Raw genomic sequence first — 225,092 nt, forward strand, 5'->3', positions numbered from 1 at the left:
CGGAGGCCTGGGGGTGCGGCCCGGCGCCGGGCCCCCACGCCCGGGCGGACCGCAGCAGTGCGAGCTCCTGCCCGCGCACCAGCGTCTCGTCGGGCAGCGGTTCGGACTCCTCGACCACCAGCGACTGCAGGAGCGAGGACCGGACGGGCCGCCTGCTGCTGACGCACCCGCGCCAGACGTACTGCCGGCCCGGGGCGACCCCGACGATGCGCATGACGGCCCGGAGGGCTTCGTCCTGCGACCGGACGGTGTGCCCCCACCCGCCGCGCACCCATTGCGGGTCGGCCTGGCCGGTCGGGACCGCACTGCTCATGCCGCCATGGTCGCACAGGTGTTCGAACGCGAGCACGGCGTCGACCCCGGCCGCACTGCTGCGGGCCCCCCACGGGCCCCCCACGGCCCCCCACGGGCGCCGATCGCGACCCGCGGGCGGTCGTGGGGGTCGACCGGCCGGCGGACCGGCAGTGGCCACTAGCCTGGACCGGTGACCGAGGGGGAGCAGGGCGACGCCGACCGAGCCGGTTCCACGCCGGCGGCGACGACGGCGACGGCAGCGGCGCCGACCTCGCGCGACGAGCTGGGCGACGCGGTCTGGACCATCCCCAACGCCCTGTCGGCGCTGCGGCTGCTCGGCGTCCCCCTCTTCCTGTGGTTGCTGCTGGGGCCGCAGGCCGACGGGTGGGCGGTCGTCGTCCTCATGGTCTCGGGGGTGACCGACTGGGCCGACGGCAAGATCGCCCGTGCGCTGGGGCAGTCGAGCAAGCTCGGCGCCCTGCTCGACCCGGCCGCCGACCGCCTCTACATCGTGGCCACGCTCGTGGCGTTCGTGCTGCGCGACGTCGTCCCGCTCTGGTTCGTGGCAGCCATCGTGGGCCGCGAACTGGTGTTGCTGCTGGTGCTCCTCGTGCTGCGGGCGCACGGCTGGCCCCCGCTGCAGGTCAACTACCCGGGCAAGGCCGCCACGTTCATCCTGCTGTACGCCTTTCCCGGTCTGCTCATGGCCGACGGCGCCGGCTGGCTGGCCACCGTCATCGCCCCGCCCGCCTACGCCCTGGCCATCTGGGGCGGTGCGCTGTACCTGCTGTCGGGCGTGCTCTACGTCGTCCAGGCGGCCGGTCTGGTCCGGCAGAGCCGGGCCGAGCGGTGACCGGGACCCAGCAGGCCTCGCGCACCCGCTCGCTGGGTGCCTCGCTGCTGGACCAGGTGCTCGCCGAGACCCTCGACCCCGCCTACGCGCAGGCCGCGCAGGCCCGTGCCGCGCGCCCGGCCCCGAGCCGCGGCGCCCGCGCCCGCGGCCAGGCGCTGGTGGCCGCCACCATGGTGCTGGCCGGCCTGCTCGCCGCGCTCACCTACGACCAGGCCTCGGCCGGCTCTGCGGGGCGCGAGCAGATCCGCGAAGCCCTCATCGCCGACATCGACCGCGAGTCCGGGGTGACCGACGACCTCGTGGCCACCCTGTCGCAGCTGCAGACCGACGTCGGCGCGGCGCGCGACCAGGCCCTGTCGTCCTCGCTCGGGGGGCAGCGGGCGCTGGCCGAGCTCGCCCGCCAGGAGGCCGGCGCGGCCACCGAGCCGGTCAGTGGGCCCGGCCTGCGGGTCACCCTGGGCAACACCCTGCCCTCGGCCGACGACGACCCGGTGGCCGGCGGTGCCGAGACCGACCAGGTCGCGCAGGTGCTCGACCGCGACCTGCAGCTGCTGGTCAACTCGTTGTGGGCGGCCGGCGCCGAGGCGATCAGCGTCGACGGCCAGCGGCTGGGCCCCACGACGACCATCCGCCAGGCCGGCGGCGCGATCCTGGTCGACCTGCGGCCGGTCACGAGCCCCTACGAGGTGCTGGCGATCGGTGACCGCGACGCGCTCTACGACGGGTTCATCACCTCGCCCGAGGCCCGGTACCTGGGCAACCTGCAGATCACCTACGACTGGGTGTTCACCTTCGGGCGGGCCGACGACCTGCAGATGGACGGGGCCGGCAGCGCCGAGCTGCGGGCCGCCCGACCGGTCGAGCCCGCCGACGCGTCCGCCACCCCGCCCGGGGGCGCCACCCCCACGACGGCCGCCGGCGCGGACGACGGAGACTGACACCGTGATCCCCATCCTCGGCCTCGCGGTGGGCGTGGTGCTCGGCCTGCTCCTGGACCCCAGCGTCCCGGTCTGGTTGCAGCCCTACCTGCCGATCGCGGTCGTCGCCGCCCTCGACGCCGTCTTCGGCGGCATCCGGGCGCGCTTCGACGGCATCTTCGACGCCAAGGTGTTCGTCGTGTCCTTCGTGTCCAACGTCGTGGTGGCCGCGCTCATCGTGTTCCTGGGCGACCAGCTCGGGGTCGGCGCGCAGCTGTCGACCGCGGTCGTGGTCGTGCTGGGCATCCGCATCTTCGGCAACGCCGCCGCCATCCGCCGACACCTCTTCCGGGCCTGAGGGGAGCAGCCGTGGCCGACGAGAAGCCTGCCGACGAGCAGCCTGCCGACGAGGAGCCCGCCGACGCGCAGCCCGCCGCGGAGGAGACCGCCGCGGAGGAGCCCCGGCCCTCGCTGTGGCACCGCGTCCGCCACCACCGGCGCGACCGGTTGGCCGCCGCCCTCATCGGGGTCCTGACCCTGCTGCTGGGCTTCGCCTTCGCCGTCCAGGTGCGCAGCAACGACACCGACGTCACCTACTCCGGTGCCCGCGAGGAGGACCTCGTGCGCATCCTCGACGACGTCAACGCCCGGGAGGACCGCCTGCGCGCGCAGATCCAGGAGCAGCGCACCGCCCTGGAGCAGCTCACCGACACCGACAGCCAGTCCTCGGCCGCTCTCGCCGAGGCCCAGCAGCGGGCCACCGAGCTGGGCATCCTCAACGGCAGCATCGCCGCGCAGGGCGAGGGCCTGACCATGACGATCACCGACCCCGACGGCCGGATCAGCCCGGCGATCATGCTCAACACCATCCAGGAGCTGCGCGGCGCCGGCGCCGAGACCATGCAGGTCGACGACGTGCGCATCGGGGTCAGCAGCGCCGTCACCGGCACCGACGGCTCGCTCAGCATCGACGGCACGGCGCTCACCGCGCCCTACGTCGTGGTCGTCATCGGCGACCCGCAGGTGCTGGCCACGGCCATGGACATCCCCGGCGGGGTGAGCGCCACCGTGCGCGGCAAGGGCGGCGACGTCCGCATCGAGCAGTCCGAGCTGGTCGTGGTCGACGCGCTGCGCCCCCTCGACCAAGCCCAGTACGCAGAGCCCGACGACAACTGAGGAGACCTTCACGATGAGCACCCCCGACGACCGTCGCTACACCGACCAGCACGAGTGGGCCCAGGTCCAGGGCACCTCGGGTGCGGCCACCGTGGTGCGCATCGGCATCACCGACCACGCCCAGGACGCCCTCGGCGACATCGTGTTCGTCCAGCTGCCCGAGGTGGGCGAGGAGCTGACCGTGGGCAACCCGGTCGGCGAGGTCGAGTCCACCAAGAGCGTGTCCGACGTCTACGCCCCCCTGGCCGGCACCGTGTCCGCGGTCAACGCGGCGCTGACCGACGCCCCCGAGACGGTCAACTCCGACCCGTACGGCGAGGGCTGGCTCATCGAGATCGAGGTCACCGGGGACACCGACGACCCCACCGCCGAGCTGCTCGACGCCGCCGCCTACCAGGCCCTGGTCGAGCAGGGCTGACCACCGGGAGCGGTGGCCCGCGACCGCACGCGGGCCACCCCCGGGCGCCCCGCGTGCGGCGCTCACTATGCTCGCCGGGACAGGTCCGGCGCGGGGCGAGAGAGCCCCGCGGCGGCCCGGCAGCACAAGCCTCGACGTCCGGTTGACCCTCGGGTCGGCCGACTGGTTCCATGATCCCGGCCCGTCCGCACACGCGGCGGCCGACCCACCCGGCCGGCCGCGGCCCGACCACCTGATCGACAGGGGGTCGACAGAAGGTCCGCGGCGGTGCCGCCTGCACACCGGAGGAGACCCCGTGCACTGCACTCGATGTGGACACCAGAACCCCGAGGGCAGTCGCTTCTGCGCGCAGTGCGGCTCTGCCCTCTCCCCGGAGCGCGCCGGCGAGTCGACCAGCGTCATCCCCAAGGTCGGCGGCGAGGACTCCGGCGAGGCCCCCGCCACCGGTGAGACCCCGCTCGACGCCCACGCCGGCGCCGTGGAGTCCCTGCCGGCCGGTTCGGCGCTGCTGGTCGTCAAGCGCGGCCCCAACGCCGGCAGCCGCTTCCTGCTCGACCAGGAGGTCACCACGGCCGGCCGGCACCCCGACAGCGACATCTTCCTCGACGACGTGACGGTCAGCCGCCGGCACGTGGAGTTCCACCGCGAGGGCGGCGGCTTCACGGTGCACGACGTCGGCAGCCTGAACGGCACCTACGTCAACCGCGAGCCGGTCGACGTCGCCTCGCTGGCCGGGGGCGACGAGGTGCAGATCGGCAAGTTCCGACTGGTCTACCTGACCGGGCCGCGCACCGGCGAGCCCGTCTCGTCGTGACCGCCGCGGCCCGGCCCGAGGGGCACCTCCCCGACGCAGGCAGGGCCGCGGCCGACGGCCGGCCCCGGTTCACCATCGGCGAGGTGCTCGCCGGCCTGCGGGACGAGTTCCCCGACGTCACGATCTCCAAGATCCGCTACCTGGAGGGCGAGGACCTCGTCCACCCGCAGCGGACGCCGTCGGGGTACCGCAAGTTCTCCACGGCCGACATCGACCGTCTCCGGTTCGTGCTCACCGCCCAGCGGGACCAGTACCTGCCGCTGCGGGTGATCAAGGAGCAGCTCGACGCCCTCGACCGCGGCGAGGCCCTGCTCGGGGCGTCGGCTCCGGCGGCAACGTCGGCACCGGCGGCACCTCCCGTGCCCGCGGCGGTCGAACCGACCGCTCCCGCGGAGTCGGCCGGGCCGGCCGAGCCGATGTCGGAGGCGGCCTTCGCCGCGGCCGCCGGGCTCGAGCCGGGTCAGCTGGCCGACTGCGTGCAGTACGGCCTGATCACCCCCGGGGCGGACGGCCGGTACCCGGCGTCGGCACTCCCGGTGGCCCAGGCCGCCGGTGGGCTGGCGCGGCACGGCATCGAGCCCCGCCACCTGCGCGTCCACCGCACCAGCGCCGAGCGCGAGGCGGCGCTCGTCGAGCAGGTCGTGGCACCGGTGCTGCTGGCCCGCTCGGAGGATGCCCGCGCACGGGCCGCCGAGCAGCTGCAGGAGCTGGGTGCGCTGTCGACGCAGCTGCACACGGCCCTGCTGGAGGCCCGGCTGCGCGAGGTGCTGGGCCCCGACGCCGACGCCTGATCCCGCGTAGGTTCATCCACGACGGTCCCGCTGCCCGCGCGACCGACACACCGACCGGGGAGGCCCGACGTGCAGGAGCTCAGAGTGGTCGGCGTCCGGGTGGAGCTGCCCGGCAACCAGCCGATCCTGCTGCTCAAGGAGACCCAGGGCGAGCGCTACCTGCCCATCTGGATCGGCGCGGTCGAGGCCGCCGCCATCGCGTTCGAGCAGCAGGGCGTCCGGCCGGCCCGGCCGATGACCCACGACCTCCTCCGCGAGGTCGTCACCACGTTGGGGGCCAGCCTCGAGGCCGTGCACATCACCGAGATGAAGGACGGCATCTACCTGGCCGAGCTGGTGTTCGGCGAGCAGCGCACCGTCAGCGCCCGGCCCTCGGACGCCGTCGCGTTGGCCGTCCGCACGGGGGCGCCGATCTACGGGGCCGAGGCCCTGCTCGACGAGGTGGGCATCGAGATCCCCGACGAGCAGGAGGACGAGGTCGAGAAGTTCCGCGAGTTCCTCGACCAGGTCACGCCGGACGACTTCTTCGGGCCCGGCCAGCAGGAGCCCGGTAGCTGACGGTGGGTGAGCGGGCGGTGACACCGAGCCCATCGCAGGTCACGGTCAGGTCACCCCTGCGGGTGAGCTGGTCGACACGCCGCCGCCCTCGGTTGACCGGCCCGGCGGCCCCGCCTACCTTCGGTGAATCACCCCGGTGCAACTCGAGCCCACGGCTCGGGCGTCGCGCGGGGCCCCCGACCCGGACGTCCGGGTGGGCCGCTCGACGAGGAGGACGCTGACGTGGGCGACGGCAACCAGGGTCAGCTGTTCACCGATGCAGCAGTGGGTGCTCCCTCCTACGACGAGGCCGACAGCGACGCCTTCGGCTACCGCGGCCCGACGGCCTGCGCCGCCGCTGGTATCACCTATCGGCAGTTGGACTACTGGGCGAGAACAGGTCTGGTCGCCCCCTCGGTGCGCACCGCCACCGGCTCGGGCACCCAGCGCCTCTACAGCTTCCGCGACATCCTGGTGCTCAAGGTCGTCAAGCGGCTGCTGGACACCGGCGTCTCGCTGCAGAACATCCGCAAGGCCGTCGACCACCTGCGCACCCGCGGGGTGAAGGAGCTGTCGAACATCACGCTCCTGTCCGACGGCGCCACGGTGTACGAGTGCACCTCCGCCGAGGAGGTCGTCGACCTGCTCGCCGGTGGCCAGGGCGTGTTCGGCATCGCCGTCTCCGGGGCGCTGCGCGAGCTGTCCGGCGAGCTCGCCGAGCTCCCGGCCGAGCGGCTGGACGGCGGTCCGGTCCAGGCCGACGACGAGCTGTCCGCCCGCCGCCGGCGCCGCGCCACCGCCTGAGCGCACCCGGGTACTTTCGGGGAGTGGTCGACTCCCCGCTCCCCACCCTGGCCGAACTGCAGCCGACCGGCGCCTTCGCCACCCGGCACATCGGGCCCCGCCCCGCTGACGTGACGCGCATGCTCGAGGCCGTCGGGCAGCCCTCGCTGGACGCGCTGGTCGACGCCGCCGTCCCGGAGGTGGTCCGCGACCGCACCCCGCTGGCCGTGCCGGCTGCCGAGGGCGAGGCCGAGGTGCTGGCCGCCCTGCGTGAGCGCGCCGCCGCCAACGAGGTGTTCACCTCGATGATCGGCCTGGGCTACAGCGGCACCACCACCCCGGCGGTCATCCAGCGGTGCATCCTCGAGAACCCGGCCTGGTACACCGCCTACACCCCCTACCAGCCCGAGATCAGCCAGGGTCGCCTCGAGGCCCTCATCAACTTCCAGACCGTCGTCGCCGACCTCACCGGCCTGCCGGTCGCCGGGGCCTCGATGCTCGACGAGGCCACCGCCGCCGCCGAGGCCATGACCCTGGTGCGCCGGGCCGGCCGGGCGAAGGCCGACAGCGTCTTCGTCGTGGACGCCGACACCCTGCCCCAGACCCTCGCGGTGCTGCAGACCCGCGCCGAGCCGCTGGGGATCACCCTGCACGTCGCCGACCTGTCGCAGGGCTGGCCCACCGACGTCCCGGCCGCGTTCGGCGTCCTGCTGGCCTACCCGGGTGCCTCCGGTGCCGTGCGCGACCACCGGGCGCTCGCCGAGGCCGCGCGCGCCGCCGGTGCCGCCGTCGTCGTCGCCGCGGACCTGCTGGCGCTGACGCTGCTGGAGGCGCCGGGGGAGTGGGGTGCCGACGTCGCGTGCGGCACCACGCAGCGCTTCGGCGTGCCCATGGGCTACGGCGGTCCGCACGCCGGCTACCTCTCGGTGCGCGAGGGCCTGGCCCGCCAGCTGCCCGGCCGCCTGGTCGGCGTCTCGGTCGACGCCGACGGCGACGTCGCCTACCGGCTGGCCCTGCAGACCCGCGAGCAGCACATCCGCCGCGAGAAGGCGACCAGCAACATCTGCACCGCCCAGGTGCTGCTGGCGGTCATCGCCGGCGCCTACGCGGTCTACCACGGCCCCGAGGGGCTCCGGTCGATCGCGGCGCGCACCCACCGCAGCGCCACCACGCTCGCCGGGTGGCTGCGCGGGGGCGGCGTCGACGTCGTCCACGAGCACTTCTTCGACACCGTGCTGGCCGCCGTCCCCGGTCGGGCCGACGCCGTCGTGGCCGCAGCCGCCGGACGCCGGATCAACCTGCGCCGGGTCGACGCCGACCACGTCGCGGTCGCCTGCGACGAGACCACCACGGTGGCCACCCTGCGCGACGTCGCCGCCGCCTTCGGGGTCGAGCCCGGCGGTCTGGACGACGCCACCGACGCGCTGCCGGCGCAGCTGCACCGGCGCAGCGAGTACCTGACCCACCCGGTGTTCGCAGCGCACCGCAGCGAGACCGCCATGCTGCGCTACCTGCGCTCGCTCAGCGACAAGGACCTCGCGCTGGACCGCACGATGATCCCGCTGGGCTCCTGCACCATGAAGCTCAACGCCGCCACCGAGATGGCCGCGATCACCTGGCCCGAGTTCGCCGGCCTGCACCCCTTCGCCCCGGTCGACCAGGCCCGCGGCTACGCGCAGCTGGTCGACGAGCTGTGCACCGGGCTGGCCGAGATCACCGGGTACGCGGCGGTGAGCGTGCAGCCCAACGCCGGCTCGCAGGGCGAGTTCGCCGGGCTGCTGGCGATCCGGGGCTACCACCACTCCCGCGGCGACTCCCAGCGCGACGTCTGCCTCATCCCGTCGTCGGCGCACGGCACCAACGCCGCCAGCGCGGTCATGGCGGGCATGCGCGTGGTCGTGGTGGCCTGCGACGACCAGGGCAACGTCGACGTCGCCGACCTGCGGGCCAAGGTCGACCAGCACGCCGACCGGCTCGCCGCGCTGATGATCACCTACCCCTCGACGCACGGGGTGTTCGAGACCGCGGTCTCCGACATCTGCGCCGCGGTGCACGACGCCGGTGGTCAGGTGTACGTCGACGGCGCGAACCTCAACGCGCTGGTCGGCCTGGCCCGACCCGGCCGGTTCGGCTCGGACGTCAGCCACCTCAACCTGCACAAGACCTTCTGCATCCCGCACGGCGGCGGTGGCCCCGGCGTGGGCCCGATCGGCGTGGCCGAGCACCTGGTGCCCTTCCTGCCCGGCCACCCGCTGGTCGAGACCGGCGGTCAGGGGCCGGCGGTCTCCGGCGCACCGTTCGGGTCGGCGGGCATCCTGCCCATCTCGTGGGCCTACCTGCGACTGATGGGCCCCGACGGCCTCCGGTCGGCCACCGAGCACGCGATCCTCGCCGCCAACTACGTGGCCGCCCGGCTGCGCGAGCACTACCCGGTGCTCTACACCGGCGACCAGGGCCTGGTGGCCCACGAGTGCATCCTCGACATCCGCGGCATCACCAAGGCCACCGGCGTCACCAACGACGACATCGCCAAGCGGCTGGTCGACTACGGCTTCCACGCCCCGACCATGAGCTTCCCGGTCAACGGCACCCTCATGGTCGAACCGACCGAGAGCGAGGACCTCGGCGAGCTCGACCGGTTCGTCGACGCGATGGTCGCCATCCGCGGCGAGATCGCCCGGGTGGAGTCGGGGGAGTGGGACGTCGCCGACAACCCGCTGCGCAACGCCCCGCACACCCTGGCGATGCTGGCCCGCGACTGGGACCGCCCGTACTCGCGCGAGGTCGCCGTCCACCCGTTGCCGTCCCTGGTGGGCCGGTCGTACCTGTCGCCGGTGCGGCGCATCGACGGTGCCTACGGCGACCGCAACCTGGTGTGCTCGTGCCCCTCGCCCGAGGCGTTCGAGGACGTCGACCCGGCCCCGGTGAGCGGTGACGCCGACCCCGAGGGCGTGGGCGTCACCGAGACCGCCGGCGTCGACCGCGAGCCCGTCGGCCAGGCCTGACGGGGGTCCACCCGAGCACCGAACGCCGGTGGCCCAGGACCGTCGAGGTCCTGGGCCACCGGTGTTCAGCGCTCGTGCCCCGGGGGCCCGGGTGCCGCGGGCCAGGGGCGAGCGGCAGGCGGCACGGGGGCGGTGGACCGCCCGGTCACCGCCGAGGCGACCGCCAGGAGTCCGCCGGTGATGAGGACCGAGCCGGCGAGGACGGCGACCACGATGTTCCCGCTGCCCTCCTCGCCGCCCAGGCACTCCTCGTAGTTCACGTCGCCCGCGGGCGGGCCGATCGTGCACCGGCGGGAGGTGGAGGAGTCCGAGCCGACGTCGAAACCGACCACCATCGCCAGGGCGACGCCCCCGCCGACCAGGAGGGCCAACGCGCACAGCAGACCGAAGAGGATCTTCACACCGCTCATCGTGCCGTCCCCGGGCCGGCCGCCGCGCCGGGGAGCCCCGGGCGCGGCGGACGGGCGAGCAGCGTGGTGCGGATCCGTGCGGTCAGGCGGGGGACTTGACCGTCACGACGGGGCAGTGCGCCTCGGCGATGACCCGCATCGCGTTGCTGCCGAGCAGGAACTTCATCGTCACCGACCGGCGGCGCACCGGCAGCACGACCATGTCGGCGCCGTCGGAGAGGTTGATCAGCGCCTGGGCGACGTCCTCGGGCTGCTCGTGCAGCACGTGGTCGACGCCGTCGGCCGTGCTGGCGATGAGCTCGCGGGTGGCCACCGACAGGTGCACCGGCGCGCTGGGGGTGTCCCCGGCCGACGGCACGATCACGGCGGTGGTCTGCAGGCGCTTGGCCCGCTTGAGCCCCCACTGCAGGGCGGCGACGCCCTCGGGGCGGTCGTTGACGGCGATGACGACGGGCGGGGTCACGAGGGGTGCGGTCATGGCGGGGTTCCTCACGCGTGGAAGGGGACGACGCCGAGCAGCAGCGCGGCGGCGAGCATGGCCATCGAGCACAGGGCGGCCCGCCAGATGACCTTCTTGTGGTGGTCGGCCAGGTCGACCTTGGCCAGCGAGATCAGCAGCAGCATGGCCGGTACCAGGGGGCTGGTCATGTGCACCGGCTGGCCGATGATCGAGGCGCGGGCCATCTCCACCGGGGTGATGCCGTAGTTGGACGCGGCCTCGGACAGGATCGGCAGCACGCCGAAGTAGAAGGCGTCGTTGGTCAGGAAGAAGGTCAGAGGCATCGACAGCACCGCGGTGATGGTCGCGAAGTACGGGCCCCAGCTGGTCGGCACGACGTCGACGATCCAGCTGGCCATCGCGGTGTCCATGCCGGTCGCCGAGAGCACCGCCACGAGCACGGCCGCGGCGAAGACCATCGAGACGACGGCCACGATGCTCGACGAGTGCTCCTTGATGCGCTCGCTCTGCTCGGCCGGGCTCGGGAAGTTGACCAGCAGCGCGACGGCGGCGAACACCATGAACACGAAGAACAGCGGCACCAGGTCCAGGCCCAGCAGCACCAGCAGCGCCACGGTGAGCGCGGCGTTGAACCACAGCAGCTTCGGGCGCAGGGTGGGCCGGCTCGGGTCCAGGCCGGCGATGACGGGCTCGGCGTCGCGGCCGCCGGCGTCGCGAGCGCCGGCGTCGGGGGCCTCGGCGTCCGTGCCGTCACCGGCACCGCCGGTGGGCCGGGCGACCGGCCGACGGCCGCCGCCGGGGCCCCCGGTGACGAACGCGCCGACGCCGGCCAGCTCCTGCTCGCGCACCTCGGTCAGCGAGATGCCCTTCTTGGCCAGGCGGCGCCGCTCGGCCAGGCCCATGAACACCGAGAGCACGAGCACCATGGCGAACCCGGCGACCATGCTGGGCACCATCGGGTTGAACAGCTCGGTGGGCGAGACGTCCAGCGCCGTCGCCGCACGGATGGTGGGACCGCCCCAGGGCAGGATGTTGAACACGCCGTTGGCCAGGTTCGCCGCGACGGTCAGCGTCACCGGGGACATGCCCAGGCGCAGGTAGATGGGGAGCATCGCCGAGACGGTGATGATGAAGGTCGTCGAGCCGTCGCCGTCGAGGGACACGACGCCGGCCAGCAGCGCCGTGCCGATGACCACGCGCACGGGGTCGTCGCCGCAGATCTTCAGGATCCCGCGGATCAGCGGGTCGAAGAGGCCGACGTCGATCATCAGGCCGAAGAAGATGATCGCGAAGAACAGCAGCGCGGCCGTGGTGGCGAACCCGCTGACCTGCTCCTTCACGGCGTCGCCGAGGTCCATCCCGGCGCCGGCGACCACCGCGAAGGTGACCGGCACCAGCACCAGCGCCACGACGGGCGACATGCGCTTGGTCAGGATCAGCGCCATGAAGACGGCGACCATGCCGAATCCGAGCAGTACGAGCATCGGTGCTCCCCTTCGATGTGATCGGCCCCACGGGCCGCGGTGGCGCCGACGCTAGGAGCGGTGGCGTGCACCACACCGCTTGTGCGCGGACTGATCCCTTCTCCGCGTTGAACTGGTTCTGCGCGTTCTGCTCACCACCGGCGTAGGCTGCCTGCGTGCACCCCCGGCGGTGGTCGTTCACGACCCAGACGCTCGCCGTGCTCGTGCTGCTGGTGACCGCTGTCCTGGTGGTCGCCTTCGGCGGCTCGGCCTGGGTGCTGCAGCGCCAGGTGGAGGACGACGCCGGCCGCCTCGCCCTGGCCATCGCCCGCAGCGTCGCCGAGGACGACGTCGTCCGGGCCGGCGCGCTGGCCGCCAGCGACGCCGCCGCACCGGACACCGACGCCGAGCGGGCCGCGCTGGCCGGTGCCGCCGTGCAGGTCGCCGCCGAGGACGCCCGGGAGCGCACCGGGGCCCTCTTCGTGGTGGTCACCGACGACCGGGGGCTGCGCATCGCCCACCCCGAGCCCGACCGGCTGGGCTTCCTGGTCAGCAGCGACCCCTCGGTGCCGTTGGCCGGCGGCGAGGTCGTGGAGGAGGACACCGGGACCCTCGGGCCGGCGGCGCGGGCCAAGGTGCCGGTGCGGGCCCCGGGCTCGGACCGGGTGGTCGGCGAGGTCAGCGTCGGGGTGTCGGTGACCGAGGTCGACCGGCTGGCCCGCAACGCCACCCTGCTGGCCGCGGGCACCGCCGTGCTGGCGCTGCTGGGCGGGGTGGCCGGCGCGGTGCTGCTGACCCGGCGGCTGCGGCGGCTCACCCACGGCGTCCAGCCCGAGGAGATCGGCGTCCTGCTGCAGGGCCACGAGGCCGTGCTGCGCGGGATCGGCGACGGCGTGGTGGCCGTCGGCCCGGACGGTCGGGTCGTGCTGGCCAACGACGAGGCCGCCCGCCTGCTCGGGCGCCCGGTGCGCCCGGGTGACCCGATCGCCGACTGGCCGGCAGGTCTGCGGGCGCTGGTCGCCGAGCCCGACCCGCTCCCCTCGACCACCGTGCTGGGCGACCGGGCCCTGCTGTGCGCCTCGCGTCGGGTGGACCGCGACGGCCGGGCGCTGGGCGTGGTGCTCACCCTGCGCGACCGCACCGACGTCGAGCTGCTGACCCGCCAGCTCGACGCCGTCGCCGAGGCCGGCACCGTGCTGCGGGCCCAGCGGCACGAGTTCGCCAACCGGCTGCACCTGGTCGCCGGCCTGCTCGACACCGGCAGCACCGGCGAGGCCGCCGAGTACGTGCACGGCCTGCTCGGCACCGGGCCGCTGGGCAGCGAGGTCGAGGGCCTGGACGCCGTCGCCGACCCCTACCTGCAGGCGTTCGTGGGTGCGAAGGCTGCGCACGCGCGCGAGGGCGGGGTCGAGCTGCGGCTCGGGGTGGTCGACGTGCGCCGCCGGCTGGTCGACCCGGTCGACGTCACCACGGTGCTCGGCAACCTGGTCGACAACGCCGTCACCGCCCTGGCCGGCCGGTCCGACGGCGTGGTCGAGGTCGACCTGGTGGCCGACGGCGACACCCTCGTCGTGGCGGTCGCCGACTCGGGCCCGGGGGTGCCCGCCGACCTCGGTGACGACGTCTTCGAACCGGGGGTGACCACGCGACCCTCGGGGGAGGGCGGCATCGGTCTCGGGCTGGTGCGCCAGGTGGCACGTGCGCGTGGCGGCTCGGCCGTGCTGGGGTCCGCGGGCGGCGGGGAGCTGGGGGGAGCGGTGTTCGTGGTGCGGCTGCCCGGTGTGGTGGAGGAGGAGCGATGACCGATCTGCAGGTGCTGGTGGTCGACGACGACTTCCGGGTGGCCGAGCTGCACAGCCGTGCGGTCGGCGGGCTGCCCGGGTTCGCGGTGGCCGCCCGGGCCGGCAGCCGCGACGCCGCCCGGGCCGCCGTGGCCGCCCGCCGGGCATCGGGGGCACCGCCGTTCGACCTCGCCCTGGTCGACGTCTACCTGCCCGACGGGTCGGGCATCGGGCTGCTGGCCGACCTGGGCTGCGACGCCTTCGTGCTGTCGGCGGCCACCGAGCCGCCCACCTTCCGTGCGGCCGTGCGCGCCGGGGCGCTGGCCTACCTGGTCAAGCCGTTCCCGGAGCGCGTGCTGCAGGCCCGCCTGCGGGCGTACGCCCGCTACCGCCGGGTGGTGGACGACGTCCCCGAGGTCGACCAGGAGACCGTCGACGCGGCCCTCCACGCGCTGCGGGGGGAGGGGGCGGCCCCGCGTCCGGCGGCCAACGCCACCCGGGACCTGCTGCTGCAGGCGCTGCGGGCCTCCGGGGAACCCCGTTCGGCGGCCGAGCTGGCCGAGGCGACCGGTGTCTCGCGGGCGACCGCGCAGCGGCACCTGGCCGCGCTGGACGCCGACGGCCGGCTCGACCTGCACCTGAAGTACGGGACCACCGGCCGCCCCGAGCAGCGCTACACGCCCCGCGGCTGAGCCCCGGCCCGTGCGCCGGCCTGTGCGTCGGCCTGTGCGTCGGCCATCCACGCGCTCAGCCCGTCGGCGTCGAGCGGCAGCGCGTCGGACAGCACCCGGGCCGCGCCGTCGGTGACCACGAGGTCGTCCTCCAGCCGGACGGCGATGCCGCGCAGCTCGTCGGGCACGGTGCGGTCGTTCACCTGGAAGTACAGGCCCGGCTCGACGGTGAGGCAGTGGCCGGGTTGCAGCACGGTGGACAGGTACTCGTCGCCGTCGAGGCGGGCGCAGTCGTGCACGTCGAGGCCGAGCAGGTGGCTGGTGGAGTGCAGCGTGTAGCGGCGGTGGGCACCGGCGCCCGGGCGGTGGAGGTCGGGGTGCAGCGCGTCGTCGGCGGTGTGCGCGATCAGGCCCCAGCGGTGCAGGTGGTCGGCCAGCACCCACTGGGCCGCGTGGTGCGCGGCCAGGAACTGGTTGCCGGCCCGCACCTCGGCGATGCCGGCCAGGTGCGCCTCGCGGACGGCGTCGTGCACGCGCCGCTGCACCGGCGTCCAGGTGCCGTCGACCGGGAAGGTGCGGGTGACGTCGGCGGTGTACAGCGAGGTGGTCTCGACCCCCATGTCGGCCAGCAGCAGCTGACCCGGGCGGACGTCGCCGTCGACGGGGGCCCAGTGCAGCGAGGTGCCGTTGCTGCCCGCGGCGACGATGGAGGAGTAGCCGACGTCGTTGCCCTCCAGCCGCGCCCGGCGCCAGAACGTGCCCTCCAGCCACCGCTCGCCCCGCCGGCCGCCGGCGGCGAGCAGGCCCGGCAGCTCGGCGACGACGTCGGCGAAGCCGCGCGCGGTGGCCGCGCAGGCCTCGGCCAGCCGGTCGACCTCCCAGTCGTCCTTGACCGCCCGGAGCCGGTCGAGGGTGCGGGCCAGCTCGGGGTCGCCCTCGCCCAGCCCGGTCTCGATGCCCCCCAGCACGCGCGGGTGGGGGACCCCGGCCAGGTCGGCAGCCAGCTCGGTGCGCGGCTTCACCTGGACCTCGAGCTGCTGCGCCGTCGTGGCGGCCGAGGGGATGCCGCCGACCCACAGGGCGCCCTCGCGGCGGTCGGTGACGTACGTGAGCGTGCCCGGCCCGGCCGTCGGTGGCAGGTAGAGCGTCGCGGTGCCGTCGGGGGCAAGCAGCAGGACGGCGCCCTCGGCCTGGTCGCCGGTCAGCCAGGTGTAGGCGCTGGCCGGCCGGAAGCCGAACACGGTGTCGTTGGCCCGCACCGGTGCCGACCCCGACGGGACGACGACCGCCCGACCGGGCAGTGCGGCCAGCAGCCCGGCGCGGTGCGCAGCGGCCGCCCGCGCGGCCCCGGCCACGGCCGGGTGCGGCGCCTCGGGCTCGGGGTCCCACCCGTCGGCCAGGGTCGTCTGCACCCACGGACCGAAGGGCTGGTCGTGCGGGGCGCGCCGGGTGGGGTCGGGGGAGCTCATGGCGCCAGTCTCCCCGCCGCCGGAGGGGGCCCGCTCAGGCGGCGGGGACGAAGACGCAGAAGGGGTGCCCGGCCGGGTCGGTGAGCACGTACAGCGGTTCGTCGGGGTCGGCGCTGCGGTCCAGCCGGAGCTCGGCCCCCAGCTCCCGGGCCCGGTGCAGCACGTGCTGCAACGCCTCGAGGTCGGGCACCGTGCAGTCCAGGTGCAGCTGCACGGGGACGGCGTCGTCGGGCCAGGTGGTCGGGGTCAGCTCGTCGACCTGCTGGAAGGCCAGCTGGACGGCGCCCTCCGGCCCGCGCAGCACCAGCCACTCCAGCTCGTCGGCACCCGGGGCGCCGGGTTCGTCGCCGGGGCGGTAGTGGTAGCCGAGGAGCTCGCGGTAGAACTCGGCCAGCCGCCGGACGTCGGTGCCGTCGAGCACGACCTGGGCGATCACGGGGGGCACGCGGGTCTCCATGTGGCCACCCTGCACCGGGGGTCCGACAGGATCGAGATCCGACGTGATCCGTGCCACGCTCTGTCCATGGCCTACGGATCGCCCGAGTTCGACTGGGACCTGCTCACCCGCCCCGACGTCGTCTCGCTCGTCAGCGGCCAGCTGGGGTTCTCCTGGCTCGACCTCCACCAGCGCCTGGAGGGCCTCACCGACGACGAGTACCTCTGGAAGCCGGCACCCTGGGCGCTGTCGGTGGTCCCGCGCGGCAAGACCCACCGGCGCACGGCGGGCGCGGGGGAGTGGGTGGCCGAGTGGCCCGACGGACCCGACGACCCCGGCCCGCGCACCGTCGCTTGGCTGGTCGCGCACCTCGTGGAGGTGTTCGGCGAGCGGTGGGAGTGGACCTTCGGCGAGCACCGGCGCCGCCGCGACGACCTGGTGCTCGCCCACCCGACCGCCGAGGCCGGCGTGGCCGCGCTGGGCGAGGCCGTGGGCCGCTGGCGGGAGGGGGTCGAGGCGCTGACCCCGGACGAGATGTGGACCGTCGGCCGCAGCCAGGCCACCGAGATCGACCAGCAGGCGCCGTTCGCGCACCTGGTGCTGCACCTCAACCGCGAGCTGGTCCACCACGGCGCCGAGATCACCGTGCTGCGCGACCTCTACCGGGCGAGCTCCGCGGCGTAGGCGGTCAGCGAACGCCGGTAGCGGGTCACGGTGGGCGCCAGCGCGCCCAGGGCCACCCCGACCGCCTCCCGCTCCCGGCCGGCGTCGGCCAGGCACAGCGCGAGGAACCCGCGCACCGCGGCGGACAGCTCGTCCTCGACGGCGAGCTCGCCCACGAGCAGCTCGACGCCGGCCGCGGGGTCACCCAGGTTGCGCAACGAGCTGGCCAGCTGCACCGTCGCCTGCCGACGGCGCGACTCGGGCAACCCACGTGCCAGCGCCTCCCGGTACAGCTCGACCGCCTCGGCCGGCGCCCCGGTCGAGTCGTGCGCCCCGGCCAGCTCGAAGACCCCGGACCCGTCGCCGTACGGGCAGGCCGCCGCGACCTCGGCCGCCCGGTCGACGAAGCCCGGCGCGTCGGTGTCGCCGGCCCACAGATCGCGCACCCGCTGCTCCCAGTCCATGCACCCCACCTTGCCGCACCGGTTCCTGTCGGACCCCCGTGCCATGGTCGACCCATGAGACCCGTCGTCACCCTGCTGACCCTCGGCGTGGCCGATCTGCCGCGCGCCCGCGCCTTCTACGCCGCCGTCGGGTGGCGGGAGTCGAGCGACTCCCAGGAGTCCGTCGCCTTCCTGCACGGGGCCGGCACGCACCTGGGCCTGTGGTCGCGCGCCGAGCTGGCCGCCGACTCCGAGGTGCCCGACGACGCCGGGGGGTGGGGCGGCATCACGCTGGCCCACAACGTGGGTTCACCGGCCGAGGTCGACGCGGTGCTCGCCGAGGCCGAGGCCGCCGGCGGCGCCGTGCTGCGCCGGGGCTCGGCCACCGTCTGGGGCGGCTACAACGGCGTGTTCGCCGACCCCGACGGCCACCGCTGGGAGGTCGCGCACAACCCGGGCTGGCCGCTCGACGCCGATGGGCGGTCCGTGCTCCCCGGGTGAGTCAGAGCTTGCGCAGCAGCACCCGGCGCACCGAGTGGTCGGCGGCCTTCTGCAGCACGAGGCGGGCGCGCGACCGGGTCGGCGCGATGTTGTTCCGCAGGTTCGGCCCGTTCACCGCCGCCCAGATGCCCCGCGCGGTCTCGACCGCCTCGGCGTCGGTGAGGTCGGCGAACCGGTGGAAGTAGGCGCCCGAGTCCTGGAACGCGGTGCGCCGCAGCGCCAGGAACCGCTCGACGTACCACTGCTCGACGTCGGCCTCGCTGGCGTCGACGTAGACGGAGAAGTCGAAGAAGTCCGACAGGAAGACCTCGGGCACCTTGCCGTCGGCGCGGGCGCCGGCCTGCAGCACGTTGAGGCCCTCGAGCACGAGCACGTCGGGGGAGTCGACCACCTGCTCCTGGTCGCCGAGCACGTCGTAGCTCTGGTGGGAGTACAGCGGCGCGCTGACCGAGCCGCGCCCGCTCTTCACGTCGGCCAGGAAGCGCAGCAGCGCCCGGCGGTCGTAGGTCTCGGGGAAGCCCTTGCGGCCCAGCTGGCCACGGGCCTCGAGCACCGCGTTGGGGTGCAGGAACCCGTCGGTGGTCACCAGGTCGACCCGGGGGGTGTCGGGCTGGGCGGCCAGCAGCACCTGCAGCAGGCGCGCCGTGGTGCTCTTGCCCACCGCCACGCTGCCCGCCACGGCGATGACGTAGGGCACCTTCGCCGTCCTCGTGCCCAGGAACTCCGACTGCACCGTCCACAGCCGGCGGCTGGCGGCCACCTGCATGGCCAGCAGGCGGGCCAGGGGCAGGTAGACGGTGCGCACCTCGTCGAGGTCGATGCGGTCGCCGAGCGTGGCCAGCCGGGCGAGCTCCTCGGCGTCCAGGGGCAGTTCCTGGCCCTCCGCCAGCGCCCGCCACTGGGCCCGGTCGAACCCCGCGTAGGGCGAGGGATGGCTCCGGGGCGCGACCGTCACGGCGACCATGGTGCCCATGGGGCGGGCCGCTCCCTCGCCCGGGTGGGCCCGGCGGCCCGCCATCGGGTGGGGTCGACCACCCGCGTCTAGGGTTCGGGTGTGCCGAAGCGACCTGCTCTGCTGGACCGCATCGAGCAGTACTTCGCCCTCTCCCCGCTGCCGGACACCCCGGTGCGCCCGGTCGGCGGCCTGGTGGTGCCGACGGGGTCGCCCGAGTGGCCCTACCCCGCCCGTCCGCTGCCGGGGGGTGGGCCGGTGGGTGCCACCGACGTCGAGGACGCCCTGGCCCTCCAGCGCGCCGCCGGCCTGCCCGAGGCCGTCGAGTGGTTCGCCGAGCGCAACCCGGGTCTGGGCGCGTCCGTGCGGGCCGCCGGTCTCGTGGTCGACGAGCTGCCGCTGCTGGTCGCCGTCGACGACGTCGAGGTGACCCTGCCCGAGGGGGTGCGCTTCTACCTCGTCGGCGCCGAGGACCCCCAGCTGGCCACCTACCAGCGCTTGGCCCAGCTGGCCTTCGCCGTACCCGTCGGCGCCGCCGCGGGCCCGGTCTCCTCCTCGCCGGGCGTGGCGCCCGAGCGGCTGGTGGACCCACCGCAGCCCACCGACGTGCTCCGCGAGCGCATCGCCGCCGGTCGCACCGTGATGATGATCGCCGTCGAGGACGGCGAACCCGTCGCGGTCGGCTCGCACCAACCGCTGGACGTCGACGGCGTCGGGTTCAGCGAGATCGTCGGGGTCGCCACGCTGCCCCGGTTCCGCGGCCGCGGGCTGGGCGCCGGGCTCGCCTCGACCCTCGTCGAGCACGCCCGCGAGACCGTCGAGACGGTCTTCCTGGCCGCCGGGGACGACGACGTCGCCCGGGTCTACGAGCGGGTCGGGTTCGCCCGCATCGGCACCACCCTGGTGGGCGAGCGCCCCGTCGACTGACGACGAGGCCTCCGGGGTCAGCGGCGCAGGGCCTGCGCGGCGGCGTCCAGCGCGGCCCGGGCGGTCGGCCAGTCGACGTCGACCGGGAACTCCGCGAGCAGGACCACCACCTCGTCGTCCACCACCCCGGCCGAGTGCAGGTGCCGGACGTCGTCCACGCAGCACATCCAGCCCTGCTTGACCGCGGTGTCCGCCGTCCGTCCCGGTCCGAGCAGGCCGAAGGACTGGTCGAAGCCGTCGGCGCCCACCGGTGCGGCCCGGGCGAGCAGACCCGTGATCAGCGCGGCGTCGTCGGGGTGCGCCTGCAGCGGCAGCAGGACGAGGAACCGGGCCAGGTCGCTCGCGGTGGTGAGCGAACGGCCCCACGCGCCCGGGTCGGGTGCCGGGGGCGTGGTGCCGCGCAGTCCGTAGCGGGCGACGACGTCGGCGAGCAGCGCCGGACCGTCGTGGGCCACCCAGAGCTCGGACGCGGCCAGGTCGTCGGAGGTGGTGAGGGTGGCCTCGATGCGGGCCAGGTCCGCCGGGGACACGGCCGACCCGGACGCGCGGGCGGCGGTGAGCACACCCTCGGCCAGGTACAGCTTGACCAGCGACGCCGTGGGGACCGGCCGGTCGATGTCGCCGGCCGACCACGACCCCGCGGACGTGCGGGCGACCGCGTCGGCGGTGGTGCCCGGCGCGCTGACCGGGACGACGGGGCGGACCGCGACCGTCAGCACCCCGGTCGGGCCGAACGCGGCGAGGGCGGCGCCGGCGGGGGAGGCAGGGGCCACGGGGACGTCGGCGACGACGTCGGCCGCCGCCTGGGCCGGGGCACTGGTCGACCGGGGGTCCGGCGCAGCGTGCGCCGTCTCGGCCTCGACCAGCAGGGCGGCCACGAGCGTCACCGCGACGGACCCGACCCGACCGCCCCACCGGCTCATGCATCGTGCACTACCCGGTGGGGGCGGGCCGGTACTCCTGGGTCAGGGCACCTCGTAGGTGGGCACCAGCGTGGCCCGGGCCAGGGTGTGGCTGAAGAGGTTGAAGCCGAGGAAGGCGCACGACCCCTCGGCCGGCACGCCGAGGTCGTCGGTGTCCAGGGCGTGCACCACGACGAAGTAGCGGTGCGGGCCGTGGCTGAACGGGGGAGCAGCGCCGACGAAGCCGGCGAACCCCGCGTCGTTGCGCAGCTGCACGGCGCCGGCGGGCAGGTGGCCGTCGGCCGCGCCGGAGGGCAGCTCGGTGACCGAGGCGGGGATGCCGGTGACCGCCCAGTGCCAGAAGCCGCTGGCGGTCGGGGCGTCGGGGTCGTAGACGGTGACCGCGAAGCCCTTCGTGCCCTCGGGGAACCCCGACCACGACAGCTGCGGCGAGCGGTCCTCGCCGTCCAGACCCATCTTCCCGCTGACCTGCTCGCGGCCCAGCGGCTCGCCGTCGCCGACGTCGGTGCTGGTGACGGTGAAGTCGGGCACCTCGGGCAGGAAGTCGTAGGGGTTCGGCGGCGTGGGTCGGGCCATGGTTCTCTCCTGCGGCTCGCGGGACTCGGTCGTCCCCAACCTAGGAGGGTGACGGGGTCCCCGCTCGGCAGGTGGAGTCGATCCACCGGCCGTAGCCTTCGGAGTCGTGCTCGGACTCCCTGATGCCATCCGTGGCTGCCTCTTCGACCTCGACGGCGTCCTGACCAGGACCGCGACCGTCCACCAGGCTGCGTGGAAGCGCACCTTCGACGAGTTCCTGCGCGCCGGGGACCCGCAGGCGGGGGAGTTCACCGACGCCGACTACCAGCAGTACGTCGACGGCAAGCCGCGCGCCGACGGCGTGCGCGACTTCCTCGCCTCCCGCGGCATCGAGCTGCCCGAGGGGACCGCGGATGACGGCCCGGACGCCGACACCGTGCAGGGCGTGGCGACCCGGAAGAACGACCTGGTGCAGCTCGAGCTCGACGAGCACGGGGTCGAGGTCTACGACGGATCGATGCGCTACCTGCGCGCGGTCAAGGCCGCCGGCCTCCCGGTCGCCGTGGTGACCGCCTCGGCCAACGGCGAGAAGGTCATCGCGGCCGGCGGCTTCGCCGACCTGGTCGACGCCCGCATCGACGGGGTCGTCACGGCCCGCGAGGGCTACCGGGGCAAGCCAGCCCCCGACACGTTCCTGGCCGGTGCCCGCGCCCTGGGGCTCGAGCCCGCGCAGGCCGTGGTGTTCGAGGACGCGCAGTCGGGGGTGGCCGCGGGCCGCGCCGGCGAGTTCGGCTTCGTGGTGGGCGTCGACCGGGTCGGCCAGGCCGACGCGCTGCGCGAGCACGGCGCCGACGTCGTCGTCGACGACCTGGCGGAGCTGCTGTGACCGAGGGGCGGGCGCACTTCCCGGTCGAGCCCTGGGCGCTCACCGAGACCGCCATCGACCACGACAGCCTGGCCGTGAACGAGTCGGTCTTCGCGCTGGCCAACGGCCACATCGGCATGCGCGGCACGCTGGAGGAGGGCGAGCCCTCCGTCGTCCCCGGCACCTACCTCAACGGGTACTTCGAGGAGCGGCCGCTGCCCTACGCCGAGGCCGGCTACGGCTTCCCCGAGGAGGGGCAGACCGTCGTCAACGTGACCGACGGCAAGCTGATCCGGCTGCTGGTCGGGGACTCGCCCCTCGACCTGGACTACGGCCACGTCATCTCCCACGAGCGCACCCTCGACCTGCGGGCCGGGGTGCTGCGGCGGTGCACCGAGTGGCGCTCGCCGAACGGCCGCACGGTCGAGGTGCGCAGCACCCGCCTGGTCTCGCTCACCCGCCGCTCCATCGCCGCGATCCGCTACGAGGTGCGGTGCACCGACGACGGCGGCGACCTGTACGTGGCCCTCCAGTCCGACCTGCTGGCCAACGAGGTGGTCGAGAACTCCGGGTCCGACGACCCCCGGGCCGCGGCCGCCCTGCGCAAGCCGCTGCAGTCCGAGCTGCACACCGGGCGCGGGCGGCACGCGGTGCTGGTGCACCAGACCAAGAAGTCCCGGTTGCGCATGGCCGCGGGCATGGACCACGACGTGCTCGTGCCCGACAGCGCCAGCGAGGACCTCGAGGTGTCCCCGGACCTCGCCCGGTACACCCTGGCCGCGCGGCTGCCGGCGGGGGAGAAGCTGCGGCTGACCAAGTACCTGGCCTACGGCTGGTCGTCGCGGCGGTCCTCGGCCGCCGTCCGCGACCAGGTGGAGGGCGCGCTGAGCGTGGCCAAGCTGGCCGGCTGGGACCGGCTGGCCGACGAGCAGCGCCAGCTGCTGGACGGGCACTGGGCCCAGGCCGACGTCACCGTCGAGGGCGACGACGAGCTGCAGCAGGCCGTGCGGGTCGGCATGTTCCACGTCCTGCAGGCCGGGCTGCGCGCCGAGCGCCAGCCCATCCCGGCCAAGGGCCTCACCGGCCCCGGGTACGACGGGCACGCGTTCTGGGACACCGAGACCTACGTGCTGCCCGTGCTCACCTACACCGCCCCCGAGGCCGTGCGCGACGCGCTCATCTGGCGCTGGAGCACCCTGGACCTGGCCCGCGAGCGCGCCCGGGTGCTGGGCCAGGAGGGCGCCGCCTTCCCGTGGCGGACCATCCGCGGGGAGGAGACCAGCGGCTACTGGCCGGCCGGCACCGCCGCGTTCCACGTCAACGCCGACATCGCCGACGCCGTCGTCCGCTACTGGCACGCCACCCAGGACGAGGCCTTCGACGCCGACCACGGCGCCGAGATGCTGATCGAGACCGCCCGCCTGTGGGCGTCGCTGGGCCACCTGGACGACGGCCGGGGGTTCCGCATCGACGGCGTCACCGGTCCCGACGAGTACACCGCCGTCGTGGACAACAACGTCTACACCAACCTCATGGCGCAGCGGAACCTGCGCGAGGCGGCGGCGGCCGTCGCCCGCCAGCCCGGCGTCGCCGGGCGGCTCGAGGTCTCCGCCACCGAGGTGGCGACCTGGCTCGACGCCGCAGACCAGATGCGCATCCCCTTCGACGAGCACGTCGGCGTGCACATGACCAGCGAGGGGTTCACCCGCCACCAGGAGTGGGACTTCGACGGCACCCCGCCCGAGAAGTACCCGCTCCTGCTGCACTTCCCCTACTTCGAGATCTACCGCAAGCAGGTGGTCAAGCAGGCCGACCTCGTCATGGCCCTGCACCTGCGCGGCGACGCCTTCACGCACGAGCAGAAGGTCGCCGACTTCGCCTACTACGAGGCGCGCACGGTGCGGGACTCGTCGTTGTCGGCGGCGCAGCAGGCCGTGGTGGCCGCCGAGTGCGGGCACCTGCAGCTGGCGCACGACTACTGGGGGGAGGCCGCGCTCACCGACCTGCAGAACCTGCACGGCAACTCCGGGCACGGCCTGCACATCGCCTCGCTGGCCGGGGGCTGGACCGTGGCGGTCGCCGGGTTCGGCGGCATGCGCGACCACGACGGCCGGCTCACCTTCGCCCCCCGGCTGCCGCCGAGGCTCACCGGCCTGGCCTTCCGGGTGGTCTACCGCGGACGCTGCCTGCGGGTGCGGGTCACCCAGGAGCGGGCCACCTACCAGCTGGTGTCGGGGGAGCCGCTGGAGATCGGCCACCACGGGCAGACCGTCACGGTCACCGACGCCGAGCTGGTGCTCGACGTCCCGCCGGCCCCCGAGGTCGAGCCGGTGACCCAGCCGGCGCACTGCGCACCGCGTCGCCGCGGGCGTCACGGCAGCAGCCAGTAGCCCCCCAGCACGAGCGCCCCGACGTCCACCAGGAGGAACACGCCCACCCACACCAGCCCGGGCAGGCCGGTGAGGCGGGCCAGCTGGTCGGCGTCGCTGTCCGGGGTCGGACGGCGACGCCGACCGGCCTGCAGCTCCCACACCGTGCGCGGGGCGGCCAGCAGCAGGAAGAACGCGACGACGTGGGCGAAGCCCGCCTGCCACTGCGCGGGCAGCCACCAGGTGGCCGCGAACACCAGCGCGCCGGTGACCAGCACCGACCAGAGGCCGTAGAAGTTGCGGATCTGCAGGAGCAGCAGCGCGAGCAGGGCCAGCACCGCCCACAGCATCCCGATGGCGTGCCCGGCCGCCAGCAGGGCCGCTGCACCCAGTCCCAGCAGGCCCGGGCCGACGTAGCCGGCCAGCGCGGTCACCACCATGCCGGGGCCGGTGGGCCGCCCCCTCGAGACGGTCACCCCGGAGGTGTCCGAGTGCAGCCGGATGCCGGCCAACCGGCGGCCCGTGAGCAGGGCCGCGACGCCGTGGGCGCCCTCGTGGGCGATCGTGACGGCGTTGCGGCTGAGCTGCCACGCGTCGCGCTGGGCCACGAGGGCCAGCGCGACCAGCGCCGTGGCCAGCAACCAGGGCAGCGGCAGCGGGGGAGAGGGGGCGGTGACGCGGTCCCAGATCTGTTCCATCGCCCCGGCAGTCAACCCGGTGAGCCGGGCCCGGTGGGGTGCGGCACACTGACGACGCCCTCCGCCGGGGAGGGTCGCTGCCGAGGAGGCCCCCGTGACCACCCCGTCGATCCCGATCCCGTACCGCGTGGTCATGGCCATCGGCACGCCCGCCGTGCGGTGGTGGGGCAGGCTCGAGGTGCGCGGGCTGGAGAACCTCCCGTCCTCCGGACCGACGGTCGTGATGGCCAACCACGACAGCCAGTGGGACCCGGTCATCGCCGGCATCGCGGCCCTGCGGGTGCGGCACCTGCGCGCCCTGGCCAAGGACTCGTTGTGGAAGAACCCCGTGGTGGGCAGGTGGCTCACCGGCATGGGCCAGATCCCGATCGCCCGCGGGCGCGGTGACGCCACCGCGCTGCAGGCGGCCATCGACGTGCTGCGCGAGGGCGGCTGCATCGGCATCTTCCCCGAGGGCACGGTGTCCCGGGGGCGCACGATGCGCTTCCTGTCCGGGGCGGGCCGGCTCGCCCTGGCCGTCCCCGGCACCACCGTGGTCGGCCTGCGCATCACGGGTCAGACCGACGTCGTCCGGTTCCCGAAGCGTCCGCGGATCGTCCTGGAGTTCCTGACGCCGACCGCCGCCCGCGAGGGCGAGTCGGCGGTCGCGCTCACCAAGCGGGTCATGCAGGAGGTGCGCACCGGTGCACCGCCGGCCATCCCGGGTCGGGCGAAGACCGCGGCGAAGTACCGCGAGCTGGCCGCCGAGCACGCGGCCGCCCAGGCGGCGGAGAAGCCGGCCGACAAGGCGTCCTGAGCTCAGCCGGCGACGAACGGCACCAGGAGCACGGACGCCGCCGCCGCGACGCCGAGCAGGGTCAGCGGCCAGCGCCCGGGCCGACCCCGGCGGAGCACCGAGTGGACGACGCCGGCGGTGCCCAGCCCCAGCACGGTGACCACGTCGAGCGCCCAGGTGCGCATCGCCTCGCCGCGGGCACCGGGGTCGGATCCGTAGAGGTCGAGGAAGCCGTCGAGCCAGTTCCAGGCCATGGCGGCCAGCACGACCGCGACCGCGAGGCCCAGCAGGCCCTGGCCGGCCCGGTCGCCGTGCCCGGGCCACGGACGGCGGCCCGCCGGCCGGGAGCCGGGGTCGGGCACGGAGCCGGCGACGGCGCTGGCGATGGTGCTGGTGACGGGACGGGGGGCGACGGCGACCGCGGCGGCGCGCTGGTACGGGCTCATGTCCACCGACCCTGCCGGCGTGGTGCGTCCCGACCCAGGGGGCCACTACTCAGCTCGACCCGGGTGGAACTGTCGGTGCGACGGCCTACGGTGCGAGCACCACCGAGACCGAGGAGGCGTCATGACGACCCTGACCGACCGACCGGGCACCGCCCTGCTGGTGATCGACGTGCAGAACGGGGTGATGGCCGCCTCCCACGACACCGAGGCCGTCGTCGGCCGCATCGAGGGCCTGGTGTCCCGGGCCCGGGAGGCCCACGTGCCGGTGGTGTGGGTGCAGCACTCGTCCGAGGAGCTGCCGGTGGGCAGCCCGCAGTGGGAGTACGTGCTGCAGCTGCAGCGTGCCGACGGCGAGGCACTGGTGGCCAAGCAGCACGGTGACTCCTTCGAGGCCACCGACCTCGAGCAGGTGCTGGCCGAGGCCGGGGCGGGCCGGCTGGTCGTCGCCGGGGCGCAGACCGACGCCTGCATCCGGTCCACCATCCACGGCGCGTTCACCCGCGGCTACGACGTGGTGCTGGTCGGCGACGCGCACACCACCGAGGACCTGACCGCCTACGGGGCCCCGGCGCCGGCCGACGTCATCTCGCACACCAACCTGTACTGGGGGTTCCAGACCGCACCGGGCCGCACCGCCGCCGTCGTGCCGGCCGCCGACGTCGAGTTCGCAGGCTGAGCGCCGTGCGCACCCTGGGCGTCACCACGAACCTGCACGTCGACGACATCGCCGCGGCCGAGGGGTTCTGGGCCGGCTTCCTGGGGCTGCGGCAGCAGGAGTTCAGCCTGGGCTGGGTGGCCCGGTACACCGACCCCGACACCGGGGCGCACGTCCAGCTCGTCACCGGTGACGCAACCGCGCCGGAGGACTCGGCGGTGACGGTCAGGACCGACGACGTCGACGCCGCGTACGCCGAGGCACGGGCAGCCGGCTACGAGATCGTGCACCCGCTGACCACGGAGTCGTGGGGCGTGCGCCGGTTCTTCGTGCGGGCCCCCGGCGGCACGGTGGTGAACGTGGCCCAGCACCGTGACTGAGCTGGCGGGAGCTGTTCCCGGTGGATCAGGTTGGAGTCGTGTCGCCGATGTCGATGGACACATGAGCTGGCTGCAGCGTGCGGAGGTGGACGCCAGTGGCATCGGATACGACCCCGACGGATGGCCGGCGTCCGTCTGGGTTCTGCACTCGATGTACGAGCACCGTCTCATCACCACGGGTCTGACGCACGACGACGTCCACCGGGAGCGGCTCGCGCGGGGCATGCAGGAGCCCGACATGATCGGTGAGGTCGATCTCCCCGAGCTCACCGTGTCGGGAGTACCGCTCGGTTACGAGAGGGAACCAGGCCCCGATTGGACCAGACTGCGTTGGCGCACCCTCATCGAGCGGTCCGGAGGGTGGCTCGACGAGGAGGATCCGGATTGGCCGTCCGAGGTGTGGCTCGATCAGGATTGGCCCGCTTCGACGATCCCGCCACCAGAGGGTTCTCTGGATGAAGTGAGCTGGACCGCACTCATCGACGTCCTCGGCCGTCTCTCAGATGATGGACAGGCAACCCGGGTAGTCGCCTACTACGACTTCCTCACGGCTCGGGACTGGCAGGGGCCGAACGCCCACGTCCTCTCCGGTGAGCTCGGCGGCATCACGACACTGGTCGACGAGCTGGGGTACCTGTTCTCCCCGTCCAACTGGTGGGCAGAGGACAGGTCCTGGTTCGTCTACACGGACTACGACCTGAACACGACCAAGGTGAGCGGCAGCGTCGATCTGATCAAAGCCCTGGGGGCTGAATCTGACCTGGAGACGATCAGGTGGCGTGGGCCAGGTGGTCGAGGTGCGAGAAGCTACCGGCAGCGGATCCGCGAAGGGCGTCCTCCGAACCGACGTCAGGACTGATCTCGACACGAGGCTGGCTAGGCTGCCGCGGTGAGCTCCACGCCCCGGTTCGGCCGACTGATCACCGCCATCGCCACCGCGTTCGACGCCGACGAGAAGGTCGACCTCGAGGCCACCGCGCGCATCGCCCGGCACGTGGTGGACACCGGCAGCGACGGCGTCGTGGTGTCAGGCACCACGGGGGAGGCGCCGACCACGACCGTGCCCGAGGACGGCGAGATCCTGGCCGCGGTGCGCGACGCGGTGGGGGACCGGGCATCGGTGATCGCCGGCGTCGGCACCAACAGCACCGCGCACTCCGTCGAGATCGCCGAGCAGGCGGCCCGCGTCGGGGCCGACGGGTTGCTGGTCGTCACGCCGTACTACAACAAGCCCAGCCAGACCGGCATCCTCAAGCACTTCCGCACGGTGGCGTCCGTCAGCGACATCCCGGTGATGCTCTACGACGTCCCCAGCCGCACGGGATCGGCGATCGGGCTCGACGTCTACCGGCAGGCCGTCGAGATCGAGTCCGTCGTCGCCGTCAAGGACGCCACCGGCAACCCCGCCCAGGCGGCCCGGCTCACCGACCTCGGCTACGAGGTCTACTGCGGCGACGACGCCCTGACCCTGGGCTACCTGGCCTACGGCGCCGTCGGCCTGGTCAGCGTGGTCGCGCACGCCGCCGGCCGTCCGCTGCGCTCGATGATCGAGGCGTTCCTGGCGGGGGACCACGCCGAGGCGCTCGCCGCCCACACGCGTCTGCTGCCGGCCTTCGACGCGATCATGGGCGTGCCCAACTACGGCGCGACGACCGCCAAGGCCGCGCTGCAGCTGCAGGGCGTGCTGGGCGACCGCCGGGTGCGCCAGCCGCTCGAGCAGCTCGACGACGCCGAGGTCGAGGCCCTGCGCACCGGTCTGGTCGCCGCCGGCCTGCTGTAGCCGGCGGGGGAGCAGCGCTCGGGTGGTGGAGGACCCCAGCGCCGATCTGGGCACCGGGCAGGGCTCCCACGACGGCCTGGCTCGGCACTGGGTGGGTCGACGGACCGGGCGGGGGAGACTGACGCGGTGTTCCACATCGCGTTCCACGAGCCGCGCATCCCGCCGAACACGGGCAACGCGATCCGCATGGTGGCGGCCACCGGGGCGCACCTGCACCTGATCGAGCCGTTGGGCTTCGACCTGTCCGACGCGAAGCTGCGCCGGGCCGGGCTGGACTACCACGACCTGGCGTCGGTGACGGTGCACGTGGGCTGGGCCGCCTTCCTCGACGCGGTCCCGGATGCCCGGGTGTTCGCGTTCACCGCCGGCGCCACCACCCGGTACACCGACCTGGCCTACCTGCCCGGCGACGTGCTGCTCTTCGGCCCCGAACCCACCGGGCTGGCGGAGGAGGTGCTGGCGGACCCGCGGGTGACCGACCGTCTGCGGCTGCCGATGCTGCCGGGTCGACGGTCGCTGAACCTGTCCAACACCGCGGCGGTCGCGGCCTACGAGGCCTGGCGACAGCACGACTTCGCCGGCTCCTGACGCCGATGTGTATCTCATCGTTGACATTCTTGGACAAATGTCTACGATGAGATGCATGCCGGCGCCGAGCCCGTACACCAGCCCCGAGCAGGAAGCCGACCTGCGCCGCCTCGGGTCCCGGTTGCGCGACCACCGGAAGGCGCTCGGGGTGACGGCCGTGGCCTGCGCCGAGTCGGCGGGGGTGTCCCGGGTGACGCTGCACCGCATCGAGGCCGGGAACCCCTCGGTCACGATCGGCGCCTACTGCAACGTCGCGGCGGCCCTGGGCCTGCACCTGGTCGTCCCCGTCGTCGAACGCACGACGGGGGAGCCGCCGACGGTGACGGTCGGCGACTACCCGGGTCTGCGGGCCCTGGCCTGGCAGACCGACGCGGGCACCACGGTGACCGAGGCCCAGGCGCTGAACCTCTACGAGCGCGGGTGGCGGCACCTCGACCAGGCGGTCCTGACCGACCGCGAGCGGGCGTTCATCCAGCACCTCGCCGACACCTACAGCCACGGGGCGCTGCTTGTTTGACCGCCCGCACCACCGGCTCGTCGCCGACGTGCTCCACCGGCTGGACGGGCCGCTGCTGGCCGAGCACAGCTGCTGGTTCGGGGGAGGCACGGCCATCGCGCTCTCGTGCGGGGAGTACCGGGAGTCGGTCGACATCGACTTCCTGGTCTCCGACACCGTGGCCTACCGGTCCCTGCGCCAGCTCGTGCGCACCGAGGGTCTGGCTGCGCTGGCCGGGGGAGAGCTCGACCTGGTCCGCCCGGCCCGGGTCGACAACTACGGCATCCGGGCCGTCGTGCGGGCCGGCGACGTGCCGATCAAGTTCGAGATCATCCAGGAAGGCCGCATCGACCTCGAGACGACGGTCGACCAAGAGGTCATCTGCGGGGTGCGTGCCCTGACCCGGACCGACCAGGTCGCCAGCAAGCTCCTGGCCAACGACGACCGCTGGGCCGACCCGTCCACCTTCAGTCGTGACCTCGTCGACCTGGCGATGATGGCGCCGTCGTCCGAGGAGCTGGCGGCCGGCGCCGGCAAGGCCGTCGCGGCCTACGGGAGCACCGTGGGCACCAGCCTGCGCGACGCGGTCGAGCAGCTGCGCCGGCGTCCGCAGCGGCTGGACGAGTGCCTGCGGGCGCTGCAGATGCACGCCACCCGTGCCGAGGTCTGGCAGTGCATCAGGACCCTCGGCACCCGGTGTGCGGGGATCGGCGTTGTCGGGTCCGGTCCGCTCGACCTGACATAATGTCGATTATCGGCGCACAAGGTCGGTGGCCGAGCGGGTGGGTTCGCCGCAGGTCGAGCACGTCGACCGGCTGCGGCGCAGCGCGTCGTCCGACCGCGCGCCGGCACGTGGAGTCGCCACCGTCCGGGCGGGTCGCCACGTTGCGCCCCGTCGTCGTGCACGCGTTGTCCTGCGACGGCACCCGCACCAGGCACGCTGGCTCGGCCCCATGATCACCGTGCCCGGTGCCATGATCGACTCGACGCCGCACGTGATCCCCGTGGTCGGGTCCGCCATCGACGGGCCGGCGGCCGCGGGCCGCTCCTCCCCTGCGGGCGGCCGACCTGCACCGCATTGCGTCACGTTGACGAAACGATGCACGGTGGCCGGGTCCTGGCGCCGGGTGTCGGGTGCCCGGGGATCGCCCAGGTCCCTTAGGCTCCGCACATGCAGATCCGTCGTCCGGTCGTGTCCGTCCTCGCCGCCCTCGCCGTCCTCGGTGGCGGCGCCGCCCTGACCGGCTGCAGCGACACCGACGGCCTGGGTCAGCGCACCGGCACGTCGAAGGACTCCACCACCAACTTCTCCGGTGACGACCCCTCCAGCGTGGAGCAGGGCAGCGTCTACAACCACGGCAACGTGGCGCCCGACCAGGACCCCACCATCCCCGACCCGGACTGACCCGACGACGGGGCGCCGCCGGTCAGCCGGCGGCGCGACCCGAGAGCCAGAGCTTGTCCAGCCGGCCGGTCGAGCGCAGCAGCTCGCTGAGCGCCCGCTCCAGCTCGGCCTTGGTCGGCTTCTCCGTCATCAGCGTCTGCACGTCCTCCAGGGCGCAGCGCAGCTGGAACAGCCGGTCCTGCAGGCCGTCGAGCTCGGCGCGGGTCACCAGGACGACGTCGGGCGACAGCCCCGCCTTGGCCGTCGCCGAGCGCTGCTCGTAGGCGCGCTGACGGCACGCCTGACCGCAGTACAGCCGCGGGCGGCCGACCGACTCCTGGGTCGGCAGCACGTTGCGGCACCAGCCGCACCGTCGCTCCTCGACCTCGGCAGGGCGACGTCGGGACCGCCGCGACACGGCCTTGACCACCGGCTCGACCACGGGGGATGCCGGGACGTCGTGCGCCGCGACCTGCTCTGCCACCACGAGCGAGAAGGTAGACGGCCCGGGGCCTGTGCAGAGCCTGGACACGCCCGCGCCGACCCCGCCGACCACCCCCGTCACACGCGGCCCTAGCGTGTGGTCGTGCCGGTGCCGCGCTTCCCGTTCCTCGACGGGCCCCTGCCGCTGGCCATGGCCCACCGGGGCGGGGCGATCGAGCACGTCGAGAACACCGCGTCGGCCTTCCAGGCCTGCGTCGACCTGGGCTACCGCTACCTGGAGACCGACGTCCGGGCCACCGCCGACGGCGTCCTCGTGGCCTTCCACGACCCAGTGCTCGACCGGGTGACCGACCGCACCGGCCGCATCGACGCCCTGCCGTGGCGCGAGGTGGAGGGTGCGCTCATCGGCGGCCGCGAGCCGGTGGTGCTGCTGGAGGACCTCCTCACGGCGTGGCCCGACGTCCGGTTCAACATCGACCTCAAGGCCGCCGGCGTGCTGGCCCCGCTGGCCGCCCTGGTGCGGCGCACCGGCACCCTCGACCGCATCTGCCTGGCGTCGTTCTCCGACGCCCGGGTGGCCGCCGCCCGCCGGCTGCTGGGCCCCGAGCTGTGCACCTCGCTCGGCCCCAAGGGCGTGGCCGCGCTGCGGCTGTCCTCCTACTCCCCCCGCGCCGCGGGCCTCGTGCGCATCCAGGCCGGGTGCGCCCAGGTGCCGTTGCACCTGGGTGGCCGCCCCCTGGTCGACGAGCGGTTCATCGCCGCCGCGCACGAGCGCAGCCTGCAGGTGCACGTGTGGACCGTCGACGACCCAGACGAGGCCGACCGCATGCTCGACCTGGGGGTGGACGGCATCATGACCGACCGTCCGCAGATGCTGCGCGAGGTGTACGAGCGCCGGGGCATCTGGACGACGACGTGAGACCCCGAGCATGAGGGCACGGCTGCGCCGCTGGCGCCCGCGCACCCCGGAGCTGCCCGCCGACCTCGAGCAGTCGATCACCGACGGCGACCCCGAGTGGTTCGGCCGCGAGCTGGCCGTCGCCGCGCACCGGCCGTGGTGGCTGTGGCGCTTCCTGCTCTGGTCGGTGTCCCCGGCCGTGTCGCTGTTCGGGCGCGTGGTCGTCACCGGGTCGGTGCCCGAGCACCTGCGCGAGGGGCCGCTCATCGTCGCGGCCAACCACATCGGCGACTACGACACGTTCACCGTGGCCGCCGCGCTGCACCGGGCCGGGCTCGTCCCCCGGTTCCTGGCCACCGGCGGCATCATGGCCGCGCCGGTGGCCGGCCCGCTGCTCGAGCGCTGCGGCGGCATCCGGGTCGAGCGCGGCACCGACGTCGCCGCCCACGCCATGCGGGTCGTGCTGGTGGCCCTCGAGCACGGCGGGCACGTCGTCGTCTACCCCGAGGGGCGGGTGGGCCTCACCGCCGACGGCTGGCCCGAGCGGGGCCGCACCGGGCTGGCGCGGCTGGCCCTGCAGACCCGGGTGCCGGTCATCCCGGTCAGCCAGTGGGGCGCCCACGAGGTGCTCCAGTACGGCAACGACTGGGGCAAGCTGCGCACCCTGCTGTCGGCGGCCTGGCGCCAGCCGGCCCTGCGCGTGCACGTGGGTGACCCGGTGCCGCTCGACGACCTCGCCGCCGGGCGGGTCGGCGACGCCAACCGGGCCCGCACCCGCATCATGGCCGCCATCACCCGGGGCCTGGTCCCCCTGCGCGCCGGGGAGCCGGCCGACCGCATCGCCTTCGCCGACCCCACCCGCCCGGTGAAGGCGGTGGCCGCCTTCCCGGGCGGACACGTACCCGACGACGTGCCCGGTGGTGGACCGACCCCTCCCCCGGCTGGCACCCTGCGCCGGTGAGCGCACCGCAGACCACCCCCGACCGCGCGCTGCGCCGTGAGCGGACCGGCTGGTACTCCTACGACTGGGCGATGTCGGTGTTCAACACCAGCGTCACCACGGTCTTCCTCGGCCCGTACCTGACGTCGGTGGCCCGGGAGGCGGCCGGGCCCGACGAGCGGCTGGGGTTCCTGGGCATCGACCCGGGCAGCTGGTTCTCCTTCGTGCTCTCGTTCTCGGTCGTCGCCCAGGTGCTGGTGCTGCCCCTCACCGGGGCCGTCGCCGACCGCACCGGGCGCCGCCGCGAGATGCTGGCCGGGTTCGCCTTCCTGGGCGCGGCGGCCTGCACCGGCTTGTTCTTCGTCGCCGACGGCCGGTACCTGCTGGGGGCGGCGCTGTTCGTGCTGGCCAACATCAGCTTCGGCGCAGCCACCGTCGTCTACTACTCGTGGCTGCCCGACCTCGCGGCCCCCGACGAGCGCGACAAGGTCTCCAGCCGCGGCTGGGCGGTCGGCTACGTCGGCGGGGCCCTGCTGCTGGCCGTGCACCTGGCCCTGTACGTCTCGCGCGACTCCCTGGGGCTCACCGAGGGCGAGGCGGTGCGCATCTGCCTGGCCACCGCCGGGCTCTGGTGGGGCGCGTTCACGGTGTTCACGGTGTCGCGGCTGCGCAACCGGCCGGTGCAGGCCAGCGCCGCGCACACCGGCAGCGGGTTCCGGCAGCTGGCCACCACCCTCAAGGAGATGCGGGCCTTCCCGCTGACCCTGTGGTTCCTCGGGGCCTACCTGCTGTTCAACGACGGCGTGCAGACCGTCATCGGCCTGTCGGCGGTGTACGCCACCGAGGAGCTGCAGCTGGACCAGTCGGTGCTCACCGGAGCGATCCTCATGGTCCAGGTGGTCGCCATCGCCGGCGCCCTCGGCCTGGGCCGGGTCGCCGCCCGCTACGGCGCCACCCGCACGGTGCTCGGCTGCCTGGTCGCCTGGACCGGCGTGCTGGTGGCCGCGTTCTTCCTGCAGGCCGGCGCGGCCGTGCAGTTCTACGCGCTGGCCGCGGTGATCGGCCTGGTGCAGGGCGGCACGCAGGCGCTGTCGCGCTCGCTGTTCAGCCACCTCATCCCGGCCGGCAAGGAAGCCGAGTACTACGGCTTCTACGAGATCAGCGACCGCGGCACCAGCTGGCTGGGCCCGCTGGCCTTCGGGCTCACCTACCAGTTCACCGGCTCCTACCGGCTGGCCATCATCAGCCTCGTGGTCTTCTTCGTCGCCGGGTTCGTGCTGCTGGCCCGGCTGCCCATGCGCCGCGCCGTCGTCGAGGCCGGCAACACCCCGCCGGAGAAGCTGTGAACGTCGTCCCCGCCTCCGGTGACCGGCGCCGGCACGCCGCGCCCGCGCACCTCACCTTCTTCCACGGGCCGATGGACTGCGGCAAGTCCACGCTGGCGCTGCAGGTCGACCACAACCAGAGCCGGCAGGGCCGCGAGGGTCTGCGGCTGACCCAGGGCGACCGGTCGCTGGCCCCGCAGATCAGCAGCCGGGTGGGGCTCTCCCGCGAGGCCGTCGAGTTCCACCCCGGCACCGACGTGCGCCTGCTGGTGCGCCGGCGCTGGGCGGCCGGGCACCGGGTCGACTACGTGGTGGTCGACGAGGCGCAGTTCCTCACCGACCGCCAGGTCGAGCAGCTGGCCGAGCTGGTCGACGAGTCGCACGTCGACGTCTACGCCTTCGGGCTCACCACCGACTTCCGGGCGCAGCTGTTCAGCGGTACGCGGCGGCTGTTCGAGCTCGCCGACGTCGTGCAGCGCATCCAGGTCGAGGTGCTGTGCTGGTGCGGGGCGCCCGGCCTGCTCAACGCCCGCGTGGTCGACGGCGCGATGGTGCGCGAGGGCGAGACGGTCGTCGTGGCCGACACCGCACCCGGGGCCAGCGCGGCGGACCCCCGGTACCAGGTGCTCTGCCGCCGGCACCACGTGCGCGGTCAGCTGGGTCCCACCCCCACCGGGCCCGGCCAGCTGAGCCTGCAGGGGCAGCCGCTGGCCGACGAGCACGTGGCCGTGCGATGATGAGCGACTGACGAGACGGAATCTCCGTCCGACTTCCGTCGTTGATCCCATCGGCCCCTCCGGGTGACTGCACGCAGCCTGCGCTGCGGATGCGTCGACGGCCTGCCGATGGGGCACCGAGCACGGACCGACACGAGCACGAGAGGACGGTGTGCCATGGGTGAGCGTTCCCTTCGCGGCAGCCGACTGGGCAGCGTCAGCTACGAGACCGACCGCAACACCGCCCCGATCCAGCGGCAGTACGCCGAGTACCGCTGCGAGCAGGGCCACCTGGTGACGGTGCCCTTCGCCGACGACGCCGAGCTCCCCGACACCTGGGAGTGCAAGTACGACGGCAGCAACGCCAAGCTGGTGGGCGGCGCCGAGCCGGCCCCCAAGAAGGTGAAGCCGCCGCGCACGCACTGGGACATGCTGCTCGAGCGCCGCTCGGAGGCCGACCTCGAAGAGGTGCTCGCCGAGCGCCTCGACGTGCTGAAGAGCCGCCGCACGAAGGTCTCCAGCTGACCTGAGCGCACGCATGAGGGGCCCCGCCGGGACTGTCCGGCGGGGCCCCTCGTGCGTCTGCGCGGGTTCAGCGGTCGACGACGGTGCCCTCGACCACGGTGCCCTCGATGACACGGGTGGTCGGCACGTGCGCGGCGCCGGGCTCCGGGTGCACCTGCGCCGGGCGGGTGCTCTGCACGCGCACCGGGCCGCGGGCGCGGTCGGGGAGCCGGTTGAGCAGCGCGCGGGCGATCAGTGCCCGCGGCAGCTTGCGGGTACCCGGCAGCAGGCACAGCAGGCCCAGCACGTCGCCGATGAACCCGGGCAGGATCATGAGGAACCCGCCCGCGGCCACCAGACCTGCGTCACCGAGGGCGGTGCCCGGTGCGCGGTGCTCCTGCGCCCGCAGCCGCAGCTCGGTCAACGTCTTGGTGCCCTGCTTGGCCAGCAGCACCCAGCCCAGTGCGCTGCTGGCCAGCGCGGCGAGGATGGTCCAGCCCCAGCCGATCGTGGCGCCCAGGGCGATGAACACCACCACCTCGGCCAGTGCGCCCAGGCCCAGTGCGGTGCGCAGTCGGCTCGTCATGCTCGTCCCTTCGTCGTCCTGCCTTCCTCAACGCGCGAGGTGCCCCGTGTGCTCCCGGCCCCGCGCCGGCGCACCGCGGGGACGACCACGGCCAGGACGGCGCCCACGCCCAGCGCCGTGAGCACCCACTCGGGCCAGGCCCCCACCCGGGCGGCGACGGTGGTCTGGTCGCGCTGGGCGATGTCCTCGACGAAGGTGGCCGGGACGAACAGGTCGGAGCTGCGCACCACCGAGCCGTCGGGGGCGATCACCGCGCTGATCCCGCTGGTGGAGGCCACGACGACCGACCGGCCGAACTCCACGGCCCGCAACCGGCTCATGGCCAGCTGCTGCGGGCTCTCGTCGGAGAAGCCGAAGGTGGCGTTGTTGGTCTGGATGACCAGCATCGACGCACCGCCGGCGACGACGTCCTGGACCAGGCCGTCGTAGGCGACCTCGAAGCAGATGACGTCGCCCACCGTGGTGCCGGCCATGTCCAGCGTGCCCACCCGGTCACCGGCGGCGAAGTCGGCCCGCACGAGGTCGACCTTGTCGCTGAAGAACCGGAAGAACGACCGGTACGGCACGTACTCGGCCATCGGCACCGGGTGCCGCTTGGTGTAGGTCTGCCCCGGCCCGGTGACCGGGTCCCACACGATCGCGGTGTTGCTGATGAACCGGCCGGGGCCGCTCACCACCGCCCCGACCAGGATGGGGGCGTCGATGGCCCGGGCCGCGCGGTCGATGGCGGCCGCGGCGTCGGCGTTGAGGTACGGGTCGATGTCGGAGCTGTTCTCGGGCCAGACGACCAGGTCGGGCTGGGCGACCTCACCGGCGGCGACCTGGGCGGCGAGCTCCTGCGTGCGGCTGACGTGGTTGTCCAGCACCGCGCGGCGCTGCTCGTTGAAGTCCAGGCCGGCGCGCGGCACGTTGCCCTGGACGACGGCGACCGTGCGGGTGGGCCCGCCCTCGGTCAGCGAACCGCCGGCCAGCGGCAGGGCGGCGAGGGTCCCGACGACCGGGACGGCGAGCGCGGCGACGACGGCGAGCGCGGCCGCCCGCAGCGAGCCGGCCCGCCGCTCGGGCTCCGAGCTGTCCCGCCAGGCCCGGGACAGGGCCAGCACCGCGGCGGCCAGCGACGTCCCGGTGAGGGCGACGGCGAAGCTGACCAGCGGAGCACCGCCCCACGCGGCCAACGCGGTGAACGGTCCCTCGGCCTGGCTGAAGGCCAGCCGGCCCCACGGGAACCCGCCGAAGGGCCACCGGCCGCGCAACGCCTCGTCGGCCACCCACAGCGCGGCGGCCCACAGCGGCCAGGCGCGCATCCGGGCGGTGAGCGCCAGGGCGCCGCCGAGCAGGGCGACGTAGAGCGCCTCGGTGACCGACAGCGCCAACCACGGGAACGAGCCGACGTAGATGCCGGTCCACGACAGCAGCGGGGTGAAGAAGGCCAGCCCGTGCACCAGCCCCAGCCACAGGCCGAGCCGGAACCGCACACCGCGGGTGGCCAGCGACAGCGCAGCGGGCCCCAGGACGGCCAGGGTGCTGAGGTCCCAGCCCGGGAAGGCCAGGAACATCACGAAACCGCCGGCTGCGGCGAGCAGCGTGCGGGCGACCCAGCGCACCGGGCGCCGTCCGTCGGGTTCGGGGGCCGCGGCCGGGGTGGGGGCCGGGGCGTCGCGCTCGGCGGACTCGGAGACCGTCACGTGCCGAGCATCCCACCCGTCGCAGCGCCGCCGGCAGGACGGCCGCCGGCGGCGGCACCCCGGCCTTCGGGCCGGCGGTCCGGTCGACTGGCTGTCGCCGGTCCCGCCGTTGTCTGGTGGCGCGGGGTGCCGCCCGGCGGTCCCGTGCGGCTGGGACCGGGAGGACCCGCAGCCGGGGATCGCGAGGTGCGACGGGGGAACCCTAGGGACCCGGGGAGGTCCCGCACAGGCCATCGGGACACCTGCGGCAGGCCGTTACCAGATCGTTACGTGTCACTCACGCTCGGTGGCGGGGCCGAGGGGGACGACGAGCGTCGCCGTCGCCTCCACCACCCGCAGCGGCTCGGCCAGCACCGCGGCCGCCGAGGGGCCGCGGTCGGGCTGGGCGCGGGCGACGACGTCGGCCCAGCAGCGCAGCGTGCGCGAGCGGGTGCCCACCCGCACGACCTCGCACGAGGCCTCCAGCACGTCGCCGGCCTGGACCGGCCCGAGGAAGCGGACCTCGGTGTACCCGGCCAGCAGGCCCTCGTCGCCGTCCCCGACGATCGACACCTCCGTGGCGACGTCGCCGAACAGGCCCAGGGTGTAGGCCCCGTCGACCAGCGAGCCGCCGTAGTGGGCGTGCGCGTGGGGCACGTAGCGGCGGTGGGTGACGGTCAGTCCGACGGTGGCGCTCACGCGGCGATCTCCTCGGGGAGCAGGGCGGAGACGAGGTAGGAGGCCACCTCGCCGGGGGTGGTGCCACGGCCGAAGACCTTGTCGACGCCGAGGTCGCGGGCCATGGCCGGGTCGAAGCGGGGGCCGCCCACCACGAGCAGGGGACGGGTCTCCCCCATCGCCTCGCGGAACGCGCCGGCCAGCTCGCGGGTGTTGCGCAGGTGCGCGTCCTTCTGGGTGACCACCTGGCTGACCAGCACGGCGTCGGCCTTCGCGGCCCGGGCGCGGGTGACCAGCTCGGGGACGGTGACCTGGGCGCCGAGGTTGGCGACGTCAATCTCGCGGTAGTACTCCAGGCCCTTCTCCCCCGCGAAGCCCTTGAGGTTGAGGATCGCGTCGATGCCGACGGTGTGCGCGTCGGTGCCGATGCAGGCGCCCATGACCACGAGCTTGCGGTGCAGGCGGGTCTTGATGGCGCCGTTGACCTCGGTGGGGCTCAGCAGCGGGTACGCGCGCTCCTCGACCTCGACCTCGTCGGTGTCGACGAGGTGGGTGACCGAGCCGTAGACGACGAAGAAGGTGAAGCCCTCCCCGATGCCGTGGCTGTGCACCACCATCGCGGGGTGGATGCCCATCTTGCCGGCCAGCTGCAGCGCAGCGCCCTCGGCGCGGGGCCCGGGCGGCATCGGCAGCGTGAACGAGGTCTGCACCATGCCGTCGCCGGTGGTGTCGCCGTAGGGCCTGATGACGGTCATCGCACGGTGTCCTTCAACGCGGTCTCCATGAGCTCCGTGGCCGGGTCGAGGTGGCCGGGGGCCTTCACGACGACGCCGTCCAGCCCCTTGCCCCGGTCGGCCGGGCGCTTGGTGATGCCGAAGGTGCCCTGGGCGATCGAGGGCAGCAGTCCGTCGGCGGTGATCCGCTCGAGCAGCTCGACGGCCTCGCCGAGCACGGTGTGCGCCCGGGTGTCCAGGAACCCGCCCGGCGGGGGTGCGAAGTCCTCCCCCAGGCCGGCCGCGGCGTCGAGCACGTAGCGGACGTTGCGCAGCGCCAGGTCGCGGTCGCTCAGCCACGGGGTCACGACGGCCTCGGTCATCATGCCGACCAGCAGGATCGACTGGTCGGTGAGCATGCCGGCCAGGTTGAAGAACCCGTCGAGCAGGTAGCCGCCGAACACGTCGCCGGTCATGTGCTTGGTCGGCGGCATCCACTTGAGCGGGGCGTCGGGGAACAGCGAGCGGGCCAGCATGGCGTGGGCCAGCTCGAGCCGGAACGACGCCGGGACGGCGGGGTTGATCTCGAACGCGTGGCCCAGCCCCAGCTGCCAGTCCTCCAGCCCGGCCTCGCGGGCGAACCGCTCGTTGAGCAGCTGGCTGACCGTGACGGTGTGCGCCTCGTCGACGGCGTCGGCGGTGGTGAGGTAGTTGTCCTCGCCGGTGTTGATGATGATCCCGGCGCGGGCGTGCACCATGCGGCTGAACCGCTGGTCGACGAAGGTGCGGATCGGGTTGATGTCGCGGAAGAGGATCCCGTACATCGCGTCGTTGAGCATCATGTCCAGCCGCTCCAGCCCGGCCAACGCGGCGATCTCGGGCATGCACAGCCCCGAGGCGTAGTTGGTCAGCCGGACGTAGCGGCCCAGCTCGGCGCTGACCTCGTCGAGCGCGGCCCGCATGAGCCGGAAGTTCTCCTGGGTGGCGTACGTGCCGGCGTACCCGGTGCGGGTGGCGCCCTCGGGCACGTAGTCCAGCAGCGACTGCCCGGTGGAGCGGATCACGGCGATGACGTCGGCCCCGGCGCGGGCGGCGGCCTGGGCCTGCGGGATGTCCTCGAAGATGTCGCCGGTGGCCACGATCAGGTAGATCCAGGGACGGCGGGGCGGGTCGCCGTGGGTGGCCACCAGCTCCTCCCGCCGGCGACGGGCGGCGTCGACGCGGCCCAACCCGGCTCCGACGGCGGCCAGCGCGGCCTCGCGGGCCCGCTCCTCCTCCCCGCCGGCCGGGACGGCGAACCGGGCGGTCCCGGCGCCCACCTGCTCGGCGATCTCCTGCAGGCTGCCCGCGGCGCCGGAGGCGATCGCGTGCCAGACCGGCAGCGCGACGCCGTGCTCCAGGCCCACCTGCTCGCGGACGACGTCCACGACGCGGTTGACCCAGGGGATCTCGCCCTCCCCGGTGACCGGGTCGGTGCCCTCCAGGCCGGCCAGCCGCAGCACGGCCCGCTCGACGGAGACGGTGGTGTGCCGGGTCGCGAGGTCGATGACCGGCTGCGCGGCCTGCTCGGCCAGCGCACGGGCCCGGGTGACCAGGGCGGGGTCCAGCGTCAGGCGGGCGCTCACGGTGCTCCTCGGACGACGTCGCCGGCGACCAGCAGGCCGGCGCAGGCGGGCCGGGCGCGCTGGGCGAGCACCCCGGACAGGGTCAGGTCGGTGGCCCACAGGGCCAGGTGCGCGGGCGCGCCGACGGCGAGCGGGCCGTCGGGGTGCTCGGTGCGGGCGGCGTACCAGCCGCCGTGGGTGGCCGCGTCGTAGGCGTCGAAGGGGCGCAGGCCGGCGCCGGGCGTGCGGTGGTCGACCGCGGCGTGCACCCCGCCCCACGGGTCCAACGGGGTGACCGGGGCGTCGCTGCCCAGGGCGATGGCGACCATGCCGTCGGAGAGGTCGGCCAGCGGGTTGCAGGCCAGCGCCCGCTCGACGCCCAGGCGCTCGGCGTACATGCCGGCGTCCCCGCCCCAGGCGGCGTCGAAGGCCGGCTGCACGCTGGCGACCATGCCCAGGGCCCGCATGGTGTCCACGGCGTCGGGCGAGACCATCTCGACGTGCTCGAGCCGGTGCCGGCAGGCCCGGACGGCGTCGCGGCCCAGCTGCTCGGCCACCTGGGCGACGGCGGCGAGCACCTGGTCCACGGCGGCGTCGCCGATCACGTGGAAACCGGCCTGCACGCCGGCCGCGGTGCACGCCCGCACGTGCTCGACCACCTGCGCGGTCTCGAACCGCAGCGCACCGCTGGTGTCCGGGCGGTCGGTGTAGGGCGCGCTCAGGGCGGCGGTGTGCGACCCGAACGCGCCGTCGCAGAACAGGTCGCCGCCCGCGCCGGCCAGCCCGAGCTCGGCGACGACGTCCAGCCCGCCGCGCTCGGCCAGCTCGCCCCACCAGCCGAGCACCTGCGGGCCGGGGGTGGCCCGGGCCAGCTGCAGGAGGCCGGCGAGGTCCTCGGCGCTGGACACCTCGGGGCCGGCCATCTCGTGCACGCAGCCGATGCCGAGGTCGGCGGCGGCGTCCAGGGTGGCCCGCTGGGCGGCGGCGCGCTGGGCCGGGTCGACCGAGCCGTAGGCGACCTGCCGGGCGGCGTGGTGGGCGTCCAGCCGCAGCTGTCCGTCGGCGGCGAAGCCGGGCAGCTCGGTGATGCCGGGGATGCGGTCGAGCAGGGCGGTGGAGACCGTGGCCGAGTGCACGTCGACCCGGGCCAGGTAGGCCGGCCGGTCGCCGACGACGGCGTCCAGGTCGTGGCGGGTGAGCGCGCGGCCCTCGGGCCAGACCGTCTCGTCCCAGCCGGTGCCCAGCACCGTGCCGGTGGGGTGCGCGGCGACGTGGGCGGCGACGGCGGCCAGCGCCGAGCGCAGGCTGTCCGCACCGTGCAGGGCAAGCCCGGTGAGCGCCAGGCCGGTCGCGGTGGCGTGCACGTGGGCGTCGACGAACGCCGGGGTGAGCAGCGCTCCCCCGCCGTCCCACGTGCGGTCGGCGCGCGGTGCGTCGATCGCCGGACCGACCCAGGCGACGGCGCCGTCGACGACGTGCACCGCCCGGCCCGGCGCGTCGCCGACGGTGACCCCGGTGAGGAGCAGGTTCATGCGTGCACGCGCGGGTCGACCAGTGCGCGCACCCCGGCCTCGCGCCGGTAGAGGTCCAGGGCCAGGGCGGCGTGCCCCGGCGTGTAGCCGTTCCCGATCAGCATCGTCACGTCCGCTGCCATCCCCTCGGCGCCCAGGGCCGCCGCCGGGAAGGAGGTGGCCATCGAGAAGAAGACCACGGTGCCCCCGTCGGCCGTCGCGAGGACCGCCCCGTGCTCGGCTCCGGGGACGTCGACGCACACCACCGTGACGTCGACCGGCTCGGGGAGCGCCGCCGCGACGGCCAGCGGGTCGGTGGCGTCGGCGACCACCACCTCGTCGGCGAGTCCGGCGGCACGCAGGGCGACGGCCTCGACCTCGTCGCGGACGACGCCCACGACCCGGCGGGCGTGCGCGTCGCGGGCGGCGGCCAGGGACAGGCAGCCGGACTTGCCGGCCGCACCGAGGACGGCGACCGAGGCCCCGCGGTGCACGACCCGTGCGGTGGCGGCGGGCGCGCCGCAGACGTCGAGCAGGGCCAGGGCGACGACCTCCGGCAGGTCCTCGGGCAGCACGGCGGCGATGGACCGGGCGAACAGGACGGCGCTGCCCCGGGCCGGCACCTGCTCGCTGCGGCCGTCCCAGCGCTCGAGCCCGTCGGTGATCCGCAGCGGGGTGAGGGTGAGCGAGACCAGGGTGGCGACCCGGTCGCCCACCCGCAGGCCCAGCGGCGACCGCTCCCCCACCTCGGCGACCCGCCCGATGAGCATGCCGCCCGAGCCGGTGACCGGGTTCTGCATCTTGCCGCGCTCGGCGACGATCGCCAGCACGGCCGCCCGCACGGCGTCGCCGTCGCCGTCGTGGGCCTCGGTGAGCTGGCGGAAGGACGCCGCGTCGAGGTTGAGCCGCTCGACGTCGATGCGCACCTCGTCGGGCCCGGTGGGCGCGTCGGGGTCCAGCCGGCGGGCGGCCTGCGGCAGGACCCCCACCGGCTCCAGCACCCGGTGCACCCCGAGCGCCCGCTGTCCCGCCGTCGTCACCTGGTTCTCCTTCGCCTGCGGACCCCGTCGGCGCAGAACCTATCGCGAAAGTCACGTTTCACCGAACGATCTCCCGTATGGTGCGGGAGTCGCGGTCGGAAGTACCGGTCGCCGCTGGAGGTCGTCGTGCTGGAGCAGCCCTACGAGTACACCGCTCGCGCCCTGGTCGAGCCGGACTGGCGGCGGCTGCCCGGGTTCGCCGACGTCACCGACGCGCAGTGGCGCAGCGCGCAGTGGCAGCGGGTCAACTGCGTCAAGAACCTGCGCCAGCTGCGCGGGGTCTACGGCGACCTGCTCGACGAGTCCTTCTACGCCGACGTCGAGGCCGACCAGGCGGGCCGGGCGACCATGTCGCTGCTGCTGCCCCCGCAGATGCTCAACACCATGGTGCCGGCCGCGGTCCCCACGACCAAGGCCATGCTGGCCGACCCGGTGCGCCGGTACATGCTGCCGGTGGCGTCGGACCGGTTGCCCGGCGCGGCCGCCAGCCACCCCTACGCCGCTCGGGACTCCCTCCACGAGCACGAGATGTGGGCCGTCGAGGGCCTCACCCACCGCTACCCCACCAAGGTGCTCGCCGAGCTGCTGCCCACCTGCCCGCAGTACTGCGGGCACTGCACCCGCATGGACCTGGTCGGCAACTCCACCCCTGCGGTCACCAAGCTCAAGTTCGACCTCAAGCCGGTCGACCGGCAGGCCGAGATGCTGGCCTACCTGCGGGCCACCCCCGGTGTCCGCGACGTCGTGGTCTCCGGCGGCGACGTCGCCAACCTGCCGTTCAAGAACCTGGAGGCGTTCGTCTCCGGGCTGCTGGAGATCGAGTCGGTGCGCGACGTCCGGCTGGCCACCAAGGCGCTGATGGGCATGCCGCAGCACTGGCTCCAGGACGACGTCGTGGCCGGCATGACCCGGTTGGCCACCACCGCCCAGCAGCGCGGGGTGTCCCTCGCCGTCCACACGCACGTGAACGCCGCGCAGTCGGTGACCCCGCTGGTGGCCGAGGCGGCGCAGGCGATGCTGGCCGCCGGGGTGCGCGACGTGCGCAACCAGGGCGTGCTGCTGCACGGGGTGAACGACACCGCCGACCAGCTGCTCGACCTGTGCTTCGCACTGCTCGACGGGGCCGGCATCACGCCCTACTACTTCTACATGTGCGACATGATCCCGTCGGCCGAGCACTGGCGGGTGCCGCTGTCGCAGGCCCAGACGCTCCAGCACGACCTCATGGGCTACCTGCCCGGCTTCGCGACGCCGCGCATCGTCTGCGACGTGCCCTACGTCGGCAAGCGCTGGGTGCACCAGGTCGCCGAGTACGACCGCGAGCGCGGGATCAGCTACTGGACGAAGAACTACCGCACCGGCATCGAGCGCACCGACGAGGGCGCCCTCGACCGCCGCTACACCTACTACGACCCGATCCACTCGCTGCCGGAGGCCGGTCAGCGCTGGTGGGCCGACCGCGCCGTCGACCCGGTCGCCGCCGAGGCAGCGGCCCTGGCCTCCCGCGAGGCCTCGGTGGCCCAGCTGGGCTGAGGGAGGTCAGCGGCGACCCAGCAGGTGCCGCACCTTCTGCCCGAGGGTGCGCTGCGGGGTGACCGCGGTCCCCTGGACGTCGGCGCGGTCGATGTCGCGGGCCCGCTCCGGGGTGGGCGCGGTGCCGCCCAGGTGGGCCGGCAGCCACCACCGGTCGTCGTCACCGGCCGGCGCGTCGGGGTAGTCGCGCTGCGCCTGGTCGAGCAGCTCGGCCATCGCCGCGCGGGTGCGGCGCAGGACCGACTGCGTCTTCTCCCCCGGTTCGGGCACCACCGGCTCGCCGAACAGGACGGTGACCGGCACGCCGCGGCGCAGCGTCACCCGCCGGTTCTTGGTGGCCACCCGGTGCCCGCCCCACACCGCCGCCGGCACGATCGGGACGCCGGCCAGTACCGCCATGCGGGCGGCGCCGGCCTTGAGCTCCTGCACGGTGAACGAGCTGGAGATGGTGGCCTCGGGGAACACCCCGACCAGCTGGCCGTCCTGCAACGCCCGCACGGCCTCGTCGAAGGCGGCCAGTCCGGCGGTGCGGTCGACCGGGATGTGCTGCATGGCGCGCATGACCGGCCCGGCGAGGCGGTGGTCGAACACCGACGCCTTGGCCATGAACCGCACCAACCGGTGCTGCGGCACCGCGCCCAGCTCGAGGTAGGTGAAGTCGAAGTAGCTCACGTGGTTGCTGGCGACCACGGCCCCGCCGTGCCGGGGCAGGTGCTCGGACCCGCGGACGTCGAAGCGGAACCCGAACGCCTTGAGCACGACCAGGAAGACCCGGATGACCAGTCGGTAGGGCCGGTCGCGGCGGTCGGGTGCGGGGCCGAAGAGGTCGCGCCGCACGACGTCGGACCAACGCACCGTCTGCATGCGCCGGACCCTAACCGCTGGATCGGTTGTGCACCCCCGGGTCAGCAGAGGGCCAGCTGCTCGGGTACGGCCGGCGGCACGCACACCGCCCCGCGGTCGGGCAACGAGCCGTGCGGGAAGCTGGCCGACTCGTCGCCGGGCAGCCCGCCGTCGATGCCCCGGGCCGCGCCGCCGGTGTGCCGGTCGAGCCCGTGCGCGGCCAGGATGGGCGCCACCCGGGCGGAGAGCCAGTCGCGGTACTCGGCCGGCACGTAGGCGCCCCGGCCGTACAGGCTGCGGTACCGGCCGACCAGGCGCGGGTGCTCGCGGGAGAGCCAGGTGGTGAACCACTCGCGGGCCCCGGGGCGCAGGTGCAGCGGCAGCACGGTGACCCCGGTGGCGCCGGCGTCGGCCACCGCGGCGATCGCGCGCTCGAGGTGGTCGCGCTGGTCGGTGAGCCCGGGCAGCACCGGTGCGAGGAACACCCCGCAGGGCAGGCCGGCATCGGCGATGCGGCGCACGAGCTCCAGCCGCGCACGCGGGGTGGGGGCACCGGGCTCGAGGCTGCGGTGCAGGTCGTCGTCCCAGATGGCCAGCGACACCCCCAACCCGATCGGGACGTCGCGGCCGGCGGCGGCCAGCAGGGGCAGGTCGCGGGTGAGCAGCGTGCCCTTGGTGAGGATCGAGAACGGCGTGCCCGAGCGGGCGAGTGCGTCGATGACCGCGGGCATCAGCCGGTACCGGCCCTCGGCACGCTGGTAGGGGTCGGTGTTGGTGCCCAGGGCGACGTGCTCGCGCTTCCAGGACGCCCGGGACACCTCGCGGCGCAGCACCTCGGCGACGTTGGTCTTGACGACGATCTGGTTGTCGAAGTCGGACCCGGCATCCAGCTCGAGCCATTCATGCGTCTTGCGGGCGAAGCAGTAGACACACGAATGGCTGCATCCCCGGAACGTGTTGACGGTGTACGCGAACGGCATCGAGGAGTTGTCGGGGACCTTGTTGAGGGCGGACTTCGCGCGCACCTCGTGCAGGGTCAGGCCGGGGAACTCGGGCACCTGCAGGCTGCGCAGCAGACCGGCCACGGTGGGCAGCCCGGGCAGGGTCTCGGGCTCGACCAGGTCGAGCCGCTGGGCGTCCCATCGCATGCACCCAGTCGAACACACGTTCGGGGTGTTGTCGACGCGCCGTGCCGCAGCCGGGGACTCAGGGGGGCGGCTCCCCCACGTCGAGCCGGGCCACCAGGCCGTCGACCACGGTGAGCTCGTGCAGCACCGTGGTGTCGGACAGCACGTCGCCGTCGGCGTCGCGCACGACCTGGTGCACCGTGACCGCCAGGCCACCGTCCCGCGGTCGGACCCGCACCGGCACCAGGGTGACCGACAGGGTGGCCCGCTGAGTGCTCAGGTGCCCGGCGACCGCTGCCCGGCCGTGCAGCCGTCCGCCGGACCACGGCTCGGGCCAGTCGACTTCGGGGTGCAGCAGCGCGGCCACACCGTCGACGTCCCCGGCCGACCAGGCGGCGTAGAGGCGGACGTGGTTCAGACCGGCGGCCGGTCCTCGTAGAACGTGGACAGGACGACGGTCGTGCGGGTGGTCACGTTGGCCGCCGCCCGGATCTGGGCGAGCAGCGACTCGAGCGCGTCCGGGGAGGCCACCCGCACCTTGAGCACGTAGCTGTCGGGGCCGGCGACCGAGTGGCAGGCCTCGATGGCGGTGAGGTGGGCCAGCCGCGCCGGCGCGTCGTCGGGCTGGGCGACGTCGATCGGCGTGATCGACACGAAGGCGACCATCGGCAGGCCCACGGCCTTGGGGTCGATGCGGGCGCCGTAGCCGGTGATCACCCCGCGCTGCTCGAGCCGGCGCACCCGCTGGTGCACCGCCGACACCGACAGGCCCACCTGCGTGGCCAGCTCGGTGTAGCTGGCCCGGCCGTCGCGGGCCAGGGCGGCGAGCAGCGCGCGGTCGACGTCGGCGCGGGGCTCGAGCTTGTCGGCGGGTTCGGCGGGGGTGAGGGCCACGGGATCAGCCGGGGAGTTCGACGAGGTCACGGGATCCTTCGTTCAGCAGTCGCACGCCGTCGGCCGTGCAGACGACGATGTCCTCGATGCGGGCTCCGTGCCGCCCGGGCAGGTAGATGCCGGGCTCGACGGAGAACGCCGAGCCCTCCACCAGTGGCACGTCGTTGCCGGCCACGATGTAGGGCGCCTCGTGGGTGTCCAGGCCGATGCCGTGCCCGGTGCGGTGCACGAAGGCCTCGCCCCAACCGGCGTCGGTGATGATGCCGCGCGCGACGGCGTCGACCGAGGCGGCGGTGACCCCCGGCCGGACGGCGGCGCACGCGGCGGCCTGCGCCTCCTGCAGCACCGCGTACCAGGCCTCGGTCTCGGCATCGGGCCGGCCACCCACCACGTACGTGCGGGTGCAGTCGGAGCGGTAGCCGCTGGGCAGCTCACCGCCGATGTCGACCACCACCAGGTCGCCGGGCTCGACGACCCGACCGGACAGCTCGTGGTGCGGGCTGGCGCCGTTGGGCCCCGAGCCGACGATCACGAAGTCGACCGCCACGTGGCCCTCGGCCAGGATCGCCGCAGCGACGTCGGCCCCGACCTCGGCCTCGGTGCGCCCGACCCGCAGCCACTCCCCCATGCGGGCGTGCACGCGGTCGATGGCCGCGGCCGCCGCCGACAGCTCGGTGACCTCGCCGGGCGACTTCACCGCACGCAGCACGTCGAGCACCGGGGTGGCCAGCTCGAGCCGGGCACCGGGGGCGGCCCGCTGCAGGCCGAGCGCGTGCTCTGCCCAGGTGCGGGCGCCGACGGCGAGGGTGGCCGGTGCTGCACCGAGACGGTGGGTGAGCTGGTCGGCGACGAGGGTGAACGGGTCGTCGGTCTCGTCCCAGGCGACCAGCTCGAGGTCGAGGGCGCCGGCCGGTGACGCAGCCACCATCGGGGCCTCGAGCCGCGGGACGACCAGCAGCGGCTCGCCGCGACGCGGCACCAGCAGCGCGGTCAGCCGTTCCATGGCGTGCGCTGCGTAGCCGCACAGGTAGCGCAGATCGGCGCCCGGGGTGACGACGACGGCGTCGAGGTCGAGGCCGTCGGCCTCCTCGCGGGCACGCCGCAGCCGCTCGGCGGTCTCGGGCGCGCTGCTGGTCGGCACCACGGCACCCTAACCACGCCCTGCGACGGTTCCGGGTGACTTGTTGCCGAGCCGTTACCGTCCCGGAGTGTGACGACGATGCTGCTGGACGCCGCCAGCCTGTACTTCCGTGCCTTCTACGGCGTGCCCACCACGGTCGTGGCGCCCGACGGACGGCCGGTCAACGCGGTGCGCGGCTTCCTCGACATGTCGGCCAGGCTCATCGTGGCGCACCGGCCCGACCGCTTCGTCGCCTGCTGGGACGACGACTGGCGCCCGGCGTTCCGCACCGACGCGGTGCCCTCCTACAAGGCCCACCGGCAGGCCCCCGAGGGGGGCGAGGAGGTGCCCGACGAGCTCGGCCCGCAGGTGCCCGTCCTGGTCGAGGTGCTGGCCGCGGTCGGGCTCGCCCGGGTCGGGGCGCCCGGCTACGAGGCCGACGACGTCATCGGCACGCTGGCCACCCGTGCGCGGGGCCCGGTCGACGTCGTGACCGGCGACCGCGACCTGTTCCAGCTGGTGGACGACGCCCGCGGGGTGCGCATCCTGTACACCGCGCGCGGCGGGATCGGCGACCTCGACGTCGTCGACGAGGCCGCGGTGGCCGCGAAGTACGGCGTGCCCGGGCAGGCCTACGCCGACTTCGCCGTGCTGCGCGGCGATCCCAGCGACGGCCTGCCGGGCGTCAAGGGGGTCGGGGAGAAGACCGCGGCAGCGCTCATCTCGGCGTTCGGTTCGCTGGCGGGCATCCGGGAGGCCGTGGCGCGCACAGCGGTCCCGAAGGCGCCGCTCACGGCGTCGGTGCTGCGCAAGCTGCACGACGCGGGTGACTACCTGGACGTGGCGCCGGCCGTCGTCGAGGTGGTGCGGGACATCGACATGCCGGCCGTCGAGGGCCACCTGCCCGCGGCGCCGGCCGACCCCGACGCGCTCGCCGAGCTGACCGAGCGCCACGGGCTGCAGACCTCGATCGCCCGGCTGTCCGCAGCGCTGGGCTGGTGACCGGGCGGCCCGGTCAGGGCCGCCCGGTCACCGCGGTCATTCAGACCACTCGTAGGCGCCCTCGTCGCTGGTGATGCGGATGGTGATGGTGACGTCCTCGTCGTCGGACGTCGTGCCGGAGCACGTGTAGGTCTCGCCGACGTCGACGGCCATGTCGTCGTCGCAGCTGAGGTCGACCGAGACGTTCTCGCGCTCCTCGAACTGGGCGGCGACGTCGCGCTGCACGGCCTGCGGGTCGAGGGTCTTCCCACCGAGCACCATCGGCAGGACGATCGCCGCGGCCACCACCAGGACGGCGAGGACAGCGAGGCCGATCCAGAGCCCGGTGCGCTTGGGCTTGGCCGGCTGCGCGGGCGCACCGAAGCTGCTCCCCCCGCCGTACCCGGGCTGACCGAACTGGTTCTGCTGACCCGCCTGGCCGTACTGGCTCGCCTGGCCGTACTGGTTCTGCTGGCCCGACGGCTGGCCGTAGGCCGACTGCTGCCCGTAGCCCGACTGCGCGGGCTGGCCGTACTGACCCTGGCCGTGCTCACCCTGGGCGGACTGGCCCTGACCGGACTGACCCTGGCCGGACTGGCCGTACCCCGACTGGCCGAACCCGGACTGGCCGTACCCCGAGTGGCCGTACTGGCCCTGCTGGCCCTGGCCCTGGCCCTGCTGGCCCTGGCCCTGCTGGCCGTGGCCGGGCTGCCCCTGGCCGTACGGACCAGGCTGCCCGAACCCGGCTGCGCCCGGCTGGCCCTGACCCTGCTGGCCCTGACCCGGCTGGCCGTAGCCGGCCGCGCCCTGCTGGCCGTACTGCTGGTTGCCCTGGTCGCCCCACGAGGACCCCTGCTGGCCCCCGGACGCCCCCGGCTGGCCGTACTGGCCGTACTGCTGGTTGCTCTGCTCACCCCAGGACGACCCCTGCTGACCCGCGGACGGCGTCTGCTGCCCACCGGACGAGCCCTGCTCCCACGACCCCTGGTGGCTCTGCGGGCCCTGGCCCCAGGCCGCGCCCTGGCCGGCGTCCTGTGCCGGGCCCTGTCCGTGGCCCTGGCCCTGGTCCTGGCTCTGCGACCACGAGGGGGTGGCCGACTGGCCCCACGCAGGGGCGTCGGACCCGGACTGGCCGGGCTGCTCGGTGGCGGGCTGCTGGCCCCAGCCGGAGGACGCCGTCGACCCGGTCGAGTCCTCGGGCTGCCGCAGCGGGATCAGCCGCGTGCTGTCCGGGTTGGGGGTCTCCGCAGGGCCCGCGCCGGGCCGCTCCCCCTCCGGAGTCCGGTCGGGCTCGTGCTGGTCGCCACCGTGCGGCGGGTTGGTCATCGTCGTCCCCTCGTCGTGGCGGGCCGGAGCCCGCGCAGGCACCCGGCAACGGGCCGGGCCGATTCTCCACCACGCCGGCCCGGCCCACCGGTCGGAGCCCCCGACCCGGCGGGTCAGCCGCTGACGGCGACGGCCACCACCCCACGGCGCACCCGCTCGACCGCCGTGCGGGCCGTGCGGGCGACGGCGCCGTCGGCGACCTTGGCGATCTGGTCGAGCAGGTCGACCAGCTGGCGGGCCCAGCGCACGAAGTCCCCGCCTGAGAGCTCGACGCCGGCCTGCTCGGCGCCGGCCAGCACCCGGTCCAGCGACTGGCCGTCGGCCCAGCGGTGGGCCGCCCACACGAAGCCGAGGTCGAGGTCGCGGCCGGGGCGGACCCCGTGGTCGAGCTCGACGGCGTGCAGTTCGACGTGCACCCGGCGCATGGCCGCCAACGCAGCGGACACCGGACCGGAGGGCACCGGCGGCTGGCCCGGCCCGTCGCGACGTGCCTCGAACACCAGCGCGGACGCGCACGCGGCCAGGCCGGGGGCGTCGAGGCCGGTGAACACCCCGGCCCGCAGGCACTCGGCGGTGAGCAGGTCCGACTCCGACCAGATGCGCGACAGCTGCCGACCGGCCGGCGTGACGACGGGCGCCTCGGCGGCCGGGTGGGGGCCCTCGTCGGTGGCGTCGGCGGCTGACGGCGCCTCGGGCAGCAGGTAGCCCAGCTGCTCGAGGACGTCGCAGGTGCGGTCGAACTGCCGGGTCAGCGACCCCGTGCGCTCGGCCATCTCGGCACGGACGCGCTCGGCGTCGCGCCGGGCGCGCAGCGAGGTGTGCGCGCTGCGCACGAGGTCCTCGCGGTCGGGGAGGGCGTGCACCGGGTGCCGGCGGAGGGCGTGCCGCAGGTCCTCCAGAACGGGGTCGTCCTCGGCGCCGGACCGGGCCCTGTTCTTGCGTGCGCCCAGCTCGTGCTCCTGGCGCGCGCCGCGCAGGACGGCGGCCAGCTCGCGGCGGGCGTGCGGGCTGCGGTGGTTGAAGTTCTTGGGCACCCGGACCCGGGCGAGGGCCTCGACCGGGCTCGGGAAGTCCAGCGGGCCCAGCCGCCCGGCCCACCGGTCCTCGGTGAGCACGAGCGGGCGGGGGTCGTCGAGGTGGTCGACGCCGGGGTCGAGGACGACGGCCAGCCCCTGTCGCCGCCCCGAGGGCACCCGGATGACGTCGCCGGTGCGCAGCGCGGCCAGGGTCTCCGCGGCCTCGCGGCGCCGGCGGGCGGCGCTGTCGCGGGACAGCGCCTTCTCCCGGTCGGAGATCTCCGTGCGCAGCCGGGCGTAGCCGACGACGTCGCCCTTGTCGGCGGGCACCGCGGCCTCCAGGCGGGCGGCGTCCTCCTCGTTGCGGGCCGCCTGCCGGGCCAGCCCGACCACCGACCGGTCGGCCTGGAACTGGGCGAACGACGAGGCGAGCAGCTCGCGGGCGCGCTCACGGCCGTAGGAGCCGACCAGGTTGACGGCCATGTTGTAGCTGGGCCGGAACGACGAGCGCAGCGGGTAGGTGCGGGTGCTGGCCAGCCCAGCGACGGTCGCCGGGTCGACCCCGGGGGCCCAGACGACGGCGGCGTGCCCCTCGACGTCGATGCCGCGGCGCCCTGCCCGGCCGGTGAGCTGGGTGTACTCCCCCGGTGTCACGTCGACGTGGGCTTCGCCGTTCCACTTGGTCAGCTTCTCCAGCACGACCGTGCGGGCCGGCATGTTGATGCCCAGGGCCAGGGTCTCGGTGGCGAACACGGCCTTGACCAGACCGCGCACGAAGCACTCCTCGACGGCCTCCTTGAACGCCGGCACCAGCCCGGCGTGGTGGGCGGCCAGGCCGGCGAGCAGGCCCTCGCGCCACTCCCAGAACCCCAGCACCTGCAGGTCGGCCTCGTGCAGCGAGCCGGTGTGCCGGTCGACCACCTCGGCGATGTCGGCGCGCTCGCCCTCGTCGGTGAGCCGCAGCCCCGAGCGCAGGCACTGCCCGACGGCGGCGTCGCAACCTTTGCGGCTGAACACGAACGTGATGGCCGGCAGCAGGCCCGCGGCGTCGAGCCGGGTGAGCACCTCGGCCCGGCCCGGCGGCGTGTAGCGCGGTCGGTGCTCGTAGCGGTCGCGGGTGCGACGGCTGGACCCGCCGTGCCAGGAGTCCAGCCGGCGTTCCTGCTCCTTGACGTAGCGCACCAGCTCGGGGTCGACGACGGCAGCGCCCCGCTGGCGGGCCGAGACCTGGACGTCGCCGGCCAGGTGGGCGCCCGGGCGCAGGGCGAACAGGTCGAAGACCCGACCGCCGACCAGCATGTGCTGCCACAGCGGGATGGGCCGCACCTCGCTCACCACCACGCGGGTGTCGCCGCGCACGGTGACCAGCCAGTCGGCGAACTCCTCGGCGTTGCTCACGGTGGCCGACAGCGACACGAGGGCGACGTCGTCGGGCAGGTGGATGATCACCTCCTCCCAGACCGCGCCGCGGAACCGGTCGGCCAGGTAGTGCACCTCGTCCATCACGACGTAGCCCAGCCCGCGCAGCGCGGGCGAGTCGGCGTAGAGCATGTTGCGCAGCACCTCGGTGGTCATCACCACCACCGGCGCGTCTCCGTTGATCGCGTTGTCGCCGGTCAGCAGGCCCACCCGCTCGGGGCCGTACCGGTCGACCAGGTCGGCGTACTTCTGGTTCGACAGCGCCTTCATCGGCGTCGTGTAGAACGCCTTGCGCCCCTCGGCCAGGGCCTTGTGGACGGCGAACTCACCGACCACCGTCTTGCCGGCGCCGGTGGGCGCGCACACCAGCACGCCGGACCCGCCCTCCAGCGCCTCGCAGGCCTCCTGCTGGAACGAGTCGAGGGTGAAGCCGAGGTCGAGCACGAAGTCCGACAGCAGCGGGAAGCGACCGCGACGCCGGGAGGCCGCGTACCGCTCGGCGGGGCTGAGGTCGCCGGTGTCGAGCATGGCCCCCACGTTACGAGCCCCCACCGACACCGCAGGATCAGCGGCGGCCGGCCCCCAGCACGGTCAGCGCCCCCGGGACGACGACCGAGCGCACCGGCACCGGGCCGACCGGCTCGCCGTCGGCCCAGGTGGTCAGCGGCTCGGGGCTGTCCAGCAGCACCTCGCGCCCGCGCAGCACCCGCACCGCCGGGTGGGTCACGTGCGTGCCGTCGGCCAGCCGGGGCCGGGTGCGCACCAGCTCGAGGCGCCCGACGGCGCCCACGACCGTGACGTCGAGCAGACCGTCGGCGGGGTCGGCGTCCGGGCAGATGCGCAGCCCGCCGCCGTAGAAGGGCGTGTTGCCCACCGCAACGAGGGTGACCTCGTGGTCGGTGCTGACGCCGTCGAGGGTCAGCCGCACCGACCGGGGCCGCAGCCGGGCGAGCTCGACGGCGATGGCCACGTCGTAGCGGCGCGGACCGCGTGGCCACCGCAGCCGGTTGACCCGGTCGCTGACTGCGGAGTCCAGCCCGCAGCACAGCACGGTGGCCCACCACCGCTCCCCCGCCGCCGAGCTGCTGCGCACCAGGTCGAGCGGGCGGCCGCCGCCGGTGGCGAGGTCGTGCAACGCGGCGTCCAGGGCAGCCAGCGGGTCGGCCGGGACGCCGAGCGCCAGGGCCAGGTCGTTGCCGGTGCCCGCGGGCAGGACGGCGAGCGGGGTGGCCGAGCCGGCCAGCCCCTGCACGGCGGCGTGCACCACGCCGTCCCCGCCGAGGACCAGCACCGCCGCGACCCCGTCGCGCACCCCGGCGACCGCGACCTCGGCCGAGGCGCGGTCACCGGCGACCAGCGGGACGACGTCGGCCCCGGCGCCGGCCAGGCGGTCGCCGACGGCGGTGGCCAGCGAGCGGGCGCGGCCTCGGCCGGCCGCGGCGTTGACCAGCAGCGCGACCCGCACGTCGGTCAGCGGCCGCGCGGGTCGTCCAGCGGCGACGGCCCGGTGTCCAGCGCCGACGACCCGGTGTCCAGCGCCGAGGGGCGGGCGTCGAGCGGGGATGCCTCGTCGTCGGACAGGCCGGCGAACCCGGCGGTGCCGTCGCGGCGGGCCCGCCGCTTGTCCACGATGCGCGCGATCTGGATGGCCACCTCGAACAGCACGCACATGGGCAGTGCCATGAGCAGCATGGTGAAGGGGTCCTGGGTGGGCGTGATGAACGCGGCGAACACGATCGTGAGGAAGTAGATCCACCGCCGCGCCTTGGCCAGGGCCGCGTAGGACAGCACCCCGACCAGGTTCAGCGCCACGGCGACCAGGGGCAGCTCGAACGAGACGCCGAAGGCCAGCAGGATCGAGATGACGAACCCGATGTAGTCCTGAGCGGTGAGCGCGATGGTGACGTTCTCGCCGGCCAGGCCCAGCAGCAGCGTGAGGCCGGCCTTGAGCGAGATGTAGGCCAGCGCCGACCCCCCGGCGAACAGCAGGCTGGCCGCGGCGACGAAGGTGACGCCGTAGCGCTTCTCGTTGGTCTTCAGCCCGGGGGTGAGGAAGGCCCAGATCTGCCAGAGCCAGAACGGCGCCGACAGCACGACCCCGGCGATGAACGCGATCTTCAGCCGGATCAGCGCGCCGCCGAAGACGTCGGTGACCAGCAGCGTGCAGTCCTCCCCCGACACCCCTGACTCGAGCCGGTTGTCGGCCGGGATCGAGCAGTACGGCGCCCGGATGAACTGACCCAGCCCGTGGTCGTACCACCAGAAGGCGATCGCGGTGCCGATGAGCACGAACAGCAGCGCGACGGCGATGCGGTTGCGCAGCTCGCGCAGATGCGCGATGAGCGACATCGTCGCCTCGGTGTCGCGCGGCGGGCGCTTGCGGCGCCGGACGCGGGGCCTGCTGGCCTCGGCAGTGCTCACGACGGGGCGACCGCCGGGGTCAGCGGGTGCCGTCGAGCGGGGTGGCCGACCGCTGGGCGGCGTCGGCGCGCGCACGCGCCTCGGCGGCGCGGGCCTCGGCAGCACGCGCCTCGGCCTCGTAGTCCGGCGCGGCGGGGGTGGCGGGCGGGGTCAGCTGCCCACGGACGGTCGTCGCCTCGTCCTTGGCGCGGACGTCGTCGTCCTTCATGCCCTTCATCTCACCCTTGAAGATGCGCATCGAGCGACCGAGGGAACGCGAGGCGTCGGGCAGCTTCTTGTAGCCGAACAGCAGCAGGACGGCCAGGATGATCAGGCCGATCTCGAGCGGGCCGAGGCTCATCGGGTCCTCCGGGGTCGGTGGGGCGGCGGGTACGAGGCTACCCGTGCGACGGGTCGTCGGACGGGCGCTGCCGGGCGGCCGCGGCAGCCGTCACCGACGCCTGGAGCTGCGCGGCCACGGGCGCGACGTCGCGCTGCAGGGCCTGCAGCTCCCGCACGACGCGGCCGACGGCACCGAGCAGCGCGTAGCCGAGCGACCCCAGCACGACCAGGGCCAGCACGACGACGACGCCGAACACGATGAGCAGCAGCACGGGTCGACCCTATCCGGCGGGTCCGAGGTCAGTCCGCGTAGCGGGCCAGGGCGGCCCGTGCGGCCTCGGCGATCTCCTGCGCCAGCTCCGGCGGGTCCTCCACGCGCGCCGCCCCGCCGAGCGAGGCGACCAGCCGCCGGGCCCACGCGGGGTCGGCCGTGCGGACGGCGACCGACAGCCCGCCGGGCGGGTCGTCGACCGGCACGGACTCCTCCACCGGGTAGTAGTCGGCGACCCACCGGGCACTGCGGTCCAGCCGCAGCCGCACCAGGGGTTGGTCCTCCCCCGGCTGGTACAGACCGTCGTCGAGGTCGCGCGGCTGGGCCTGCTCGGGTGGTGCAGCGGGCTCGTCGAGCACGGTCAGGTCGTCGACGCGGTCCAGCCGGAACAGCCGGGTGCCCTCGACCCGCCGGCACCAGGCCTCGAGGTACCAGTGGCCCTCGACGAGCAGCAGGCGCATGGGGTCGACGGTGCGCTCGGTGCGCTCGTCGCGGCTGGGCACGTAGTAGTGCAGGTGCAGCGCGCGCCCGGTCTCCAGCGCCCGCCGGACGACGGCCAGGGTCTGCGCCCGCGCGTCGATGGACACCGTCACCGCACCGGCCAGGTCCACCGGCTCGCCCGCGGCCGCCGACACCTTGACCAGTGCCCGGCTGACGGCGTCGGTCTCGGCCAGCCCGGGCAGCTCGAGCAGTGCCCGCAGCGCCACGACGAGCGCGACGGCCTCGTCGGTGGCCAGCCGCAGCGGTCGGGCCAGCCCGGCGGTGTCGGTGACCCGCACGCGGTCGCCCTCGAAGCTGAGGTCGATCAGGTCCCCGGGCCCGTGCCCGGGCAGGCCGCAGACCCAGAGCAGCTCGAGGTCCTTCTGCACCTGGGCCTCGGTCACCCCGAAGTCGCGGGCCGCGTCGGCCAGCAGCACGCCGTCGGGCCGGGCCTCCAGGTAGGGCACCAGGGCCAGCAGCCGGGTCATGCGGTCGGTGCCCGGCGCGCTCACGAGGCACCCCCGGCCAGCCGGGTCAGCCGCTCGACGACGGCGGCCCGCAGCTCGGGCGGGCTCTCGACCAGGACGTCGGGACCGTGCGCGGCGATCTGGTCGGCCAGCGACCACGGCTCGGTGGTGCGCAGCTCGAGGCGGTCGTCACCGTGCCCGTCGGTGCCCAGCTCGGTGGCGCGTCGGCGCAGACCGACGGCGGTGCCGGGGCGGGCGGTGAGCACCACGACCTGCTCGGGTCGGTCGACCTGGCGGGCCACGACGGCGGCCAGGTCGAGGTCGGCCGGCGGGGCGAAGGCATCGGGCGGGCCGCTGATGCGGGGTCGGCCGGCGACGCGGGAGAGCCGGAAGACCCGGGCCGCGGCCCGGTCGAGGTCGTGCCCGACGAGGTACCAGCGGCCGTGCCAGGACACGACCCCCCAGGGCTGCACCCGGCGCACGGTGCCGGCGTCCTCGTCGGGGCGGGTGTAGGTGAAGGTGAGCAGCCTGCGGTCGCGCGCGGCGGTGTAGCAGGCGTCGAAGGCCGGTTCGCCGGCGTCCAGGCGTGGTTGCAGCGGCAGCACCCCGGCCGCGTCGACGTCGACGCCGGCTGCCCGCAGCTTGACCAGCGCGCCCTGGGCGGCCCCGCCGAGCTGCGCGGACTGCCACAGCCGCAGCGCGAGCCCCACCGCGGCGGCCTCGTCGCCGGTGAGGGTGATCTCGGGCAGCTCGTAGGCCGATCGGGCGATGCGGTAGCCCTCGTCGAGGTCGAACATGCTGGTGCGGCCGGTCTCCAGCGGCACCCCGAGCTCGCGCAGGTCGGACTTGTCGCGCTCGAACATGCGCTTGAAAGCCTCGTCGGCCCGCTCGGAGCCGTCGGCCGGCTCGTAGCCGGGGACGATCGTGCGGATCCGTTCCGCGGTCACGAACTGGCGGGTGCCGAGGAGGGCGAAGACCAGGTTCATCAGTCTCTCCGCACGCTTGGCCGACACGGTGGCCAGGCTAGTGCGTCCCCTAGGTTGGGCCGGGTGAGCGCACAGGTGCCCGAGTCCCGGATCCGCTGGCGGCGCGGGACGGTGACCGCGCTGGGCCGCACGTGGCGCGACTCGGTCGAGCTGGAGGTCGACGTCCCCGGGGACGGTGCGCTGCGGGCGCTGGCGCACCCCTCGGTGGTGGGCACCCCCGAGGTGGGCGACGCGGTGCTGCTCAACACCACGGCGTGGGCGCAGCGGCTGGGTACCGGTGGCTACGCGCTGGTCGTCGCGTTCCCCGACCGGCTGCCGGCCGACCCGACCGGCCCCGGGCACCTGGTCAAGGGCCGCTACACCGGGCTGCAGGTGACCGTGCAGGGCGTCGACGAGCAGGAGACCCCGCACCACCGGGTCATCGCCGAGGCCGAGGACGTCGGCGGCATGCCGGTCGTCGTGGCCGACCTGCACTCGGCGCTCCCCGCGGTGCTGGCCGGGGTGCTGGCCACCGCCCCGCAGTTGCGGGTGGCCTACGTGATGACCGACGGCGGCGCCCTGCCCGCGGCGTTCTCCCGCACGCTCGACGGGCTGGCCGGGTCGCTGGCCGGGGTGGTCACGGTGGGCCAGGCGTTCGGTGGCGACCTGGAGGCGGTCACGGTGCACACCGGGCTGCTGGCCGCTCGGCACGTCCTGGGCGCGGACGTCGCCGTCGTCGCGCAGGGCCCGGGCAACCTGGGCACCGGCACGCCGTGGGGCTTCTCGGGGGTGGCCGCCGGCGAGGCGTGCAACGCGGCGCACGTGCTGGGCGGGCGCACCGTGGGCGCCCTGCGCATCTCCGACGCCGACCCGCGACCGCGGCACCGGGGCGTGTCGCACCACTCGCTGACCGCCTTCGGCCGGGTGGCGCTCGGCGGTGTCGCGCTGCCGGTGCCCGCCGAGCTGCCGGCCGACCTCGAGGTGCAGGTCGCCGAGGACCTGGCCGGTCAGCCCGACCGCAACCCTGTAGTGGAGGTCGAGGTCGAGGGTCTGGATGCCGCTCTGCGCGACCTCCCCGTGGGGTTGTCGACGATGGGACGGGGTCTGGACGCCGACCACGCCTACTTCCTGGCCGCCGCCTGTGCGGGCCGGTACGCCGCTTCGCTCGTGCGACCGCAGTGACGGGTGGCCGCGGGCGCCTGCCCGCGGCCACCGGGTCACATCGAGTTGATGAGCTTGTCCACCCGCTCGTCGACGTTCTTGAACGGGTCCTTGCACAGCACGGTGCGCTGGGCCTGGTCGTTGAGCTTGAGGTGCACCCAGTCGACGGTGAAGTCGCGGCGCTTCTCCTGGGCCTTGCGGATGAAGTCGCCGCGCAGCTTGGCCCGCGTGGTCTGCGGCGGCACGTTCTTGGCCTCGAAGATGCGGGGGTCGTGGGTGACCCGCTCGACCTGACCTGCCCGCTCCAGCAGGTAGTAGAGGCCACGGCCGCGACGGATGTCGTGGTAGGCGAGGTCGAGCTGGGCGATCCGGGCCGAGGACAGCGACAGGCCGTGCTTGGCCCGGTACCGCTCGATGAGCGACTGCTTGATGGCCCAGTCGACCTCGCGGTCGATGAGCGAGTGGTCACCGGTGTCGACCGCCTTGAGGGTGCGGCCCCACAGCTCGAGCATCTGCCGGTGCACCGGGCCCAGGCCCTCGCGGTCGACGTACTCGGCGGCCCGGTCGTGGTACTCGGTCTGGATCTCCAGCGCCGACATCTCGCGCCCGTTGGCCAGCCGGACCTGACGCCGGCCGGTGAGGTCGTGGCTGATCTCGCGGATCGCCCGGATGGGGTTCTCCAGCGCCATGTCCCGCACCGGGACGCCGTCCTCGACCATGCGCAGCACCAGGTCGGTGATGGCCACCTTGAGCAGGGTGGTGGTCTCGCTCATGTTGGAGTCGCCGACGATGACGTGCAGGCGGCGGTACCGCTCGGCGTCGGCGTGCGGCTCGTCGCGGGTGTTGATGATCGGGCGCGAGCGGGTGGTCGCCGAGGAGACGCCCTCCCAGATGTGCTCGGCGCGCTGGCTGACGCAGTAGACCGCGCCGCGCGGGGTCTGCAGCACCTTGCCGGCGCCGCACACGATCTGCCGGGTGACCAGGAACGGGATGAGGACGTCGGCCAGCCGGGAGAACTCGCCCTGCCGGCCCACCAGGTAGTTCTCGTGGCAGCCGTAGCTGTTGCCCGCGGAGTCGGTGTTGTTCTTGAACAGGTAGATGTCCCCGGTCACGCCCTCGTCGGCCAGCCGCTGCTCGGCGTCGACGAGCAGGCCCTCAAGGATGCGCTCGCCGGCCTTGTCGTGGACGACCAGCTCGGTGAGGTCGTCGCACTCGGCGGTGGCGTACTCGGGGTGACTGCCGACGTCGAGGTAGAGCCGGGCGCCGTTGCGCAGGAACACGTTGGAGCTGCGGCCCCACGACACCACCCGCCGGAACAGGTAGCGGGCGACCTCGTCGGGCGAGAGCCGGCGCTGGCCCTCCGAGGTGCACGTGACGCCGTACTCGGTCTCGATGCCGAAGATCCTGCGGTCCACGGTGTCGAGCCTAGGCCGGTGTACCGGGTTCGGGGGTGGCGTCGTCGGGGGTCGCGTCGTCGGGGGCGGGTGCCTCGGAGGTGCCCCCGGCCGTGTCCGCGGCGCTGGGGTCGCCCAGGCCGGGCGGGGTGCCCGGCGCCGGGGTGCTCGGCTGGTGCGCTGCGGCGTCCTCCCCCGGCTCCGTCTCGGTCGCCGCGGGCTCGGTGGCTGGTGCGTCGGCGCCGAGCAGGGTGCGCAGCGCTGCCCCGGTGATGCGGCGGAAGGTGCGCTTGGGTCGCGCCCGGTCGAGAAGGGCGACCTCGAGCGAACCGGCCGGCAGGCTGGCGTGGGTGCCCCCGTTGGCCTGGGTGGAGGCGCTGACCGCCGAGAGGGCGGCCACGCCGGCCTCGAGGGCCTTGCGCAGCGGGAGCCCGGCTCGGAAGTGTTCGCGCAGGTTGGCCGTCACGGCGTCGGCCTGCCCACCCATGACCACGAAGTCGGGCTCGTCGACGACGGAACCGTCGAAGGTGAGCCGGTAGAGCTGGTCGGACTCGGGGGTGCTGCCGACCTCGGCGACGCAGAGCTCGACCTCGAAGGGCTTCATCTGCTCGGTGAAGATCGATCCGAGCGTCTGGGCGTAGGCGTTGGCCACGACCCGGCCGGTGACGTCGCGCCGGTTGTAGGAGTAGCCCCGCACGTCGGCCAGCCGCACGCCGGCCACCCGCAGGCTCTCGAACTCGGAGTACCGGCCGACCGCGGCGAACCCGATGCGGTCGTAGATCTCGCCGACCTTGTGCAGCGTCGAGCTGGGGTTCTCGGCGATCAGCAGCACGCCGTCGGCGCAGGTGAGCACGACGACGCTGCGACCGCGGGAGATGCCCTTGCGGGCGTACTCCGAGCGGTCGCGCATGACCTGCTCGGCGGAGGCGTAGTAGGGCATGGTCATGGCTCAGGCCTCCCTGGTCTCGGGCCCGGCGGACCGTTCGGTGGCGATCGAGGCGGCGATCTCGGCGACCTCGGCGTCGGGCAGCCGCACGGCACCCTCGGCGTCGACGCGGTACAGGATCGGGTAGAGCCGGCGGACGGCGTCGGGGCCGCCGGTGGCGGAGTCGTCGTCGGCGGCGTCGTAGAGCGCCTCGACCAGGCTGCGGGTGGCCGCGTCGGCGGACAGCCCGGGGCGCCAGGTCTTCTTCAGGGAGCCACGGGCGAACAGCGAGCCCGAGCCGACGGAGGCGTAGCCGCGCTCCTCGTAGTTCCCGCCGGTGACGTCGTAGCTGAAGATGCGGCCCGGGCTGGTGCCGGGGGCGGCGTCGAGGTCGTAGCCGGCGAAGAGCGGCACGACGGCCAGGCCCTGCATGGCGGCGCCGAGGTTGCCGCGGATCATCGCCGCGAGCCGGTTGGCCTTGCCGTCGAGGGACAGCGTCATCCCCTCGATCTTCTCGTAGTGCTCGAGCTCGACCTGGTAGAGCCGGACCATCTCGATGGCGATCCCGGCGGCGCCGGCGATGCCGATGACCGACCAGGAGTCGGCGGCGTAGACCTTCTCGATGTCCCGGCTGGAGATGAGGTTGCCCATCGTCGCCCGCCGGTCGCCACCCATCAGCACGCCGCCGTCGAAGGTGGCGGCGACGATCGTGGTGCCGTGCGGGGCGAGGTCGCCGACCGGGGTCGTCGGTGCGGTGCGGCGACCGGGGAGCAGGTCTGGCGCCGTGACGCCGAGGAAGTCGGTGAAGGAGGACCCCACCCGGTCCAGGTAGGCGGGGGTGAACCCGCTCCGTCCGGCGATCTGCTCGCTCACCCGTGCGCCTCCTCCGCCGGCCCGTCGGGACCGGCACCGTGCTGGTCGACCGACCCGGGAGCGGGCCGGTCGGTGCTGCGCCGACCGGGGCGTGTCCCCCGTCGGTCTCGTCGATCCGACCCTAGTCGGGCTGCTGCAGCGCAGCCCGCCGTCGGGGCCCCGTCGACCGGGACCGGACCGGAGCCGTGCTTCTCCAGGTAAGCGACTGCCGCCAGCAGAACGGCCGGATCGTCGCGGAACTGACCCAGGCCGCCGTTGCAGTTGAAGCACAGCAGCTCGCGGACCACGCCAGTGACGTGGTCATGGTCGACGTGCGCTGCCTGTGCTGTTCGGCAAATGGCGCACACCCCGCCCTGCTCGCGGAGCATGACCTCGGCATCGGCTGCGCTGATGCCGTAGCGGCGCTTGAGGTGGTAGGTCCGCGCACCTCCGACCTTCTCCAACGAGGCACGGCCGCGCGCGTTGTGACAGGGCTTGCAGTAGGTGTGCCGGCCCGTGCGCGATCTCGGTGTGGTCAGGAACTGGTCCAACGGCTTGACCGTCGCGCAGTCCGGGCACCACTTCTCACCGGCGGGCACCTCCACGCCGACGGGGAAGCGGCGCTTCGGGTCCCCGAGTCGCCGACGCCTCGATGTGTTCACGCGTTCCCTGGCATGCTCCGAGCAGTAGGCAGCCAAGCCGTCCCGCCGCCTCCGATCGCGGGTGAAATCAGCCGCAGGCCGCGTCGCACCGCAATCCGGGCACCATTTCTCGGTTGACATTCTGGATGCCAGCGAAAATGGTCACTCCCCCCCTTTCTGTACATATCCCTTAACGAATTCCTCGGCATTCGACTCGAGAACCCCGTCGATCTCGTCGAGGATGTCGTCGACGTCGGAGCTCATCTGCTCACGACGCTCAGTGCCCTCGGCGTCGACCGACGCCTCGACCTCGTCGGTCTCCTCGCGTGACCGCGTGGCCTTCTGCTGCCCGCCGGTGTCCCTGGTGGCCATGTCGCCCTCCCGTTGGTGTGGGTGTGCTGCCCTGCTGGGGAAGCTACCCGGAGGGTGTGACAGGAACCGCTCAGGCTTCCCAACCGCCGAGGTGACCGGCGTGGGCGTCGGCCAGCTCGTGCAGCCACGCGATGCGGGCGTCGAAGGCCGGCGTCATCGGGGGTTCGAGGACGCGCACCGTGACCTGCCACCGGACGCCGTCGACCCAGCGGGCGGGGACGGCCGGCTCGGGCCCCACGACCTCGTCGCCGGCCCGGCGGGCCGCGCCCGCGGCGAAGGCGTCGGCCTGCTCGCGCTCGGCGAACCCCACCAGGTGACGGGTCTCGTCCGACGCCCCGGCCGCCGTGCCGCCCGAGCGCAGCCGGGCGGCCAGGTCGTCCAGCGCGATGAGCAGCTCGGCCGGCCTGGCCGACGGGTCGAGGAGGCCGGCGCCGGCCAGGTGCCGGGTCAGCGAGCTGGTCAGCGGCGCCGGCAGGTCCCCGGACAGCAGGTGCACCTGCAGCGCGGACAGCACCCGCACCAGCGCACCGACGTCGGACGGGTTGATCGCACGGGTGGCGACCCGCCGGGGGCGCCGGGGCTCGGTCACGGCCCGGTGATGGTGTCGACCAGCTCCTGGGCGTCGGCGACCCGCTCGAAGAGGGCGCCGACGTGCTCGCGGGTGCCCCGGAGCGGCTCCATGGTGGGGATGCGCACCAGGTTCTCGCGGCCCAGGTCGAACACCACGGAGTCCCAGGAGGCCGCCGCCACCTGCGCCGGGTAGCGGCGCAGGCACTCACCCCGGAAGAAGGCCCGGGTGTCCGCCGGCGGGCTGCTCATCGCGGCGGTGACCTCCTCCTCGGTGACCAGCGTCTGCATGGCGCCGCGGGCGACCAGTCGCTGGTAGAGGCCCTTGTCCGGCCGCACGTCGGAGTACTGCAGGTCGACCAGGGCCAGCCGGGCGTCGCCCCACGACAGGCCGTCGCGGGAGCGGTAGCCCTCGAGCAGGCGCAGCTTGGCCGGCCAGTCGAGCCGGTCGGCCAGCCGCATCGGGTCGACCGCGAGGTCGTCGAGCACCTCGCCCCACCGACCGAGCACGTCGTGGGTCTGCGGGTCGGTGTCGCCCGTGCCCGCCACGAACTCGCGGGCCCGGTCCAGGAACACCCGCTGCACCTCGAGCGCCGTGAGCCGGCGGCCGTCGACAAGCCGCATGCGGTGGGTGAGCGAGGGGTCGTGGCTGACTGACTGCAACTCGGCCACGGGGTCCTCGAGCGCCAGGTCGAAGGGCAGTGCGCGGGCCTCGATCATCGCGAGCACGAGCGCCGTCGTCCCGACCTTGAGGTAGGTCGACAGCTCGGCGAGGTTGGCGTCGCCGATGATGACGTGCAGCCGGCGGTGCTCCTCGGGCGTGGCGTGCGGCTCGTCGCGGGTGTTGATGATCGGCCGCTTGAGCGTCGTCTCGAGACCGACCTCGACCTCGAAGAAGTCGGCCCGCTGCGAGAGCTGGAACCCGTGGGTGCGGCCGTCGGTGCCGATGCCGACCCGCCCCGCACCGGCCACCACCTGCCGGGTCACGAAGAACGGCACGAGCCCCTTGATGATGTCCAGGAACGGGGTGCTGCGGGACATCAGGTAGTTCTCGTGCGCCCCGTAGGACTGGCCCTTGCCGTCGGTGTTGTTCTTGTACAGCTGGATCGGCTGGGTACCGGGGACCCGGGCGGCCCGCACGGCGGCCTCGGCCATCACCCGCTCCCCCGCCTTGTCCCACAGGACGACGTCGCGCGGGCTGGTCACCTCGGGGCTCGAGTACTCGGGGTGCGCGTGGTCGACGTAGAACCGGGCGCCGTTGGTGAGCACGACGTTGGCCATGCCCGGGTCCTCGTCGGGGTCGTTGTGGTCCAGCGCCCGGGCCGGGGACAGGTCGAAGCCGCGCGCGTCGCGCAGCGGGTTCTCCTCCTCGAAGTCCCACCGTGGACGCCGACGGGCCGCGGCCTCGGCGGGGGCGAAAGCGTTGACCACCTGGCTCGACAGCGTGGTGGGGTTCGCCCCCGGCTGACCCGGCACCGAGATGCCGTACTCGACCTCGGTGCCCATGACCCGCCGCACGCTCATGCCGCCACCCTATGAGGGACGTTCAGTCGCGGAAGGACGTGTCGGTGGTGCCGCCGCCCGCCGGGACGAGCACGCAGGTCGGGAACGGGTAGCCGGCCCAGTCCTCGGCGTCGTCGGTGGTGATGTCCACGGCGATGTCCGGCGGCAGCGGACCGTCGAGGTAGTCCACGGCGTCCGGGAGGCACTGGGCGGCGATCACCGCGCGTGCGGCGGCGTCGGCCGGGAACGGGGTGCCCTCGGCCACGTCGGGCAGGCCGCCGATCTGCTCGGCCCAGTGCGGTTCGCTGCAGGGGACGACGTCGTTCTCCGCGGGGTCGCCGTCGAGGCACGCACGGTAGGGCGAGGTGTCCCCGGACTGCAGGGCGCCGGCCAGGCGGCCCGGCACCGGTTCAGGGGTGTTGTAGCCGTAGGTGACGTCGCAGGCCACCCACCGGGCGCCCGCTGCCCACTGCTCCTCGGTGGGCAGCACCTGGGTGCGGTCGGCGTACACGCGGTCGCCGGGCTGCGCCTGCAGGTAGGTGTCGACGGTCTGGTAGCTGCAGACGTCGTCGTAGGCGTCGCCGAGGTAGTCGTCGTCCAGGTCGGCCTCGGTGGGGTACTCGGCGTCCAGCGGGAGCCCGGTGTCCAGGACCGCGGCGGTCTCCCCCGTGTGCCCGTCGCCGCAGTCGACCACCGGTGGCACCTCGAGGGGGCGGTAGGCGACCTCGATGTCGTGGCAGGTGCCCACACCGGGGGCCTCGAACATGGGGTCGTCCCCGGCCGTCGGGGTGGCCCCGCCGGCCGGGGAGGCCACCCCCTCCACCACCGAGGTGCAGCCGGTGAGCAGCAGTGCGGCCGAGACCGCCAGGACGACGCGTCGCACGGGCTAGAGGTACTGACCGGTGTTGGTGGCGGTGTCGATGGCCCGGCCGCTCTCGTCGCCCTTGCCGCTGATCAGCGTGCGGATGTAGACGATGCGCTCGCCCTTCTTGCCCGAGATGCGCGCCCAATCGTCGGGGTTGGTGGTGTTCGGCAGGTCCTCGTTCTCCTTGAACTCGTCGACGCACGCGGCCATGAGGTGGCCGACCCGCAGGCCGTGGGCCCCGGTCTCGAGGTGGTCCTTGATGGCCATCTTCTTGGCCCGGTCGACGATGTTCTGCAGCATGGCGCCGGAGTTGAAGTCCTTGAAGTACAGGACCTCCTTGTCGCCGTTGGCGTAGGTCACCTCGAGGAAGCGGTTCTCCTCGGTCTCGGTGTACATGCGCTCGACGGTCGACCGGATCATGCCGGCGATGGTGGCCTCGCGGCTGCCCCCGTGCTCGGCGAGGTCGTCGGCGTGGATGGGCAGCGTGGTGGTGAGGTACTTGCCGAAGATGTCGCGCGCGGCCTCGGCGTCCGGGCGCTCGATCTTGATCTTCACGTCGAGCCGGCCCGGCCGCAGGATGGCCGGGTCGATCATGTCCTCGCGGTTGGAGGCGCCGATGACGATGACGTTCTCCAGGCCCTCGACGCCGTCGATCTCGCTCAGCAGCTGGGGCACGATCGTCGACTCGACGTCGGAGCTGACCCCCGTGCCGCGGGTGCGGAAGATCGAGTCCATCTCGTCGAAGAAGACGATGACGGGTGCGCCCTCGCTGGCCTTCTCGCGGGCCCGCTGGAAGACCAGGCGGATGTGCCGCTCGGTCTCGCCCACGTACTTGTTGAGCAGCTCGGGGCCCTTGATGTTGAGGAAGTAGGACCGCGCACGGGTGGCCTCCTCGGCGCCGTGCGCGACCGCGATCTGCTTGGCCAGCGAGTTGGCGACGGCCTTGGCGATGAGCGTCTTGCCGCACCCGGGCGGGCCGTACAGCAGGATGCCCTTCGGCGGGCGCAGCTCGTAGGTGGTGAAGAGGTCCTTGTGCAGGAACGGCATCTCGACGGCGTCGCGGATCTGCTCGATCTGCCGCGAGAGGCCACCGATGTCGCCGTAGTCGATGTCGGGGACCTCCTCGAGGATGAGCTCCTCGACCTCGCTCTTGGGGATGCGTTCGTAGACGAACCCCGACCGCGACTCCAGCAGCAGCGAGTCACCGCTGCGCAGCTTCTGGCCCCGCAGTGACTCGGCCAGCTGGACGACGCGCTCCTCGTCGGTGTGGCCGACCACCAGGGCGCGCAGCGGCTGGCCCTCGATCGGCTCCAGCAGCTCCTTGAGGGTGACCACGTCGCCCGAGCGCTCGAAGCCACGGGCCTCGACGACGTTCATGGCCTCGTTGAGCATGAGCTCCTGGCCGTACTGCAGGGACTCGCCGTCGACCGCCGGCGAGACCGAGACCCGCAGCTTGCGGCCACCGGTGAAGACGTCGATCGTGCCGTCGTCGAAGCGGCCCAGGAAGACGCCGTAGCCCGAGGGCGGCTGGCCCAGGCGGTCGATCTCCTCCTTGAGCTGCACCAGCTGGTCGCGGGCGCCACGCAGGGTGTCGGTGAGCTTGTCGTTGCGCTCGGACAGGAACGCGACCCGGCCCTCGGCCTCGGCCACCCGCTCCTCGAGGGCACGCACCTGGCGGGGGCTGTCGGACACCTTGCGCCGCAGGAGGCCGATCTCCTCCTCGAGGTAGCTGATCTGGCTCACCAGCGAGACGACGTCACGTTCCCGTCGCGCTCGGAACTCATCAGGCCCGAGAGAACCCATCACGCACCTCCGCACACGTCAGGGGCAGCCGAGCCGCCACTGTATCCACGGTGTGCGACAGGACGCCGCGCCGCCGGGCTCCCCCGGTGACGACTGCGCGACGACCCGCCCCAGGCGTCTCAGAAGCGGCGCACCTTGCGGGCCCGCAGCGGCGCGACGGTGCCCTCGGCCAGCCGCCGGCAGGTGACCAGGAAGGCCGTGTGGGCCACCATGCGGTGCTCGGGGCGGACGGCGAGGCCCTCGGCGTGCCAGGGCCGGTTCATCGACTCCCACGCGTAGGGCTCGGTCCAGCACCCCTGGGCCCGCACCGCCTCGACGTAGCTGGACAGCTGCGTGGTGGTCGCCACGTAGCCGATCAGCACCCCGCCCGGGCGCAGCGCGGCCGCCACCGTGGGCAGCACCGCCCAGGGCTCGAGCATGTCGAGCACCACGCGGTCCACGGTCTCGTCGGCAGGGTGGTCGGCGAGGTCGCCCTGGCGCAGGGACCAGTTGGTGGGGACCTCCTTGAGGAAGGTCTCGACGTTGGCGCGGGCGACCTCGAGGAAGTCCTCGCGCCGCTCGTAGCTGGTGAGCGAGCCGCTCGACCCGACCGCGCGCAGCAGCGAGCACGACAGGGCACCGGAGCCGGCGCCGGCCTCGAGCACCCGCATGCCCGGCCCGATGTCGCCGAACCCGACGATCTGCGCCGCGTCCTTGGGGTAGATGACCTGCGCGCCGCGGGGCATGGAGAGCACGAAGTCGGCCAGCAGCGGCCGGAACGCCAGGTATCCCGTGCCGTTGGTGGACCGGACCACCGAACCCTCGGGGGTGCCGATCAGGTCGTCGTGCTCGATCGCGCCCTTGTGGGTGTGGAACTGCTTGCCCGGCGTCAGGACGACGGTGTGCATGTTGCCCTTGGGGTCGGTCAGCTGCACCCGGTCGCCGACGGCGAAGGCGCCCTCCACCGGCTCGGACGGCGGGGCGGTGACGGCGGTGTCGACGGTGTCGACGACGGGGCTCTGCTCGGGCTGGGGTTCCACGGGCGCCGAGCCTAGGTGAGCGGGTCGGTGGCGCGGTTCTGTCGTACCCGGCACCTACCGTGGCCGCCATGACGACGACGGAGCTCTCGCTGGACGTCACCGACCTCTCGGCCGGCCCCGCCGACCAGCGCACCACCGCCGCCGACACGACCCCGCGCCGCCCCTCGCTGTCGCCGTCCCGTGCGGCGGACTTCAAGACCTGCCCGCTGCTCTACCGGTTCCGCACGATCGACCGGCTGCCGGAGAAGAAGTCCCGGGCCGCGGTCCGGGGCACGCTGGTGCACGCCGTGCTGGAGAAGCTGTACGACCTGCCGGCGGCCGAGCGCACGGTGGCGGCGGCCCGCGAGCTCGTCGACCCGGCCTGGGTCGAGCTGCGCGAGGAGCCCGGCGTGGCCGAGCTGTTCGACCCGCCGGCCGAGGGGACGGAGAAGCCGGCCGAGACCCTCGAGGCCTGGTTGGCCTCGGCCGGCGACCTGGTCGAGACGTACTTCCGGCTCGAGGACCCGACCCGCATCCAGCCCGAGGGCAGGGAGGAGCTGGTCCAGGTCACCTTGCCCGACGGGCTGCTCCTGCGCGGCTACGTCGACCGGCTCGACGTGGCCCGCAACGGCGCGCTGCGCGTGGTCGACTACAAGACCGGCGGGATGCCCCGCGAGGCGTTCGAGGCCAAGGCGCTGTTCCAGATGAAGTTCTACGCCCTGGTCCTCTGGCGCACCCGGGGCGTGGTGGCTGCCCAGCTCAAGCTGATCTACCTCAAGAACGGCGACGTCCTCACCTACGCCCCCGACGAGGCCGAGCTGCTGCGCTTCGAGCGCACGCTGCAGGCGATCTGGGCGGCCATCGGCAAGGCCGTCGAGACCGGCGACTTCCGGCCCAACCGCAGCCGGCTGTGCAGCTGGTGCGACCACCAGGCCTTCTGCCCGAGCTTCGGCGGGACTCCTCCGCCGTTCCCGGCCGAGGCCGCCGCGGCGGCCGGCTGGCGCACCACCCTGCCGATGACCACGACCGCATGACAACGACCGCATAACCTCGACCGCGTGACCACGACCGGATGAGCTCTGCCGGCGCACCGGGCCGGTCCGCCGGCCGCGGACCTGGCCGTGGCACGCGTCAGGCGCGGGTCAGCTCCGGGTGGGCACCGGGAGGGCAGCCAGGGTGTCCGGGGTGGTACCCACCAGGGTGCGCGCCTGGGTGAGACCGGGGACGGCGGGCAGGTCCTGCCCCTGCGGGACGACCAGGACCCGGCAGCCGGCAGCGAGGCCGGCGCTGCTGCCGGTGAGCGAGTCCTCGACCACCACGCAGTCCGCGGGCTGCAGGTCCAGCGCGGCCATGGCCTGCCGGTAGGGCGCCGGGTCCGGCTTGCGTGCGGGCACCTCGTCGCCGCAGACGGTGACCTCGAACGGCTCGGCGCCCAGGTCGGCGCGCAGGTGCTGCAGCACGAGGGTGACCAGGGGCCGGTCGGTGGTCGTCACCAGGGCGGTGCGCACCCCCGCGGCCAGGCAGGCCAGGAGCAGCTCGCGCGCGCCGGGCTGCCAGGTGACCGACTGCGCCATCAGCTCGGTGACCCGGGCGATGACCTGGCCGGCGTCGGCGACGGCCTGCTCCGGGGTGCGGTCGACCCCGACGTCGCGGCGGACGACCGCCATGGCGCCGTCCAGGTCCATCCCGGCGGTCGAGGCCAGCGCGGCGGCCGAGACCCGGCCGCCCCACCCCCCGGCCAGCTCCACCAGCGCCTGGTCCCAGTACTGCTCGGTCGCCAGCAGGGTGCCGTCCATGTCGAACAGCACCGCGCTGAGGTCATTCATCCTCGGTCCGGTAGCCGAGGTTCGGGGACAGCCACTTCTCGGCCTCCGCCACGGTCCAGCCCTTGCGTTCGGCGTAGTCGACCACCTGGTCGCGGCCCAGCCGGCCCAGCACGAAGTACTGCGACTGCGGGTGGGAGAAGTACAGCCCGCTGACCGCTGCGCCGGGCCACATGGCCATCGACTCGGTGAGCTCGATGCCGACGGTGGCCTCGACGTCCAGCAGCGACCAGATGGTGCGCTTCTCGGTGTGCTCCGGGCACGCCGGGTAGCCCGGGGCGGGGCGGATGCCGCGGTACTTCTCGGCGATGAGGCCCTCGGGCGAGAGCCGCTCGTCGGCGTCGTAGCCCCAGAACTCGGTGCGCACCCGCTCGTGCAGCCGTTCCGCGAAGGCCTCGGCGAGCCGGTCGGCCAGCGACTCGAGCATGATCGCGGAGTAGTCGTCCAGCGCCGCCTTGAACTCGGCCACCTTCTCCTGGGACCCCAGACCGGCGGTCACCGCGAAGGCGCCCACGTGGTCGCGCAGCCCGCTCGAGGCCGGCGCGACGAAGTCCGCGAGCGACTTGCGGGCCGAACCGTCGCGGCCCTCGCCCTGCTGGCGCAGGTGGTGGAAGGTCGCGGCGACCTGGGTGCGGGCGTCGTCGGCGTAGACGGTGATGTCCTCGACGCCGTCGACCCGGTCGGCCGGGAAGAGACCGAGCACACCGGCGGCGCGCAGCCACCTCTCCTCGATGATCCGGTCGAGCATCGCGTTGGCGTCGTCGTAGAGGCGCCGCGCGGCCTCGCCCGTCGACGGGTTGTTCAGGATGTCGGGGAACCGCCCGCGCATCTCCCACGCGTTGAAGAACGGCTGCCAGTCGATGTACCGGCGCAGCTCGTCCAGCGGGTAGTCGGTGAACACCTTGCGGAACTGGGTGACGTGCCCGCCGCGGTGCTCGCACGAGGCGCCCGCGCAGGCGCTGGGCGACTGCCGGTCCAGCATGTGCGGGCGCGGGGGCCGGTAGTCCGACCAGTCCAGCTGCGGCGCGGCGGCGCGGGCGGCGGCCAGCGGCAGCAGCGACCGGGTGTCCTCGCGGGCGGCGTGCCGCTCGCGCAGCGCGTCGTACTCGGCCTCGGTGGTCTCCAGCAGCTTGGGGCGCTGGTCGTCCGAGAGGAGGGCGGCGACGACCGGCACCGACCGCGATGCGTCCTTCACCCAGATCACCGGGCCGTGGTAGCGCTGGTCGACCTTGACGGCGGTGTGCGCCCGCGACGTGGTGGCGCCGCCGATCATCAGCGGGATGTCGAAGCCCTGGCGTTCCATCTCGGTGGCGAACCCGACCATCTCGTCGAGCGAGGGCGTGATGAGCCCGCTCAGCCCGATGACGTCGGCGCCGTGCTCCTTCGCCGCGTCGAGGATCTTCTGCGCCGGCACCATGACGCCGAGGTCGACGACGTCGTAGTTGTTGCACTGCAGCACGACGCCCACGATGTTCTTGCCGATGTCGTGGACGTCGCCCTTCACCGTGGCCATGACCACGGTGCCGTTGGAGCGGGCCGCGTCGCCGGGCTTCTTCTCGGCCTCGATGTGCGGGATGAGGTGCGCCACGGCCTTCTTCATCACCCGGGCGCTCTTCACGACCTGGGGCAGGAACATCTTGCCGGCGCCGAACAGGTCACCGACGACGTTCATGCCGTCCATCAACGGGCCCTCGATGACCTCGATCGGCCGGCCGCCGCGGGCGGCGATCTCCAGCCGCAGCTCCTCGGTGTCGGTCTCGGCGAACTCGTCGATGCCCTTGACCAGTGCGTGGGTGATCCGCTCGCCCACCGGCAGCGACCGCCACTCCTCGGTGGCGACCTCCTTGACGCTGCCGTCCCCGGCGTAGTCCCCGGCGATCTCCAGCAGCCGCTCGGTGGCGTCGGGCCGGCGGGCGAGGACGACGTCCTCGATGCGGTCGCGCAGCTCGACGGGCACCTCGTCGTAGACCTCGAGCGCACCGGCGTTCACGATGCCCATGTCCATGCCGGCCCGGATGGCGTGGAACAGGAACACCGCGTGGATGGCTTCGCGCACCTTGTTGTTGCCGCGGAAGCTGAACGACACGTTGGAGACGCCGCCGGAGACCAGCGCGCCGGGCAGGTTCTGCTTGATCCAGGCGGTGGCCTCGATGAAGTCCAGCCCGTAGCGCGCGTGCTCCTCGATGCCGGTGGCCACGGCGAAGACGTTCGGGTCGAAGATGATGTCCTCGGCCGGGAAGCCCACCTGCTCGACCAGGACGTCGTAGGCGCGGCGGCAGATCTGCTGGCGGCGCTCGAGGGTGTCGGCCTGGCCGTCCTCGTCGAAGGCCATGACCACCACCGCAGCCCCGTGCTTGCGGCACAGCCGGGCCTGCGCGACGAACTCGTCCTCGCCGTTCTTCAGCGAGATGGAGTTCACGATGGCCTTGCCCTGCACGCACTTCAGGCCGGCCTCGATGACCTCCCACTTGGAGGAGTCGACCATCATCGGCACGCGGCTGATGTCGGGCTCGGAGGCGATGAGCTTGGTGAAGCGGTCCATGGCCGCGACGCCGTCGATCATCCCCTCGTCCATGTTGACGTCGATGACCTGCGCGCCGGCCTCGACCTGCTGGCGGGCCACCGCCAGCGCGGCCGGGTAGTCACCGGCCTTGATCAGGTTGCGGAAGCGGGCCGAGCCGGTGATGTTCGTGCGCTCGCCGACGTTGAGGAACAGCGACTCGGGGACGACGGTCAGCGGCTCCAGCCCGCTCAGCCGCAGCGCCGGGCGCACGACGGCCGGCGTGCGCGGGGCCAGGCCCTCGACGGTCCGGGCGATCGCCGCGATGTGCCCGGGGGTGGTGCCGCAGCAGCCGCCCACCAGGTTCACCAGCCCGGCCTCGGCGAACTCGCGCAGGATCGCCGCGGTCTCCTCGGGCGACTCGTCGTACTCGCCGAACGCGTTGGGCAGGCCGGCGTTCGGGTAGCAGGAGACGAACGTGTCGGCCACCCGCGACAGCTCGGCGATGTAGGGGCGCATCTCGGCGGCGCCCAGCGCGCAGTTGAGCCCCACCATGAGCGGCCGCACGTGCCGCACCGAGTTCCAGAACGCCTCGGTGACCTGCCCGGACAGCGTGCGGCCGGAGGCATCGGTGATCGTGCCGGAGATCATCACCGGCCAGCGGCGCCCGCGCTCCTCGAACAGCGTCTCGAGGGCGAAGATCGCGGCCTTGGCGTTGAGCGTGTCGAAGATCGTCTCCACGAGCAGCAGGTCGGCGCCGCCGTCGACCAGGCCGTTGGCCTGCTCGAGGTAGGCCTCGACGAGCTCGTCGTAGGTGACGTTGCGGGCCCCGGGGTCGTTGACGTCGGGGCTGATGGACGCCGTCCGGCTGGTCGGCCCGATGGCGCCGACGACGAAGCGGGGCCTGTCGGGCGTGCTGGCGGCGTCGGCGGCCTCGCGGGCCAGCCGGGCGCTGGCCACGTTCAGCTCGTAGGCCAGGTCGGACATGCCGTAGTCGGCCAGCGAGATCGTGGTGGCGTTGAAGGTGTTGGTCTCGAGCAGGTCGGCGCCGGCGGCCAGGTACTCGTCGTGGATGCCGCGGATGATCGCCGGCTGCGTGATGCTCAGCAGGTCGTTGTTGCCCTGCACGTCGCAGGGCCAGTCGGCGAAGCGCTCGCCGCGGTAGCCGGCCTCGTCGGGCCGGTCGCGCTGGATCGCGGTGCCCATGGCACCGTCGAGCACGAGGATGCGCTCGGCGAGCAGCGCGCGGAGCTGCTCGGTGGCGTCGGGACGGACGGCGGTGCGGACGTCGGGAGACTGCGGCACGGGTACCTCACGGGGTCAACGGGTGCGGCTCGCCTGCGGGCGAGTCGGCTGCGTTGCGGGGCTCCACGGTGCGACCTCTTCACCCCCATTGTGCACCTCCGCCGGTGGCGGAGGGCGGCAGCGCGCTGGCGACGTAGGCTCGGACGGGTGATCGACCCCACCACCGTCCCCTCCGACCTCCCCCGTCTCGACGACCCCGTCGTCGTGGTGGCCTTCGAGGGCTGGAACGACGCCGGGGACGCCGCCACCGGCGCGCTGGAGCACCTGGAGCTGATCTGGGACGCCGAGCCGCTGGCCGCGCTGGACCCCGAGGACTACTACGACTTCCAGGTCAACCGGCCCCAGGTCTCCCTCGTCGACGGCGTCAGCCGCCGCATCGAGTGGCCCACCACCCGCATCTCCGTGGCCCGCAAGCCCGCCGGGGGCACCCGCGACGTCGTCCTGGTGCGCGGCATCGAGCCGAACATGCGCTGGCGCGGCTTCTGCGCCGAGCTCATCGCCATCCTGAAGGAGCTCGACGTCTCGACCGTCGTCGCGCTGGGTGCGCTGCTGGCCGACACGCCGCACACCCGGCCGACCCCGGTGACCGGTTCGGCCTACGACTCCGAGACCGCGCAGAAGTGGGGCCTGGAGAGCTCGAAGTACGAGGGGCCCACCGGCATCCTCGGCGTCTTCCAGGACGCCTGCGTGCAGGCCGGGCTGCCCGCGGTGAGCTTCTGGGCGGCCGTCCCGCACTACGTCTCCCAGCCGCCCTCGCCCCGGGCCACCGTCGCGCTGCTGCACCGCGTCGAGGAGGTCCTCGAGCTCACCGTGCCGCTGGGCGCCCTGCCCGAGCTGGCCGACCAGTGGGTCAAGCAGGTCGACGAGATGGCCGCCGACGACGACGAGGTCGTCGAGTACGTGCGCTCCCTGGAGGAGCGCGCCACCGAGAGCGACCTCTCCCAGGCCGACGGCGACCAGATCGCCCGCGAGTTCGAGCGTTACCTCAAGCGCCGCGAGCAGTGAGGTGAGGAGCGGGGCCCGGAGGGTCCCCGACGAGCCTCACGGCTCTGCCCGACGACGGGAGGGGTGAGGCACGATCCCCTCCCCGAGGAGGGCGCAGCCACGCTCGTCGCAGGTGGGGAACGGCTCCGGGCCGCGGTGCGGCCCGGAGGGTCGCCGGAGGCATCGTCGGGGACCCTCCGGGCCCCGCTCCTCACGACTCAGGGCAAGAGCGGGCGCATGCGGTTCGTTGCGTCCTCGTCGAAGAGGCGGTCGTGGGTGGTGAGGGCGTAGCGGTCGGTCATGCCGGTGACGTGGTCGACGACCTGGGTCATCGTGTCGGCCTCGGTGTCGCGGTAGGTGTCGGGGATCTGCTCCGGGTGGGCGAGGTAGTGCTCGACCAGCCGGCGGATGACGTCGACGGCCACGTGCTTCTGGCCGGCCGCGACCTCCGAGCCGTAGACCCGCTCGAACATGAACGCCCGCAGCTCGTGCATCGCCTCCAGCGGCTCGGCGGCCATGACCACCCGGCCACCGTCGGCGAGGCTGCCGGCCACGACGGCATCGATCATCGAGCCGACCATCTGGCTGCCCGGCTCGCCGAACACCTGCCGCGCCCGGGTCGGGAGGTCACCGGGGCGCAGCACCCCGGCCCGGACGGCGTCGAGCGCGTCGTGGGACAGGTAGCCGATGCGGTCGGCGTAGCGCACGCACTCGGCCTCGCGGGTGGTCGGCGGCGGGTCGATCTTCCAGCTGTGCGCCCGCACGCCGTCGCGGACCTCCCACGTGAGGTTGAGGTCCTCGAGCCGCTCGACGATGCGCACGCCCTGCGCGGCGTGGTGCCAGCCGCCGGGGACGTAGGGGTCGAGCGCCTCCTCGCCGATGTGGCCGAACGGTGAGTGGCCGACGTCGTGCCCCAGCGCGATGGCCTCGGCCAGCGTCTCGTTCAGCCCGAGCGCGGCCGCCAGCGACCGCGCCACCTGGGTGACCTGCAGCGTGTGGGTCAGCCGGGTGACGAAGTGGTCGCCGTCGGGGTGCAGGAAGACCTGGGTCTTGTGCTTGAGCCGGCGGAAGGCCTTGGCGTGCAGGATGCGGTCGCGGTCGCGCTCGTACGCCGTCCGCAGCGGGTCCTCGGGCTCGGGACGCGCACGCCCCCGGCCGGCGGTCGAGCGGGCCGCGCCCGGCGCGAGCAGCTGCTCGGCCGCCTCGCGGGCGGCCCGGTCGGTCAGCCGGAACGAGGACACGGGACTACAGCGCGATGCCGAGCAGCGCGTCGACGGCGTCGCGGACGACGTCGGGGGCGCCCTCGTCCTGCTCGGCGGGCTCGCCACCGGCCAGGGTCGTGGCGGCCCAGGCGTCGACGGCGGCGATGGCGCCGGGTGAGTCGAGGTCGTCGGCCAGCCGCTCGCGCACGGACGCCAGCACCTCGGCGGCGCAGGCACCCGAGCGCCGGGTGACGGCCTCGCGCCAGGTGGCCAGCCGCCGCTCGGCGTCGGCGAGCAGGTCGGGGGTCCAGGCGCGGTCGGTGCGGTAGTGGCCGCTCAGCAGCGCCAACCGGATGGCCATGGGGTCGACGCCGTCGCCGCGCAGCCGCGAGACGAAGACCAGGTTGCCGCGGCTCTTGCTCATCTTCTCGCCGTCGAGCCCAATCATCGCCGCGTGCACGTAGGCGTACGCGAAGGGCTTCTCACCGGTCAACGACTCGGCGTGCACCGCGGAGAACTCGTGGTGCGGGAAGACCAGGTCGCTGCCGCCGGCCTGGACGTCGAAGCCCATGCCGATGGTGCCCAGCGCGATCGAGGCGCACTCGACGTGCCAGCCGGGCCGGCCCGCGACGCCCTGCGGCCCGGGCCAGGACGGCTCGCCCTCGCGCGCCCCGCGCCACAGCAGGGGGTCCAGCCGGTTGCGCTTGCCCGGGCGGTCGGGGTCGCCGCCGCGCTCGGCGGAGAAGCGCAGCATCGTGGCCTCGTCGTAGCCGCTCTCGCCGCCGAAGCCGGGCGCCTGGGCGATGTCCTGGTAGACGTCGCCGGTGCCGTCGTCGATCGTGTAGGTCAGCCCGGCGGCCTGCAGCTCCTCGACGTGGGCCACGATCTGCGGGATGGCCTCGACGGCGCCGACGTAGTCCTCGGGCGGCAGCACGCGCAGCGCGGTCATGTCCTCGCGGAACAGCGCGGTCTCGCGCATGCCCAGCACGACCCAGTCCTCGCCGTCGCGGTTCGCCCGCTCGAACAGCGGGTCGTCGACGTCGGTGACGTTCTGCACGTAGTGCACGGCGTGCCCGAGGTCGCGCCACATGCGGTTGACCAGGTCGAAGGCCAGGTAGGTGGCGGCGTGGCCCAGGTGCGTGGCGTCGTAGGGCGTGATGCCGCAGACGTACATCTTCGCGACCGGGCCGGGCTGGGTCTGCACGACCTCGCGGCGGGCGGTGTCGTGCAACCGCAGGGCGGGACCGTTCCCGGGCAGGGACGGCAGGAGGGGGGCGGGCCAGCTGAGCACGGGGCGAGCCTACGGCGGGGGTCCGACAGCACCGGGTCCGCACCGGTGCACCCGTCCCGTCGACGGAGCTGCGCGTCCATCAGCGCACTCAGGGCAAGGGATCCCTTCCACCACGCGGAGCGGCCATCCAGTACGGAAGGGCTTCCCTGCCTCGGGCCACCCCCGGCCGGGGACGATCGCCGGCAGGAGGGGCCAGCTCAGAAGGGCGGCCAGGGCAGGGCGGGCCAGTCGCCGCTGGGCTCGGGGTGTCGGCCGGTGCGCAGCAGGTCGGCCACCCGCTGCTGGGTCCGGCGCACCTCGGTGCGGGTCAGGTGCTCGTGCAGCTGCTCACCCAGGTCGCCGCGCAGCTGCTCGGTCAGCCGCTCGAGCACCTCGAGGGCCTCGGCAGTGAGCGGCTGGCCGGCCCAGCGCCACAGCAGGGTGCGCAGCTTGGGGTCGGACGAGAAGCAGATGCCGTGGTCGACGCCGTACACGTGGCCGTCGACCATCGGGATCATGTGGCCGCCCTTGCGGTCGGCGTTGTTCACCACCGCGTCGAAGACCGCCATGCGGCGCAGCGCGGGGACGTCGCGGCGCACGAAGGTGGGCATGTCGACCGTGGGGTCGGCGTGCTGCCACAGCTGCACCATGCCCGGGCCGAACGGCCCGTCGCGAAGCACCGTGGGCGGCACGACCCGCCAGCCGGTGGCCTCGGAGACCAGGTAGGCGCTGATCTCGCGCCCGGCCAGCGTGCCGTCGGGGAAGTCCCACAGCGGCCGCTCACCGCGCACGGGCTTGTAGATGCACTCCCCCGCCAGCCGGTCGGTGCGGATCGCCCCGATGAGGCTGACGTTCGAGGCGTCGAGCAGCCGGCCCTCGAGGTCGAGCTCGCCGTCGAGCAGCAGGGTGCGCGCCTGGGCGTCGTCGGCGGGTCGGTCGCGGTCGCCGTGGTCGAAGGACAGGCCCTCGACCTCGCGGGTCCCGCCGTCCTCGTCCGGCTCGTCGAGGTCGTCGTCGTCCTCGTACTCGTCCTCGGACAGGTCGTCGAGGTCGCCGTCGAGGAAGGCGTCCACCAGCTCGTCCCCCGTCCGCGGCGCCGGCTCGGTCAGCGCCGGTACCCGTTCTGCCGGGGGCACACGTGCCCGGAGGGGTCCAGCGGCATCGAGCACAGCGGGCAGGAGGGCCGGCCCGCCGAGACCACGCGGCGGGCCCGGGCGACGAACCCGCGGGCGGCGGCGGGCGTGATGACCACGCGCAGGGCGTCGGGGCCCTCGTCGGCGTCGGACAGGATGGCGTCCTCGTCGATGGGCTCCTCGCCGGCGGCCACGGCCTCGACCACGACGGCCTGGGCCTCGCCGTCCCAGGCCAGGCCCATGGCGGCGACGCGGAACTCCTCCTCGACCGGGGCGGTGAGCGGGTCGAGGTCGTCGACGTCGGCGTCGGGCGGCACCACGGTGGTGGCGCGGGTGGCGACCTCGTCGAGGAGCTCGCTCATGCGCTCGGCGAGCACCTCGACCTGCGACTTCTCCAGGGCCACGCTGATCACCCGGCCGGCCTCGTCGCTGGCCTGCAGGTAGAAGGTGCGGTCACCGGGCTGGCCGACGGTGCCCGCGACGAAGCGGACGGGGCGTTCGAAGAGGAAGACCTGGCGTGGCACGGCGACGAGGTTACGCGCCGCCGGGGCCCGCGCCGCCCCCGACGACGGCGTCCGAGGAGGCCTTCCGGGACCGGCGGGCCTTCTTCTTCGGCGGGATGAGCGCGCTGACGTCGCCGCCGGAGTCGTTGACCCGCAGCACGAACGGACGGGTCTCGGTGTAGCTGATCACCGAGATCGAGGCGGGGTCGGCGACGATGCGCTGGAAGGAGTCCAGGTGCATGCCGTAGGCGTCGGCCAGCACCGCCTTGATGACGTCGCCGTGGGTGCAGGCCAGCCAGACGGCGTCGGGGCCCAGCCGGGCGTTCCAGTCGCGGACGGCGGCCACCGCGCGCGCCTGGGTCTGCGCCAGCCCCTCGCCCTCGGGGCCGGGGAAGACGGCGGCGGAGGGGTGCTGCTGCACGACCTTCCACAGCGGCTCCTTGAGCAGCTCCTTGATCGGCCGGCCGGTCCAGTCGCCGTAGCGGCACTCCCCCAGCCGGTCGTCGGTCTGCAGCTCGAGCTCGCGCCCGGCCAGCACCGCGCCCGCCGTCTGCTGGCAGCGCTCCAGCGGGCTGGACACGACCGCGGCCAGCGGTACGTCGGCGAGCCGGGCGCCGACGGCGGCGACCTGCTCCTGCCCCTTCTCGTCGAGCTGGACCCCGGGGGTCCACCCGGCCAGCAGCCCGGAGGCGTTCGCCGTGGTGCGGCCGTGGCGCAGGAGGATCACGGTGGTCATCGGGCTTGCCTCCGGTTCACGGCCCCGAGCAGGGGCCCGACGCGAGCTTGCGAGCGGTGGGGAGCTCGGGGTCCTTCCCCGTCCCTCGAGGTTAGGGCGTCAAGACACCGGCGCCGACGGCGGCGAGCAGCAGCAGGCCCAGGACGACCCGGTAGACCACGAACGGGGTGAACGTGCCGCGCTCGAGGTAGCGCAGCAGCCAGGCGATGACGGCGAACCCGACGCCGAAGGCGATGACGGTGGCCAGGACGGTCGGGCCCCAGGCCACGCCGCCGCCGATGGACTCGTAGGCCTGGAAGAACCCCGACCCCAGGACGGCGGGGATGGCGAGCAGGAACGAGTACCGGGCGGCCGCGGCTCGCGAGTAGCCGAGGAACAGGCCCATCGTGATCGTGCCGCCCGACCGCGACACGCCGGGGATCAGCGCGGCCGCCTGGGCCAGTCCGTACAGCACGCCGTGGCCCACGGTGAGGTCGGTGAGCTGGCGCTGCTTGGAACCGATGCGGTCGGCTGCGTAGAGGACCAGGGAGAACACCACCAGGGCGATGGCGATGATCCGCAGGTCGCGGAACGTGGTCTCGATCTGGTCCTGGAACAGCAGGCCCAGCACCACGATGGGGATCGAGCCGATAATGATCAGCCAACCCATGCGGGCGTCGGCCTCGCGGCGCAGCTCCTTGCGCCCCAGGGACAGCGTCCAGGTGCGGATGATGCGCCAGATGTCGTGCCGGAAGTAGATGAGCACCGCGAGCTCGGTGCCGATCTGGGTGATCGCGGTGAACGCCGCCCCCGGGTCGTCCCAGCCGAACAGGGCGCCGACCACCCGTAGGTGCGCGCTGGAGGAGATCGGCAGGAACTCCGTGAGCCCCTGCACGAGTCCGAGGACGACTGCTTCTACCCAACCCACGGAGCGGCAGCCTACGGATGCTCCCTGGGGGTTCCCGGTAGGTTGACCCCTCGTGGAACAGCGGGCGTTGGGGCACAGCGGCCTGGTGGTCTCCCGGCTCGCGCTGGGCACGATGACCTGGGGCCGGGACACCGACGAGGACGAGGCCGCCATGCAGCTCACCGCCTTCGTCGACGCCGGGGGGACCCTGGTCGACACCGCCGACGTCTACGTCGACGGCGAGTCCGAGCGCACGCTGGGCCGGCTGCTGAGCGACGTCGTCCCGCGCGACGACGTCCTGGTCGCCACCAAGGCCGTGGGCCGTACACGCACCGGCGCCATGGGCCGCGGCGCGTCGCGGGGGCACCTGCTGGCCGCCCTCGACGCCTCGCTCGAGCGGCTGGGCCTGGACCACGTCGACCTGTGGCAGCTGCACTCGTGGGACGAGCACACCCCCCTCGAGGAGACCCTGGCCGCGCTGGACACCGCGGTGAGCAGCGGGCGCACCCGCTACGTCGGGGTCAGCAACTTCACCGGCTGGCAGACCGCCCAGGCCGCCACCTGGCAGAAGGCGTGGCCGGGCCGGGCGCCGATCGTCAGCACCCAGATGGAGTACTCGCTGCTGCAGCGCGGGGTCGAGCGCGAGGTCGTGCCCGCCGCCGAGGCGCTGGGCATCGGCCTGCTGCCGTGGTCCCCCCTCGGCCGCGGGCTGCTCACCGGCAAGTACCGGCACACCACGCCCAGCGACAGCCGCGGCGCCTCGGCCCAGTGGTCGGGCTTCGTCGACGGACTGCGCTCCTCGGCCACCGACCGCGTGGTCGAGGCCGTCTGCACCGCCGCGCAGGGCCTGCACACCGTGCCGCTGGCGGTCGCCCTGGCCTGGCTGCGCGACCGGCCCGGCGTCGTCGCCCCCGTGGTCGGCGCCCGCACGGCCGCCCAGCTGCAGGTGAGCCTGGACGCCGAGGAGGTCACCCTGCCCGCGGCGATCCGGTTCGCCCTCGACGAGGTGTCGGCGCCGCACACGTCGTACCCCGACCGCCGTCCCGGATGAGCACGCCCGACCCCGTCTTCGCCGCCTTCACCGCCGCCGGGCTCTGGCCCGGGCTGGGCAAGCGCGCGGCCGCCGAGCTGCCCGGCGCCGGCATCGTGCGCCCGGACGACGTCACCGCCGACAACCTGGTCAAGCTGCCCCGGGTCGGGCGCCAGCGCGCCGAACGGCTGTTCTCCTCCTTCCTCGCCGCGGGCCCCGCCTACGAGGTCGTCGAGATGCTGGCCGCCGCGGGCCTGCCGGCCAAGCTGGCCGCCGGCGTCTCCGACGTCCTGGGCCCCGACGCCGCGCGGCGCCTGCGTGACGACCCGTGGCGGCTGCTGCTGCTCAACCAGGTCACCCTCGCCGACGCCGACCGGCTGGCCATCGCCGTGCTCAAGGGCGCCGACCGGCAGGACTCCCGCCGCGGCCGGGCGCTGGTCGCGCTCACCCTGCGGACGGCGACGCGCGACGGGCACACCGTGCTGCCGGTCGACCAGGTGCTGTCGGCGCTGCGCGCCGAGGGCGTGGACGACGTGGCCGCCGCGGTGGTCGCCGCGGTGGACAGCGGCGACGTCCTGGAGCACGAGCCCCCCTTCGACGAGGAGTCCGAGGACGAACCGGACCCCTCGCTGCGCACCCTCAGCCTGGCCCGGTACGGCATGGCCGAGGACGCCGTGGCCGAGAGCATCGCCCGGCTGGCCGCCACCGCCGAGCCGATCGCGCCGGCCGGCGCGGTGAAGAGCGTGGCCGCAGGGCTGGACCCCGCGCAGAAGGCCGCCGTCGTCCAGGTGCTGTCGGCCGGGGTCAGCCTGCTCACCGGCGGCCCCGGCACCGGCAAGAGCCGCACCGTGGCCAGCGTGGTGAAGCTGCTGCAGGCCAAGGGCACCGAGGTGGCGCTGGCCGCCCCGACCGGCCGGGCGGCCAAGCGGCTCGAGGAGCTGACCGACCACCCGGCCACCACGGTGCACCGGCTGCTGGGCGCGCAGGGCATGACCGGCGGGTTCGCGCGCAACGAGGAATGGCCGCTGGACGCCGACGTCGTGGTGGTCGACGAGGCCTCGATGCTCGACGTCGAGCTCACCGCCGCGCTGCTGGAGGCCTGCCCCGACGGCACCCACCTGCTGCTGGTCGGCGACCCCGCGCAGCTGCCCTCGATCGGCCCCGGGCACGTGCTGGGCGACCTCATCGACTCCGGCGTCGTGCCGGTCACCGAGCTGACCACGCTGCACCGGCAGGCCGAGGGCGGCGCCATCGCGACGCTGGCCACCGGGGTGCGCTCGGGTGAGCTGGTGCAGGTGGCGGCGAAGGACCGCGAGGTCGTCATCGTGCCGGCGCAGGGCAGCGCCGAGGCCGCCCGCCGGGTGGTGCAGCTGGTCACCGACTCGATCCCGCGCGTGCTCTCGATCGACCCGTCGACCGTGCAGGTCGTGACGCCCGTGCACCGCGGCCCGGCCGGGACCATCGAGCTCAACAAGGCCCTGAAGGCGGTGCTCAACCCCGGCGACGGCACGGTGTGGGGCTTCGACGTCGGCGACCGCGTCGTGGCCACCGCCAACCACCTCGACCTCGAGCCGGTGGGGTTCGCCAACGGCGAGGTCGGCGTGGTCACCGGCACCGGCGACGGCACCCTGTCGGTGGACTTCAGCTCCGGCCCCTGCACCTTGCCCACCTCGGCGCTGGGCGACCTCAAGCACGGCTGGGCGATCACGGTGCACCGGGCGCAGGGGTCGGAGTGGCCGGGCGTGGTCGTCGTCCTGCCGCCCGAGGCCGGCGGGATGCTGTCGCGCCCGCTGGTCTACACCGCGCTCACCCGGGCGCAGAAGCACCTGTCGATCGTGCACGCCAGCGGCGCGGCCCTGGCCCGCGCGGTGCGGGAGGTCGACGTGAAGCCCCGCCGCACGAGGCTGGCCGCCCTGCTCCGCGAGCACGTCGAGGCGTAGGCCCCGCCGCCGCTCGCCCCCGCCACCCCACCGCCCGCCGAGGCGAGGGAGCCCCTCCACCACGCGCGGAGCGGATCCGTGGTGGAAGGGATCCCTTGCCTCGGCGGAATTCGGGTGCGCAGCCGGGCCGCGCTGGGGCATCCTCGTCGTCGTGCTGTGACACCTCGCCCTCCGCCCCCTCCCCCGGCGAACCCCCGCGAGGTCCTCCCGTGTCCATCACGCTCAACGCCCTGTCCTTCTCCTGGCCCGACGGCACCCCGGTGCTCGACGGCATCGGCGCGACCATCGGGCCCGGCCGCACCGGGCTGGTCGCGCCCAACGGCGGGGGGAAGTCCACCCTGCTGCGGCTGATCACCGGCGAGCTCGCCCCCACCGCCGGGTCGGTCACGGTGGACGGCGTCCTGGCCCACCTGCCGCAGGACCTCCCGCTCACCGCGGCCGGCACGGTCGCCGACGTGCTCGGCGTCGCCCCGGTGCTGGCCGCGGTCGCCGCTGTCGAGCGCGGGGACGCCGACCCGGCGCACTTCGACACCATCGGCGAGGACTGGGACGCCGAGGAGCGCGCCACCGCGCAGCTGGACCGCCTCGGTCTCGGCGACGTCCAGCTCGACCGGCCCCTCAGCACGCTCAGCGGCGGCCAGGTGGTCGCCGTCGGCCTGGCCGGCCGGTTGCTCCGCCGTCCCGACGTCCTGCTGCTCGACGAGCCGACGAACAACCTCGACCGCCGCGAGCGCGACCGGCTGGCCGGCGTCGTCGAGGCGTTCGCGGGCACGCTGCTGGTGGTCAGCCACGACCGCGAGCTGCTCCAGCGCATGGACCGCACCGCCGAGCTCACCCGTGGCTCGCTGCGCACCGTCGCCGGGGGGTTCGGCGAGTGGGAGGCCGTCGTCGCCGCCGAGCAGGCGGCCGCGGAGCGGGACGTGCGGGGCGCCGAGCAGGCGTTCAAGCGCGAGAAGCGGGAGCGCCAGGAGGCCCGCGAGCGGGCCGAGCGGCGCAGCTCGTCAGCGGCCCGCCGGGCCCCGGACGCCGGCATCCCGAAGATCCTGCTCGGCGCCCGCGTGCGCCGGGCCCAGGAGTCGGCTGGTCGGGCGATGAGCACGCACGGCGCCCGGGTCGACGACGCCCGCGCCCGCCTGGACCGCGCCGAGGCAGCCCTGCGGGACGACGCCGTCATCGCCCTCGAGCTGCCCGGGACCCGCGTACCGGCCGGCCGCACCGTGGTGGAGGCCGAGGGGGTCCACGTCCGCGGGCTGTTCCCGGGCGGGGTGGACCTGGTGCTGCGCGGACCCGAGCGGGTGGCGCTGGTCGGCGGCAACGGGTCGGGCAAGACCACGCTGCTGCGGCTGCTGGCCGGCGAGCTGCCTCCGGACGCGGGCACGGTGGCCCGGGCGCAGGGGCGGGTGGCGTACCTGTCGCAGCGGCTAGACCTGCTCGACCCCGGGGTGACCGTCGCCGACGCGCTCGCCGCGACCGCGCCCGACCGCCCGGAGTCCGAGCGGCTCACCCTGCTGGCCCGCTTCCTGTTCCGGGGCACGCGGGCGCACCTGCCGGTGGGTGCGCTGTCGGGGGGCGAGCGGCTGCGGGCGACGCTGGCCTGCGTGCTGTTCGCCGACCCGCCCCCGCAGCTGCTGCTGCTCGACGAGCCGACCAACAACCTGGACCTGACCAGCGTCGCGCACCTGGTGGGTGCGCTGCGCGCCTACGAGGGGGCGCTCGTCGTCGCGAGCCACGACGAGCGCTTCCTCGCCGAGCTCGCGCTCGACCGGCGGGTGGAGCTCTCGGGCGGGCGACTCAGTCCGTGGTCCGGCAGCACCGCTTCGCCGCGCACATGAGCCGGTGCACGGCCGGGCCGAGGTCGGCCTCGCAGGTCACCGGGGCGTCGAAGGGCACCCGGACGTCGCGGTGCCCCCGCGCGCCCTCGATGCGCAGCCGGAAGCCGGCCCGGTCCAGGCCCAGCGGACGCACGACGTCTCCCGCGGCCAGCCAGCCGCCGGGGATCCGCGAGCGCAGCAGCGCCAGCTCACCGGGGTGGTCGGCGTCCAGGTGCTGCAGGGCCGACGCCTCGACCGCGACCAGCGGGTCGGGGGCGGCCGCGGCGTAGTCCTCGGGGGTCAGCTCGACCGTGGTGCCGCTCTCCCCCAGCACGACCTCGGCGAGGTCCATGCGCAGCAGCACCGCGCCGCGGCCCACGTCGAGCAGCGCGCCGGCGGGCTGCACCTCGGCGAACGCCAGCGCGACGGCCCGCTCGTCCTCGGCGCGCACGGTGGTGAGCCAGCCCGACAGCCACAGCTGCGCCCGCACCTGGTCACGCAGCGGGACGGGGGCGTGGTCGGTGACCATCAGCAGGGCGGGCAGGTCCCCCTCGGGGGCGGACCAGACCACGTGGAGCAGCTCGCCGTCCTCGGGGACGACGAGGAACACCTGGCCGGCCCGGGTCGTGGCGTGGGCGAGCACCCGGGAGCCGGAGACGCCGGCGGCGCAGACGGCGGCCGAGGGGCGGCAGGCGACGCTGCGGGCGCGCTCGGCGGCGCTCGGCCGGACGGCGGACGGGGTGGTCGACGTCATCGTGGGTCCTCGCTTCGGGTGTGAGTAAGGTGAGGCTAACCGAATGAGGAGGACCCGTGAACACCCCCCGACCGAAGGTGCGCCTGTCCCGCGCGCTGGGCATCCCGCTGACCCCCAAGTGCGTCAAGTACTTCGAGCGGCGGCCGTACCCGCCGGGCGAGCACGGCCGCAAGCGCAAGAGCACCAGCGACTACAAGACGCGGCTGCTGGAGAAGCAACGGCTGCGCGCCCAGTACGACATCAGCGAGACCCAGCTGCGGCTGGCCTTCGACCGGGCGAAGAAGCAGGGCCGCAACACCGGCGCGAAGACCGGCGAGGCGCTGCTGCTGGACCTGGAGTCGCGGCTGGACGCCACGGTGCTGCGTGCCGGGTTCGCCCGCACGATCTACCAGGCCCGCCAGGTCGTGACCCACCACCACGTCACCGTCAACGGGCGGCGGGTCGACCGGCCGAGCTACCGCGTCGAGCCCGGCGACGTCGTCGCGATCGCCGAGCGCAGCAAGCCCAAGCAGCCCTTCCAGGTCGCCGCGAGCGGCGCGCACGCCGAGGCGCCGAAGTACCTCGACGTCCGCCTGGCCGAGCTCACCTGCTTCGTGGCCCGCCGGCCCCAGCGCAGCGAGATCCCCGTGCAGTGCGAGGAGCAGCTGGTCGTGGAGCACTACTCCCGCTGATCGACCAGGCCCGAGCCCGACGGTCCGCCTCGTCGCGGTGTGCGGATTCTCGCCCCGCACACCGCGACGAGCCGGGTCAGTCGGAGTTCCGCCGCAGCGCCCGGCGAGGGCCGACGACCGCCCAGCCCGTGGGGATCAGCCACACCAGTCCCCACACGTAGGCGGAGTCCCACCGCTCGGTCAGGACGACGAACACCAGGACACCCACCGCCGCAGCGACCCACAGCAGCCCGGAGACGACCTGCCACTGCCGGGACCGCGAGGTGGGACGAGGTGCGGCCTCGGCGGCCAGCTCGACGACGGCGGCGCGCTCGGCTGGGTCGTCCAGGCGCTTGCCCCACAGCACCGCGTTCTCCACCCGAGCCATCGCGGCCGGTCCGAGCCCGTGCCGGCGCATCGTGTCGCCGAACGGGTCCCGCTCGTGACCCGGCCTCGACCGCGACCAGATCGCCCGCCGGCTCCACCACACGGCGACCACCGGGAGCCCGACGAGCAGCACCAGCACGGCACCGATCGCCCAGCCCATGGGCGAATGATCACGCACGCCCCACCCCCGGACCCGTCGATCATGCAGCAGGAGCACCTCGACACGCCGGTGGACGGCGTGTCGAGGTGGCCCAACTGCATGATCAACGCGTTGGGCAGGTGGGGGACACCTCCTCGACACCCCTCGGCCAGGTCGGGCCCCCACCGTGGGGCGGTGCGCATCGTGCTCGTGGCCAACCTGCACCACCCCACCTCCGGCGGGCTGCGGACCGCGGTCGACCGGCTCGCCCTCGGCTACGCCCAGCGCGGCCACGCGGTCGCCGTCGTCGTCCCGGGGGCCCGCACCGCCGGCGACCCCGCCGACGTGGGGCCCGGCACGGTCACCCGGCTGACCCTGGCCGCCCCGCGCGTCCCGGGCACCGGCGGCTACCGGCTCATGGACCCCTGGCGCGTGCGCCGGCTGCTCGACCAGCTCGGCCCCGACCGCATCGAGGTCTCCGACCGGACGACGCTGCGCGGGCTGGGCAGGTGGGCCGCCGACCGCGGCGTGCCCACGCTGGTGCTCGCCCACGAGCGGCTGGACCGGCTGCTCACCCAGTGGCTGCTGCCCCCGCGGGCCGCGCGCCGGGTCGCCGACGCCGCCAACCGCCGCACCGCGCGCGGCCACGACCTGGTGGTGTGCAGCACCGACTTCGCCGCCGAGGAGTTCGCCCGGCTGGGCACGGAGGTCGCCCAGGTACCGCTGGGCGTCGACCTGCGCACCTTCGCCCCCGACCGGTTCGACGCCCGGCTGCGTGCCGAGCTGCTGGACCGCTCCGACGTCCTGCTGGTGCACTGCGGACGCCTGTCAGCCGAGAAGCACCCCCAGCGGTCGGTCGACACCCTGGTCGACCTCCGGTCCCGCGGGGTGCGCGCCACGCTCGTCGTCGTCGGGGACGGACCCCAGTCGGCCAGGCTGCGGGCCGCCGCGGCGGGCCTGCCGGTGCGCTGGCTGGGTCACGTCGCCGACCGCGGCCGGCTGGCCGCGCTGCTGGCCAGTGCGGACGTCGCCCTCGCGCCGGGGCCGCACGAGACGTTCGGGCTCGCGGGGCTGGAGGCGCTGGCCTGCGGCACCCCGGTCGTCGCCTCGGCCAGCTCGGCGCTGCGCGAGCTGGTGACCGGCGGGCAGCACGGCGCGGCGGTGGCCGACGACGCCACCGCCTTCGCCGACGGGGTGCAGCGGGTGCTGGCGCTGCCGGTCGACGTGCGCAGGCAGGCGGCACGCGCCCGGGCCGCCGACTTCCCGTGGTCGGTCGCGGTCGACCGGATGCTCGACCTGCTGCCGGCCGCGTGATGCTCGGCCCCTGCACAATTGATCATGCAGAACGGCAACGCCGACCCGCCGACGGTGCGCACGCCACCGTTGCAGTTCTGCATGATCAACGCGAGCGTTCTCGTTGCGCCGCCCTGCGGTCGACCCGGGGAACCCGCACGGTGGACCGATGCGCCGCACCGCCGCCGTCCTGCTCCCCCTCGCCCTCCCCCTTGCCCTCGTGCTCGCCGGCTGCTCCTCCGGCGGGGACGACGCCGCCCCCGCCGAGCAGCCGGCGAAGGCCGCCGAGCCGGCCGACTCCCCCGAGCTCACCACCGACCCGGCCGGGACGGTCGTCGACCTCGACCCCGACGCGGAGGGGATGGTCTTCGACCCGGTGACCGGGCTGCTGGCCGTCGCCGTGCGGGACCCCAACCGGCTGGTGCTGACGAACGCGGACGGCGTCGTCCAGCGGGAGGTCATGCTGCCCGGGCACGCCCGGCACCTGCAGCTGGCTGCGCCCGGCGGGCCGGTGCTGGTGCCCGCCGAGGACTCCAACACCCTGGTGCAGGTGGCGCTGCCCGGCGGCGAGGTCACCGAGACCGAGGTCGGGGACTACCCGCACGACGCCGCGCAGGTCGCCAGCGGCCAGATCCTGGTCGGCGACGAGATGGGGGGCACGCTCTCGGTGGTCACCGACGGCGAGGTCACCCAGACCTTCGACAGCCAGACCCAGCCCGGTGGCGTCGCGACGGTGGGCGACATCGCCGGCGTCGTCGACGTCGGTGCCTTCACCATCACGACCTACGACGTCGCGGCCGGCGAGCTGCAGACCGTGCTCGACGCCGGCGACGGGCCCACCCACGTTGTGGCCGACGGCCAGGGGCGGTTCCTGGTCGCCGACACCCGCGGTGACGCGATGCTGGTCTACGGCTCCGACCCGCTGGAGCTCACCGAGACCTACCCGCTCGACGGCAACCCCTACGGCCTGGCGTACGACGCCGCCGACCAGGTCGTCTGGGTGACGCTCACCGCCACCAACGAGGTCGTGGGCCTGTCGACCGCCGGTGACCAGCTGACCGAGGTCGCCCGGTTCCCGACCGTCCGCCAGCCGAACACGGTCGCGGTGGACCCCACGACCGGCCGGGTCTTCGTGGGCAGCCGGGAGACCGGGCAGCTGCAGCTGGTCGACGCCCGCGGCTAGCGGCGGTCGTCGTCCTCGTCGTGCGGGACGGCGGTGGCCTGCTCGGCGAAGTCGGCCGGGTCGACCTCCAGGCCGGGGGTCGGCTCCGGACCGGTCTCCTCGGTGACGGCCAGCTGCTGCTCCAGCACGTCGGCCTCGGGCACGTCGACGGGTTCGGTCACGGGTTCCTCCTCGTCGTTCGACATCACGGACCCCTCTGTCCTGTCCCGGCGCGCAGCGCTCGACACGTCCACCGGGTGACCGGGTGGGGATGAGCTGGCACCATCGGACGGGTGTCGATCACCGGAGACTGGGAGTACGCCCCGCTGCGCATCCCGCTGGGCACGGGTCGCTCGGCGGCGGCGCAGATGATGGCGCTGCAGAGCGAGGTCGGCGGGTGGGAGCTCGACCGGCTGCAGCTGTTCGCCGACGGCACCCGGCGCGTGGTGATGCGCCGCCGCGCCCGCCTCAGCTACCTGCCCCGTCCGGCGGTCTGACTACGGGACCAGCACGACCTTGCCGACCGTGCCCCGGTCGCCGAGGGCGACCAGCGCGGTCTGCGCCTGGTCCAGCGGCAGGGTCTGGCCGATGAGCGGGTCGATCTTGCCCTCGGCGAACAGCAGGCACAGCTCCTCGTGCACCTGGCCGATGCGGGCCGGGTCCTTGAGCCGGTACAGGCCCCAGTGCAGGCCGAGCACCGAGTAGTTCTTCACCAGCAGGTGGTTGGCCTTCGCCGCGGGGATCCGCCCGGAGGTGAACCCGACGACGACGATGCGGCCCTCGAAGGCGATGCACTTGGTCGAGCCGTCGAACACGTCGCCGCCCACCGGGTCGTAGACGACGTCGGCGCCGTGGCCGCCGGTGATCTCCTTGACCCGGGCGACGAAGTCCTCGCTGGAGTAGTCGATGACGTGGTCGGCACCCATCTCGGTGCACACCTGCGTCTTCCTCGCCCCGCCCGCGGTGGCGATGACCCGCGCACCGGCGGCCTTGCCGAGCTGGATCGCCGCGGTGCCCACCCCGCCGGCGCCGGCGTGCACGAGCAGCCACTCGCCGGGCTGCAGAGCCGCACGGCGGTGCAGGCCGACGTAGCCGGTCTGGTAGGTCAGGTACAGCGAGGCGGCCTGGGCATCGCTCATGCCGTCGGGCACCGGCCAGGCGAAGGCCTCGTCGACGACCGCGTACTCGGCGAACGCGCCGGGCCCGCCGGCCGGGGAGCCCAGGATGCGACTGCCGTCGGGCAGCTGCCCGCACAGCTCGACGCCGGGGGTGAACGGCAGCGGGGGCTTCTCCTGGTAGGTGCCCTGCGCCATGAGGATGTCGGGGAAGTTCAGTGCCGCGGCGAGCACCTTGACCTTGACCTGGCCGGGGCCCGGTTCGGGCTCGGGCACCTCGTCGAGGGTCATGACGTCGACCGGGTCACCGAGGGAGTGCACTCGCCATGCGCGCATGGTCCCGACCTTGCCAGATGCCGTGGGGGCGGTCACAGCGGGCCACGCAGGTGGGCGGGCACGGCGGCCGAGCCGCCATCGGCGGTCTTCGCCGCGGGGACGCCCTTGAAGCGGTACGGGATCGCCCCGACCCCGGGCTGCACGACGTAGGCGGCACCCGGGTCGGCGCCGGCCCAGGCGGCCTGCATGGCGGCGGCCACCTCGTCGGCGCTGAGCACCGGGAACTCGGCGGCCTCGAAGTGCTCGCGCCAGGGGTCGATGATGGCGGTGTCGGCGAACCCGGGGCAGATCGCCGAGATGGTCGTCCCCTCGGCGTGCAGCACCGGCCCGATCGAGCGCACGAAGGCGACCGCGCCGCCCTTGGCGATCGAGTAGGCCTGGTCGGTGGGCATGGGCGAGAGGCCGGCCAGCGACGCGGTCACCACGATCGACCCACCGCCGGCCCGGCGCAGCGCCGGGCGGGCCGCGTCGGTGCCGAAGACCACCCCGTGCAGGTCGACCGCGATGACCCGTAGGTAGTCGGCGACGTCGAGGGCATCGGTGCCGGCCGAGCTGGCGATGCCGGCGTTGAGGAAGGCGGCGTCCAGCCGGCCGTGCTCGGCCTCGACGTCGGCGACGACGCGCTGGTTGGCGGCGTGGTCGGTGACGTCCAGGACGGCGAAGCCGACGCCGAGCTCGGCGGCCACCGAGCGGTTGCGCTCGGAGTCCAGGTCGGCGAGCACCACCCGCACGTCTGCGTCGCGCAGCCGGGTGGCCAGGGCGCGACCGAAGCCTCCCGCGCCGCCGGTGATCAACGCGACGGACCCGGGCCGGGGAGTGTGCTCGCTCATGCCCGGCATCGAAGCACGGGTGGGACCTGCATCACCCGGAGGGGTGGGCCGGGTGCACGACGGGCCCCGGGCGGCCGATGAGGTGGCGTGACCAGAGGTGCCCCGAGCTCCCCCGCGCCCGTGCGCAGCGTGGCCTTCGCGCTGCTGCTCGCCGCCGCCGTGCTGCTCGGCCGGTGGGCCGTCGTGCCCGGCACCGGGGTCAACCTGGTGTGGCCCGCGGCCGGCGTCGCCGCGTTGTGGTTGCTGGTGCAGCACGGCCGGCGCACCGCCCTCCTGGACGCCGTCCTGCTGGTCGGGGTCGTGGTCGTGGTCGACGTCGCCACCGGCATGGGCGCGGTCGCGGCCGTGGCGCTGGGCCTGGTGAACCTGGGCCAGGCAGCGCTGTTCGGGAGCGCGTTCCGTCGGTTGGCCGCGCCCGGGCGACCGGGCCCGCTGCTGCTGGACATGCGCGACCTGACGGCGCTGCTGGTGTCGGCCGGGCTCGCCTCGACCGTCGCCGCGGTGGCGGGGACGCTCGTGCTGCAGCTGGTCGAGGGAGGCGCCTCGGTCGGTGCCGCGCTCGTCTGGCAGGCCCGCAACGGCGCAGCGATCCTCGTCCTGGTCGCGCTGGGCCTGCGGGTGCGGCAGCTGCTGCTGAGCCGACGCGGCGTCGAGCACCCCGACCTGCTCCCGTTCCAGGTGCCGCGCGGCTGGCGGGCCGTCGAGCTCGGGCTCGCCGTGGTGGCCTCGGTGCTGGGCAACCTGGGCGTCTTCCTCTGGATGCCGCAGTACCCGATCGCGTTCCCGTTGTTCGCCCTGACCGCCTGGGTGGCGCTGCGCTTCGACACCGGCCTCACCGCGCTGCGCACGCTCGCGGTGGGCGTGGTCGCCGTCGTGTTCACCGTGCAGGGGCACGGGCCCTTCGCCGCGGTGGACGACGTGCTGGCGCGGGCCGGCATCGTGCAGGCGTACGTCGTGATCGGCGCGGTGCTCGGGCTGGCGCTGTCGCTCACCCGGGACCAGCGGCTGGTGCTGACCGCGCGGTTGCGCGCCGCCGCCGCCTACTCCGAGGAACGGCACCGGCAGGTGCGGGTGCTGGCGCAGGCCTCGCGCACCGTCCTGCTCGCCGACGACCCCCGCGCCGCGGTGTGCGCGGCGGTGCGCGAGGCGGTGGGTGCCGACGGGGTCTACCTGCTCGAGCCCGACCCCGACGGGCGGCTCACCTCCACCGCGGCGGTGGGGATGGACCTCCCGCCGCTGTCGTTCGACCTCGACCCCCCGACGTCGCTCACCGCGCGGCTGTTCCACCAGGCCACGCCGCACTTCTCCGCGGACGTGACCACCGAGCCGGGCGTCTCCCCCGCGGTGGTCGACGACCTCGGCGTCGTGTCGGCCGCATGGCAGCCCGCGGTGCTGGTCGACGACCGGGTGGTCGCCGTCATCGGGGTGTTCTGGCGGGTCCCGGTGCCCGACCTTTGCGACACCACGCTGGGGATCCTCTCCGTGCTGGGCACGGAGGCCGCCCGGGCGATCGAGCGGGGCAACCTGCTCGAGCAGCTGGCCCGCGCCGCCGACCGCGACCAGCTCACCGGCCTGGCCAACCGGCGTCGGTGGGACGAGCTGTCCACCGTCGAGGTGTCCCGGGCCCAGCGCACCGGGCTGCCCCTGACCTTCCTGCTGCTCGATCTGGACCACTTCAAGGTCTTCAACGACACCCACGGCCACCAGGCCGGCGACGTCCTGCTCCGCGAGTTCGGCGCCGCGGCCGGCGGCTGCCTGCGCGACGGGGACCTGATCGCCCGCTGGGGCGGTGAGGAGTTCGCCGTGGCACTGCCCGGCTGCAGCGCCGACCAGGCCCTGGTCGTGGCCGCACGGATCATCGCCGCGGTGCCGCTGGGCCAGAGCGCCACGGTGGGCGTCGCCGAGTGGGTCCGCGGGGAGTCCGCCGCGCAGACGCTCTGCCGCGCCGACACCGCGCTGTACGAGGGCAAGCGGGGTGGTCGGGCCCGGGCGGTGCTGGCCGGTCAGCCGGGTGTCGTCGTCCCGTCGTGACGGGCGGCGGCGACGAAGGCCGCCGTGGTGGCCTCGTCGTCGAGCACCGTGAAGCGCAGGGTGCTGCCGTCGACCCAGGCCGACAGCTCGCGCCGGGTGGCGGTCAGCCGGCGCACGGTGCGGACGTCGACGCCGGTCACCTTCGTGAGCGGGACGCTGGCCAGGGTGGGCTGGCCGATGAGCTGCGCGTGCGCCAGCCACAGCCGCCTGCCGGCGACGCCGAGGGCCTGCGCGGTGCCGGGCACCGGCACCCGGCCCTGGGTGACGCGCAGGACGGTGACCGGCGCGAACCCGTCGGTGGTCAGCTGCCCGACCAGGAAGGCGACCAGCGCGTCCACTAGCTGGCGCGCAGGAACCGGTCGAGCACCCGGACGCCGAACTGCAGGCTCTCGACCGGCACCCGCTCGTCGATGCCGTGGAAGAGGCCGGCGAAGTCGAGGTCGGCGGGCAGCCGCAGCGGCGAGAACCCGAAGCAGCGCATGCCCAGGGTCTCGAAGCTCTTGGCGTCGGTGCCGCCGCTCATGGTGAACGGCACGGGGCGGGCGCCGTCGTCCTCGGCCTTGAGGGCGGCGACCATCTGCTCGACGAGCGGGCCGTCGAACGTGGTCTCCACGGCCTGGTCGTGGGTGATGTACTCCCGCGTCACGCCCTCGCCGAGCAGCTCGTCGATCTGGGCCTCGAAGGCCTCCTCCTGTCCGTACAGGAACCGCCCGTCGATGGTGGCGCTGGCGCTGCCGGGGATGACGTTGGTCTTGTAGCCGGCGTCGAGCATCGTGGGGTTGACCGTGTTGCGCAGGGCCGCGCCGATCATGCGGCTGATCGAGCCCAGGCGGGACAGCGCCTCGTCGGGGTGGTCGACGTCGATCTCGATGCCGTAGGCGTCGGAGACCTCCTCGATGAACTGCTTCATCGGCGGGGTGAGCACGGTGGGCAGCCGGGTCGACCCGATCCGGGCCACGGCTGCGGCGAGCTTCGTGACGGCGTTGTCGTCGTGCACGAACGAGCCGTGGCCGGGGCGGGCCTGCGCGGTGAGGCGCATCCAGGCCAGGCCCTTCTCGGCGGTCTGGATGAGGTAGAGCCGCAGGTCGTCGCGGACGGTGAGGCTGAACCCGCCGACCTCGCTGATGGCCTCGGAGACGTTCTCGAACAGGTCGGCGTGGTGGTCGACCAGGTAGTGGGCGCCGTACTTGCCGCCGGCCTCCTCGTCGGCGACGAAGGCCAGCACGACGTCCCGCGGGGGCTTGACCCCGGTGCGGGCCCAGTCGCGCACGAGCGCGAGGGTCATGCAGTCCATGTCCTTCATGTCGACCGCGCCGCGGCCCCAGACGTAGCCGTCGCGCTGCTCGCCGGAGAACGGGTCGACGCTCCACTCGCGCTTGTCCGCCGGGACGACGTCGAGGTGCCCGTGGACCAGCAGGCCGGGGCGGTCGCGGTCCTCGCCGGGGATGCGGGCGACCAGGGAGGCCCGGCCCTTCTCCGACTCGTGGATGACCGAGTCGATGCCGACCTCGTCGAGCTTGCCGGCCACCCACTCGGCGGCCTGCCGCTCGCCCTTGCTGGTGGTGGTGTCACCGGTGTTGGTCGAGTCGATGCGGATGAGCTCGCTGAGCAGGTCGGCCACCTCGGCCTGGGCGCGCTCGAGCGGGGCGGGTGCAGTCGTCTCGGCCATGCGCCCGATGGTGCCACCGCCGGTCTCCCCCGGCCGACCCGCGCGGGTCCGAGGGGGTGCGCAAACCGTCGACCGGGGTCCCGTATGCTTCTGCACGGCCGCGCCGCAGAGCGCTGGTCCACCTGTCCGGGTGGCGGAATGGCAGACGCGCTAGCTTGAGGTGCTAGTGCCCTTTATCGGGCGTGGGGGTTCAAGTCCCCCCTCGGACACAGATCAACCCCGGAGTTCCCGCACGTCAGGAGCCCGGGGTTGCGTCGTCCCGGGCCCGGTCAGCCGGTGCGCGGTGCCGCTCCTGCCCCGGGCTGTCGGACCCCTCCGGTAGACAGACCTCGTGCTGCACCTCCACCGCGCCGAGCGGACCTCGCGCCTCGCCGATGCCCTCGGCGAGGTCCTCGCAGCACCCCTCGCCGACCCCTTCGCCGAGGAGGTCGTGGCGGTCCCCGCGAAGGGGGTCGAGCGCTGGCTGGCGCAGCGGTTGTCAACCGTGCTGGGCGCCGGCGACGCCCGCGACGGCATCTGTTCGGGGGTGCGGTTCCCGTCGGTGCGGGGGCTGGTCGACGAGGCCGTGGCCGGCGCGACCGGCACCGACCCGCGCGACGACCCCTGGGCCCACCCCGTCTGGCCGCTCTTGCAGGTCGTCGACGGCGCCCTCGGCGAATCGTGGCTGGCGGTGCTCGCCCGCCATCTGGGCCACGGTGTCGCCGACGACGACGCCCGGCACGGCCGCCGGTGGGCCACCGTCGCCCACCTGGCCGAGCTCCACCGCAGCTACGCGGAGCACCGGCCGACCATGGTGGTCGACTGGGCGCAGGGCCACGACACGGACGGCGAGCAGCCGCTGCCGGCCGACCTGCGGTGGCAGGCCGAGCTGTACCGCAGGCTGCGCGCCGAACTGGGGCCCGGCCCGGGCGAGCGGCTGCCCGCCGCGTGCGCCGCCCTGCGCGCGGACCCGCAGCTGGCCGACCTCCCCGAGCGGCTGAGCCTGTTCGGCCCCACCCGGCTGACCACTCGGACGATGACGGTGCTCGACGCCCTGGCCGAGCACCGCGAGGTCCACCTGTGGCTGCCGCACCCGAGCCCGGCCCTGTGGTCGGCGCTCACCGGCCGCACCGCCACCCACCGCCGCACCGACGAGACCGCAACGGTGCCCCGCCACCCGCTGCTGCGCAGCCTGGCCCGCGACGTGCGCGAGCTGCAGTTGCGCCTCCCCGCGCACGTCGACGAGCACCACGACGCACCTGACCGCACAGTCGGCACCCTGCTCGGCCGGCTCCAGCACGACCTGCGCGACGACCGGTTGCCCGCCCCGACCAGCAGCGCCGACGACACCGTCCGCGTGCACTCCTGCCACGGGCCGCCCCGCCAGGTCGAGGTGCTGCGCGAGGTCCTGCTCCGGCTCTTCCAGGACGACCCGACGCTGGAGCCCCGCGACGTGCTGGTGCTCTGCCCCGACGTCGAGACGTTCGCCCCGCTGGTCTCGGCCACCTTCGGGTTGGGCCCGGGCCTGCCGCACCCGGGCAACGCGCTGCGCGTCCAGCTCGCCGACCGCAGCCTGCGCGCCACCAACCCGCTGCTGGACACGGTCGCGCTGCTCCTGCAGCTCGCCCACAGCCGGGTGACCGCCGGTCAGGTCCTCGACCTGGCCGCCACCGCGGGGGTCCGCCGGTTGTTCGGGTTCACCGACGAGGACCTCGAGCGGATCCGCGACTGGGTGGCCCGCTCCGGCGTCCGGTGGGGTCTGGACACCGGCACCCGGGAGGGCTACGGCCTGGGCCGGGTCCCGCAGAACACCTGGCAGGCCGGGCTGGACCGGGTGCTGCTCGGGGTCACGACGTCGGAGGACCAGCCCGTGTGGCTGGACCGGGCCCTGCCCCTCGACGACGTCGACAGCAGCGACGTCGACCTGGCCGGCCGGCTCGCCGAGCTCGTCGACCGGGTGGCCCAGGTCCTCGACGCGCTGACCGGTGAGCACCCGGTGCAGCACTGGCTCGACACCCTCGACGGCGCACTCGACCTGCTCACCGCGGTCGACCAGGACGACGCCTGGCAGCTGTCCCAGGCCCGCCGCGAACTGGCCGAGGCCTTCGAGGGCGGGCGCGGCACGCTGCGCACCGCCGACGTCCGCGCCCTGCTCGCCGGCCGGTTCGCCGGCCGGCCCACCCGGGCCAACTTCCGCACGGGCAACCTCACCGTCTGCACCATGGTCCCGATGCGCTCGGTGCCGCACCGCGTGGTCGTGCTGCTCGGCATGGACGACGGCGTGTTCCCGCGCGCCGGTGGGGTCGACGGCGACGACGTGCTGGCCCGCGACCCCCGGGTCGGCGAGCGCGACGTGCGCAGCGAGGACCGCCAGCTCCTGCTGGACGCGGTCTGCGCCGCACGGGAGCGGGTGCTGGTGTTCTGCACCGGCGCCGACCCGGTCAGCGGTGCCGAGCGCCCGCCCGCGGTCCCGATCGGCGAGCTGCTCGACGTGCTGGCCGGCATGACCGGCGGTGCGCGGGAGGACCTCGTGACGCGCCACCCGCTGCAGCCCTTCGACCCGCGCGCCTTCCGGGGCCCGGTCCCGGCCAGCTTCGACCCGGTGGGCCTGGCCGGGGCGCGTCGGGCCGTGCAGCCGCGGGTGCCCGAGCCCGACCGTGCACCGCTGCTCCCCCGCGGCGGCCCGGTGGCGCTGGAGGACCTGGTCTCCTTCGTCGAGCACCCCGTCCGCGCCTACCTCCGCCAGCGCCTGCAGATCACCCTCCCCGGCGAGGACGACGAGGTCGACGACGAGCTCGCCGCCTCCCTCGACGCGCTCCAGGAGTGGGCCGTCGGCGACCGGCTGCTGCGGGCGCAGCTGGCCGGCACGTCCGCGCAGGACGCCGAGACCAGCGAGTGGCTGCGCGGCACCCTGCCCCCCGGCTCGCTCGGCACCGCCGTGCTGGACCGCGTGCGCCCCCGGGTGGCCTCGCTCGTCGGCACCGCCGCCCCGCTGCTGCAGCCACCGGCGCGCACCGTCGACGTCCGGGTGGCGGTCGGGGGCCGCGAGCTGGCCGGCACCGTCAACGGCGTCCGCGACGGGGCCGTGGTGTCGGTGACCTACTCGACCCTCGCGGCCAAGCACCGCGCCCGTGCCTGGGTCCAGGCCCTCGCGCTGGCCGCGGCCGAGGGCAGCGGCCGGGCGGTGACGGTCGGCCGCCGGGGCGCCGGGGCCCGCACCTCGACGATCCTCGCGCCGGCCGACCCGCTCGCCGTGCTGGCCGACCTGCTGGACCTCTACGACCGCGGCACGAGCGAGCCCCTGCCGCTGGGGCCGAAGGTCTCCGAGGGCTACGCGGCCCGCTGCATCGGCGGCGAGGACCGCGAGGGTGCACTCGACGCCGTGGGCCGCGACTGGGAGGGCGGGCAGTTCCCCGGCGAGGCAGCGGACAAGCACCACGTCCACGTCTGGGGCGCCGCCGCCCCGTTCAGCGTGTGGACCGGCCCGCCGCCGGCCGACGACGAGCGGTGGCCGGACGAGACCACCCGGTTCGGCGTCCTCGCCCGCCGGTTCTGGACCCCTCTGCTGGCCGCGGAGGCGACCTCATGACCGACGACCTGAGCGACGTCGGCAGCGCCCCCGAGGGCGTTGGCTTCGACGTCTGCGGGCCGCTGCCCACCGGCACCACCGTGCTGGAGGCCAGCGCCGGCACCGGCAAGACGTTCACCATCGCCGCGCTGACCACCCGGTTCGTCGCCGAGGGCCACGCCGAGCTCGACCAGGTCATGCTGGTGACGTTCGGCAACGCGGCCTCCCGCGAACTGCGCGACCGGGTCCGCGAGCGGATGGTGTCGGCCGAGGCCGGGCTCCGAGACCCGGCCGCTGCCCGCTCGTCCGACGACGCCCTGCTCCGGCAGCTGGCCACCGGTCCCGACGCCGACGTCGAGGTCCGCCGGGACCGGCTGGTGCGCGCACTGGCCGGGTTCGACGCAGCCACCATCGCCACCACGCACTCCTTCTGCTCGCAGATGCTGGCCGGGCTCGGTGTCGTGGCCGACGCCGATCCCTCGGCCACGTTCACGGAGGACGTCGACGACCTGGTGCAGGAGGTCGTGGGTGACCTCTACCTGCGCACCTTCGCGCCCCCGGGGCAGCCGGCCCCTCCGTTCCTCACCCACCCCGAGCTGCTCGAACTGGGGCGGCGCGCGGTCGGCAGCGACCGGCAGGCCCGGCTCGAACCCGTCGCCGACACCGGCGTGCCGGGCCGCCGCCGGCGCGCTGCGCAGGCGGTCCGCGACGAGGTGGAGCGCCGCAAGCGGCGGCTCGGCCTGGTCGACCACGACGACTGGTTGAGCCTGCTCCGCGACGCGCTGGCCGACCCGGAGCACGGCGAGGTCGCCTGCGCCCGGGTGCGCGAGCGGTACCGGGTGGTGATGGTCGACGAGTTCCAGGACACCGACCCCGTGCAGTGGGAGGTGCTGCGCCGCGCCTTCCACGGCCACGCCACCCTGGTGCTGATCGGTGACCCCAAGCAGGCGGTCTACGGCTTCCGCGGCGGCGACGTGACGACCTACCTGGCCGCCGCCGCCGCGGCCGACCGGCACGAGACGCTGACCGTCAACTGGCGCAGCGACCAGCGCCTGGTCAGCGCCCTGGACCAGGTGCTCGGCGGGGTCGCGCTGGGCGACCCGCGGATCGTCGTCCGCCCGGTGGGGTCCGCGCACCCGCACGACCGGCTGACCGACGCCGGTGCGCCGCTGCGGCTGCGCCGGCTGGTGCGCCGCGGGCACGGGCCCACGTTCCGGGGGTTGCCGAAGCTCGACCGGCTGCGCGCCGCGGTGGCCGCCGACGTCGCCGCCGACGTCGTCGACCTGCTGTCCGGTCCCGCCCGGCTCGAGGGCCGGCCGGTCGCGCCCGGGGACGTCGCGGTGCTGGTGCGCACCAACAAGCAGGGCCACCTCGTGCGCGAGGCGCTCGGTGCCGCCGGGGTGCCGGCCGTCATGGCGGGGGGCGGCAGCGTGTTCGGCACCGACGCCGCCCGCGCCTGGCTGGTGCTGCTGGAGGCCCTCGAGCAGCCGCACCGGGCCGGCCGGGTGCGGGCCGCGGCGCTGTCGGTGTTCCTGCCGTTCGACGAGCCCACCCTCGACGCCCGGGGGGACGCGGTCACCGACGAGCTGGCGCCCCGGTTGCGCCGATGGGCCGAGCTGCTGACCACGCGGGGTGTGGCCGCGTTCGCCGAGGTGCTGACCGCCGAGCAGGGGCTCCCGGCCCGGGTGCTGGCCCGCCCCGACGGCGAACGGGTGCTCACCGACCTGCGCCACGTCGGTCAGGTGCTGCACGCGGCGGCGCTGCGCGAGTCCCTGGGCCTGACCGCGCTGGTGGAGTGGCTGCGGCGGCGGATCGCGCGGGCCGACGTCGAGGGCACCGAGGAGCGCAGCCGCCGCCTGGAGTCCGACGCCGCGGCCGTGCAGGTGATGACCGTGCACGTCAGCAAGGGCCTGGAGTTCCCGGTCGTGCACGTCCCCTTCGGCTGGGACCGCTGGGTGCCCCGCTCCCCCGAGGTGCTGCGGCTGCACGACGCCGACGGGGCACGGGTCCTGCATGTCGGCGGACCGCGCTCCGCCGACCACGCACAGGCCCGGGCCCAGCACGACGCCGAGGAGTTCGGCGAGGACCTCCGGCTGCTCTACGTCGCCCTGACCCGGGCCGCGTGCCAGGTCGTCGCCCACTGGGCCCCCAGCTCGAGCACCGCGTCGGCCCCGCTGCACCGGCTGCTGCTGGGCGGGGCGCCCGCAGGCACCGAGCCGGCGACGACCGTCCCCGTCCCCGCCGACGAGGTGGTGGAGTCCCGGCTCGACGCCCTCGCCCGGGGGTCCGGCGGGCTGGTCGACGTCACCGAGGTGGGCTGGCCGGCGCGGCCGGTCTGGGCCCCCGGCGACACAGCCACCCCGCAGCTGGCGGTGAGCACCTTCACCCGCACCCTGGACGACGAGTGGCGCCGCACCTCCTACAGCTCGCTGACCCGGGCCGCCCACGACCTCGCGCACGGTGCGGCGCCGGCCAGCGAGCCCGAGGGCGGCCCGCTGGACGACGAGCACGACGACGTCGCCGAGCTGCCGGTGACCACCGTCCCCGACGGGCTGCCGTCCCCGCTGGGCGGGCTGCCCGGCGGGGCGGCCTTCGGCACTCTGGTGCACGCGGTCCTCGAGGAGCCCGATCACGCCGAGCTGGAGCGGCGGTGCGCCGAGGCGGTGGCCCGGTTCCTCGTGCCCGGGGTGGCCGCCGGGCCGCTGGCCGCCGCCCTCCGCCCGGTGCTGGACACCCCGCTCGACGGCGTCGGCACCACGCTGGCCACGGTTCCGGCCGCCGACCGGCTGGCCGAGCTGGACTTCGAACTGCCCCTGGCCGGCGGTGACCAGGCCGTCCCGCACGCCACCCTCGCCGACGTGGTCGAGCTGCTGCGGCAGCACGACCTAGGTCCGGTCCAGGGCTACGCCGACCTGCTGGCGGCCCTCGAGCCGCAGTCGCTGCGCGGTTTCCTCACCGGCAGCATCGACGCCGTGCTCCGGCTGCCCGGGCCCGACGGGCCGCGCTACGCGGTGGTCGACTACAAGACCAACCGGTTGGGCCCCGAGCCGCTGACCACCGGCCACTACCGGGCCGACGCCATGGCCGAGGAGATGCAGTCGGCGCACTACGTGCTGCAGGCCCTGCTGTACTCCGCGGCGCTGCACCGGTTCCTGCGCTGGCGGCAACCCGGCTACGACCCGGCCCGGCACCTGGGGCCCGTGCTCTACCTGTTCGTGCGCGGCATGGCGGGGCCCGCGGCCGAGCCCGGTGCCGGGGTCTTCACCTGGCAGCCGCCCACCGCGCTGGTCACCGGGCTGTCCGACCTGCTGGCAGGTGCGCGGTGATCCCGGTCCGCGCCGAGGGTCTGCTGCGCACCTTCGCCGAGGCGGGGGTCCTCATGCCGGCCGACGTGCACGTCGCCCGGCGGCTGGCCCGCCTGGGCGGCGAGTCCGACGAGACCGTGCTGCTGGCGAGCGCGCTCGCGGTGCGCGGCGTGCGCACCGGGTCGGTCTGCGTCGAGCTGGCCACCATCGCCGACACCGTGGTGCCCGAGGACGACGAGCTGGCCGCCGACCCGGTACCGGAGCCGGTGCTGCTGCCCTGGCCCGCCGACTGGTCCGCCCTCGGGCGCAGCCCGCTCGTCGCCCTCGGCACCGACCCCGGGTGGCGCCCGCTGCGGCTGGTCGACGGCCTGCTCTACCTGGACCGGTACTGGCAGCAGGAGCAGCTGGTGCGCCGCGAACTCGACTCACGGGCCGCGCAGTCGCCCCCCTCGGTCGACCTGACCCCCCTCCACCGGCTGTTCGCCGAGCCCGGCTCCGACCGCCAACGACTGGCCGCCGCGGTGGCGGCGAGCCGGTGGGTCAGCGTCATCACCGGCGGCCCGGGCACCGGCAAGACGCACACCGTCGCCCGCCTGCTCGCCCTGCTGCTCGACCAGCCCGGTCCGCGGCCGCGGATCGCGCTGGCCGCACCGACCGGCAAGGCCGCGGCCCGCCTGCAGGAGTCGGTGCGCGCCCAGGCCGACGCCATCGGCCTGCCGGTCGACCTCACCGCCTCCACCCTGCACCGGTTGCTGGGTTGGCGACCCGACAGCCGCAGCCGGTTCCGGCACGACGCCACCGACCGGCTGCCCTTCGACGTGGTCGTGGTGGACGAGTCCTCCATGGTGCCGCTGACCCTCATGGCCCGGCTGCTGGACGCCGTGCGGCCCACCGCCCGCCTGGTCCTGGTCGGCGACCCCGACCAGCTCACGCCGGTCGAGGCCGGCGCCGTGCTCAGCGATCTGGTGCACCGGCCGCTGCCGGCGGGGTCCGTGGACGCCGGGGCGACCATCGATGCGGCCGTCGGAGGGGCCCTCGGGGGCCCGGGGACCGAAGGCTTGCGCACCGAGCAGCTCAGTGCCGAGGAGCGGGCCCAGCTGGCCATCGGCGTCGTGCGGCTGCGCGACTCCCACCGCTTCGGTGCCGGGATCGGCGCGCTCGCCGAGGCGATCCGGGCCGGGGACGCCGACGAGGCGGTCCGGTTGCTGGCCGTCGGCGGCGAGCTGACCCGGGACGAGGACACCGACGGGCTGGCCGCCGACGTGCGGCGCGGCGGGGCCGACCTGCTCGCCGCGGCCACGGCCGGGGACGCCGCGACCGCCATGGAGCTGCTCGCCGGGCACCGGCTGCTGTGCGCGCACCGCCACGGCCCCTTCGGCGTGGCGGCCTGGAACGAGCAGCTCAGCCGCTGGACGCGCCCGGCCGGTGCCCCGGCCTCCAGCGACTGGTACCCCGGGCAGCCGCTCCTGATCACCGCCAACGACTACGACAACGGCCTGTTCAACGGGGATGCCGGCGTCGTCGTCGTGGGCGACGACGGTCTCGCCGCCGCCTTCACCCGGGGCACCTCGACCGAGGTCGTCCCGCTCTCCCGGCTCTCGTCGGTGATGACCGCGCACGCGCTGACCGTCCACCGCAGCCAGGGGAGCCAGTACCGCGCGGTGACGGTGATGCTGCCTCCGCCGTCCTCGCCGCTGCTGACCAGGGAGCTGCTGTACACCGCGGTCACGCGGGCCGTGGACCGCGTGCGGGTCATCGGCAGCGAGGACTCGGTGCGGGCGGCGGTCGGCCGGCACGCCGTCCGGGCGAGCGGCCTGCGGCGCCCGAGCGGATGACCGACCGTCGTCTCCACACCTCTGCGACGCACCGGACCGCTCCCCACCTGCACACCGGGCAGGCCTCCCCCGGAGAAGAGGTGTGGCAGGGGTGGCCGTGCACTGCTGCGCTCCCGTCCGCCGCGGGCGGTCGCGAGTACCCCGCACGGGCTGCTGGGTAGGCGGTGCCGATGGATCTCACCGCGCACCGTCAGGGCTCCGGCCGGCCGATCGTCCTCGTGCACGGGCTGGGTGGTTCGTGGCGGTCGTGGGAGATGGTGCTGCCCGCCCTCGCCGCCGAGCGGGAGGTGATCGCCGTCGACCTCCCGGGGTTCGCCGGGGACACCCCGGCGTTGCCCGAGCCGTCGCTCGCCGGGCTCACCGACGGTCTGGAGAGCTGGCTCCGCGCGCAGGGGCTCGCGGATGCCCCGCTGGTCGGCAGCTCGTTGGGCGCACGGATGGTTCTCGAGCTGACCCGCCGCGGGCTGGGCCGGGACAACGTGGCCCTGGACCCGGGCGGCTTCTGGGACGACCGCGAGGCGACGGCCTTCCGGCTCAGCCTGACCGCGTCGATCGCCCTGCTCCGGCGGATCGACCGCGCCCTGCCGGCCCTGCTCGGCAACCCGGTGTCGCGCACGCTGCTCCTCGCCCAGTTCTCCGCGTCCCCGTGGGCCCTGGACGCGGGGGCGGTCACCCGCGAGCTGCGCGGTTACGTGCGGTCGCCGTCCTTCGACCCGCTGCTCGACGAGCTCGCCCGCGGCCCCCGGCAGCGAGGAGCCCCCGCCGGTACCGCCCGTGGCCGACTCGTCATCGGATGGGGGCGACGCGACCTCGTGACGCTCCCCCGCCAGGCCCCCCGCGCCCAGCAGGCCTTCCCCGACGCCGAGCTGCACTGGTTCGACTCATGCGGGCACTTCCCGATGTGGGACGCACCGGCCGAGGCCACCCGGCTGATCCTCGACGTCACCGCCTCCTGACCACGGTCTCCGGGGGTCCGGGTCAACGACCGCGCAGGTGGGCGTCGAAGAAGGCCAGGATGCGCTGCTTGGCGTCGGCGGCCGCGGCGTGGTCGTATCCGACCCCGGCCACCTTCATCATCGGCGCCAGCGGGGAGGCCGCAGCCAGCCGGTTGATGAACCCGTGCCGGGCCTGCGGGTACTCGTGGACGTCGGCGACGACCCCGGCGGCCTCGACCCCCGCCTGCAGCTTCGCGGCGGCCCCGGGCAGACCCTTGTCCCGGCCACCGAAGCTGGCCACCACGGGGCACGCCCCGGCCAGCAGGTCGGCCACGTCGTCGGGCACCTGGCCGTAGTTCACGCTCGCCGCCGACCACCCGGGCCGCCCCGCGAGCAGCAGCGCGAACCCGCCGCCCATGCAGTAGCCGATCACCCCGACCGTGCCGGTGCAGCGCGGGTCGGCGGCCAGCGCCGACCGGGCGGCCTCGAGCTGGTCGAAGACGGGGCCGCGGCGCTGGGCCAGCTGCGCGAACGTGCCCTTCAGGCAGCGCACCGCCGACCTCCCGCCGTACAGGTCGGGCATGACCACGACGTAGCCGGCGGCGGCCAGCCAGTCGGCCTGCTCGTGCATGTCGTCGCCCGGGCCGAACGCGTCGTGCACCAGCACCACCCCGGCCCAGGGGCCGGGCCGGTCGGACGTGGGCACCGGGACGGCGACGTACCCGGCGTGCGCGGCGGCGGTCACCGGCGGGCCAGCCCCTCGCGCAGCTCGGCCAGGGCCTGGTCGAGCCCGACCCGCGGCGACCAGCCCCACCGGCGGGCGCGGTCGGTGATCAGCTGCCCGGTCCACTCCGGCTCGTCGGTCCAGTCCGGCTCGGCACCGACCGCCTGGCCGACGGCACCCAGGTAGTCGCCCCACGTCGCGGGCTCCCCGGCGAGCAGCACCGGCGTCGCCGCCCCGGGGACCGGGCCCTGCTCGGGGTCGGGCGAGGTCGGGACGGCGCCCACCGCGACGTCGGCGATGAACGCGGCGAGGTCCTCGACGTGCACCCACGCCCAGCTCTTGGCCGGGTTCACGCTGCGGTCGCCGTCGACGAAGGCCTGCGGGCGCAGCGTGTTCCACACCGACGTCGGGCCGGCCCCCGCGATCGCCGGCGGGCGGACCAGCACCGTCGTCAGGCCCTCGACCTCGGCGAGCGCGGCGTCCGCGGCGTTCTTGGTGTCCGGGTAGTCGCCGCTGCCCTCCGGGAGCAGGGCGGCGTCCTCGGCCAGGTCCCCCATCCCCGGCGAGCGGTCGTGCACCCCGGCCGTGGAGACGTGCACGAGCAGGGGCACCCCGGCATCCCGCGCCGCGCGGGCGAGCCGGGCCGTGCCCTCGACGCCGACCTCGTGCTGCACCTCCCGCGACGAGCCCATCGGGTGGACGGTCGTGACCAGCGCGTGCGCACCCGACAGGACGTCGGCGGCGTCCCCGACGTGCTCGTGGACGCCGTCCGCGACGGGGGCGGTCCCGGCCCGCCGGACGACGGCGCGCACCTGGGCGCCGCGCTCGGCCAACGTGCGGCAGACCGTGGCACCGACCAGACCGTTGGCACCGGTGACCACGACGACGGCTGCGGAGTTGCTCATGGCCCCACCCTGCGCCGGGTCCGCCGTCCGCGCAGCCCGGCGGGGACGGCCCGGGGCTGGTTCACTGCCGGCATGGTCGCTCCCCTGCCCGGCCCCCTGGACCCGGCCCAGCCGATCCCCGACGACCCGGGCGAGCTGCTGCCCGACGCCCCGGAGCCGCTGCCCCCGGCGCCGGTCGAGCCGACCCCGGACGACCCGGGCGGCGACCCCGACGGGGTCCCCGAGCCCGCCTGAGCCGCGTAGGCCCTGCCGCCGGGCCGTGGCTCAGTGCTCCTCGGTGGCGCGGGAGTCGGTGAGCGACAGCGCGCCGTACACGGCGACCACGCCGACGATCCCGGCCAGCAGCAGGTAGGTGAGCCGCTCCCCGCCGAAGAAGGACTGCACGAGGTCGGCCGACCACGTGCCGGCGGGCAGGCTCGAGGTCACCAGTGCCGCGATCATGGTGCCGACGACCGCGGTGCCCAGGCTGGAGCCGACCTCCTGGGCGGTGTCGTTGAGCGCGGCACCCATCGAGGTGCGGTTGGCCGGCATCGCCTCGACGAGGGCGACGGCGCAGACGGTCATGATCGTGCGCAGCCCCGTGGTGAGCACGACCATCGAGACGGCGATCGCGAGGTAGCCGTGCTCGACGCCCCAGGCCATGCCGAGCAGCGAGACCACCAGCAGCCCGGCGGCGACCAGGCAGGCGATGCGGTGGCCGAAGCGCGATGCCAGCCACTCGGCGACCGGGGTGGCGGCGAGCATCGTGACGATCAGCGGCAGGTTGGCCAGCCCGGCCCTGACCGGGCTCCACCCGTAGGCGTACTGGAAGTGCAGGATCAGGCCGAACATGACGCTGGCCATCGTGATGGCGGCCGCCATCTGGGTGATGGCCGCGCCGCGCGCCGGGCCGGTGGCGAACAGGCGCAGGTCGAGCATCGGGGACGCCGTCGACCGCTCGTGCCGCACGAACCAGGTGCCGGCCAGGACGGCGCCCAGGGCCGAGCCCAGGGTAACCGGCGACAGCCAGCCGTGCTCGACGCCGCTGGTCAGCGCGTAGCAGCCGAGGCCGATCGCGGCGATCGTGAGCACGGCGCCGGGCAGGTCCAGCGGGTCGGAGGTGAGGTCCTCGCGCCGGTCGGCCGGCAAGCCCAGCCGGACCCCGAGCCACGCCACGAGCGCGATGGGCGCATTCACCAGCAGCAACCAGGTCCAGTGGACGTGGGCCAGGGCGGTGCCGCCGAGCAGCGGGCCGAGCACGAAGCCGGACATGCCCACGACCATCACGACGCTGATGGCACGCATGCGCAGCTTCTCGTCGTCGAACAGCCGGAAGATCAACGACATGGTCACCGGGGCCATGGCCGCCGCGGCGAGGCCGAGGGCCGCCCGCAGCGCCACCAGCTCGCCCGTCGTCCCCACGAGGACCACGGCCAGGCTGATGGTCCCGAAGGCGGCCAGCCCGGTCAGCAGGACCCGCCGCCGGCCGAGCCGGTCGGCGGCCGACCCGGCGGTGAGCAGCAGGCCGCCGAAGGTCAGGGAGTAGGCGCCGGTGACCCACTGCAGCGCGGTCGTGCCGCTGCCGAGGTCCCGGCCGATCGTCGGCAGCGCGATGCTCAGCAGCGTGTTGTCGACCATCTCGACGAAGAAGGCCAGGCAGAGCGCGGCGAGGGGGAAGGCGGCCGAGCGCAGCGACCGGTGGGTCGGTGCGGCGGGCGCCGGACGGGTGTTCGTGGTGGACATGCCACACCTCCGGGGTATCGAACGGCGTTCGATCCTCGAACGCTGGCCGAACCATAGAACGCCGTTCGATAGAGTGCAAGCATGAGCGAACGCACCGACGCACCCGCCCGCCCCGCTCGCGGCCGGCGCCGGATGGCCCACTCCCTGGAGGCCGTGCTCGCCGAGGCCATCGCCCTGCTGGACGAGGCGGGCGAGTCGGCGCTGACGTTCCGGGCCCTGGCGGCCCGGCTCGGCGGCGGAGCGGCCAGCATCTACTGGTACGTCTCGAACCGGGACGAGCTGATCGACCGGGCCACCGACGAGGTCATGGGTCGGCTGCTCGACGACACCGCCGACCTCACCGACGGCCCCGACCCGGTCGCGAACCTGCGCGACCTCTCGCTGGCCCTGTTCGAGGAGATGCGCCGGCGCCCGTGGTTCGGCTCCTACATGCTGCGCAACACCGGCCAGCAGCCGAACTCGATGCTCATGTTCGACCGCATCGGCCAGCAGCTCATGCGCCTGGACCTGACGCCCAAGCAGCAGTTCCACGCCGCGTCGTCGCTGGTCAGCTACATCGTCGGGGTGGCCATGGACATGGCACAGCCGCCGCCGAAGGAGTTCCTGGACAGCGGCATGCAGCCCGCCGAGTTCCTCGCCTCCTACGCCGACCGGTGGCGGGCACTGGACCCCGTCGACCACCCGTTCGCCCACCACGTCGCCGACGAGTTCGCCGTCCACGACGACGAGGACGTCTTCCGCTCCGGGCTCGACCTCCTGCTCGCCGGCGTCCAGGTGCAGGCCCGAGGACACGGTCGCGACTGATCCCGCCGCGCCGTCCGGACGGCGGCCTGGTTGGGTCCACCCGTGACCTCGCAGCCCCGCCCGCGGTGGGACGTCGTCGTCGCCGGGTCCGGGCCGGCGGGGCTGGCGGTGGCCGCGGCCTGCGCCGACCGGGGCCTGGCGACCGTGGTCGTGGCGCCCGCCACCGGTCCGTGGGCGCACACCTACGGGATGTGGGCCGACGAGCTGGCCGACGCCGAGGTGGCGCTCCTCGGCGGTGCCCGGGCGGGCGTCCGGTACCCGACCACGCTGGTGCGCACGGGCGCCGGGGACCACGACCTCGGCCGGGCCTACGCGCGGCTGGACAACGGGTCGGTGCACGCGGCGCTGCTCGACCGGCTCCGCGCCGGCGGAGGCGAGGTCGTCACCGGCACCGTCGAGCAGGTGCTGGACGGGCGGACGGCGGCGCTGGCCGACGGCACCCGGCTGCACGGCACGCTGGTGGTCGATGCGCGGGGCGGCGGGCCGGCCACCGCGCAGCAACGGGCGTGGGGGGAGCGGGTCCCCGGCCCGGTGCCCGACGTCGTCCCCGAGGGCGGCGCCCTGCTCATGGACTGGACGGCGCTGCGTGACCCGGCCGACCCGCAGCCGCCGGCGTTCCTCTACGGCATGGGTCTGGACGACGGCACCGTGCTGCTGGAGGCCACGTCCCTCGCCGCACGCCCCCCTGTGCCGCTGCCTGCGCTGCGCGACCGGCTGCACGCCCACCTCGCCCGGCACGGCCTGCGCAGCCTCGGGGAGCCGGAGAAGGTGGCCATCCCGCTGGACGCCACCGCGGCCGGCACGGGCGCGCCCGTGGGGGCGGCGGCCGGGCTCGTGCACCCGGCGACCGGCTACAGCGTCGCCACGTCGCTGCGGCTGGGCCCGGTGGTCGCCGACGCCGTCGTGGGCGGGGCGGGGCCGGCCGAGGTGCGGTCACTGGTGCGGTCCCGCCGGCGCCGGGCCACCCTGGCGCTGCTCGGCCTGGGGAGGGAGGTGCTGCTCGACCTCGACGAGGAGCAGACCGACACCTTCTTCCGCGCCTTCTTCACCCTCCCGGCGCGGTCGTGGGCGACCTACCTCGCCGTCGACAGCTCCCCCGCCGCCGTGGCCGCCACGATGCTGCGCGTGGCCGCCGCCCTGCCGGCCCCGGGCCGGCGCGCCCTGCTGACCGCGGTGGTGCGGGCGCTGCGGCGGTAGGTCGACCGGCATGCCGTCGGTGCGTGCGAGGCTCGGCGTGTGTTCGTCACCCTCGACCTGTTCAGCGCCCTGGTGGACAGCCGTGCGGGCGCCGCGCCGGTGCTGGCCGACCTGGCCCCCGAAGCCGTCGACGGCGCGCTGCTGTACGACGAGTGGGACACCCGGTCCAAGGCGACCCAGCGCGACCGCACCGACTGGGTGCCCTTCGCCGAGCACTGCCGCGCGGCGCTGGCCGCCACCTGGTCGACGCACGGCTGGCCGACCGACGACAGCGTCGCGCTCACCGACCGGTTGCTCGCGTCGCTGCCGGACTGGCCGCTGTGGCCCGACGTCGCCGACGCCCTGCCCCGGCTCTCGGCCACCCACCGGGTGGGCGTGCTCTCCAACGTCGACGACGACCTGCTCGCCCGCACCCGGGTCGCGCCGCTGGTGGCCGAGGCCGACCGGCTGACCAGCCAGCGGCTGCGGGCCTACAAGCCGGCGCCCGCGCTCTACCGACGGGCGGTCGGGGCCGGCGTCGACGTCCACGTGCCCGCCTCGGCCCGCGACACCCGCGGGGCCCTGGAGGCCGGTCTCCTCGTGGTCCGGGTGGCCCGTCCCGGGCACCGGGTGGACCCCGCCGGCCCGCGCCCCGCGCACGTGGTCACCGACCTGCACGACCTGCCGGCCGTCCTGGAGTCCCTCGACGTGGAGGCGTGACCGGGGTCGGGTGGCGGGCTCGCGCGCGCCAAGCCCGGGCGGTCAGCCGCGGGCGGCCAGGATCAGCGCCGTGCTGTGCCCGAGGTGCTCGCGCACGGCGGCCGCGCCACGTCGCTGCACGTCGTCGAGGTAGGCGGTGTGCTCGGCGGCCAGCGCCGCGACGTCGTAGGCAGGCCGCACGTGCACCAGGAGCAGCAGCACCTCCGAGTGCAGCCGCGCGTAGACCTGGGAGATTCGCGGGCTGCCCGCCGCGGACACCAGCGCGAGGTGCACCTGCGCGTGCGCGGTGGCCACGGCGGGCCAGTCGTCCGCCGGAGCGGCGGCGAGCGCCTCGACCGCGGCCCGGGCCGGAGCGAGCACGTCGCCGGGCCACGCGGTGCCGTGCTCGGACTGCAGCAACCGCACCGCCTCGCCCTCGAGCGCCCCGCGCAGCTGCTGCAGGGCGACGACGTCGTCGTCGGCGAACGCGGTCACCCGGACCCCGCGGTACGCCTCGGCCACCACCAGCCGCTCCTCGGCCAGCCGGGCGAGCGCGGCGCGCACCGTGTGCCGGGACGCCCCGGTGCTCGCGGCGAGGTCCTCCTCGCGCAGTGCGGAGCCGGGGCCGAGCTCACCGGTGAGCACCTGCCGGCGGAGGCGTTCGGTCAGCCGGGTGGTCGCGGTCGGCCCCGGCGCCGCCTCACGCCGCCGCGGCACCGGCCACCGCCCCCGCGCGCCGCCGACGGGTCGTGAGGACGGCGATCCCCAGCCCGAGCACCAGCACCCCGGCCACCGCGGCGGGCGCCAACCGCTCGCCGAGCACACCGACCCCCAGCAGCGCCGCGCACAACGGCTCGGCCAGCGTGAGGGTGGCGACGGTCGTGGCCGGAAGCCGGGCCAACCCGTAGCCGAACAGCAGGTACGCGACGGTGGTGGTGACCACGCCGAGCCAGAGCGTCAGCACCAGCCCGTCGACGGTGAGCAGCCCGCCCGCCCCGACGAGCAGCAGCAGCGGGAGCGCCGCGCCGGCCGCGGAGCCGAAGACCGCCCCGACCGCGGATCCCGACGCCCAGCCGCGGTCGAGCAGCTCCTTCACCGCGACCGCGTAGAGGGCGTACGAGGCACCGGCCGCCACCGACCAGAGCACCCCGCCGCGGAACGAACCCCCGCCGGACCCGACGGCCACCAGCGCGAGCCCCACCAGCGCCAGGGCGGTCGCGGTCCACCAGCGGCGCTCGGGCCGGCGCGCCCGCAGCCCGGCGTCGAGCACACCGGTCACCACCGGCGCCGAGCCGAGCGCGACGACCGTGCCGATCGCCACGCCGTTCGTCGTCGTCCCGGCGAAGAACGTCGGCTGGTAGGCCAGCACCCCGGCCGCTCCCCCGGCCACCACCCACCCGGTGGGCACGCGGGCCAGCGCCCCGGTCCCGGGGACGCCGGTCGGGCGGGGGCCCCGCAGGACGCAGAACGCCAGCAGCCCGCCGCCGAGCACGATGCGGGCCAGGCCCACCACCGTGGGCGAGGCGTCCACGTCGAGGAGGGCCTGCGCCGTCCCCGTCGTGCCGAAGCAGACCGCGGCGAGCAGGACGGCGACCACGGCTCTCACGCCGCAGATTGTTGCACAATGTTCCCGGCGGTCAGGTCTGGCAGCGGGGGCACCACCAGGTGTGCCGCACACCCGGGTCGTTGGGGACCTCCGGGGAGAACTCCAGCTTGGTGCCGCAGCGCCGGCACGGTTCGCCGGTGCGGCCGTAGACGTAGTACCGCTCCCCCGGCCGCGTGTTGCCGGTGGTCACGCGTCCGGGCCCGCCCGGCTGGACCGCGAAGCGCATGGCCCGCACGGCGAGGCGGACCAGCGGCTCGACCTCGACCTGCCCGACCGGGGTCAGCGGCAGGTGACCGCGCAGGAAGGCCAGCTCGTTGACCCACACGTTGCCGAGGCCCAGCACCAGCCGCTGGTCCAGCAACGCCGACACCAGCGGCCGGTCGGGCTGGGACTCCAGGTTCGCGGTGGCCCGCGCGATGATCTCGGGCACCGGCAGGGCGTCGTCGAGCAGGTCGGGGCCCAGGTGGCCGATCACGGTGTGCTCGGCGTCGGTGGGCAGCAGCTCGACCACCGGGAGTCGCAGACCGATGGCGGTGGGGCCGCTGGTGGCCAGCACCAGGCGGGCGTCGCCCATCAGGCGGCGCGGGAGCAGCTTGCCGTGGCCGACGACCTTCCACTCACCGTCCATCTCGAGGTGGGTGTGCAGCGTGATGGCCTGCCCGGCGAGGTCGAACCGGGTGAGCATGTGCTTGCCGCGCGGGACCAGCGACAGCACCCGCGCGCCGGCGAGGTCGGACGTCGCGAAGCGGGGGACGCGGAAGTCGCTGCTCTCGACCTGGGTGCCCACGAGCACCTGCAGCCGCCGGGCGAGCCGGTAGATCGTGTCACCTTCGGGCATGAGGACCCCACCGTAGCCGCGGGTGCCCGCACAGGGCGCGCCCAGGAACGGTTGCCCGGCACCGTTCGTTGCCGCGTCGACGGCGCCCGGCGCCGTCGGTCCGAGACCCCCGAGCAGGAAGAGCCATGCCCGACAGCCACAGACCCCGGCCCGCCGACCACCCCAGCGGGCCCCGCCGGTGACCGCCGCCGTCCTCTCGCTCCTGCTCGGCGTCGTGGTGGTGGTGGGCATCACGGCCGTCACCGGCTACTTCGTGGCCCAGGAGTTCGCGTACATGTCGGTGGACCGCTCCCGGCTGGGAGCGCGGGCCGAGGCCGGCGACGGGGCCGCGAGACGCGCCCTGCAGGTCACCCGGCGCACCTCGTTCATGCTCTCCGGCGCCCAGCTGGGCATCACCGTCACCGGGCTGCTGGTGGGCTACACGGCCGAGCCGCTGATCGGGCAGAGCATCGGCACCCTGCTGGGCGGGGTCGGCGTCCCGACCGCGGTCGGCGTGGGCATCGGCGCCGTCGCCGCGCTGCTGCTGTCCACGCTGGTGCAGATGCTGCTCGGTGAGCTGTTCCCGAAGAACCTGGCCATCGCCCGGCCCGAGCCGGTGTCGCGCTGGCTGGCCACCTCGACCGTGGTCTACCTGAAGGTGTTCGGCTGGCTCATCTGGTTCTTCGACCAGTCCTCGAACCTGCTGCTGCGGGCGCTGCGCATCGAGCCGGTCCACGACGTCGAGCACTCGGCCACAGCGCGCGACCTGGACAGCATCGTCGAGGACTCCCGCGCCAGCGGTGACCTGCCGGCCGAGCTGTCGGTGCTGCTGGACCGCATCATCGACTTCCCCGAGCAGGACGCCGAGCACGCGATGATCCCCCGGCACCGGGTCGGCACCGTCAGCGACACCCTCACCGTCGGCGAGCTGCGCGAGGTCATGGCCACCGGGCACTCGCGCTACCCCGTGCTGACCGCCGCCGACGAGATCGCCGGCGTGGTGCACCTGCAGGACCTGCTCACCACCACCGCGGACGACGACGCCCCGGTGCGCACCATCGCCCGCCCGGCCCTGGTCGTCTCCCACCTCACGGCGCTCCCGGCCGTGCTCGCCGAGCTGGCCGGCACCGGCAACCAGCTGGCTTGCGTGGTCGACGAGTACGGCGTGCTGGCCGGCGTCGTCACCGTCGAGGACCTCGCCGAGGAACTGGTCGGCGAGATCGACGACGAGCACGACCCCGGCCCGGCCCCGCTGCCGGTCGCGGCCGGCAGCAGCTGGGAGGTGGCCGGCGAGGCACCGGTCGACGAGGTCGAGCGCGCGGTGGGCACCGACCTGCCGCGCGGGGACTACGAGACGGTCGCCGGCCTGGTCATCGCCGCGCACGGCGGCCTGCCCGACGCCGGTGACCGCGTGCGGATCGAGCTGCCACCCGACCCGGCCGAGCTGGTGCACGACGACGAGCCCGCCGTGCGGCACGCGGAGGTCGAGGTGCTCGAGGTCGAGCGGCACGTGCCCTCCCGGGTGCGCGTCCACCTGCCCGCCGCCCCTGACTCCCTGGAGGAGGCCCGATGAGCTCGGACCCGTGGGTCGTCGTCCCGGTCACCCTGCTGATCGTCGCGCTGAGCGCGTTCTTCGTGGCGGTGGAGTTCGCGGCGCTGGCCGCCAAGCGGCACCGGCTGGAGGAGCGGGCGGCGTCCAGCCCGGCGGCCCGGGCCGCGCTGCGCAACTCCGCCGAGCTCACCCTGGTGCTGGCCGGTGCGCAACTGGGCATCACCGCCTGCACCCTGGCCCTCGGTGCCCTGAGCAAGCCCGCGGTCGACGCCTGGCTGACCCCGGCCTTCGTCGCGATCGGGCTGCCGTCGGTGGTCGCCGACGTCACCGGCTTCGTGCTGGCGCTGTTCGTCGTCACCTTCATCCACCTCGTGGTGGGCGAGATGGCACCGAAGTCGTGGGCGATCGCCCACCCCGAGCAGTCCTCGGTGCTGCTGGCACCGGCGATGCGGGCGTTCATGTGGCTGTTCCGCCCGGCCCTGCGGGCGATGAACGGCAGCGCCAACTGGATGCTGCGCCGGGTCGGGGTGCAGCCGGTCGACGAGATCGCCGCGGGCCACAGCCCGGACACCCTGCGCGTGCTGGTGCAGCACTCGGTCGAGGTCGGCGCGCTCGAGGAGGGCTTCTCCGCCCAGATCTCCGGCGCCCTGCAGCTGCAGGACATGACCGTCGCCGACCTGGTCGACGACCGGGAGGTGACGTCCGTGCCGGCCACCGCCACCGCGGGCGACGTCCGCGCCGCGACCCGGAGGACAGGCCACCTGCGGATCCTGCTCGGCGACGGCGAGCGGCTGGACACCGTCGTCCACGTCCGGGACACCCTGGTGCTGGCCGACGACGCGCCCGCCGCCCCGGTCGGGCGACCGGTGTTCTCGCTGCCGGCCGGCACCCCGGTCGCGACGGCGTTGCGGCGGATGCAGGAGACCCGCAACCACCTGGCGGTGGTGACCGACGGCGGCCGCGTGGCCGGTGTCGTCACCCTGGCCGATGTGCTGCGCAGGCTGTTCCCCCAGTCGGAGCCGGTGGGCTGAGCCGGGGGCGCTCCGTAGCATCCGGGCCGTGGAGCTCGGCCGGCGGCGGTTCCTCGGTGGGCTCGTGGCCGCCGGGGCCGCCGCCGTGCTGCCCGGCTGCTCGTCCGGCGGTCCCTCGGCCGGGGCCACCGGGCGGCTGCGCATCGCCACCGGGTCCCCCGGGGCGGTGTTCCACCGCTACGGCTCGGCGCTGGCCGCGGAGGCCGGGCTGCTCATGCCCGACGTCCGGGCCGACGCGCTGAGCACGACCGGATCGGTGGAGAACGACGTCGCCCTGGCCGACGGCCGCGCCGACGTCGCCTTCTCCCTCGGGGACACCGCGGTGCTCGCGCTGGCCGGCGCCGACCCCTTCGACGCCCCGCTGGCCCCGGTCGGGTTGGCCCGGCTCTACGACAGCTTCCTGCAGGTCGTGGTGCCGCAGGGCTCGCCGGTGCGCACCGCGGCCGACCTGGCCGGGCGGCGGGTGGCCGACGGCGGCACCGGGTCCGGCGGTCGGGTGGTGCTCGCCCGCTGCCTCGACGCGCTGGGCATCACCGGCGACGTCGAGCTGCTCGGCGGGCCGCTGTCCGACGGCGCCGAGCTGCTCCGCTCGGGCGGGGCCGACGCGCTCGCCTACGTCAGCGGCTACCCGGTGGAGGCCCTGGTCGAGCTGGGCGCCCAGGTGCCCCTGCGGGCACTCGACCTCGGCGACCTGGTGGCCCCGCTGGTCGCCGCGCACGGACCGCTCTACGTCGCCGGGCCGCTGCCCGCGGCTGCCTACGGGCTGCCCGCGGCCGTGCGCACGGTCGCCGTCACCACCTACCTGCTGGCCGCGCCCGGGCTGCCGGAGGCGGCCGCCTACGGGCTGTGCTCGGTGGTGTTCGACCGGCAGGGACAGATCGCCGCGCGGGTGCCCGACGTCCGCCAGCCCACCCTGGCCGCCGGCATGTTCACCCAGCCCGTCCCGCTGCACCCGGGGGCGCTGCGCTGGTTCCGGGACCGGGCCCGGGGAGGCTGAGGACCACCCGAAGCCCCGGGTCGGCGGCGGCGATCGTGGTGGTGCCCCCGGCGTCGGCGACCCGGCCGGCCACGATGGCCAGGCCCAGCCCGGTGCCGTCGACGTCGGCGTGCCGGGGCAGCCGGTGGAACCGCCGGCCCAGCTCGGCGGCCTCGGCGGCGGTGACGCCCGGGCCGTGGTCCCGGACGTCGAGCACCCACCCGCCCCCGCTCGGGCGCAGCTCCACCTCCACGGCGGCGTCGGGGGCGTACTTGGCGGCGTTGTCCAGCAGCGCGTCGACCAGGGTCTCGACGAGGTCGTCCTCCAGCACCGCCGGCGCGGGCCGCGCGGGGGTGCGGCAGGTGAGCCGGCCGGCGAACAGCGGCTCCCACAGGTGCACCCGGGTGCGCAGCCGGTCGGCCAGGTCCAGGGGCACGGGGGTGCGGTCGGCCGCGCCGGTGCGGCTGACCTCGACCAGGCCGTCGAGGATCTGCGCCATGCGGTCGGTCTCGGCCAGCACCGGGGTGACCTCGGCCGACCGGCCGGCCGAGAGCGACTCCAGCCGCAGCCGCAGCGCGGTGAGCGGGTTGGCCAGCTGGTGCGACACGTCGGCCACCAGGTCGCGCTGCTGCTGCTGGGAGCGTTCCACCTGGGCCGACATGCGGTTGAACGACTCGGCCAGCCGGCGCAGCTCGGGCGGGCCCTCCACCCTCGCCCGGGCCGGCCGGCCCGCGGTCACCTGCTGTACCGACTCCTCGAGGTCGCGCACCGGGCGCACGATCCAGCCGACCAGCGGACTGGCCACCAGCCAGGCCAGCAGCGCGAGGAGCACGAGGCTGCCGGCGCCGGCCAGCGCCATCCACCGGCCCACCTCGGCCCGCACCCACGCGGTGTCCTCCACCAGCACGACCGCGCCGAGCACCTGCGCGTCGCGGCCCACCGGGGTGGCCACGACGAGCGGGTCGGTGCGCCAGGGCCACATCGCCGGCGGCGGCACCGAGGGGACGCCGTCCAGCGCTGCTCGCACGGCCGCCTCGACCGCACCCCCGGTGGGCAACGCCGTACCGGCGTCGGCCAGCACGCCGCGGTCGGTGCCGACCACCCAGCCCTGCACCCCGGTCACCTCGCGGTAGCGCTGCAGGTCGGCGTCCAGCCCGACCTCGCCGTCGCCGGCGGCGACCAGGCTGGCGAACCGGGTGGCGTCGGAGAGCCGGCTCTGGTGCAGGTCGACCGCGCGGCCCTCGGCCCAGGCCACCAGCAGCGGCACGACGAGGGCAGCCAGCAGACCCACCGTGGTGAGCAGGGCCAGGGCGAGCAGCCGGCGCCTCACCGCTCGGCCACCGGCACCAACCGGTAGCCCACCCCGCGCACGGTCTCCACCACCTGGGCGCCGAGCTTGGCGCGCAGCGTGCCGACGTGGACGTCGAGGGTGCGCGAGGCCCCGATCCAGGCGGTGTCCCACACCTCCTCCATGAGCGCCGCTCGGCTGACCGGTCGGCCGGCGTGCCGGAGCAGGGCGGCGAGCAGCTCGCACTCCTTGGCGGTGAGGCCCACGTCGCCGTCCGGGGTGCGCACGCGGCGGGCCGCGGTGTCGAGCTCGAACCCGGCGTCGACGGCCGGCGCCGGGTCGGGCCGGGTGCCGGCGCGGCGGGCGACGGCGTCCATGCGGGCCAGCAGCACCGCCAGGCTGTAGGGCTTGACCACGTAGTCGTCGACGCCGGCGCGCAGGGCGGCCACCACAGAGGCCTCGGCCCGGCGGGCGGTGAGCGCGACGATCGCCACCGAGCTGGTCTCGCGGATGCGGGCGCACACCCAGAGGCCGTCGTGGTCGGGCAGCCCCATGTCCAGCAGCACCAGGTCGGTGTCGGGGGTGAGGGCGGCCACCGCGTCGCGGCCGGTGGCGGCGTGCCGCACGGTCCAGCCGCTGCCGCGCAGTCCCTGGGTCAGGGCGTCGGCCACCCCGGCGTCGTCCTCCACCAGCAGCACGCGCACGTCTCCCCGCACCTCCGGCCGCGCACGCTACCGGGCCGTGGCGCTGGCCACGGCCCGGTCGCGGGAGCGGTCAGACGCGCGCGGGCTCCGGGGTGCGCCCGCCCACCTCGGTGTCCAGGAAGTTCTTCGTCCGCTGCAGGACGAAGGCGTAGACCACCAGCGAGACCGCGATGGCCACGGTCACGTAGACCGCGAAGGCCGACTCGGCGTCGTTCTCGGTGGCGGCCTCGTAGATGACCGGGGCGGTGCCGCCGAAGATCGAGTTGGCCAGCGCGTACCCCAGGCCCACCCCCAGCGCCCGGACGTGGGAGGGGAACAGCTCGGCCTTCACCACGGCGTTGATCGAGGTGTACCCGGTCAGGACCACGTACGTGCCGGTGATGAGCAGGAATGAGGCGACCGGCGAGGTGACCGTGGGCAGCAGGGTCAGGAAGGTGTAGGTCCACAGCACGCCGGCGACGCCGAAGCCGATGAGCAGCGGACGCCGGCCCACCCGGTCGCTGAGGTAGCCGCCGACCGGCTGCATGAGCATGAGCAGCACCAGCGCGATGAAGTTGATCCAGGTGCCGGTCATGCCGTCGTCGGCGTAGACGCCCTTGATGATGCGCGGACCGTTGACGCTGTAGGTGTAGAAGGCGATGGTGCCGCCGAGGGTGACCAGGAAGCAGACCAGCAGCTGCTTGGGGTAGGCGGTGAACAGCTCCACCATCGAGCCGGACTTCTTCGTGCCGTCGTGCTGCAAGGTCTCGTCCATGCCGCGGCGCAGGAAGAGCACCACGACCGCGCTGATCGCCCCGATGAAGAAGGCGATCCGCCAGCCGAAGGCGCTGATCTGCTCGTCGGTGAGGAACGCCTGCTGGATGAGCAGCGTGGCCTGCGCCAGCACGTGGCCGCCGACGAGCGTCACGTACTGGAAGGAGGAGAAGAAGCCCCGCCGGCCCTGGGTGGCGGCCTCGGACATGTAGGTGGCCGACGTGCCGTACTCACCGCCGGTGGCGAAGCCCTGCACCAGGCGGGCGAGCACCAGGATGACCACGGCGCCGGCGCCGATGGTCTCGGCGGTCGGGGTGACCGCGATGACCAGCGAGGCGGCGGCCATCAGCGAGATGCTGAAGACCAGGGCCGGACGACGTCCGTGCCGGTCGGCGTAGCGGCCGAAGAACCAGGAGCCGACCGGCCGCATCACGAACGTGACCGCGAAGATCGCCAGCGTGTAGATGCCCGCGTTCGGCTCGCCCGCGGCGAAGAAGTTGGCCTGCAGGTAGGTCGCGAAGACCGTGTAGATGTAGACGTCGTACCACTCGACGAGGTTGCCCAACGACCCGCGGACGGTGTTGAACACCGCCCTCCGCGTGGACGGCGAGGTGAGCGGCTCGGGCCGGCTCGTGGCTGGGGTCGTGCTCATGGGGCACCTCCGTTGGTGTCGGTGCTCACACGCTAGGTATGACCGCGACCACAGCCCCAGCCGAGGCGACGTCTCCTTACACAGACTTTGCAGACTCCGCTCGACCGCGACCCGGCCCGGCGTGGACCGGCCCGTCGGCAGGCGTGCGGCGGCCCTGCGTAGCGTGCCGGGGGTGCAGCTCGGCTCGGACCTGGTGGACGTCGCGACCGGGGCCGGGGTGTTCACCGCCCGCCGCGAGGGCGACCTGGTGCGGGCCACCGGCATCCGGTACGCCCGCGCCGAGCGGTTCCGCGCACCGGTCGCCGAGCCGGTGCACGACCGACCGGTCGACGCGACCAGCCTCGCCCCCGCCTGCCCGCAGAACCCCACCCCGCTGCTGGACGACCTGCTGGTGGACGCCACCGGCGACCTGACCGTCGACGAGGACTGCCTGCGCCTGTCGGTGACGGCACCCGCCGACGCGCACGACCTTCCGGTCATGGTCTTCCTGCACGGCGGGTCCTACCGCGCCGGCGCCGGTGACGCACCCGTGTTCGACCCGAGGGCGCTGGTCGGCGAGCAGCGGGTGGTGGTCGTCGCGGTCACCTACCGGCTCGGCCTGCTCATCGGTAGCACCGCCCGCGAGGTCGCACTGTTCGTCCCGGGCCTCACCGGCCTGCCCGCCCGGGCGCTCGCTGCGCCGCTGGTGGGCCGGCTGCTCACCCGGGCCGCGGTCGCCGTCCTCAGCTGGAAGGTCTACGGTGCAGCCGTGCGCCGGTTCGCCCGGCGGCACGCCGCGGCCGGCGGGCGGGCGTCGACCTACCGGCTGGAGTGGGGACCGCCGGGGCCGTACCGCGGCGCGCACTGCGTGGACCTGCCGCTGCTGTTCACCGACGAGGCCGCGTGGCGGTCCGCCCCGCTCGTCGCCGGCGCCGACTGGTCCGACGTCGAGGCCCGCGGCCGGCAGCTGCGGCAGGTGTGGGCGGAGTTCGCCCGCACCGGGCTCGCCCCGCTGGTGGACGAGCCCGGCTTCCTGCGTACCCGACAGGTCAGCTGAGCGCCGGGTCCCCCAGCGCGTCGACCAGCAGCGCGACCAGCGCCTCGAGCTGGACGTCGCCGGTGCCGGCGACCTCCTCGTCCGAGCCGTCCAGCGCCCGCGCGGCCAGCCCGGCCTTGCTGCCGATGAGCTCGGCGATGCGCGAGTCGATGGTCTGCGCGGCGATGATCCGCCACGCGGTGACCGGCTCGGTCTGCCCGATGCGGTGGCTGCGGTCGATCGCCTGGGTCTGCTCGGCGTCGGTCCACGACAGCTCGGCCAGGACGACGTTGGAGGCGACCTGCAGGTTCAGCCCGACACCGGCCGCGGTGAGCGAGCAGACCGCGACCTGCACGTCCGGGTCGTTCACGAACGCGTCGACCTGCTTCTGCCGCGCCGACGGCGTCTGGTCGCCGCGGATCGAGGAGAACCGGATGCCGGCCTTCTCGAACGACGCCTCGGCGGTGTCCATCACGGCGATGTGCTTGGCGAAGAACACGACCTTGCCGGCACTGCGGGCCAGCTGGGCGGCGTAGTCGGCGGCCAGCTCGGCCTTGGCCAGGCCGATGCGGCGCATCATCGAGAACACGTTCTCGCCGGTCTGGCGGGTCATCGCGTCCTTGAGCTCGCTCTTGGCGACCCGGCGCACGAGGTCCATGTCCAGCCCGCCGGCCGCCTCGTCCTCCACGACGGTGCGGTAGGACAGCGCGGACCGGTACTGGGTGACCATCCGGTGGGCCAGCTCGCGCTCGGCGGCGCGGATCGAGCGGCCGACGGCGCCGTCCAGCTCGACCGGGAGGTCGGCGATGCGGCGGGCCGGGATGTCCGCGGCGACGTCGACCTTGCGGCGGCGCACGATGCCCATGTCGACCACGGCGCGGCGGGCGGCCTCGTAGAAGTCGCGGTCGGCCGGCACGAGGCCGATCGACTCGAGCCGTTCGGTGAGCTCGGCCAGCGGCTTGCTGTCGTCGACCCACCCCAGGAACCGCCAGATGGCGCGGAAGTCGTCGACGTCGTTGATGAGCGGGGTGCCGGTCAGCGCCATGAGCAGCGGCTTCGCGGCGCGCAGCCGCATGCTCTCGCTCAGTGCGAGCACGTGCTGCGAGCGCTGCGAGGTGACGTTCTTGATGAAGTGCGCCTCGTCGACGACCATGCCGCGGAAACCGAACTCGCCCAGCCACCCGCGGTGCCGGTCGAGCACCTCGTAGTTGACGACCACGATGTCGGCGAACCCGTCGACGTTCTCGCCGTCGCCCTGCACCACGGTCGCGGGCCGGTGCGGGACCCACTGCGCGGCCTCGCGCGCCCAGTTGGTCTTGACGACGTTGGGGACGACGACGAGCAGCGGGTAGGCCATCGCCGCCTCGGTGGCCAGCAGCGCCTGCGCGGTCTTGCCCAGGCCGGGCTCGTCGGCGAGCAGGAAGCTGCGGTGCCCCTCGGCGGCCGCGGCCACGACCTGGCCCTGGTGCGGCATGAGCTCACGGCCGGCCGGGGTGAACCGGCTGGTCGGGAAGGGCAGCGGCATGCACGCCGGGGCGCCGCCGCTGGCGCGTTCGAACGAGGCGAGCAGCGGGCCCATGAGCTCCCAGCCGGCCAGCCGGCCCACCCGGGGCCCGCGCAGCGCTGCGGCGGCCTCGTAGTCCGGCGCGAGGAAGGGGTTGGCCAGCTGGCGGGAGACCACCGACTGCGGGACGACGCGGCGGCCGACCTCGACCGGGGCGACGGCCACCGGCTCGGGCTCCTCGTCCTCCTCGGGCTCCAGGCCCAGCTCGCGCTGGATCTCCTTGGCCACCTGACGGGCGGCGTCGGACACGGTGGCCTCGTCGCCCAGCAGGGCGAGCAGACCCGCGTCGCGCACGGCGGTGGTGGCGAGGATCGTCGCGATGCCCTCGAGCCGCTTCAGCTGGTCGGCGCGGTGGCTCTCGCTGGACTCGGCGGCCCGGATGCGGGCGCGCTCCTCGCGCAACAGCAGGGCGACGGCCTGGAACCGGGCCCGCACCGACGGGGTGACGCGGCCGCGCTTGGCCGCCGCCTCCACCTCGCGGACGGTGCGCGCGAGGGCGCCCACGAGGTCGGTGCTGCGGGGGCGGTGACCGGCCCGCCCGGCGGTGCGGCGAGCGCCGTCCCGACGCTGGCCTGCTCGAACCAACTGCGTCTCCTCCTGCTTGCGCGCGCGCTCGGCGCGGCGGTGCGCGGCGCACGAGCGCCGGGACGACGTCCCGGGTGCGCCGGACGGTGCGTGGACGGCAGGCCAGCAGCGGCCAGGTCCGGTGCGGGAGCAGCCGCACGCCGACCACTGGTGGCGGGCCTTGCTCCCGACGCACAGGCTACGCGGACCGTCGTCGTCCCGGTACGGCGACCCGCCACGTCCGCGAGCGGGGGTCGCTGCGAACCCCGGCCGTGCGACGACGTCAGCTGCTGGGCCTCACCGCCTGGGGCACACTCGGCCTGGTGACCGCTGCCTGCTCGACGCCCGGGCCCTCCTCCGGCGCGACCCGCACCGCGTACGGGTCCGACCCGAGCCAGTGGGCCGACCTGTACCGGCCCACCGGGACGCCTCGCGGGGTCGTCGTGGTGGTCCACGGCGGCTTCTGGAAGGCGCAGTACGACGCCTCGCTCGGCGAACCCCTGGCCCGGTCGCTGGCCGCCGAGGGCTGGGCGGCGTGGAACCTGGAGTACCGCCGGGTGGGCAACGGCGGCGGGGTGCCCGCGACCCTCGACGACGTCGCAGCCGGCATCGACGCGCTGGCCACCACCGACCTCGACCTGACCCACGTGCTCGCGCTGGGCCACTCGGCCGGCGGGCACCTCGCGGTGTGGGCGGCCGGGCGCAGCGGCGCCGCCGTGCCGCTGACCGGGGCCGTCTCGCAGGCCGGTGTGCTGGACCTGCGCGCGGCCGCCGAGCAGGGCCTCGGGGGCGGGGCGGTCGAGGCCTTCGTGGGCGGGCCCCTGGACGCCACGGTGGACCCCCTGCAGCAGGTCCCGCTCGCCGTCCCGGTGCGGTGCATCCACGGGCGGTCGGACACCAACGTGCCGCTGTCGCAGTCGCAGTCCTACGTGTCCGCGGCGACCGCGGCCGGCGCCGACGCGACGCTGACCGAGGTCGACGGCGACCACTTCGTGCTCATCAACCCGTCGTCGGACGTGTGGCGGACCCAGCTCGATCTCCTGGCGGCCCTCGCCCGCTGACCGGCGGATGCGGTTGTTCGCCAGCCGTCAGGTCCGCACGTACACGAACCGGTCACGGTCGTCCGGCACCCACCGCGCGACGGCGTCGACGCCGGACGACCACGGACGCTCGTCGTCGGTGAGGTAGTACCCCTCTCCGTGGTGGCTGCGAGGCACCCATCTGCTGCCCAGCGGTGCGTGCTGACGGACGTCGCCGAGAGCGAGATCGTGGGCGGGTCCACCGACCAGTCGCACGCGGTACACGTGCCGAACGGGAACGGTGTCGATGGACGCAACGGCATCAGGGTCGGACATGGGCGAGAAGATGCCCCTCCCCGGTGCCTTGCGTCGCCTCCTCGAACCCACGCGCCTGCTGACACCCCGTACCGATCGGTGCCGCACGCTGCCGCACAGCGTCTGAGCTGCGGTTTCGTCTTGCTCCAGAACCCCGAACCCCGTACGATGGGAACAGGTGTTCGAACAGATGAGGGGACGTCGTGGGGCTCGGAACCGCCGGGGAGTGGAGTCCTGAGCCCCTCGCGCCCGGGGCCCTCGGGGCCGAGCGACCGGCGCCGCCGTCCCCCGTGGCGGCTGCGCGACGCCGGCCCGAACCGCCTCCCCCGGACGTCGCCGCCGTCCTCGACGCCCTCCTCGCGGCAGCGGCCACGGACCTGAGGCCACGGGCCGCACCGCTGTCGGCGGCGCAGCTGCTCGACCGGGTCCGCGGCCTGGGGCGAGCCGTGAACGTGCTGCAGGCCGAGCTCGCCCGCACCGTCGTGGCGGCCGAGGACGCCGAGGCGGCCTTCACCGACGGGCTGACCCACATGGCCGGCTGGCTGCGCGGCCACCTGAACACCACGGGCGCCGAGAGCAAAGCCGTGCTCGCCGCCGGTCGACTGCAGCAGCGCATGCCCGTGCTCGGTGCAGCCGCAGCCTCGGGCGCCGTCAGCCCCGGGCAGCTCGCCGTCGTGGGCCGCATCCTCACCGATCGGGTCTGGGAGCTCGGCGAGGTGGCCGGGGTCGACCTGGCCACCCTCGACCAGCTGGTCACCGACACCGCCACCGGCGACCAGGCCCGCTGCCTCCCCCAGGTCTGCCAGCGCATCGCCGACCAGCTCGACCCCGACGGCCCCGAGCCCGTCGACCCGACCGCGGGGCGAAGTCTGCGCTTCACCCGCCGCGCCGACGGCTCACGGGGCATCCGCGGGGACCTCGACGCGATCGGCGGCGAGAAGGTGGAGGCGGCGCTCGAAGCCATCGCCGCTGCCGGACGGTGCGAGGGCGACCTCCGCAGCCGCGGTCAGCGCACCGCCGACGCACTCGTCCAGCTGGCCGACCTGCACCTCGCCGCCGGGGACCTGCCCGTGCTGCGCGGCACCAAGCCGCAGGTGACCGCGCTCGTGCAGCTCGGCGACCTCCTCGACCCGACGCTGGTCGAGGCCGCCACCACTCTGGGCTCCGGCGCCGTCGTGTCGAACCTCGCCGCCCGAGCCGCCGCGTGCGACGCAGTGGTGAACCGGGTCGTGCTCGGACCCGACGGTCTCCCGCTCGACGTCGGCCGCACCCACCGCCTGGTGCCCGCGCACATCCGTCGCGCCGCCGAGGTGCGCGACGGCGGCTGCATCTTCGCCGGTTGCCACAACCCGACCTGGATGTGCGACGCCCACCACGTCGTCCACTGGATCGACGGCGGCGACACGTCCCTGGAGAACACGGCCCTGCTCTGCGAACGGCACCACACCCAGGTGCACCACGGCTTCGCGATCAGGTGGGACCCCGACGACGGCCGATGGCGAACCTCCCGCCCCGACGGGTCCGAGATCCTCGTCGGCCCCGTCTCGGGAGACTGGCCCCAGCCCCCTCCCGACGGGCCGCTGTTCGTCGACCTACCCCTCGGCGCCTGACTCGCGTCGTGCCCTGTTCCTGACCACGGCGAGCCATACCGTGCCGCGCTCCCCATCTGTGAGGTCCTGCCGTGCCTGCCTTCTTCCTGCCCCGCGCCGCCGACGCCGACCAGGCCGAGCGGCTCTACGAGGCCCTCGCCGAGTTCGCCGGCTGCGAGCCGGCGACCCGAGCCGAGCGGGTCGCCTCGATCGTCTTCGAGCACGACGGCGCCCGGTGGACCGCGACGGTCGGCGACGAGCTCACCGGCACCCGCACCACCCGGCAGATGCGCCGCGGCGAGGTGCTCGAGCACACCGTCGAGCTGACCTCGCCCACCCGCGTGCTGGCCATCTACCCGGGCACCCCGACCACCGTCGTCACCGACGCCGCCCCCATCACCGGCGCGCAGTCCGAGTGGGCCAACCCCTTCACGGCGACGCCGTCGGAGGTGACGTTGTTCGACCCCGCCTAGATCGACAGCAGGACCAGGCGCAGCACGACGACGCCGAGGAAGACGACCGTGAACGCCAGGTCGATGCCCAGGCCGCCGACGCGCAACGGCGGCAGGGCACGGCGCACCGGGGCGATCACCGGCTCGGTCACCGCGTGCACCGCACGGCGGGCGCCGCCGATGCGCGCGCCGCCGGCGGGCGACAGCAGACCCACCCAGTCGACCACCACGCGGGCGATCAGCACGATCTGGAACAGCAGCAGCACGGTGGCCAGCAGCGCGAACATCGGGCACTCCTTCTCTCGGTGCCCCCACGGTGCACGGCCCGCCCCAGAGCAAGCTGTGCGCCGGCTGCGGGGTCGCCGCGTGCGCATGCGGCAGTTTCGGACCCCCACGGCGATGGGGAGGCCCTGGTGGCCTGGAGACCACGGGTGCATCGACCGCGCAACCGAGGGGGACCCCCATGAAGGCAGTGACCTGGCACGGCAAGGGCGACGTCCGGGTGGACGAGGTCCCCGACCCCGTCATCCAGCAGCCGACCGACGCGATCATCCGCGTCACCACCACCAACATCTGCGGGTCAGACCTGCACCTCGTCGAGCCGCTCGCCCCGTTCATGAGCGTCGGCGACGTCATGGGCCACGAGACGATGGGCGAGGTCGTCGAGGTCGGTGCCGAGACCGGTGACCTGCGCGTCGGCGACCGGGTGTCCATCCCGTTCCAGATCTCCTGCGGGCACTGCTGGATGTGCGACCGCGGGCTCTACACCCAGTGCGAGACCACCCAGGTGCGCGACCAGGGCTCGGGCGCCGCCCTGTTCGGCTACTCGAAGATGTACGGCTCGGTGCCCGGCGGGCAGGCCGAGTTCCTGCGGGTGCCGCAGGCGCAGTTCACCCACGTCAAGCTGCCCGAGGGGCCGGCCGACGACCGGTTCGCCTACCTCTCCGACATCCTGCCCACCGCGTGGCAGGCCGTCGAGTACGCCCACGTGCCCGACGGCGGCACCCTCGTCGTCCTCGGCCTGGGCCCGGTCGGCGACTTCGCCGCGCGGATCGGCCTGCACAAGGGGTACCGGGTCATCGGCGTCGACCTCGTGCCCGACCGCATCGAGCGGGCCCGGCTGCGCGGCGTCGAGGTCGTCGACCTGCGCGACCACGAGGACGACCTCGGCGACGTCATCCGCGACATGACCGACGGCCGCGGCCCGGACTCCGTCGTCGACGCCGTGGGCCTCGAGGCGCACGGCTCCCCCGCCACCACCTTCATCCAGAAGGCCTCCGGGCTCCTGCCCGACGTCATCGCCGCACCGCTGCAGAAGGTGGCCGGGGTGGACCGCCTGGCCGCGCTCTACTCGGCCATCGACATCTGCCGCCGCGGCGGCACCATCTCGCTGTCGGGTGTCTACGGCGGCGCGGCTGACCCGATCCCGATGCTGACGCTGTTCGACAAGCAGCTCCAGCTGACGATGGGCCAGTGCAACGTCAAGAAGTGGGTGCCGGAGATCATGCCGCTGCTCACCGACGACGACCCGCTCGGCGTCGACACCTTCGCCTCCCACCGGCTGCCGATCGAGCAGGCCCCCGAGGCGTACAAGAACTTCCGCGCCAAGGAGGCGGGCTGGCAGAAGGTGCTCCTCAAGCCCGCCGGCGTCTGAGCGGACGTACCGTCGTGGGGGTGAGCAGCACCTCGACCGCCGTCCAGCTCGAGCACCGCTTCGCCGACGCCCTGCCCGAGCTGTCGGTGCCGTGGCAGGCCGACGAGGCACCGGACCCACGGCTGCTCGCCCTCGACGACGCCCTCGCCGCCTCGCTCGGGCTCGACCCGGCCTGGCTGCGGACGCCGTCCGGCCTCGCGTTCCTCACGGGGACGCAGGTGCCGGACGGCGCCCGGCCGGTCGCGCAGGGGTACGCCGGCCACCAGTTCGGCAACTACTCGCCCCGCCTGGGCGACGGTCGCGCGCTGCTGCTCGGTGAGCTGGGCGAGGTGGACCTGCACCTGAAGGGCTCGGGCCGCACCCCGTGGTCCCGCGGCGGCGACGGACTGGCCGTGGTGGGCCCGATGCTGCGCGAGTTCGTGATCAGCACAGCGATGCACGCGCTGGGCATCCCGACCACCCGCTCGCTGGCCGTCGTCGCCACCGGACGGGCCGTGCAGCGGGAGACGCCGCAGCCCGGCGCCGTCCTCGCCCGGACGGCGGCCAGCCACCTGCGGGTCGGCTCGTTCCAGCTCGTGCGGGCCACCGACGACCTCGACCTGCTGCGCCGCCTGCTCGACCACGCGATCGCTCGGCACGTCCCCGCGGCCGCCGACGCCGAGGTGCCCGCGCTGGCCCTGTACGACCACGTCGTCGGTGTGCAGGCCGAGCTGGTCGCGCAGTGGATGCTCGTCGGCTTCGTGCACGGCGTCATGAACACCGACAACATGACGATCTCCGGGGAGACCATCGACTACGGCCCGTGCGCCTTCCTCGACGCGCACGACGCCGACACCGTCTTCAGCTCCATCGACTCCGGCGGCCGGTACCGCTACGGGAACCAGCCGCTGGCCGCGCAGTGGAACCTGGCCCGGCTCGCCGAGGCGCTGCTGCCGCTCATCGACGCCGACGCCGAGGCCGCCATCCCGTCCGCGGTCGCCGTCCTGGAGACGTTCCTGCCGCGCTACGAGGCGGCCTGGACGGCGGGCATGCGGGCCAAGCTCGGGCTGGGCGACGGCGCCGATCCCCAGCTGGTGAGCGACCTGCAGGCGCTGCTGGAGGCCAACCACCCCGACCACACCGGGTTCTTCCGGGCACTGGGGGCGGCGGCCCGCGGCGATGCCGAACCGGTGCGCGAGCTGGTGCTCGACCTCGCCGGGCTCGACGCGTGGCTCGAGCGGTGGCGCGCCGCCGGACCGGACGCCGAGGCCATGGAGCGGGTCAACCCGGTGTACGCGCCGCGCAACCACCTGGTGCAGGAGGCCCTGGACGCCGCCACCACCGGTGACCTGGCCCCGTTCGACCAGCTGGTCGAGGTGCTCCGGCACCCCTACGACGAGCGCCCGGGCCTCGAGCGCTACGCCGCCCCCGGTCCGGACGCGACCTACGTGACGTACTGCGGCACCTGACCCGCGACGGCCTCGTCCCGGGGCCCGCGGCGCGCGCAGCGTGTCGTGGGGAGGACGAGGTCCTTCTGCTGACCCACGACGGCTGACCCCGGCACGGGGTCCTTCGGTCAGCGGTAGTTGACGTGGGGGTGGTCGTAGTGGTTGGCGGTCGTGCCGCCGCGGTCCTCCATCATGACCCAGGAGCCACCGGGCGAGGACAGCATGCGCTGCTCCCAGATGATGTACTCCACGCCCAGCTCGGCCCAGTGGTCGATGTGGTACTGCACGATGGCGTCGCCGAGGGCCGAGTCGGTGAGCACCATGTAGTCCAGGGCGTAGCCCGACGGGTGCCCACCCGGGTCGGCGGCGCTGGGCCGCGTGCCGCCCAGGGTGATCGAGTCGGCACCGGGGACGTTGCTGACGACGGCGTCCGCGGCGGCCTGCACGACCGGCTTGACCGGGCCCGAGCTGTTGGTGATCTTCGCGATCCCGGACACCGCGTTCGACGGCGCCGCAGCGGCCGCAGCAGCGGCGGCCTCGGCGGCAGCAGCGGCCTCGGCAGCCGCCTGCGCAGCGGCCTCGGCCGCGGCGGCCTCGGCGGCCTGCTGCTCGAGGACAGCCTGGTCGGCGGCGGCCTGCGCGGTCGCCGCGGCCGCCTGCTGGTCCTCCCGCGAGCTGCGGCTGGCGGCGAGGTCGGCGAGCTGGCCGAGGTCGGGCGCGGCCGGCGCCTGCTGGGCGGTCAGGCCCAGGGAGGCCGCGACGCTGACCGGCTCGGCCGCGACCGGCGCGGCAGGGGCCGCACCGACCAGCACGTGGGCCAGGACGGCGCCTGCGGCGGTGACGCCGAGGTAGGTGGCCGGCCGACGCCGGCGGGTGGGCACGCTGTGGCGGCGCGCTCGGGGGGTCGCCATGCGGCGGCTCTCCATCTGCTTCCAGTGGCCGCCTACCGGGTTAGCTGACGGGTTCGGGCGGGAAGTCGCCCTACCCCCTGCCGGTCGCGTGCGACCAGCAGCGGGATGCACCCCAGGACTGCGGTGGGTCCCCGGCTCGCCCGTGCGCTGGTGGGACCAGCGGGCGACTCGACGGCGTCACCCCTGCGGGGCGACCGCTCCACGGTAGCCACCGGCACAGCCGCAGCCAAGGAATCCGCGAGGAATCGTCACGTGATGTCGTGCGCACGACGTCGTACGCGATGTCGTACCCGCGTGACAGCATCCGCGCCGTGAGCGAGACCCACCCCGCCGTCCGCGCCCTCCAAGCCCTCGTCCGGCACCCCACGGTCGCCGACCGCGACCCGGCGCGCACCGACCCGGCCCCCTTCGTCGCGCTGCGGGCCTCGTTGGCCGAGCACTTCCCGCTCCTGCACGGGCTCGAGCTCGTCGAGGTCGAGCCGCACGCGCTGCTGGTGCGCTGGCCGGGGCGCTCGCACGCCCGGCCCGTCGTCCTCATGGCCCACCTCGACGTCGTGCCCGTCGAGGGCAGCTGGACCCACCCGCCGTTCGGGGCCGAGATCCACGACGGCGCGGTGTGGGGCCGCGGCACCCTCGACGACAAGGGGTCGGTGGTCGGCATCTGCGCCGCCGTCGAGTCGCTGCTGACCGAGGGGTTCGTGCCGGCCCGCGACGTGTGGCTGTCCTTCGGGTCCACCGAGGAGGTCTCCGGCACCACGGCGGTCGACGCGGTGGCCGAGCTGCGCCGCCGGGGGGTGCAGCCGTGGTTCGTGCTCGACGAGGGCGGGGCGGTCGCCGCCGAGGCGTTCCCGATGGTGGCCGCGCCGTTGGCCGTGGTCGGGGTGACCGAGAAGGGCGTCACCTCCGTCGAGCTGGTCGCCGAGGGCGCCGGCGGGCACGCCTCCACCCCTGCGGCGAACGGCCCCACCGCCCGGTTGGCGGCGGCCATCACCGCGCTCGAGCGCAGCCCGCTGCCGCTGCACGCCCCCACGCCCACCCTCGAGCTGCTGCGCCGCGTCGGCCCGCACCTGCCGGCCCCGGTGCGGCCGCTGCTGGCCCGGGCCGACCGGCTCGCCCCGGTGCTCACCCGGGTGCTGCGGTCCGCCGGCGCCGAGGCCGCGGCGATGGTGCGCACGACCGCGGCGGTCACCACGCTGTCGGGCTCACCCGCGCTCAACGTCATCGCGTCCACCGCCCGCGCCGGGGTCAACCTGCGGGTGATGGTCGGCGACACCGTCGACGACGTGCTGGCCCACGTGCGGCGCGTGGTCGGGCCGGGCATCCGGGTCGAGGTGGTCGAGCGCAACGAGCCCAGCCCCGTGTCGCCCTGGGACGACCAGGCCTTCGCCCTGCTCGAGCGGATCACCGGCGAGCTGTTCCCCGACGCCGTGCCCACGCCGTACGTGATGATGGCCGCCACGGACGCCCGGTTCTTCACGGGCCTGTGCGAACGGGTCTACCGCTTCACCCCCTTCCGCATGACCAAGGCACAGCGAGGCACCATCCACGCCGCCGACGAGCACATCGGCGTGGCCGACCTGCTGGCCGGCGTCGACTGGTACCGCCGCCTGGTGCAGGAGCTGCCGGCATGAGCGCGTCCTCCTCCGCGGTGCGCGCGCAGACCCTGTTCGCCGTCGTCGGTGCCCTGTCGGTGGTGGAGGTCGCCAGCGGTGTGCTGCAGGGCTTCTACACACCGGTCTTCTCCGACGTCGCCCGCGCGCTGGGCATCGGAGACGGCGACGTCAACTGGTTCGAGGCCGCCCAGCTCGTGGCCTCCGCGCTGCTGGTGCCGGTGCTGGCGCGGCTGGCCGACCTGCACGGCCACCGGCGGGTGCTGCTGGTCTCCACCGCGGTCACGGCGCTGGGCACCTGGGTGATGGCCCTGGCGCCCACCACCGGGCCGGCCGGCTTCGCGGTCTTCGTCGTCGGCTCCGCCCTGCAGGGCGCCTACGTGGTCTGGCTCCCCCTCGAGGTGGCGATCGTGCACCGGCGCGCAGCCGCCGACGACCACCGCACCCGCCGTGCCGCCGGCGTGCTGGTCGCCTTCCTGCAGGTCGGGGTGCTGGCCGGCGCGCTCAGCAGCGGGGCGCTGGTCACCGCGCTGCCCGTGCCCGTGCTGCTCGCGCTGCCCGCGGTGGTGGTGACGATCTGCCTGGCCGTGGTCCGGTTCGGTGTCGAGCCCGACGCCCCGCGGGCGCCGGGTCGGCTCGACCTGCCCGGGCTGGGGCTGCTGACCGCCGCGCTGCTGCTGGTCATGGGCGGTCTGGTCGCGTTGCGGCTGCTCGGCCCCGGGTCGGTCGTGCCGTGGGCGCTGGTGGTGGCCGGCCTGGCCACCGGGTGGCTGCTGGTGCGCGTCGAGGCCCGGCAGCACGAGCCGCTGCTCGACGTCCCGGTGCTCGTCGCGCCCGGGCAGTGGCCGATCCAGGCCACCGCCTTCCTGTCGGGCATGTCGGTGCTGGGCGCGCAGATCCCGCTGTCCACCTTCGCCCGCGCGGACCCGGCGGTCACCGGCTACGGCCTGGGCGCCAGCGCCTCGTTCGTCTCGGTGCTCATCGGGCTGTACGTGCTCACCCTGCTCACCGGTGCCCTGCTGCTGCCGCTGCTCTCCCGGTGGCTGGGGGGCCGGCGGGCGATGGCGGCGGGGGCGGCCACGGTGGCCGTCGGCTACGCGCTGTGGCTGCCGTTCCACGACACCGCGGTGCAGGCGCTGACCAACATGGCCGTCGCCGGCGTGGGATCCGGGCTGCTGGTGGCCGCGCTGCCCGCCGCGGCGGTGGCCGCCGCGCCGGCCGACCGCACCGGTTTCGCCGCCGGCATGACCAACAGCAGCAAGACCGTCGGCGGAGCCATCGCCTCGGCGGTCTTCGCGGTCGCGCTGGCCGCCACCGGCAGCATCGACGACCCCGCGGCCGGCTCCGCACCGCTGTCGGGCTACCTCACGGTGTGGACCGTCTGCGCCGTCGCCGCGGCCCTGGCCGCCGTCGTCCTCGTGACCTCCGAACGCCGGAGGCCCGGAACCGCAACGGTTCCGGGCCTCCGGGGTTCGACCGACCGGACTGGTCAGTCGAGGTAGTCGCGGAGCACCTGGCTCCGGCTGGGGTGGCGCAGCTTGCTCATCGTCTTGGACTCGATCTGGCGGATCCGCTCGCGGGTCACGCCGTAGACCTGGCCGATCTCGTCCAGCGTCCGCGGGGTGCCGTCGGACAGGCCGAAGCGCAACCGCACGACGCCGGCCTCGCGCTCGCTGAGGGTCTGCAGCACCGAGGTGAGCTGCTCCTGCATGAAGCCGTAGGAGACGGCCTCGACCGCGACGACGGCCTCGGAGTCCTCGATGAAGTCACCGAGCTGGCTGTCGCCCTCGTCGCCGATGGTCTGGTCGAGCGAGATGGGCTCCCGGGCGTACTGCTGGATCTCCAGCACCTTGTCCGGGGTGATGTCCATCTCCTTGGCCAGCTCCTCCGGAGTGGCCTCGCGGCCCAGCTCCTGCAGCAGCTCGCGCTGGATGCGACCCAGCTTGTTGATGACCTCGACCATGTGCACCGGGATGCGGATGGTGCGCGCCTGATCGGCCATCGCGCGGGTGATCGCCTGGCGGATCCACCACGTCGCGTACGTCGAGAACTTGAAGCCCTTGGTGTAGTCGAACTTCTCCACCGCACGGATCAGGCCCAGGTTGCCCTCCTGGATCAGGTCCAGGAACGCCATGCCGCGGCCGGTGTAGCGCTTGGCCAGCGACACCACGAGGCGCAGGTTGGCCTCGAGCAGGTGGGTCTTGGCCCGCTCGCCGTCGCGCACGACCCAGTTGAGGTCGCGGCGCATGGTGGGGGTGAACTTGGCGTCGGTGTCGGCCAGCTTGTGCGCGGCGTAGAGCCCGGCCTCGACGCGGCGGGCGAGGTCGACCTCCTGCTCGGCGGTCAGCAGCGCGACCCGGCCGATGAGCTTGAGGTAGGCACGGACGGCATCGGTCGAGGTGGCCAGCTCGGCATCCTTGCGGGCCTTCTGCAGGGCGAGCGACTCCTCCTCGTCCCACTCGAACGAGGTCGTCGACGGGGCCGGGACGGCGGGCTCGTCGGCGAGGTCGGCCTCGTCCTCCTCGAGCTCGGTCTCCTCCGCGTCGGCGTCCGGCGCGGGCGCGATCTGCACGGACTCCGCGTCGGCCGAGCGGGCCTTGCGGGCGCCGGCTGCGGTCTTCTTGCGCGGGGTCTTCGTGGTGCTGCTGGCCACTGTCGTGCTCATCCAGCCTCTCCTGGGGGTGTCGTGCGGCGTCGCGAGGACTGCTGAGGTCCTGGCGGAGAGGCCGCCCACGGAGGGACGGCACAGGCCGCCCACGGTGAGGGACGGGGGGTCTGCGGCTGCGCCGGAGCGCGGCCTGTGCCATTTTAATCCGTTTCCCGCACGAGGGGGTGACGGCGGGTACCCCTGCGGGTCAGGACCACACCTGCCCACCGCGATCCGGTCGTGCGCGATCAGTCGTCGATGGAGGACATGTCGCCGTACCGGTCGCCCTGCACGGCGTCCCGCGGAACGGCTGCCGACAGCCGGTCGACGTCGTCGGCGGACAGCTGCACGCCCGCGGCGGCGGCGTTCTCCTCCAGGTAGCGCACCCGCTTCGTGCCCGGGATCGGGACGACGTCCTCGCCCTGCGCCAGCACCCACGCCAGGGCCAGCTGGCCGGGGGTGCAGCCGTGCTCGGCGGCCAGCTCCTCGACGCGGCGGACCAGCACCAGGTTGGCCTCCAGCGCCTGGCCCTGGAACCGCGGGAAGTACCCGCTGCCGCGGCTGTCGCCGTCCGCGGGGGTCCGGGTCACCGCGCCGGTCAGCAGGCCGCGGCCCAGCGGCGAGTAGGGCACGAGGCCGACGCCGAGCTCGCGGAGGGTCGGCAGGACGGCGTCCTCGAGGTCGCGGGTGAACAGCGAGTACTCGGTCTGCACGGCCGTGATCGGGTGCACGGCGTGCGCGCGGCGGATGGTCTCGGGCGCGGCCTCCGAGAGGCCGAGGAAGCGCACCTTCCCGGCGGTGACCAGCTCGGCCATGGCACCCACGGTGTCCTCGACGGGCACGGTGCGGTCGACGCGGTGCTGGTAGTAGAGGTCGATGGTGTCCACGCCCAGGCGCTGCAGCGAGGCGTCGCAGGCGGCGCGCACGTGCTCCGGCGACCCGTCGATGCCCAGCCGCGCGCCGTCCTCGCTCCGCTTGTTGCCGAACTTGGTGGCCAGCTGCACCTCGTCGCGGCGGCCGGCGATCGCCCGGCCGACCAGCCTCTCGTTGGTGAACGGGCCGTACATGTCGGCGGTGTCGAGGAACGTGACCCCGAGGTCGAGGGCGCGGGCGATGGTGTCCAGGCCCGACTGCTCGTCGGGGGCGCCGTAGAACTCGCTCATGCCCATGCAGCCCAGGCCCATGGTCGAGACGGTGAGGGCGGCGGGGCCGGATCCGAGGGTGCGGGTGGTCAGCGATGAGGTCATGCGTCCAGCGAACCCCTTCGAGTGCGCTCGAAGTCAAGCCGGGCGCTCGTACCAGCCGATCTTGTGGTCGATGGCGGCCAGGTGGGCCGTGGTCTCGTCGAGCTCGCGCTGCACCCGGGTCCGGTGCGCGCGCAGCAGCTGCAACCGCTCGGCCTCGGTGCCGGCGCCGGCCCGGACCAGCGCGGCGTACCTCTTGACGTCGCGGATCGGCATGCCGGTGGCCCGCAGCCGGGTGACCGTCTCGATCCACTCGAGGTCGCGGTCGGTGTAGCGCCGCCGTCCCCCGGCGTCGCGGTCGACGTCGCCGAGCAGCAGCCCGTCGCGCTCGTAGTACCGCAGGGTGTGGGCGGTGAGCCCGGTGCGCTCGACGACCTCGGCGATGCCCAGTGCGGGGACGGTGGTCACCGACCCAGTGTGCGCCGGGCAGGATCGGCAGGCGTGGCCTACTTCGAGCGGTTGAGCAGCACCCCGGACGGCGGGGGCAGGTTCCGGGCGACCGAGCACACCGGCGGCGGCTGGAACCCGGCCGAGCAGCACATCGCCCCGACCGTCGGGCTGGTGGCGCACTGCCTGGGCGGCGCGGGCGGCCCGGTGCAGAAGCTGTCGGTGGAGATCCTCGGCGTGATCGGCATCGACGAGGTCGAGGTGGCCCTGGCCGTGGTGCGGCCGGGGCGGACGATCGAGCTGGTCGAGGCCACCGTCACCTGGGCCGGGCGCGCGGTGGTGCGGGCGCGCGCGTGGCGGTTGGCGGGGTCGGACACGTCGGCGGCCGCGCTGGTCGCCGAGCCACCCCTGCCCCCGCGCGACGAGCTGGCGGCGTGGGACATGAGCGCGGGGTGGCCCGGGGGCTACATCGCCTCGCTGGAGGTGCGGCACCGCGACGTCGGCCCGGGCCGGGCGCAGGCGTGGCTGCGGTCGCGGCAGGAGCTGGTGGACGACGAGGACGTCACCGACCTCACCCGGTTCCTGCTGCTGGCCGACACCGCGAACGGCCTGGTGCAGAGCGACGAGCGGCGCCGCTGGTTCTACCCGAACGTCGAGCTGACCGCGCACCTGTTCCGGGCCCCGGCGGGTGGGTGGGTGGGCATGGACACCTCGGTGAGCTGGGGGCCGGGCGGGCACGCCATGACCGCGACCGTGCTGCACGACCAGACCGGTCCGGTCGGCCGGGTCGCCCAGCTGTGCACGCTGCGCCCGCTGCCCGGCGAGGCCTGAGCCGTGCCCAGGGGTGTCGACGTCCCCGACGGCCGGGGCCGCACCGGGCTGGACCGGGTGGGGCGCGACCTGACCGGCAACCCCGACGTCGTCGTGCGCGACGTGGAGGTGACCAGCGACGGGTGGCACGTGCTGCGGCGCACCACCTACGACCGCCGACGACCCGACGGCACCTGGACCACCGAGTCCCGCGAGACCTACGACCGCGGCAACGGCGCCACCGTGCTGCTGCACGACCCCGACCGGGACACCGTGCTGCTCACCCGGCAGTTCCGCTTCCCCGCCTACGTCAACGGCCACCCCGACGGCGTGCTGCTGGAGGCGGCCGCCGGGCTGCTCGACGAGGACGACCCCGAGACCGCCGTGCGGCGCGAGACGCAGGAGGAGCTCGGGGTGACCATCGCCGGCCCGCTGGTGCAGGCCTTCGACGCGTTCACCAGCCCGGGATCGGTGACCGAGCGCCTGCACTGCTACGTCGGGTCCTACTCCCCCGCCGACCGCACCGGTGCCGGCGGCGGGCTCGCGGAGGAGGGCGAGGACATCGACGTGGTCGAGCTGCCGTTCGTCCAGGCGCTGGCCATGGTGGACGACGGCCGCATCCGCGACGCGAAGACGATCATGCTGCTGCAGTGGCTGGCTCTCCGGGGGCGGAGCCGGGGGGCCTGAGCCACCATGTGCGGCGTGCCCGCGCTGACCCGTCTCGCCGATGCCCTGCTCGACCGCGCCGTCGTCCCCGGCTACAGCAAGGTGGGGCCGGCGCTGCGCCGCCGGTGGTGGCCGGCCGACCCGGCCCCGGGGTCGATGGCCGGCCGCCGGGTGCTGGTCACCGGGGCGACCTCGGGCATCGGGACGGCGATCGCCGAGGGGCTGCTCGGGCTGGGTGCCACCGTGCACGTGCTGGGCCGCGACCGTGCGAAGACCGACGACCTCGTGGCCCGGCTCGAGCGCGGGATCCCGGGCGGGGTCGGGGGCCGGGGCCGGGCGGACGGCGCCCGGGTGGTGGCCGAGGTGTGCGACGTCGGCGACCTCGACGCGGTCCGCACCTGGGCGGAGGAGTTCACCGGCCGGGTCGACGAGCTGCACGGGCTGGTGCACAACGCCGGCACGCTGCCGGCCGAGCGCTCGGAGACCGCGCAGGGCCACGAGCTGACCCTCGCCGTCCACGTGCTGAGCCCGCACCTGATGACCGCACTGCTGACCGACGTGCTCTCCCCCGACGCAGCCGTGGTCTGGATGTCCTCCGGCGGCATGTACGGCGCGGGGCTGCGCGCCGACGACCTCGAGTTCACCGACGGCGAGTACAGCGGGGTGCGCGCCTACGCCCGCACCAAGCGCATGCAGGTGGTGCTGGCCGCGGAGTGGGCACGCCGGCTGCCCGGCCGGCACGTGTACTCGACCCACCCGGGCTGGGTGGCCACCGACGGCGTGACCGCGTCGATCCCCGCGTTCGGCAAGGTCATGGCCCCGTTGCTGCGCACACCCGCCGACGGCGCCGACACCACGGTCTGGCTGCTGGCCACCCGTCCGGCGTCCCGTCCGCCGCACTTCTGGCACGACCGGGCGCAGCGACCCTCGACGCTGGGGTGGGAGCGCGGGCAGGACCCGGGCAAGGTCCGCCGCTTCCTGGATCAGGTCGCCACGGCGGCCGACGTCCCCGGCTGAACGGTGGCGTGCGGGCGGCGTTGCCAGGCGGCCCACTCGCCGCTGATGTCGCCGGCGGTGCGCAGCAGCAGCGGGAGGTGCTGCTCGAGCAGCACCTCCCGGCTGGTCTCGGCGGCGTGCACCGTGACGTTGGCCGCGGCCTGCACCACCCCGGCGCCGTCGCGCACCGGCACGGCGACCGATCGCACGCCGGGCGCCAGCTCCTCGTCGGCCAGCGCCCAGCCACGCGCCCGCACCTCGGCCAGCTCGTCGTGCAGCTGGGCCGCCGTCCGGCCGATGTACCGGGGCAGCCCGGAGCGGGACGCCGTGGTCAGCGCCTCGTCCAGCTCGTCGGACCCGAGCGCGGCGAGCAGCACCTTGCCCTGCGAGGTCTGCACGGCAGGGAATCGCGTGCCGATCTCGACCCGCAGCGTGATCAGCTTCGGCACCGCCACCCGGGCGACGTAGACGATGTCCGAGCCGTCGAGCTGGGCCATCGAGGAGGACTCACCGGTGCGGGCGACGAGGGACTCCAGGTGCGGGCGGGCGATGTCCCACAGGCCCAGCGCGCCGACGTAGGCCATGCCCAGGTCCAGCACCTTCGGGGTGAGCCGATAGCCGCCCTCGCCGGCCGCTGCATACCCCAGCTCCTCCAGGGTCAGCAGCAGCCGGCGGGCGGTGGGCCGGGCGAGCTCCGCCGCGGCCGCCACCTCCGACAGCGTCATCACCGGGCGCCGCTCCGAGAAGCACGACAGCACGTCGAGCCCCCGGGCCAGCGCCTCGACGAAGTCGGGCCCGTGCCCCCGCCCGGCCATCAGGAGCCGAACAGCGAGCCCCGGGCCTCGCGGGTCTCGTCGCTCTTGTAGTCGGTGTAGGTGTAGGGGTTGTCCAGGACGTCGCCGCCGTCGTCGGGCATGGCCGGGTTCATGCCGGCCTGCCACGTCTCCTCCCCCATCGCCCCGCGCAGGTGCTCGACGGTGGCGTCGACGGCCGAGCGCACGGCGGCGCCGTCGTAGCCGACCAGCTTGCCGTCGCGCTTCACGACGCGTCCGCCCACCAGGACGGTGTGCACGTCACCGCGCTGGGCCTGGAACGCCACGTGGCCGTAGGGGTTGAGCAGCGGGAAGGACACCGGCGACGCGTCGTTCTTGATCAGCACGACGTCGGCGGTCTTGCCCGGCTCCAGCGAACCGAGGTCGTCGCGGCCCAGCGCCTTCGCCCCGCCCCGGGTGGCCCAGTCGACGACGTGCTCGGCGCGCAGGTGCACCTGGGTCACGGTGTTGCCCTCGACGTGGGCCTCGAGGTGCTCGCGCGAGCGGTCGGCACCGAGCGTGGTGCGCATGGCCGAGAACAGGTCGGCCGACCACCAGACGCTGGTGTCCATGGACAGGGACACCGGGATGCCGTGCTTGCGCACCTGCCAGGTGGGCGGGTAGCCCTGCCCGGCGCTCTGCTCACTCTCCGTGGACACCGACACCGAGCCGCCGGTGGCGGCGATGCGGTGGTAGCTGTCGGTGTCCAGCGACGCGGCGTGCACGTAGACGGTCTCGGGGGTCATGAACCCGGCGTCGTGCATGAGCTGGATGGAGGCGTCGGACGTCGCGCCCCAGACGCCGGCGTGCGTGGTGACCGGCAGGCCCAGCTCCCGGGCGACCTCGAAGGCGGCCTTCTCCGGGAACGCCGGGTCGCCGGTGACGTCGAAGGCCAGCTGCAGACCGAGCTTGCCCTCGTCCTTGCGCCGGCGCAGGAACGCCTGCACGGCCGGGTCGGCGGTCCACTCCCACGGGCCGGCCTGGATGTTGCCGTAGGCGAGCACGAACCGGCCGGGGACGGCGAGCAGGGCGTCGGCGGCGGCCTCGGCGTGCTCGACGGTCTGCAGGCCGTGGCTCCAGTCGACGGTCGTGGTGACGCCGGCCTCGAGGCCCTCCCAGGCGCTGAGCAGGTTGCCGGCGTGCACGTCCTCGGGGCGGAAGCTCGTGCCGTGCTCGAGGTAGTACCAGACGAAGTACTGGGTGAGGGTCCAGTCGGCGCCGTAGCCGCGCATCGCGGTCTGCCACATGTGCCGGTGGGTGTCGACCATGCCGGGCATGACGACGCCGCCGGTGGCGTCGACCTCCTCGGTGCCCGCGGGCACCTCCAGCGCGGTGCCGACGGCGGCGATCGTGCCGTCGACGACGAGGACGTCGGCGCCGGGCAGGACGGTGTGCGCGTCGTCCATGGTCAGCACGGTGCCGCCGCGCAGGACCACGGGCCGGGTGTCGGGGCTGGACATCGATGTCTCCTCGAGGTGTTCGCGGACATCTGTCCGCACAACGGTCACGCCCACACTGTCGTGACCCAGGACACCTGTCAAGCGGCGTCGCGACCCGTTTGACACGGCGCCCCCGCGGTGGTGAGCTGCGGTCCAGACCACATCGGACAGGTGTCCGCGCAACCAGGGAGTGCCCCGCCCCGATGACCGAACCCACCGGCCCGCTGGCCGGCCTGCTCGTCGCGGACTTCTCCCGCGTGCTGGCCGGCCCGTACTCGACGATGCTGCTCGCCGACCTGGGGGCCGAGGTGGTCAAGGTCGAGGGCCCGGCCGGCGACGACACCCGGCACTGGTCGCCGCCAGTGCGGGACGGCGTCAGCACGTACTACCTGGGCATCAACCGCAACAAGCGCTCGGTGGCGCTGGACCTGAAGGACGACGCCGACCGGGCCACCGCGCAGGAGCTCGCCCGGCGGGCCGACGTCCTGGTGGAGAACTTCAAGCCCGGCGGGCTGGCCCGCTTCGGCCTGGACTACGAGACGGTCGCCGCGACCAACCCGGCCGTCGTCTACGCCTCGATCAGCGGCTTCGGCAGCCAGGAGGGCGGCTCGCACCTGCCCGGCTACGACCTCATCGTGCAGGCCATCTCCGGGCTGATGAGCCTCACCGGCTCCCCCGACGGCGAGCCCTTCCGCGCCGGCATCTCGGTCTTCGACGTCGTCGCCGGGCTGCACGCCACGATCGGTGTGCTGTCCGCGCTCAACGCCCGGCACGAGACGGGCAGGGGCCAGCACGTCGAGGTCAGCCTGATGGCCTCCGCGTTGTCCGGGATGGTCAACCAGAGCTCGGCGGCCGTCGCCGGCGGGGTCGTGCCGTTCCGGATGGGCAACAGCCACCCGTCGCTGTTCCCCTACGAGCCGCTGGAGTGCGCCGACGGCGAGCTGATCATCACCGCCGGCAACAACGGGCAGTTCCGCAAGCTGGTCGAGGTGCTCGGGGTCCCCGAGCTGGCCGACGACCCCCGCTTCGCCCGCAACGAGGACCGCACGGCCAACCGCGACGAGCTGCGGCCGCTGCTGGTCGAGCGGCTGCGCACCCGCGGCAAGCAGGAGTGGTTCGAGGCGATCTTCGCCGTGGGCGTGCCGTGCGGGCCGATCAACACCGTCGACGGCGGCGTGGCCTTCGCCGAGCAGGTCGGGCTGGACCCCGTCGTCCGGGTGGGCGGGGGCGATCGAGCGATCCCCTCGATCCGCAACCCGATCACCTTCTCGGCGACCCCGCCGTCCTACCGCCTGCCCCCGCCGGGCCTCGACGAGCACGGCGACGAGATCCGGAAGTGGTTGAGCGAGCGATGACCGGACCACGCACCTACGAGACCGCGCTGGGCGCCTCCTCCCGCGAGACCATCACGCTGCTGGGCACCGACCTGGCCCGCGACGTGATGGGCACCGTCGGGTTCGGCGAGCTGGCCTTCTGGCTGGCCACCCAGCGCCGTCCCACCCCGGGTCAGGTGCGGGTGTTCGAGGCGGTGCTGGCCGCGCTCGCCGACCACGGCTTCACCCCCACCGCGATCGTCACCCGGCTGACCTACCTGTCGGCGCCGGACTCGGTGCAGGGCGCGCTGGCCGCCGGCCTGCTCGGCGGCGGCTCCCGCTTCCTGGGGGTCACCGAGGACTGCGGCCGCTTCCTCGACGACGTCCTGGTCGCGCAGGACCGGCTCCCCACCGACGACGCCGGCTGGGACGCCCTCGCCCTGACCGTGGTGCAGCGCGAGCGGGAGGCCAGGCGGTTCGTGCCGGGGCTGGGTCACCACGTGCACAAGGACGGCGACCCCCGCACCGCACGGCTGATGGAGATCGCCGCCGAGGAGGGCCAGCTCGGCCCGCACCTGGCCCTGTTCGCCGCGATCGGGCGGGTGCACCCGCAGGTGCTGGGCAAGACGCTGCCGCTCAACGGCGCCGGCGTCTGCGGGGCGGCGCTGGCCGACCTCGGGCTGCCGCTGCCGCTGCTGCGCGGGTTCGCCCTGCTCGCCCGCACCGCCGGGCTGATCGGTCAGCTGGCCGAGGAGCTGCGGCACCCCGTCGCCAACGACATCTTCCTGTCCGTCGACCTGAACAACCGCTCGGTCGCCCCCGACCCGAGCTGACCCCCTCATCCCTGGAACCGAGGAGACCGCAGTGCAGCTCGTCACCGAGGACAACATCACCGATCTCGCGGCCGCCCGGTGGGCCACCGCGCACGACCCCCGCACCGGTGAGCTGATGAGCGCGCTGGTGCGGCACCTGCACGCCTTCGCCCGCGAGGTGCAGCTGACCGAGGCCGAGTGGATGGCCGCGATCCAGTGGCTGACCCGCACCGGGCAGATCAGCAACGACAAGCGCGAGGAGTTCATCCTCACCTCCGACGTGCTGGGGCTGTCGATGCTCGTCGTCCAGATGAACCAGCGGCTGGACCCCCGGGCGACCCCGGCCACTGTGCTCGGGCCCTTCCACATCGACGGCTCCCCGGTGCGGGAGTACGCCGAGGACATGTCCGAGGGCGTGCGCGGCACCCCGCTGCTCCTGCACGGCACGGTGCGCGACCTCGACGGCGCCGCCATCGGCGGGGCGGTGCTCGACGTCTGGCAGGCCGACGACGACGGGCTGTACGAGAGCCAGCACGCCGAGGTCGACGAGGCCCGGCTGCGCGCCAAGTACACCGCTCGCGAGGACGGCTCCTTCGCCATCCGCACCGTGGCCCCGCTCGGCTACACCATCCCGATGGACGGCCCGGTCGGCGAGCTGATCTCGCGCACCGACATCTCGGAGTTCCGGCCGGCGCACTTCCACGTGCTGCTCAACGTGCCCGGGTACCGGCCGCTGATCACCCACCTGTTCCAGGAGGGGGCCGACTACCTGGACAGCGACGTGGTCTTCGGGGTCAAGGAGCAGCTGGTGGTGCGGTACGAACCGCGCGAGGGCGGCACGATGCCCGACGGCACCCCGGTCGAGGGGCCCTGGTTCGAGGCCACCTACGACTTCGTCCTCCAGCCCGCCTGACGCTCAGCGCCCCGGCGGCTGGCCACCGCCGCCGGGGCCGCCCCCTCCGCCCACCGAGCCGCCGCCGGCCGCGGTGGACGTGTCGACGGCGACGCCCATCGTCACCGTGAAGCCGTCCTCGACCGACCCGGTGACGGTCGGGGTCTCCAGCTCCCAGCCGTCGGAGAAGACGCCGTCGGTGGCCAGGCTGACCCGGGACAGGTTGGCCACCGACGCCTCGTAGCCGTCGGTGGCGTAGACGGTCTCGCAGGCGTCCTGCGGCATCGCGATCTGCGACGTGGCGACCGCGTTGGCCGAGTCGGTGATCGAGTCCACGTCGGGGTAGACCTCGAAGTGGACGTGCGGCCACCGGCCGTCGTAGCAGGCCGGCCAGATGCTGGTGAAGGTCACCACCCCGTCGGCATCGGCGACCTGCACGCCGCGCAGGAAGTTCTGGTCGGTGACGCCGTCGGAGTACAGCGAGTAGCCGCCCTCCCGGGTGGCGTGCCACACGTAGACCGCCGCGCCCTCGTACGGCGCCCCCTCCACCAGGTCCTGCACCGTGAGCCGCAGGGTCATCGGGACGCCCTCGGCGGTGCCGGACAGCTCGCCGAAGCTGGTGGTGATGTCCGAGCGGACGATGCCGCTCTGCGACAGCACGTCCGGGCCGTTGGAGCCGTCGCCCGGGTAGGGGCCAGCGGTCTCCTCGGGTATCTCCCCCGCCGAGGTGGTCGACGTCGTCGCAGCCGTCGCGCTGGTCGTCGTGCTGCTCCCGCAGGCCGCGAGCCCGAGGGTCGCCGCGCCGATGCCGAGGAACCCCAGGACGCGGCGGCGGGACAGCAGGGTGTCCAGGTCGAACCGGAGGCCCTGGTCGACCACCTCCTCGTCGGGGCGGGGCAGCGGGCGGCCTTCGTAGCTCGTCGTCATGCCCCCACCGTCGTGGCCCCGCCCAGGCCGCCGGGCAGCGAGGGCTGAGGGTCGCCTGTGCGCTCGCGCCGCGCACCGGACGCCTGGTCCGCGTCCGCTCCCGGTCCGCCGACGGGGCCGGGACCCCGCAGTCGAGCGCAGGGTGCCCGGGGGCGCCGGACGGTGTCGGACCCGCACGCGAGACTGCACGCGTGGTGTCGACGGTCGTGCTGCAACGGGTGGGCGACGGTGTCCGCGCGCACCTCGACGACGGCACCGCGCACGACCTGGCCCGCGCCGAGCTGCCCGCCTGGGTCGCCGCGCACGAGGCCGACCGCCCCCGCTGGGTCTGGGACGAGGCCACCCGCTGGTACCCCGCGCTCCTCGCCGCGGGCGTGCGGGTCGAGCGGTGCACCGACCTGCGGCTGACCCACGCCGTCCTGCGCCGGTCCCCGCACGTCGACCAGCAGCTGCTCGCCGGGCCGGGGACCGACGGCTGGGACGCCCTGGCCCCGGTGGTGGCCGAGGAGGCCACCCTCTTCGACCTCGCCGACCCCGCCGACGAGCTCGACCCGGTCGCCGAGCACGCCGCCCAGCAGCGGGCCCTGGCCGCGTCCCCGCAGCGCGGCCGGCTCGGGCTGCTGCTGGCCGCCGAGTCCGCGGCCGCGCTGGTCGCCGCCGAGATGCAGCACGCCGGCATGCCGTGGCGGGCCGACGTCCACGACCGGCTGCTCACCGAGCTCGTCGGTCCCCGCCCGCCCGCCGGGCAGCGACCTGCGGGCCTGGAGGCCATGCTGCCGGGCATCCGGGCCGCGTTCGGCCAGCCCGCGCTGAACCCCGACTCGCAGGTCGAGCTGCTGGCCGGCCTGCGGGCCGGCGGGCTCGACGTCGACGACACCCGCTCGTGGACCCTGCGCGAGATCGACCACCCCGGCATCGAGCCGCTGCTGCGCTACAAGAAGCTGCTGAGGCTGGTGCAGGCCAACGGCTGGGCGTGGCTGGACACCTGGGTGCGCGACGGGCGGTTCCGCCCGGTGCTGCTGCCCGGCGGGGTGGTCACCGGCCGCTGGGCCGCGCAGGGCGGCGGCGCGCTCAGCGCGCCGGCCCAGCTGCGCGGGGCGGCGGTGGCCGACGAGGGCTGGCGGTTCGTCGTCGCCGACGTCGCCCAGCTCGAGCCCCGCGTGCTGGCCGGCATGAGCGGGGACACCGCGATGGCCGAGGCGGCCCGTGCGCGCGACCTGTACCAGGGCGTGGTCGACGCCGGCGTGGTCGCCACCCGCGCGCAGGCCAAGGTCGGCCTCATCGGCGCGCTGTACGGCGGCACCCGCGGCGAGAGCGGGCTGGTGCTCCCCCGGTTGGCCCGCCGCTACCCCGCCGCGCTCGGCCTGGTCGAGCAGGCGGCGCGGGCCGGCGAGCGCGGTGAGGTCGTCACGACAAGGCTGGGCCGCGGATCACCCCGACCGGGCCCGTTCGGCGGCGGCGACGACCCTGCGTCCGGGCGCGCCGCCGACGCCCGGCGCCGCTCGTGGGGCCGGTTCACCCGCAACTTCGTCGTGCAGGGCACCGGCGCCGAGTGGGCGTCGTGCTGGCTGGCCGACCTGCGCAACCGGCTCTGGCGCCTGGGCGACGGTCGGCTGACCGATCGGCCGCACCTGGTGTTCTTCCTGCACGACGAGGTGGTGGTGCACACCCCCGCCGGCCTCGCCGACGAGGTCACCGCCGCCGTCCGGGCCGCCGCCGCCGAGGCCGGCCGGCTGCTGTTCGGCGACTTCCCCGTCGACTTCCCGCTCGACGTCGCGGTGGTCGGCTCCTGGGCCGAGGCCTGAGGATGGTCCGGTGATCGACCCCGACCTCCTCGCCGCCGCGACCTGGACCACCGAGCCCGCCGCCGTCCGCCGCACCGACGAGGGCCTCGAGGTGAGCGCGGTGCGCGGCAGCGACGCCTGGCGGGTGACCTCCTACGGCTTCGTGCACGACGACGCGCACGGGCTGCTGGCCCCCTTCGGCGCGCGCGACGCGGTCGAGGTGCGCTTCCGGTTGGACTACGACCAGCAGTTCGACCAGGCCGGGGTGCTGCTGCGCGCCTCCCCGCAGACGTGGGTGAAGGCCGGCGTGGAGGTGTCCGACGGCGTGCCGCAGGTCGGCGCCGTCGTCACGGCCGGGCGGTCGGACTGGTCGGTCGCGCCCGTGCCCGACTGGCACGGACGCGAGGTCACCGTGCGCGCCAGCCGCGAGGGCGACGCGGTCACCGTGCGCGCCCGGGTCGACGACGAGCCCTTCCGGCTGGTCCGGGTCGCCCCGGTCGACCCGGACCTCGAGCTGCGCGCCGGGCCCTACTGCTGCGCCCCGACCCGCGACGGCCTGGTCGTCACCGTCACCGGCTGGCGGCGCACCGCGCCCGACGCCGCCCTGCACTGAGCGGGGGTCAGCCCGCGCGGCCGCCGGTGGCCGAGACGACCAGGTTCGACCCGGGCAGGGCTGCGCCCTCGCCCACCGCGGCCACCCAGGCGTCGGTGTCGGCGACCGCGGCCCAGTTGGAGTGCAGCAGCGCCATGAGCGCGGTGTGCACCTCCCGCGCGGGCACCGACCCGGCCTCGTTGACCAGGTCGATCGAGCCGGTGGCGTCGGCGAGCACCTCGGCGCGCAGGCTGTGCACCTCGGACTCGGCCGCCGAGGCCAGCACGCAGTTGTTCGCCATGTAGCCGACCAGGGTGACCGTGTCGACGTCGTGCTCGCGGAGCCAGGCGAGCAGCTCGGTGCCGGCGAACACGGTGCCGAACTGCTTCTCGGTGCGGAACCACTCCGGGCGCAGCCGGCGCTCGACCTCGGGGTGCAGCTGCCACTCGGGGGTGGTCGGGTCGAAGACCGGCGCGCCGGGCCCGCTGGTGTGCTGCACCACCGCCACGGGCAGGTCCGCGGCGGCGGCCGCGTCGAGGGCGCGGCCGATCGCGCCGACGGACGCGGTGTGCGGCGGGTGCTGGATCTCCAGCGGGCCGGTCGTGTACTGCACCTGGACGTCGACGACGACCAGGGCACGGCGGGGTGCGGTCACGGGGCAGCTCCTTGTCGGTGGACCCCCACCCTAGGATCCCCGGATGCCCTCCGACCGGCTCCAGCAGCTGGTGGACTCCCTCGCCGAGCAGCTGCAGCGCTCGGTGGTGGTCGACGACCCCCAGGTGCGCATGCTGGCCACCAGCCGGCACTTCGGCGACGAGGACGACGTCCGGGTGCGGGCGGTGCTGCAGCGCGATGCCGGCAGCGCGGCGGTGGCGCACGTGCTGGGCAGCGGGGTGGCGTCGTGGCGGGCCGCGGGCTGGATCCCGGCAGCACCCGGCATCGGCATGCACCCGCGGTGGTGCCTGCCGGTGCGCTGGCACGGCGAGCTGCTCGGTCTGCTGATGGTGATCGACGCCCGCGGTGAGCTGGCGGCCGACGACGTCGAGCTGATCGAGGCCGCGGGCACCCGGCTGGCCGCCGTCATGGAGGGCGAGCGGCACGCCGCCACCGCCGCGACGGCGGCCACCGCGGCCGCCGTCGGCGGGTTGCTGTCCGGGGTGCCCACCGAGCGGGAGCGGGCACTGGCCGACCTGGCCACCACCGGTGCCGCCCCGTCCGGCCGGCACGTGCGCGCCGTCGTCCTGCGCGCGACCGGGGTGGGCCCGGGCGACGTCGGGCAGGCCCGGGCCGCCGTCCGGCGGGGGCTCGACGTGCTGGCGTCGCGCCCCGGGGCGGCCGTGCTCGGCGCCGTCGACCCGGCGGACCCGACCACCGGCACCGGCCTCGTGGTCACCGCCGGCCCGCTGGACGACGCCGCCACGGCCGAGCTGGCCGGCCGCGCGGTGGCCGAGCTGACCGCGGTGGCCGCCGGCCGGTTCGGCGCCGTCGCCGGCACCGGGCCCGGCGTCCGCGGTCTGGCCGAGGCCTGGCGCTCGCACCGCCCGGCCGAACTGGCCACGAGGGCGGTCCCCCGCCTCGCACCGGGGCCGGTCGTCGACGGGTCGGCGCTCGGGGTCCACGCCGTGCTGCTGCGGGTGCCGGCCGAGCGGTGGGACGAGACCGCCCTGCCGCCCGAGCTGGTCGCGCTCCGGGCGGCCGACCCCGAGGGCCGGCTCACCGGCACCCTGGCCGCCTGGCTCGACGCCGGGGGGCGCGCACCGGTGGCTGCCGAGGCGCTGCACGTGCACCGCACCACGTTGCACTACCGGCTGGACCGCGTCCGCGAGCTGACCGGTGCCGACCTCGACGACGGTAAGACCCGGCTGCGGCTGCACCTGGGCCTCGCCGTGGCCCGCTTGCTCGACGGCTGACCGGCCGCCCGGTTGCTCGCGGGCGAGCAACCGGGCGCCGCGACCTGCTCTCCCCGGAGGTGGTGCCGTGGGTCACACCCCGCCGATGATCACCTGCGTGGGTCGACGGCGACCCGGCAGGAGGGCCCGATGAGCACGTTCACCACCAGCGACGGCGTCGACCTCGACGTCCGCGACACCGGACCCACCGCGAGCGGCCGCACCCTGGTGCTCGTGCACGGCTGGTCGCAGTCCCGTGCCACCTGGGACCGGGTGGTCCCCTCGCTGGCCGAGCACCACCGTGTCGTCAGCTACGACCAGCGCGGCCACGGGCTGTCGGCCAAGCCCGACCACGGGGCACGGATCGCGCGGCTGGCCACCGACCTGCACGAGCTCACCGGGCACCTCGGGCTCTCCTCCTACGACCTGGTGGGCCACTCGATGGGCGCCTCGGTCGGGTGGAGCCTGGTCGACAACCACGGCACCGGGTCGCTGGACTCGTTCGTGGTCCTCGACCAGCCCAGCGCGTGCGTGGTGCTCCCCTGGATGACCCCGGAGCAGGGCGCCGAAGCCGGCGCGATCCTCGACTTCCCGACCACCGAGGGGTTCGTGGGTGCGGTCGGTGCCCCCGACGCCCGCGAGGCACGGCACGCCTTCCTCGCGTCGATGCTGTCGGACGCCGTCCCCGCCGACGACCTCGCGCACCTGTTCGCGGAGAACCTGCAGATGCCCGGCGGGTGGGGGGCGCGGCTGCTGCTGGACCACGCGATGCAGGACTGGCGCGACGTGCTGCCGCGCATCGACGTCCCGGTGCTCGTCGTGGGCGGCGAGGTCAGCCACGTGTCGCCGGACTCCCAGCGGTGGACCGCCGCGCACGTCCCGGGCGCGCAGCTGCGCGTCTTCACCGCCGAGGAGGGCGGGTCGCACTTCCCGTTCTTCGAGGGACCCGAGCACTTCGCGACGGCGCTGCTCGCGTTCCTCGCGGACACCCCGGGCCCGCGGGCCGGCCAGGGTGGCTGAGGGCCGGCTGGCCGGCAAGGCCGCCGTGGTCTTCGGTGGCGGCCTGAACACCGGCCCCGGCGGCGTCGTCTCGATCGGGGCCGCGTCGGCGACGACGTTCGCCCGGCACGGCGCCCGCGTGGCGGTGGTCGACCGGGACCCCGAGGCCGCGCAGCGCACGGTGGCGGCGATCGGTGAGGACAGCGGCGGTGCGGCCGTCGCCCTCGTCGCCGACGTGACCGACCCCGGCCAGGTGCAGCGGGCCGTCGCCCAGGCGGTGGCGCACCTGGGCCGGATCGACGTCGTGCAGAACACCGTGGGAGCGGCGCGCCTCGGCGGGCTCGACGAGCTCACCCTGACCGACTGGCACCGCACGCTGGCGCTGAACCTGGACACGGTGTTCCTCGCGGCCCAGGCCACGATGCCGCACCTGCTCGAGCGCGGTGGGTCGATGGTCAACGTCTCGTCGACGGCATCGATCCGCTGGACCGGGTACCCGTACCCGGGCTACGCCGCGGCGAAGGCCGGGGTGAACCAGCTCACGCGCAGCCTGGCCCTGCAGTACGCCGCCCGCGGCGTGCGGGTGAACGCGGTGCTGGCCGGGCTGATCGACACCCCGCTGGTCTACGCGCAGCTGGGCGGCGAGGCGGACGACGACCAGGTGCGGGCCGAGCGCGACGTGCTGAGCCCGACCGGCCGTGCGGGCACCGCGCAGGACGTCGCCGACGCGGCCCTGTTCCTGGCCTCGGACGAGTCCCGCTACGTCACCGGCGTGCTGTTGCCGGTGGACGGCGGCCTGGCGGCCCGCGCCGTCTGAGCACCGCGCCGGGGTCGACACCGCTCCGCGACCGTCCCGGTCAGCCGGCGAGGCCGCGGGCCAGCAGGTCCACCACCTGTTGCACGAAAGCATCGTCGGCGGTCACCCCGGCCGGGGCGACCACCTGCATGCCGATCCCCCGCAGCAGGCCCAGCAGCGCTGCCGCCAGGGCGTCGGCGTCGGCGTCGGACCGCACCGAACCGTCCGCGACGCCCGCCCGGACCAGGTCGGCCAGGGCGGCGCGGAACGAGGCGTCGCGCTCGGCGAACAACGGCGCCAGCACGGGTTCGCCGGCCACCGACTCGGCCCACAGCAGCAGGAACGCTCCGGTCGAGGGCTGCCGCTCGCGCACGTTGCCCAGGTAGGCCCGGACCACGGCGGTCAGCTGGGCCAGACCTGCGGCCTCGACCGGCGGGACGGCGAAGCGTTGGGCGTCGCGGACGACGGCGCCGAGCAGTTCGTCGCGGCTGCCGAACGCTGCGTGCACGATCCCCCGGCTGTAGCCGGCCTCGCGCCCCACCTCGGCGAGCGTCACCGCACCGGACCCGCGCTGGGCGATCAACCGGGTGGCGGCGTCGAGGACGCGGCGCTCGGTCTCGGCCCGTCGCTGCTCCTGGGTCCGCCCGTCCGCCGGGGCTGAGCTCACCCGCCCGGTTCGAAGACCGTGCGCACGCAGCCGTCCTCCTTCTCCTTGAAGATCCGGTAGCCCTCGGCCGCCTGCGACAGCGGCATCGTGTGGGTGGCGAGGTGCTCGGTGGTGAGGGCCCCGCTCTCCATGTGGGCGAGGATCTCCGGCACGTACCGCTGGCCGTGCTGCTGGGCGCCCCGCACGGTGAGGCCCTTGTTCATCGCCGCCCCGAGGGGGAACTTGTCGACGGGGCCGGCGAAGACGCCGAGCACGAAGACGCTCCCGCCCTTGCGGCAGGCCCGGATGGCCTCCCGCACGGCCGAGGGCCGGTCGGTCTGCAGCCGCAGCTGCTGCTTGACCTGGTCGAAGGCACCCTGGATCCCGGTGCTGTGCGCCTCCATCCCCACGGCCTCGATGCACACGTCGGGCCCGCGGCCGCCGGTGCGCTCGCGCAGCTCGGCGACGACGTCGGTGGTGGAGTAGTCCACCGCCTCGGCCCCGATGTGCTGGCGCACCTGCGCCAGCCGCTCGGGCAGCCGGTCGATCACCACCACCTGCTCGGCGCCCAACAGGATGGCGGCCCGCGCGGCCATCTGGCCCACCGCGCCGGCGCCCCACACCGCGACGACGTCCCCGGGCTTCGTGCCACCCAGGTGCGCGCCGGTCCAGCCGGTGGTCACCGAGTCCGAGGCGAACAGCGCCCGGGTGTCGGACACCGCGTCGGGGACGACGAAGCAGCCGACGTCGGCGTAGGGCACCCGCATGTACTCGGCGTGGCTGCCGGCGAACCCACCCATGGCGTGGGAGTAGCCGAAGCAGCCGCCCGGGCTCTGGCCCCACAGGCCCTCGGTGATCCCGGGGTTCGGGTTGCCGTTGTCGCAGAGGGAGTACAGCTCCTGCGAGCAGTACCAGCAGTGCCCGCAGGCGATGAACGACGGGACGACGACCCGGTCGCCCACCTGCACCTTCGTCACGGCCTTGCCGCGCTCGACGACGGTGCCGGTGAACTCGTGGCCCAGCACGTCGCCGGCCCGCATCGCCGGGATGTACCCGCCGATGAGGTGCAGGTCCGACCCGCAGGTGACCGTCTTGCTGATCTTCAGGATGACGTCGTGGTCGTTGAGCAGCTGCGGCTCGTCGACCTCCTCCACGGCGACCTCGTTGACCCCGGCCCAGATCGCGGCCTTCACAGCACGCCCTCCTTCGGCGCCCGGGCCGCGGCGCCCTCCAGCGCGGCGCCCTGCAGCGTGGCCTTCCGGGTGCCGTGCGGCTGGGGGTCCACCCGCAGCACCTCCCCCACCTCGGCGAGCTGCTTGGTGCGGCGCAGGGCCGCCCGCAGCTCGCCGACCTGCTCGTCGGTGGGGGTGCCGTGGAACCGGGCCGACAGCTCGGTCCCGCGGTCACCGGGGGCCGGCTGCATCCGCACCTCGAGGTCGGGGCCGAGGGCCTCGAGCTCGGGGAACGGGCCGGCGAGGTCGTCCCGGAAGACCGTGACGGCCCGCCAGCGGGCGGCGGCCACCTCGCGCGGCTCGGTGGTGGACGCCTGCCCCACCCCGGGGACGTGCGTGTGCTGCAGCTTGGCCAGCGCCGTCCCCCCGAACTCGGCGGCCTTGCCCAGCACCTGCTGGAGGGGGCCGGTCACCGCTGGTCCTGCACGGTCTCCTTGGCCTGCTGGGCCTGGTCCTGCACGTCGCCGGCGGCCGACTGGCCCTGCTCCTTGACCGCCTGCACGGCGTCGGTCGCGGTGCTCTGCACCGACTGCAGCGCCTCCTGGGCGGCGGGCTGCAGCTCCTGCGCGGCGTCCTGGGCGACCTGTTTGGCGTTCTCCAGCAGCGGCTGGGCGGCCTCCTCCACCTGGGCGGCGAGCTGCTTCTCCTTCTCGCTGGTGGGCAGCAGGGAGGAGACCAGCCAGCCCACGCCGAAGGCGATCAGCCCGGCGGCGACGGGGTTGCCACGGGTGCCCGACAGGGCGGCGTCGGGAGCCTGGGCGATGCCCTGCGCGGCGTCGTGCGCCCGGGCGCTGACCGCGCCGGCCGACGAGGAGTCCGAGCCGAAGACCTTGCCGCGCAGGTCGTCGACGGCCTGCTTGGTGCGGGTCACCCGGCGGTCGACCACGCGGGCGGGGTTGACCTTCTCGTTGAGCGCGTCGACGTCGTAGCCGAGGTCGGCGCGGGTGGCCTCGATCTGCTGGCGGATGACGTCGGGGTCGTTGCTGGTGGTCATCTGGGGGTCCTCTCGGGGGTCAGGAACGGGGGGTGACGGCGTCGGGGACCCGCTGGAGGGTCTCCACCGTGCGCTCGGGCGTGGGGTTGACGGTCTTCAGGCGCTTGCGGCCCAGGACGAACAGCACGGCGGCCACGACGCCCCAGACGAGGGCGACGATCAGCGCCGCCCAGCCCGCGGGGATGGCGCTGGCCAGCGCCGCCCACAGGGCGAGGCTGAGGAACAGCACGGTCAGGTGACCGGCGTAGCCGGCGCCGCCGAGCATCCCGGCGCCGGCGCCGGCCTTCTTGGCCTCGACGGTGAGCTCCGCCTTGGCCAGCGCGAGCTCCTGGCGCATGAGGGTCGACAGGTCGCGGCTGACGTCACCGATGAGCTTGCCGACCGGCACGCCCTCGACGTCGGGGTGGCCGTCCTCGGTCTGCCGGCCCATGCCGGCGTGCGGGGCGGCGGCCGCGCTGACGTCGGTCGGGCTGACGCCGGGGTGCTCGCCGTGGGCGCCGTAGGGGGTGCTCATGCCTGACCACCGCTGTAGGGCGAGGGCGGCACGGGGCTGTACCCGGTCACCGGGTCGTAGCCGGGGCCCGCGGACGGCGGGGTGGCCGGCGGCACCGCGGGCGGCAGGTCCGAGCCCCCGGCCGGCGCGACGACGGGGGGCGTGACGGGGGGCGTGACGGCGGGGGCGACCGGCGACGGCACGGCACCGGGCAGCGGTCCGGTCCCGGTGGTGACGTCGTGCGGCGGTGTCCCCGCGGTCCCCGGTGTCCCCGCGGTCCCCGGGGTGCCCGAGGACGACGCGGTGTCGTCCTTGTGCGCGGCGACGACGCCGGTGGTGAGCCGGCCGGCGAGCACGCCGGCCACGGCCGCGCCGACCAGGAACGCGCCCGGACGGCGGCGGGCGAAGCGGCGGACGTCCTCGAGCAGGTCACCGGGCTCGCGGTCGCGCAGGTGACCGGCCAGGCCCTCGACCCGGTCGGTGGCCTGGCGGAGCAGGTCGGTGGCCGGCCCGGAGCCGCCCTCGCCGTTGGTCAGCGAGCGCAGCTCGTCGGCCAGGGCACCGAGGCTCTCGGCCGCCTTCTGCTGGCCGGCGCGGGCCTGCTCGGTGGCCTGGCCGCGGCCCTGCTCGAGCAGGTCGGAGGCCTGCCGGCGGGCCTCACCGGTGACCTGCTTGGCCTGCTCGGCGGCGGTGCCGGCGACCTGCTGGGCGGCGCCGGCGGCGGACTGCCCGACCTGGGCAGCCTGGTCCTTCGCGACGTCCTTGGTGCTGCCGGGAGTGCTGTCGGTCGAGCTGGTGGTGTCGCCGGGGGCGTCGAGGGAGTGGGACATCTGTTCCTCCTGGGTGTACGGGTGGGTCAGGGGATCGCCGGCGCCGCGGCGGGCGCGGCGACCGGGACAGGGGCGCGGCGGTGGTGACAGACGGCCAGGCGGTGCAGCAGCCCCGCGGCCACGACGACGCCGGCCAGGGGCGAGGCCCCGGGGACCGCGACGGCGACGAGCACCGCGAGCGCCAGGATCAGCAGCAGGGGCAGCGAACGGGAGCTGGGGAGCACGGGGACACCTCGTCCATCGGTGGTGACGGGTCCTGCGGTGGGTGGGGCGGAGCGCCTACTTGAGGGCGTCCTTGGCCTTCTGCAGCAGGCCGGTCATGTCTGCCGGAGGCGTGCCGTACAGGCGGGGGTCGCCCGGCGGCAGGATCGGGGCGTCGGCGTGCGCGGCGATCGGGGCGGCCGAGAGCGTGTTGTCGCTGCCGTCCAGTGCCGGGCCGTTGGCCCAGCGGCCGGATGCGGCGTCCGGGCCGTCGGAGGCGTCGATGAACACGTGCGCGAACTCCGGCAGCTCCTCGTCGAGCGGGAACGCCTCGGGCACCGGGATGCCGTCCAGGCCGTCGGCCTTGAGCTCCTCCATAGCGGCGAGCCACTGCTGCTGGTGCATGTGGTCGCGGGTGAGCAGGAAGCGGAGCAGGTCCTTCACGCCGTGGTCGTCGGTCATGTTCCACAGGCGGGCGACCTGCAGGCGGCCCTGCATCTCGGCGGTGGCGTTGTAGGAGAAGTCGGCGAACAGGTTGCCGCTGGCGGTGACGTAGGCACCGGTCCAGGGGTTGCCCATGCTGTCCATGTAGGACGCGCCGCCGCCGTTGGCGATGGTGTGCTGCGGGTTGGTCATCCCGTAGCCGGCGGCCGCCTCCTTGGTGCGGTCGGCGGCGTCGGGCTTGAGCGGCGCGTGGTCCAGCAGCCGGTCGATCATCGTCACGATCATCTCGACGTGGGCGAGCTCCTCGGTGCCGATCGCCAGCAGCATGTCCTTGTACTTGCCGGGCAGGCGGCAGTTCCAGCCCTGGAGCAGGTACTGGGTGGCGACGGTCATCTCGCCCCACTGGCCACCGAGCACCTCCTGCATCTTGCGGGCGAAGTCGGCGTCGGGGCCGTCGGGCTTGGCCTCGAACTGCAGTGCGTGGGTGTGGGTGAACACGGGGTCTCCTGGGTGCTGGGTGGTGCTCGGCGTCGTGCACCGCGTCGCGGCCTCGACCCCTTCCTCCCCACCCCCGGTGGCCCACCGGGGCCGGTCGGTGGCCCCCGCGGGCCTGCTTCACCGGTCGGGCAGGTCGACCACCACGCTGAGGCCGGCGTCGTCCCGCCGGCAGCCCACCTGCCCGCCCAGCTCGTGGGTCTGCCGCTGCACCGACCACAGCCCCAGGCCGGTCAGGTCGGTCGGGGGCCGCTCGGCCTGCAGGTCGGCGACCACGCGGTCGGGCACGCCGTCCTGGGTCACCACGAGCCGCGCCCACCCGGGCCGGGCGCCCACGGCCAGCACCACCGGGCGCCCCTCGCCGTGCCGGTGGGCGTTCTCCAACAGGTTGGTCAGGATCCGCTGCACGCGGGCGTCCCCGACCAGCACCACGGCGGCGTCCGGCGCCATCGCCAGCCGCACCTGCCCGGCCGGCAGCCCCGAGGCCTGCAGGCTCGCCCGGACGACGTCGACCAGCGGGCGCGGCCACCCGCCGGGCAGCGCGCCGCCGGTGGCCACCGCGGTGCGCAGCATCGACACCAGGCTGTCGGCCTGGGCCAGGGCCAGCTCGGTGAGCTCGCTGCCGTCCTCGACCGGGTGCGGTCCGTCGAGGTGGGCCAGCAGCGCCCGCAGCGACGCCAACGGGGTGCCCAGGTCGTGGCACAGCGCCCGCAGGACGGCGTCCTGGGTGCTGATCGCGGGAGCCGCGCCGCGCCGGCGCATGCGCGACCGCCACCGCGGCGGGGCGGGCGGTGTGTCGAGGCCGATCGTCACGGATACACCTCCCCCTGCGGTGTCCCGGGCCAGCCACGCCCGAGGCCACCCCGTGACCCCGGTGAGGACAGCACGTGCACCCCGATCCCCACGCTGCACCACCCCCGGCGGCGACGACGGACGCGCGCCCCGTCGACGTCGTCCTGGTCGACGACCACGCCCTGTTCAGCCGCGGGCTGGCCGCCCTGCTGCCCGTGGTGAGCAGCGGCCGGGTGCGCGTCGTCGGCACGACCGACGACGCCTCGGCCGCCGCGGCCCTGGTGCGCCGCGCGCAGGCCGACCTGGCGCTGGTGGACCTCTCGATGCCCCCGCCCGGCGGGGTGCGGGCCATCCAGGCCATCCGCCGCACCGCACCGGGTGTGCGCGTGGTGGCCCTGTCGGGCACCCCCGACGAGGACGAGCAGCTCGAGTCGCTGCGGGCCGGGGCGGAGTCGTTCCTGCCCAAGACCAGCGACCCCGAGGCGCTGGTGCCCCCGCTGCTGGCACTGCTGCAGGGCTGGTCGGTCGTGCCCACGGCGCTGCTGCACCGCATGCTGGCCGACGCCGCGCCCCGGGAGGACCAGGGCGTGCTCGGCCGGCTGTCCGCCGACGACCGGCGGCTGTGGCGGCTGGTGGCCGCGGGGACGTCGACGCTGGACATCGCGCTGGCCCTGCACGTCTCCGAGCGCACCGCCAAGCGGCTGGTGGCCGGTCTGCTGCGGCAGCTGCGGGTGAGCAGCCGCACCGAGGCGGCGGCGCTGGCTGGTCGGGTGGGGCTGGATCCGCAGCACTAGGTCGGTGGACGGGGTGCGGGGTGGCGGCATCGGTGGTCCTCGCGGCGTCGTGGGGCAGGACGGCCGCGGGCTGGACCTCGGGTGGACGACTCGAGCCCACCGCACCTCGGCGCCCACGGCCACCCGGGGCGTGACCTTGGCCCGGCCGTGCCACGTTCCGCTGTCGAGGTTTGGCCCGCGAGGGCCACCGCCCGGCCCCCGCGGGCCCCTGCCCCGGGCACGGAGAGGGCGTGTTCCTCAGCCGCGTCGAGGCCGCCACGCTGCCGCCCCCCGCTCCCCAGCGACCCGCACCCCGACCCGCTGCTGCCCGACGTGCGCGGTTGTGGCCCATGCTCGGCCCGGCCTTCGTCGCGGCGATCGCCTACGTCGACCCGGGCAACGTGGCCACCAACGCCACGGCCGGGGCCTCCTTCGGCTACACGCTGCTGTGGGTGGTCGTGGCGGCGAACGTGCTGGCCGTGCTGGTGCAGACGCTCACCGCCAAGCTGGGGCTGGCCACCGGGCGCGACCTGGCCACGCTGTGCCGGCTGACCCTGCCGAAGCCGCTGACCCGCCTGCTCTGGGCGCAGGCCGAGGTGGTCGCGATCGCCACCGACCTGGCCGAGATCGTCGGCGGCGCCGTGGCGCTGAACCTGCTGTTCGGCATCCCGCTGCCGATCGGCGGGTTGCTCACCGCCGGCGTCGCCTTCGCACTGCTGGGCCTGCAGCGGTTCGGCCACCGGCCGTTCGAGCGGGCGGTGACCGGGTGCCTGCTCGTGATCGCCGCCGGCTTCGGCTACACGATGGTCGACGCCGGGGTCGACCCCGCCGGCGTCGTCGCGGGGCTGGCGCCCACGCCGCTGACGGGGGACGCCGCGGTGCTCGCGGTCGGCATCCTGGGCGCCACCGTGATGCCGCACGTCGTCTACGTGCACTCCGCTCTGACCCCGGGCCGCTACGGGGACGCCGTGACCGCCGGGCGCACCCGGGCCGGGCGGGGCCGGCTGCTGCGCGCCCAGCGGCTCGACGTCCTGCTGGCGATGGTGCTGGCCGGGCTGGTCAACGCCGTCCTGCTGGTGGTGGCGGCCGGGCTGTTCGCCGGCCAGGGCGAGCAGAGCCTGGAGAGCGTGCACGCCGGGCTGGCCGAGCAGTCGGGCCAGGGTGCCTCGATCGCGTTCGCGCTGGCCCTGCTGGCGTCGGGGTTCGCGGCGTCCTCGGTCGGCACGCACGCCGGCCAGGTGGTGATGGCCGGGTTCCTGCAGAAGCACATCCCCGTGCTGCTGCGCCGCACCATCACCGTCGCGCCGGCCGTGGGCCTGCTGGTGTGGGGCGCGGACCCCACCACGGCACTGGTCTGGTCGCAGGTGGTGCTCAGCTTCGGCATCCCGTTCGCGCTGGTGCCGCTGGTGTGGCTCACGGCCCGCCGCTCGGTCATGGGCGCCTGGGTCAACCGTGCGACGACGACGGCCGCCGCCGTCCTGGTGGCGGTCGCGGTCACCGCGCTGAACGCCTGGCTCGTCGTCGACGTGTTGACCTGACCGCGGCGGGGCATTCCCTGCGGGTGTCCCAGCCGAGCCTGTTCGACGAGCTGGACGACGCCGAGGCCCGGGCCGCGGAGACCCCGGTGGAGAACCGGCTGCTGCAGGTGCGGCGGATCTACGCCGAACCCGCCGCCGCGGCGTCCCCGCGGGGCCGGCAGGTGCTCGCCCGCTTCCCGGCCGCCGAGGTGGTCGAGGTCGCCAGCCACTGGGGCGTGCCCGAGCTGCACGGCAACGCCGGCAACGTCGAGCGCTGGGTGCGGGTGAAGACCGAGACGCTGGTGCTCGGGGTGAAGAAGTCCATCGCCACCCGCGAGAACGGCCGATCGGCGAACTGGATCGCCCCGTCGGCGGCCAACGGCTGCGCGATGGCCTGCGCCTACTGCTACGTGCCCCGCCGCAAGGGCTACGCCAACCCGATCACCGTGTTCACCAACATCGAGCAGATCACCGCGCACCTGCGCCGGCACGTCGCGAAGCTGGGCCCGAAGCCCGAGCCCGACCAGTGCGACCCCGCGGCCTGGGTCTACGACGTCGGCGAGAACGGCGACTGCTCGGTCGACGCCGTGGTCAGCGACAACGTGGCCGACCTGGTGGCGCTGTTCGCCGAGCTGCCCACGGCCAAGGCGTCGTTCGCGACGAAGTGGGTCAACCGGCAGCTGCTGGACCTCGACCCGCGCGGGCGCACCCGCATCCGGTTCTCGGTCATGCCCGACGACGACGCCCGGTTGCTCGACGTGCGCACCAGCCGGGTGGCCGAGCGGATCGCTGCGGCCGACGACTTCGTCGCCGCCGGGTACGAGGTGCACCTCAACCTCTCACCCGTCGTGCTGCGGGAGGGCTGGGAGGCCGACTGGACGGCGCTGCTGCAGCAGCTGTCCGACGTCCTCGACCCCGCCACCCGCGCGCAGGCCGCCGCCGAGGTGATCATGCTGACCCACAACGAGGCGCTGCACGAGGTCAACCTGGGTTGGCACCCGCAGGCCGAGGCGGCGCTGTGGCGCCCGGACCTGCAGGAGGTCAAGACCTCGCAGAACGGCCAGCTCAACGTGCGCTACCGGGCCGACGTCAAGCGGGCGGCGGTGGCCCGGCTCCGGGGGCTGATCGCGCAGCACGCCCCCTGGTTGACGGTCCGGTACGCCTTCTAGGCGACGTCCCGGCGGTAGACCAGCAGGTCGGTGCCCGGGACCGGCGACCAGTCGCGCTCGGGCAGCCGGGTGAACCCCAGCCGCTCGTAGAGCCGGTGCGCGGCGGTCATGCGCGGGTCGGTCGACAGCACCATCGCGGTCTTGCCGGCGTCCGCCGCGCGCTGCAGGCAGGCTCGCACCAGGGCCTCGCCGATGCCCCGACCACGCACGGTCGTGTCCACGACGAGCATCCGGAACGCCGCCTCGTGCGGGCCCTCGGTCACCTCGCCGAACTCGCCGTCGAGCACCAGGGCCACGCTGCCGACGAGGGCGCCGTCGAGCCGGGCGACCAGCAGGTGCGACTGCGCGGCACGACCGGCGACGTCGGCCAGCTTCTCCTGGTACTCCGGCGGCGCCCACCCCTGCGACACGTAGGTCTGCACCGTGAGGTCGGCGATGGCGGGGAAGTCGGCGGGCTGCGCGGGTTCGACGACGAGGGTCACGCGGTGCGACGGTAGCCCGCGCTCCCCACCCGTCCCACACGCCCCAGATCGACGGCGCCGCCGGTGTGGCGAGCGGACCGGTCCGCCCGTCGTCCCTAGGTTCACGAGCACGCCACCGCAGGACCGGCCGCCGAAGCCCGGACCGACGCCCCGAGCCCACCGCCACCACCCGGAGTACACCGTGATCCGTCTGAAGAAGTCCCCCGCCGACGTCGCCGTCACCTTCGCCCTCGCCGAGGAGGCCATCACCGGCCCCGTCTCGGTCGTCGGCGACTTCAACGGCTGGACGCCGGGCACGCACACGCTGAAGAAGCGCAGCAACGGCACCCGCAGCATCGTCGTCAAGCTGCCCGTCGGCGAGCAGGTCCGCTTCCGCTACCTCGCCGACGGCGGCGTGTGGCTGGACGACCCGACCGCGCACGCGCACGACGAGCAGGGCTCGCTGCTCCACCTCTGAACGGGTACGACGAAGCCCCCACCGGGATCCGGTGGGGGCTTCGTCGTACCTCAGGCTGCTGCGGCGGCCTCGGTGGCCTGGCGGGCCCGGGTCGCCGAGATGCGCTGCGCGCGGTCGTAGACCCGGCGCACCTTGGGCCCACCGGTGGTGAGCTTGTAGAGCAGGGCGACCTGCTCGGGGGCGTTCTTGGCGGTGGTCGCGGCCATCCAGCCGTTGGGCAGCGAGAGCCGGAAGACCTTGTGCCACGCGCTCGCGACCTGCTTGGGCAGCGAGGCGGTGTGGTAGCGCAGGCCGTACTCGTCGAAGATCGCCTTCACCTTCGGCGCGATCTCGGCGTACCGGTTGCTGGGCAGGTCGGGGAACAGGTGGTGCTCGACCTGGTGCGACAGGTTGCCGGTCATGGTGTGCATGGCCTTCGAGCCCGAGATGTTGGCCGAGCCCAGCATCTGGCGCAGGTACCACTCACCGCGGGTCTCGCCCTCGATGGAGGTCTTCTCGTAGGTCTCGACGCCCTCGGGGAAGTGCCCGCACATGATCACCGAGTGCGACCACAGGTTGCGCACCAGGTTGGCGACGAAGTTGGCGGCCAGGGTCGGCACGAAGCTCGGGCCCGACAGCGCGGGGTGCACCAGGTAGTCCTTGGTGGCCTGCTTGCGGATCTTCTTCAGCACCTGCTTGGCGGCGGCCTTGAACTTCGGGTCGTTGCGCCGCTCCTTGGTCGCCAGGTTCTTGCCCAGCTCGAGGTCGTAGGCGGCGATGCCGTACTCGAAGAAGCAGGCGTTGACGAAGTTCCACAGCGGCTGCGCCAGGTACAGCGGGATCCACTTCTGGTCCTCGTCGACCCGCATGATCCCGTAGCCGAGGTCGTTGTCCTTGCCGATCACGTTGGTGTACGTGTGGTGCAGCTCGTTGTGCGAGTGCTTCCACTGCTCGGCGGGGCTGGCCATGTCCCACTCCCACGTCGTGGAGTGGATCTTCGGGTCGCGCATCCAGTCCCACTGGCCGTGCAGGATGTTGTGGCCGATCTCCATGTTCTCCAGGATCTTGGCCACGCTCAGGCCGGCCGTCCCGATGATCCAGGCCGGGGGGAACTTGCTCAGCAGCAGCACCGCGCGGCTGGCCAGCTCGAGCTTGCGCTGGACGTCGATGACCTTGCGGATGTAGGCCGCGTCGTCGGCGCCGCGGCTGTCGACGACCTCCTGGCGGATCGTGTCGAGCCGACGGCCGATCTCCTCGACGTCCTCGGCGGACAGGTGGGCGACCGGGTTGTCGGACTTCTTCTGCAGGGCGGTCATGTCGCTCTCCTCAGCTCGGGGAACAGGGGTCAGTGGTCGATGTCGCAGGCGCCGGCCGCGGCGCTGATGCAGGTCTGCACCAGCACGCCGTCGCCGGGGGCGGCGACGGTGAGCTCGCCGTTGCGGATGTCGCGGACGGCGCCCTCGCGCAGCGGGAGGACGCAGCCGTAGCAGATGCCCATGCGGCAACCGCTGGGCATGATCAGCCCGGCCTCCTCGGCGGCGTCCAGGATCGGCGTGGCGCCGTCGGACTCCACCGTCGTGCCGGTCTTGTTGTAGGTGACCGAGCCGCCCTCGCCGGTGACGAGGACCCGCGGACGGAACTGCTCGATGAGCAGCTGGTCGGCGATGCCCTCGGCGGCCCAGTGCTCCTCGAGCGCCTCGAGCAAACCGGCCGGGCCGCAGGCCCAGGTGGTGCGCTCGTGCAGGTCGGGCACGAGGTCGGCCAGCTCGGCGGGCTTGAGGAAGCCGTCGCGCTCGGTGTGCCGCTCGACCAGCCGCAGCCGACCGGAGGCGGCCATCGCCCGCAGCTCGGGGCCGAAGACGACGTCGTCGGCGGTGGGCGCGGAGTGCACCAGGACGGCGTCGGGCAGCTCGTCGAGGTGGTTGCGCAGCATGCCCATCACCGGCGTGATGCCGGAGCCGGCGGTGACGAAGAGCGCCTTCGCCGGCCGCTGCGCCGGGAGGGTGAACTCACCGGTGGCCTGGTCGAGCTGGACGACGGTGCCCGGCTGCAGCTCGCGGACGACGTGGGTGCTGACCTTGCCGTCGGGGATGGCCTTGACGCAGATGCTGATGGTGCCGTCGGTGGCCGCCCGGTCGGAGGTGACCGAGTAGGCCCGCCACTGCCGGACGCCGTCGACGTCGACCCCGATGCGGATGTACTGGCCGGGCACGTGCTCGCGCCAGCCACGACCGGGCTTGATCACCACGGTGACGGCGTCGGCGGTCTCGTGGCGCTTGGCCACGACCTTGCCGCGCAGGTCCGCGCCGCTGCGCAGGGGGATGAACAGGTCGAGGTAGTCGCGGGGCAGCAGCGGGGTGGTGGCGGCCTCCACGAGGCGCGTCACGCGGTCGCGCAGCCCGAGTCCGGTCGAGGTCATGGATCGATGATGTCCTACACAGGGGGGTGAACACCTGTGCCTCCGACGTGAATCGAGGAGTAGTTTTCACCCTCTGCGAACAACGATTCGGGGAACTCCCCGGTCAGCGAGGAGGTGCCGGTGCCCGAGACCCGCACGCTGTCCCCCACCGTGGCCCACGCGATCCGCCGCGAGCTGCCCCAGGTCGCCGAGGCCACGGTGGCCACCATCGTCGCCGAGGTGCCCGCGTACGCCGACGCCTACGCCGACGGCATGAGCGCCACCATCGAGAACGCGGTGCAGCTGGCGCTGGGCGGGTTCCTGGAGCTGGCCACCACCCGCGGCGCGGCGGCCGCCGACACCCCGATCCAGCCCGCGCTGGACGCCTCCTACCGGCTGGGCCGCGGCGAGGCCCGGGGTGGCCGGTCGATGGACGCCCTGCTGGCCGCCTTCCGGGTGGGCGCCCGGGTGGCCTTCCGCGGTCTGGCCGACCGGGCCGTGGCCGCCGGGTTGTCCGCGGCCCAGCTGGCCCGGTTCGCCGAGCTCGTCTTCGCCTACATCGACGCGCTCACCGCGGCCAGCGTCGCCGGGCACAGCGACGAGCGGCAGGCCAGCGGCCGGGTGCGCAGCCAGCTGCTGGAGAAGCTCGGGCTGCGGCTGCTGGCCGCCGCGCCGCACGACGAGCTGGTGGCCGCCGCCGAGCGGGCCGACTGGGCTCCCCCGCGCACGCTGACCGCTGTCCTGCTGCCGGCCTCCCGGGTGCGCGGGGCCCTGGCCCTGCTGGACGACCGCACGCTGCAACCCGGCGACGACGACGTCTCGGTGCTGCTGGTGCCCGACGCCGAGGGGCCCGCACGCGCTGCGCTGCTGCGGGCGCTGGAGGGCAAGGAGGCCGTCGTCGGCCCGCCCCGGCCGTGGACCGACGCCGCGGCCTCCCACCGCCGGGCCGTCCGGGTGCTGGAGCTGGACCCGACCGCACCCGGTCCGACGCCCGTGGACACCCAGCACCGGCTGTGCGAGCTGGTGCTGCACGCCGACGAGGACGCGCTCGCCGACCTGCGCGCCGCCGCGCTCGCCCCGCTCGACGAGCTGACCGGGGGTGCGCGCGAGAAGCTCACCGAGACCCTGCGGGCCTGGCTGCTGCACCACGGACGACGGGACGCCGTCGCCGCCGAGCTGTTCGTGCACCCGCAGACCGTGCGCTACCGCATGGGCCAGCTGCGCGAGCTGTACGGCGACCGCCTGGAGGACCCCCGCACCGTCCTGGAGCTGACCCTCGCCCTGGCCTGACCCTCGCCCTGGCCTGACCGTCACACCAGCGGGAGGCCGGTGACCACCCGGGCGGCGACGCGGCCGGCGCGGCGCCAGTCGACGGCCGCACCGCCGACCACCTCGAGCGCGGGGTGGTCGGCGGGCAGCTGGGCGTGGTGCACGGCGACCGCGCCCTCGGCGGTCACCCCGACGCCCACCGACAGCCGCGAGTCACGGGCCGCCGCGTGGGCCAGCTGCACCGCCCCGTACGCCGAGCCCGGCCGGCTGCGCAGCGGGACACCCTCCTCCTCCGCGCCGGCGGCCACCTCGCGCAGCACCTCCGCCGGCGCCCCGGGCTCGTGCTCCAGCACGAGCGCCGGCGGCTCGACCCGCTCCTGCCTCACCCGCTGCCCCGCTCGGGCGCAGCATCCTGGGCGTGGGCGGCGACGAGCCCCGAGGCGACCGCGTTGCGCGGGCCCTGGTCGCCCAGCACGTTGCCGGTGCCGCAGACGACGCCGTGCTCGGCGAGGGCGTCGGCCACCAGGTCGGGGATCTCGAAGTCCAGCGCCGAGCCACCGAGCAGCACGACGAACTCCAGCCGGCGCAGGTCGCCGTCGGGGGCGACCTGCCGCAGGGCCCGCAGCGTGTTGACCACGAACACCCGTCGCTTGGCCTCCCGGCGCACCCGCCGGACGGCGTCCAGGCCGTGCCGCGTGCCGATCGGCACCGGGCCCTCCGGGCCGAGCACCACCACCCGGGCGAACACGTGGGCCGGCAACGGCTGGTCGAAGAACTGCACGGTGCCGTCCTCGTGCCGCACGTGGAAGAAGCTCTCCACCTTCGCCAGCGGCCAGCGCTTGACCAGCTCGGCCACCTCGCGGTCGTCGAGGGCCAGCTCGCTGTCGACCAGCTTGGTGACCAGCTCCCCCGCCCCCGCCACGTGCACGGCGGTGCAGACGCCGTCGGCGGACAGCGAGGCCGCGTCGGTGGACCCGCCACCCAGGTCGACCACCACCACCGGTGCCCGGGTGCCCGGCGTCGTGAGCGCGCCGAGCACGGCCATCTCGCCCTCCACGCCGCCGATCACGGCCTCGGCGCCGAGCTCGGCGGCGACCTGCGAGGCCACGGCCTGCATGCGGCTGCGGCTGGTGCGCACCATCGCCGCCAACCCGACCGCGTTCTCCAGCGTGATCTCCCCGGCCAGCCCCCCGCGCACCTCGGCCGGCACGAAGGTGTCCACGGCCAGCACGTCGCGGATGGCGCAGTCGACCGCATCGCCCTCACCCGCGCCCTCCCCCGCGCCCTCCCCCGCGCCGTCGCCCATCGTGTCGGCCATCGTGTCGCGGACCGCGGCGAGCATGCCGCCCACGTGGGTGCCGGGCTCGCCGTGGGCGTCGCGCAACGGCTGCACCCGGGCCAGCGCGGCCATGATCGCCTCGGCGCCGGCGTCCACGTCGACCTTCGTCGTGCGCACCTCGCCGCGCAGCTCCAGCACGCCCACCGGGATCCGCCGGTCGGTCACGTCCCCCGCCGGGGTGCGGACGACGACCGCCGACCGGTTGCCGGTCAGCGCCCGGGCCACCGGGGACACCTGCCGGGTCTGGTCGGGGTCCAGCTCGAACACCGTCGCGATGCCGTAGGTGTTCGAGAGCGTGCGGATGGTGCGGCCCGGCGCGGCGACCTCCACCGCGGCGCGCATGCCCAGCGGCACCTTCTCCACCGCCGACACCTCGTCGACCACCGGGACCGGCCGCGCGAGCCGGTTGGTCACCAGCACCGCGTCGTCCCCGGCGAGGACGGCGGCGACCACCGGCACCCCGCGGGCGGCGGCGGCGTTCAGCGCCGCGGCGACGTCGTCGAAGTCCCAGCCCGGCGGGACGACGACGACCGCGGGCTCGGCGACCGGGTGCTCGGCGAGGTCGAGCACCGACACCGTGGTGCCGACGCCGAGGCCCTCGCCGCCCGGGGTGGCCGGGTTGTGCCCGATCATGGTGGACTCGGTGATCACGGTCTCGGTGATGGTCTCCATCGCCAGCCCGCTGATCACCGGGGTCGCCTCGTTGAGCAGCACCCGGTCCAGCTCGTCCGAGCGCCGTCCGGCGGCGGCCAGCACCCGACCCACCGCGGTCAGCGCGCCCCGGGTGGAGGCCGGGGTGCCCTTCACCCCGGTGGTCCGGGTCAGCGCGGTGCCCAGGTGGGTCACCGCGCCGCCCGGGCCGACCAGGGCCAGGCACGCCTCGGTGGTGGAGTTGCCGATGTCGACGCCGACGACGAGCCGGTCGCTCACCGGGAGATGGTCACCTCGAGCTCGACCGGGCCGGCGTCGGCCCGGATGCACTCGAACTCCTTGAGGTGCAGCAGCGCGGCCTTGGCCTGCCAGCGGGGGCGGGCCATCTGGTCGTTGCGCGTGGGCACCGGCTGCGGCGACTGGCCCTTCGCGTACTGCGCGGCGTTGGACCCGATCGCGCGGAACACCGGGGCGTCCAGCAGCGGCGACTGCGGGAAGAGCTCGAGGTTCGACAGCCGGGGCAGGTCCTTCTGGTGGATCATCGCCGTCCCGCGCGAGAGCAGCCCGACCGAGACGCCGGAGCCCGACAGCCGGGCGGCGATGTGGGACACCGCGGCCAGGTCCGCCGTGCCCCAGACCCGGACCACGCGCACCCCCACGCCCTGCTCCTCGATGCCGGCCATCAGCTGGCGCAGCACCTCGGCGTGCGGCACGCCCACGATGGTCTGGGTGAACGGGTCGCCGAAGGCCGGGGACACCGCGATGACCACCTCGTCGGGCCGGGTGCCGCGGGTGGCGGGGCCGGTCTCGCGCAGGGTGAGCGTGCGCTCGGCGGGGGCGTCCAGGGTCGTCATCTCAGTCCACCTCGGTCTCGGGGTCGGTGGCGGAGGTGACGTGCCGGAGCTTCTTGAGCTCCTCCCACCGCTCACCCTGCAGCCGGTAGCCGGTGCCCGGGCCGGCGTAGTCGTTGGCGTCGTTGATCGCCGACAGCGGCGTGAAGTCCGCCGTCAGCACCGCGGCGGTCTGCAGCAGGTCCCCCGACACCCGCTGCCGCAGCACGGTGAGCAGGTTCTCGGCCACGTCGTGGAAGCCGGTGGCCTCCAGCCCGCGCACCAGGTCCAGCCCGGTCACCCCGCGGTCCATGACCTGCTGGGCGCCGGTGAGGTCGGCCAGCACGTCGCGGAACGGGTAGTCGTTGGAGCTGTTGGCGTACGTGGCCGCCTCGACCTCCTCGTCGGTGATCCGGGGCAGCTCGAGGTGCTCGAACAGCGCCTGGAGCACCCGCGCCGCCTTGGCCCGCACCGCGAGGACCTCGGGCTCCCGCACGTGCCGCAGGCCGCCGTCCACCTGCAGGTCGCGCTGGATGGTGTTCCAGTCGTCGTAGTCGTCGGTGTCGAAGTTCGAGCCGGCGAACATGTTGTCGGAGTTGGGGACGGCGGAGTACCCCGAGCAGACGAAGTCGGTGCCGGGCAGCAGCTGGGGCAGCATCCGGGCGGTGCGGCGCATCGCCGAGTGGGAGAAGGACTGGTCGTTCCCCGACGCGCACTCCAGGTCCATCATCGAGGCGACCAGGTTCTCCGCGGCGACCGCACGGATCCCGCCGGGGACCGCGCCCGGGACGCCGATGCAGCTGATCGACCCGTTCTGCAGGCCCTGCACGCCGGCGCCCTTGGCCATGAGGATGCAGCGGATCTCGAGGTAGAGCATCGAGCGGCCCTCGGCGTTGCCCATCTGCACCTCGGACCCGGTGCCCGAGGTGAAGCGCATCTTGATGCCGCGCGAGGCGTAGGCCGAGGCCAGGAACGTCTTGGACCACGGGGTGTCGTCGCCGTCGACGAACACCGACTCGGTGCCGTAGATCGAGATGGTCTCGGCGTAGGCGGTGATGCCGCGCATGCCCAGCTCGAGCTCGGTGGCCTCCTCCAGCGCGCACTGGGTGAGCACTCCCCCACGCCCGACCTGGCCGCCGACCTGCAGCGCGATCGCGACCAGCGGGGCGTACCGGACGACACCGAGGGTGGTCTCCAGTTCGGCGAACCCGCGCAGCGCGCCCTCGGCGGCGTCCACGGCGACCTGCAGCGGGTTGTCCCGGGCGCTGGTGGAGTGCGCCTGGTTGGCCGGGGTGCGGCGGGCCCGCATCTTCTGCATCCCCTGCATGATCTCGACGACGTTCATCAGCTTGACGACGTCGAGCACCTTCGCCGGGGTGAGCCCGCGGGTCACCGCGATGACCTCGGCGCGGGAGACCCCGGGGTCGATGAGCATTCGGGCGATCTGCACCGAGGGCAGCGCCATGGAGGCCTCGGTGGTGGCCACGTCGATCGCGTGGTCGGCGATGAAGCTGTCCATGAAGTCGAAGTCGGCCCGGGCCCGGCCGTCGAGCTCGGTGATCACGCCGTCCGCGACGCGCACGCTCGGCTGCGGGTCGAAGTCGCTCTCCATCGCGACCAGGCCCTTCTCGGGCCACTCCTCGACGAACCCGTCGAGGTTGACCGGGCGCGCCTCCAGGGCCTCGGTGCGCAGCGAGCGCCGCGCCTGCTCGGTCGGCCGCGGTGCGACGGCGGTCATGACGGGCTCCCGGGGGTGGTCTCGTCGGCGGCGACGGCAGGGGTGACGGCGTCCGGGCTGGTGGCGGCGGTCGCGGCGTCCTCGGGCTCGTCGTCGGCCAGCAGCCGGCGGCGGCCGTAGACCTCGGCGGCCTCGCGCACCAGGGCGGCCGACACCGGCGCCGAGTACGTCGACTCCAGCCGGTCGGCCATCGCGGTGAGCTGCGCGGCCGTCGACGCCCGCGGGCGCAGCGCGTTGTACATGCTCAGCACCTCGGCGTCGGGGATCGCGGTCATCTCCGCGGCTCGCCGGAAGTTCGCCGCCAGCTGCGGGCGGCCGCTGGCGTCGGCCAGCTGGGCCTGCAGCTCGAGGGTCTCGGGGGCGATCCGGAGGTCCTCGGCGGTGAGCTCGCCGGAGACGACGGCGTCCATGGTCAGGGCGGTGACCGGCTTGCCCGTGGGGGTGCGCAGCAGCTCGGGCCGGTTGGTCGACAGCGGGTAGTCCGCGACGGTCAGCGTGGGTGGTGCGGGGGTGCTCATGCGGGGTGCTCCTGGGGTCGACGACGTCCTGGGGGCGGTTCCGGTGGGTGCTCCGCGCGACTGTGACAGCCGACACGTTCCGCGTTCGTTGCCTCGTCCCGGGGGCTGGTCTGCACGCCGCGCAGGGGTTCTCATGTGCCGCATGAGCGCATCACTGAGCCACGCCGACGCCCGCGTCGTCCTCGACGCCGGCATCGCCCACGCCACCGAGATCGGCCAGCCGATGAACGTGGCCGTCGTCGACGCCGGCGGTCACCTGGTCGCCTTCGCCCGGATGGACGGCGCCATCCGGGCCAGCATCGACATCGCCACCCGCAAGGCCGTCACCTCGGTGCTGATGGAGCTGCCGACCGCCGCCCTCATGCCGCTGGTGCAGCCCGGGGCGGAGCTGTACGGGCTGGAGCAGACCGCCGGCGGCATGGTGGCCTTCGGCGGCGGCATCCCGCTGACCCGCGACGGCGTGCTGGTCGGGGCGGTAGGCGTGAGCGCCGGGTCGGTGGAACAGGACGTGTCGGTGGCCGAGGCGGCCGTCGCGGCACTGCCGGGCTGACCCGCCGCCGGGCCGGTCCGCGGTCGGGCTGACCCGCCGCCGAGCCGGTCCGCGGTCGGGCTGACCCGCCACCGGGCCGACACGCCGAGGTACCGCAACCGGGTCGAACCCTTGCCCGGGCACCCCGCGCCGCCGATGATCCAGGGGGCGCGAGGTGACCGGCGCCACGTCGAGGGCGGGAGCGACCGTGGTGGCACGGCGGGTGCAGCAGCCCGGGCGACGACCCGAGCCGGACACCGGCACCGATCCGGCCGGGCACGCCCGGGTGCTGACCGGGGTCTTCGACGCCGTCCTCTCCGGGGACGAGCGGGGGCCCGCGCCGCGACCGGTGGTGTCGGCGTCCTGGCGGCGCAGCCTGGCCGCGCACGTGGACCCCGAGCACCGCACACCGCCGGTGGTCTACGCCGAGGACGAGCTGGCCGGCGTGCGCGAGGCGCACCCGCTGGCCGAGGTGCTCCCGCTGCTGCGCGGCACCCTGGCCAGCATCGCCGACGAGGCCATGCACGTGATGCTGGTGACCGACGCCGGCGGCAACGTGCTCTGGCGCGACGGCGCGGCCAAGCTGCTGGTCCAGGCCGACCGGGTCGGGCTGTTCCCGGGCACCAACTGGAGCGAGGCCGCGATCGGCACCAACGCCATGGGCACCACGCTGGCCGTCGACGCCCCGGTGCAGATCCACTCCGCCGAGCACCTGGTACGCACGTACCACTCCTGGACCTGCGTCGCCGCACCCGTGCACGACCCGGACACCGGGGCCATCCTCGGTGCGGTCGACGTCAGCGGCCCGCTGCACACCGTCCACCCGGCGCTGGTGCAGCTGGTCGCCGCGACCGCGCAGCTGGCCGAGCACCACCTGCGGGTGCAGCTGGCGATCGCCGACGAGCGGTTGCGGATGGAGAACATGGGCCACCTCGCCCGGCTGGGGCCCTCGGCCGGTGCGCTGGTGACCCGGTCGGGCCGGTTGCTGGCCGGTCAGCCCTTCGGGTGGTGGCCCGACCGGGTGCCCGTGGGGTCGGAGAAGGTGGTGCTCCACGACGGCACCGAGGTGGTCGCCGAGCAGCTGCCCGACGGGTGGCTGCTCCGGGCGCCCGCCCGCCCGGCCCGGCCCGCCCCGGCGCCGGCGCTGGTGCTGCGCTTCCTGGGCGGCGCGGTGCCGCGGGCCCGGCTGGAGGACCGTCCGCTGCCGCTGACGCTGCGGCCCGCCGAGCTGCTCACCGCGCTCGCCGTGCACCCCGACGGCCTGACCGGCGAGCAGCTGGCGCTGCTGCTGCACGGCGAGACCGGCAACCAGACCACGGTGCGCGGCGAGGTGCACCGGCTGCGCCAGCTGGTCGGCGCCGACCTGCTGCGCACCCGGCCCTACCGGTTGGCCGCCACCGTCGACAGCGACGTCGTCACCGCCCGCCGTGCGCTGGGCGAGGGCCGGGTCGCCGATGCGCTCACCGCCTCCACCGGGCTGCTGCTGCCCCGCTCGGAGGCACCGTTCATCCGCGACCTGCGCGACGAGCTGGCCGGCGGGCTGCGCCGGGCGGTGCTGGCCACCGGCGACGTCGACCTGCTGCACCGGCTCGCCGACGGCGTGGGCGCCGAGGACCTCACCGTGCACGACCGCCTGCTGGACCTGCTGGCGGACGACGACCCGCGCCGGGGCCCCGTGCAGGTGCGGCGGGACCGGCTGCTCGCCTAGCGCCCCTCGGGCAGCCGGGCCACCAGCAGGATGTGGGTGTCGGGCCACTCGAGCTGCTCGCCGGTGCCCGGGTCGAGCAGCTCGGCGACCGGGGACAGCACGTTCTCGACCAGCCACTCGTTGCGCCACGGGCCCGAGCGCGGGTCGACCTCGAACCCGGCGGCGGTGACCAACCGGGTCCAGGCGTCGCCGTCCAGGGCGCAGAACCGCTCGTGGGTCTCGCTGAGCCAGTTGTCGGTGTAGCTGCGCTTGGTGAGGAACTCCATCGCGTCGGCCAGGGACAGCAGCACGTCGTCGCCGTCGACCTCGTACTCGTACGGGACGCCCGCGCCGCGGCGGAAGTCCACGGCGAACTGGTCGAACCTGGCCCGGGTGGACAGGCCCTCCAGGTGGGCCTGCGGGTCGGGCAGCGCCGCGAGGTCGACCGGGCCGGCGGGTCGTGCGCCGTCGTCCGTCCGGAGCCGGAGGCGGACCAGCCGGTCGCCGCCGGCCGGGCCGCAGACGTCGGAGTTGATCCAGACCCCTCCGGGCGCGGTCTGCGCCGCGATCTGCTCGGCCAGCCGCTCGAGCGAGGGCACGCCGTCGCCGTAGCTGAGGATCTCGTGGGTCAGCGCGAAGGTGGTCGTGGTGTCGACCGTGCCGGGCGGGAAGACCGGACCGTTGAGCACGTTGGCCTGCACGAAGAAGGTGTTGGGGTTCGCGGCGAACGCACCCTGGGCCTTGCGGTGCTCGCACTCGTCGTACAGGTGCCGCGCCACCTCGACGCCGAACAGGTCGGACTCGTGCAGGGCGGGCTCCGCCGCGGCCAGCTCGAGCATCGCACCGGTGGCGCAGCCGACGTCCACGATGCGACCGGGTCGCACCCACGGTCGGGCCTGGTCCCACTTGCGCTGCGCGGCGGCCTCGAACGCGGCGATGTAGGAGCGGTACTCGCGGGTGGCGGTCAGCCCGCCCTCGTCGCCGACGACCGGGTCGGCGCTGATCGTGACCACCGCGTCGGCCAGCCCGTACCGGTCCAGCACCGAGACCGTCGCCGGGTGGGCCAGCTCGCGCCAGGTGTCGTCGCCGGCGACCAGCATGCCGAGCACGTCCCAGGGCCGGGCCGGGTCACCCGCGTGCCCGGCCTCGACCGGGACGACGCGGAAGCCCAGGGCGCGGTACATCGCGGTGACCGCCGCGGTGGAGCAGGCGACGACGGTGTCCTCGGGCGTCGGCGTGCGCAGCCCGCCGGTCTCGTGGGCGACCGTCTTGACGGTCAGCTCGGCGAAACGGTCGGTGGGGGCGACGTCGACGACGCCGACCACCAGGCTCTCGATGCCCTCGGTGAGCGCGAACCGCTCGATCGCCGCTTCCCGCCGGGCGGCGGGCACCGGGTTGCGCCGGGTGCCGCGGTGGTTGGCCGACGTCACCGCCCAGACGACGACGGCGTCCTGCGCCACCGCGACCGGCTCGCCCGCGGTGTCGACGACCTCGCCGGCGAGCAGCGCGTGCAGGTACTCGGCCTGGAACCGCGTGAGCACGTGGTGGCGACCGGGCAGCAGGACGGTGCGGAAGGGCTGGTTCACGAGTTGGATGGTGCCGTGCTCCGGGTGCAGAACTTCACGGTGTCCAGCGACGGCTACGGGTCCGGCGAGGGCCAGAGCCTCGAACGCCCCTTCGGGACGGCGGACCCGGGCGAGCTGATGGCGTGGGCGTTCTCCACCGCCTCGTTCGCCGGCCCGTCGACCGGGGAGGACACCCGGGGCGTCGACGACCTGTTCACCCGGTCCTACGCGCACGGCATCGGTGCCGAGATCATGGGCGCCAACAAGTTCTCCCCGCACCGCGGGCCGTGGACCGACCTGTCCTGGCAGGGGTGGTGGGGCGACGAGCCGCCGTTCCGCACGCCGGTGTTCGTGTGGACCCACCACCTGCGGCCCTCGTTCACCCTCGGAGAGACGACGTTCCACTTCGTGTCCGGGACGCCGGCCGAGGTGCTGGCGCAGGCCACGGAGGCGGCCGGGGGGCTCGACGTCCGGCTGGGCGGGGGTGCCGCGTCGGTGCGGGCGTTCCTGGACGCCGGCCTGGTCGACACCCTGCACGTGGCGGTCGCCCCCGTGGTGATCGGGGGCGGCTCGCGGTTGTGGACCTCGCCCGACGAGCTCGACGACCGCTACCACCACGAGCAGGTGGCCAGTCCCGCCGGCCGTGCGGTGCACCACCTCTACTGGCGCCGCTGACCGTCAGGCCCTGTGGTCGACGACCACGTGCCACAGCGCCGAGCGGCCGGTCAGCAGAACCTCCCCGCCGGTCACGGTCAAGGGCGCAGGCCGCAGAGGGGGCCCTGATCGGGCTTCGGAGTGAGGTCGGGTGAGGGTCGCAGCGAGCAGCCAGGAATGTCGTACCCCTCCCCTAGCGTGCAGGTCATGGAGACGAGGGCGCGGCTGGGGGTGGCCCTGCAGGTCGCCGTCGTCACCCCGCCCCCGCCTTCGTCGGCCGAGGTGCTCGACCGCCCGCAGCGGCTGTGCGACGTCCTCGCCCCGCGCATGCTCGACGACGTCGCCTGCGCCGGTGAGCTGCAGCGAATCACCGACCTGCGGGCCCGGCTCGACGCCTACGAGGTCGGCGTGGTGGCTCGGCTGGCCGACCTCCGCCCCGAGCTGTGGGAGCACGGTGACCTTCCCGGCGGCCCGGTCGACGGCTGGTCACCGGTGCGCGAATTCCCCGGGCTGAGCGAGTTCTTCGTCGACGAAGTGGCGGCCGTGCTCAACCTGTCGCGCACTCGGGCGCACACCGTCGCGAACACCGCGCTCGTCCTGGTGCATCAGCTGCCCTCGACCTGGCACGCCCTGGCTGACGGCCGCATCGACCTGCCCCGCGCCCGCGCACTGGTTGCCGTGCTCGGCTGGCAGCAGCCCGAGGTCGACGCCGAGGTCATCTCCGCCGTGGAGGCCGAGGCGCTGGCCTGGGCGATCTCCGGGGAGGGCCCGTACCGGCTGCAGAACCGCACGGCCGCGCTCCTGCTGGAGCACGACGCAGCCGCCGCCGACCGTGCGCGGAAGCAGGCCCAGCGCGATGCCGACGTGCAGGTCCGTGGCCGGCGAGACGGGCTGGCCGACCTCGTCGTGACCCTCGACCCGGCGGTGGCGACCGCCTGCCGCGACGCCACCGACCGCTACGCACGGATGTGGAAGTCCGACGGCGACGACCGGCCGATCGGTCAGCTGCGCACCCTCGTCGCCGCCGACCTCCTGCTGCGCGCCTGGGACACGACCCGCCCGCCGGTGACCGCGCACGTCACCATCCACGCGCCGTTGCCGTCCCTCACGCCACCGCGGCCGACTGCCGACATCCCGGCCCCGCCGGCCCGGACAGCGTCGGGGCCGCGGCCCGACGACGGGCAGTCCAGAGCGGGCGTCCCACAACGTCACGGCACGGTCGGCGGGCACCCCGTCACGGCGGCGCACCTACGCCAACTGCTGCGGCAGTGGTCCGACACCGATCTGGACGACCTGCACGCCCCCGACGGCGGCTCCCTGGACGTGGCGCTCACCGACCCCGGCACGGGTCGACTCCGCGCCGTCGTCACCGAGGTCGAGCTCCGCCGAGCAGCAGCACGCGGCTGCCCGCAGCACCCCACCACACGCGCCCGCGCGACCGGCTCGACGTGTGGGTGCCCCGTGCTCGACGCGCCCTCGGCCACCGACGCCTACCGGCCGACCGCTGCCCAGCGCCGGTTCATCGCCGCCCGCGACCGCGGGTGCCGGCACCCGGGCTGCTCCCGACCCGCGATCTGGACCGACGCCGACCACGTCGTCGCCCACGACCGCGGCGGCGGGACCGACTGCGGCAACCTGTGCACCCTCTGCCGCCGGCACCACCGGCTCAAGACCCTCGCCCCCGGTTGGCGCTTCGCGATGTCACCGGACGGGGTGCTGTCGGTGACCACGCCGTCCGGCGTCACCCGCACCACCCGACCGCCCGGCATGGGCCACGACATCGACCACCTCGTCCTGGCCCCCGCCGGGCTGCTCACCCGCGATGACCCCGCTCCGGTGCACGGCTCCCTGCCGACCGCGGACGGTGATCCGGCAGCGGTCGCCCACCCATGGGCGCCGGACCACCACGGAACCGGTGACGACGAGGCCGATCAGGAGGACGACGACCCTCCCCCGTTCTGACGGGCCGCCGTGGATCGGCCCGCGGACGGGGCGAGGCGCACGAGGTGCTCGACCGACACCTGCCGGACACCGCAGCCGGCAGCGAGCCGTCGCGACGGGAGGTCGTGCTCGACCGTGCGGTGCCGCGCGCACTCCGACCGCCCGTCGCAGCACCTCGCGCTCCAGCTCCGACGCGCTACACGGCCGCGAGCAGCTGGGCTGACCAGCACGCTGAACTCCGGGCACGGCGAGGTGGTCGTCGTCGACCGGATGCAGGTCCCAGGGCATCGCCACCGCACCTTCCTACCGACAAAACGGTGGCCGGGGTGCGGGTCCGGCGCCACAGTGCTCGCATGACTGCACCCGCCCGGTTCAAGGACCTCTGCCTCGACGCCCGCGACCACCAGGCCCTGGCCGACTGGTGGTGCGCCGCGATGGGCTACGCCCGCCGCGACGAGCTCGAACCGGCCGACGACGGCTGGGTCCGCCCGCGCAGCTGGCCGGTGCCGATCGTCGACCCCGCCGGGCACGGTCCGCTGATCTGGGTCGTCCCGGTCACCGAGCCCAAGGTGGGGAAGAACCGCATGCACCACGACGTCGTCGGCGACACCGCCCGCCTGGTCGAGCTGGGGGCCACCGTCGTCCGGGCCAAGGACGTCCCGGCGGACGGCGAGGAGCTGGACCCCGACACCGGTGTGATCGAGTGGGACGTCCTCGCCGACCCCGAGGGCAACGAGTTCTGCTGCTTCGCCCCCGCGGAGGCCGTGCCCGACGCCTGAGCGTGCGAGCATCGCCGACGTGGTCGACGGGGGCAGGGAGCGGTTGCCCCGCGAGGTCCGCGTGCTGGCCGTGGTCGCCTTCGTGGTGGCCCTCGGGTTCGGCATCGTCGCCCCGGCCATCCCGGTCTACGTGCGGGCGTTCGGCGTGGGCACGACCGCCGTGGGCCTGGCGGTCAGCTCGTTCGCCTTCTTCCGGTTCGTCTCCGCCTTCGGCGGGGGCGCGCTGGTGGAGCGGTTCGGCGAGCGCCTGGTGCTCACCGCGGGGCTCACCGTCGTCGCGGTCACCACCGGCGCGGCCGGCTTGGTGGGCAATTTCCCGCTGTTCCTGGCCCTGCGGTCGGCCGGCGGGGTCGGCAGCGCGATGTTCACCGTCGCCGCGCTCTCGCTGCTGCTGCGGGTCGCCCCTCCCGAGCACCGCGGTCGGTCGGCGGCGACGTTCCAGGGCGGGTTCATCCTCGGCGGGATCGCCGGCCCGGCCGCCGGCGGACTGCTCGCCGCGCTGTCCCCGCGGTTGCCGTTCCTGCTCTACGCGGGCTTCCTGCTGCTGGCCGGCGCGGTCGCCCTGGCCCTGCTGCGCCAGCCGCAGCGCGCCGGCGCCGACGCACCCGACACGCCGCCGGCCGCACCACCGCTCCCGCTCGCCGCGGCCGTGCGCAGCCGGGCCTACGTCGCGGCCCTGGTGGTCAACTTCGGCGTCGGCTGGATGCTGTTCGGCGTCCGCAACTCGCTCGTGCCGCTCTACGTCACCGAGGACCTCGGCCGCACCGTCGCCTGGGCCGGTGCCGGGCTGCTGGTGGGTTCGGTGGCCCAGGCCGTCGGCCTGCTGCGGTCGGGCCGCATGGTGGACGGCTGGGGACGGCGCCCCTCGCTCGTCCTGGGCTCGGCACTGGCCACCGGATCGGTCGCTCTGCTGGCCGGCCCGCCCTCGACCGCGGTGTTCCTGGTGTCGATGGCGGTCTTCGGGCTCGGCGCCTCGCTGCTGGCCAGCGCACCGGCCGCGCTGGTGGCCGACGTCAGCCCGGCCCGCGGCGGTCGGGTGGTCGCGGTCTTCCAGATGGCCTCGGACCTCGGCGGCATCCTCGGCCCGCTCGCCGCGGGCGCGCTGACCGACGCCGTGGACTACCAGCTCGCCTTCGGGGTCACCGCCGCCGTGCTCGCCGCCGGTCTGGTCGCCGCCCTGGCCCTCCCCCGCCGCTGACGGCCTCCCCGTCGTCGACCTCGCAGAACGGCAACGCCGCCACGCCGCGGCACAGCGCGCCGTCGTTGCGGATCTGCATGATCAACTCTGCGCGGCGGTGGGCCAGCCCTCAGCGGCCGGGGATGCGCAGGTCGTACTGGTGGATCTTGCGGTAGAGGGTGGCGCGGGAGATGCCCAGGTCGGCGGCGGCCTGGACGGCGGTCGCGCCGGGGGCGGTGAGGCAGCGCAGGATCTCGTCGCGCTCGAGCTGCTCGAGCCGGGTCAGCGGGCGGCTGCCGGCCGACAGCACCTCGGGCCGCAGGTGCGCGAGGTCGACGACGTCGGTGCGGCCGGCCGCCTCGCGCACCACCGACCGCAGCTCGCGCACGTTCTCCGGCCAGCTGTACCCGGCCAGCGCGCGCAGCGCCCGCGGGGTGAACTGCACGTCGCGGCGCCGGTGCTCGCGGGCGAACGAGCGCGCCAGCAGCTCGACGTCCTCGGGCCGGTGCCGCAGCGGCGGGACCTCGACCACGGCCTCGGCCAGCGCACCCAGCCGCTCGGGCAGCGCCTCGAACGACGCCGCGGTGAGCACCAGCGGCGGCACACCACCGCGCGGCACCGCGGCGACGAGCTGGTCGGCCGCCCAGGCCGGCAGGGCGTCGGCACCGGCCACCACCACGCAGGTGTCGGGCGCTCTGAGCTCGGGGACCCAGAGCGCCAGCCACGCCTCCACCTCGTCGCTGGCCGGTGGGCGGGCGACCAGCACGCGCTCGCGCCGGGCCACGGCCTGCCGGGCCAGCGCCGCGACCGCCGTCTTGCCCGTGCCCGGTTCGCCCACGACGGTCAGCAACCGCCCCGCCCGGACAGCGGAGCGCGCCTCCTCGACCGCGTGCGACCACACCCGCGACACCAGCGCCTCGGTGCCGGCCAGCCGGTCGGTGACCACGTGGAAGACCTCGCCCCGCGGCAGCGCCCGGGCCACCTGGCCGCCGCCGCGGGCGTGCATCAGCGCGGCGGTGTTGCCGGCCGCCGACTGGGCCAGCGCGAGCAGCAGGTCGGAGGACTCCTCGGTCCAGGTGGTCATGTTGATCGTGCCGGTGAGGTCGCCCGACCGGGGGTCGAGCACGGGGACGGCGGCGCAGGTGTAGCGCCGCAGCGGGGCGACGAAGTGCTCGCCCGAGCGCACGAGCGACGGCGAGCGGTCGGCCAGGGCCAGGGCCAGCCCGTTCGTGCCCGCCGTCCGTTCGCCGAAGTAGAACCCCGGCGCCAGGTGCACCCGGTCCAGCGACCGGTTCATGTCGGCGTCGACCGACCAGCGGGCGAGCACCAGGCCCTCGTGGTCGGTCATCATCAACCCGACCGGCTCGGTGCCCAGCGTGTCGTGCAGTGCACCGAGCACCTCGGCCGCGCAGCGGTAGAACAGCGATCCCGTGTCCACCGACCCGGTGAAGACCGGCTCCACGGCCTCCGGCGACACGCCGTACTGCTCGCTGCGCACCCACGACGCACGCACCCGTGGTCGGACGGCGTCCAGCTCGTGGTCCACGCGCACCCCCGGTGAGTCGCCCCCAACCTACCCCCGGCGTGACCCCCGTCTCAAAGTGAGACAGCCGGGCCCATCGCGACGTGCGCATGCCGCCCTAGCGTCGGCCGGGAGTGATGCAGCTCCCACCGGCGGGGGCCGCGCACGCCCGAGGAGGACCCGTGTACAGCAAGGACGGCAACGACTACTTCGTCGTGGACGCGCACATCGCACTGTGGGACGCCCGCCCCGAGAACCAGCTGAACATCCACGGCAAGCAGTTCATCGACTGCTTCTACGACTACCACCGCAACCTGTCGCCGGAGTCCGAGGTCTGGGACTACGAGCAGTACCTGTACCAGGGCGGCGAGAAGCTGATGGCCGACGTCTTCGCCGACGGCATCGTCGACCACGCGGTCTTCCAGCCGGCCCGCCTCGGCGAGTTCTACGAGAACGGGTTCGGCCAGACCGAGGAGGCCTTCGCCCTCGCCCAGGCCCACCCGGACAAGCTGACCTACAACCACTACTGGGACCCGCGGGACGGCGAGAACGGCCTGGACAAGCTGCGGGAGAACGCCGAGCGGTTCCAGCTCAAGGGCGTGAAGCTCTACACCGCCGACTGGCACGGCGACAGCCGCGGCTGGAAGCTCAACGACCCGATGGCCTACCGCTACTTCGAGGTCTGCCGCGAGCTCGGCATCAGGAACATCCACATCCACAAGGGCCCGACCATCCGCCCGCTGGACCGCGACGCCTTCGACGTCGCCGACGTAGACCACGTGGCCACCGACTTCACCGACCTGAACTTCATCGTCGAGCACGTCGGCCTGCCGCGCCTGGAGGACTTCTGCTGGATCGCCACCCAGGAGCCCAACGTCTACGGCGGCCTGGCCGTGGCCATCCCCTTCATCCACTCCCGGCCGCGCTACTTCGCCCAGATCATGGGTGAGCTCCTCTACTGGATCGGCGAGGACCGCATCCTGTTCTCCAGCGACTACGCGCTGTGGACGCCGAAGTGGCTGGTCGAGAAGTTCGTGGACTTCCAGATCCCCGAGGACATGACCGAGTACGCACCCATCACCACCGACCAGAAGCGCAAGGTCCTGGGCCTCAACGCCGCGAAGCTCTACGACATCCCGGTGCCCGCGAACCTCCAGGTCGCCGAGGCCGACGCGACCGAGACCGGCCCGCGCGACCCCGACGCCGCCGACAAGAACCTGGCGATGGCATGACGGCCGTCCTGCCGCGCATCGACGAGACCGCCGTCCGGGACGCCCTGGGCTCCGTGATCGACCCCGAGCTGGACGAGGCCATCACCGACCTCGGCTTCGTCCGCTCGGTGCAGGTCAGCGGGGCCGACGTCGAGGTGCACCTGCGGCTGCCCACCTCGTTCTGCGCGCCCAACTTCGCCTGGCTCATGGTCAGCGACGCCCGGGACGCCGTCCGCGCCGTCCCGGGCACCGGCCGGGTCGTCATCGAGCTCGACGACCACCACGACTCCGACCTCATCAACCGCGGCCTGGCCGCCGACGCCGACTACCGCGGCACGTTCGGCCACGAGGCCGAGGACTCCCTCGACGAGCTGCGGGCCACGTTCCACCGCAAGGCGCACACGGCCGCGATGGAGCGTGCGCTCACCTCATGGGTGCGGGCCGACCCGAGCCGCACGGAGGACGGCGTCGCCGCCGTCCGGCTGTGCGACCTGCCCGCCGGTCGCGAGACCGAGTCGCTGCTGTCCCGCCGGGCCGCGCTCGGGCTCCCGCTCGGACCGACCTCGCCGGTGCTGCTCGGACCCGACGGCACCCCGCCCGCCCCCGAGCAGGTCGCCCTGACCTTCCGCAAGGCCCGGTCGGTGCGCGTCTCCGTCGACGGCAACGCGCACTTCTGCCGCGGCCTGCTCACCACCCGCTACCCCGGCTCGGAGACCGACCAGGTCTTCCGCCCGTCCATCGACTCCGCACTCCCCCTGGAGGTCCTGAAGTGAAGGCCGTCCGCGTCACCGGCTACCACCAGAAGCTCGAGCTCACCGACCTCGACAAGCCGGAGGTGACCGGCCCGCACGACGTCGTCGTCAAGATCGGCGGCGCCGGCGTCTGCCGCACCGACCTGCACATCCTCGAGGGCCAGTGGGCCGAGAAGAGCCAGGTGCAGCTGCCGTACACGATCGGCCACGAGAACGCCGGCTGGGTCGACGCGGTCGGCTCGGCGGTCACCAACGTCGCCGTGGGCGACAAGGTGATCCTGCACCCGCTCATCACCTGCGGGCTGTGCCGCGCCTGCCGCTTCGGCGACGACGTGCACTGCGAGGTCTCGGCGTTCCCCGGCATCGACACCGACGGGGGCTACGCCGAGTACCTCAAGACCTCGGCCCGCAGCTGCGTGAAGATCGACGACTCCCTCGAGCCGGCGGACGTCGCGGCGCTGGCCGACGCGGGCCTCACCGCCTACCATGCGGTGGCCAAGGCGGCCCGCCGCCTGCACCCGGGGGACCGGCTGGTGATGATCGGCTCCGGCGGGCTGGGCCACATCGGCATACAGGTGGCCAAGGCCCTCACCCCGGCCGAGCTCATCGTGATCGACCGCAACCCCGACGCGCTCAAGCTCGCCGAGTCGATCGGTGCCGACCGCGGCGTGCTGGCCGACGGCAGCCAGGTCGAGCAGGTGCTGGAGCTCACCGGCGGCCACGGCGCCGAGGTGGTCGTGGACTTCGTCGGCGAGAACGGCTCCACCAAGGAGGGCCTGGCGATGACCCGCCGGGCCGGCGACTACTCGGTGGTCGGCTACGGCGAGAACGTCGACGTCCCGACCATCGACCTGGTCTCCACCGAGGTCAACGTGATCGGCAACCTGGTCGGCTCCTACAACGACCTGGTCGAGCTCATGGCGCTCGCCGCCGCGGGTCGGGTCACCCTGCACACCCAGAAGTACGCGCTGGAGGACTTCCAGAGCGCCGTCGAGGACCTGGACAACGGCCGCGTCCGCGGCCGCGCCATCCTCATCCCGTAGGGGTCCCCGGGGAGACGGTCCGCACGGTGCCGGCGCGGAACAGTGCGCCGGCACCGTCGGCCGCGAGCGGCGCCGACAGGTGGTGGCCCTGGGCGGCGTCGCACGCGTCGGCCGCCAGACGGTCGAGCACCTCGGCCTCCTCGACGCCCCCGGCCACCACGGTCAGGCCGCTGGCGTGCGCGGCGGCCACGACGAGCGCGACCACGCGCTGGTCGGCCGGGTCGGCCGACAACAGGCTCGGGGCGACCTTGAGGGCGTCGACCGGCAGGTGCCGCAGGGCCCCGATCGACGTCCGCGCGATCCCGAAGTCGTCGAGGGCGATCCCCACGCCGAGCGTGCGCAGGTCGGACAACCGGCCCAGGAGGGACGGCGCCTCGACCACGGCGGCCTCGCCGACCTCCAGCACCAGGGCCCGGGCCGGCAGCCCGGCGTCGACGAGCGCCTCGAGCACCAGGTCGGTCACCCGCGGGTCGCCGAGGAAGCGGGCGGACACGTCGACCGAGACGGTCGGGCCGTCCTCGTCGAGCGCGAGCCCCGCCTCGGACCGCCAGGCCGCCAGCTGCGCCGTGGCGGTGCGCAGCACCCACCTGTCCAGCTCGCAGACCAGGTCGGACTGCTCGGCCACCGGCACGAAGGCCTCCGGGGTCAGCTCGCCGAGGCCCGGGCGGGCCCAGCGCGGCGTCGCCCCGAAGCCCCGCAGAGCACCGGTCAGCACGTCGAGCACGGGTTGGTAGAGGACGTGCAGCTGGCCCTCGGCCAGGCCGTGGCGCAGGCCCTCCTCGACGTCGCGGCGCTCGTCGATGTGGGCGCGCAGGCCGTCGTCGAAGACCTCGACGCGTCCGCGGCCGGCGTGCTTGGCGCGGTACACGGCCGCGTCGGCCCGGGCGAGCAGCTCGTCGCCGTCCACCTCGCCGTCCTGGGCCAGGGCGACCCCGACGCTCGCCCCGACGGAGACCTGGCGTGGCCCGCTGGTCGTGGCCACCACGACGGGGCGGGACGCCGTGCGCACCAGCCGCTCGCCCAGCCGCACCAGCTCGGCGACGTCGGTGACCGCCTCGACGAGCACGACGAACTCGTCGCCGCCCAACCGGCAGACGGTGTCGCCGGCCCGCGCCACTCGACGCATGCGGCTGGCCACGGTGCGCAGCACCGCGTCACCGGCGGCGTGGCCGGCCCGGTCGTTGACGCCCTTGAACCCGTCGAGGTCGACGAAGAGCAGCCCGGTGGCGGTCCCGGCGCGGCGGGCCCGGTGCAGTGCTGCGGTGGTCAACCGCAGTGCTTGGGCGCGGTTGGGCAGGTCGGTGAGCGGGTCGTGCGCGGCCTCGTGGCTCAGTGCGAGCTGCAGCCGGTCACGGGTGCGGAAGGCGTCGACGAGGCGCTCGACCGAGTCGTGCAGCACCTCGCCCAGCGGACCGGGCACCGGTTCGGCGAGCACGGGGGCCCCGAGGTCCCCCCGGGCGACGGCCCCGGCCTGGGACTGGATGCGGCGCAGCGACGCCACGGTCGCGCCGAGGGCCAGGCCCACCGAGCGCACCTCCCGCGGCCCGCCTGCGCCGACGTCGACGAGCCGCCCGCGGCCGATCTCGTCGGCCTGCTCGGCCAGCCCCCGCAGCGAGCGGGTGACCTGCCGGCCGACCAGCCACAGCAGGAGGACGGTGCCGACGAAGGCGCCGAGCCCGACGAGCACGGTGCGGTCGCGCTCGGCGTCCGCGGCCGCGCCGTCGACGGCTGCGGAGGCCGCGGCGACCTCCACGGCGCGGCCCAGCACGTCGGTCGTCTCCTCGGTGACGACGCCGGCCGCGCTCACGAGGCTGCGCAGCTGGGTCAGCGTCGGCACGACCGGTCCCTGGGTGGTCGCGGTGGTCAGCAGCGAGTCCACCTGGACGGCGCTCGGCGTGCCGGCCAGCCCGAGCGCGCGGGTCCGCAGGTCGGCGTCGGCCAACGAGGCCATCGCCTCGCGGGCGACCATCACCGCGGCGTGGCTGCGCAGCCACTGCCACCGGCGGGTCGGCTCGTCCGGGCCCGTCGCGTCCAGCAGCCACCCGAGGTAGTCCACGACGTCGGGGTTCAGGCGCGCGGCGAGGTCGGCCACCACCCGCACGTCGCGGATGGCGGCCACCGTCGCGGTGCTGCCGGCCGAGCTCGCCGCAGCCACCACGACGGTGTCCTGCTGCGCGTGCAGCAGGGCGGCCACGGCCGCCCAGCTCTGCCGCAGACCCGGCAGGTCCAGGGCCCCGCCGCCGTCCACCCGCGCACGCAGCTCGCGGACGGCGGCCTGCGCCGTGCGGGCGGTGTCCGCCGGGTCCGCGAGCTCGACCGAGCGCTGCAGCTCCAGGTCGGTCTCGGCCCGCACCCGGTCCCGCGACTGGTCCACCAGGTCCGCGGCGACGGCGGCGAAGGCCGGCGTGATGCCCAGCCGGCCGACGGCATCCGGGTTGTTCAGGGCGGCCTGGACGACGACCACCAGCAGTTCCTGGTCCACCGCCGCCGAGGCCCGGGCCAGCTGGCCGAAGGCCCGCACCTGCTCGGCGGCCGAGGCCGACGCCGACGCCTCGGCCTGGGCCCGGCTGCCGAGCACGACGGCGAACGTGGCCACGGTGCTCAACGGCACGAGCACCAGCACGACCAGCAGCGCCCAGAGCGGGATGCCCCGTCTGGTCCGGTCAGGCTGCCGGTGGAGTGGCCGCACCCCGAGGTTCTCGTCGGGTGCCCACCCGGGCTTGAGCGGGGGCACCGCCCATCACCCGGGTGGGGGAACGCGGGTCAGGCGTCGGCGACCAGCGGGGCGACCTCGGTGCCCAGCAGCTCGATGCCCCGCAGCAGGTCGGCGTGCGCCAGCCGGGGGTTGGTCATCTGCATCGAGAGCCGGTCGACCCCACCGAGCTGGTCGGCGATGCGGCGGATCTTCTCGGCGACGGTCTCCGGCGAACCCATGAAGAAGGCGCCGTCGGGGCCGGAGGTGGCGTCGAACTGGGCGCGGGTGGGCTGCCGGAACCCGCGCTCACGGCTGATCTTGGTGAACATCTCGTGCCAGCCGGGGTAGATGGTGTCGGCGGCGGCCTCGGTGCTCTCGGCGACGTAGCCGAAGACGTGCAGCCCGACCTGCAGCTTCTCCGGGGCGTGCCCGGCCTGGGCGCCGGCGCGGCGGTAGAGGTCGACCAGCGGGGCGAACTGGCGCGGCTCGCCACCGATGATCGCGATCATCAGGGGCAGGCCGAGCAGGCCGGCCCGGGCGAAGGACTCAGGACTGCCGCCGACGCCGACCCAGATGGGCAGCTGCTCCTGCGCCGGACGCGGGTAGACGCCCTGACCGCTCAGGGCGGGGCGGTGCCGGCCGGACCAGGTGACCTGCTCGGAGTCGCGGATCTGCAGCAACAGCTCGAGCTTCTCGGTGAACAGCGAGTCGTAGTCCGACAGGGAGAGGCCGAACAGCGGGAACGCCTCGGTGAACGAGCCGCGGCCGACGACGAGGTCGGTGCGGCCGCCCGAGAGGAGGTCGAGCGTGGCGAACTGCTGGAACACCCGCACCGGGTCGGCGGCCGACAGCACGGTGACGGCGCTGCCCAGCCGGATGCGCTCGGTGCGTGCGGCGGCCGCGGCCAGGATGATCGCCGGGGCGGAGTCGTAGTACTCGGGCCGGTGGTGCTCGCCGATGCCGAAGGAGTACAGGCCCACCCGGTCGGCGAGCTCGATCTCCTCGAGCAGGTCGGCCATCCGCTGCTGCGGGCCGACGGCCTCGCCGGTGGTCGGGTCGGTCACTGCCGCGACGAAGCTGTCGATGCCGATGTGCATGGCCGCCATGTTAGTCAAACGTTCAACCGTTCCGCCAGCACCTCGGCCAGGTGGCGTCCGCGCACCCCCGCGAGCTGGTCGAGCTGGGTGCGGCAGGAGAAGCCGTCGGCCAGCACCGCGGCGCCCGGCCCGGCCGCGCGCACGGCCGGCAGCAGCGCGGTCTCGGCCACCGCGACCGACACCGCGTGGTGGCCGGCCTCCGCCCCGAAGTTCCCGGCCAGCCCGCAGCACCCGCCCACGGCGGTGACGTCGGCCCCCGCACCGGCCAGCAGGGCACGGTCGGCGTCCCACCCGAGCACGGCGTGCTGGTGGCAGTGCGGCTGGGCGACGCCGCGCACCCCGGTGAGGTCCGGCGGGGTCCAGCCGCGGGCGGTGAGCAGCTCGGCCAGCGTGTGCGTGGCCGCCGCCACCCGCTCGGCCGCCGGTCCGGGCACCAGCTCGCGGGCGTCGCCGCGCAGCACGGCCGTGCACGAGGGCTCCAACGACACCACGGGCACCCCCCGGTCGAGCGCGGCCACCGTCGCCGCGAGCCGGGCGCGGGCGGTGTCCAGCTGCCCGGTGGAGATCCAGGTCAGCCCGCAGCAGGTCGGGTCGGGCAGCCGCACCGCGTACCCGGCGTCGGCCAGCACCGCCACGGCGGCCCGGCCGACCTCGGGGGCGAAGTGGTCGGTGAAGGTGTCGACGAACAGCAGCACCGGGTCGCCGTCCCCCGCGGGCTGCCGGGCGTGCCAGGCGCGGAAGGTCTCCGGCGCGAAGCGGGGCAGGGCGCGGTCGCGGTCGATCCCGCCGGCGGCCCGGGTCAGCGCGGCGCCGGCCGCCGTCCCCAGCACGGCGTTGACCAACCGCGGCGCTCGGGAGGCCCAGCGGGCAGTGGTCGGCAGCCAGCCGAGCGACCAGTGCGTGCGCGGCCGCCACCAGCGGCGGTACCGGGCGTGCAGCACCTCGGCCTTGTAGGTCGCCATGTCGACCCCGGTGGGGCAGTCGACCGCGCACCCCTTGCAGGCCAGGCAGAGGTCGAGGGAGTCCAGCACCTCGGGCGCGCCCAGCCCGCCGACGAGCTCGCCGTTCGCGGCCTCCTGCAGCACCCGGGCCCGGGCCCGGGTGGAGTCGCGCTCGTCACCCGTGGCCAGGAAGGAGGGGCACATGACCCCGCCCGTGGCCGTGGCGTCGGCGCGGCAGCGGCCCACCCCGGTGCAGCGGTGCGCGGCCACCGCGAGGTCCCCGCCGTCCTCGGCCAGGGCGAAGGCCCGGGCGCGCAGGGGGTGGGCCCGCGGCAGGCGCAGGGTGGCGTCGAGCGGTTCGGGGTCGACGAGCACGCCGGGGTTGAGCAGCCCGGCGGGGTCGAAGGCGTGCTTGACCGCGGCGAAGGCGGCCAGCAGCTCGGGGCCGTACATGCGGGGCAGCAGCTCGCTGCGGGCCCGGCCGTCCCCGTGCTCGCCGCTGATCGACCCGCCGTACCCGGCGACCAGGTCGGCCGCGGCCTCGACGAACTCCCGCAGCACGTGCGGCCGGTCGGCCAGCGGGAAGTCGATGCGCGAGTGCACGCACCCGTCGCCGAAGTGCCCGTACACCAGCGCGTCGAGCCCGTGCGCGTCGAGCAGGGCCCGGACGTCGCGCAGGTAGTCGCCCAGGTGCTCGGGCGGGACGGCGGCGTCCTCCCACCCGGGCCACGCCGGGGCGCCGGCCGGGGTGCGCCCACCGAGTCCGGCGCCGTCCTCGCGGATGCGCCACAGCCGCAGCGCATCGGGTCCGGTGACGACGAGCGAGTCCAGCGCGCCGGCGTCGGTCGCCAGCCGGCGGGCGGCGTCCCGCGCCGCGCGGTCGGAGTCGCCGGCGACCTCGACGAACAGCCAGCCCTCGCCGCGCGGCAGGTCGGGCACCGCCTGCGGGCCGCGCCGCCGGCGCACGACGTCGACCAGCCGGGCGTCCATCCCCTCGACCGCGCGCGGGGCGTGCGGCAGCAGGGCCGGGACGGCGTCGGCGGCCGCCGGCATGTCCGGGTAGCCCAGGACGACCAGCGCCGTGGCCGCAGGCACCTCGGCCAGCGACACGGTGGCCTCCAGCAGGACCGCGAGGGTGCCCTCGGACCCGGCCAGGAAGCGGCCCACGTGCCGGCCGTTCTCGGGCAGCAGGTGCTCCAGCGAGTAGCCCGACACCTGTCGACGGAAGCGGCCCGACCCGGTGCGGATCGCGGCGAGGTTCGCGTCCACCACCGGCCACAGGTCGACCGGGCCCGCGGCACCCGGCCCGGCGGTGAGCACGTCGCCCCCGGCGGTGGCCACCCGCAGCGACACGACGGTGTCGGCGGCCCGGCCGGCGCTCATGGCGTGCGCGCCGCAGGCGTTGTTGCCGATCGTGCCGCCGATTGTGGCCCGCGAGTGGGTGGAGGGGTCGGGTCCGTAGGCCAGCCCGTGCGGCGCGCCGGCGTCGGTGATCCGGTCGAGCACGACCCCGGGCTGGACGACGGCCGTGCCGGCGGCGGGGTCGAGCTCGAGGATGCGGGTGAGGTGGCGGGAGGTGTCCAGCACCAGCCCGGGGCCGATCGCGTTGCCGGCGATGGACGTCCCGCCGCCGCGCATCGTCAGCGGCACCCCCAGCTCGCGGCAGACGGCGAGGGCGGCGAGCACCTCGTCGGCGTCGCGCGGGTGCGCCACGGCAGCCGGGACCACCCGGTGGTTGGAGGCGTCGGAGCTGTACTCGGCCCGCCGCCGGGTGCCGTCGTCGACCTCGGCGAGCCCGGCGGCGCGGAGGCGGGCGGTCAGGTCGCTGGGCACCGCCCGAGTGTGCCCCGCGGGTGGTGCGTCGCGGGTACCGTCCCGCCCATGGGGGCTCGACGGGGATCCCTCGCCGTGGTGGCGGGGCTGCTGGTGGGGGCGCTGGCCTGGCCCGGGGCCGCCGCCGCGTCGGACGGCGTCGGGCACGACGTCTCCTACCCCCAGTGCGGGCAGGAGCTCCCGGCCGACTCGGCGTTCGGCATCGTGGGGGTCAACGGCGGGGTGGCCACCACCGTGAACCCCTGCCTGGCCGACCAGCTCGCGTGGGCCGCCGCGCTGCCGGGCTCCCCCGGGCTGCAGGTCTACGTCAACACCGCCAACCCCGGTCAGCTCGACCCCCGGCCGCCCACCTGGCCCAGCAGCGGCGAGAGCCCCTACGGCGCGTGCGCGGGCGACCCGGGGCCGGCGTGCTCCTGGGTCTACGGCCGCACCCGCGCCGCCGTGGACATCCACGCCTTCCTGCTGCCCGCCGCGGCCCGGGCCGGGGTCGCCGTCGTCCCCGCCGACCTGGTGTGGTGGCTGGACGTCGAGACCATGAACACCTGGCAGACGGGGTCCGCCGCAGCGCGCGCGAACAACCGGGTGACGCTGGAGGGCATGGTCTCCTACCTGGCCGAGACCGGGGCGCGGGTCGGGCTGTACTCCACCGACCGGCAGTGGGGCGAGATCGTCGGCTGGGTGCCGTCGGGCTCGCCGCTGCACGAGCTGGACAGCTGGCTGGCCGGTGCGCTCGACCCGGTGGGCGCCGCCGAGCTGTGCGGGCTGCCCCCGCTGACCGGTGGCGGGTCCGTCGTGCTCGCGCAGTTCGTGACCGAGCTCGACGACGTCCCGCTGGACCACGACCTGCCCTGCTGAGCCAGACTGCCCCTCGTGGACTCCGGTGCGGTGCGGTTCGGGTTGGTCGGCTACGGGTTCGGCGGGAGGTGGTTCCACGCCCCGCTGCTCGCCGCGGCCCCGTCCGTCGACTTCCTGGGGGTCGTGACGACGTCGCCGGAGCGGCGCACGCTCGTGGCTGCCGACCAACCCTCGGCAGCGTGCTTCGACTCGCTGGAGGCCCTGGTGGACGCCGGGGCCGAGGCGGTGGCGATCTCCACCCCGGCCGACACGCACTCGGCGCTCACCGACCGGGCGATCGACCTCGGGCTCGCCGTCGTCTGCGACAAGCCGTTCGCGATGGACGCCGACGCGGCGCAGGCATCGGTGGAGAAGGCCGAGGCGGCCGGGCTGCCGCTGTCGCCGTACCAGAACCGGCGCTGGGACTCGGACTTCCTGACGCTGCGACGGCTGGTCGACGACGGCTCGCTCGGGTCCGTGCGGGTCCTCGAGTCCCGGTTCGAGCGGATGGCCGACGGCGACGGACCCGGCGCGGCCGGTGGCGGCACGCTGCGCGACTTCGGCAGCCACCTGGTGGACCAGGCGCTGGTGCTGCTCGGGCCGGTGAGCTCGGTGTTCGCGCGCTGGTCGCTGCGGTCCACCGGGCTGGACGACGACGTGCTGGTGGTGCTCGACCACGCCGGCGGGGCGCGGTCGGTGCTGGGCGGGAGCTGGCGGTCGGGTGCGCCGGGGCCCCGGTTCCGCGTCACCGGGTCGGCGGGCAGCTACGTGGTGGGCACCGAGGTGCTCGAGAACGGCATGGGCGCGATGGACGGTCAGGAGTTCGCGCTGCTGGCCGGGGAGTCGCCGGCGTCCCCGACGTGGGGCACCGAACCGGCGTCGGCGTGGGGGCGGCTGCAGCGGGGGGCGTCGGCCACCGTGGTGGAGTCCGAGCGCGGCCGCTGGGACACCTTCTACCCGGCGTTCGCGGCCGCCGTCCGGGGCACCGGCCCGGTGCCGGTCGACCCGCGCGACGCGGTCGCGACCGCCCGGGTGCTCGACGCTGCCCGACGCAGCGCCACGACCGGCGAGGTCGTGTCGCTGTGAGCCTCACCGAGGTCGACCGCCGGCACCTGAGCCGCTGCGTCGAGCTGGCCGAGGAGGCCCTGGACGCCGGCGACGAACCCTTCGGGTCGCTGCTGGTGGCCGCCGACGGCACGGTGCTGGCCGAGGACCGCAACCGCATCGCCGGCGGCGACTCGACCCGGCACCCGGAGGTCGAGCTGGCCCGCTGGGCGGCCTCGCACGTGCCCGCTGCCGAGCGCCCCTCCGCCACCGTCTACACCTCGGGCGAGCACTGCCCGATGTGCTCGGCCGCGCACGCCTGGGTGGGGCTGGGCCGCATCGTCTACGCCAGCTCGTCGGCCCAGCTGGCCGGGTGGCTGGCCGAGCTGGGCGTGGCCCCGGGCCCGGTGGCGACGCTCCCGGTGCAGGCCGTGGCACCCGGCGTCCCGGTCGACGGTCCCGACGACGAGCTGTCGGCCCGGGTCCGCGAGCTGCACGTCCGCCTGCACCGCCGCTGACCCTGCCGCACCGCAGGGGTCGACCGGAGGTGGTGCGATGCCGTTGACTCCGCGCATGGGGAGACGGGACGGCGCAGCGCGGTCGCTGTGGCGCGAGCTGCTGCCGACGGCCTTCCTGCTCACCGGTGACCAGGTCGCTGCGCAGCACCTGGTCGTCCGCGCCCTCTCCCGCGGCCGGCCCCCGACCGACCACGACACCGGTGTCGTCGCCCTGGTCCGGGTGCACCGCCGCCGCTGGTCGTCCGCCTGTGCCGGTCGCATCACCGGCGAGCTGCCCGCCCCCTGGTGGGCCGCTCCAGCCGACCTCGCAGACGCCCGCGACCTCGCGACCCGCCTCGACGCCCTCGACCGCGACGAGCGCACCGCCGTCGTCCTGCGCGGTCACGAGCAGTGGGACCCCGAGCGCACCACCGCCCTGCTCCCCCACGTCGACCTCGACCCCCTCCTCCAGCGGCTGCCCGCCGACCTGCCCCGGCGACTCGACGTCCTCGCCGGGCTCTGCGGCACCGCCGCCCTGCACGACGACGCGGTGGTCGGCGCCGTGCGGGCCACCTCGGCCCGGCGCGCCCGCCGGACGGTCCTCGGTGCCGTGGGGGTCGCCGCGGTCGTGGCAGCCGGCGTCTGGATGCCGTCCCCGGCGGAGCAGCCGACGGCCGAGCCCACCACCGGTCGGCCCGTGGCCGCCCGCCCGGACCCGGGAGGGGCGCTCGCCGCGGCACCTCGTGGCCCGCTCGCCGGCGACCCCGACCTGCTCGCCGCCGTCCGTGCGCGGTTGGTCGCCGACGGCGGACCCGGCGAGGGCCTGCGCCTGCTGTACGGCGACGACGTCCTGGGTGTCCGCGTGCTGCTCGTCGCCGGGCCCGACGGGGTGCAGTACTGGCTGACCGGGCCGGACGGGGCCTCCCCCGCCGACCTCGACGTCACGGGCTTCGGCTCCGGCGTGCTCGACGAGACCGCGATGGCCGTGACCGTGCCCGGGGCCGACGGCGCCGTCCGACTGGTCGTGGTCGCCGAGGAGGGCACCGACCTCGGGGCCCGCACCGGCGTCGACGTCGACCCCTCGACCGGGCTGGTCTCGCAGGGGTGGGTCGACCTGCCGACCACCGACGGGGTCGCCGCGGCCGTCCTCGACCGCACCTGGCAGCGCGGGCTCCGGGTCCTCGCCGACGGCCCCGACGACGCCCCCGTCGAGCTGTGGCCCGTCCCGACCGGCGAGCCGAGCTGGTCCCTCGCCGACGCGGGGCCGGGGGCGGCGAGCCGGTCGGGCAACCTCACCGCCTCGACCTACGCCTACGAGCGGGCGCTGGCCACCATCGCCGACGCCACCGGGTGGGCGCCGGACCGGCTGCAGGTCTCGGTGCTCGGGGCCACCGACGTGCCGACCCCCTCGGGCGGGAGCGACGAGGTGGTGGCCGTCGCCGCGGTGCTGCCCGACGGCGCCGTGGTGACCACCACCGGGTCCGGCTACGTGCGCAAGACGGCGGGGGGCTTCACGTCGTCGTGGAACGACTGCGGCGGGAGCGCCTACCCGGCCGGGACCGACCCCGCCCGGGTCGTCGTGGCCGCCACCTGCCTGGTCCCCGGCTCGGACGGCGGGGGGTTCGACCGCACCACCGTGGTCTTCGCCCCACCCGGGGTCGACGTCGAGCTGCGGACCGTGGACGGGGCACCCGTCGAGGTCGAGCTCGACGCAGGTGCCGGGTGGAGCACCTACGTCGGGGCGCAGGACCTGGCCACCGCCACGGCGGACGGTGCCACGTACCCGGTGGCCGGCCCAGCGGCGGACGCGCTCGCCTACTGAGCCGGCACCGGGTGGGTCAGAGCGGCTCGACCGCGTCGGCCTGCGGGCCCTTCTCGCCGGGGCTGGCGGTGAACTGCACCCGCTGACCCTCCTCGAGGTCGCGGAAGCCACCGCGGTCGGCGATGGCCGAGAAGTGCACGAACACGTCGGCGCTGCCGTCGTCGGGGGCGATGAAGCCGAAGCCCTTCTCGCCGTGGAACCACTTCACGGTGCCGCCCTGCCCGCCCTCGATCGGCACCGGCACCGCCCGGGCCTCGCTGCGCGAGCGCTCTCGCGGGGTGGACCGACCGGGGTCGCGCCGCGCCTCGCGGCGGGCCGGGTCGCGGCGCGGCGGCGGACCGGCGGAGTCCAGCGGCCGGACGACGTCGGCCTGCGGACCTCGGTCGCCCGTGCTGGCGGCGAACTCGACGCGCTGGCCCTCCTCGAGGTCGCCGTAGCCGCCGTCGTCCTCGATCGCCGAGAAGTGCACGAACACGTCGCGCGAGCCGTCGTCGGGCTCGACGAACCCGAAGCCCTTGTCGGCGTTGAAGAAGCGCACGGTGCCCTGCTGCAGACCCGAGCCGCGGCCACCGCCGGCACCGCCCGGGAGCGGCTGCACGTGGGTGGCCTGCCAGCCCCGGTCGCCCTGGGTGGCCTCGAACTCGACCCGCTGGCCCTCGGCGAGGTCGCGGTAGCCGCCGTCGTCGACGATCGCGGAGAAGTGCACGAAGACGTCGTCACCGCCGTCGTCGGGGGTGATGAACCCGAAGCCCTTGTCGCCGTTGAAGAACCGCACGGTGGCCTGCGGCAGGCCGGAGCCGGCGTCGTACCCGCCGCCACCGCCACCGCCGCCTGCCAGCGGCTCGACGTGGGTGGCGGACAGGCCGCGCTCGCCCTCGGTGGCCTCGAACAGCACCCGCTGGCCCTCGTCGAGGCTGCGGTAGCCGCCGTCGTCGACGATCGCGGAGAAGTGCACGAAGACGTCGTCGCCACCGGCGTCGGGGGTGATGAACCCGAAGCCCTTGTCGCCGTTGAAGAACCGCACGGTGCCCTCGGCGCCGCCGCCGGACGAGCGCGGGGCCTCACGACGCGGCGCCTCGCGACGGGGTGCGCGCTCCTCGCGCCGGGGCCCACGGTCGTCGCGCCGGACCTCCCGCGACTGCGAGCGGTCGACCTGCACCGGCGGACCGCCCAGCGGGCTCACCCGGTCGGCCTGCAGGCCGCGCTGACCCGGGCTGGCCTCGTACTCGACGCGCGCGCCCTCGTCGAGGCTGCGGAACCCACCGGTGTCCTCGATGGCCGAGAAGTGCACGAAGACGTCCTCACCACCGTCGTCGGGCCCGATGAAACCGAACCCCTTCTCGGCGTTGAACCACTTCACGAACCCCTGCGGCATGCCCTGCTCCTGCACTCGACTGCACTGCGAAACCTGTGTGTGTACCCGACCAGCGTCCCATCCGGCACGGTCACCCCTCCGCAGGGTGCACCGGCCGGGGTGCCAGCACCAGGCAGAGCGCCCCGATGGCGGCCAGCAACCAGAGGCTGATGAACCGGTAGACCACGACGGCCGGGACCGCCTGGGCGGCCGGGAGGCCCGCGGCGACCAGGGCGGAGGCGACCGCCGCCTCGACCACCCCGATGCCCCCCGGCGTGAGCCGGGTGGAGGAGACCAGGGCGCCGGCGGCGAAGGCCAGCGCGGCTCCCCGCAGGGAGAGCTCGGCACCGACGGCGTGCACCGCGAACAGCAGGCACAGCGCGTCGAGCACCCAGTTCGCCAGCGCCAGCAGACCGGCCGCCACCGCGTTGCGCGCCCCCGGGCGGATCGACCCTAGCGAGGTGAGGGCGTCGTCGACGGCCGGGCCCACGACGGCCGGGCGCAGCACGCGGAACCAGCGCGACAGCGGCGCCAGCACGGTCATGAGCAGCTTGACGACGAGGTTCTTGGCCTCGGCGCTGCGGGTGACCGCGAGCAGCGTGAGCACGGGGACGACGGCGGCCACCGACGCCAGCGACGCGACCACCGCGCCCACCGTGCTGCCCGTCGCCGCCGAGCTCACCGCCACGACCGCGGCCAGGGCCACCGTCGAGCAGACCCCCGACACGGCGAGGGTCCAGCTCACCAGGACGGCGTTGTTGCCCAGGTCGCGCATGCGCCGGAAGCCGTAGGCCACGCTCGCCGCCGACCCCGCCAGCGGAAGGCCGACGGCGATCGCGTTGCCGCCGTACACGGTGGCGGTGAGGCTGCCCTGCGGCGCGACCCCGCCGCCCGACCGCAGCAGCAGCTGCTGCTGCCACACCAGGCACTGCATCGACAGCAGCTGGACGGCGACCGCCGCCAGCGCCCAGCGGGGGTCGGTGGACGCGATCGTGGCGAACCAGCCCAGGACCGACTGCCGGAACACCACCACGGCCACCACGGCACCGACCGCGAGGAGCACGCCCAGCACCGGGCGCCACCAGCGGGCCACCGGACCGCGCCCGGACCCGGGACCGTCGTCCTGCCCGCTGTCGGGAGTGCCGGCCGGGAGACCCTCCGGGGCACCCTCGGCCGCCGGGCCACCCGGCCGTTCCAGGTCCGGGCCGCCCGGGTGCACCGGATCGGGGCCGTCGGTCATCACCGCAGACCGTAGCGACACCGCGCCCCCGCGGTCGGCCTGCTGACCCGTGGGGGTGAGAGGTGACCGGGCTGGTCGTCCCGTCGTCACCGGGAGATCATCCGCCGTCCACCACCCGCCCGCCCGGCGGACCCGCCGTCCACCCGACCGCGCACGCCGCCGCGCGCGGCAGCCGCGACCGGTCCTGTCGGTGGGGCCCCGTAGCGTGGGACCCATGAGCCGCACGCACCCCGAGCTGAAGACCCCGCCGCCCCTCCCGGAGGGGGGCCTGCGGATCGTCGCGCTCGGCGGTCTCGGCGAGATCGGCCGCAACATGACCGTCTTCGAGCACGAGGGCAAGCTGCTGGTCGTCGACTGCGGCGTGCTGTTCCCCGAGGAGCACCAGCCCGGCGTCGACGTCATCCTCCCCGACTTCACGTCCATCCGTGACCGCATGGACGACATCGAGGCCATCGTCCTCACCCACGGCCACGAGGACCACATCGGCGGCGTGCCCTACCTGCTGCGCGAGCGGCGCGACATCCCGCTGGTGGGCTCCAAGCTCACCCTGGCCTTCATCTCGGCCAAGCTCGAGGAGCACCGGATCAAGCCGGTGCTGCGCGAGGTCGCCGAGGGCGACCGCGTGCCCTTCGGCCCCTTCGAGACCGAGTTCCTCGCGGTCAACCACTCGATCCCCGACGCGCTGGCCGTCGCCATCCGCACCGCGGCCGGCATCGTGCTGCACACCGGCGACTTCAAGATGGACCAGTTCCCCCTCGACCAGCGGATCACCGACCTGCGCGGCTTCGCCCGGTTGGGCGAGGAGGGCGTCGACCTCTTCCTCACCGACTCCACCAACGCCGAGGTCCCCGGCTTCACCCTCAGCGAGGGCGACCTGGTGCCGGCCATCGAGACGGTGTTCCGCACCGCCCCGAAGCGGGTCATCGTCTCCAGCTTCGCCAGCCACGTGCACCGCATCCAGCAGGTGCTCAACGCCGCGCACGCGCACGGCCGCAAGGTGGCCTTCGTGGGCCGCTCGATGGTGCGCAACATGGGCATCGCCCGCGAGCTGGGCTACCTCGACGTCCCCCAGGGCCTGGTCGTCGACCTCAAGCAGATGGACAAGCTGCCCCCCGACCAGGTGTGCGTGATCTGCACCGGGTCGCAGGGCGAGCCGATGGCCGCCCTGTCGCGCATGGCCAACCGCGACCACGTCATCCGCATCTCCGAGGGCGACACGGTCCTCATGGCCAGCTCGCTCATCCCGGGCAACGAGAACGCGATCTACCGCATCATCAACGAGCTCACCCGCTGGGGCGCGAACGTCGTGCACAAGGGCAACGCCAAGGTGCACGTGTCCGGGCACGCCAGCGCCGGCGAGCTCGTCTACTGCTACAACATCGTCAAGCCGCGCAACGTCATGCCGGTGCACGGCGAGTGGCGGCACCTGAAGGCCAACGGCGAGCTGGCCATCAAGACCGGCGTGCACCCGCGCGGCGTCGTCCTCGCCGAGGACGGCAACGTCGTCGACCTGGTCAACGGCAAGGTCCGCATCACCGGCAAGGTCAGCGCCGGCAACGTCTACGTCGACGGGGCCACCGTGGGCGGTGCGACCGAGGCCTCGCTGAAGGACCGGCGCAACCTGGCCGAGGAGGGCGTCATCACGGTGGTCGCCATCGTCGACGCCGACACCGGCCTGCTGGCCGAGCCGCCGGACTTCCTGGCCCGCGGCTTCGTGCACGACGAGGGCACCTTCGACGGCGTGGTCCCGCTGATCGAGAAGGCGCTCGCCAAGGCGGCCGAGGAGGGCGTGGGCGGCGCGCTGCAGCTCGAGCAGCTCATCACCCGCGCGGTCGCGCAGTGGGCGCACCGCAACGGCCGCCGCAGCCCGATGATCATCCCCGTCGTCATCGACGCCTAGCGACGTGCTGGAACGGCCCCCTCGCAGGGGCCCACGGCGCGCGGAGCGCGTCGTGGGGGGCGAGGGGGTCCTTCAGGCTGCGCGGCCGTACCAGGAGTCGAGCAGCACCTGGCGCACGGCCACCGGCAGTGCGTTCCAGCGCAGCAGGGCGGCGCGCTCGGGCTGCTGGCTCGTGCGGGCCAGCCGGCCGAGCTCGCGGACGCGGTGCGCCGGTCGTGCCGTCGCCCCGCGTCCGCCGACGAGGCGGAGGGTGGCGATCGGCCCGGTCAGGGCCTGGCACAGGGAGTCGTACGCCGCCGTGATCGCGGCCTGGTGCGCGGGGTCGGACCAGTGCGGGCATCGCCCGGGGTGTCCGACGGAGGCTGCGTGAGCGCTCATGCCTGATGTATCGGTAGCGCACAGCCGGATCGTGACCACCTCGTGACCGGGGTCGGGCAGGGCGAGGCGAGCGCTCGATGAACGTCGCGGCCTCGGCGCCCGTACACCCACGGACACGACGGGAGGGTGCGGCATGGTGGGACGGCTGACGGGGCGCTCCCCTCGGGCGCGCGCACCGGTGCCGGGGCCCGTCGAGGCCCTCGAGGCCTTCGAGGCCCGGGCCGCCTACGCAGCGCACGGCGCCGAGCTCTACCGGTTCGCCCTGCGCCAGCTGGGCGACGACGGCGCGGCCCAGGACGTCGTGCAGGAGGTGTTCCTCCGCGCCTGGCGGGCGGCGGACTCCTACGACCCCCAGCTGGCCGGGCTGCGCACCTGGTTGTTCGCCATCGCCCGCAACGTCGTGGTCGACGAGGCCCGCCGGTTCGCCGTGCGCCCCTGGCAGCGTGCGCTGGACGGCGACGCGGGGCACGACGTCCCGGTCGACGTCGGGCTCGACGAGACGTTGGTCGACGCCTGGGTGGTGGAGGAGGCGCTGGGCCGGTTGGGCACCGACCACCGCGTCGCCATCGTGCAGACGCACCTGCTGGGGCGGCCGCACGGGGAGGTCGCCGCCGAACTGGGCATCCCGGTGGGCACACTGCGCAGTCGGGTCTTCTACGGGCTCAAGGCGCTCCGGTTGGCGCTGGAGGAGATGGGGGTGGAGCCGTGAGCACGCACCGCGACCTGCGCGAGCAGCTCGGCGTCTACGCACTCGGGCACGGCACACCCGCCGAGCGGACCGCCGTGCGCGCCCACCTCGACGGCTGCGCCTCCTGCCGCGCCGAGCTGGCCGACCTCGCGCCGCTGCGCGACCGGCTGGCCGCGGTCGACCCCGCCCGCGTCGACGACCTGCCGGGGCCACCGGCACACCTCGGGGACCGTGTGCTGGCCGGCATCGCCGCCGAGCGGGCGACCGTCCCGGTACCGCTGCACCGACGCCGCTGGGCCGCGGCGGTCGCCGCGGCCGGGATCGCCGCGGCCGGCTTCGGGGTCGGCTGGCTGGTCCGGCCGGTGCCCGAGCCCCCGCCCCTGGAACCGGTGGCGGTGCAGGTGGCGGTCCCGGAGGTCCAGGCCACCGCGGACGTCGTCCCGCACACCTGGGGCATGGAGGTGCAGCTGCACGGCGCGGGCTTCGCCGCCGGTGAGGTGTACCGGGCCCAGGTGACCGAGGACGACGGCCGGGTGGTGTCCGCCGGGGAGTTCATCGGCACCGGCCCGGCCGAGATGGTCTGCAACCTGAACAGCTCGGTGCTGCGGGCCGACGCGGCGTCCTTCGAGGTCCTGGACAGCTCCGGCGCGGTCGTGCTCACCTCGTCGCTCTGAGGACCGCGCGAGGCGGTGAACGCACCCGGGGTGGGCGCCGTACACCCCGGGGACAGCGACCACCGAGCACTGGAGCCCGACGATGTCCCGCACCCGCACCCGCACCGCCCTCCTGCGCACCGCCGTCGTCACCGGCGCCGCCGGAGCACTGGCCCTGACCGCCGTGGGGCCCGCGGCAGCCGAGACCGAGGTCGCCGAGCCGGCCACCTTCACCAGCGCGTTCACCGCGATGGCCACCCCCGACACGGTGATCGACAACGACGGGGTGGCCACCCCGGGTGAGCCCGGTGCCAGCGGCACCTTCACCTACCGGATCAACTCCGACACCGAGGTGATCTGCTACGACATCAGCCTCACCGGCGTCACCCCGCCCTACCAGTCGCCGGCGAAGACCGCGACGCACATCCACGAGGCGGCCGCCGGGCAGGCCGGGCCGCCCCGGATCGCGTTCCCGAACCCCGAGGACGACGGCACCGGTCGCCTCGTGAGCTCGGGGTGCCTGCAGGGCCCCTTCACCACCGGCGTGGCCCCGGACGGAACCGACACCGGTCAGGGCTTCACCCTCGACCAGATCGAGGCGAACCCGTCGGCGTTCTTCACCGACACCCACACGTCGGCCTACGCCGCCGGTGCGGTGCGCGGGCAGTTGACGGAGATCCCCGTCGGCGGTGTCGAGACCGGCGCCGGTGGCACGAGCGCAGCCGCCGACCAGGGGTCCACGGGGACCGTGGTCGCATCGGTCGGTGCCGCTGCCCTGCTGGCCGGCGGCGGCGCGGTCGCCCTGCGTCGTCGGGCGCAGCAGCAGTGACCTCCCGCGGGCTCCGTCCCCTCGTGCTGGCCGTCGGCGCCGTGCTGGCCCTCTCGGCCTGCGCGGGGGCGACGGAGCCCGCGGCCGCGCCCCCGCCGTCCTCCCCCGCTCCGTCCTCCCCCGCTCCGTCCTCCCCCGGCCCGTCCCCACCCGCTGCCCCATCCGCTGCGACCCCGCCCACGTCGTCCCTGGACCCCGCCGCCGTGCCCGAGCCGACCGCCGTCCGGATCCCGGCCCTCGGGGTGGACCAGGACCTGATCGGCCTCGGGGTCGCCACGGACGGCACGGCCGAGGTGCCCGAGGACTTCTCCGACGTCGCCTGGTTCGCCCCCGGCGGCCGGCCGGGCTCGCGCGGTCCGACGGTGCTGATGGGCCACGTCGACTCCACCGCCGGCCCCGCGGTGTTCTACGAGCTGCGCGACCTCACCCCCGGGGACACCGTCGAGCTGACCACCGCCGACGGCTCGGTGGCGACCTACACCGTCACCGGGACCGAGCAGGTCGCCAAGGACACGTTCCCGACCGCCGCGGTGTTCGGCGCGACGACCGAGGACGTGCTGCGGTTGATCACCTGCACCGGCGCCTTCGACGCCGGTGCCCGCAGCTACACCGACAACCTGGTGGTGACCGCGGCCCGCACGGGCTGAGTAGGGTCCCGGGCCGTGGCGAACGTCCTCTCGATCCAGTCCCACGTGGCCTACGGGCACGTCGGCAACGCCTCCGCGGTGTTCCCCCTCCAGCGGCTGGGGCACGAGGTCTGGCCGGTGCACACCGTCCAGTTCTCCAACCACACCGGCTACGGCTCGTGGACCGGGCGCGTGTTCGACGGCCAGGCCGTCGACGAGGTGGTCGACGGCATCGCCGCCCGCGGCGTGCTGGGCAGCTGCGACGCCGTGCTCTCGGGCTACCTGGGCTCGGCCGACATCGGGCACGCGGTCGTCGGCACCGTCGCCCGGGTGCGGGCTGCCAACCCCGCCGCCGTCTACTGCTGCGACCCGGTCATCGGCGACGTCGGGCGCGGGGTGTTCGTCCGCCCCGGCATCGCCGAGTTCATGCGCGATGTCGCCGTCCCGGCCGCCGACGTGGTCACCCCGAACCACTTCGAGCTCGACCTGCTCACCGGGCGGACAACGACCACCCTCCCGCAGGTCCTGGAGGCGGTCACCGCGCTCCAGGCGACCGGCCCCCGTGTCGTGCTGGTGACCAGCCTGGACGTCGAGGACACCCCCGACGACGCCGTCGACCTGCTGGCCGCCGAGGGCGGGCGGGCCTGGCGGGTGCGCACCCCGGAGCTCGGCCTGTCGGTCAACGGCGCCGGCGACGCGATCGCCGCGCTGTTCCTGGCGCACTGGATGTCCACCGGGTCGGCCGCCCAGGCCCTGGGCGCGGCGGCCTCCTCGGTGTTCGGGCTGCTGCGCATGACCGCCGAGGCCGGCAGCCGCGAGATCCTCACCGTCGCGGCCCAGGAGGAGTTCGTCGCGCCCAGCCGCACCTTCGAGGTCACCGAGATCTGATCGGGTCGTCCGACTGGGACGCTTGACCCAGAGCGTCCTCCGGGCCACCCTCTCCCCAGCGGGCCGACCGGTGCGCGGGTGAGGAGCAGGACATGACCGCACCGGGCACCGCCACCCCGGCCACCTCCACCGGGGCGCGGGCGCTGGTCGTGGCCTTCTGCGCGCTGGTGGCAGCCACCCAGGTGCTGTGGCTGACCTTCTCCCCCGTCAGCGCCGAGTCCGCCGCGGCCCTGGGCGTCGGCAGCGGCGCGGTCGCCAACCTGGCCGCGGTCAACCCGCTGCTGTTCGTGCTCCTCGCCCTCCCCGCCGGCCGCTGGCTGGACCGCTCGCTGGTGCCGGCGCTGACCACGGGGGCCGCGCTGACCGTCGGCGGCGCCGTGGTGCGTGCGCTCGCCGCGGACTCCTACGCCGTGGTGCTGACCGGACAGGTGGTGCTCTCGCTGGGTCAACCGCTGGTGCTCGGCGCCACCACGGTGGTCGCCGTCCGCTACGTCTCCCCCGCCGGCCGCACCGCCGCCATCGCCGCCGCGAGCGCCGGGCAGTTCGTCGGCATCCTGGTCGCCGCCCTGGTCGCCCAGCCGGCCGTCGACGCCGTCGGGGTGGGCGGTCTGGTGCGCGCCGAGGCCGTCGCGGTCGCGGCGGTGGGGCTGGTGTTCGTCGTCCTCGCCCGGCGGGTGGGGCCGCGGTCAGAGGCCGGCGCGGCGCCCGACGCCCCGGCCGGGCGGCTGCGCCCGGACCGGCTGCTGGTCGGCCTGGCGGTGATGCTCTTCGTCGGGGTGGGGGTGTTCAACGCCGTCGCCACCTGGCTGGACGCCGTGCTCGACGACCTCGGCGCCCCCGGTCGCGCCGGCGTGCTCATCGCGGCCATGACCGTCGCCGGCATCGTCGGTGCGGCCGTGCTGCCGGCCCTGGCCGCCGCCCGCGACCGGCGCCGCACGGTGCTGCTGGTCGCCGCGCTGACCAGCGCGGTCGGGCTCGCGGTCGCCGCGGCGGTCCCCCGGACGGCCGGGGCGACGGTGCTCGTCGTCGTCCTCCCGCTGGTCGGGTTCGTGCTCCTGGCCGGGCTGCCGGTGGCCCTCGAGTGGGCCGAGCTGCACGTGGGCGCGGCCCGCGCGGCCCGGGCGACCAGCCTGCTGCTGCTGGCCGGCAACGCCGGCGGGGTCGTGCTGGTGCTGGCCGCCGAGGTCACCGGCGGCCGCGCGGCGCCCACCCTGCTGCTGCTCGCCCTGCTCTCTCTGCCGGCGCTGGCCGCCGCCTGGTCGCTGCCCCGCCGGGTTCAGTCCTCGTAGCCGTCGGCCGGCGGGTCCACCGGGGTCATCGAGACGGGCACCAGGGCCGGCTCCGGGTAGCCCTCCGAGGGGTGCGGCAGCGAGGGCGTGTGCTCCCCCACCACCTCGACCCACTGGTCGGCGACCCCCTCGACCTCGCCGTCGAGCACCACCCGGACGGCGCTCGCGTCGGCGGCGCAGCACGCGATGCGGATGCGCGTGAGGTACCAGCCGCCGTCCTCCCGCGGGGACAGGAAGCCGACCAGCCGGATGCTGCGGCCCTCCAGCGGCGAGGTGTCGCTCTGCTGCGTGCGGATGGCGTAGCCCGACAACGTCATGGTGCGGTGGCTCTGCCCGGGGTCGTCGGCGCCGATGCCCAACGGGGCGTCGCCCTCGACCGCGACCACCGGGGCGGCCTGCCGCTGCGCGGTGAACGACCCCAGCGGCCCCGGGGCCACCACCAGCAGGACGGCGACCGGCGCCAGCAGCAACCAGGCGACCCGCGGCCCCGGGTGCTCGGGCCCGCCGGGCCGCGTGCGCAGCGCACCGAGCACCCCCACCGCGAGCACGACCGCACCCGCCGCGACCAGCAGCGGCCGGAACCCCGCCTGCACGTAGGCCAGGTGGCCCTGCCCGAGCGACACCCGCAGGGTCACCCCGCCCAGCAGCACGAGCAGGAGGTGCTGGGTCAGCCGGTTCACAGCAGCCACCAGCCGACCAGCGCGGCCGCGGCGACCGCCACCACGAAGGTGGTGGGGGCGAACCGCACGGCGAAGCGGCGACCGAAGGTGCCGGTCTGCAGCGCGACCAGCTTGACGTCGACGGCGGGGCCGACCACCAGGAAGGCCAACCGGGCGGTGAGCGAGAACGAGGTCAGCCCGGCGGCGACGAACGCGTCGGCCTCCGAGCAGATCGCCAGCAGCACCGCCAACGCGGCCAGCACGAGCACGGCGAGCACCGGCTCGGCGGCCACACCGTCGAGCCACGACCGCGGGACGACCACGTTGAGCGTGGCCGCGGTGAGCCCGCCGACCACCAGGAAGCCGCCGGCGTGCACCAGGTCGTGCTGGACGACGGACAGGAACGCGGCGGCCCGGCCGGTGCCCGGCGGGTGCTCGTGGCGCGGTGGCAGCTGCAGCCACCGCCCGCGGCCGAACGCCGACCACAGCCAGCCCATCACCAGCGCGACCGCCAGCGACGCCAGGAACCGGGCCACGACCATCTCGGGGTCGTCGGGGAACGCGACCGCCGTGGCCACCAGCACCACCGGGTTGATCGCCGGCGCCGAGAGCAGGAAGGCCAGCGCCGCGGCCGGGGTGACCCCGCGGCGCACCAGGCTGCCGGCGACCGGCACCGAGGCGCACTCGCACCCGGGCAGGACCAGGCCGGCGGCGCCGGCGACCGGGACGGCCAGCGCGGGCCGGCGGGGCAGGGCGCGGGCGAAGAACGAGGGCGGCACGAGCGTGCTGATCGCCGCCGACAGCAGCACGCCGAGCACCAGGAACGGCAGCGCCTGCAGGCACACCGCGACGAAGACCGTCGACCAGGCCTGCACGGCCGGGGCGTCGAAGGCGCCGGGGGCGAGGAACCGTGCGGCCACCACGACGAGCAGCAGACCCACGAGCACGTCGGTGGACCGCAGCCGCGGCGCCGCCACCTGTACCTGCGTGCGCACCCCGCCTCCTTCGATGAACATGGTTCCCACTACCGTGACCGCGCACAGCCTCGCACGTCCATCGCCGAACCAGGAGCGCCCCGTGGCCGAAGCACCGAAGTCCCGCACCTCCCGCACCGGGGGCCTGCTCCGCAAGGCCGCCGGGACCGTCGCCACCGGCGTGGTCGGCGTCGTGGTCGTCCGCGCCGCCGAGGGCGGGGACGCCGGCAGCCTGCCGAAGAAGGTCGCCGTCGCGGCCACCAAGCTCGGCATCCTGGGCGCCCGCCGGGCCGAGCGGGTGGTCGAGAAGACCCGCCTGGCCGCCGGCGACGTGCGGGCGCAGGCCTACGCCGACCTCGGCGAGCAGGCTCCCCCGCCGGCCGAGCGCACCGCCGGGCACGACCACAGCCACTGATGCCTGCCCCGTCCGCCGCCGAGGTCCCCGTGCTCGTCGCCGACGCCGGCGGGCGGGTGCGGCTGCACGCCCCCTGGCTCGTCGGGTCGCCCTCGCGCGCCGTGCTCGTCGAGGACGCCGTCGCCGACGTGGTCGGGGTGCTCGCCGTCCAGGCGTTCCCGGTGACCGGCCACGTGGTCGTGTGGACCGAAACCGGTGTCGACCGGGCCACCGTCCTCACCGCGGTCGCCGCCGTCGCCGAGCGGCCGGCCGACGCCGTCGTGGCCCGCGCGCCGCGCTCGGCCGACGTGGGCAACGGCGAGCTGCTGCGCATCGCCGTCGGCGGGGCCGCGCTGGTGCTGCTCGGCGTCCGGCGCTACGTGCTCGGCCGCCCGCCGGTGCTGTCCGGGCGGAGCCGGCTGGCGGCCACCGCGATCACCGTCTTCACCGGCTACCCGTTCATGAAGGGCGCCGTCGGCGCGCTCACCGGCGAGCGGACGGCGGGCACCGACGCCCTGGTCACCGCCGCGACCATCGCCAGCCTGCTGCTGCGGGAGAACGTCGTCGCGCTCACCGTGCTGTGGCTGCTCAACATCGGCGAGTGGCTGCAGGACCTCACCCTGCGCCGCACCCGCAACGCCATCTCCGCACTGCTGGCCGGCACCGAGTCCACCGCCTGGGTGATCGTGCCCGGCGAGGGCGGCGAGCCCGACGTCGAGCGCCAGGTCGACCTGGCCCGGCTGCGCGTGGGCGACCTCGTCGTCGTGCACGAGCAGGCCACCGTCGCCGTCGACGGCACCGTGGTCGAGGGCGAGGGCGTCGTCGACCAGGCCGCGATCACCGGGGAACCCCTGCCGGTCACCGTGCGGGCCGGCTCGACCGTGCACGCCGGCTCGGTCAACCTGCGCGGGCGCGTCGTCGTGCGCGCCTCGGCCACCGGCACCGACACGGCGATCGGCCGGATCATCGCCCGGGTCGAGCAGGCCCAGGACGACCGCGCCCCCATCCAGACCGTCGGCGACGAGTTCTCCCGCCGCTTCGTGCCGGCGTCCTTCGCCCTGGCCGCGCTCACCTGGCTGGTGACCCGCGACGTGCGCCGGGCCATGACCATGCTGCTGGTCGCCTGCCCCTGCGCGGTCGGGCTCTCGACCCCCACCGCGGTCAGCGCGGCGATCGGCAACGGCGCCTCGCGCGGGGTGCTCATCAAGGGCGGCGCGCACCTCGAGGCGGCCGGCCGGGTCGACGCCGTCGTGTTCGACAAGACCGGCACGCTCACCGTGGGGCGCCCGGTGGTCACCAACGTCGTGTCCTTCGCGCCCGACTGGACGCCAGAGCAGGTGCTCGGCTACGCGGCCTCCTCGGAGATCCACTCGCGGCACCCGCTGGCCCAGGCGGTCATCCGCTCCACCGAGGAGCGCCACGTCTTCATCCCGCCGCACGAGGAGTGCGAGGTGCTGCTCGGGCTCGGCATGCGCACCCAGGCCGACGGCCGCGTGCTGCTGCTGGGCAGCGAGGCGCTCATGGCGGCCGAGGGCGTGCCGGTGCCCGCGGACGCCGTCCGCTGGCTGGCCGACCTCCGCGCGCAGACCGAGACCCCGCTGCTGCTGGCCGTCGACGGCGAGCTGGTCGGGCTCATCAGCCTGCGCGACGAGGTGCGGCCCGAGACCCCCGAGGTGCTCGCCCGGCTGCGGGCCACCGGCGTGCGGCGCATCGTCATGCTCACCGGCGACCACGCCACCGCGGCCGCCGCGGTGGCCGCGGAGCTGGGCATCGACGAGTGGCGGGCCGAGGTGCTGCCGGAGGACAAGCAGGACGTCGTCCGGGCGCTGCAGGCCGAGGGGCACGTGGTCGCGGTGGTCGGCGACGGCACCAACGACGCCCCCGCCCTGGCCAGCGCCGACATCGGCATCGCCATGGGTGTCTCCGGCACCGACGTGGCCGTGGAGACCGCCGACGTCGCGCTCGTGGGCGACGACCTGCGGCACCTGCTCGACCTGCGCGACCTCGGCGACCGCACGCTGCACATCGTGCGGCAGAACTACGGCATGTCGATCGCGGTCAACGGCGTCGGCCTGCTGGTGGCCGGCGGCGGCGCGCTGTCGCCGGTGCTGGCCGCGGTCCTGCACAACGCCAGCTCGGTGGCCGTGGCGGTCAACAGCGCCCGCCTGGTCCGCCACCGCCGCTGACGAACCGCCCCGCACCACGGGGCGAGGGAGCCCTTCCACCACGCACAGCTGCTCTGCACGGTGGAAGGGCTCCCCCGCCCGGGACCGGTCGGGCTCAGCGGCCCTGGGTCGGGTGGGGCAGCAGGGCCATCTCGCGGGCGTTCTTGATCGCGCGGGCGACCTGGCGGTGCGCCTTCGGGTCCAGGCCGGTCACCCGGCGGGCGCGGATCTTGCCGCGGTCGCTGATGAAGGTCCGCAGCACGGCGGCGTCCTTCCAGTCGACCGGGCCGTCGAGGCGGCGCTCCTTGCGCGGCCGCGGGGCGGGCTTCACCAGCTGGCCTTGGTGACGCCGGGCAGCTCGCCGCGGTGGGCCATCTCGCGCATGCGCACCCGGGAGAGCCCGAAGGCGCGGAGGTGGCCGCGGGGGCGGCCGTCGGACACGTCGCGGTTGCGCACCCGGGTGGCCGAGGCGTCGCGGGGCATGCGCTGCAGGGCGGACACGGCGGCGGCGCGCTGGGCGTCGTCCCCGGTGCGCAGCTGCTCCTTGAGCTCGGCGCGGCGCTCTGCCCACCGGGCGACGACGAGCTTGCGCTGCTCGTTCTTGGCGATCTTCGAGGTCTTGGCCATGTCAGCGCTCCTCCTTGAACTCGACGTGCCTGCGGACGACGGGGTCGTACTTGCGCAGCACGAGCCGGTCGGGGTCGTTGCGGCGGTTCTTGCGGGTCACGTAGGTGTAGCCGGTGCCGGCCGTGCTCTTGAGCTTGATGACGGGCCGGACGTCGGTCGCGCGGGCCATCAGCGGCCCGCCCGCTCGCGCTTGATCCGCGCCCAGACGGCCTCGATGCCCTGCACGTCGACGGTCCTGATGCCGCGCACCGAGACCGTCAGCCGCACGTAGCGGTTCTCGCTGGGCACCCAGAAGCGCTTGCGCTGCAGGTTGGGGTCGAAGCGGCGGTTGGTCCGCCGGTGGGAGTGGCTCACGGCCTTGCCGAACGTCGGACGGCGACCGGTCACCTCGCAGAAGGTGGTCATGGCGGCTGACCGTACATGACAATGATTGTCGTTCGCGTGTAGTGTGGAGACCCATGAGCCGAACCCCGCTGGTCCTCGTGGCCGGCCTGCACCGAGAGCACACCGCCCGCGCCGCGGCCGACCTCCGGCGTGCCCACCCGGGCACCGTCGTGGTCCACCACGACGTGCGCGGGCTGGCCGAGGGCGTCGTCGAGCGCACCGTCCGCGACGCCTCCGGCGAGACCCGCACGGCGCTCGAGCTGGCCCACGGCTGCCTCTCCTGCACCCTCCGCCTGGACGTGCTGCCCCTGCTGCGCGAGCTGGCCGCGCGCCCCGACGTCGAGCGCGTCGTGCTCGAGCTCGACCCGGCCCTGGAGGCCGAGAGCCTCTGCGTGGCCCTCGACGCACTGGTGCTCGACGACGGCTCCACCGCGGCCGAGGCGGTGCAGGTGGAGGCGGTGGTCGCCGTCCTGGAGACCGCGACCTGGCTGGAGGACGTGACCGGCGAGGCCGTGCTGGCCGAGCGCGGCATGGCCGCCACCGCCGACGACGAGCGCACCGTCGCCCAGGTGCTGCTGGGGCTCACCGGCTTCGCCGACGTCGTCCTCCTGGCCGGTCCGGCCGTCGACGACTGGACGGCGGCCCGGCTGCACGCCGCGCTGGGGCGCTGGGTGCCCGCGGCCCGGGTCGGCTCGGTCGAGCACTGGCGACCTGCACGGGTGCTCGCCGGGCTCCCCCGGACCGCTCGCCGCGGCCGGGTGCGGCACCCGCACGACGCCCAGCTCTCCGGGCAGCCCCCGCTGGAGGCCGACGCCGGGCTGGAGCTGGTGCGGTTCTCCGCCCGCCGTCCCTTCCACCCCGAGCGGCTGCACGAGGCCTTCGACGTCCTGCTCGACGGCGTCGTCGGCACCCGGGGCCGGCTGTGGCTGGCCACCCAGCACGAGCACGCGGTGTGGCTGGAGTCCGCCGGCGGCGGCCTGCAGCTGGGGGACGCCGGTCAGTGGCTGGCCACCTTGGGGGACGACGCCGAGCTCTGGGCGCAGGTCGACGACGAGCGTCGGGTGGCCGCCGCGCTGCGCTGGGACCCGGTGCACGGCGACCGCGACACCGAGCTCGTCGTCCTCACCCACCGGCAGCCCGCCGAGGCCATCACCGCCGCCCTCACCGACGCCCTGCTCACCGACGCCGAGCTCGCGCTCGGCGTCGAGGGCTGGCGCACGTTCGTCGACCCCTTCGGCGAGCAGCACACCGACCCCTGCGAGGCATCCAGCCCCGCCGACCCCGCCACCCACCTCAGCGAGGAGAACCGATGAGAACCGGCATCCACCCCACCTACCGCACGGTCGTCTTCCGCGACGCCGCCACCGGCACGCTGATCCGTACCCGGTCGACGATCGCCACCGACCAGACCGTCGAGCTGGACGGCGAGACCCTGCCGCTGGTCGCCGTCGACACCAGCGCGGCCTCGCACCCGTTCTGGACCGGCAGCGCCCGGGTGCTGGACACCGCGGGCCGGGTGGAGAAGTTCAACGCCCGGTACGGGCAACGGGATGCAGCCCGCCACGGGAATCGTGCGCGCTGATGGCCGTCCCGAAGCGGCGCACGTCGCGGTCGAACACCCGGCACCGGCGCTCGCAGTGGAAGGCCACCCCGCCCGATCTGGTCCCGCTCACCGTCGACGGCGTCCGGCACCTGGTCCCCCGCCGGCTGGTCGCGGCCGTCCGGCGGGGGTACCTGCAGCCCTGAGCGGGTGCGCCCCCTACCGAGCGGCGAGGGCGGCCGCCACCAGCGGCGTGAGGTTCTCGGCCAGGTAGGGGGCCGACAGCACGGAGTTGTAGCTCATGGCGCCCCGGACGTCGCCGGCGTCGACGACCATCCCGCCGCGCGCCACGACCGGCACCTGGGCGAGCACCGGGTCGGCCTCCACGGTGGCCACCGCGTCGGGGTCGGTCAGCACCAGCAGCACGTCGGCGTCCAGCAGGTCGAGGCGCTCGGCGGACACGTCGACGTAGAAGCTGTCGCCGGTGTCCTGGTCGGTGATCGCGGCTGGCAGCTGCATGCCCAGCTCGCCGAGGGCCCGGCCGCGGGCGTCGGCGGGCAGGAACGCGTAGAACTGCCCGCCCGAGTACAGCGCCGCGACGCCGGTCGCCCCCTCGATCTCGGGGTGGGCCGCCACGGCGTCGGCGAAGGCCTGGTCGGCGGCGGCGATGAGCTCCTCGCCGCGGTCGACCTCGCCGACGGCCTGGGCGATCATGCGGGTGGCGGTGTCGCGGTCCACGCCGTAGGCCACGGTGCCCTCCGGCCGCACCAGGGTGGGCGCGATCGCGGAGAGCTGTTCGTACACCGGCTCGTCGAACCCGGCGGAGACCCCCACGATCAGGTCGGGCCGCAGGGCGGCGACGGCCTCGACGTCGACCTCGCTGCTGGTGAGGACCTCGGGCTCGGCGCCGCCGAGGAGGTCCTGCGCCCACGGCCCGACGCCGTTCGTGTCGGCGTAGAACACGAACGGGGTGACCGCCAGCGGCACCACGCCCATCCCCAGCAGCGGGTCGGAGTCGGTGACGCCGAGCGCGACCACCCGCTCCGGCTTCGCGGGGACGGTGGTCTCGCCCCAGATGTGCTCGACGGTCACCGGGAAGGCTGCGTCGTCGGCGGCGGCCGGTGCGTCACCACCGGTGTCGGTGCTGCCTCCGCAGGCGGAGAGCGCGAGCGCGGCGACGGCGAGGATCGTGGTCAGGGAGGCGCGGCGAGTCACGGAAGCCCTTCGAACGGCACTGCCGGGACCCTCCCGGTCAGGTGAGGCTCACCTAAGCACAGCCTCGGCGCCGATCCGGGAGCGGGCCACCGTCGGCGACGTCCGGCCACCCCGGCCCGGTCAGCCGGGCAGCTGCTCGGCAAGGCGGCGGAGGTCGCGCTCGGCGTCCGGTTCCAGCGGCAGGTCGGCGAGGACCGCCAGCACCTCCTCGCGCTCGAGGCCCTCGGCCAGCAGCGCGGCCAGCACGCGGTCCACCGCCGTGGCCGGGATGGGTGCGGGCTCGGCGGCCACCGCGGCCCGGGCGAGGAAGCGCACCGCGGAGAGGTCCTCCGCCGGTGCCGGCGGAGCAGGCACGGCGGCGCGGGTCATCGACTCCGCGGCCCGCACCAGCGACAGGGGCACGCCCTCGGTCTCCACCAGCGCCAGCGGGGTGTCACCGATGGCGGCGAGCACCAGGTGCTCGGCCACGATGCGCAGCGGCGCCTCCCACTCCCCCGCCCGCACCACCGCGACCGCGTCGTCGGCGTCCTCCCCGACGTCGTCGGCCAGCTCCACCCACGCGCCGGGCCGGGCGGCCCGCAGCCGGTCGGCGGCCAGCACGCACGTGGCCAGGACGAAGGGCTCCAGCACCTCGACGTCGAACCGGTCGGCGACCAGCCCGCCCCGGTCGTCGGCCATGTTGAGCGCGTCCCGGAAGCTGCCGGGCACCGCGTCGCCGAGGTCGAGCCGGCCGGTCTCCTCGTCGCCGAGCACCTGGCCGTTCTCGGCGCGCACGCCCACCGTCGTCCCGGTCGCCACCAGTCGGCCCCGGCGGCGGGCACGGTGCGGGCGGTCGCCCGTGCCCACGGCCCACGCGCACGCCTCGGCCACGAGTGCGGCGCTGCGCTCGCGCAGCACCTCCCGGGTCAGCAACGACATCTCGTCGATCTCGAACACCCCTCCAGGGTGCGCCCGCCCGCCACCGGTGCCTAGCGTGGGTGCGTGGACCTCCAGCTGACCGGGAAGCGTGCGCTGGTCACCGGGGCCGGGCGCGGCATCGGCAAGGCGGTGGCGCAGCGGTTGTCCGAGGAGGGCGCGCAGGTGGCCCTGCTGGCCCGCTCCCGCGACCAGCTCGACGCCACCGCCGCCGCGCTGCCCGGCCCGTCGCTGGTGCTGCCCGCCGACACCACCGACGACGCGGCCGTCCGCGCCGCGGTGGCCGCCGTGGCGGACGCCTGGGGTGGGGTCGACGTCCTGGTCAACGCGGCGGCGCGGCCGGCGTCGAGCGCCCCGGTGCCCGCGCTGGCCGACCTCGACGACGACGCCCTGCGCGTCGAGGTCGAGACCAAGGTGCTGGGCTACCTGCGCTGCGCCCGCGCCGTCGCCCCGCACATGGTGGCCGCCGGCTGGGGCCGCATCGTCAACGTCAGCGGCCTCAACGCCCGGGCCACCGGCAACCTGGTCGGCACGGTGCGCAACGTCGCGGTCGCGGCGATGACCGCCAACCTGGCCGAGGAGCTCGGCCCGCACGGGGTCAACGTCACCGTCGTGCACCCCGGGCGCACCGTCACCGAGCGAACCCCCGCCGACGTCGCCACCGCCCCCGCGGCGACCCGCATCGGCCGGCTGGTGACCGCCGACGAGTTCGCCGACGTGGTGGCCTTCCTCTGCTCCCCGCGCAGCGTGGCCGTCACCGGCGACGCCGTGGCCGCCGGCGGTGGCACCCCCGGGGTCGCGGTCTACTGAGCCGCGCTCAGCTGCCCAGCGCGCGGCCCAGGTCGGCGGCCTCCGTGGCCACCCGGGCCAGCACCGGGCGAAGGTCGGACTCGCGGACCCGCCGGCAGCTGAGGTCCTCGACCGGCACCGGGACGTGGCCGGGCACGGTCAGCCGGTCGGTCACCTCGAACGCGGTGCGCAGCAGGGCGCCGTCGATCGACTCGGGGTCGTCGAGCCCGAGCACGGGGCGCACCATGCCGTCGGGGAACCCCCAGTGCCGCATGGCGGCCCCGGTCAGCTCCACCGAGTGGACGCCGAACCGCTCGAGCTCGGCAGCCCGCCGGGCGGCCGACCCGCGGTGCACGGCGACCTCGGCGTAGCCGGCCGGGTCGTGGTGGGTGAGCAGCGCGGTGCCCAGCAGGGCCAGCAACCCGGTGCACATCGCGTCCTGGGGCCGCTGCCCCACCCGCGGCGCGAGGGCCTCGCAGGCCAGCGCAAGGTGGGTGGTCGTCGTCCAGTGGTCCGGAGGCAGGCTGCCGTCCTCGTCGCTGGTCAGCGCGACGCTGGCCATCGACCGGACGGTCGCGAACCCGACCACCGTCACCGCGAACTGCAACGAGGAGACCCGGCCGCGCAGGCCGTAGAACGCCGAGTTGGCCAGCTTGAGCACCCGCCCGGTCAGCGCCGCGTCGGCGGCCAGCAGGCGGGCGACCTCGCGGGCCCCGGCGTCCTCGGCGTGGGTCAGCGCCACGATCTGGGCGGCCACCGGCCGCTGCGCCGAGAGCTCGTCGATGTGCGAGAGCACCTCGTGCGGGTCGAACCCCACGCCCGGCAGGAGCGCGGCGACCAGCTCGGCCTCGGTGGGCTCGCGCTCCTCGTCCACCTCGATCAGCTCGACCTCGGCCACCTCGACGTCGCCCTCGGCCACCACGTCGACCGGCACGTCGTCCAGCACGTCGTCCACCACGTCGTCCAGCACGTCCACCCCGTCCAGCTCCCTCACCGCGCACGCCCGGCGAACCAGGTGGCGCACGCCGCGCCCGGCATCGGGCGCGCCACCCCGTAGCCCTGCAGGTGGGTCACGCCCAGCTCCCGCAGCACCCGCGCCTGGTCCTCGGTCTCCACGCCCTCGGCGACCGAGGACAGCCCGAGCCCGGCGGCCAGCGCCGCCACCGCCCGGGTGATCTCGGGGTGGCCCTCGGCCAGCTCCGACACGAACGACCGGTCGATCTTCAGGCAGTCCACCGGCAGCTGGCGCAGCAGCGCCAGCGACGAGTAGCCCGTGCCGAAGTCGTCGATGGCGATGGAGACGCCCAGCCCGCGCAGCCGCTCGAGCACGTGCGGGGCGCCGTCCGGGTCGCGCATGAGGGCCGACTCGGTCAGCTCCACGCAGATCCGCTCGATGCCGACGCCGTGCTCGCGCGCAGTGCGGGCCACCAGCTCGGGCAGGTGCTCGTCGAGCTGCAGCGCCGAGACGTTCACGTGCACCACCCGAGGGGCCAGCAGGCCCAGCTCGGCGTCCCACCGCGCGATCTGGCGGCAGGCCTCCTCGACGACGAACGCGCCGAGGGCGTCGATGAGCCCGCTCTCCTCGGCCAGCGGCACGAACACGTCGGGGCCGATGGCGCCGCGCACGGGGTGCGTCCAGCGGGCCAGCGCCTCGACGCCGACCGGCCGACCCGACCCGGCGTCCACCAGCGGCTGGTAGGCCAGGGCCACCGCCCCGTCGTCCAGGGCGGCGCGCAGGTCGGCGACCAGCTGCAGCTTGTCCCGGGCGCGTCCGCGGGCGCCCTGGTCGAGCACCGAGACCCGGCCCTTGCCCCCGGCCTTGGCCTGGTACATGGCGATGTCGCAGTCGCGCACGAGCTCGTCGGCGTCGGCGTGGTCGGCGGTCTGCACGGTCACCCCGACGCTGACCCGCACGCCCACACCCACGCCGCCCAGCTGCACCGGGCGGGCCAGCTCGGCCGAGATCCGCTCGCCCAGCACCACGGCGCCGGCCTCGGACAGGTCCTCGCAGACCACCACGAACTCGTCGCCGCCGAACCGCACGACCAGGTCCGAGGGCCGGACGACGGACCGCAGCCGCTGCGCGACCTGGACCAGCAGCTGGTCGCCGGCGGCGTGCCCGAGCGAGTCGTTGACCACCTTGAAGTCGTCGACGTCGAGGAACAGGCACGACAACCGGCCCGCGGCACCGGCCACGAAGCGCTCGGCGACGAACCCGGTGAGCCGGGTGCGGTTGGGCAGCCCGGTGAGCGGGTCGTGGGTGGCCTGGTGCTCCAGCTGGCTCTGGAAGGCCAGCCGCTCGGTGACGTCCTCGATGGTGGCCACGAACCCGCTGCCCAGCGCCGGGGTGTGCAGGTGCGACAGGCGCAGCACGGTGGTGCGGACGTCGCCGGCCCCGCGCAGCAGCCGGGCCCGGACGTCGGACGCCCCGCCCACCAGGGCGTCGGCGGCGGCGTCCAGGACGGCGTCGAGGTCCTCGGAGTGGACGACCGACAGCCAGCCGGTGCCCAGCAGCTCCTCGGCCTGGCGGTCCACCAACCGGCAGAAGGCGTCGTTGACGTGGGCCAACCGCATGCCCTGCTCCGAGAGCAGCGTGGGCACCGGCGACCGCTCGGTCAGCGTGGTGAAGCGGCGTTCGTGCGCGGCCGCGGACTCGGCCAGCGCGCGCTCGGTGGCGCTGCGGGCCGGCTGGGCCGACAGCGTCCAGACCCCGGTGTCCGAGGAGGGCGTCGCGGTGACGTGCAGGTCGACCGGCACGCCGGTGCCCGACCGGGCCGACAGCTCGGCGACGGTCGAGCGCTCCCGGCGCAGCCACCCGCCGAAACCACCGGGCGGGGGCACCGGGAACAACCGGTCCAGCGCCATGCCCGGCAGGTCGCCGGCGGCGTGGCCGAACAGCTTCTCGGTGCCGGCGTTGCCCCAGCGCACGCGCACCTGCCCCCCGTCCGCGTCCGCCTCGGCCGCGATCACCAGCAGCGCGAGGTCGGTCGACACCGCGGCGGCGTGGACGACGGCGCGCGAGACCCGCGCGGCGTCGGCGGCCGAGCGCGCGGTGGAGGCGCCCGATCGCACCGAGGCTGGGCTCGGCCGTGTGCCCGGCACCGGAGGCGATGGCAGGGGGCGCAGCACGGAGGTGGTGTCGGCGCACGGCGTCCCGGACTGGAGCCGGCGTGCGCCCGGGTCACCCGGACGGGGGGAGCCACCCGTCCCGCACCCGTGGTTACCGACGAGTAGTAGGTGTGGGATCGTCGGGGGCACGGTGCGCGACGTCGCCACCGGAGGAGGAAGGGTCGTCCATGCAGTTGCACCTGTCGCCCGAGGACCAGGCGTTCCGGGACGAGATGCGCACGTTCTTCACCACGAAGATCCCGCAGGCCATCCGCGACGACGTCGCCGCGCACCGCGAGGTGTCCAAGGAGCAGTACGTCGAGGCCCAGCGGATCCTCAACGAGGCCGGCCTCGCCGTGCCGCACTGGCCCGCCGAGTGGGGCGGCCGCGACTGGACGCCGCTGCAGCGCCACATCTGGCGCGAGGAGATGCAGCTGGCCGCCGTCCCCGAGCCGCTGGCCTTCAACGCCTCGATGATCGGCCCGGTCATCGCCGCGTTCGGCAACCAGGAGCAGAAGGAGCGGTTCCTGCCGGCCACCGCGAACCTCGACATCTGGTGGTGCCAGGGCTTCTCCGAGCCCGACGCCGGCTCCGACCTGGCCAGCCTGCGCACCAGCGCCGTCCGCGACGGCGACGACTGGGTCGTCAACGGCCAGAAGACCTGGACGACGCTGGGCCAGTACGCCGACTGGATCTTCTGCCTGGTGCGCACCGACCCCACGGCGGAGAAGAAGCAGCGCGGCATCTCCATGCTGGTCTTCCCGATGGACACCCCCGGGGTCACCCTGCGGCCCATCGAGCTGCTCGACGGCGGCTTCGAGGTCAACGAGGTGTTCTTCGAGGACGTGCGGGTGCCCGCCGAGAACCTCATCGGCGAGGAGAACCGCGGCTGGGACTACGCCAAGTTCCTGCTGGGCAACGAGCGCGTCGGCATCGCCCGGGTGGGCGCCACCAAGCGGCTGATCGTCGACGCGAAGAACCGCGCCGCCGAGATCACCTCCGGCGGCCGTCCGCTCATCGAGGACCCCTCGATGCGCACCCGCATCGCCGAGCTGGAGAACGAGCTGCTGGCGCTCGAGCTCACCGCCCTGCGCGTGGTCTCCAACTCCACCGACGGCAAGCCCAACCCGGCGTCCTCGGTGCTGAAGCTGCGCGGCTCCGAGCTGCAGCAGGCCGCCACCGAGCTGATGGTCGACATCGCCGGCCCGCTGTCCCTGGCCTCCTTCGCCGACGACGACGAGACCGACGTGCCCGAGTGGGCGCGGGTGGCCACCCCGGAGTACCTCAACTACCGGAAGGTCTCCATCTACGGAGGCAGCAACGAGGTGCAGCGCACCATCATCGCCGGCACGATCCTGGGGTTGTGATCTGACATGGACTTCACCTTCGACACCGAGCAGCACGCCCTCCGCGAGGCCGTGGCCGGCCTGCTGCAGCGCGCCTACGACCCGGAGAAGCGCCGGGCCGTGACCAAGGACGACCCGGGCTTCGACGAGAAGACCTGGGCGCAGCTGGCCGAGATGGGCGTGCTGGGTCTGCCCTTCGCCGAGGCCGACGGCGGCATGGGCGCCGGGCACGCCGAGGTGGCCCTGGTGGCCGCCGAGATCGGCCGGGTGCTCGCCCCCGAGCCGTTCGTCGAGTCCGTGGTGCTGGCCGGTGGGTTGGTATCGGCCGTCGGCACGGCCGAGCAGCGCGCCGAGCTGCTGGGCCCGCTGGCCGAGGGCAGCTCGCTCGTGGTGTTCGCGCACGCCGAGCCGGGCCACCGCTGGACGTCGTCGGCCACCGCCGTCACCGCCACGCGGTCGGGCGAGGGCTGGACCCTGTCCGGGGTCAAGGAGCCGGTGCCGTCCGGCGCCCGCGCCGACGTCCTCGTGGTGTCCGCCGCCGTCGAGGGCGGCACCGGGCTGTTCGTCGTCCGCGGGGACGCCACCGGGCTGACCCGCGACGGCTACCGCAGCCACGACGGCACCCGGGTGGCCCGGGTGACCCTCGACGGCACCCCCGCCGAGCTGCTCGGCGAGGGCACCGCCGACCGCGCGGGCGACGTCGAGCTGGCGCTGGCGCGGGCGAGCGTGGCCTACGCCCACGAGGCGGTCGGCGCCATGGAGACCGCGCTGCGCACCACCAGCGAGTACCTCAAGACCCGCAAGCAGTTCGGGGTGCCGCTGTCGCGCTTCCAGGCGCTGACCTTCCGGGCGGCCGACATGTACGTGTCGCTCGAGCTGGTCCGCAGCGTCGCGCTGTGGGCCACGATGGTCGTCGACGCCGAGGACTCCTCCCCCGAGGCCGTGCTCGCCGCGGCCGACCGGGCCCGGCTGCAGACCTCGAAGGCCGGCCGGCACATCGGCAAGGAGGCCATCCAGCTGCACGGCGGGATCGGCGTCACCGCCGAGTACTCGGTGGGGCACTACACCTCGCGGCTGACCGCCATCGACCACCTGCTGGGCGACGGCGCGTGGGCGACGAACCGGCTGGCCGAGCGCGTCGACTCCTACGACACGGTCGAGGCCCTGCCCGCCTGACCCCGCACGCACGCAGAGCCCCGGTCCGCACGAGCGGACCGGGGCTCTGCGTGCGTCTCAGGCCTGCCTGATGACCGAGACGTCGAACTCCAGCTGCACCTTGTCGCTGACCAGCACACCGCCGGTCTCCAGGGCGGCGTTCCAGACCAGGCCCCAGTCGCTGCGCTTGAGCGCCAGCGCCCCCTCGAAGCCCACCCGGGTGTTGCCGAAGGGGTCCAACGCGCTGCCCGTGAGGGTGAAGTCCACCGCAACCGTGCGGGTCTGGCCCTTGATGGTCACGTCGCCGGTGACGGTGAACTCGTCGTCGTCGATCTGCTCGACCCCGGTGGAGACGAACGTGATCTCGGGGAACCGCTCGACGTCGAGGAAGTCCGCCGAGCGCAGGTGGGCGTCGCGGTCGGCCTGCCCGGTGTCCAGGCTGGCGGCGTCGATGCGCAGCTCGACCGCACTGGCGGTCGGGTCGGCGACGTCGAGGTGTGCGGCACCCTCGAACCGGGTGAAGGTGCCGCGCACGGTGGTGACCATGGCGTGGCGGGCCCGGAAGCCGATGCGGGTGTGCGCCGCGTCGACGGCGTAGTCGCCGGACACGTCGCTGAGGGCAGAGGTGGCGTCGTCGAAGTCGGTCTCGCCGGCTCCGGTCGCGCGGTGCTTGGCCACGGTGGACGGTCCTCCCAGGGTGTGCAAAACGACCCATTCTGACCCGTTCACCGTGACCGCGCACCGGCGGGCGGTGCTCAGCCCTCGGCGAACAGCTCCACGACGGCCCGCGAGAACGCCGGGACGTCGTCGGGGTTGCGGCTGGTGACCAGGTTGCCGTCGCGGCAGACCTCCTGGTCGACGACGGTCGCACCGCCCCGCCGGAGGTCCCCGCGGATGCTCGGGTAGGAGGTCAGGGTGCGCCCCTCGAGCACCCCGGCCTCCAGCAGCGTCCAGGGCGCGTGGCAGATGGCGGCCACCGGCTTGCCGGCGTCGAAGAACGCCGTGACGAAGGCCAGGGCGTCGGCGTCCTGGCGCAGGGTGTCGGGGTTGACGGCGCCGCCGGGCAGCAGCAGGCCGTCGTAGTCCCCCGGCGACACCTCGCCCACCAGGTGGTCGACGTCGTACAGGTCACCGGGGTGGATGTCGCCGTTGACGCCCTGGACGCGCCCGTCGTCCTCGACGCCGTCGGGCACCGAGAGCAGGTGCACGGTCGCGCCGGCCGCCTCCACCGCCTTGCGGGGTTCGTCGAGCTCGATCTGCTCGACGCCCTGGGCGGCGAGGATCGCGATGGTCTTGCCGGTCAGTTCAGCCATGCCGGGGCGGGTGCCCCCACCACCGGCAGGCCGAAACTCAGTACCAGCCGGTGGCCTCGGAGTGCGCCCAGCCACCGCACGGCGAGCCGTAGCGCTCGTCGAGGTAGATCAGCCCGGCGTCGATCTGGCGGAACCCGTTGGAGGTCTTGGCGATCCCCGTGCCGGCCCAGGTCGAGTCCAGGAACTGCGGGATCCCGTAGGCGGTCGAGGTCGGGTTCTGCGCGGTCGGGTTCCAGCCGGACTCGCGGCCCCAGAGGTTCTCCAGGCACGAGAACTCGCGCTCGTCGCCACCCAGCTGCGCCAGGGCGTAGTCGTGGAAGTCCTGGGTGGTCGCGTTCTCCGCGGCGGCCTCGGCGGCGGCGGCGGCCTGTGCCTGGGCAGCGGCCGCGGCCTCGGCGGCGGCCTGCGCCTCGGCGGCGGCCTGGGCCTCCGCGGCGGCCTGGTCGGCGGCGGCCTGGGTCTGCGCGGCCGCGGCCTCGGAGTCCTCGCGCTGCGCGCGGCTGGCGGCCAGCTCCTGCAGGTGGCCCGACAGCTCGGTGGCGGCGGCGGTGGCGTCGGCCGGCGCGGTGATGCCCAGCTGGTCGGCGACGCTCACGGCCTGCTGCGCGGCGGGGTCGGCGGACTCGGCCTCGGCGGCCGGGCCGGTGCCGAGCAGGACGTTCACCAGGACGGCGCCGACGGCGGCCGCGGCCAGGTACATCGCCGGGCGGCGGGCGGGCACCAGCCGGTGGCGACCCCGGGCGACGGCGGCGACGGTCTCCTCGGGGGTGGCGTCGGTCGCGGGCTCGGCGGTCGCGAGCTCGGCGGTCTCGGTGGTGGCGTCCGCCGAGGGGGCGGGCTGCGGACCGTCGTGGTCCGCGGGACGTGCGGTGTGGCGTGCGCTCATGCGGGCGTGCGGGTCCTCGTCTTCCGGTGCGCCGACCGTGGCTGGTCGGTGCAGCCGCCTACCGGGTTAGCTGACGGGTTCGGGCGGGAAGCGGCCCTACCCGGCGTCGTCGCACCCTCGTGCTCGGTGCGGCCGGCGCCAGGATTCACCCCGGTGCTGCGGTGGGTCCCCGGTTCACCTCGTGCCACGGGCGGCGCTGCCCGGTGCGGTGACTCAGCGGCGTCCGGTGGGTCTCCCGGGGAGGGAGGTTCGGCCGACCGGACACGGCCACGTTACGAGCAGGTCACACGAGATGACAACCGCCCCACGCGAATTCCACAGGTGTTGTCCGCCTCAGGGCAGGCGCCACACCGTGGTGCGGCGCGCGGGGTCCACGCCGCTGTCGGCGACGTCGTAGCCGGCGACCTCGACCAGCGCCTCGGGAAGCTGCGACCGGCCGGGGTCGCCCACCAGCACGATCGCCCCGCGCACCCAGCCGGTGAACAGCCACGGCCGCACGCGGTCGGCCATCCGCAGGTCGTAGAAGACGTCGCCGGCCAGCACCACGTCGACCGTGCTCAACCGCGGCCCGCCCCAGTCGTCGTCCAGGACGTCACCCACCGGCTCGACCCCGCGCACGCCGTTGGCCGCCGCGTTGAGCGGGATGACGGCCAGCGCGTAGGGGTCGACGTCGCTGGCCAGCACCCGGTCGGCCCCCGCCAGCGCCGCGGCCACCGCCACCAGCCCGCTGCCGGC

At 74.7% G+C, this 225,092-nt stretch carries 223 protein-coding genes, 1 tRNA gene and 2 riboswitches (2 of these 226 cut by a window edge); of the genes, 108 read left to right on the forward strand and 116 right to left on the reverse strand.

Annotated features, from left to right (window positions below):
* Positions 1-313, reverse strand: partial view of an FRG domain-containing protein gene (locus tag BLP29_RS14960; RefSeq protein WP_133379190.1) — the 5' end (the start) only. Its footprint begins 653 nt before the window's first position; only the first 313 of its 966 coding nucleotides appear in the window; its start codon is at positions 311-313; the stop codon falls past the left edge of the window.
* 171 nt (positions 314-484) lie between these two features.
* On the opposite strand from BLP29_RS14960, the gene clsA reads away from it, so the two are divergent.
* The 10 genes from clsA to gcvP all read left to right on the forward strand — a co-directional run bounded on the left by clsA (position 485) and on the right by gcvP (position 9,588).
* Positions 485-1,147, forward strand: a complete 663-nt coding sequence (gene clsA, locus BLP29_RS14965) for a cardiolipin synthase ClsA (RefSeq protein WP_243469995.1) — start codon at positions 485-487, stop codon at positions 1,145-1,147.
* Positions 1,144-2,085: a DUF881 domain-containing protein gene (locus BLP29_RS14970; RefSeq protein WP_092805885.1), complete on the forward strand. Its 942-nt coding sequence runs from the start codon at positions 1,144-1,146 to the stop codon at positions 2,083-2,085. The genes clsA and BLP29_RS14970 overlap by 4 nt, the downstream gene beginning before the upstream one ends.
* Before the next feature lie 4 nt (positions 2,086-2,089).
* Entirely contained in the window at positions 2,090-2,422 is a 333-nt protein-coding gene (locus BLP29_RS14975) for a small basic family protein (protein WP_055768226.1), read from the forward strand.
* An 11-nt stretch (positions 2,423-2,433) separates the two neighbouring features.
* A complete protein-coding gene (locus BLP29_RS14980) occupies positions 2,434-3,240 on the forward strand; it encodes a DUF881 domain-containing protein (protein WP_243469996.1) in 807 nt (268 codons plus the stop codon).
* Between the two features lie 13 nt (positions 3,241-3,253).
* Positions 3,254-3,658, forward strand: coding sequence for a glycine cleavage system protein GcvH (gcvH, locus tag BLP29_RS14985; protein WP_092805889.1), 405 nt, complete (start codon positions 3,254-3,256; stop codon positions 3,656-3,658).
* Positions 3,659-3,953: 295 nt separating this feature from the next.
* Entirely contained in the window at positions 3,954-4,472 is a 519-nt protein-coding gene (odhI, locus tag BLP29_RS14990; RefSeq protein ID WP_092805891.1) for an oxoglutarate dehydrogenase inhibitor Odhl, read from the forward strand.
* A complete protein-coding gene (ftsR, locus tag BLP29_RS14995; RefSeq protein WP_092805893.1) occupies positions 4,469-5,263 on the forward strand; it encodes a transcriptional regulator FtsR in 795 nt (264 codons plus the stop codon). The genes odhI and ftsR overlap by 4 nt, the downstream gene beginning before the upstream one ends.
* Before the next feature lie 69 nt (positions 5,264-5,332).
* Positions 5,333-5,821 (forward strand): bifunctional nuclease family protein, encoded by a 489-nt coding sequence (locus BLP29_RS15000; RefSeq protein ID WP_092805895.1) that lies wholly within the window; start codon positions 5,333-5,335, stop codon positions 5,819-5,821.
* Positions 5,822-6,043: 222 nt separating this feature from the next.
* Positions 6,044-6,604, forward strand: coding sequence for a MerR family transcriptional regulator (locus BLP29_RS15005; RefSeq protein ID WP_092805897.1), 561 nt, complete (start codon positions 6,044-6,046; stop codon positions 6,602-6,604).
* A 23-nt stretch (positions 6,605-6,627) separates the two neighbouring features.
* Positions 6,628-9,588, forward strand: a complete 2,961-nt coding sequence (gcvP, locus tag BLP29_RS15010; protein ID WP_092805899.1) for an aminomethyl-transferring glycine dehydrogenase — start codon at positions 6,628-6,630, stop codon at positions 9,586-9,588.
* Positions 9,589-9,653: 65 nt separating this feature from the next.
* Here gcvP and BLP29_RS15015 read toward each other — a convergent pair whose 3' ends face one another.
* The 3 genes from BLP29_RS15015 to BLP29_RS15025 form a co-directional block, all read right to left on the reverse strand.
* Positions 9,654-9,989, reverse strand: coding sequence for a hypothetical protein (locus BLP29_RS15015; RefSeq protein WP_092805901.1), 336 nt, complete (start codon positions 9,987-9,989; stop codon positions 9,654-9,656).
* Positions 9,990-10,080: 91 nt separating this feature from the next.
* Positions 10,081-10,476, reverse strand: coding sequence for a universal stress protein (locus BLP29_RS15020; protein ID WP_092805903.1), 396 nt, complete (start codon positions 10,474-10,476; stop codon positions 10,081-10,083).
* Between the two features lie 11 nt (positions 10,477-10,487).
* Positions 10,488-11,942 (reverse strand): CitMHS family transporter, encoded by a 1,455-nt coding sequence (locus tag BLP29_RS15025; protein WP_092805905.1) that lies wholly within the window; start codon positions 11,940-11,942, stop codon positions 10,488-10,490.
* Between the two features lie 155 nt (positions 11,943-12,097).
* Between BLP29_RS15025 and BLP29_RS15030 the strand changes: the two genes are divergently transcribed.
* On the forward strand, positions 12,098-13,723 hold the full coding sequence (locus BLP29_RS15030) for a sensor histidine kinase (protein ID WP_092805907.1): 1,626 nt from the start codon (positions 12,098-12,100) through the stop codon (positions 13,721-13,723).
* Positions 13,720-14,394, forward strand: coding sequence for a response regulator (locus tag BLP29_RS21825; RefSeq protein ID WP_092805909.1), 675 nt, complete (start codon positions 13,720-13,722; stop codon positions 14,392-14,394). The genes BLP29_RS15030 and BLP29_RS21825 overlap by 4 nt, the downstream gene beginning before the upstream one ends.
* Here BLP29_RS21825 and BLP29_RS15040 read toward each other — a convergent pair.
* Both BLP29_RS15040 and BLP29_RS15045 read right to left on the reverse strand, forming a co-directional pair.
* Positions 14,376-15,842 carry an aminopeptidase P N-terminal domain-containing protein gene (locus BLP29_RS15040; RefSeq protein ID WP_092805911.1) on the reverse strand — a complete coding sequence of 489 codons (1,467 nt, stop codon included), beginning with the start codon at positions 15,840-15,842 and terminating at the stop codon, positions 14,376-14,378. The two genes, BLP29_RS21825 and BLP29_RS15040, sit on opposite strands and share 19 nt — an antisense overlap.
* Positions 15,843-15,876: 34 nt before the next feature.
* Positions 15,877-16,287: a VOC family protein gene (locus tag BLP29_RS15045; protein WP_207798519.1), complete on the reverse strand. Its 411-nt coding sequence runs from the start codon at positions 16,285-16,287 to the stop codon at positions 15,877-15,879.
* Between the two features lie 78 nt (positions 16,288-16,365).
* Between BLP29_RS15045 and BLP29_RS15050 the strand changes: the two genes are divergently transcribed.
* Positions 16,366-16,962 (forward strand): DinB family protein, encoded by a 597-nt coding sequence (locus BLP29_RS15050; protein WP_092805915.1) that lies wholly within the window; start codon positions 16,366-16,368, stop codon positions 16,960-16,962.
* Here the strand turns inward: BLP29_RS15050 and BLP29_RS15055 are convergent.
* The gene (locus tag BLP29_RS15055) at positions 16,938-17,405 is read right to left on the reverse strand and encodes a tetratricopeptide repeat protein (protein WP_092805917.1); all 468 of its coding nucleotides are present in this window, start codon (positions 17,403-17,405) and stop codon (positions 16,938-16,940) included. The two genes, BLP29_RS15050 and BLP29_RS15055, sit on opposite strands and share 25 nt — an antisense overlap.
* A gap of 54 nt (positions 17,406-17,459) precedes the next feature.
* On the opposite strand from BLP29_RS15055, the gene BLP29_RS15060 reads away from it, so the two are divergent.
* The gene (locus tag BLP29_RS15060) at positions 17,460-17,885 is read left to right on the forward strand and encodes a VOC family protein (protein WP_092805919.1); all 426 of its coding nucleotides are present in this window, start codon (positions 17,460-17,462) and stop codon (positions 17,883-17,885) included.
* 1 nt (position 17,886) lies between these two features.
* On the opposite strand, the gene coaA is transcribed toward BLP29_RS15060, so the two are convergent.
* Positions 17,887-18,849: a type I pantothenate kinase gene (coaA, locus tag BLP29_RS15065; RefSeq protein WP_092806440.1), complete on the reverse strand. Its 963-nt coding sequence runs from the start codon at positions 18,847-18,849 to the stop codon at positions 17,887-17,889.
* Positions 18,850-18,939: 90 nt separating this feature from the next.
* Here coaA and BLP29_RS15070 point away from each other — a divergent pair, with 90 nt between their 5' ends.
* Entirely contained in the window at positions 18,940-19,764 is an 825-nt protein-coding gene (locus tag BLP29_RS15070; protein ID WP_092805921.1) for a GNAT family N-acetyltransferase, read from the forward strand.
* Between the two features lie 17 nt (positions 19,765-19,781).
* Here the strand turns inward: BLP29_RS15070 and BLP29_RS15075 are convergent, their stop codons facing one another.
* Positions 19,782-20,687 carry a serine hydrolase family protein gene (locus BLP29_RS15075; RefSeq protein ID WP_092805923.1) on the reverse strand — a complete coding sequence of 302 codons (906 nt, stop codon included), beginning with the start codon at positions 20,685-20,687 and terminating at the stop codon, positions 19,782-19,784.
* Positions 20,688-20,729: 42 nt separating this feature from the next.
* Positions 20,730-21,263: a YbhB/YbcL family Raf kinase inhibitor-like protein gene (locus tag BLP29_RS15080; protein ID WP_092805925.1), complete on the reverse strand. Its 534-nt coding sequence runs from the start codon at positions 21,261-21,263 to the stop codon at positions 20,730-20,732.
* A 106-nt stretch (positions 21,264-21,369) separates the two neighbouring features.
* Between BLP29_RS15080 and BLP29_RS15085 the strand changes: the two genes are divergently transcribed.
* Positions 21,370-22,089, forward strand: a complete 720-nt coding sequence (locus tag BLP29_RS15085; protein WP_092805927.1) for an HAD family hydrolase — start codon at positions 21,370-21,372, stop codon at positions 22,087-22,089.
* Positions 22,086-24,458 (forward strand): glycoside hydrolase family 65 protein, encoded by a 2,373-nt coding sequence (locus tag BLP29_RS15090; protein ID WP_092805929.1) that lies wholly within the window; start codon positions 22,086-22,088, stop codon positions 24,456-24,458. The genes BLP29_RS15085 and BLP29_RS15090 overlap by 4 nt, the downstream gene beginning before the upstream one ends.
* On the opposite strand, the gene BLP29_RS15095 is transcribed toward BLP29_RS15090, so the two are convergent.
* Positions 24,440-25,135: a M50 family metallopeptidase gene (locus BLP29_RS15095; RefSeq protein WP_092805931.1), complete on the reverse strand. Its 696-nt coding sequence runs from the start codon at positions 25,133-25,135 to the stop codon at positions 24,440-24,442. The two genes, BLP29_RS15090 and BLP29_RS15095, sit on opposite strands and share 19 nt — an antisense overlap.
* A 94-nt stretch (positions 25,136-25,229) precedes the next feature.
* Between BLP29_RS15095 and BLP29_RS15100 the strand changes: the two genes are divergently transcribed.
* Entirely contained in the window at positions 25,230-25,931 is a 702-nt protein-coding gene (locus tag BLP29_RS15100; protein WP_207798520.1) for a lysophospholipid acyltransferase family protein, read from the forward strand.
* Between the two features lie 2 nt (positions 25,932-25,933).
* On the opposite strand, the gene BLP29_RS15105 is transcribed toward BLP29_RS15100, so the two are convergent.
* Complete coding sequence (locus BLP29_RS15105; protein ID WP_092805933.1) at positions 25,934-26,356, reverse strand: hypothetical protein; 423 nt, start codon at positions 26,354-26,356, stop codon at positions 25,934-25,936.
* A gap of 121 nt (positions 26,357-26,477) precedes the next feature.
* Here BLP29_RS15105 and BLP29_RS15110 point away from each other — a divergent pair, with 121 nt between their 5' ends.
* The 8 genes from BLP29_RS15110 to BLP29_RS15145 all read left to right on the forward strand — a co-directional run bounded on the left by BLP29_RS15110 (position 26,478) and on the right by BLP29_RS15145 (position 31,660).
* Entirely contained in the window at positions 26,478-27,032 is a 555-nt protein-coding gene (locus BLP29_RS15110) for an isochorismatase family protein (RefSeq protein WP_092805935.1), read from the forward strand.
* A 5-nt stretch (positions 27,033-27,037) separates the two neighbouring features.
* A complete protein-coding gene (locus tag BLP29_RS15115) occupies positions 27,038-27,391 on the forward strand; it encodes a VOC family protein (RefSeq protein ID WP_092805937.1) in 354 nt (117 codons plus the stop codon).
* A gap of 61 nt (positions 27,392-27,452) precedes the next feature.
* The gene (locus BLP29_RS15120; RefSeq protein ID WP_092805939.1) at positions 27,453-28,250 is read left to right on the forward strand and encodes a hypothetical protein; all 798 of its coding nucleotides are present in this window, start codon (positions 27,453-27,455) and stop codon (positions 28,248-28,250) included.
* Between the two features lie 30 nt (positions 28,251-28,280).
* Complete coding sequence (dapA, locus tag BLP29_RS15125; RefSeq protein ID WP_092805941.1) at positions 28,281-29,171, forward strand: 4-hydroxy-tetrahydrodipicolinate synthase; 891 nt, start codon at positions 28,281-28,283, stop codon at positions 29,169-29,171.
* A gap of 126 nt (positions 29,172-29,297) precedes the next feature.
* Positions 29,298-29,759: a tRNA (cytidine(34)-2'-O)-methyltransferase gene (locus BLP29_RS15130; protein WP_092805943.1), complete on the forward strand. Its 462-nt coding sequence runs from the start codon at positions 29,298-29,300 to the stop codon at positions 29,757-29,759.
* A 55-nt stretch (positions 29,760-29,814) separates the two neighbouring features.
* Entirely contained in the window at positions 29,815-30,276 is a 462-nt protein-coding gene (locus BLP29_RS15135) for a helix-turn-helix domain-containing protein (protein WP_092805945.1), read from the forward strand.
* The gene (locus BLP29_RS15140; RefSeq protein ID WP_092805947.1) at positions 30,269-31,000 is read left to right on the forward strand and encodes a nucleotidyl transferase AbiEii/AbiGii toxin family protein; all 732 of its coding nucleotides are present in this window, start codon (positions 30,269-30,271) and stop codon (positions 30,998-31,000) included. Before BLP29_RS15135 ends, BLP29_RS15140 begins: the two co-directional genes overlap by 8 nt.
* A 426-nt stretch (positions 31,001-31,426) precedes the next feature.
* The gene (locus BLP29_RS15145) at positions 31,427-31,660 is read left to right on the forward strand and encodes a hypothetical protein (protein ID WP_092805949.1); all 234 of its coding nucleotides are present in this window, start codon (positions 31,427-31,429) and stop codon (positions 31,658-31,660) included.
* A 22-nt stretch (positions 31,661-31,682) separates the two neighbouring features.
* Here BLP29_RS15145 and BLP29_RS15150 read toward each other — a convergent pair whose 3' ends face one another.
* Entirely contained in the window at positions 31,683-32,126 is a 444-nt protein-coding gene (locus tag BLP29_RS15150) for a hypothetical protein (protein WP_243469997.1), read from the reverse strand.
* 99 nt (positions 32,127-32,225) lie between these two features.
* On the opposite strand from BLP29_RS15150, the gene BLP29_RS15155 reads away from it, so the two are divergent.
* From BLP29_RS15155 to BLP29_RS15175, 5 genes are all read left to right on the forward strand, one after another.
* Positions 32,226-33,002 carry a glycerophosphodiester phosphodiesterase family protein gene (locus BLP29_RS15155; protein WP_207798521.1) on the forward strand — a complete coding sequence of 259 codons (777 nt, stop codon included), beginning with the start codon at positions 32,226-32,228 and terminating at the stop codon, positions 33,000-33,002.
* A gap of 10 nt (positions 33,003-33,012) precedes the next feature.
* Positions 33,013-33,942, forward strand: a complete 930-nt coding sequence (locus BLP29_RS15160; RefSeq protein ID WP_092805951.1) for a lysophospholipid acyltransferase family protein — start codon at positions 33,013-33,015, stop codon at positions 33,940-33,942.
* A complete protein-coding gene (locus BLP29_RS15165) occupies positions 33,939-35,267 on the forward strand; it encodes an MFS transporter (RefSeq protein WP_243469998.1) in 1,329 nt (442 codons plus the stop codon). Before BLP29_RS15160 ends, BLP29_RS15165 begins: the two co-directional genes overlap by 4 nt.
* Positions 35,264-35,983: a thymidine kinase gene (locus BLP29_RS15170; RefSeq protein ID WP_092805953.1), complete on the forward strand. Its 720-nt coding sequence runs from the start codon at positions 35,264-35,266 to the stop codon at positions 35,981-35,983. The genes BLP29_RS15165 and BLP29_RS15170 overlap by 4 nt, the downstream gene beginning before the upstream one ends.
* A gap of 156 nt (positions 35,984-36,139) precedes the next feature.
* Positions 36,140-36,487 carry an RNA polymerase-binding protein RbpA gene (locus BLP29_RS15175; RefSeq protein WP_092805955.1) on the forward strand — a complete coding sequence of 116 codons (348 nt, stop codon included), beginning with the start codon at positions 36,140-36,142 and terminating at the stop codon, positions 36,485-36,487.
* A gap of 67 nt (positions 36,488-36,554) precedes the next feature.
* On the opposite strand, the gene BLP29_RS15180 is transcribed toward BLP29_RS15175, so the two are convergent.
* The 7 genes from BLP29_RS15180 to kdd form a co-directional block, all read right to left on the reverse strand.
* The gene (locus BLP29_RS15180) at positions 36,555-37,052 is read right to left on the reverse strand and encodes an FxsA family protein (RefSeq protein WP_092805957.1); all 498 of its coding nucleotides are present in this window, start codon (positions 37,050-37,052) and stop codon (positions 36,555-36,557) included.
* Positions 37,049-38,737, reverse strand: coding sequence for an apolipoprotein N-acyltransferase (gene lnt, locus BLP29_RS15185; RefSeq protein ID WP_243469999.1), 1,689 nt, complete (start codon positions 38,735-38,737; stop codon positions 37,049-37,051). Before lnt ends, BLP29_RS15180 begins: the two co-directional genes overlap by 4 nt.
* Before the next feature lie 273 nt (positions 38,738-39,010).
* Entirely contained in the window at positions 39,011-39,415 is a 405-nt protein-coding gene (gene kal, locus BLP29_RS15190; protein ID WP_207798522.1) for a 3-aminobutyryl-CoA ammonia lyase, read from the reverse strand.
* Positions 39,412-40,149, reverse strand: a complete 738-nt coding sequence (kamE, locus tag BLP29_RS15195; protein ID WP_092805978.1) for a lysine 5,6-aminomutase subunit beta — start codon at positions 40,147-40,149, stop codon at positions 39,412-39,414. Before kamE ends, kal begins: the two co-directional genes overlap by 4 nt.
* Positions 40,146-41,732, reverse strand: a complete 1,587-nt coding sequence (kamD, locus tag BLP29_RS15200) for a lysine 5,6-aminomutase subunit alpha (RefSeq protein WP_092805980.1) — start codon at positions 41,730-41,732, stop codon at positions 40,146-40,148. The genes kamE and kamD overlap by 4 nt, the downstream gene beginning before the upstream one ends.
* Positions 41,729-43,243: an amidohydrolase gene (locus BLP29_RS15205; protein WP_092805982.1), complete on the reverse strand. Its 1,515-nt coding sequence runs from the start codon at positions 43,241-43,243 to the stop codon at positions 41,729-41,731. The genes kamD and BLP29_RS15205 overlap by 4 nt, the downstream gene beginning before the upstream one ends.
* Entirely contained in the window at positions 43,240-44,262 is a 1,023-nt protein-coding gene (kdd, locus tag BLP29_RS15210) for an L-erythro-3,5-diaminohexanoate dehydrogenase (protein ID WP_092805984.1), read from the reverse strand. The genes BLP29_RS15205 and kdd overlap by 4 nt, the downstream gene beginning before the upstream one ends.
* Before the next feature lie 126 nt (positions 44,263-44,388).
* On the opposite strand from kdd, the gene BLP29_RS15215 reads away from it, so the two are divergent.
* On the forward strand, positions 44,389-45,795 hold the full coding sequence (locus BLP29_RS15215; protein ID WP_092805986.1) for a KamA family radical SAM protein: 1,407 nt from the start codon (positions 44,389-44,391) through the stop codon (positions 45,793-45,795).
* Between the two features lie 6 nt (positions 45,796-45,801).
* Here the strand turns inward: BLP29_RS15215 and BLP29_RS15220 are convergent, their stop codons facing one another.
* From BLP29_RS15220 to BLP29_RS15240, 5 genes are read right to left on the reverse strand one after another with little or no spacing between them, the layout of a single operon-like run.
* Complete coding sequence (locus BLP29_RS15220) at positions 45,802-46,659, reverse strand: lysophospholipid acyltransferase family protein (protein ID WP_092805988.1); 858 nt, start codon at positions 46,657-46,659, stop codon at positions 45,802-45,804.
* A gap of 41 nt (positions 46,660-46,700) precedes the next feature.
* Positions 46,701-47,786 (reverse strand): Rv2578c family radical SAM protein, encoded by a 1,086-nt coding sequence (locus tag BLP29_RS15225; RefSeq protein ID WP_092805990.1) that lies wholly within the window; start codon positions 47,784-47,786, stop codon positions 46,701-46,703.
* Positions 47,787-47,844: 58 nt separating this feature from the next.
* Positions 47,845-48,183 (reverse strand): nuclear transport factor 2 family protein, encoded by a 339-nt coding sequence (locus BLP29_RS15230; RefSeq protein ID WP_092805992.1) that lies wholly within the window; start codon positions 48,181-48,183, stop codon positions 47,845-47,847.
* Complete coding sequence (locus BLP29_RS15235) at positions 48,180-48,689, reverse strand: Lrp/AsnC family transcriptional regulator (RefSeq protein WP_279385455.1); 510 nt, start codon at positions 48,687-48,689, stop codon at positions 48,180-48,182. Before BLP29_RS15235 ends, BLP29_RS15230 begins: the two co-directional genes overlap by 4 nt.
* A complete protein-coding gene (locus BLP29_RS15240; RefSeq protein WP_207798523.1) occupies positions 48,664-49,800 on the reverse strand; it encodes a M24 family metallopeptidase in 1,137 nt (378 codons plus the stop codon). The genes BLP29_RS15235 and BLP29_RS15240 overlap by 26 nt, the downstream gene beginning before the upstream one ends.
* A gap of 78 nt (positions 49,801-49,878) precedes the next feature.
* Between BLP29_RS15240 and BLP29_RS15245 the strand changes: the two genes are divergently transcribed.
* Positions 49,879-50,781: a 5'-3' exonuclease gene (locus BLP29_RS15245; RefSeq protein WP_092805998.1), complete on the forward strand. Its 903-nt coding sequence runs from the start codon at positions 49,879-49,881 to the stop codon at positions 50,779-50,781.
* 36 nt (positions 50,782-50,817) lie between these two features.
* On the opposite strand, the gene BLP29_RS15250 is transcribed toward BLP29_RS15245, so the two are convergent.
* The 8 genes from BLP29_RS15250 to BLP29_RS15285 all read right to left on the reverse strand — a co-directional run bounded on the left by BLP29_RS15250 (position 50,818) and on the right by BLP29_RS15285 (position 59,467).
* Entirely contained in the window at positions 50,818-52,128 is a 1,311-nt protein-coding gene (locus BLP29_RS15250) for a DUF4333 domain-containing protein (protein ID WP_092806000.1), read from the reverse strand.
* 71 nt (positions 52,129-52,199) lie between these two features.
* Positions 52,200-55,049: a DEAD/DEAH box helicase gene (locus tag BLP29_RS15255; RefSeq protein WP_092806002.1), complete on the reverse strand. Its 2,850-nt coding sequence runs from the start codon at positions 55,047-55,049 to the stop codon at positions 52,200-52,202.
* A gap of 37 nt (positions 55,050-55,086) precedes the next feature.
* The gene (locus tag BLP29_RS15260) at positions 55,087-55,986 is read right to left on the reverse strand and encodes a diacylglycerol/lipid kinase family protein (protein ID WP_092806004.1); all 900 of its coding nucleotides are present in this window, start codon (positions 55,984-55,986) and stop codon (positions 55,087-55,089) included.
* Positions 55,987-55,991: 5 nt separating this feature from the next.
* Positions 55,992-56,942 carry a twin-arginine translocase subunit TatC gene (tatC, locus tag BLP29_RS15265; protein ID WP_243470000.1) on the reverse strand — a complete coding sequence of 317 codons (951 nt, stop codon included), beginning with the start codon at positions 56,940-56,942 and terminating at the stop codon, positions 55,992-55,994.
* Between the two features lie 19 nt (positions 56,943-56,961).
* On the reverse strand, positions 56,962-57,282 hold the full coding sequence (tatA, locus tag BLP29_RS15270; RefSeq protein WP_092806006.1) for a Sec-independent protein translocase subunit TatA: 321 nt from the start codon (positions 57,280-57,282) through the stop codon (positions 56,962-56,964).
* A 37-nt stretch (positions 57,283-57,319) separates the two neighbouring features.
* The gene (locus BLP29_RS15275) at positions 57,320-57,535 is read right to left on the reverse strand and encodes a hypothetical protein (RefSeq protein WP_243470001.1); all 216 of its coding nucleotides are present in this window, start codon (positions 57,533-57,535) and stop codon (positions 57,320-57,322) included.
* Positions 57,536-57,563: 28 nt separating this feature from the next.
* A complete protein-coding gene (locus BLP29_RS15280; RefSeq protein WP_207798524.1) occupies positions 57,564-58,526 on the reverse strand; it encodes a helix-turn-helix transcriptional regulator in 963 nt (320 codons plus the stop codon).
* Entirely contained in the window at positions 58,523-59,467 is a 945-nt protein-coding gene (locus BLP29_RS15285; protein WP_243470002.1) for a helix-turn-helix transcriptional regulator, read from the reverse strand. The genes BLP29_RS15280 and BLP29_RS15285 overlap by 4 nt, the downstream gene beginning before the upstream one ends.
* 63 nt (positions 59,468-59,530) lie before the next feature.
* On the opposite strand from BLP29_RS15285, the gene BLP29_RS15290 reads away from it, so the two are divergent.
* Positions 59,531-60,628, forward strand: coding sequence for a DUF3866 family protein (locus BLP29_RS15290; protein WP_243470003.1), 1,098 nt, complete (start codon positions 59,531-59,533; stop codon positions 60,626-60,628).
* Positions 60,629-60,663: 35 nt separating this feature from the next.
* Here BLP29_RS15290 and pafA read toward each other — a convergent pair whose 3' ends face one another.
* From pafA to BLP29_RS15340, 10 genes are all read right to left on the reverse strand, one after another.
* A complete protein-coding gene (gene pafA, locus BLP29_RS15295) occupies positions 60,664-62,022 on the reverse strand; it encodes a Pup--protein ligase (protein WP_092806012.1) in 1,359 nt (452 codons plus the stop codon).
* Between the two features lie 10 nt (positions 62,023-62,032).
* A complete protein-coding gene (prcA, locus tag BLP29_RS15300) occupies positions 62,033-62,947 on the reverse strand; it encodes a proteasome subunit alpha (RefSeq protein ID WP_092806014.1) in 915 nt (304 codons plus the stop codon).
* A gap of 3 nt (positions 62,948-62,950) precedes the next feature.
* Positions 62,951-63,799: a proteasome subunit beta gene (prcB, locus tag BLP29_RS15305; RefSeq protein ID WP_092806016.1), complete on the reverse strand. Its 849-nt coding sequence runs from the start codon at positions 63,797-63,799 to the stop codon at positions 62,951-62,953.
* A complete protein-coding gene (locus BLP29_RS15310; RefSeq protein WP_243470004.1) occupies positions 63,796-64,383 on the reverse strand; it encodes an endonuclease VII domain-containing protein in 588 nt (195 codons plus the stop codon). Before BLP29_RS15310 ends, prcB begins: the two co-directional genes overlap by 4 nt.
* 198 nt (positions 64,384-64,581) lie before the next feature.
* Positions 64,582-64,791 carry a ubiquitin-like protein Pup gene (locus BLP29_RS15315; RefSeq protein ID WP_092806020.1) on the reverse strand — a complete coding sequence of 70 codons (210 nt, stop codon included), beginning with the start codon at positions 64,789-64,791 and terminating at the stop codon, positions 64,582-64,584.
* A gap of 70 nt (positions 64,792-64,861) precedes the next feature.
* Positions 64,862-65,380, reverse strand: coding sequence for a ribonuclease E inhibitor RraB (locus tag BLP29_RS15320; protein ID WP_092806022.1), 519 nt, complete (start codon positions 65,378-65,380; stop codon positions 64,862-64,864).
* Entirely contained in the window at positions 65,377-66,882 is a 1,506-nt protein-coding gene (gene dop, locus BLP29_RS15325; protein WP_092806024.1) for a depupylase/deamidase Dop, read from the reverse strand. The genes BLP29_RS15320 and dop overlap by 4 nt, the downstream gene beginning before the upstream one ends.
* Before the next feature lie 22 nt (positions 66,883-66,904).
* Entirely contained in the window at positions 66,905-67,744 is an 840-nt protein-coding gene (locus tag BLP29_RS15330; RefSeq protein WP_092806026.1) for a septum formation family protein, read from the reverse strand.
* Positions 67,745-67,747: 3 nt separating this feature from the next.
* On the reverse strand, positions 67,748-69,469 hold the full coding sequence (arc, locus tag BLP29_RS15335) for a proteasome ATPase (protein WP_243470005.1): 1,722 nt from the start codon (positions 69,467-69,469) through the stop codon (positions 67,748-67,750).
* A 179-nt stretch (positions 69,470-69,648) separates the two neighbouring features.
* Complete coding sequence (locus tag BLP29_RS15340; protein WP_092806030.1) at positions 69,649-70,548, reverse strand: tRNA (adenine-N1)-methyltransferase; 900 nt, start codon at positions 70,546-70,548, stop codon at positions 69,649-69,651.
* A gap of 68 nt (positions 70,549-70,616) precedes the next feature.
* Here BLP29_RS15340 and BLP29_RS15345 point away from each other — a divergent pair, with 68 nt between their 5' ends.
* On the forward strand, positions 70,617-71,561 hold the full coding sequence (locus tag BLP29_RS15345; RefSeq protein ID WP_092806032.1) for a RecB family exonuclease: 945 nt from the start codon (positions 70,617-70,619) through the stop codon (positions 71,559-71,561).
* 108 nt (positions 71,562-71,669) lie between these two features.
* Here the strand turns inward: BLP29_RS15345 and BLP29_RS15350 are convergent, their stop codons facing one another.
* Both BLP29_RS15350 and metH read right to left on the reverse strand, forming a co-directional pair.
* The gene (locus tag BLP29_RS15350; RefSeq protein WP_092806034.1) at positions 71,670-72,353 is read right to left on the reverse strand and encodes an HAD family hydrolase; all 684 of its coding nucleotides are present in this window, start codon (positions 72,351-72,353) and stop codon (positions 71,670-71,672) included.
* Positions 72,346-76,155 carry a methionine synthase gene (gene metH, locus BLP29_RS15355; RefSeq protein ID WP_092806037.1) on the reverse strand — a complete coding sequence of 1,270 codons (3,810 nt, stop codon included), beginning with the start codon at positions 76,153-76,155 and terminating at the stop codon, positions 72,346-72,348. Before metH ends, BLP29_RS15350 begins: the two co-directional genes overlap by 8 nt.
* A 147-nt stretch (positions 76,156-76,302) precedes the next feature.
* Between metH and BLP29_RS15360 the strand changes: the two genes are divergently transcribed.
* The gene (locus tag BLP29_RS15360) at positions 76,303-77,160 is read left to right on the forward strand and encodes a PAC2 family protein (RefSeq protein WP_092806039.1); all 858 of its coding nucleotides are present in this window, start codon (positions 76,303-76,305) and stop codon (positions 77,158-77,160) included.
* A gap of 197 nt (positions 77,161-77,357) precedes the next feature.
* Here the strand turns inward: BLP29_RS15360 and BLP29_RS15365 are convergent, their stop codons facing one another.
* The 6 genes from BLP29_RS15365 to BLP29_RS15390 all read right to left on the reverse strand — a co-directional run bounded on the left by BLP29_RS15365 (position 77,358) and on the right by BLP29_RS15390 (position 82,890).
* Positions 77,358-78,380 carry an HD domain-containing protein gene (locus BLP29_RS15365; RefSeq protein ID WP_092806041.1) on the reverse strand — a complete coding sequence of 341 codons (1,023 nt, stop codon included), beginning with the start codon at positions 78,378-78,380 and terminating at the stop codon, positions 77,358-77,360.
* Positions 78,381-78,384: 4 nt separating this feature from the next.
* Positions 78,385-79,632, reverse strand: a complete 1,248-nt coding sequence (gene mshC / locus BLP29_RS15370) for a cysteine--1-D-myo-inosityl 2-amino-2-deoxy-alpha-D-glucopyranoside ligase (RefSeq protein WP_092806043.1) — start codon at positions 79,630-79,632, stop codon at positions 78,385-78,387.
* Between the two features lie 197 nt (positions 79,633-79,829).
* Entirely contained in the window at positions 79,830-80,684 is an 855-nt protein-coding gene (locus BLP29_RS15375; RefSeq protein WP_092806045.1) for an SCO1664 family protein, read from the reverse strand.
* A gap of 32 nt (positions 80,685-80,716) precedes the next feature.
* On the reverse strand, positions 80,717-81,268 hold the full coding sequence (locus BLP29_RS15380; RefSeq protein WP_092806047.1) for a DUF3090 family protein: 552 nt from the start codon (positions 81,266-81,268) through the stop codon (positions 80,717-80,719).
* A gap of 10 nt (positions 81,269-81,278) precedes the next feature.
* Positions 81,279-81,983, reverse strand: coding sequence for a histidine phosphatase family protein (locus BLP29_RS15385; protein ID WP_092806049.1), 705 nt, complete (start codon positions 81,981-81,983; stop codon positions 81,279-81,281).
* Between the two features lie 91 nt (positions 81,984-82,074).
* The gene (locus tag BLP29_RS15390) at positions 82,075-82,890 is read right to left on the reverse strand and encodes an undecaprenyl-diphosphate phosphatase (protein WP_092806051.1); all 816 of its coding nucleotides are present in this window, start codon (positions 82,888-82,890) and stop codon (positions 82,075-82,077) included.
* Positions 82,891-82,942: 52 nt separating this feature from the next.
* Between BLP29_RS15390 and BLP29_RS15395 the strand changes: the two genes are divergently transcribed.
* From BLP29_RS15395 to BLP29_RS15405, 3 genes are all read left to right on the forward strand, one after another.
* Positions 82,943-83,920 carry an aldo/keto reductase gene (locus BLP29_RS15395; RefSeq protein ID WP_092806053.1) on the forward strand — a complete coding sequence of 326 codons (978 nt, stop codon included), beginning with the start codon at positions 82,943-82,945 and terminating at the stop codon, positions 83,918-83,920.
* Positions 83,917-85,839, forward strand: a complete 1,923-nt coding sequence (locus BLP29_RS15400; RefSeq protein ID WP_092806055.1) for an AAA family ATPase — start codon at positions 83,917-83,919, stop codon at positions 85,837-85,839. Before BLP29_RS15395 ends, BLP29_RS15400 begins: the two co-directional genes overlap by 4 nt.
* Positions 85,840-86,048: 209 nt before the next feature.
* Complete coding sequence (locus BLP29_RS15405; protein WP_092806057.1) at positions 86,049-87,671, forward strand: ABC-F family ATP-binding cassette domain-containing protein; 1,623 nt, start codon at positions 86,049-86,051, stop codon at positions 87,669-87,671.
* Here BLP29_RS15405 and BLP29_RS15410 read toward each other — a convergent pair.
* The gene (locus BLP29_RS15410; protein ID WP_092806059.1) at positions 87,631-88,404 is read right to left on the reverse strand and encodes a DUF2470 domain-containing protein; all 774 of its coding nucleotides are present in this window, start codon (positions 88,402-88,404) and stop codon (positions 87,631-87,633) included. The two genes, BLP29_RS15405 and BLP29_RS15410, sit on opposite strands and share 41 nt — an antisense overlap.
* A gap of 56 nt (positions 88,405-88,460) precedes the next feature.
* Between BLP29_RS15410 and rpsD the strand changes: the two genes are divergently transcribed.
* Entirely contained in the window at positions 88,461-89,075 is a 615-nt protein-coding gene (gene rpsD / locus BLP29_RS15415; protein ID WP_092806061.1) for a 30S ribosomal protein S4, read from the forward strand.
* Positions 89,076-89,151: 76 nt separating this feature from the next.
* On the opposite strand, the gene BLP29_RS15420 is transcribed toward rpsD, so the two are convergent.
* Complete coding sequence (locus tag BLP29_RS15420) at positions 89,152-89,601, reverse strand: hypothetical protein (RefSeq protein WP_092806063.1); 450 nt, start codon at positions 89,599-89,601, stop codon at positions 89,152-89,154.
* 174 nt (positions 89,602-89,775) lie between these two features.
* Here BLP29_RS15420 and BLP29_RS15425 point away from each other — a divergent pair, with 174 nt between their 5' ends.
* Both BLP29_RS15425 and BLP29_RS15430 read left to right on the forward strand, forming a co-directional pair.
* Positions 89,776-90,894: a glycosyltransferase gene (locus tag BLP29_RS15425; protein WP_092806065.1), complete on the forward strand. Its 1,119-nt coding sequence runs from the start codon at positions 89,776-89,778 to the stop codon at positions 90,892-90,894.
* Between the two features lie 148 nt (positions 90,895-91,042).
* Positions 91,043-92,056 (forward strand): NHL repeat-containing protein, encoded by a 1,014-nt coding sequence (locus BLP29_RS15430; protein WP_092806067.1) that lies wholly within the window; start codon positions 91,043-91,045, stop codon positions 92,054-92,056.
* Here the strand turns inward: BLP29_RS15430 and BLP29_RS21060 are convergent.
* Positions 92,053-92,217: a hypothetical protein gene (locus BLP29_RS21060; RefSeq protein ID WP_165839397.1), complete on the reverse strand. Its 165-nt coding sequence runs from the start codon at positions 92,215-92,217 to the stop codon at positions 92,053-92,055. The genes BLP29_RS15430 and BLP29_RS21060 overlap by 4 nt on opposite strands.
* A gap of 111 nt (positions 92,218-92,328) precedes the next feature.
* Here BLP29_RS21060 and BLP29_RS15440 point away from each other — a divergent pair, with 111 nt between their 5' ends.
* The gene (locus BLP29_RS15440; RefSeq protein WP_092806071.1) at positions 92,329-92,532 is read left to right on the forward strand and encodes a DUF5703 family protein; all 204 of its coding nucleotides are present in this window, start codon (positions 92,329-92,331) and stop codon (positions 92,530-92,532) included.
* On the opposite strand, the gene BLP29_RS15445 is transcribed toward BLP29_RS15440, so the two are convergent.
* Both BLP29_RS15445 and BLP29_RS15450 read right to left on the reverse strand, forming a co-directional pair.
* Complete coding sequence (locus tag BLP29_RS15445) at positions 92,533-93,486, reverse strand: NADPH:quinone oxidoreductase family protein (RefSeq protein ID WP_092806073.1); 954 nt, start codon at positions 93,484-93,486, stop codon at positions 92,533-92,535.
* A gap of 32 nt (positions 93,487-93,518) precedes the next feature.
* Positions 93,519-94,316: an SDR family oxidoreductase gene (locus BLP29_RS15450; protein WP_092806075.1), complete on the reverse strand. Its 798-nt coding sequence runs from the start codon at positions 94,314-94,316 to the stop codon at positions 93,519-93,521.
* 87 nt (positions 94,317-94,403) lie between these two features.
* Between BLP29_RS15450 and BLP29_RS15455 the strand changes: the two genes are divergently transcribed.
* A complete protein-coding gene (locus BLP29_RS15455; protein WP_092806077.1) occupies positions 94,404-96,347 on the forward strand; it encodes a sensor domain-containing diguanylate cyclase in 1,944 nt (647 codons plus the stop codon).
* Here BLP29_RS15455 and BLP29_RS15460 read toward each other — a convergent pair.
* Together BLP29_RS15460 and BLP29_RS15465 are read right to left on the reverse strand one after the other, a co-directional pair.
* Complete coding sequence (locus tag BLP29_RS15460) at positions 96,320-96,685, reverse strand: hypothetical protein (RefSeq protein ID WP_092806079.1); 366 nt, start codon at positions 96,683-96,685, stop codon at positions 96,320-96,322. The genes BLP29_RS15455 and BLP29_RS15460 overlap by 28 nt on opposite strands.
* Positions 96,685-98,016: a M20/M25/M40 family metallo-hydrolase gene (locus tag BLP29_RS15465; protein ID WP_092806081.1), complete on the reverse strand. Its 1,332-nt coding sequence runs from the start codon at positions 98,014-98,016 to the stop codon at positions 96,685-96,687. The genes BLP29_RS15460 and BLP29_RS15465 overlap by 1 nt, the downstream gene beginning before the upstream one ends.
* A gap of 124 nt (positions 98,017-98,140) precedes the next feature.
* Here BLP29_RS15465 and BLP29_RS15470 point away from each other — a divergent pair.
* The 5 genes from BLP29_RS15470 to BLP29_RS15490 all read left to right on the forward strand — a co-directional run bounded on the left by BLP29_RS15470 (position 98,141) and on the right by BLP29_RS15490 (position 107,659).
* Positions 98,141-98,225, forward strand: a tRNA-Leu gene (locus BLP29_RS15470).
* Positions 98,226-98,347: 122 nt separating this feature from the next.
* Positions 98,348-101,584 (forward strand): exodeoxyribonuclease V subunit gamma, encoded by a 3,237-nt coding sequence (recC, locus tag BLP29_RS15475; RefSeq protein ID WP_092806083.1) that lies wholly within the window; start codon positions 98,348-98,350, stop codon positions 101,582-101,584.
* The gene (locus BLP29_RS15480; protein WP_092806085.1) at positions 101,581-104,889 is read left to right on the forward strand and encodes a UvrD-helicase domain-containing protein; all 3,309 of its coding nucleotides are present in this window, start codon (positions 101,581-101,583) and stop codon (positions 104,887-104,889) included. The genes recC and BLP29_RS15480 overlap by 4 nt, the downstream gene beginning before the upstream one ends.
* Complete coding sequence (recD, locus tag BLP29_RS15485) at positions 104,886-106,703, forward strand: exodeoxyribonuclease V subunit alpha (protein ID WP_092806087.1); 1,818 nt, start codon at positions 104,886-104,888, stop codon at positions 106,701-106,703. The genes BLP29_RS15480 and recD overlap by 4 nt, the downstream gene beginning before the upstream one ends.
* 170 nt (positions 106,704-106,873) lie before the next feature.
* Entirely contained in the window at positions 106,874-107,659 is a 786-nt protein-coding gene (locus BLP29_RS15490) for an alpha/beta fold hydrolase (RefSeq protein WP_092806089.1), read from the forward strand.
* 22 nt (positions 107,660-107,681) lie between these two features.
* Here BLP29_RS15490 and BLP29_RS15495 read toward each other — a convergent pair whose 3' ends face one another.
* A complete protein-coding gene (locus BLP29_RS15495; RefSeq protein WP_092806091.1) occupies positions 107,682-108,383 on the reverse strand; it encodes a dienelactone hydrolase family protein in 702 nt (233 codons plus the stop codon).
* Positions 108,380-109,267, reverse strand: a complete 888-nt coding sequence (locus BLP29_RS15500; protein WP_092806093.1) for an NAD-dependent epimerase/dehydratase family protein — start codon at positions 109,265-109,267, stop codon at positions 108,380-108,382. Before BLP29_RS15500 ends, BLP29_RS15495 begins: the two co-directional genes overlap by 4 nt.
* A 72-nt stretch (positions 109,268-109,339) precedes the next feature.
* On the opposite strand from BLP29_RS15500, the gene BLP29_RS21065 reads away from it, so the two are divergent.
* Positions 109,340-109,501, forward strand: coding sequence for a hypothetical protein (locus BLP29_RS21065; protein ID WP_165839398.1), 162 nt, complete (start codon positions 109,340-109,342; stop codon positions 109,499-109,501).
* A 30-nt stretch (positions 109,502-109,531) separates the two neighbouring features.
* Here the strand turns inward: BLP29_RS21065 and BLP29_RS15505 are convergent, their stop codons facing one another.
* On the reverse strand, positions 109,532-110,989 hold the full coding sequence (locus BLP29_RS15505; protein WP_092806095.1) for an MFS transporter: 1,458 nt from the start codon (positions 110,987-110,989) through the stop codon (positions 109,532-109,534).
* 81 nt (positions 110,990-111,070) lie between these two features.
* Between BLP29_RS15505 and BLP29_RS15510 the strand changes: the two genes are divergently transcribed.
* The 3 genes from BLP29_RS15510 to BLP29_RS15520 are packed head-to-tail and all read left to right on the forward strand — an operon-like array spanning position 111,071 to position 113,689.
* Positions 111,071-111,793, forward strand: coding sequence for a TetR/AcrR family transcriptional regulator (locus BLP29_RS15510; RefSeq protein ID WP_092806097.1), 723 nt, complete (start codon positions 111,071-111,073; stop codon positions 111,791-111,793).
* Positions 111,794-111,835: 42 nt separating this feature from the next.
* Positions 111,836-112,990, forward strand: a complete 1,155-nt coding sequence (locus BLP29_RS15515) for a lycopene cyclase family protein (RefSeq protein WP_165839399.1) — start codon at positions 111,836-111,838, stop codon at positions 112,988-112,990.
* Between the two features lie 39 nt (positions 112,991-113,029).
* Positions 113,030-113,689, forward strand: coding sequence for an HAD family hydrolase (locus tag BLP29_RS15520; protein WP_092806101.1), 660 nt, complete (start codon positions 113,030-113,032; stop codon positions 113,687-113,689).
* A 42-nt stretch (positions 113,690-113,731) separates the two neighbouring features.
* Here BLP29_RS15520 and BLP29_RS15525 read toward each other — a convergent pair whose 3' ends face one another.
* The 3 genes from BLP29_RS15525 to BLP29_RS15535 are packed head-to-tail and all read right to left on the reverse strand — an operon-like array spanning position 113,732 to position 116,112.
* A complete protein-coding gene (locus tag BLP29_RS15525) occupies positions 113,732-114,385 on the reverse strand; it encodes a GntR family transcriptional regulator (protein WP_092806103.1) in 654 nt (217 codons plus the stop codon).
* A complete protein-coding gene (locus BLP29_RS15530; protein ID WP_092806105.1) occupies positions 114,369-115,274 on the reverse strand; it encodes a DMT family transporter in 906 nt (301 codons plus the stop codon). The genes BLP29_RS15525 and BLP29_RS15530 overlap by 17 nt, the downstream gene beginning before the upstream one ends.
* 31 nt (positions 115,275-115,305) lie before the next feature.
* A complete protein-coding gene (locus tag BLP29_RS15535; RefSeq protein WP_092806107.1) occupies positions 115,306-116,112 on the reverse strand; it encodes a DNA-formamidopyrimidine glycosylase family protein in 807 nt (268 codons plus the stop codon).
* Positions 116,113-116,290: 178 nt separating this feature from the next.
* On the opposite strand from BLP29_RS15535, the gene BLP29_RS15540 reads away from it, so the two are divergent.
* From BLP29_RS15540 to BLP29_RS15550, 3 genes are read left to right on the forward strand one after another with little or no spacing between them, the layout of a single operon-like run.
* Positions 116,291-117,664 carry a hemolysin family protein gene (locus BLP29_RS15540; RefSeq protein WP_243470007.1) on the forward strand — a complete coding sequence of 458 codons (1,374 nt, stop codon included), beginning with the start codon at positions 116,291-116,293 and terminating at the stop codon, positions 117,662-117,664.
* Entirely contained in the window at positions 117,661-118,674 is a 1,014-nt protein-coding gene (locus tag BLP29_RS15545) for a hemolysin family protein (protein WP_092806109.1), read from the forward strand. Before BLP29_RS15540 ends, BLP29_RS15545 begins: the two co-directional genes overlap by 4 nt.
* 28 nt (positions 118,675-118,702) lie before the next feature.
* Entirely contained in the window at positions 118,703-119,671 is a 969-nt protein-coding gene (locus BLP29_RS15550; protein ID WP_165839400.1) for a TAXI family TRAP transporter solute-binding subunit, read from the forward strand.
* Here BLP29_RS15550 and BLP29_RS15555 read toward each other — a convergent pair.
* The 3 genes from BLP29_RS15555 to BLP29_RS15565 form a co-directional block, all read right to left on the reverse strand.
* Positions 119,604-120,980: a sensor histidine kinase gene (locus BLP29_RS15555; RefSeq protein ID WP_092806113.1), complete on the reverse strand. Its 1,377-nt coding sequence runs from the start codon at positions 120,978-120,980 to the stop codon at positions 119,604-119,606. The two genes, BLP29_RS15550 and BLP29_RS15555, sit on opposite strands and share 68 nt — an antisense overlap.
* Positions 120,977-121,642, reverse strand: a complete 666-nt coding sequence (locus BLP29_RS15560; RefSeq protein ID WP_243470008.1) for a response regulator transcription factor — start codon at positions 121,640-121,642, stop codon at positions 120,977-120,979. The genes BLP29_RS15555 and BLP29_RS15560 overlap by 4 nt, the downstream gene beginning before the upstream one ends.
* A 70-nt stretch (positions 121,643-121,712) precedes the next feature.
* Positions 121,713-123,047, reverse strand: a complete 1,335-nt coding sequence (locus tag BLP29_RS15565) for an MFS transporter (RefSeq protein WP_092806117.1) — start codon at positions 123,045-123,047, stop codon at positions 121,713-121,715.
* Positions 123,048-123,219: 172 nt separating this feature from the next.
* Between BLP29_RS15565 and BLP29_RS15570 the strand changes: the two genes are divergently transcribed.
* Positions 123,220-124,083, forward strand: a complete 864-nt coding sequence (locus BLP29_RS15570) for a carboxylesterase family protein (RefSeq protein WP_207798525.1) — start codon at positions 123,220-123,222, stop codon at positions 124,081-124,083.
* Here BLP29_RS15570 and BLP29_RS15575 read toward each other — a convergent pair.
* Positions 124,076-126,130 carry a DEAD/DEAH box helicase gene (locus BLP29_RS15575; protein ID WP_243470009.1) on the reverse strand — a complete coding sequence of 685 codons (2,055 nt, stop codon included), beginning with the start codon at positions 126,128-126,130 and terminating at the stop codon, positions 124,076-124,078. The genes BLP29_RS15570 and BLP29_RS15575 overlap by 8 nt on opposite strands.
* 383 nt (positions 126,131-126,513) lie before the next feature.
* Here BLP29_RS15575 and BLP29_RS15580 point away from each other — a divergent pair, with 383 nt between their 5' ends.
* From BLP29_RS15580 to BLP29_RS15590, 3 genes are all read left to right on the forward strand, one after another.
* A complete protein-coding gene (locus BLP29_RS15580) occupies positions 126,514-127,251 on the forward strand; it encodes an alpha/beta hydrolase family protein (RefSeq protein WP_243470010.1) in 738 nt (245 codons plus the stop codon).
* A gap of 563 nt (positions 127,252-127,814) precedes the next feature.
* A complete protein-coding gene (locus BLP29_RS15585) occupies positions 127,815-129,134 on the forward strand; it encodes an HNH endonuclease signature motif containing protein (RefSeq protein ID WP_092806123.1) in 1,320 nt (439 codons plus the stop codon).
* A gap of 71 nt (positions 129,135-129,205) precedes the next feature.
* Entirely contained in the window at positions 129,206-129,586 is a 381-nt protein-coding gene (locus tag BLP29_RS15590; protein WP_092806125.1) for a hypothetical protein, read from the forward strand.
* Here BLP29_RS15590 and BLP29_RS15595 read toward each other — a convergent pair.
* Positions 129,583-129,852 carry a YggT family protein gene (locus tag BLP29_RS15595; protein WP_092806127.1) on the reverse strand — a complete coding sequence of 90 codons (270 nt, stop codon included), beginning with the start codon at positions 129,850-129,852 and terminating at the stop codon, positions 129,583-129,585. The genes BLP29_RS15590 and BLP29_RS15595 overlap by 4 nt on opposite strands.
* Positions 129,853-130,028: 176 nt before the next feature.
* Between BLP29_RS15595 and BLP29_RS15600 the strand changes: the two genes are divergently transcribed.
* Complete coding sequence (locus BLP29_RS15600; RefSeq protein ID WP_092806129.1) at positions 130,029-131,219, forward strand: zinc-dependent alcohol dehydrogenase; 1,191 nt, start codon at positions 130,029-130,031, stop codon at positions 131,217-131,219.
* A 20-nt stretch (positions 131,220-131,239) separates the two neighbouring features.
* Positions 131,240-132,667 carry a protein adenylyltransferase SelO gene (locus BLP29_RS15605; RefSeq protein ID WP_207798526.1) on the forward strand — a complete coding sequence of 476 codons (1,428 nt, stop codon included), beginning with the start codon at positions 131,240-131,242 and terminating at the stop codon, positions 132,665-132,667.
* Between the two features lie 107 nt (positions 132,668-132,774).
* Here BLP29_RS15605 and BLP29_RS15610 read toward each other — a convergent pair whose 3' ends face one another.
* Positions 132,775-133,557, reverse strand: coding sequence for a VldE C-terminal domain-containing protein (locus BLP29_RS15610; RefSeq protein WP_243470011.1), 783 nt, complete (start codon positions 133,555-133,557; stop codon positions 132,775-132,777).
* 13 nt (positions 133,558-133,570) lie between these two features.
* A riboswitch (cyclic di-AMP (ydaO/yuaA leader) is annotated at positions 133,571-133,729 on the reverse strand.
* Between the two features lie 139 nt (positions 133,730-133,868).
* Here BLP29_RS15610 and BLP29_RS15615 point away from each other — a divergent pair.
* A complete protein-coding gene (locus BLP29_RS15615; RefSeq protein WP_207798527.1) occupies positions 133,869-135,188 on the forward strand; it encodes a M20/M25/M40 family metallo-hydrolase in 1,320 nt (439 codons plus the stop codon).
* Positions 135,185-136,669: an MFS transporter gene (locus BLP29_RS15620; RefSeq protein WP_092806137.1), complete on the forward strand. Its 1,485-nt coding sequence runs from the start codon at positions 135,185-135,187 to the stop codon at positions 136,667-136,669. The genes BLP29_RS15615 and BLP29_RS15620 overlap by 4 nt, the downstream gene beginning before the upstream one ends.
* On the opposite strand, the gene BLP29_RS15625 is transcribed toward BLP29_RS15620, so the two are convergent.
* From BLP29_RS15625 to BLP29_RS15635, 3 genes are all read right to left on the reverse strand, one after another.
* Complete coding sequence (locus BLP29_RS15625) at positions 136,657-137,832, reverse strand: RNA polymerase sigma factor (RefSeq protein ID WP_092806139.1); 1,176 nt, start codon at positions 137,830-137,832, stop codon at positions 136,657-136,659. The two genes, BLP29_RS15620 and BLP29_RS15625, sit on opposite strands and share 13 nt — an antisense overlap.
* Positions 137,833-138,062: 230 nt before the next feature.
* Entirely contained in the window at positions 138,063-139,061 is a 999-nt protein-coding gene (locus BLP29_RS15630; protein ID WP_092806141.1) for an aldo/keto reductase, read from the reverse strand.
* Between the two features lie 33 nt (positions 139,062-139,094).
* Positions 139,095-139,466 carry a MerR family transcriptional regulator gene (locus tag BLP29_RS15635; protein WP_092806143.1) on the reverse strand — a complete coding sequence of 124 codons (372 nt, stop codon included), beginning with the start codon at positions 139,464-139,466 and terminating at the stop codon, positions 139,095-139,097.
* Positions 139,467-139,499: 33 nt separating this feature from the next.
* Between BLP29_RS15635 and BLP29_RS15640 the strand changes: the two genes are divergently transcribed.
* The 3 genes from BLP29_RS15640 to BLP29_RS15650 are packed head-to-tail and all read left to right on the forward strand — an operon-like array spanning position 139,500 to position 141,938.
* The gene (locus tag BLP29_RS15640; RefSeq protein WP_092806145.1) at positions 139,500-140,276 is read left to right on the forward strand and encodes a thioesterase family protein; all 777 of its coding nucleotides are present in this window, start codon (positions 139,500-139,502) and stop codon (positions 140,274-140,276) included.
* A 3-nt stretch (positions 140,277-140,279) separates the two neighbouring features.
* Entirely contained in the window at positions 140,280-140,942 is a 663-nt protein-coding gene (locus tag BLP29_RS15645) for an NUDIX domain-containing protein (protein ID WP_092806147.1), read from the forward strand.
* A gap of 15 nt (positions 140,943-140,957) precedes the next feature.
* A complete protein-coding gene (locus BLP29_RS15650; protein WP_207798529.1) occupies positions 140,958-141,938 on the forward strand; it encodes an SDR family oxidoreductase in 981 nt (326 codons plus the stop codon).
* Here the strand turns inward: BLP29_RS15650 and BLP29_RS15655 are convergent.
* Positions 141,905-142,732, reverse strand: coding sequence for an IclR family transcriptional regulator domain-containing protein (locus tag BLP29_RS15655; RefSeq protein ID WP_092806151.1), 828 nt, complete (start codon positions 142,730-142,732; stop codon positions 141,905-141,907). The genes BLP29_RS15650 and BLP29_RS15655 overlap by 34 nt on opposite strands.
* The gene (locus BLP29_RS15660) at positions 142,732-144,189 is read right to left on the reverse strand and encodes an amidohydrolase family protein (RefSeq protein ID WP_092806153.1); all 1,458 of its coding nucleotides are present in this window, start codon (positions 144,187-144,189) and stop codon (positions 142,732-142,734) included. The genes BLP29_RS15655 and BLP29_RS15660 overlap by 1 nt, the downstream gene beginning before the upstream one ends.
* A gap of 182 nt (positions 144,190-144,371) precedes the next feature.
* On the opposite strand from BLP29_RS15660, the gene BLP29_RS15665 reads away from it, so the two are divergent.
* The 3 genes from BLP29_RS15665 to BLP29_RS15675 are packed head-to-tail and all read left to right on the forward strand — an operon-like array spanning position 144,372 to position 147,206.
* The gene (locus tag BLP29_RS15665; protein WP_092806155.1) at positions 144,372-145,523 is read left to right on the forward strand and encodes a CaiB/BaiF CoA transferase family protein; all 1,152 of its coding nucleotides are present in this window, start codon (positions 144,372-144,374) and stop codon (positions 145,521-145,523) included.
* Positions 145,520-146,314, forward strand: a complete 795-nt coding sequence (locus tag BLP29_RS15670; RefSeq protein ID WP_092806157.1) for a citryl-CoA lyase — start codon at positions 145,520-145,522, stop codon at positions 146,312-146,314. The genes BLP29_RS15665 and BLP29_RS15670 overlap by 4 nt, the downstream gene beginning before the upstream one ends.
* A gap of 31 nt (positions 146,315-146,345) precedes the next feature.
* A complete protein-coding gene (locus tag BLP29_RS15675; protein ID WP_092806159.1) occupies positions 146,346-147,206 on the forward strand; it encodes a dioxygenase family protein in 861 nt (286 codons plus the stop codon).
* 3 nt (positions 147,207-147,209) lie between these two features.
* Here BLP29_RS15675 and BLP29_RS15680 read toward each other — a convergent pair whose 3' ends face one another.
* Positions 147,210-148,112, reverse strand: coding sequence for an intradiol ring-cleavage dioxygenase (locus BLP29_RS15680; RefSeq protein WP_092806161.1), 903 nt, complete (start codon positions 148,110-148,112; stop codon positions 147,210-147,212).
* A 194-nt stretch (positions 148,113-148,306) separates the two neighbouring features.
* On the opposite strand from BLP29_RS15680, the gene BLP29_RS15685 reads away from it, so the two are divergent.
* Positions 148,307-149,917 carry a bifunctional 3'-5' exonuclease/DNA polymerase gene (locus tag BLP29_RS15685; RefSeq protein WP_092806462.1) on the forward strand — a complete coding sequence of 537 codons (1,611 nt, stop codon included), beginning with the start codon at positions 148,307-148,309 and terminating at the stop codon, positions 149,915-149,917.
* 10 nt (positions 149,918-149,927) lie between these two features.
* Positions 149,928-150,509 carry a DUF1349 domain-containing protein gene (locus BLP29_RS15690; RefSeq protein ID WP_092806164.1) on the forward strand — a complete coding sequence of 194 codons (582 nt, stop codon included), beginning with the start codon at positions 149,928-149,930 and terminating at the stop codon, positions 150,507-150,509.
* A gap of 7 nt (positions 150,510-150,516) precedes the next feature.
* Here the strand turns inward: BLP29_RS15690 and BLP29_RS15695 are convergent, their stop codons facing one another.
* Entirely contained in the window at positions 150,517-151,143 is a 627-nt protein-coding gene (locus BLP29_RS15695) for an isochorismatase family protein (RefSeq protein ID WP_092806166.1), read from the reverse strand.
* A gap of 43 nt (positions 151,144-151,186) precedes the next feature.
* On the opposite strand from BLP29_RS15695, the gene BLP29_RS15700 reads away from it, so the two are divergent.
* From BLP29_RS15700 to BLP29_RS15710, 3 genes are all read left to right on the forward strand, one after another.
* Positions 151,187-152,398 (forward strand): PucR family transcriptional regulator, encoded by a 1,212-nt coding sequence (locus tag BLP29_RS15700; RefSeq protein ID WP_092806169.1) that lies wholly within the window; start codon positions 151,187-151,189, stop codon positions 152,396-152,398.
* Positions 152,399-152,527: 129 nt separating this feature from the next.
* Positions 152,528-153,397, forward strand: a complete 870-nt coding sequence (locus BLP29_RS15705) for an alpha/beta fold hydrolase (RefSeq protein WP_092806171.1) — start codon at positions 152,528-152,530, stop codon at positions 153,395-153,397.
* A complete protein-coding gene (locus tag BLP29_RS15710; protein ID WP_092806173.1) occupies positions 153,390-154,193 on the forward strand; it encodes an SDR family NAD(P)-dependent oxidoreductase in 804 nt (267 codons plus the stop codon). Before BLP29_RS15705 ends, BLP29_RS15710 begins: the two co-directional genes overlap by 8 nt.
* 40 nt (positions 154,194-154,233) lie before the next feature.
* Here the strand turns inward: BLP29_RS15710 and BLP29_RS15715 are convergent, their stop codons facing one another.
* From BLP29_RS15715 to BLP29_RS15755, 9 genes are all read right to left on the reverse strand, one after another.
* A complete protein-coding gene (locus BLP29_RS15715; RefSeq protein ID WP_092806175.1) occupies positions 154,234-154,839 on the reverse strand; it encodes a TetR/AcrR family transcriptional regulator in 606 nt (201 codons plus the stop codon).
* A complete protein-coding gene (locus BLP29_RS15720) occupies positions 154,836-156,011 on the reverse strand; it encodes a zinc-dependent alcohol dehydrogenase (RefSeq protein ID WP_092806177.1) in 1,176 nt (391 codons plus the stop codon). Before BLP29_RS15720 ends, BLP29_RS15715 begins: the two co-directional genes overlap by 4 nt.
* Positions 156,008-156,463: a hypothetical protein gene (locus tag BLP29_RS15725; RefSeq protein WP_092806179.1), complete on the reverse strand. Its 456-nt coding sequence runs from the start codon at positions 156,461-156,463 to the stop codon at positions 156,008-156,010. Before BLP29_RS15725 ends, BLP29_RS15720 begins: the two co-directional genes overlap by 4 nt.
* Positions 156,460-157,044 carry a DUF3618 domain-containing protein gene (locus BLP29_RS15730; protein WP_092806181.1) on the reverse strand — a complete coding sequence of 195 codons (585 nt, stop codon included), beginning with the start codon at positions 157,042-157,044 and terminating at the stop codon, positions 156,460-156,462. Before BLP29_RS15730 ends, BLP29_RS15725 begins: the two co-directional genes overlap by 4 nt.
* Before the next feature lie 19 nt (positions 157,045-157,063).
* Positions 157,064-157,558 (reverse strand): phage holin family protein, encoded by a 495-nt coding sequence (locus BLP29_RS15735; protein ID WP_092806183.1) that lies wholly within the window; start codon positions 157,556-157,558, stop codon positions 157,064-157,066.
* Positions 157,555-158,367 carry a hypothetical protein gene (locus BLP29_RS15740; RefSeq protein WP_092806185.1) on the reverse strand — a complete coding sequence of 271 codons (813 nt, stop codon included), beginning with the start codon at positions 158,365-158,367 and terminating at the stop codon, positions 157,555-157,557. Before BLP29_RS15740 ends, BLP29_RS15735 begins: the two co-directional genes overlap by 4 nt.
* Before the next feature lie 26 nt (positions 158,368-158,393).
* Positions 158,394-158,591 (reverse strand): hypothetical protein, encoded by a 198-nt coding sequence (locus tag BLP29_RS21070; RefSeq protein ID WP_165839401.1) that lies wholly within the window; start codon positions 158,589-158,591, stop codon positions 158,394-158,396.
* A gap of 55 nt (positions 158,592-158,646) precedes the next feature.
* The gene (locus BLP29_RS15750) at positions 158,647-159,510 is read right to left on the reverse strand and encodes a manganese catalase (protein ID WP_092806189.1); all 864 of its coding nucleotides are present in this window, start codon (positions 159,508-159,510) and stop codon (positions 158,647-158,649) included.
* 117 nt (positions 159,511-159,627) lie between these two features.
* Positions 159,628-160,320, reverse strand: a complete 693-nt coding sequence (locus BLP29_RS15755; protein ID WP_092806191.1) for a sensor histidine kinase — start codon at positions 160,318-160,320, stop codon at positions 159,628-159,630.
* 74 nt (positions 160,321-160,394) lie between these two features.
* Between BLP29_RS15755 and BLP29_RS15760 the strand changes: the two genes are divergently transcribed.
* From BLP29_RS15760 to BLP29_RS15770, 3 genes are all read left to right on the forward strand, one after another.
* Positions 160,395-161,093: a response regulator transcription factor gene (locus BLP29_RS15760; protein ID WP_092806193.1), complete on the forward strand. Its 699-nt coding sequence runs from the start codon at positions 160,395-160,397 to the stop codon at positions 161,091-161,093.
* A gap of 230 nt (positions 161,094-161,323) precedes the next feature.
* Complete coding sequence (locus BLP29_RS15765) at positions 161,324-162,610, forward strand: Nramp family divalent metal transporter (protein WP_092806195.1); 1,287 nt, start codon at positions 161,324-161,326, stop codon at positions 162,608-162,610.
* A 23-nt stretch (positions 162,611-162,633) separates the two neighbouring features.
* The gene (locus tag BLP29_RS15770; RefSeq protein ID WP_243470013.1) at positions 162,634-163,758 is read left to right on the forward strand and encodes a spore photoproduct lyase family protein; all 1,125 of its coding nucleotides are present in this window, start codon (positions 162,634-162,636) and stop codon (positions 163,756-163,758) included.
* On the opposite strand, the gene BLP29_RS15775 is transcribed toward BLP29_RS15770, so the two are convergent.
* A complete protein-coding gene (locus tag BLP29_RS15775; protein ID WP_165839402.1) occupies positions 163,755-164,240 on the reverse strand; it encodes a GNAT family N-acetyltransferase in 486 nt (161 codons plus the stop codon). The two genes, BLP29_RS15770 and BLP29_RS15775, sit on opposite strands and share 4 nt — an antisense overlap.
* A 181-nt stretch (positions 164,241-164,421) precedes the next feature.
* Here BLP29_RS15775 and BLP29_RS21305 point away from each other — a divergent pair, with 181 nt between their 5' ends.
* Complete coding sequence (locus BLP29_RS21305) at positions 164,422-164,697, forward strand: isoamylase early set domain-containing protein (RefSeq protein WP_092806199.1); 276 nt, start codon at positions 164,422-164,424, stop codon at positions 164,695-164,697.
* 50 nt (positions 164,698-164,747) lie between these two features.
* On the opposite strand, the gene BLP29_RS15785 is transcribed toward BLP29_RS21305, so the two are convergent.
* The gene (locus BLP29_RS15785) at positions 164,748-165,992 is read right to left on the reverse strand and encodes a fatty acid desaturase family protein (RefSeq protein ID WP_092806201.1); all 1,245 of its coding nucleotides are present in this window, start codon (positions 165,990-165,992) and stop codon (positions 164,748-164,750) included.
* Positions 165,993-166,021: 29 nt separating this feature from the next.
* Positions 166,022-167,095 carry a ferredoxin reductase gene (locus BLP29_RS15790; protein WP_092806203.1) on the reverse strand — a complete coding sequence of 358 codons (1,074 nt, stop codon included), beginning with the start codon at positions 167,093-167,095 and terminating at the stop codon, positions 166,022-166,024.
* Positions 167,096-167,215: 120 nt separating this feature from the next.
* Between BLP29_RS15790 and BLP29_RS15795 the strand changes: the two genes are divergently transcribed.
* Positions 167,216-168,364 (forward strand): PucR family transcriptional regulator, encoded by a 1,149-nt coding sequence (locus BLP29_RS15795; protein ID WP_207798530.1) that lies wholly within the window; start codon positions 167,216-167,218, stop codon positions 168,362-168,364.
* 20 nt (positions 168,365-168,384) lie between these two features.
* On the opposite strand, the gene BLP29_RS15800 is transcribed toward BLP29_RS15795, so the two are convergent.
* The 5 genes from BLP29_RS15800 to BLP29_RS15820 are packed head-to-tail and all read right to left on the reverse strand — an operon-like array spanning position 168,385 to position 173,419.
* Positions 168,385-168,729 carry a glycerol dehydratase reactivase beta/small subunit family protein gene (locus BLP29_RS15800; protein ID WP_092806207.1) on the reverse strand — a complete coding sequence of 115 codons (345 nt, stop codon included), beginning with the start codon at positions 168,727-168,729 and terminating at the stop codon, positions 168,385-168,387.
* Positions 168,726-170,612 (reverse strand): diol dehydratase reactivase subunit alpha, encoded by a 1,887-nt coding sequence (locus tag BLP29_RS15805; RefSeq protein WP_092806209.1) that lies wholly within the window; start codon positions 170,610-170,612, stop codon positions 168,726-168,728. The genes BLP29_RS15800 and BLP29_RS15805 overlap by 4 nt, the downstream gene beginning before the upstream one ends.
* Positions 170,609-171,187 (reverse strand): propanediol/glycerol family dehydratase medium subunit, encoded by a 579-nt coding sequence (locus BLP29_RS15810; RefSeq protein WP_092806211.1) that lies wholly within the window; start codon positions 171,185-171,187, stop codon positions 170,609-170,611. Before BLP29_RS15810 ends, BLP29_RS15805 begins: the two co-directional genes overlap by 4 nt.
* Before the next feature lies 1 nt (position 171,188).
* Positions 171,189-172,901 carry a propanediol/glycerol family dehydratase large subunit gene (locus BLP29_RS15815; RefSeq protein WP_092806213.1) on the reverse strand — a complete coding sequence of 571 codons (1,713 nt, stop codon included), beginning with the start codon at positions 172,899-172,901 and terminating at the stop codon, positions 171,189-171,191.
* A complete protein-coding gene (locus BLP29_RS15820; protein WP_092806215.1) occupies positions 172,898-173,419 on the reverse strand; it encodes a diol dehydratase small subunit in 522 nt (173 codons plus the stop codon). Before BLP29_RS15820 ends, BLP29_RS15815 begins: the two co-directional genes overlap by 4 nt.
* Before the next feature lie 142 nt (positions 173,420-173,561).
* Between BLP29_RS15820 and BLP29_RS15825 the strand changes: the two genes are divergently transcribed.
* Entirely contained in the window at positions 173,562-173,969 is a 408-nt protein-coding gene (locus tag BLP29_RS15825; protein ID WP_092806217.1) for a GlcG/HbpS family heme-binding protein, read from the forward strand.
* A 187-nt stretch (positions 173,970-174,156) separates the two neighbouring features.
* A complete protein-coding gene (locus tag BLP29_RS15830; protein ID WP_243470014.1) occupies positions 174,157-175,656 on the forward strand; it encodes a helix-turn-helix domain-containing protein in 1,500 nt (499 codons plus the stop codon).
* Here BLP29_RS15830 and BLP29_RS15835 read toward each other — a convergent pair.
* The gene (locus BLP29_RS15835; protein ID WP_207798531.1) at positions 175,653-177,221 is read right to left on the reverse strand and encodes a class I SAM-dependent methyltransferase; all 1,569 of its coding nucleotides are present in this window, start codon (positions 177,219-177,221) and stop codon (positions 175,653-175,655) included. The two genes, BLP29_RS15830 and BLP29_RS15835, sit on opposite strands and share 4 nt — an antisense overlap.
* Positions 177,222-177,236: 15 nt before the next feature.
* On the opposite strand from BLP29_RS15835, the gene BLP29_RS15840 reads away from it, so the two are divergent.
* From BLP29_RS15840 to BLP29_RS15855, 4 genes are all read left to right on the forward strand, one after another.
* Complete coding sequence (locus BLP29_RS15840) at positions 177,237-177,875, forward strand: dihydrofolate reductase family protein (RefSeq protein WP_243470015.1); 639 nt, start codon at positions 177,237-177,239, stop codon at positions 177,873-177,875.
* 186 nt (positions 177,876-178,061) lie between these two features.
* The gene (locus BLP29_RS15845; RefSeq protein ID WP_165839404.1) at positions 178,062-179,816 is read left to right on the forward strand and encodes an HNH endonuclease signature motif containing protein; all 1,755 of its coding nucleotides are present in this window, start codon (positions 178,062-178,064) and stop codon (positions 179,814-179,816) included.
* 332 nt (positions 179,817-180,148) lie between these two features.
* Positions 180,149-180,574 (forward strand): VOC family protein, encoded by a 426-nt coding sequence (locus BLP29_RS15850; RefSeq protein WP_092806221.1) that lies wholly within the window; start codon positions 180,149-180,151, stop codon positions 180,572-180,574.
* A 19-nt stretch (positions 180,575-180,593) separates the two neighbouring features.
* Entirely contained in the window at positions 180,594-181,772 is a 1,179-nt protein-coding gene (locus BLP29_RS15855) for an MFS transporter (RefSeq protein ID WP_092806223.1), read from the forward strand.
* Between the two features lie 109 nt (positions 181,773-181,881).
* On the opposite strand, the gene BLP29_RS15860 is transcribed toward BLP29_RS15855, so the two are convergent.
* Positions 181,882-183,297: an AAA-type ATPase lid domain-containing protein gene (locus tag BLP29_RS15860; RefSeq protein WP_243470016.1), complete on the reverse strand. Its 1,416-nt coding sequence runs from the start codon at positions 183,295-183,297 to the stop codon at positions 181,882-181,884.
* 158 nt (positions 183,298-183,455) lie between these two features.
* Here BLP29_RS15860 and BLP29_RS15865 point away from each other — a divergent pair, with 158 nt between their 5' ends.
* The 3 genes from BLP29_RS15865 to BLP29_RS15875 are packed head-to-tail and all read left to right on the forward strand — an operon-like array spanning position 183,456 to position 186,279.
* Positions 183,456-184,505, forward strand: a complete 1,050-nt coding sequence (locus BLP29_RS15865) for an amidohydrolase family protein (RefSeq protein WP_092806225.1) — start codon at positions 183,456-183,458, stop codon at positions 184,503-184,505.
* Positions 184,502-185,257: an iron-sulfur cluster assembly protein gene (locus tag BLP29_RS15870; RefSeq protein WP_092806227.1), complete on the forward strand. Its 756-nt coding sequence runs from the start codon at positions 184,502-184,504 to the stop codon at positions 185,255-185,257. Before BLP29_RS15865 ends, BLP29_RS15870 begins: the two co-directional genes overlap by 4 nt.
* On the forward strand, positions 185,254-186,279 hold the full coding sequence (locus tag BLP29_RS15875; protein ID WP_092806229.1) for an NAD(P)-dependent alcohol dehydrogenase: 1,026 nt from the start codon (positions 185,254-185,256) through the stop codon (positions 186,277-186,279). Before BLP29_RS15870 ends, BLP29_RS15875 begins: the two co-directional genes overlap by 4 nt.
* Here BLP29_RS15875 and BLP29_RS15880 read toward each other — a convergent pair.
* From BLP29_RS15880 to BLP29_RS15890, 3 genes are all read right to left on the reverse strand, one after another.
* Complete coding sequence (locus tag BLP29_RS15880; RefSeq protein ID WP_133379196.1) at positions 186,269-188,902, reverse strand: putative bifunctional diguanylate cyclase/phosphodiesterase; 2,634 nt, start codon at positions 188,900-188,902, stop codon at positions 186,269-186,271. The genes BLP29_RS15875 and BLP29_RS15880 overlap by 11 nt on opposite strands.
* Positions 188,903-189,042: 140 nt before the next feature.
* Complete coding sequence (locus BLP29_RS15885) at positions 189,043-190,071, reverse strand: Atu2307/SP_0267 family LLM class monooxygenase (RefSeq protein WP_092806474.1); 1,029 nt, start codon at positions 190,069-190,071, stop codon at positions 189,043-189,045.
* 14 nt (positions 190,072-190,085) lie between these two features.
* A complete protein-coding gene (locus BLP29_RS15890) occupies positions 190,086-192,845 on the reverse strand; it encodes an FAD-binding and (Fe-S)-binding domain-containing protein (protein ID WP_092806233.1) in 2,760 nt (919 codons plus the stop codon).
* A 48-nt stretch (positions 192,846-192,893) separates the two neighbouring features.
* Between BLP29_RS15890 and BLP29_RS15895 the strand changes: the two genes are divergently transcribed.
* The 4 genes from BLP29_RS15895 to BLP29_RS15910 are packed head-to-tail and all read left to right on the forward strand — an operon-like array spanning position 192,894 to position 197,042.
* Positions 192,894-193,700, forward strand: coding sequence for a glycoside hydrolase family 25 domain-containing protein (locus BLP29_RS15895; protein WP_092806235.1), 807 nt, complete (start codon positions 192,894-192,896; stop codon positions 193,698-193,700).
* A 15-nt stretch (positions 193,701-193,715) separates the two neighbouring features.
* Positions 193,716-194,765 carry a Gfo/Idh/MocA family protein gene (locus BLP29_RS15900; RefSeq protein ID WP_243470017.1) on the forward strand — a complete coding sequence of 350 codons (1,050 nt, stop codon included), beginning with the start codon at positions 193,716-193,718 and terminating at the stop codon, positions 194,763-194,765.
* Positions 194,762-195,241 carry a nucleoside deaminase gene (locus BLP29_RS15905; RefSeq protein WP_092806237.1) on the forward strand — a complete coding sequence of 160 codons (480 nt, stop codon included), beginning with the start codon at positions 194,762-194,764 and terminating at the stop codon, positions 195,239-195,241. The genes BLP29_RS15900 and BLP29_RS15905 overlap by 4 nt, the downstream gene beginning before the upstream one ends.
* 55 nt (positions 195,242-195,296) lie before the next feature.
* Positions 195,297-197,042, forward strand: coding sequence for a hypothetical protein (locus BLP29_RS15910; RefSeq protein WP_092806239.1), 1,746 nt, complete (start codon positions 195,297-195,299; stop codon positions 197,040-197,042).
* A 16-nt stretch (positions 197,043-197,058) separates the two neighbouring features.
* On the opposite strand, the gene BLP29_RS22010 is transcribed toward BLP29_RS15910, so the two are convergent.
* Both BLP29_RS22010 and BLP29_RS15920 read right to left on the reverse strand, forming a co-directional pair.
* Complete coding sequence (locus BLP29_RS22010) at positions 197,059-198,417, reverse strand: cold-shock protein (protein WP_481269000.1); 1,359 nt, start codon at positions 198,415-198,417, stop codon at positions 197,059-197,061.
* A 70-nt stretch (positions 198,418-198,487) separates the two neighbouring features.
* On the reverse strand, positions 198,488-199,636 hold the full coding sequence (locus BLP29_RS15920; RefSeq protein WP_165839405.1) for a lysylphosphatidylglycerol synthase transmembrane domain-containing protein: 1,149 nt from the start codon (positions 199,634-199,636) through the stop codon (positions 198,488-198,490).
* Between the two features lie 214 nt (positions 199,637-199,850).
* Here BLP29_RS15920 and BLP29_RS15925 point away from each other — a divergent pair, with 214 nt between their 5' ends.
* Positions 199,851-201,536, forward strand: a complete 1,686-nt coding sequence (locus tag BLP29_RS15925) for a ribonuclease J (protein WP_092806478.1) — start codon at positions 199,851-199,853, stop codon at positions 201,534-201,536.
* A gap of 72 nt (positions 201,537-201,608) precedes the next feature.
* Here the strand turns inward: BLP29_RS15925 and BLP29_RS15930 are convergent, their stop codons facing one another.
* Positions 201,609-201,914 (reverse strand): hypothetical protein, encoded by a 306-nt coding sequence (locus tag BLP29_RS15930; RefSeq protein ID WP_092806245.1) that lies wholly within the window; start codon positions 201,912-201,914, stop codon positions 201,609-201,611.
* 178 nt (positions 201,915-202,092) lie between these two features.
* On the opposite strand from BLP29_RS15930, the gene BLP29_RS15935 reads away from it, so the two are divergent.
* The 6 genes from BLP29_RS15935 (at position 202,093) to BLP29_RS15960 (ending at position 206,887) form a co-directional block, all read left to right on the forward strand.
* Positions 202,093-202,623: a sigma-70 family RNA polymerase sigma factor gene (locus BLP29_RS15935; protein ID WP_243470018.1), complete on the forward strand. Its 531-nt coding sequence runs from the start codon at positions 202,093-202,095 to the stop codon at positions 202,621-202,623.
* Positions 202,620-203,276 carry an anti-sigma factor family protein gene (locus BLP29_RS15940; RefSeq protein ID WP_092806249.1) on the forward strand — a complete coding sequence of 219 codons (657 nt, stop codon included), beginning with the start codon at positions 202,620-202,622 and terminating at the stop codon, positions 203,274-203,276. The genes BLP29_RS15935 and BLP29_RS15940 overlap by 4 nt, the downstream gene beginning before the upstream one ends.
* A gap of 82 nt (positions 203,277-203,358) precedes the next feature.
* Positions 203,359-204,084 (forward strand): CHRD domain-containing protein, encoded by a 726-nt coding sequence (locus BLP29_RS15945; RefSeq protein WP_092806251.1) that lies wholly within the window; start codon positions 203,359-203,361, stop codon positions 204,082-204,084.
* Positions 204,085-204,287: 203 nt separating this feature from the next.
* On the forward strand, positions 204,288-204,731 hold the full coding sequence (locus BLP29_RS15950; protein ID WP_207798533.1) for a class F sortase: 444 nt from the start codon (positions 204,288-204,290) through the stop codon (positions 204,729-204,731).
* Positions 204,732-204,746: 15 nt separating this feature from the next.
* Positions 204,747-205,598: a pyridoxal kinase PdxY gene (pdxY, locus tag BLP29_RS15955; protein WP_092806253.1), complete on the forward strand. Its 852-nt coding sequence runs from the start codon at positions 204,747-204,749 to the stop codon at positions 205,596-205,598.
* A gap of 92 nt (positions 205,599-205,690) precedes the next feature.
* Complete coding sequence (locus BLP29_RS15960) at positions 205,691-206,887, forward strand: MFS transporter (protein WP_092806255.1); 1,197 nt, start codon at positions 205,691-205,693, stop codon at positions 206,885-206,887.
* On the opposite strand, the gene BLP29_RS15965 is transcribed toward BLP29_RS15960, so the two are convergent.
* Complete coding sequence (locus BLP29_RS15965; protein ID WP_165839406.1) at positions 206,875-207,576, reverse strand: TIGR03943 family putative permease subunit; 702 nt, start codon at positions 207,574-207,576, stop codon at positions 206,875-206,877. The two genes, BLP29_RS15960 and BLP29_RS15965, sit on opposite strands and share 13 nt — an antisense overlap.
* Complete coding sequence (locus BLP29_RS15970) at positions 207,564-208,541, reverse strand: permease (protein ID WP_207798534.1); 978 nt, start codon at positions 208,539-208,541, stop codon at positions 207,564-207,566. Before BLP29_RS15970 ends, BLP29_RS15965 begins: the two co-directional genes overlap by 13 nt.
* A gap of 82 nt (positions 208,542-208,623) precedes the next feature.
* Here BLP29_RS15970 and BLP29_RS15975 point away from each other — a divergent pair, with 82 nt between their 5' ends.
* On the forward strand, positions 208,624-208,935 hold the full coding sequence (locus BLP29_RS15975) for a DUF1490 family protein (RefSeq protein WP_165839407.1): 312 nt from the start codon (positions 208,624-208,626) through the stop codon (positions 208,933-208,935).
* Positions 208,935-211,100, forward strand: a complete 2,166-nt coding sequence (locus BLP29_RS15980; RefSeq protein WP_092806263.1) for a heavy metal translocating P-type ATPase — start codon at positions 208,935-208,937, stop codon at positions 211,098-211,100. Before BLP29_RS15975 ends, BLP29_RS15980 begins: the two co-directional genes overlap by 1 nt.
* Positions 211,101-211,194: 94 nt before the next feature.
* On the opposite strand, the gene rpsR is transcribed toward BLP29_RS15980, so the two are convergent.
* From rpsR to rpmB, 4 genes are read right to left on the reverse strand one after another with little or no spacing between them, the layout of a single operon-like run.
* Complete coding sequence (gene rpsR, locus BLP29_RS15985; protein WP_243470019.1) at positions 211,195-211,410, reverse strand: 30S ribosomal protein S18; 216 nt, start codon at positions 211,408-211,410, stop codon at positions 211,195-211,197.
* Positions 211,407-211,706 (reverse strand): 30S ribosomal protein S14, encoded by a 300-nt coding sequence (gene rpsN, locus BLP29_RS15990; RefSeq protein ID WP_092806265.1) that lies wholly within the window; start codon positions 211,704-211,706, stop codon positions 211,407-211,409. The genes rpsR and rpsN overlap by 4 nt, the downstream gene beginning before the upstream one ends.
* A gap of 1 nt (position 211,707) precedes the next feature.
* A complete protein-coding gene (gene rpmG / locus BLP29_RS15995) occupies positions 211,708-211,875 on the reverse strand; it encodes a 50S ribosomal protein L33 (RefSeq protein WP_092806267.1) in 168 nt (55 codons plus the stop codon).
* The gene (gene rpmB / locus BLP29_RS16000; protein ID WP_092806269.1) at positions 211,875-212,111 is read right to left on the reverse strand and encodes a 50S ribosomal protein L28; all 237 of its coding nucleotides are present in this window, start codon (positions 212,109-212,111) and stop codon (positions 211,875-211,877) included. The genes rpmG and rpmB overlap by 1 nt, the downstream gene beginning before the upstream one ends.
* Positions 212,112-212,164: 53 nt before the next feature.
* Between rpmB and mrf the strand changes: the two genes are divergently transcribed.
* From mrf to rpmF, 3 genes are read left to right on the forward strand one after another with little or no spacing between them, the layout of a single operon-like run.
* A complete protein-coding gene (gene mrf / locus BLP29_RS16005) occupies positions 212,165-213,403 on the forward strand; it encodes a ribosome hibernation factor-recruiting GTPase MRF (protein ID WP_092806271.1) in 1,239 nt (412 codons plus the stop codon).
* On the forward strand, positions 213,400-213,672 hold the full coding sequence (locus BLP29_RS16010) for a type B 50S ribosomal protein L31 (RefSeq protein WP_092806273.1): 273 nt from the start codon (positions 213,400-213,402) through the stop codon (positions 213,670-213,672). The genes mrf and BLP29_RS16010 overlap by 4 nt, the downstream gene beginning before the upstream one ends.
* A complete protein-coding gene (rpmF, locus tag BLP29_RS16015; protein WP_092806275.1) occupies positions 213,672-213,836 on the forward strand; it encodes a 50S ribosomal protein L32 in 165 nt (54 codons plus the stop codon). Before BLP29_RS16010 ends, rpmF begins: the two co-directional genes overlap by 1 nt.
* A 13-nt stretch (positions 213,837-213,849) precedes the next feature.
* Here rpmF and BLP29_RS16020 read toward each other — a convergent pair whose 3' ends face one another.
* Positions 213,850-214,845, reverse strand: a complete 996-nt coding sequence (locus BLP29_RS16020) for an ABC transporter substrate-binding protein (protein ID WP_092806277.1) — start codon at positions 214,843-214,845, stop codon at positions 213,850-213,852.
* 120 nt (positions 214,846-214,965) lie between these two features.
* A complete protein-coding gene (locus tag BLP29_RS16025) occupies positions 214,966-215,781 on the reverse strand; it encodes a hypothetical protein (protein WP_092806279.1) in 816 nt (271 codons plus the stop codon).
* Positions 215,782-215,826: 45 nt separating this feature from the next.
* Between BLP29_RS16025 and BLP29_RS16030 the strand changes: the two genes are divergently transcribed.
* Complete coding sequence (locus tag BLP29_RS16030; protein ID WP_092806281.1) at positions 215,827-216,570, forward strand: SDR family NAD(P)-dependent oxidoreductase; 744 nt, start codon at positions 215,827-215,829, stop codon at positions 216,568-216,570.
* A gap of 7 nt (positions 216,571-216,577) precedes the next feature.
* On the opposite strand, the gene BLP29_RS16035 is transcribed toward BLP29_RS16030, so the two are convergent.
* Positions 216,578-217,543: an HDOD domain-containing protein gene (locus BLP29_RS16035; RefSeq protein WP_243470020.1), complete on the reverse strand. Its 966-nt coding sequence runs from the start codon at positions 217,541-217,543 to the stop codon at positions 216,578-216,580.
* On the reverse strand, positions 217,540-219,621 hold the full coding sequence (locus tag BLP29_RS16040; protein ID WP_133379198.1) for a putative bifunctional diguanylate cyclase/phosphodiesterase: 2,082 nt from the start codon (positions 219,619-219,621) through the stop codon (positions 217,540-217,542). Before BLP29_RS16040 ends, BLP29_RS16035 begins: the two co-directional genes overlap by 4 nt.
* A gap of 224 nt (positions 219,622-219,845) precedes the next feature.
* On the opposite strand from BLP29_RS16040, the gene BLP29_RS16045 reads away from it, so the two are divergent.
* A complete protein-coding gene (locus BLP29_RS16045) occupies positions 219,846-221,024 on the forward strand; it encodes an acyl-CoA dehydrogenase family protein (protein WP_092806283.1) in 1,179 nt (392 codons plus the stop codon).
* Between the two features lie 6 nt (positions 221,025-221,030).
* Positions 221,031-222,179 (forward strand): acyl-CoA dehydrogenase family protein, encoded by a 1,149-nt coding sequence (locus BLP29_RS16050; protein WP_092806285.1) that lies wholly within the window; start codon positions 221,031-221,033, stop codon positions 222,177-222,179.
* Positions 222,180-222,236: 57 nt separating this feature from the next.
* On the opposite strand, the gene BLP29_RS16055 is transcribed toward BLP29_RS16050, so the two are convergent.
* From BLP29_RS16055 to BLP29_RS16070, 4 genes are all read right to left on the reverse strand, one after another.
* Positions 222,237-222,836 (reverse strand): YceI family protein, encoded by a 600-nt coding sequence (locus tag BLP29_RS16055; protein WP_092806287.1) that lies wholly within the window; start codon positions 222,834-222,836, stop codon positions 222,237-222,239.
* Positions 222,837-222,913: 77 nt separating this feature from the next.
* Entirely contained in the window at positions 222,914-223,471 is a 558-nt protein-coding gene (locus BLP29_RS16060) for a type 1 glutamine amidotransferase domain-containing protein (protein WP_092806289.1), read from the reverse strand.
* A gap of 37 nt (positions 223,472-223,508) precedes the next feature.
* Positions 223,509-224,357: an aggregation-promoting factor C-terminal-like domain-containing protein gene (locus tag BLP29_RS16065; protein WP_133379200.1), complete on the reverse strand. Its 849-nt coding sequence runs from the start codon at positions 224,355-224,357 to the stop codon at positions 223,509-223,511.
* A gap of 57 nt (positions 224,358-224,414) precedes the next feature.
* A riboswitch (cyclic di-AMP (ydaO/yuaA leader) is annotated at positions 224,415-224,547 on the reverse strand.
* A 143-nt stretch (positions 224,548-224,690) separates the two neighbouring features.
* A protein-coding gene (locus tag BLP29_RS16070) for a class I SAM-dependent methyltransferase (RefSeq protein WP_092806291.1) crosses the window boundary here: on the reverse strand, positions 224,691-225,092 show its 3' portion. It continues 261 nt past the right edge of the window; only the last 402 of its 663 coding nucleotides appear in the window; its start codon lies off the right edge, out of view; its stop codon occupies positions 224,691-224,693.

Origin of the sequence: Klenkia marina (assembly GCF_900101025.1) — a bacterium.
Classification (GTDB): Bacteria; Actinomycetota; Actinomycetes; order Mycobacteriales; family Geodermatophilaceae; genus Klenkia; species Klenkia marina.

What these genes read in the sequence shown, in the direction of transcription:
- BLP29_RS15145 (WP_092805949.1), top strand. Translation starts at nt 31,427, where the DNA reads ATGCAGATCCGTCGTCCGGTCGTGTCCGTCCTCGCCGCCCTCGCCGTC.
- BLP29_RS15845 (WP_165839404.1), top strand. Translation starts at nt 178,062, where the DNA reads ATGGAGACGAGGGCGCGGCTGGGGGTGGCCCTGCAGGTCGCCGTCGTC.
- BLP29_RS15110 (WP_092805935.1), top strand. Translation starts at nt 26,478, where the DNA reads ATGACGACCCTGACCGACCGACCGGGCACCGCCCTGCTGGTGATCGAC.
- BLP29_RS15505 (WP_092806095.1), bottom strand. Translation starts at nt 110,989, where the DNA reads ATGTCCACCACGAACACCCGTCCGGCGCCCGCCGCACCGACCCACCGG.
- dop (WP_092806024.1), bottom strand. Translation starts at nt 66,882, where the DNA reads ATGAGCGTGCGGCGGGTCATGGGCACCGAGGTCGAGTACGGCATCTCG.
- BLP29_RS15535 (WP_092806107.1), bottom strand. Translation starts at nt 116,112, where the DNA reads ATGCCCGAAGGTGACACGATCTACCGGCTCGCCCGGCGGCTGCAGGTG.
- BLP29_RS15255 (WP_092806002.1), bottom strand. Translation starts at nt 55,049, where the DNA reads ATGCTCGACACCGGCGACCTCAGCCCCGCCGAGCGGTACGCGGCCTCC.
- BLP29_RS16010 (WP_092806273.1), top strand. Translation starts at nt 213,400, where the DNA reads ATGAGAACCGGCATCCACCCCACCTACCGCACGGTCGTCTTCCGCGAC.
- BLP29_RS15730 (WP_092806181.1), bottom strand. Translation starts at nt 157,044, where the DNA reads ATGACCACCAGCAACGACCCCGACGTCATCCGCCAGCAGATCGAGGCC.
- BLP29_RS15825 (WP_092806217.1), top strand. Translation starts at nt 173,562, where the DNA reads ATGAGCGCATCACTGAGCCACGCCGACGCCCGCGTCGTCCTCGACGCC.
- BLP29_RS15600 (WP_092806129.1), top strand. Translation starts at nt 130,029, where the DNA reads ATGAAGGCAGTGACCTGGCACGGCAAGGGCGACGTCCGGGTGGACGAG.
- BLP29_RS15050 (WP_092805915.1), top strand. Translation starts at nt 16,366, where the DNA reads ATGGCCTACGGATCGCCCGAGTTCGACTGGGACCTGCTCACCCGCCCC.
- BLP29_RS15790 (WP_092806203.1), bottom strand. Translation starts at nt 167,095, where the DNA reads ATGACCTCGACCGGACTCGGGCTGCGCGACCGCGTGACGCGCCTCGTG.
- BLP29_RS15180 (WP_092805957.1), bottom strand. Translation starts at nt 37,052, where the DNA reads ATGACGAGCCGACTGCGCACCGCACTGGGCCTGGGCGCACTGGCCGAG.
- mrf (WP_092806271.1), top strand. Translation starts at nt 212,165, where the DNA reads ATGAGCCGAACCCCGCTGGTCCTCGTGGCCGGCCTGCACCGAGAGCAC.
- BLP29_RS15465 (WP_092806081.1), bottom strand. Translation starts at nt 98,016, where the DNA reads ATGGCCGAGACGACTGCACCCGCCCCGCTCGAGCGCGCCCAGGCCGAG.
- BLP29_RS15075 (WP_092805923.1), bottom strand. Translation starts at nt 20,687, where the DNA reads ATGAGCCGGTGGGGCGGTCGGGTCGGGTCCGTCGCGGTGACGCTCGTG.
- BLP29_RS15040 (WP_092805911.1), bottom strand. Translation starts at nt 15,842, where the DNA reads ATGAGCTCCCCCGACCCCACCCGGCGCGCCCCGCACGACCAGCCCTTC.
- BLP29_RS15205 (WP_092805982.1), bottom strand. Translation starts at nt 43,243, where the DNA reads ATGAACCTGCTCCTCACCGGGGTCACCGTCGGCGACGCGCCGGGCCGG.
- BLP29_RS15850 (WP_092806221.1), top strand. Translation starts at nt 180,149, where the DNA reads ATGACTGCACCCGCCCGGTTCAAGGACCTCTGCCTCGACGCCCGCGAC.
- BLP29_RS15225 (WP_092805990.1), bottom strand. Translation starts at nt 47,786, where the DNA reads ATGCGATGGGACGCCCAGCGGCTCGACCTGGTCGAGCCCGAGACCCTG.
- BLP29_RS21065 (WP_165839398.1), top strand. Translation starts at nt 109,340, where the DNA reads ATGGTCGCTCCCCTGCCCGGCCCCCTGGACCCGGCCCAGCCGATCCCC.
- coaA (WP_092806440.1), bottom strand. Translation starts at nt 18,849, where the DNA reads ATGGTCGCCGTGACGGTCGCGCCCCGGAGCCATCCCTCGCCCTACGCG.
- BLP29_RS15430 (WP_092806067.1), top strand. Translation starts at nt 91,043, where the DNA reads ATGCGCCGCACCGCCGCCGTCCTGCTCCCCCTCGCCCTCCCCCTTGCC.
- BLP29_RS15315 (WP_092806020.1), bottom strand. Translation starts at nt 64,791, where the DNA reads ATGGCCACCAGGGACACCGGCGGGCAGCAGAAGGCCACGCGGTCACGC.
- BLP29_RS15735 (WP_092806183.1), bottom strand. Translation starts at nt 157,558, where the DNA reads ATGAGCACCCCCTACGGCGCCCACGGCGAGCACCCCGGCGTCAGCCCG.
- BLP29_RS15545 (WP_092806109.1), top strand. Translation starts at nt 117,661, where the DNA reads ATGAGCTCGGACCCGTGGGTCGTCGTCCCGGTCACCCTGCTGATCGTC.
- BLP29_RS15980 (WP_092806263.1), top strand. Translation starts at nt 208,935, where the DNA reads ATGCCTGCCCCGTCCGCCGCCGAGGTCCCCGTGCTCGTCGCCGACGCC.
- BLP29_RS15565 (WP_092806117.1), bottom strand. Translation starts at nt 123,047, where the DNA reads ATGAGCACGACCCCAGCCACGAGCCGGCCCGAGCCGCTCACCTCGCCG.
- BLP29_RS15920 (WP_165839405.1), bottom strand. Translation starts at nt 199,636, where the DNA reads ATGACCGACGGCCCCGATCCGGTGCACCCGGGCGGCCCGGACCTGGAA.
- BLP29_RS15945 (WP_092806251.1), top strand. Translation starts at nt 203,359, where the DNA reads ATGTCCCGCACCCGCACCCGCACCGCCCTCCTGCGCACCGCCGTCGTC.
- BLP29_RS22010 (WP_481269000.1), bottom strand. Translation starts at nt 198,417, where the DNA reads ATGCCGCAGGGGTTCGTGAAGTGGTTCAACGCCGAGAAGGGGTTCGGT.
- BLP29_RS15960 (WP_092806255.1), top strand. Translation starts at nt 205,691, where the DNA reads ATGACCGCACCGGGCACCGCCACCCCGGCCACCTCCACCGGGGCGCGG.
- kamE (WP_092805978.1), bottom strand. Translation starts at nt 40,149, where the DNA reads ATGACCGTCATCAGGCCCTACGGCGACACCACCGGCGACGGCATGGTG.
- BLP29_RS21825 (WP_092805909.1), top strand. Translation starts at nt 13,720, where the DNA reads ATGACCGATCTGCAGGTGCTGGTGGTCGACGACGACTTCCGGGTGGCC.
- BLP29_RS16065 (WP_133379200.1), bottom strand. Translation starts at nt 224,357, where the DNA reads ATGAGCGCACGCCACACCGCACGTCCCGCGGACCACGACGGTCCGCAG.
- BLP29_RS15120 (WP_092805939.1), top strand. Translation starts at nt 27,453, where the DNA reads ATGAGCTGGCTGCAGCGTGCGGAGGTGGACGCCAGTGGCATCGGATAC.
- BLP29_RS15680 (WP_092806161.1), bottom strand. Translation starts at nt 148,112, where the DNA reads ATGACGACGAGCTACGAAGGCCGCCCGCTGCCCCGCCCCGACGAGGAG.
- rpmF (WP_092806275.1), top strand. Translation starts at nt 213,672, where the DNA reads ATGGCCGTCCCGAAGCGGCGCACGTCGCGGTCGAACACCCGGCACCGG.
- BLP29_RS15660 (WP_092806153.1), bottom strand. Translation starts at nt 144,189, where the DNA reads ATGTCCAGCCCCGACACCCGGCCCGTGGTCCTGCGCGGCGGCACCGTG.
- BLP29_RS15670 (WP_092806157.1), top strand. Translation starts at nt 145,520, where the DNA reads ATGACCGGACCACGCACCTACGAGACCGCGCTGGGCGCCTCCTCCCGC.
- BLP29_RS15930 (WP_092806245.1), bottom strand. Translation starts at nt 201,914, where the DNA reads ATGAGCGCTCACGCAGCCTCCGTCGGACACCCCGGGCGATGCCCGCAC.
- BLP29_RS15610 (WP_243470011.1), bottom strand. Translation starts at nt 133,557, where the DNA reads ATGGCGACCCCCCGAGCGCGCCGCCACAGCGTGCCCACCCGCCGGCGT.
- BLP29_RS15665 (WP_092806155.1), top strand. Translation starts at nt 144,372, where the DNA reads ATGACCGAACCCACCGGCCCGCTGGCCGGCCTGCTCGTCGCGGACTTC.
- BLP29_RS15490 (WP_092806089.1), top strand. Translation starts at nt 106,874, where the DNA reads ATGGATCTCACCGCGCACCGTCAGGGCTCCGGCCGGCCGATCGTCCTC.
- prcA (WP_092806014.1), bottom strand. Translation starts at nt 62,947, where the DNA reads ATGACCATGCCCTACTACGCCTCCGCCGAGCAGGTCATGCGCGACCGC.
- BLP29_RS15820 (WP_092806215.1), bottom strand. Translation starts at nt 173,419, where the DNA reads ATGAGCACCCCCGCACCACCCACGCTGACCGTCGCGGACTACCCGCTG.
- gcvH (WP_092805889.1), top strand. Translation starts at nt 3,254, where the DNA reads ATGAGCACCCCCGACGACCGTCGCTACACCGACCAGCACGAGTGGGCC.
- BLP29_RS15025 (WP_092805905.1), bottom strand. Translation starts at nt 11,942, where the DNA reads ATGCTCGTACTGCTCGGATTCGGCATGGTCGCCGTCTTCATGGCGCTG.
- BLP29_RS15655 (WP_092806151.1), bottom strand. Translation starts at nt 142,732, where the DNA reads ATGGCCGGGCGGGGGCACGGGCCCGACTTCGTCGAGGCGCTGGCCCGG.
- BLP29_RS15420 (WP_092806063.1), bottom strand. Translation starts at nt 89,601, where the DNA reads ATGGGCTGGGCGATCGGTGCCGTGCTGGTGCTGCTCGTCGGGCTCCCG.
- BLP29_RS16050 (WP_092806285.1), top strand. Translation starts at nt 221,031, where the DNA reads ATGGACTTCACCTTCGACACCGAGCAGCACGCCCTCCGCGAGGCCGTG.
- BLP29_RS15815 (WP_092806213.1), bottom strand. Translation starts at nt 172,901, where the DNA reads ATGACCGCCGTCGCACCGCGGCCGACCGAGCAGGCGCGGCGCTCGCTG.
- BLP29_RS15620 (WP_092806137.1), top strand. Translation starts at nt 135,185, where the DNA reads ATGAGCGCGTCCTCCTCCGCGGTGCGCGCGCAGACCCTGTTCGCCGTC.
- BLP29_RS15510 (WP_092806097.1), top strand. Translation starts at nt 111,071, where the DNA reads ATGAGCGAACGCACCGACGCACCCGCCCGCCCCGCTCGCGGCCGGCGC.
- BLP29_RS15630 (WP_092806141.1), bottom strand. Translation starts at nt 139,061, where the DNA reads ATGACCTCATCGCTGACCACCCGCACCCTCGGATCCGGCCCCGCCGCC.
- BLP29_RS15020 (WP_092805903.1), bottom strand. Translation starts at nt 10,476, where the DNA reads ATGACCGCACCCCTCGTGACCCCGCCCGTCGTCATCGCCGTCAACGAC.
- BLP29_RS16045 (WP_092806283.1), top strand. Translation starts at nt 219,846, where the DNA reads ATGCAGTTGCACCTGTCGCCCGAGGACCAGGCGTTCCGGGACGAGATG.
- BLP29_RS15160 (WP_092805951.1), top strand. Translation starts at nt 33,013, where the DNA reads ATGAGGGCACGGCTGCGCCGCTGGCGCCCGCGCACCCCGGAGCTGCCC.
- BLP29_RS15175 (WP_092805955.1), top strand. Translation starts at nt 36,140, where the DNA reads ATGGGTGAGCGTTCCCTTCGCGGCAGCCGACTGGGCAGCGTCAGCTAC.
- BLP29_RS15105 (WP_092805933.1), bottom strand. Translation starts at nt 26,356, where the DNA reads ATGAGCCCGTACCAGCGCGCCGCCGCGGTCGCCGTCGCCCCCCGTCCC.
- BLP29_RS15910 (WP_092806239.1), top strand. Translation starts at nt 195,297, where the DNA reads ATGGGGAGACGGGACGGCGCAGCGCGGTCGCTGTGGCGCGAGCTGCTG.
- BLP29_RS15080 (WP_092805925.1), bottom strand. Translation starts at nt 21,263, where the DNA reads ATGGCCCGACCCACGCCGCCGAACCCCTACGACTTCCTGCCCGAGGTG.
- BLP29_RS15285 (WP_243470002.1), bottom strand. Translation starts at nt 59,467, where the DNA reads ATGAACCTGGTCTTCGCCCTCCTCGGCACCCGCCAGTTCGTGACCGCG.
- BLP29_RS15135 (WP_092805945.1), top strand. Translation starts at nt 29,815, where the DNA reads ATGCCGGCGCCGAGCCCGTACACCAGCCCCGAGCAGGAAGCCGACCTG.
- tatA (WP_092806006.1), bottom strand. Translation starts at nt 57,282, where the DNA reads ATGAGCCTCGGCCCGCTCGAGATCGGCCTGATCATCCTGGCCGTCCTG.
- rpmB (WP_092806269.1), bottom strand. Translation starts at nt 212,111, where the DNA reads ATGACCACCTTCTGCGAGGTGACCGGTCGCCGTCCGACGTTCGGCAAG.
- BLP29_RS15410 (WP_092806059.1), bottom strand. Translation starts at nt 88,404, where the DNA reads ATGACGTCGACCACCCCGTCCGCCGTCCGGCCGAGCGCCGCCGAGCGC.
- BLP29_RS15625 (WP_092806139.1), bottom strand. Translation starts at nt 137,832, where the DNA reads ATGAGCACGACAGTGGCCAGCAGCACCACGAAGACCCCGCGCAAGAAG.
- BLP29_RS15705 (WP_092806171.1), top strand. Translation starts at nt 152,528, where the DNA reads ATGAGCACGTTCACCACCAGCGACGGCGTCGACCTCGACGTCCGCGAC.
- BLP29_RS15925 (WP_092806478.1), top strand. Translation starts at nt 199,851, where the DNA reads ATGAGCCGCACGCACCCCGAGCTGAAGACCCCGCCGCCCCTCCCGGAG.
- BLP29_RS15895 (WP_092806235.1), top strand. Translation starts at nt 192,894, where the DNA reads ATGGGGGCTCGACGGGGATCCCTCGCCGTGGTGGCGGGGCTGCTGGTG.
- BLP29_RS15740 (WP_092806185.1), bottom strand. Translation starts at nt 158,367, where the DNA reads ATGTCCCACTCCCTCGACGCCCCCGGCGACACCACCAGCTCGACCGAC.
- BLP29_RS15480 (WP_092806085.1), top strand. Translation starts at nt 101,581, where the DNA reads ATGACCGACGACCTGAGCGACGTCGGCAGCGCCCCCGAGGGCGTTGGC.
- BLP29_RS15095 (WP_092805931.1), bottom strand. Translation starts at nt 25,135, where the DNA reads ATGGAACAGATCTGGGACCGCGTCACCGCCCCCTCTCCCCCGCTGCCG.
- BLP29_RS15445 (WP_092806073.1), bottom strand. Translation starts at nt 93,486, where the DNA reads ATGCGCGCATGGCGAGTGCACTCCCTCGGTGACCCGGTCGACGTCATG.
- BLP29_RS15245 (WP_092805998.1), top strand. Translation starts at nt 49,879, where the DNA reads ATGCTGCTGGACGCCGCCAGCCTGTACTTCCGTGCCTTCTACGGCGTG.
- BLP29_RS15870 (WP_092806227.1), top strand. Translation starts at nt 184,502, where the DNA reads ATGACGGCCGTCCTGCCGCGCATCGACGAGACCGCCGTCCGGGACGCC.
- BLP29_RS16060 (WP_092806289.1), bottom strand. Translation starts at nt 223,471, where the DNA reads ATGGCTGAACTGACCGGCAAGACCATCGCGATCCTCGCCGCCCAGGGC.
- BLP29_RS15810 (WP_092806211.1), bottom strand. Translation starts at nt 171,187, where the DNA reads ATGACGACCCTGGACGCCCCCGCCGAGCGCACGCTCACCCTGCGCGAG.
- BLP29_RS15220 (WP_092805988.1), bottom strand. Translation starts at nt 46,659, where the DNA reads ATGCAGACGGTGCGTTGGTCCGACGTCGTGCGGCGCGACCTCTTCGGC.
- BLP29_RS15060 (WP_092805919.1), top strand. Translation starts at nt 17,460, where the DNA reads ATGAGACCCGTCGTCACCCTGCTGACCCTCGGCGTGGCCGATCTGCCG.
- BLP29_RS15785 (WP_092806201.1), bottom strand. Translation starts at nt 165,992, where the DNA reads ATGACCGCCCTGCAGAAGAAGTCCGACAACCCGGTCGCCCACCTGTCC.
- BLP29_RS15450 (WP_092806075.1), bottom strand. Translation starts at nt 94,316, where the DNA reads ATGAGCGAGCACACTCCCCGGCCCGGGTCCGTCGCGTTGATCACCGGC.
- BLP29_RS15385 (WP_092806049.1), bottom strand. Translation starts at nt 81,983, where the DNA reads ATGACCACCGTGATCCTCCTGCGCCACGGCCGCACCACGGCGAACGCC.
- BLP29_RS15700 (WP_092806169.1), top strand. Translation starts at nt 151,187, where the DNA reads ATGCCCTCCGACCGGCTCCAGCAGCTGGTGGACTCCCTCGCCGAGCAG.
- BLP29_RS15500 (WP_092806093.1), bottom strand. Translation starts at nt 109,267, where the DNA reads ATGAGCAACTCCGCAGCCGTCGTCGTGGTCACCGGTGCCAACGGTCTG.
- BLP29_RS15595 (WP_092806127.1), bottom strand. Translation starts at nt 129,852, where the DNA reads ATGTTCGCGCTGCTGGCCACCGTGCTGCTGCTGTTCCAGATCGTGCTG.
- rpmG (WP_092806267.1), bottom strand. Translation starts at nt 211,875, where the DNA reads ATGGCCCGCGCGACCGACGTCCGGCCCGTCATCAAGCTCAAGAGCACG.
- BLP29_RS15350 (WP_092806034.1), bottom strand. Translation starts at nt 72,353, where the DNA reads ATGAATGACCTCAGCGCGGTGCTGTTCGACATGGACGGCACCCTGCTG.
- BLP29_RS15345 (WP_092806032.1), top strand. Translation starts at nt 70,617, where the DNA reads ATGACGACGACGGAGCTCTCGCTGGACGTCACCGACCTCTCGGCCGGC.
- BLP29_RS15055 (WP_092805917.1), bottom strand. Translation starts at nt 17,405, where the DNA reads ATGGACTGGGAGCAGCGGGTGCGCGATCTGTGGGCCGGCGACACCGAC.
- rpsN (WP_092806265.1), bottom strand. Translation starts at nt 211,706, where the DNA reads ATGGCCAAGACCTCGAAGATCGCCAAGAACGAGCAGCGCAAGCTCGTC.
- BLP29_RS15400 (WP_092806055.1), top strand. Translation starts at nt 83,917, where the DNA reads ATGAGCACGCCCGACCCCGTCTTCGCCGCCTTCACCGCCGCCGGGCTC.
- BLP29_RS15885 (WP_092806474.1), bottom strand. Translation starts at nt 190,071, where the DNA reads ATGCACATCGGCATCGACAGCTTCGTCGCGGCAGTGACCGACCCGACC.